The organism is Synechococcus sp. CBW1004 (assembly GCF_015840715.1).
GTDB lineage: Bacteria > Cyanobacteriota > Cyanobacteriia > PCC-6307 > Cyanobiaceae > Cyanobium.
Genome location: NZ_CP060397.1, coordinates 280901 through 506839 on the forward strand (window position 1 = coordinate 280901; position 225939 = coordinate 506839).

Sequence of the window (225939 nt, forward strand, 5' to 3'; positions counted from 1 at the left end):
CCGATGCCCAGAAGATTCACCCCGATGTAACACACGGCAATCACGACAAGGCCTGCGGTTGCAACCAGAGCCGGCTTCCTTCCCTGCCACCCGCGGATCAGCCGGGTGTGCAGATAGGCGGCGTAGACGAGCCAGCAGATGAGTGCCCACGTCTCCTTGGGGTCCCAGCTCCACCAGCTGCCCCAGGCCTCGTTGGCCCACACGGCTCCGCTGACCAGGCCCACCGACAGCAGCAGGAAGCCGACGGTGATCGTGCGGTAGCTGAGGCTGTCGAGCTGTTCGCTGATGCGGAAGGTGGTGCTGCTCAGGGACATCGCTCCCGGACCGTCGCTGGCGAGTGCAGCCTGGCGGTAACCGCCGCTGCCGATCGAACTGCTGCGCAGCTCGAGGACTTCGTTGCGGTCGGTGAACAGCACCGCAACGCTCAGCAGCGAGCCCACGAGCAGCGCGGCGTAGCTCAGCATGATCACACTCACATGCATCACCAGCCAGCTCGAGCGCAGGGCGGGCACCAGCGGGGAGGCCTGCTGCAGCTGATCGGGCAGGGCGAAGCTGGCGAAGGCCACGCAGCCCAGGGCCATCGGAGTGGCTGCCGCCGGAACCAGAGGACTCGGCCAGGCACGCTCGACGAGCAGCTGGGTGATCGTGCATCCCCACGCCAGGAAGCAGAGCGACTCGTAGAGGTTGCTGATCGGGAAGTGGCCCGAATCCCACCAGCGCAGGACCAGCTGGGCGGTGAGAACCAGATTGGCTGCCGCCACCAGAAGGCGCACCCAGGGGCTGTTGGTTCCGCCGCTGAGTGACCAGAAGGAGAGAGGGAGCACCAGCAGCAACAGGCCGAAGGCCACCAGGCCAAGGGCGACAACCGAATCGTTCACGCGCAGTTCGTCTGACGGGCCCAGTCTGCCGCCCGGCCCGCTGGGGTGCGCAGCCTGCTGATGGAGGATGTCACCGACTGGCCTGCCGGAGCAACCAGACGCCCGCACCGAGGCCAAGAATCACCGGCAGCCAGGCGGCCGGGATCGGGGCCAGGGTGCCATTGATGCCGAGCGAACTGAAGATGAACGACATCAGGTAATAGCCGAAGATCAGGAGCACGCTGATGCCGAAGCCCTGACTGCGACTGGTGCGGCTGTGGGGGCGCACACCGAGGCTGCTGCCGATCAGGCCGAACACCAGGCAGATGGCCGGAAAGGCGAATTTCTCCTGGATGCGCACCCGCAGGCGGCGAGCCTCCTTGTTGTTGTTGGCCTCCCGCAGCAGCCGCTCGGCCCGCCTGGCCTGCCCCACGGTCATCAAGGAGGCATCGGTGGGTAGTTTGGCCACCTCCTGGGGATCACGGCTGAGCGGATAGAGATAGCGGTCGAACTGTGCAGAGGTGGTGCCGCCGGTGCGCTCATCGATATTGAGGATGCGCCCGTCCCGGAATTCCCACATCCCTTTGTCATCGTTCCATTCCCCGGTTTCGGCCATCAGCATCTGACGCTGGCCGAGGCGGGAGAAATCGATCAGAGTCACATCCCGCATTTCACCCTGTCGGTATTTGCGGGCATAGAAGATGTGGGTGAGCTGCCGGGTCGATTCACCGTCCTCCAGCTTGATGCGGCCGAAGCGTGAATAGAGGATGTTGTCGCCCTTGTCGCTGGAGATCGCCCGTCCGAGGGCACGTTCGAGCGTGTTGGTGGCCGCCAGGTTGGACCGGGGCACGATCAGGTCGTTGAACACGAAGGTGAGCAGGCTCATCACCACGGCCAGCACCAGGGCCGGCACCACCATCCGCCTCGTGCTCACGCCGACGCTGCGCAACGCGGTCAGCTCCGAACTCCCCGAAAGACGGCTGTAGGCCAGCAGGGTGGCCATCAGTGTGGCCATGGGGAAGGACAGCACCAGGAAACCCGGGAGCCGCAGCAGCAACACCAGCATGGCGGTGATGAGCGGCAGCCCGGATTCGGCCACCCGCCTCACCAGCTCGAACACGACGCCCACCGACAGCGAAACGGCGGTGAAGGCTGCGATGCCGAACAGCAACGGGCCCATCAGTTCGCCCGTGAGCCAGCGATCCAGCAGGGGGATGCGGCGAACCCATGGCCGCAGCGGCTGGATCAGCTTCTGCAGCGCCTGAGAGAGCGGCCGGCTGCGGTCGCGCAGCTGCCTCTGCCAGGTGCTGCGACGCCGGGCCGGGCTGGATGCGCTCAGGCCCGATGGTGCGATGGGGAGAGGTTCGGGTTCGGGGGGATCCGCCGGAATCGGCTCGATCGGATCACCGCCCCAGAACCCCGGTGTGGCGAGCAGTGCGAAGGTTTCTCCCAAGTAGTGGCGCCGCACCAGCGGGTTCGCGGCCACCTCGGCGGAGCTGCCGGAGGCGAGCAGCGATCCTTCGGTGAGGATGTAGGCCCGGTCGATCGTCGCCAGGGTTTCGCGCACGTTGTGATCGGTGATCAGGACCCCCATGCCGCGCTGACGCAGGACGTGGATGAGGCCCTGCAGATCGGCCACCGCCAGTGGATCGACGCCTGCGAACGGTTCGTCAAGCAGCAGGTAGCGCGGACCTTCCGCTCCGACCGCGAGGGCGCGGGCCACTTCACAGCGACGCCGTTCGCCACCGGAGAGCTGATAGCCGAGCCGGTGCTGGAAGGCGCCGAGATGGAAATCCTCGATCAGTGTTTCGAGCCGTTCGCGTTGCAGCTCCTTCGGTGTGCCGCTCTCTGCGAGCACGAGTCGCAGGTTGTCGCGCACCGACAGCTGCCGGAACACGCTCGCCTCCTGGGGGAGATAGCCGATGCCGCGGCGGGCTCGCACCGGCATCGGCAGGTCGGCCACCGACTCACCGTCCAGCAGCACATCCCCCTCATCGGGGCGCAGCAGCCCGGTGACGAGGTTGAAGGTCGTGGTTTTGCCGGCGCCGTTGGGTCCCAGCAGACCGACGACCTCGCCGGGATGGAGGTCCAGGCTCACATTGGCCACCAGGAGGCGGCCCCCCAGGGTGATGGCCACCCGATCCAGGGCCAGGCTCATGGCAGCAGGGCCGGCGCAGGAGCGGCGGTTCCACCAGGCTGGGAGGGTTGCAGGCGAAGGCGGCTGTAGACCTGCCTGCCGCTCTGGGGTTCAGCCACCAGGCGCTCGCTGTCGAGGCGATACACCAGCCGTTCGGCACGGATCCTCTGGCCGTCCTCGTCGATGACGTCGACGTCACCGGTGAGCACCAGGCGTCCCTCCTTGGAGTAGTACTGCGCCTGGCGCGAGGTCGCCACCATGCGGCGATCGGGGTACGTGATCCGCACGTTGCCGGTGGCGGTCACCACCCCGGTGCGGTTGTCGGCCTGCTGGCTGTCCGATTCGATCGTGACCATCCCGGCATCCGGACCGGCCGGGGCAGCGGTCGAGGCGTCCGATCCGGAAGGGCTGGCTGCGACGGAGGGTGGCACCCCAGCGGCCGATGCCGGTGCGGGGCGTGGCATGGTCAGAGCCAGCACCGCGGGAAGTGCTCCGAGGGAGAGGAGGCCGAGGAGCGGCCAGGCGCTGCGCATGCGTGAAAAGGCCTGTGACGGGAGTGATCTGCAGGGCAGATCATGGCCGGCACTGAAGAAGTGCCTCAATTTACCGGTGGATGCTGCAGCGTCCTCACCAGATGCGGAAGAGACAGAGTGTCTGTCGGCTCATCGTGCTGCAGCGCCTTCAGCCAGAGCCGCAGGCTCTGGCGCAAGGGGATCAGTTCGATGCCGAGGCCGCGTTCCCCGCAGCGAGCCAGCCGCCCGAGGGCCTCACCGATCAGCACCGTGGCCCCACGCCGGTTGCCGCGCTCGAGATGCAGCTGAGCCACGGCGGCCTGCAGCAGACCCTGAAGGAGAGGCCTGCTGTCGCCCTGGGTCTCGTGCCAGAGCTCCTCGAAGCCGTCGTGGCAGGCGTACCACTCACCGCGGTTGAACAGGCTGATCGCCTCGGCGAGGCGAGGATCCGCCAGCAGGCGGATGTCCTCGCTGTCGCCATCCCGTTGCGTCTCGGGCGGTGCGGAGATGGAACTCAACGCTTGGCGGGCTTCCTGGCGGGAAGCTTGCGCAGGCGGATCGATTCCGGCGTGACCTCGAGCATCTCGTCCGGTCCGATGTACTCCAGAGCGCGCTCCAGCGTCATCTGCACGGGGGCCTGCAGGGTGTCGAGTTCCTCAGCGCCGGCGGAGCGCATGTTGGTGAGCTGCTTGGTCTTGCAGACGTTGATCTCGAGATCCTGAGGCCGGTTGTTTTCGCCCACAATCATCCCTTTGTACACCTTGGTGCCGGGGGTGATGAAGAACTGGCCGCGGTCTTCGGCATTCTTGAGCGCATAGAAGGTCGCCGTGCCTTCCTCGAAGGCGATCAGCACGCCGTTGCGGCGGGTGTCGAAGTCGCCCTGCATCGGGCGGTAGTCGAGGAAGGAGTGGCTCATGATCCCCTCGCCGCGTGTGGCGCGGATGAACTCGCCGCGGAAGCCGATCAGGCCCCGGGAGGGCACCACGAATTCCAGCTGGGTGCGGCCGTCGCTGGTGGTCTCCATGTTCTGCATCTCACCCTTGCGGATGCCGAGCTTTTCGATGCAGGCACCCACCGCCTCTTCGGGCACGTCCATCACCAGGGTCTCGAACGGTTCGTTGGGGGTGCCGTCGATCGTGCGGAAGATCACCTGCGGCTGGCTCACCTGGAACTCGTAGCCCTCACGGCGCATCGTCTCGATCAGGATGCCGAGGTGGAGTTCGCCGCGGCCGCTCACCGAGAAGCGATCAGGCGAGTCGGTGTCCTCCACCCGCAGGGCGACGTTGGTGAGCAGCTCGCGCTGCAGGCGGTCTCGCAGCTGGCGGCTGGTGACGAACTTGCCTTCCTTGCCCGCGAACGGGGAGTCGTTGACCACGAAGGTCATCTGCAGGGTCGGTTCATCGACCTTGATCAGCGGCAGCGCCTCGGGATGGTCCGGGCAGGCGATCGTCTCGCCGATGTTCACCTCGTCGAAACCGGCCACGGCGACCAGGTCGCCGGCGCTGGCAGTGTCGATCTCAACCCGTTGCAGGCCCTGGAAGCCCAGCAGCTTGCTGATCCTGCCGCGCTTGATCGTGCCGTCATCGCGGATCAGAGCGGCGGGCTGGCCGGCCGAAATCGTGCCGTTGTGGATGCGGCCAATCATGATCCGACCGAGGAAATCGCTGTAATCCAGCGTGGTCACCTGCAGCTGCAGCGGCTTGGTGGCGTCGCCCACCGGCGGCGGCACGTGGCGCAGGATGGCATCGAACAGCGGCCTCATGTTGTCGCTCTCGGTCTTCATGTCCGGCTTGGCGTAGCCGCCCATGCCGCTGCCGAAGAGGTAGGGGAAATCGCACTGGTCGTCATCGGCGCCAAGCTCGAGGAAGAGGTCGAGCACCTTGTCGACGGCCTGCTCGGGATCGACGCGCGCACGATCGATCTTGTTGACGAACACAATCGGGCGCAGGCCCTTCTCGAGCGCTTTCTTGAGCACGAAGCGCGTCTGGGGCATCGGGCCCTCATTGGCGTCGACGATCAGCAGACAGCCATCGACCATGCCCAGAACCCGCTCCACCTCCCCGCCGAAATCGGCGTGGCCAGGGGTGTCGACGATGTTGATGCGGATGCCGTTGTAATCGACGGCGGTGTTCTTCGAGAGAATCGTGATACCGCGCTCACGCTCCAGGTCGTTGGAGTCGAGGATGCAGGTGGGCACCGCCTCACCTTCGCGGAAGATGCCGGACTGGCTGAGCAGCGCGTCCACCAGGGTGGTCTTGCCGTGGTCGACGTGGGCGATGATCGCGATGTTGCGGATCGGGACGCCTTTGACGTCGCTCCTGGTGGGGCTGCTGCTCGTGGGGCCACTCATGGGCATCGATTCGCTTTGTGACGGATTGAAGCGATTATTGATCTTACCGCGCGACGCGCCAGGCTCATCGCGAACCCGGGCGGTGGTTTGGCTGGTCCCGCCTCCTCAGGCAGCTGGTCTTCAACGGGCCAGCCGCTGGGCCGGCTCAAACAGACGCAGGGCCTCCGTCGTTCCCTCGTAGCGCCAGTGCCAGGGCTCGTAGCTGACGCCCTGGGGGTTGCCTTCCGGAAAGGAGAGCTGGAAGTGGAAGCGGGCGGCGTTGGCGGCCAGCCAGCGGAAGGCGGCGGTCTGATCGAAGCTGGGTGAGAGGTTGGTCGCGGGCGCGCTGGCGTCGCCGAGATCGACGGCATAGCCGGTGCTGTGCTCGGAGAAGCCCGGCGGTGCGCTCACCCGGGCCCGGGTGAGGGAGGTCTGATTGCGCTCCGCCTTGACGTCGAAGAAAATGCGGTTCTGCAGGGCGATGGAGCGGAAGGCGCTCAGCACCACCAACCCGACGCCATCCAGCGCTGCCGCCCTCTGCATGGCACCCAGGGCTTCTGCGGCATCCCTGTGCAGTTGTTGCCCCGGCGCAAAGGTGACGAGGTTGGCCGCCGATGCTTCCGGGTAGGGGAAATGCCCCAGCAGCCGACCATCGCGGCTGAGGCGGGCGTTGAGGCCGGCCACCGGCGGGGGCGTGAGCACCGAACGGAGGGGCCCGCGAGCGAGGAGGACGGCGCTGCCGCTGAACAGGCCGCAGGCCAGCAGCAACCAGCTCAACCGGCGTCTGAGCGAGGCACGGCGGGGCGGGGCGGGCTGCATGCGCCGCGCCATTGGAATGTCTTCCGCAACGCGGGAGGCGGGCACGTCAGAGCCGGCGGCGCTGCTGATGTTACGGCCGCTGTCCAGGCGGTTGTTCCTCAGCAGGGCCGATCGTCGGAGCGCAATCGGAGAACTCCCCTGCGGACCCCAGCCTGGTGTCGGGGCGCCCGTGCCCCTGCCCCTGGCAGCGGGGATTGACGCGGCGATGCCGGTGCCTCGGCTCAGCCAGTCCATCCCCCATAGGGGCATGGAGCCTCTCCTTCCCCGATCGCGCATCAGCGGAGGCCATGGTTCGGCTGCGGCGGAAGACCATGGAAGCCGCAGTTTCCGGACCCGTGGCCGATCTTCGGCGGCGCTGAACGGTCAGCCATTTCGGCCTGTGCCTGCAGCCGCCGGCGCCGGTGCTGCGGTGTTAGTTTTTTTGTGGCATTCCTTTGCGTGGCAGGTTTCAAGATGTTGCGAGTCGCAGTCGTGGGTGGCGGCCCGAGCGGTTCCTGTGCTGCCGAAGTGCTTGCCAAGGCAGGAATTGAAACCTGGCTGTTTGAGCGCAAGCTGGATAACGCCAAGCCTTGTGGTGGCGCGATTCCCCTTTGCATGGTCTCGGAATTTGAGATTCCCGAGGAGATCATCGACCGCAAGGTGCGCAACATGCGCATGATCTCCCCCTCCAATCGTGAGGTGGATATTCATCTTGATAACCAGGATGAATACATTGGCATGTGCCGCCGTGAGGTGCTGGACGCCTTCCTGCGCAACCGTGCCGCAGATCTGGGTGCGCATCTGATCAATGGTCTGGTGACCAGGATCGATACTGGCGTTGGCCGTCAGGGCCCCTACACGCTCACCTATTCGGATTACTCAAGCGGCGAGGCCACCGGCGAGAGCCGCACCCTCGAAGTGGACCTGATCATTGGCGCTGACGGGGCCAACAGCCGTGTTGCCAAGGCCATGGATGCCGGTGACTACAACGTGGCCATTGCCTTTCAGGAGCGGATCAAGCTGCCGCCGGAGGAAATGAAATATTATGAAGATCTGGCTGAGATGTATGTCGGAACCGATGTCTCTCCTGATTTCTATGCCTGGGTCTTCCCCAAGTACGACCATGTGGCCGTGGGCACAGGCACCATGCAGAAAAATCAGTCTCTGATCAAGGGCCTCCAGCAGGGAATCCGGGACCGCGCCGCCCGCCGTCTGCTCCGCGGCGAGGTGATCAAGGTTGAAGCCCATCCAATTCCCGAGCATCCCCGCCCCCGTCGTGTCGTCGGTCGCATGGCCCTGGTGGGCGATGCCGCTGGCTACGTGACCAAGAGCTCTGGAGAAGGCATTTACTTTGCGGCCAAGAGTGGCCGGATGTGCGCTGAGCAGATCGTCGAGGCCAGTGCCGCCGGCAGCCGCATCCCTACGGAGAAGGATCTCAAGGTCTACCTCAAGAAGTGGGATCGTAAGTACGGCGCCACGTACAAGGTCCTCGAGATTCTGCAGAATGTTTTCTACAGCAATGACCCTGCCCGTGAGGCCTTTGTCGAAATGTGCGACGACAAGGACGTGCAGCGCCTCACATTCGACAGCTATCTCTACAAGCGAGTCGTGCCGGTCAATCCCTGGCAGACGATCAAGCTCACCCTCCTGACCCTCGGTGCCTATCTGCGTGGTCAGGCCTTCGCCCCTTCCGGCTATCGCCCCGTTCCCAGCGCCGTGCGCAGCCCCGAGGAGGTGGAGCAGATCCAGCAGCAGGCTGACAGCGGCATCCGCGGCGGCATCCGTCGTCCCGGCAGCAGCTCGGCCACCGAGCCTGCCGAGACGGCCTCAGTCGCCGACCCCGCCTCTGAACGCGAACCGGTTCTCGCCGGTAAGTGAACCCACTGACAGGCCTGGTCCCATGGCCAGGCCTGTCCTGAAGACCCAGCATCGCCCCAGGATGCATCCAGAGTCGTGCCCATTCTGGGGCGATCCTTCTGCCTGTTCAGCGTCGGATGCTCTCGCAGCGGCTCCAGTGAAGAGGAGGCCGAATGGGGGGGATCCCGGGAGCTTGTCCTCCCCCCGTGCCCCTGCCTTGTCTCAGGGGAGATCGGCCGCCGGTGGGCTGCCGCGTCGTTCCCTGGGGGGCCGGCTCGCCGGTGGGCGGGGCCGACTCAGGCGGTGATGCGGCTGAAATCGGCCAGCACACCGGCCTGATTGCGCAGCAGCGCCAACAGCGCCAGCCGGTTGCGGCGCACGGCCGGGTCATCGTCCATGACCATCACGCTCTGCTCACCATCGAAGAACGCTGCCAGGGTGGCGGCGCTCTCCTGCAGGGCCGCCGCCAGCGCGGCATAGCGATCCGCGCCTGAGCCGGCGGCGATCGGTTCGAGACGCTCCAGCACTGCGAGCATCGCCGCCTCACTGGGGGAGCTGAACAGGCTCGGGTCCACCAGACCGGCAGGTGAGAGCTGTTCAGTGGGCATGTCGCCCTTTTCGGCCAGCCTGGAGGCCCGCTGCACCACCGCCTGCACGGCTGTGAGGGTGCCCTGGCGCCGTCGCTGGAGCAGCAGCGACGCCCGCTGGCGCGCATCGAGGGGATCGGCCAGCAGGCGATCCAGGGCCACGCCATCGCCGGCCACGGCCTGCACCAGATCGGCATCGATTCCCTCCTCCTCCAGCAGGCTCTGGAGGCGCTGCCGCAGAAACTCGCCCAGATCGGCCGCCAGTGCCTCGCTCTGCAGCAGGAACTGCGGGAACAGTTCGCGCCAGTGGTGGCAGGCGCGCCCCAGCAGGGCTTTCAGGTCCAGCGACCAGCCCCGCTCCGCCAGGATCTGCAGCAGGCCGTTGCCGGCGCGGCGCAGCGCGTAGGGATCGGACGACCCGGTGGGGCGTTCCCCCTTGGCGAAGATGCTGAGCAGGAGTTCCAGTCGCTCGGCCAGAGCCACCAGGGCACCGGCGTCGGAACCCGGCAGGGCGTCGCCGGCCCCCCGGGGCAGATAGTGCTCCAGCACCGCCAGCGCCACCGGCCGCGGTTCGCCTTCGGCGAGGAGATACTTGCCTCCCATCAGCCCCTGCAGCTCCGGGAATTCGCCCACCATCTGGCTCACCAGGTCGTGCTTGCAGAGATGGGCGGCCCGGCGGGCGTGATCGGTGGTCTCGCCGCTGATCGAGAGGGCCTCCAGCAGGACATCCACCAACCATTCCAGCCGTTCGGAGCGGTCCCGCAGGCTGCCGAGGCCCTCGGCGAAGGTGACACGCCCCAGCTGGTCGCGCCGATCGATGCTGGCCACACGCCTGTCGGCCGCCACGAAGAACTCGGCATCCGCCAGGCGGGCCCGCAGCACCCGCTCATTGCCACGGCGAATGGTGTCGCTGGCCTCCGGCAGGCCGTTCCCGATGCAGAGAAACCGGGGCAGCAGGCTGGCGGACGCCTCCAGAGCCAGCGGATCACTTCCGGCGTCGGGTGTGCCAAGCGGCACATAGCGCTGATGGGCCCGCATCACCGTGCTCAGCACTTCGGGCGGCAGGGCCAGGAAGCGCTCCTCGACGGCGCCTTCGATGACCTGGGGTGACTCCACCAGGTCGATCAGCTCCTGGAACAGCGCCTCCGGCAGGTCGGGATGGCCCCCGGAGCGCGCCGCGGCCTGTTCGAGGCCGCGGCGGATCGCCGTGCCGCGGGCTTCACGGTCCACCAGCACCCCGGCCCCGGCGAGGGCGTCGGCGTACGCAGTGGCCGAGGCGATCGACACCGATGCACCGTGCAGGCGGTGACCGCGGCTCAGGCGTCCGCTGATCACCTCGGGGTCACCGTCCTTCAGGCGCACCGGCACCACCGCGGCGTCGAGCAGGGCCACCAGCCAGCGGATCGGACGGCTGAAGCGGATCTCCCCCTGACCCCAGCGCATGAAGCGCCGGCCCTGAAGCCCACGGATCCAGCCGGGAATCAGGCCCGCCAGCACCTCGGCGGTGGCGCGTCCCGGCGTGAGCGATGTGGCAAAGACGAAAGGCCCTTTGGGGGTGTCGCGCACCTCCAGTTGCTCCGGGGCGACCCCACAACGGCGCGCGAAGCCGATGGCGGCGGGCGTTGGCTCACCATCCTTGAACGCCTGCTGGGCCGGAGGCCCCTTGTGCTCCTCGCTGCGATCGCTCTGGCGCTCCGGGAGGCCCTCCACCAGGACCGCCAGGCGCCGCGGTGTGCCCATCATCCTGACCGCGTCATGCTCGAGCCGCTCATCGGCCAGGCTCTGGCTCACCACCGTCTGAAGCTGGGGAAGCGCCAGCCTGGCGAAATCGGCGGGAAGTTCCTCGGTGCCGATCTCCAGCAGGAAGGTGGCCATGGTTCGGATCAGGTCAGCACGACTGTATGTAACCGCACGCAACCGGCTGCTCAGCGCCTCAGTCCGGCTCCCGGCGGGGGAGCGTTCGCTAGCTTCGTCTCTCCCTGGCGCGTGATTGGAGATGCCCGTGTCGACGTCCGACTCGAAGCCTGTGATGGCCGATGCGGAGGCGGCGACCGCACCCGCCCCGACCAGCAAGTTCGAGGCGCTCAAGCAGGGCAGCGGCCATCTACGCGAACCTCTGGCGAGCGAGCTGGAGAACGACAGCCGTTCGTTCAGCGACTCGGCGGTGCAGATCCTGAAGTTTCACGGCAGTTATCAACAGGACAACCGTGACAATCGCCGCAAGGGAGAGGAAAAAGACTGGCAGATGATGTTGCGGCTGCGCAGCCCCGGTGGCCGCATCCATCCGTCGCTCTACCTCGCTCTCGATTCCCTGGCCGACCGCTTCGGTAACGGCACGCTGCGGGTCACCACCCGCCAGGCCTTCCAGATGCATGGCATCGCCAAGGCCGACCTGCGCGAGGTCATCGGCACCATCGTGCGCTCCCTCGGCTCCACTCTCTCCGCCTGTGGCGACATCAACCGCAACGTGATGGCCCCGGCGGCTCCCTTCAGCAGCGGCGGTTATCCCGCCGCGCGCCAGCTGGCCGATGACATCGCCGATCTGCTGGCTCCCCAGGCCGCCGAAGGCTCCTATCTCGACCTCTGGGTCGATGGCGATCTCTCCTACCGGATCAAACCCTCACGGGCGGTGCGCAAAGTGCAGCAGCGCCAGTCGGAAGGGGCCCTGTTCAGTGGCGATGGGGCCGAACCCCTCTATGGCTCCACCTATCTGCCTCGCAAGTTCAAGATCGCCGTCACCGTGCCGGGTGACAACTCGGTGGATCTGCTCACCCAGGACATCGGTCTGGTGCTGTTCAGCGACGGCAGCGGCCGCCCCCTCGGCTGCAATGTCTATGTGGGGGGCGGCATGGGTCGCACCCATAACAAGGAAGAGACCTTCGCCCGCACCGCCGATCCGCTCGGCTGGGTCGCCTTCGACCATGTGATGGATCTGGTCCAGGCGATTGCCGCCCTGCAGCGCGACCACGGCGACCGCCAGCAGCGGCGCCATGCGCGCATGAAGTATCTGATCCACGACCAGGGCATCGCCTGGTTCCGCCAGGAGCTTCAGCGCTATTTCCCCCATCCCCTCCGCGGCCTCCGCACCGAGCCGAAGGCCCGCCTGCAGGATTACCTCGGCTGGAACCGCCAGGGAGATGGCCTCTGGTTCGTCGGTCTGCCGCTGCTCTGCGGGCGTCTGGAGGGCGAGCTCAAGAGTGGTCTGCGCCAGCTGGTGGAGACCTATCAGCTGGAGGTGCGGCTCACCCCCAACCAGGATCTGCTGCTCTGCAACATCGCCTCCAACCAGCGCGCCGGCCTGGGGCAGGCCCTCGCCGCCCTCGGCTACGACACCCCCGAGGAGCCGCCGGTGCTGGAACGCCATGCCATCGCCTGCCCGGCTCTGCCCACCTGCGGCCTGGCGATCACCGAATCGGAGCGGATCCTGCCGGACGTGCTCGAGCGGCTCGAAGCCTTGCGTCAGCGCCTGGGGATCACCAAGTCGTTCCTGGTGCGCATGACCGGATGCCCCAATGGCTGCGCACGCCCGTACATGGCCGAGATCGGTCTGGTGGGGAGTGGGGTCGACGCCTATCAGCTCTGGCTGGGCGGCACGCCGGGTCTCACCAGCCTGGCCCGCCCCTTCCTGGAGAAGATGCCGCTCGCCGATCTCGAGGCCACTCTCGAGCCGGTGCTGCTGGCCTGGAAGCAGGAGGCGGGACCGCGCACCAGCCTTGGCGACTGGATCGCCAAGGTGGGCGATGAGCGTGTGGCCACGCTGCTGCGTCAGGCATGACTCCTGCCACTCCCGGCCATCGCCGGCGCCGCCGCTCCAGCTCCTGGCCACGCCGCCTGTCCCTTTGGCTGGTTGCCGCAGGGGTCACGGCTCTGCTGCATGCCCCCACGGTTTCGCTGGCGGCCCCTGGCGAAGGCAGGGCGATCCCGATGCCGACCCGGGTCGAGCGCTTCAATCCTGACCAACAGGTCTGTCAGCCACAGACGATCAAGGCCAGCTTCGCCAGCCAGCTGCTTCCGTGGGCCGACCAACCGCCTGCCGTGCTCAACCAACTGCGACGCGTGCAGTTGGAGATGACGCGTTCCACCCTGGATCGCTGCGTCAGCAAGGGCCTGCTGCAGCCCTCCGAGGCCAGCCAGCTGGAGCGCGAGCTGGGTCTGCAGGCCGGTTCCGGAGACGCCACGGCACCCGCGGCCACCACCGCGCCCGCCGCCTCCGGGGCAGCGCCCGCTCCCGCCGTTCCCTGAGTGCTGCGCGGCTCCCCTCCACCGCGCCGCGCAGGGATCCAAGGGCGCCGACCAGGCTCCTGAGCCCAGCCGTCACGGGCGTGTCTTTGCGCCTGCTCAGGGGTCGTCACGCTCCAGTCGTCAGGAGACGTCACTGCGTCCGTACATGGCCGTGGGGGAGCCGCTCCGCCAGGCCCAGAGCTGATCGCCGTGGCTGAAATGCCACCACTCATTGGGATGCTGGACGAAGCCGGCGGCTGCCATCACCCGCCGCAGCAACAGCCGGCGTCCGTGCCAGCGCGCCCGCTCTCCGTGGGGATCGTGCTGGGCTGCCGCCGCATGATGATCCGGTTCAGACACCGCTCCGATCGCATCGATCGCTCCGCCCATCGACAGCAGGGTTCCTGACGCATCGACCAGGGTGAGATCGACGGCGGCGCCGGTGCTGTGCGGTGGCGGCATCGCCGGATCCTCGCTTGGGGGAGCCCAGAAGCGCCCCACCGCCTCCTCCACATCCCGGAGCGCGGGGCCTCCGGCGCCCGGATCGAAGCCCCGGACGCGGCATTCCTCGCCGATGGCGTAGCTCACCATGAAGCGTTGGACCGGGATCGGCCGCCAGGCATCGAAGATGGCCAGCCGCCAGCCGGGCGCTTCACGGTTCAGCGCGGCGACGGCCCTTGCCAGCCGTTCGATCACGCCGCGCCGCAGCCGGAAGGGGCAGCCGCTGCTCCCGTAGGGAGCCCCCAGGGCTTGATACGGATGGGGTTCGATGCGCTGCAGCCACGCCGGCAGTGCCTCCAGCGGTTCCCCGTTGTCGACGATCGGGATCGGGCTCCACGGGCGCATCGGGCAAGGCCACTGCCGGTTCGGTGCCGCCAGTCTGGCCCAGGCGGCCCTTCTCCTTCGGCCGCGTTCACTAGTTCAGGCGGGCCCCCTCATGAGGCCGGCGCTGCTGCTCGGCGAGCGCCTGACGCAGCAGCGGCTGCTGTTCCAGATCGGGATCCTCCCGCAGAAGGTCCGTCGCCGCCTCGCGGGCCAGCTCCAGGAGGTCGCCGTCCTCGCTGAGGCTGGCCAGGGCCAGATCCGGCAGGCCCGACTGGCGGGTGCCCAGCACCTGGCCGGGGCCGCGCAGACGCAGATCCATCTCGGCGATCTCGAAGCCGTCGTTGCTGCGCACCAGCACCTCCAGCCGCTGCCGGGCCTGGGCGGAACGCCCCTGATGGATCAGCAGGCAGTGGGAGGCGGCGGCGCCCCGGCCGACCCGGCCGCGCAGCTGGTGCAGCTGGGCCAGCCCGAAGCGCTCGGCGTGCTCGATCACCATCACGCTTGCCTCGGGCACATCCACGCCCACCTCCACCACCGTGGTGCTCACCAGCACCTGCAGATCGCCAGCGGCGAAGGCGCCGATCGCCCGTTGTTTGTCCTCGCTGGACAGGCGGCCGTGCAGCACCCCCACCTTCAGTGCCGGGAACACCCGCTCCTGAAGATCCTGGTGCACCTCCACCGCCGAGCGCAGATCCAGCTTCTCCGACTCCTCCACCAGCGGCAGCACCACGTAGGCGCGCTGGCCCAGGGCCACCTGCTCGCGGATCAGCTGCCAGGCCTGCTCCCGTTCGCCGTTCTCCAGCAGGCTGGTGCGGATGGGAGTGCGCCCCGGCGGCAGCTCATCGATCTGGCTGACCTCCAGATCGCCATGCACCGCCAGGGCGAGGGTGCGCGGGATCGGAGTGGCGGTCATCGTCAGCAGATGGGGTTGCAGGCCCTTGGCCAGCAGCCGGTTGCGCTGGCGCACCCCGAAACGGTGCTGCTCATCGACCACCACCAGACCGAGTCGATCGAACTGCACCGGGTCCTCCAGCAGGGCATGGGTGCCCACCAGCAGCTGCAGCTGGCCGTTGATCAGGTCCTGCAGCAGCTCACGTCTGCGGCGGGCCGGTGTCGAGCCGGTGAGCAGGGCCGAGGTCACCCCCAGCTGGCTGAGCAGGGGGGCCAGCTTGCGGTGGTGCTGCTCCGCCAGCACCTCGGTGGGTGCCATCAGGGCTCCCTGGCAGCCGGCCTCCACCGCGGTCAGCAGGGCTGCCAGGGCCACCAGGGTCTTGCCGCTGCCCACATCCCCCTGTAGCAGCCGAGCCATCGGCTGGGGCCTGGCCATGTCGGCCCGGATCTCCGCCAGAACCCGTTCCTGAGCACCCGTCAGCTGGAACGGCAGCAGTTCCCGCAGCCGCCGGCCCAGGGGTTGTTCGCCATCGGCCAGAGCCAGCGCTGGCGCCGGCTGGCGGCGCAGCTTCAGCCGCCGTTGTCCGAGTCCGAGCTGCAACAGCAGGAACTCATCGAACACCAGGCGCTGCCGACTGGCCTGGAGGTGTTCGCGGTGCTCGGGCTGGTGGATGCCCAGGCGCGCCACCGCCAGTGGGAGCAGCCCGTAGCGATGCCGCAGGGATTCCGGGAGGGGATCGGGCCAGTGGCGCACGCACGGCAGCAGCGTCTGAATCGCCCGCCGCAGCCGCTCGGCCGTGAGCCCTTCGGTGAGGCTGTAGACGGGCACCAGCCGGCCGATCTGCTCGGAGCGGACTGTGGCTCCTGGGGAGTCGAGCACCTCGATCAACGGATCCTGGAAGCAGGGGCCGTAGGGGCTGTCGCGCACAAGACCGCTGACGGCCACAGAGCAGCCGCTGGGAAACTGGCGCTGCTGGGCCTTCAGCCAGCCGGGGTTGGCGAAGCGCCGGCCCAGGAGAAACCGGCTGACACGCATGCGCCCCGTGAGGTCCTGCAGCTGCAGCTCCAGGATCGACAGGTTGGGATTGCGAGGGCTGGTGAAGGCGTGGCAGCGCCGCACCGTCGCCACCACCGTGGCGGTACGGCCGGGCTCGAGCGCCGCGATTCGCACCAGATGGGCGTAGTCGAGATAGTCGCGCGGATAGTGCTGCAGAAGGTCGCGGCAGACCAGCAGACCCAGACCCGCCAGCAGGGTCGCGGTGCGCGGCCCGACACCCTTCAGCTCGGCGAGCGGTGTCTCGGGGCCCACCCTTCGGGCTGCGCTCCCCTGGGGTGGTGGCGTTTCGAGCAGGCGCAGCCGTGGCGGAGCCGGGGGCTCTGCAGGCCGGGCCTGCACCCGCCAGCTGTGCAGCCGTTGGCGCAGCTGGGCGACCAGCTGACGTCTCCGCCCTGGAGAGTGGTCGGGGTAGCCCGCGAATCCTTCCCGCAGACTCTGCAGCTCCGCCGCTGGCGGCAGAGCTCCCCCCCAGCCCCCCGCCTCCTTCAGGCTGCGGCAGAGAAACGCGCTGAAGCGCTCCTGGCGACCCTGAAGGTCGGGGAAGCCCCGCTCCGCCTCGAGTCGGGCTGCCTGTTGCAACAGCGCACACCAGCCGTCCAGATCCGCTGGGCCGTTCGCGACACCGCCACTGCCGCCGTGGCCGCCACCGGTGCTCAGGTGCCGGTTTTCCGGCTGGCGCGGATGTCCTGCAACCACAAGCGTTCAGCCTCGTGGGCCTGGAGACGCCGCTGCAGACGGCGATAGGTCTGGGCCATTTTGCGCACCTGCTGGCGGTGCTGGTGGATGCGGCGCCGACAGGTGCGCAGCCTTGGCTCCTCCATCTCCAGATCGACGGGCCGCAGCAGGATGGCGATCGCTTGCAGGGGAGGCGCACCGGGCTGCAGTCCGAAGGGCAGCTGCACGCGCAGCACGTTGGCCGGGGAGGCCAGGGTCTCGATCTGTCCCTGAAGCACCGCCTCGAGCAGGCTCACGGGCAGAAGGCCGCGCGTGAGCCCGAGGCGGAGCAGATCGACATTGATCGCATGGGAGAGATGGCGCAACCGCCGTGTCAGGGCTGCCTCGAGTCCGTCGAGCCAGCGCAGCAGCAGTAGTGGATCCTGGGGAAGACCGGGTTGCTCCCAGGGGGAGCCGACGTCTGAGCTGCTCTGCCCGGCCGGCGGCAATCCGCTCTCCAGAACCAGCCCTTCAGGTTGGCCTTCAGCACCGCCCAGAAGGACTGCCGCCGCTCCGTGGCCTGCCATGGCGGCTTCCGGTCGCGTCGGTTGGCGTCCGGGACCGGCGCCCAGGTTGGCCGCTCCGGCGAGAGAAGCAACGTCGTTGTCGCCCCGGCCTGCCTCGCTTGGCGGGTCGGCCGCACCGACTTCCAGCGCGCCGGCTTCCAGCAGGCCCTCGATCAGGGCCGCCATCAGCTCAGCCTCATCGACCTCGTCCTGTGGGTGGATGTCTGCGTCAGTGTCCGCTGAAGACGACCCGTCACCCGCACTGTCTGAATCGGTCTCGGGATTCGTGCCGTCGTCTTCTGAATCCTGCGATGCGTCGTCCTCGGTCTGAGCGGAGTCCGCAGAGTGGGAACGCTCGCCATTCGCGGAGGCGGCATCCGTCATGCCTCCGTTGGGGGGCTGAGCCTGACCCCAGCTCAGGCCGGGGTGATCGAAGGGGGTGGTCAGATCCAGGCGCACGGACCCTGGGGGCAGTGGATCCGGTGGGGGCGTGTCCGCCGTTTCCGAGAGGCTCTCCTGCCTGTCGCCCTGCTGCAGCAGGCGTTGCAGGAGCTCCTGCTGACGGCGTTGCTGCTGCTGTTGCTTCTCCTGCTCCAGTTGACGCGCCAGCGCCACCAACTGTTCAACCGTCAAAAGGCTGCAGCAGCGGGAGACACGCTCGCGCAGCAGCCGGTGCAACTCCCTGCGTTGTCGGGCAGGCAGCTGCAGGTAGCGCTGGGAATGAACCTGAGTGGCCAGGTGAAAGCAGGCCTGTTCCACCCGCTCAGGCAGGACGCAGCGCAGCACCTGCAGATACAGGGCGAGGTGGCGGTAGAGATCCGGATTGCCGGCCGCGACGGAGGAGCGGAGCCCGGCAAGGGCGCCCGCAGGATCCGTCGTTGCGGTTGGTCCGCTCACCGCCCCGTCGTCGGTCGGAGTGATCAGGCCTTGCCCATCATCGCCACTTCGGTGGCGAAATCGAGCTTCTCGACGTCGATGCCTTCACCAAGGGTGTAACGGGTGAAGCGGCGCACCTGGATGTTCTCACCGGTCTTGCCGGCGGCCTGCTTCACCATCTCACCCACGGTCATCGTGTTGTCGCGGATGAAGGCCTGATCCAGGAGGGCGAGTTCCTTGAGGCGTTTGCCGATGCGGCCCTCAACGATCTTGGCCTTCATCTCCTCCTTCTTGCCCGCCAGGTCGTCGCGGCCCATCTCGATCGACTTCTCGCGGTCGACCACCTCCTGGGGGATCTGGTCGGTGCTGACGTACTCGACGTTGGGGCAGGCCGCGATCTGCATGGCCACGTTGCGCACCAGCTCCTGGAAGAGCTCACCACGGGCGACGAAGTCTGTCTCGCAGTTCACTTCGACCAGGACACCGACACGGGCGCCGGTGTGGATGTAGCTGCCCACGGCGCCTTCAGCGGCGGTGCGACCGGCCTTCTTCTCGGCGCTGGCGATGCCCTTCTGCCGGAGCCACTCGATCGCCTTTTCGGTGTTGCCGTTGGTCTCGGCCAGGGCCTTCTTGCAGTCCATCATTCCTGCGCCGGTCTTGTCGCGCAGGTCCTTGACGAGCTTGGCGGAGATCTCAGCCATGGGAGGGGCTAGGGAGGGGTGACGGTGAATGTTCTGAGATTGGAGTCAGCCAGCAATCAAGCCGGGAGCCCAGCACTGGTGCTCCCGGCTCTTGACACGGCTGGGTTGCAGTGGCGGGAGAGCTCAGCCCTCGTCGTCGGCGCCGCGATCCTGGGCGCCGTGACGGCCTTCGTTGATGGCGTCGGCCAGGCGGCCCAGCACCAGCTGCACCGACCGCACGGCATCGTCGTTGCAGGGAATGGGCACGTCGCAGAGGTCGGGATCGCAGTTGGTGTCCAGCATCGACACCAGCGGGATGTCGAGCTTGCGCGCCTCGAGAACGGCGTTGGTTTCACGGCGCTGATCCACCAGGACCACCACATCGGGGAGCCGGCGCATGTTCTTCAGGCCGCCGAGGTACTTCTGCAGGCGGTCGAGCTCGCGGCGCAGCACGGCGGCTTCCTTCTTGGGGCGCATGGCGATGGCGCCGGAGGCCTCCATCCGCTCGAGATCCTTGAGGCGGTCGATGCGGGCGCGCATCGTGGTCCAGTTGGTGAGCATGCCGCCCAGCCAGCGCTGGTTCACATAGGCGGCGCCGCAACGAGCGGCCTCCTGGGCGATCACCTCAGAGGCCTGCTTCTTGGTGCCGACGAACAGGAAGCGCTTGCCGCTGCGGGCGGCACTGCGCACCCACTTGTAGGCATTGTTCATACAGACGGCGGTCTGCACGAGGTCGATGATGTGAACACCGTTGCGCGCGCAGTAGATGTAGCGCGACATCTTCGGGTTCCAACGGCGAGTCTGGTGCCCGAAGTGGGCGCCAGCCTCCATCATCTCGGCGAGGGTGACAACAGCCATGGGTTGAAGGGTTTCGGGTTTGCCTCCACCTGCCAGGGACCCGTTGGCCGCGGAGGCTCAGACCTCGCGGTGATCGTCGTCGCGTGGCTTCGCTGCTGAGGTCGTCGTCGATCCGCGTCAGCGCGGATGTGGACGCTCTCTGAGCAGAGGAGCCGGATGCACGATCCGGGTCACCCGAAACACGCAGGTGTGCGGAATTGGGGACCAATCCAACCTATCAAACGGTCAGGGGCCGACCGCCCCGGATCTGGCGGGCCTCCCGGAACAGGGCCCGGACCCCGAGGTTGTTGAGCGGCAGCCGCAGCAGCTCCATCGCCAGGCGGGCCTGACCCCGCCGGATCAGCCAGCCCAGCAGTGGCCGCAGAGTGCGTTCATTGAGCAGGCCCCCCAGGGTCAGCAGTTCCCACAGCAGCCGGTGCAGCCAGGTGTACTGGATGATGAAGCGCACCCGCCAGGTGGGGTGCTTCCTGTAGAAGACCAGCCCCATCCGCGCCCGCTCCCGTTCGACTCGCACCAGATCCGGGATCTGCTGCAGGCTCAGCGGTGGGTGCCAGTGGTAGCCCACAGCCTCCGGGCAGCGCACCAGCTGAACTCCCATCTGGCGCAGCCGCTCTCCCAGTTCCAGGTCCTCCCAGCCGTAGAGACGGAAGGCGGTGTCGAACAGGCCGGAGCGCTCCAGCACCTCGCGGTCGATCGCGACGTTGCCGGTGGCGAAATAGGCCCAGGAGAGGTCGGTCGCTTTGTGGGGCTCGCTGGTCGGGTCCTCGAAGTTGGCGGTGTTGATCACCGCGCCGTAGGTGAAGCAGAGGCGATCCCCCTGCCGTCGCCACTGCCGCGCCAGGGCGCGCGCATGGCTCACCAGGAAGCTCGGGGTCACCACCAGATCGCTGTCGATGAACACGATCACATCGCCGTGGGCGTGCTCCACCCCCCGGTTGCGCCCCTCCGCCGGGCCGCCGTGGTCCTGACGGATCAACCGCACGTGCGGGAAGGCGGGGGCGTGGGCGTCGAGCCAGTGCACCGTGTCGTCGGTGGAGCCGTCGTCCACCAGCACGATCTCGTATCGCTCCAGGGGCGCCTCCAGGCGCTGCTCCTCCAGGGCCGCCAGGCACTGGCGCAGGATCGGCAGGCGGTTGTAGGTGGGGATGACGACGCTGAGGAACATGGGGGCCGTCGATGGGGAGGGTATCGGCTGGGACGGCTCTGCAACCTAGGCAAGGCCCGCTCAGGAGCCGAGGTGGTGGCGGGTGAACGACTGTGCGATAGCTGCCGCAGCGCCCCCGTTGGGAAGCCTTGCCGGCCGACCGGTGCCGCGTCGTGGATGCTGAGTCGTGGATGCAGACCGGGTGATTCGGGGCAACCAGGCCAGGGCCAGCAGCGGAAAGCACGGAGAGCACGGCTTGACCCTGTCAGCCGCTGCCGGGGTTCGGTCAGCAAAAAGGGGACCCCGTGGGATCCCCTCCATGCCTTGTGAATGGGGCGATGGCTCAGTCGGCGGCGCCGCCGTTGTTGGCCGTGCCGGTGACGCCGTTGCCGGCACCTTCACCGCGACCGTCGTTGCGGAGCTTGCGCTTCTTGAACTTGCGGGCGTAGGCGCGGTTGCGCTCCTGCTTTTCCTTCTTCAGATTTCTGCGCTTGGCCATGCGTGCGGTGGCTCGGGTTCGAGTAAAGACACACCCTACTCAACAGCCCTGGCCTCTCCGGCATCGGGAAGGCGGGAAGCCCCCCACAGCCGCTCGCCTTCGCCGGATTCCACCAGCCGACCGTCCTCCATCCGCACCACCCGGTCAGCGATGTCGAGGATGCGCGGGTCGTGGGTGACCATCAGCACACCGCAGCCCTGGCCGCGTGCCAGCCCCTGCAGCAGATCGACGATCTCGCGGCCGGTGCGGCTGTCGAGCGCCGCGGTGGGTTCATCGGCCAGGAGCAGCCGCGGCTCGGCGGCCAGAGCGCGGGCGATCGCCACGCGCTGCTTCTGCCCGCCCGACAGGTCGTGGGGGAGCTGATTCATCTGATCGGCCAGGCCCACCCTCCGGAGCCACTCTCGGGACCGGGCCCGACGGGCGCGGTAGCTGAGGCCCGGCAGCAGGTCGGCCCCCATCTGCACGTTCTGCTCGGCGCTCAGGCAGCGCAGCAGATTGTGGCCTTGAAAGATCATCCCGATCGAGCGGCGCAGCTGCTGGCGCTCGGCGCGGCTGGAGCCGGCCAGCTCCTGGCCCAGCACCTCCACTGAGCCCTCCATCACCTGGCGCAGGGCTCCCACCAGGGTGAGCAGTGTGGTCTTGCCGCAGCCGGAGGGGCCGGTGAGCAGCACCACCTCCCCCGGCCGCAGCTCGAGATCCACCCCCTGCAGCACCTGTCGGCGGGTGCCGCCCCGCCCGTACCAATGGTTCAGGCCGCGCACCCGCAGGGCCGCAGACCCACCTGGGCGGACGGGGACGGCAAGCGAGGAGGTGGAGTGCATCACACGGGCTGGCGGGGGGCTGGGACTGGATGGATCAGAAGATCTCGGCCGGATCGGCGTCGGCCAGCTTGCGCATCGCCAGTCCTGCCGAACCCATGCACATGGTGAGGATCATCACGAACACGATGAGCGAGCGATCAGTACTCATGAACACCGGTAATTTCGTGCCGGAGCGCACCAGCGCATACAGGCCCTGTCCTGCCAGCCAGGCAGGCAGGAAGCCGAGCAGCGCCAGCAGCAGTCCCTCCCGGGCCACCACGCCCAGCAGGGTGAACAACCGGTAGCCCATGGCCATCAGCGTGGCGTATTCCGGCAGGTGATCGCTGACATCGGAATAGAGAATCTGATAGACGATCACACACCCCACCACAAAGCCCATCGCCGCCCCCAGGGCGAAGATGAAGCCGATCGCGGTGCTGCTGCGCCAGTAGTCCTTCTCGAAGTCCTCGAAGCCCTGCTTGGTGAGGATGCGCACGTCCGCCGGCAGGCTGCGCTTCAGCCGTTGGATCACGGCGGCAGGATCGGCACCCGGCTCCAGCCGGATGAGGCCGAGCTCGATGCTGCCCGGGGGGGTGCTCGGCAGCAGCCGCAGGAAGGTTTCGCGGCTGGTCAGCATGTTCCCGTCGGCGCCGAACGACGGCCCCAGTGACACCAGGCCTGCCACCCGCACCCGCTTGCCAGCCACCTCGGTCTCGACCGTGCGGCCCTGGCGGAACCAGTCGGCCACCGGGCCGAATTCCGGCCTCGACTGCTCATCGAACAGAACACGCCCCACCTGGGTCAGGGAGCTGGCCTTGGCGCTGAGGCCCGGGTCGCTGAACAGGGGATCACCGGGTTCGAAACCGAGGGTGAGGATCGAACGGGTCAGCCGAGTCTCGGGGTTGCGCCAGAGCAACAGATTCCAGTGGACCGGGGTGATCCCCGCCACATCCGGATCGGCCATCGCCTGCACCAGACGACGCCGCGGAAAGCCCGCCATCGCGATCGAGCTCATCGTGCGCGGGCTGATCAGCACCAGATCCGCGTCGAACTGCTTGTGGATCGTGACGCTGGCGTCGAACAGGCCGTCGCGGAAACCCAGCTGCATGAACATCAGGATTCCGGCGAACGCGATCCCGGCCAGCGCCACGGCCAGCCGTGCCGGCTGCCGCGCCAGCAGCAGCCAGGCCAGGGGAATCCGCCGTCCCTGCCAGAACGCCATCACGGCTGCAGACGGCCGATCAGCTTCAGCCCCGTCAGCCGCTGGACCCTGCTGGCGTCGTCGGGGTCGAGCCGGACCCGCACCTCCACCACGCGGGCATCGGCGTCGCCGGTGGGATCGGTGGAGAGCACCTCCCGCTGGCGCACCTGCGGGTTGATGCGGCTCACCACGCCCGAGAGGCTGCCGCCGAATCCTCCGTTCTCGCTGGTGAGGCGCACCGGCTGGCCCAGCCGCACCCGTTCGATGTCGCTCTCGTACACCTCCAGCAGGGCTTCCATGCGGTCGCTGGCCCCCAGTTCGAGGATGCCCTTGTCGCCCGGTCGCTCGCCGACGCGGGTGTGGATCTTCAGGACCGTGCCGGCCAGCGGTGCCCGCAGTTCGGTGAGGACGAGATCGGTGTTCACCTTCACCAGCTGGGCCCGCGCCTCCTGCAGCAGGCCGTTGAGGGTGAGCAGATCCTGCTCCCGGCGATCGAGTTCATCGGCGGCCACGGCACCGGCGGCACCGAGGCGCCGGTAGCGCTGCAGTTCGCGGTTCTCCAGCTGCAGGCGCCGCTCCAGGTTGGCGATGCGGGTGCGCAGCAGATCGCGCTCGGCCCGCTGGCCGGGGCCGTTGTCGAAGCGGGCCAGCAGCTCACCCTCCTCCACCCGGTCGCCTTCCACCACCGTGAGCTCCGTGATGCGCGGGCTGCCACCCACGCCGGTGATCGGCGCGGCGAGAATCCGGATGTCGCCCGCCGGCACCAGCTTGCCGAGGGCTGCGACCGCCTCCACGGACTGGGGTTTCGGAGCCGGCCTGACCGCCGGGGTGGCGGGTGAGGCTCCTCGCAGACGGACCACCGCGACGCTGCCGGCCGCCAGCACGACCAGCCCCAGGGCGATCAGCAGGGGGCGGGAGGGTCGTCGAACAACAGCTCCTCGATGTACCGGTCCGCCCATTCCGGGTTGAACGCCTTCGCCAGGGCTCGCCTGGTCTTGTCGTTCTGTTTCTGTTGCTTGCAATAGTGGAGCTGGCCGTGCCATCGGCTCACCGTAGCTGGGTGGTCGGGGGGCTGAGCCTCGCTCGAGGCGGCGGCCTGGCCGAGGGCGTTGAGGAAGCCGGTGACCTCCTCGATGAACCAGCCCTCCTCCTCCTGGCCCTCCGGCCGCACGAACAGCACCTGGTCCGAGAAGATCGAGCCCCAGGGCGGCAGTTCCCGCACCTGCGAGAAGGGTGGACGCTGTCGGGCCCGCAGGGGCGTCAGCACCGGCTCCGGCAGTCCGCCGTCGCGCACCGGCGACAGATCGACGATCGCCGCCGAGACGCCCGCCCTGCCGGCGACGATGTCGGCGCCGAACACCGGCAGGTCGTAGCGCGGATCCGGGAAGAAGACGCAGTGCAGGATCTGCAGACCGGCGCCGAGTCGTGCCGTTTCGAGGTGCAGCTTGCGCAGGCCGCGGCTGCGATGCACCTCATTGCGGATGAACAGCGCGTCACCGTCGAGGCTGCCGCTGATCGCCTCGAGGTCGTCCGCGATCGGGAGCGGCTGCAGCCCCACCAACTGGGAGCGGCAGAGGCGGATCCGTTCCGCGAGCGCATCGACGAGGGGGTGGACGCCGGTGCCGGCGGCGTCACTCGGAGGGGAGGCCTGGATCATCGCGGGCCAGCAGCCAGCAGAATGGGGATCCTGCCATGCATTCGTGAGCGATATCGACGTCCCTGGTGTCTCGCTGCTGCCTGGGCTGGGGGAACCGCACCATCACCGGTTGGCCAGCGGTGCCGAGCTGGTGACCCTGCCTCTGGCCGACGCCCCCCTGGTCTGCCTGGATTTCTGGTGCCGCGCCGGCAGTGCCTTCGAGACGACCGCCGAAAGCGGGATGGCTCACTTTCTCGAGCACATGGTGTTCAAGGGCAGTGGCCGCCTGGCGGCTGGGGAGTTCGACCGGCGCATCGAGGCCCTGGGCGGCAGCAGCAATGCCGCCACCGGGTTCGACGACGTCCACTACCACGTTCTGATTCCACCCCAGGCGGCGGGCGAGGCTCTGGACCTCCTGCTCGATCTGGTCCTGCATCCGCGGCTGGAGCCGGGAGCTTTCGACATGGAGCGTCGGGTGGTGCTCGAGGAGCTCGCCCAGACGGAGGATCAGCCGGAGGAGGTGGCGGTGCAGCAGCTGCTCAGCCGTGCCTGCCCCGATCACCCCTACGGCCTGCCGATCCTGGGGCGGCGTCCGGCGCTGCTGGCCCACGACCCGGCCGCCATGGCCGCGTTCCATCGGCGTCTCTACGGCGGCAGCCGCTGCGTCCTGTCCCTCAGCGGCGCTCTCGCAGACGGTGATCTGATCCGGCGCGTCAGCGACGGTCCGCTGGCGTCTCAGGAGGCTGCGTCCGAGGACAGCCGACCGGCTGCGCTGGAGCTGACGCCCGGGGAGGCGCGGCTGGAGCTGCCGCGACTCGAGGCCGCCCGGCTGCTGATGGCCTGGTGGCAGCCCCCCGCCGCCGACCTGGATGGGGTGATGGGCGCGGATCTGGCGACCAGCCTGCTGGCCGAGGGGCGCCGCAGCCGGCTGGTGGATCGACTGCGCGAACAGCTGAGGCTGGTCGAGAGCATCGATCTCGACCTGCATGCCATGGAGTGCGGCAGCCTGGCGCTGCTGGAGGCGGTCTGTGAGCCCGAGGATCTGCCGCAGGTGCGGCAGGCGATCGGCGAGGTGTGGCAGGAGGTGATCGACCGGGAGGTCGGCGAGCAGGAGTGGCTGCGGCTGCGACGTCTCGTCACCAACGCCTATCGCTTCGGCCTGGAATCGGCCGGCGCTCTCGCCGGGCTGATCGGCAACAGCACCCTCTGGGGGCGGCGCCATTCGCTGTCGCGGCCGCTGGAGCTGCTCGAGGACTGGAGCCCCGAGCGGCTGCGTGCCTCGGCCCTGCCCCTGCTGGACCCGGCCCGCGCCTTCGTGCTGGAGGCGGTCCCAGCATGAGCCTCCCCACCCTGCCTGCCCCACCCGCGAGCCTGTCGCTCAGCGGTGGTCTGCCCGTGACGCTCCTGCACCGGCCTGGCCCGGCGATCCTCTCGGCTCGGTTGGTCATTCGTGGCGGCAGCGGCATGGATCCCTCCGGTTGTCGCGGCGCCCATCAGTTGCTCGCCGGATTGATGACTCGCGGCTGCGGCGAGCTCGATGCCGAAGCGTTGGCGGATCTCGTCGAGGGGGCCGGCGCCGGCCTGCGCTGCGAGGCCGGAGAGGACAGCCTGGTGCTGGCCCTCAAGTGCGCCGCTGAGGACAGCACCACCCTGTTGCCGCTGCTGCTCGCGATGGTGCGCCGCCCTCGCCTCGAGCCCGATCAACTGGATCTGGAGCGGCAGCTGAACCTTCAGAGTCTGCAGCGCCAGCGCGAGGATCCCTTTCAGCTGGCCCATGACCAGCTGCGCCACCAGCTCTATGGCGATGGTCCCTACGGCCACGATCCGCTCGGGGTGGAGGAGGAGCTGGCCCAGATCGGGAAGGCCGAGCTCAGACCGCTGGTGGCGGATCTCGGTCGACAGGGCGCTGTGCTGGTGCTCTGCGGTCAGCTCCCGGAGGACCCGCGGGCCCTTCTGGAGCCGGCCCTCGCCCCGCAGGGGTGGTGCACCGCTCCGCCCTCCGCGTCTTCCGCCGCGGCGCTGGCCGCCACCACCTCGCCGGCGGGCACGCTGGCGGCGATCGAGCAGGACACCGAGCAGCTGGTGTTGCTGCTCGGTTGCGCCACCCTGCCGCTGGGCCACCCCGACACCACGGCGCTGCGGCTGATCCAGGCCCATCTGGGGGTGGGCATGTCCAGCCGGCTGTTCGTCACCATGCGCGAGGAGCGAGGCCTGGCCTACGACGTCGGCGTCCATCTGCCGGCGCGCTGCGGCGCCGCTCCGTTCGTGCTGCATCTCTCCACCTCCGCGGAGCGGGCCGAGGAGGCGTGCCGCTGCCTGCTGGATGAATGGCAGCGTCTGCGGCAGCAGCCGCTCAGCGAGGCCGAATGGGCGCTCGCCCTGGCCAAGCACCGCGGCCAGGATGCGATGGCCCGCCAGACCTGTTCCCAGATCGCCGAGCGTCAGGCCCTGTTGCTCAGCCACGGCCTGCCGGCCGATCACTTTGAACATGCCCTGGTTCAGGCCGCGGCCCTCACGCCAGCCGATCTGCAGGCTGCGGCCCAATGCTGGCTCGGCCGGCCGAGTCTCAGCCTGGTGGGGCCGAGCGAGGCGATCGCCGGGGCCGAGGCGGCCTGGAGAGCCCATCCTCTCGGCGGCCAGAACTGACGGTTCAAGGGTTCGCCAGCCGGGCCCGGAGCCCCGTCGCCGCGGCTGCCTCGCGGCTGCTGTGTTGTGCAGACAGCAGGGTGTTGTGAGGCCTCACGACACGCCACGGCCTCCGGCCGGCGCCAGGAGAGGTTGATCTCCCGTCAGACCTGCGGCGGCAACGGAGCCTGGCGCAGCTGACGCGCTGTGAGCAGGAAGGTGCCGCGGCGGAAACGCACGGCGCACTGCTCGAGCGCCCGCAGCTCGACCACCACGCCGGCCTCCCTCTCATCGATCAGATCGGGTGGCCGCAGCATCGGCATCGGATCAGCGCTCTTGAGGTAAGGCGGCCGCTGCACCAGCTGGACCTGCTCCCCCACCGCAAAGGCTGGTTGGCCCTGGGCTTCAGACGGGAGGGAGTTCTCCGCGGCGGCGCTGGGCTCGGGGCTGGCGGTGGAGGACACGATGCAGCGGTGTGTCGACGACGGGGGAGGGGAACGGGCGTGCGGCGTGGCAGGGCGGCACCCGGACCAGCATGGCGGAGCGTTTCGCACCGCGGCGGGGCCGCTTCCCCTTCTCAGCCGGGCTGCCCTGCAGCAGGATGGGCGCCGCGGTTGATCCTTCCTTGCGAGCCCTGGCCACCTGGAGCGGCGCCATCGCCGGTCTGCTGCTGATCCTGGTCGGCGGACTAATGCCGGCAGCCTTCCCTCTCCACGAAGCCGGCGGGTGGGTGCTGAGGCCCCTGGGTGTCACCCTCCAGGTGCCGGCCCTGTTGCTGACCGCACTGGTGGCCGGCCCCCGCAGCGGGTTGCTGGCGGCGGTGGCCTACCTGAGTGTGGGCCTGTTCCAGCTGCCCGTGTTCCATGAGGGCGGCGGTCTGGGCTATCTCCTGGATCCATCATTCGGTTATCTGGCCGGTTTCGTGCCCGCCGCCTGGCTCACCGGCAAGCTCTCCCGCCAGAGCGGCGTCGACGACCCCCTGGGTCTGGCGGTGGTGGCTGCCTTCGGGCTGCTGGTCATCCACCTCTGTGGCCTGGCCAATCTCGGCCTGGGCAGCCTGGCGGGACGCTGGGGTGCGGCCGCCATGCCCCTGGCGCTCAGCTACAGCCTCGCCCTGCTGCCGCAGCTGCTCCTCTGTTGCGCCGTCGGGCTGCTGGCCTGGTTGCTTCGGCGTGTCCTGTTGGTGACACCGTGAGCGATCCCCGCAGCCCGGTGACTCCGTCCGGTCGTTCCGGCAGCCCGCGCCGTCTCTGGCCCTGGATCGTGGCGCTGGTCGTACTGCTGCTCGACCAGCTGACCAAGGCCTGGGCCCTGCAACATCTGCCCTTCGGTCGGGTTGCCCCCTTTGTGCCCGGTCTTCTGCAGCTGCGGCACGTCACCAACAGTGGTGCCGCCTTCAGCCTGATGACCGGCAACAGCCTCGCGCTGGGTGTGGTGAGCGCCGTGGTGAGCCTCGCGGTGGCAGGCTGGATGCTGTGGCGTCCGCCACGGGGCTTCTGGCTGACCCTGGCAGCCTCTCTGGTCCTGGCCGGTGCCCTCGGAAATGGCATCGACCGCTGGCGCCTGGGGGCAGTGGTCGATTTCCTTGAGCTGGTGCCCATCCATTTCCCGATCTTCAATCTCGCCGATGTGGCGATCAACGTCGCCGTGGCCTGTTTCCTTCTCGATGCCTGGCAGCAGCGTCCCCGTCGCCGCGGCTGAGCGCCGTGATCCCCCGGCGGCCGCTGGTCCATCCGGCGCCGCCGTGCTGGAGATCCTCGAGCCGGGCGAGCCTCTTCGTCGTGTCGTGCTGCATCCCGGTTGTTATCGGATCGGCCGGGACTCAGGCGCCGAGGTGTCCCTGCAGCATGGGGCGGTGAGCCGCCGGCATGCCCTGCTCGAGCAGCGGGGCGGGCGCTGGCTTCTGCAGGACCAGCAATCCACCAATGGGCTCTGGTGGCGCGGACGCCGGATCCGTCGCCTGCTGCTCGCCGATGGGGACGCCGTGCGCTTCGGGCCGCAGGACCAGGGTGAGCTGCCAGAGATCCGCTTCCGAGGCGGTGCGTCCGACCATCGCCTGCGCTTGTTGAGGGGGCTGGCGATGGTCCTGGCAGCAGCCGCTGGGCTCGGGGCCCTGGGCCTGTCCCTGGCGGCGCTGTTGCAGCCGATCCGCGGACAGCTGACCCCCATGCGGGGTCCCCTCCTGCTTTACGACCGCGCCGGCCGCCCGATTGCCTCGGCCCAGGATCAGCGCCACCGGGAGCTGCGCCGGCTGACGGACTACCCCCCGGTGCTCATCGATGCCCTCCTCGCGAGTGAGGACAGCCGTTTCTGGTGGCATCCCGGCGTCGATCCGATCGGCACCGCCCGCGCCCTGGTCACCAACCTGATGGGCGGGCGGGTGCTGGAGGGGGGCAGCACCCTCACCCAGCAGCTAGCCCGCAGCCTTTATCCGGAGCAGGTGGGCCAGGGGGAGACCCTTGGCCGTAAGTTCCGCGAGCTGCTCGTGGCCTTGCAGCTGGAGGCACGCTTCAGCAAGCACGATCTGCTTCTCAGCTATCTCAACCAGGTGTTTCTGGGGGCCGGCTGGGGCTTCGAGGATGCCTCCAGGCGGCTGTTCGGGCGTTCCGCTGCCCAGCTGCGCCTCGAGGAGGCGGCCCTGCTGGTGGGCCTTCTCCCCTCCCCCAACGGTTATGACCCCTGCCTGGACCCTGCCGCCGCCCTGGCCTCCCGCAATGGTGTCCTGGCCAAGATGCTGGAAAGCGGCCGCCTCAGCGCCGCCGCTGCCCGCAGCGCCCGGCGTCGACCGATCCAGCTGGCTCCGGGCGCCTGCCGGCCGGGTGAACGACGGGCGCTGCCCTTCTACAGCGATCAGGTGCGGCGGGATCTCGATCGGCTGGTGGGGGCTGATGTGGCCGAAGAGGGCAACTTCCTGATCGACACCTATCTCGACCCCGGGCTGCAGGAGCAGGTGGAACGCCTGCTGCGTCAGCGCCTCGACGCCAGTCGCTCCCTCGGCGTCAGCGAGGGCGCCGTCGTGGTGCTCGACAGCCGCACGGGGGGCATTCTCGCCGTGGCCGGGGGGCGCGACTATCGCCAGAGCCAGTTCAACCGGGCCACCATGGCCCTGCGCCAGCCAGGCAGCACCTTCAAGCTCTTCTCCTATCTGCTCGCCCTTGAGCAGGGCGCCCGTCCCGGTGATCCGGTGTCCTGTGCGCCGCTCGACTGGCGCGGCCAGCGCTTCTCCAGCGGTTGCGGTGGCACTCTCAGCCTGCGTCAGGCGCTGGCGATCAGCAACAACACGGCCGCCCTGCGGCTGGCCCGTCGGGTCGGGCTGGAATCGCTGGTGCGCAAGGCCCGCGAGATGGGCATCACCACGCCACTGACTCCCGTGCCGGGGCTTGCCCTCGGCCAGAGCGAGGTGACCCTGCTGGAGCTCACCGGCGCCTACGGGGCCGTGGCCAATGGCGGGATCTGGCTGCAGCCCAGCACGATCCGGCGTCTGACCGACGCGGAACACTGCTCTGCCGGTGCCGGCGCGGCCTGTCGGGATCGTCGTGAGCGGACGGTCTCCGACAAGGCCGCGCCCGGTGCCGGGTCGCCCGCAGCCACCCCCGGGCTTCGCCGCTCCGCTGCCGCCGCGCCGTCTGTCGCGGCGGCGTCGTTGTTTCCCCCTCGCCGGGTGATGAAGGAGTCCACGGCTCGCACCCTGCGCAGCCTCCTGCAGTCCGCGGTGCGAGGTGGCACCGGCACGGCGGCCTATGTCGGTGGTGAGGAAGGTGGTAAGACCGGCACCACCAATGAGGGCCGCGACCTGCTGTTCGTCGGCTTCGAGCCCCGACGCCACTGGGTGATGGGGATCTGGCTGGGCAATGACGACAACCGCTCCACCCGGGCCAGCAGTGCCCTGGCGGCGTCCCTGTGGTCCGAGATCGTGCGCGCCTCCGGGCCCTCGCCCTGATGCTTCCCCGGCGCGTCTGGCTCTGGATCGGTCTGGCCCTGGCGGTTCTGCTGCTGGTGGGCGTCGTGATGCAGGCCCTCAACCAGCTGATCTGGCAGCTCAGCTACTGGCTGCCGGGCTGGCTGATCGGGCCGCTGTTGCTGCTGCTGATGGCGTTGCTGGTGCTGGCTGTGGGTCCTCTCCTGTGGCCGTGGCTGCAGGCATGGCGACGGCCGGGGCGCGGCGCGGCCTCTCCTGTGCACCCGCCCTCCCGCAACCGCCGTGAGGCCGCCGAGCGCCAGCTCAGCGCCATGCAGCAGACGCTTGAGCAGGTGCGCGACGCGGTCGAGCGGGAGGGACTGGAGCAGGAGCGTCGCCGCATGCAGGCCGAACTGGAGCGGGGCGACCTGGTGATCGCCGTGTTCGGCGCCGGCTCGACGGGCAAGACCTCGCTGATTCGCAGCCTGCTGGGAGAGCTGGTCGGCCAGGTGGGAGCGCCGATGGGCTCCACCACCGACACGGCCCGCTACCGGCTGCGGCTGCAGGGTCTGCCGCGGGCCGTCATTCTCGAGGACACCCCGGGCATCCTCGAGGCCGGTGCGGCGGGCCAGGAGCGCGAACGGCGTGCAAGGGCTCAGGCGGCCCGAGCCGATCTGCTGTTGCTGGTGGTGGACGGCGATCTGCGCCAGGCGGAGCAGGAGGTGTATGAAGCGTTGGCGAGCCTCGGCAAACGGCTGCTGCTGGTGCTCAACAAATGTGATCTCCGCGGCGAGCAGGAGGAACAGCGGCTGCTGACCCTGTTGCGGCGCCGTTCGGCCACGCATCTCGCGGCTGCTGATGTGATTCCCGCCAGCGCTGCCCCGCAGAGCGTGCCCAGGCCAGGCGGCCGGCCGCTGCAGCCGGCGCCGGAGGTGCAGGCGCTGCTCAGGCGCCTGGCGGAGGTGCTGCATGCCGACGGCGAGGAGCTGATCGCCGACAACCTCCTGCTGCAGTGCCGCCAGCTGGGCGAGGCCAGCCGCAACCTGCTCGAGCGCCAGCGCCGCCGCGATGCCGAGACGATCGTGGAGCGTTATGGCTGGACCTGTGCCGGCGTGGTGGCCCTGACGCCTCTGCCTGGGGTGGACCTCCTCGGAGCCGCCGCGGTCAACGCCCAGATGGTGATCGAGATCGGCCGCGTCTACGGGGTCCAGCTCGGCCGCACAGAAGCGCAGGATCTGGCGGTGTCGGTGGGCCGCACCCTCGTGGGCCTGGGGCTGGTCAAGGGAGGTGTGTCGCTGCTGCAGGCCGCACTCAGCCTCAACCTGCCGGCGCTGCTGCTCAGCCGTGCCGTGCAGGCGGTCGGGGCTGCCTGGCTCACCCGCGTGGCTGGCCGCAGCTTCATCGTCTACTTCCAGCAGGGCCAGGACTGGGGAGACGGTGGCCTGCAGAACGTGCTGCAGCACGAGTACGACCTCAGCCGCCGGGAGGATGTGCTGCGCCGCTTTCTGCAGGCTGCCCTGCAGCGGGTGGTGGAGCCGTTGCAGCGCCGGGAACGGCAGCTGCCACCGCAGCCGCCGGGGCGCCGCCCAGGGCCTCCGGCGGCGGGGGGAGCAACGGACCCCGACTGTCGAGAACCGTGATCAGGGCCAGGTAGGCCACACCGATCAGGATTGACAGGGCGCCGGTGATGATCGCCACCCAGCGCTGGCGGGTGGCGGGCTGGGGGCGTTCAGACATGGAAGGGTGCGAACAACTGGCTCCTGAAGGGCTGAGGATCGGCTCACCCAGGCCTCGCTCAGGACGCTAGGCGGCAATGTGATCCCATCGATGGCGCCGCTCCGGCCAGGGCAGCGAAGTGCCAGCTGGGCACGCCCCTGCCAGCGTTGATGGGTTGCTGCCTTCGCGAATGCCGCCGGTGCGGCTCTGGAAGGCCTGGTGCTGGCGACAGGGAAAGGGGAGCCGGCTCAGGGGCAGGGCTGGGCGGCCACCACGGCGGCCAGTCGCTCCAGGTGGGAGGGCTGGGTGTGGGGATTGCCCAGCACCGCCTTGAGGTGATGCACGCCGCCGTAAAGCGGCCGCGACAGCATCAGCTGCTCGGCCAGCAGGGCAGCGCGGGTCTTCTCTGACCAGTGCGCCAGAGCCTCGTGGCTGCCGCTGCGGGGACGGAACGAGAGAAGATGCAGCGGGCCCTCGAGCAGCTGCAGGCGCCCGTCGCCGGCCAGAAGCTGCTGCAACCGCCGTCTGCGGGCGAGGGCGCCCTCCACCAGCGCGGTGATTCCGTCCAGGCCGAGCTGCCGCAGGCCCAGCCACAGCTTGAGGATCTCCGCCGGCCGGCTGCCCTGCAGGCCCATCTCACCGCCGTGCCCACCGCCCCAGCTGGGCTCCATGTAGGGAAGACCGGTGCCGAAGGCCCGTTGCAGCTGGGCCGGATCGGGCAGCAGCAGCAGGGAGGAGGTCTTGGTGATCCCCAGCAGCTTCTGGGGGTTGACCGTCACCGAATCGGCGCGTCCCAGCCCTGCCAGGAGTGGGCGCTGCTCAGGCGCCAGGGCGAACACCCCGCCGATCGCGGCATCAATGTGCAGCCACACCCCATGGCGCCGGCAGAGCCCGGCGATCGCCTCCAGGGGGTCGATGGCGCCGCGCACCGTGGTCCCGGCGGTGGCCACGACGGCGATCACCGGGATGCCGTCCCGTTGCAGCCGCTCCAGTTCGTCGGCGAGCCGCTCCGTGCACAGTTGACCATGCCCATCGACCGGCAGGCGACGCAGGGCCTGGGCAGGAAGTCCCATCACGGCCAGTGCCTTGACCAGCGATACATGGGCATCGGTGCTGCAGAGCACCACCGCCTCACCGCACTGCCCCAGACCGCGGCTGTGGCGGGCGGTCACCAGGGCCATCAGATTGCTCAGCGAGCCGCCGCTGGCGGCTACGCCACCGGCGGCGGCACCGAGACCGAGAGCGCCGGCGAACCAGGCGCACAGGCCCCGCTCGAGATGGCTGAGGCTCGGCGCGAGTTCTTCGGCCAGCAGGTTGTTGTTGAGCCCGGCGCAGATCAGGTCCGCCGCGATCGAGGCCGTCAGGGCCGGGGGATCGAGATGGGCCAGGGCGCCAGGATGTCCTGGATGAAAGGCACCCTCCATCACCAGCTGGAGATCAGCCAGCAACCGGTCGCCGCCCAGGCCCTGTCGCTCCGGTTCGACGCTCGGCAGCACGCTCAACGCCGGCAGCGGCCCACGCATTTCGGTCTGCCCCAGCCAGGTGCAGAGCAGGCTGGAGGCCTGCTGGAGGAAGGCCTCCAGCCGGGGATCGAGCCCGCTCGGAGGCGCAAACAGGGGTAAGGCGTCCAGGCCACGATCCTGCGGGGAGTGCGGCGTCGGCCACGGGGCGGGAAGGGCGCTGGCCAACGGCTGGGTCAGGGCGGGGAACGATGCTGTGGGGGCATTCTGCCCCCGCCCGGGGCAACCCCCGGCGCGATGCCGGTTCGCAGCCGCCATGCTTCCCCCTGAGGATCTGCCGTTCCCGCTGCAATTGCTCTGGATGGAGCGCCTGCTGCGATGCGCACGGCGGGCCGGGGAGACCGGCGAGATTCCTGTTGCCGCGGTGCTGCTCGACGCCGATGGCCGCGCTCTTGGCTGGGGCAGCAACCGCCGGCACCGTGATCAGGACCCGCTCGGCCATGCCGAGCTGATTGCCCTGCGGCAGGCGGCGGTGCTGCGCCGGGACTGGCGCTTCAACGACTGCACGCTGCTCGTGACCCTGGAGCCCTGTCCGATGTGCGCCGGCGCACTGATCCAGGCTCGGGTCGGCCGGGTGATCTACGCCGCCGCCGATGCCAAGCGTGGCGCCCTGGGGGGATGCCTGGATCTGGCCCATGATCCTAGTGCCCACCATCACATGGTGGTGCAGGGTGGGCTGGAGGCCGCGGCTGCCGAGGGGCAGCTCTCCGGCTGGTTCCGGCAGCGCCGCAGGGCCCGCCGCCCATCCACAGGCCCCCAGTCGGGGCGCGGCGAAGCATCGGGGCCGGCGGTGCCACCGGTATGAGTGGGGTGCGCGGGTGCATGGGGCCGGCGTCTCTGCCGCCATCCCAGGAATCAGGCCATCCCAGGAAGGATCCATCGCCAGCTCGTCTACGAACGCGAGCTCCCGCCATGGATCCTCAGACAGCTGAGGCCCATGGGAGCCGTGCCCATGGGCCTCTGGGATGTCAACAGCTGAAAGGGGTGTGACCTGGAGCTCAGGCGACCGCGGCCATGGCGGCTGCGGCGGAGCGGAAGGCCGGGAGCTCCGTCTCGATCAGGTTGAGCAGCAGGTCGACGTTCTCGGGTCGGCTGTTGTAGCCCATCAGGCCGATGCGCCACACCTTGCCGGCAAGCGCTCCCAGACCACCGCCCACCTCGATGCCGTGGCGGTCGAGAAGGTGACGGCTGAAGGCCTTTCCATCGACGCCCTCGGGGATGCGCACCGTCGTGAGGGTCGGCAGGCGCAGGTCCTCCCGCACATGCAGTTCAAGACCGAGCCGCTCGAGACCGGCCCAGAGGCGCTCGGCGTTGCTGCGGTGGCGGGCCCAGGCGTTCTCGAGCCCCTCATCGGCCAGCAGCCGCAGGGCCTCGCGCATGCCGAAGTTCATGTTCACCGGGGCGGTGTGGTGATACACGCGATCGCTGCCCCAGTACTGATTGAGGAGCGAGACGTCGAGGTACCAGTTAGGCACCTTGCCGGAGCGCGCTGCCAGCTTGACCTCGGCGCGAGGTCCCATGGTGAAGGGGCCGAGGCCGGGCGGGCAGCTCAGGCCCTTCTGGCTGCAGCTGTAGGCCAGGTCCACCTTCCAGTCGTCCAGGAACAGCGGCACCCCTCCCAGGGAGGTGACGGTGTCCAGCAGCAGCAGACAGTCGTGCTGACGACAGAGATCGCCGATGCCCTCCATGGGCTGGCAGACGCCGGTGGAGGTTTCGGCATGGACCATCGCCAGGATGGTGGGTTTGTGGCTGGCGAGAGCTTCCTCGATCTGATTCAGGGAGAAGGCTTCCCCCCACGGGCATTCGATCGTCACCACCCTGGCGCCGTAGCGACCGGCCATGTCGGCCAGGCGCAGGCCGAAGTACCCCTTCACGGCCACCAGCACCGTGTCACCGGGTTCGACAGTGTTGGCGAGGGTGGCCTCCATGGCTGCACTGCCGGTGCCGCTCATCGGAATGGTGAGGCGGTTGTCGGTCTGCCAGGCGTAGCGGAGCAGCTCCTGCACCTCTCCCATCAGCTCGATGTAGAGGGGGTCGAGGTGGCCGATCGGGCTGCGGGAGAGGGCCTGCAGCACCGTCGGGTGGGCGTTGGAAGGGCCGGGGCCGAGCAGCAGCCGTTCGGGCGTGGCGATCGGATCGAGGGACAGCCGGTGGGTGGAATCGACGGAATGCTGCACGGGGGGGACCAAGACCGGGACGACGGCGAAGAAGTTGGGTGTCGAGATTAGGCAACGGGGCAAGTCCGCCCCTCAGATCAGCCGGGCACGCCAGGGGTGGTCGACGGTCGGTCGGTGCTTCACCCATTGGGTGCGGGTCGAAGGCAGGCCTTCGACGCTGGGCCGTTGCCAGGACTGGATTTCAGGCTGTTCCGGGCCGGGTTCAGCGGGCCCGCACGTTGCAGGCGGCGAGGCCCCGGCACAGGTGCTCGAAGGGGGGACGCACCACGGCGCCGGCGTCGCCGACTCCGGCATCCGACAGCATCTCGCAGATCACGTCGGCCAGCAGGGCGATGCCGCGGACGGTGGGACCGGTGGGGACCCCGAGGCTCTTGTAGGTGTCGTCGAGGCCATTGAGCACCCGCTCATCGAGGATCGTCAGATCGTCGGCGATCAGGGCGTAACTGGCGTAGCGCAGGAAATAATCCATGTCGCGCAGGCAGGCCGCCAGGCGCCGGGTGGTGTAGGCGTTGCCACCGGGAAGCAGCAGCTCAGGGTTCTCCAGCCAGAGCCTCTGCGACGCTTCACGCACGATGCCGGCGGCTTCGCGGTTGATCAGTTCGACGGCCTGCAGGCGCTGCGCAGCCTGGCCGTAGTAGGCATCGATGCGATCGATCGCGGCGCGGTCGAAGTAACGGCCCAGCTGGTCGTAACGGCCGATCAGACCGCTGATGGCATCCCGCATGGTGGCTGAAAAGTCGATGCACCTGGGGCGGAAGTTAGCACCGATGAATCGCCGGAATCCTTGTGCTGGGGCTGGATCTCGGCGGATTGACAGAAACGGTTACGCGCAGCTGCCGGGGTTCGCGGGCTCCATCGAGGCGAGGGCTCCTCGGAGGACTCGGGTTCCTCCGAAGGGGCACCTCGTCGGTGCGCCGGTGGCCTCTGAGCCTGCAATCGGTTACGGCTGATACAAAAGCGAGTCGGGAGCGCTCCGTACGTTCCCGCCTGTCGCGCCGCGGGCCGACGTCTCCACAGCCACCTTCCGTGCCATGGCCAGTACTGCCCAGGACGTGCTTCGTCGCATCAAGGACGAGGGCATCGAACTGATCGATCTCAAATTCGTCGATCTGCATGGCAAGTGGCAGCACCTGACCGTCTGCAACGACCTGATTGATGAGGCCGCCTTCACTGAGGGCGTCGCCTTCGATGGTTCCTCGATCCGCGGCTGGAAGGCGATCAATGAATCGGACATGGCGATGGTGCCGGATCCGAACACCGCCTGGATCGATCCCTTCTACAGCCACAAGACCCTCAGCCTGATCTGCTCGATCCAGGAGCCCCGCAGCGGCCAGCCCTACGCCCGCTGTCCCCGTTCGCTGGCCCAGAAGGCCCTCGACTACCTCGGTTCCACGGGCCTGGCCGACACCGCTTATTTCGGTCCAGAGCCCGAATTCTTCATCTTCGACGACGTCCGCTACAAGAGCAGCAACGGCAGCAGTTTCTACAGCGTCGACTCGATCGAGGCCCCCTGGAACAACGACCGCATCGAGGAGGGCGGCAACCTCGCCTACAAGATCCAGCTGAAGGAGGGCTATTTCCCCGTCGCTCCCAACGACACCCTGCAGGACATCCGCACCGAGATGCTCCTGACCATGGGCTCCCTGGGGGTGCCGATCGAGAAGCAGCACCATGAGGTGGCGACGGCGCAGCACGAGCTCGGCATCAAGTTCGCCGAGCTGATCAGCGCGGCCGACAACGTGATGATCTACAAGTATGTCGTCCGCAACATCGCCAGGAAGTACGGCAAGACGGCCACCTTCATGCCCAAGCCGGTGTTCGCCGACAACGGCAGCGGTATGCACGTGCACCAGAGCCTCTGGAAGGATGGCCAGCCCCTGTTCTTCGGGGAGGGCACCTACGCCAACCTGTCCCAGACCGCCCGCTGGTACATCGGTGGTCTGCTCAGGCATGCCCCGAGCTTCCTGGCGTTCACCAACCCGACCACCAACAGCTACAAGCGCCTCGTGCCCGGCTTCGAGGCGCCGGTGAACCTGGTGTACTCCCAGGGCAATCGCTCGGCCGCCGTGCGCATCCCGCTCACCGGTACCAATCCCAAGGCCAAGCGCCTGGAGTTCCGCTCCGGCGACGCTCTCTCGAATCCGTACCTGGGCTTCGCGGCGATGCTGATGGCGGGCATCGACGGCATCCGCAACCAGATCGATCCGGGTGACGGCACCGATGTCGACCTGTTCGAGCTCTCCGCCGAGGAGCTCTCGAAGATCCGCACCGTCCCCGCCTCGCTCAACGGCTCCCTCGAGGCTCTCGATGCCGACAAGGACTACCTGCTGGCCGGCGGTGTCTTCACCGAGGACTTCATCAGCAACTGGATCGCCATGAAGTACGAGGAGGTGCAGCAGCTGCGCCAGCGCCCTCACCCCCACGAGTTCGTCATGTACTACGACGCCTGATCGCAGGCCCGCACTACTAGACGAATACTGGCTTGTCCCCAAGAATGGTCCCCAAGATCGACCCCAAGGTCTTGGGCTCCAATGGGACGGGACAAGCCAACCAGAGTTGAGGGAACCCCTCGTGGCTTGGGCCTGTACCGCAGGCAGGGCCGTGAGGGGTTTTTCTTCGTCAAAGGAAGCTCTGATCAAGACCGGGAATTGAGCGCAAGCGTGTCTCATTCTCGTCAATGAGACACAAGTGGGGTATTTTGTCCTTGGCTACTCGCCAGGTGCTCCAATCCAGGGCCTGACTGGCTTATTTCTCGTGAGTTCCCCGATCATTTTTGGCTGCTCACCCTCAAGATGGCACACTTATTCTGTCATTTACGCTGTAGAAGGACAACGTTCGCGCACCATCCAGAGATTGGCGAGGGCAAACAGCATCGTCAGCTTGAGGTTGTTCTTGCGGATGCCTCGGTAGAAGACCTTCCGAAATCCAAACTGGCACTTGATGATCCGAAATGGATGCTCCACCTTTGCCCTGACATGTGCTTTCGCCGCCTCCATCAGATCCAGCAGTCTTCCCTCTGGGGTGTCCGGTAGAACTCGGCGCTGTCCGGGCTTCATGGCGATGCGCATCTCTGCTTCGCAGTCCTTGAACGCCTCACGCTTTTCGATGCCGATGTGGCCAGAGTCGCCGTAGATCACGCGTTCCTCGCCATGGACGCGATCGGGTGCCGTGTTCAGCTCATGGACGTTGGCAGCCGTGCTTGACGTGGACCCCGGAAATCAGTCCAGGGTGAATGAGAGTCCTCATCCGGCCAGACTGGGCCGGGGACTCGACCATGAAACGCACCAGGCACACAGCCGAGCAGATCATCCGCAAGCTCAAAACCGCCGAGCAGCTGATCGCCCAGGGCAAGACCGTCGCCGACGTCTGCCGGGTGATCGAGGTGACGCAGCCCACCTACCACCGGTGGCGGCAGCAGTACGGCGGCATGCAGGCCGAGGAGGCCAGGCGGCTGACTCAGCTGGAGAAGGAGAACGCCAGGCTCAAGAAGCTGCTGGCCGAGGCAGAGCTGGAGAAGGCGATGCTCAAGGACCTCGCCGAGGGAAACTTCTGAGCCCGGAGCGTCGCCGCAGGGCCGTTGTGGTCCTGCAGGAGCGTTACCGGGCTTCTGAACGCCAGGTCTGCCGTGTGGTGGGCCAACACCGCAGCACTCAGCGCCATCCGGCCAAGGTCGTCGATCTGGAGGAGGCCAAGCTCAGAAGCCGTCTCCGTGAGATCGCCGCTGAACACATCCGCTGGGGCCGTCGAATGGCCTATCGCCTGCTGCGGCGGGAGGGCTGGACCGTGAATCACAAGCGGGTGCAACGGCTCTGGCGAGAGGAAGGCCTGCAGCGGCCCACTCCCAGGAAGCGCAAGCGGGCACGCCCCGCCGACGGCTCAGTGCGGCGCCACCGGGCCGAGCATCCCCACCAGGTGTGGGCCATGGATTTCCAGTTCGACGCGACAGCCGATGGCCGCAGGCTCAAGTTCCTGAAAGTGATCGACGAGCACAGCCGCTTTTGCCTGGCCATCCGGGTGGGCAGGCGCTGCAAGGCCAAGGACGTGGTGGCAGTGCTGGAGGAGCTCACCAGCATCTACCCGGCGCCGGCCTACATCCGATCGGACAACGGGCCGGAATTCATCGCGCAGGCCCTACGGGACTGGTGCGAGGGCAGTGACACCACCAGCACGGCCTACATCGAGCCGGGATCCCTGTCCAGCAGCCGCAGTGATGTGAGCTGCGGGATGCATCTCAGGCTGCGGTGGTGCCGTCAGTCACGAGCCAACAGTGACGTCCCAATAGTGGCGTGCCAGCAGCGACCGAGAACGTCTGCCTCCATGCCGCTGCCATGCGGTTCGCGGACCCCCTGTGGCCGGATGGGAACAGCAACCTTCTGAAGGAGCCACCGCACGGTCCCACAAGGTTGAGCTTGAATCTGGCGGTGAGCGGTCCAGGATTCTTCTGCAGGGACCGCCCATTGGCGAATGCCGAGAGATCACCTCAATACAAATCCCACACCGCGCACGGTGTGAATGAGCGGTTCGAGATCGGGGCGCTCAACCTTTCTGCGCAAGTAGCGGACGTAGACATCAAGCAGGTTGTCGTCACCTACCCAGGTTTCCCCCCACACCGCCTTGAGGATCTCCAGTCGCGGCATCACCTGCTGTTTGTGGCGCAGCAGATAGAGCAGCAAATCAAATTCCTTCACCGTGAGTTTCAGCGGCTTTCCTGCCCGCAACACCGTGCGGCTCTTGATCCCCACCTGCAGATCGCGGTGACAGAGCAGATCTGCAGCCCGATCACCTCCAGCCAGACGCGAGCGACGGCGCCAGACCCGCAGCCGCGCCCAGAGCTCGCCGGGATTGCAGGAGCTACTGATCACATCGTCGGCGCCGCCGTCCAGCACGGCGATCCGCTCTTCGGGCGTGGCGGTGTCAAGCTGAACCAACAGTGGCATCGCTGGCGCCGCCCTGCGCAGTTGCTCCAGAGCTTCCGTCAGAATCGAGCGGTTGGGAAGCGTGGTGTGATCCACCTGCCACAGCAGCGCCACCGGCGTTGAGTGCGCCAGCCATGCGAGACAACCCTCCAGCGAGCACACAGTCTCGACAGATGGCAACCCCTGCTGCTGGGCCGAGGAAGCCAACGCCGCCCCTTCTGCCTCTGGGGCCAGGATCAGCAGCCGATCTACTGCGGATGGGTACACAGCGTGTTAGCAACCCGCCGCTGCTGACAGCTTAAACCGGAAGTCACGTGACGTCGTGGGATGACGAGATGAACCCGAGATCCGAGGCATCGACCTGCAGCTTTCACACAGACCAGATTCAGCCGGATTTATCCGAACGAGGAACCGTTGTGATCGCACTCATCCGTTGGTGATGTATCAGGCTGATGGTGATGGAGACCGGTCATGGTCTGATCATCAGACAACCAGTCGGCATGATCCATTGCCACCAAGCCTGTATCGGCATCGGCAGGGGTGGGTTCGTCCAGACTGAAATCCTGATGCTCTTGTAGCGCTGTGGCTTCAATACCATGTTCGATGGCCGCATGCTCTTCTGAAGAGAGGCCATATTCAGAGGCGAATTCAACCACCAACTGATCCAGGTCAGCGCTGCTTAGATCGGTCTGGATCTCCGATGATTCCAGAGGATCCTCATCTGCACCCTCAGCGCTGATCGTGGCAGCCACCAGATCAGCAACAGAAACATCCGATCCTTCTGTTTCTCCATGCATCTCAGTGGCCAACGTATTGGTGCTGTCCTCCTCTGATGGCACCACCGTGTCTGATGTCAGGGGTTCCGGAGTCAGATCAGGCTCCACAGCTTCAACCAGGAAGGCCACATCTTCCGCCAGGCCAGTCGTGCCATCGGCGTAGGTGATGACCATCTGACCAAAAGATAAAGCGCTTGAATCAGCGATAATTGCGGTAGAACTTCCGTCCAGATAGTCGAGGCCAATGGATACGATCCCCCAGTGGGCAAGGTCATGGTATTCACCGAATTGCTGAACACCATCAACATTCAGATCCTGCCAAACCCCAAATGATTGCCAGGCACTGTCATTGGCGTCGAAGACTCCATCGTGATTGGAGTCGAAATAAGCGGCCAGAGCCTGCATATCTGTTGAGACAGCCGGATCATCTCCCCAAGAAGTGAGCACAATTTCAGCGACGTCATTCACTCGACCATCGCCATTGTGGTCGTACACCAAAAAACCATCTTCAGGGCCAATCCAGGCTGAGCCCACCTGCACGCCATCAACCTGAATCGAGACTCCAGAGTCGACAGAACTGAGAAAACCAATCGCTCCATCGTTGTTCAGATCTAGTGCGATGGGTGGGGTGACCAGTGAGCCTCCTGAAGGAAAGTCGTCGAAGTTAGCTGGATTCGGAAAGCCTGGGTATGGGTTGCCAGCAAGATCAGAGTCGCCCGCAATTGCATCATTCCACTGAGCCGAAAGAACAGCATCATCGTAGGCATTGTACAGGGCATCACCTTTCCAGTGCCAGAATACAGTTGTTTCCCAGGCAGGATATGAAGTGGATGAGCCACCTCCAAGGCCGACAACGATCTCCTGGTCATTGGGGTTAATTTTGGTTTGGAGCACCGGATCATTGAAGCCACCCGATCCATTGGAGGTGACTTCTACAGCCCAGATGGACAATGCTCCCGCACGCCATTCACCAACTACAGGTGTGCGGTCATTGTCCTTCACGCTTCCAGTCTCAGTTCCATGAAGGCCGCCGCCAGTGATTGCATTGTCATCAAAAAGGATCTTCAAGGTTTGTAGAAGTTCTATCCCGCCATTCGCATAGGTTGCGTTGAGAGTAAAGACCTCGTTGCTGACATGAAGGCTGTTGCCATAGTCTGTGACATCATATATTCGGTTATTGACAAGGAGATTGGCTCCCGGGTTCAGATGAGCATTCACAACTACAAGCTTGAAATATTTTTCTCCGCTTGCAAGTGGAGATTCGTCGATCTCTGTGAACTTGGAGTCTTTGTAGGCAAAGGTGTCCACTTCGCTCACGTTGTATTTGTCATCATATTGGTGAACGTGCTTAGATGACTTTCCGGAGTCGTTGTAGGTGTCCACATCAATATGCCCCCCCCTCAGCCCAAGCTGGGAGCTAAGTGTCAGAGTAAGGGTTGTCGTCGAGATGTCTCCATCGGCATCTTGAATGCTGTAGACAAAAACATCCTGGTCTCCCTCCGACGAACTCCCATTGGCCGTATAAGTCCACCCTCCGTCAGCGTCCAGCTTGAGTGTTCCATACGTGCCCGCGATCTGGCTGCCTACACCAGTCGTAACAGAGGAAGAGAGATCGGAACCGGCAGCTCGAACACCAATCACACCCTGCCCCAAGACATTGGGACCGTCTGCACCAAACTGATCATTGAATAACACACCTTCATCCTCGTCAGCATGCCTCTCAGTGACCGCACCATTTACGCCAGAAGCATTTTCATTGTCAGCTATGGCCATGGGCACATCATCGATAATCTCAACCGTGAGTGTCTCTGGAGACGATACAGCTGTGCCGTCCGATGTATTCAGTGAGAATACATCGGTCTCTGCCCCGGCTGCATCAGTGGCAGGACTGGTGAGGAGGTATGTATAGTTTGCAACGCCTGTGGAGGCATCGTAACTTGTAATAGTCAATGTTCCGTTGGTTCCGCTGAAGCTGGCGCCAGCCAGGTTGGCAATCAGAACCGCGGTCCCGTTGATCGTGACGCTCTTGATATCATCAAGTCCGTCTGGATCCGACAGCGTAAAGATCCCCGATGCTGATCGAGTAGAAAGATCAGGGTTGCTGCCGTTTACAAGCCCAGACTCATAGACCTGTTCTGGCCCCGTCTGCGAGCCAAGAGTGGATGGATCCGTATCAATAACAATGGACGGAGCCTTATTGACCGGATCAACGGTGATGGTGAGTGTGGAGGAATCGGTGGCCCCGACACCATCGGAGACGATGTAGGTGATCAGCGGGACGGTGCCGTTGTAATTGGCGGCCGGCGAGAAGGTATAAGCGCCATCGCTTGCGATCGTCAGGGTGCCAACGCCAGCGATCGTGGCGCTCTGGCCAGCGCTATAGGAGGTGGCATCACCATCCACCGTGAATGATGTGACGGCGAGGGGTCCATCACCGGTGGGGTTGGGAGTGCCATTATCGAGCACATTCCCGCTGATGGGAGTGTCTTCTGAAGTGGTGACGGATTCATCGTCATCAGAGAAGACGTCATCGACCGGATCAACGGTGATGGTGAGTGTGGAGGAATCGGTGGCCCCGACACCATCGGAGACGATGTAGGTGATCAGCGGGACGGTGCCGTTGTAATTGGCGGCCGGCGAGAAGGTATAAGCGCCATCGCTCGCGATCGTCAGGGTGCCAACGCCAGCGATCGTGGCGCTCTGGCCAGCGCTATAGGAGGTGGCATCACCATCCACCGTGAATGATGTGACGGCGAGGGGTCCATCACCGGTGGGGTTGGGAGTGCCATTATCGAGCACATTCCCGCTGATGGGAGTGTCTTCTGAAGTGGTGACGGATTCATCGTCATCAGAGAAGACGTCATCGACCGGACCAACGGTGATGGTGAGTGTGGAGGAATCGGTGGCCCCGACACCATCGGAGACGATGTAGGTGATCAGCGGGACGGTGCCGTTGTAATTGGCGGCCGGCGAGAAGGTATAAGCGCCATCGCTTGCGATCGTCAGGGTGCCAACGCCAGCGATCGTGGCGCTCTGGCCAGCGCTATAGGAGGTGGCATCACCATCCACCGTGAATGATGTGACGGCGAGGGGTCCATCACCGGTGGGGTTGGGAGTGCCATTATCGAGCACATTCCCGCTGATGGGAGTGTCTTCTGAAGTGGTGACGGATTCATCGTCATCAGAGAAGACGTCATCGACCGGATCAACGGTGATGGTGAGTGTGGAGGAATCGGTGGCCCCGACACCATCGGAGACGATGTAGGTGATCAGCGGGACGGTGCCGTTGTAATTGGCGGCCGGCGAGAAGGTATAAGCGCCATCGCTTGCGATCGTCAGGGTGCCAACGCCAGCGATCGTGGCGCTCTGGCCAGCGCTATAGGAGGTGGCATCACCATCCACCGTGAATGATGTGACGGCGAGGGGTCCATCACCGGTGGGGTTGGGAGTGCCATTATCGAGCACATTCCCGCTGATGGGAGTGTCTTCTGAAGTGGTGACGGATTCATCGTCATCAGAGAAGACGTCATCGACCGGATCAACGGTGATGGTGAGTGTGGAGGAATCGGTGGCCCCGACACCATCGGAGACGATGTAGGTGATCAGCGGGACGGTGCCGTTGTAATTGGCGGCCGGCGAGAAGGTATAAGCGCCATCGCTTGCGATCGTCAGGGTGCCAACGCCAGCGATCGTGGCGCTCTGGCCAGCGCTATAGGAGGTGGCATCACCATCCACCGTGAATGATGTGACGGCGAGGGGTCCATCACCGGTGGGGTTGGGAGTGCCATTATCGAGCACATTCCCGCTGATGGGAGTGTCTTCCTGGGTGGTGACGGATTCATCGTCATCAGAGAAGACGTCATCGACCGGATCAACGGTGATGGTGAGTGTGGAGGAATCGGTGGCCCCGACACCATCGGAGACGATGTAGGTGATCAGCGGGACGGTGCCGTTGTAATTGGCGGCCGGCGAGAAGGTATAAGCGCCATCGCTTGCGATCGTCAGGGTGCCAACGCCAGCGATCGTGGCGCTCTGGCCAGCGCTATAGGAGGTGGCATCACCATCCACCGTGAATGATGTGACGGCGAGGGGTCCATCACCGGTGGGGTTGGGAGTGCCATTATCGAGCACATTCCCGCTGATGGGAGTGTCTTCCTGGGTGGTGACGGATTCATCGTCATCAGAGAAGACGTCATCGACCGGATCAACGGTGATGGTGAGTGTGGAGGAATCGGTGGCCCCGACACCATCGGAGACGATGTAGGTGATCAGCGGGACGGTGCCGTTGTAATTGGCGAGCGGCGAGAAGGTATAAGCGCCATCGCTTGCGATCGTCAGGGTGCCAACGCCAGCGATCGTGGCGCTCTGGCCAGCGCTATAGGAGGTGGCATCACCATCCACCGTGAATGATGTGACGGCGAGGGGTCCATCACCGGTGGGGTTGGGAGTGCCATTATCGAGCACATTCCCGCTGATGGGAGTGTCTTCCTGGGTGGTGACGGATTCATCGTCATCAGAGAAGACGTCATCGACCGGATCAACGGTGATGGTGAGTGTGGAGGAATCGGTGGCCCCGACACCATCGGAGACGATGTAGGTGATCAGCGGGACGGTGCCGTTGTAATTGGCGGCCGGCGAGAAGGTATAAGCGCCATCGCTTGCGATCGTCAGGGTGCCAACGCCAGCGATCGTGGCGCTCTGGCCAGCGCTATAGGAGGTGGCATCACCATCCACCGTGAATGATGTGACGGCGAGGGGTCCATCACCGGTGGGGTTGGGAGTGCCATTATCGAGCACATTCCCGCTGATGGGAGTGTCTTCCTGGGTGGTGACGGATTCATCGTCATCAGAGAAGACGTCATCGACCGGACCAACGGTGATGGTGAGTGTGGAGGAATCGGTGGCCCCGACACCATCGGAGACGATGTAGGTGATCAGCGGGACGGTGCCGTTGTAATTGGCGGCCGGCGAGAAGGTATAAGCGCCATCGCTTGCGATCGTCAGGGTGCCAACGCCAGCGATCGTGGCGCTCTGGCCAGCGCTATAGGAGGTGGCATCACCATCCACCGTGAATGATGTGACGGCGAGGGGTCCATCACCGGTGGGGTTGGGAGTGCCATTATCGAGCACATTCCCGCTGATGGGAGTGTCTTCTGAAGTGGTGACGGATTCATCGTCATCAGAGAAGACGTCATCGACCGGATCAACGGTGATGGTGAGTGTGGAGGAATCGGTGGCCCCGACACCATCGGAGACGATGTAGGTGATCAGCGGGACGGTGCCGTTGTAATTGGCGGCCGGCGAGAAGGTATAAGCGCCATCGCTTGCGATCGTCAGGGTGCCAACGCCAGCGATCGTGGCGCTCTGGCCAGCGCTATAGGAGGTGGCATCACCATCCACCGTGAATGATGTGACGGCGAGGGGTCCATCACCGGTGGGGTTGGGAGTGCCATTATCGAGCACATTCCCGCTGATGGGAGTGTCTTCCTGGGTGGTGACGGATTCATCGTCATCAGAGAAGACGTCATCGACCGGATCAACGGTGATGGTGAGTGTGGAGGAATCGGTGGCCCCGACACCATCGGAGACGATGTAGGTGATCAGCGGGACGGTGCCGTTGTAATTGGCGAGCGGCGAGAAGGTATAAGCGCCATCGCTTGCGATCGTCAGGGTGCCAACGCCAGCGATCGTGGCGCTCTGGCCAGCGCTATAGGAGGTGGCATCACCATCCACCGTGAATGATGTGACGGCGAGGGGTCCATCACCGGTGGGGTTGGGAGTGCCATTATCGAGCACATTCCCGCTGATGGGAGTGTCTTCCTGGGTGGTGACGGATTCATCGTCATCAGAGAAGACGTCATCGACCGGATCAACGGTGATGGTGAGTGTGGAGGAATCGGTGGCCCCGACACCATCGGAGACGATGTAGGTGATCAGCGGGACGGTGCCGTTGTAATTGGCGAGCGGCGAGAAGGTATAAGCGCCATCGCTTGCGATCGTCAGGGTGCCAACGCCAGCGATCGTGGCGCTCTGGCCAGCGCTATAGGAGGTGGCATCACCATCCACCGTGAATGATGTGACGGCGAGGGGTCCATCACCGGTGGGGTTGGGAGTGCCATTATCGAGCACATTCCCGCTGATGGGAGTGTCTTCCTGGGTGGTGACGGATTCATCGTCATCAGAGAAGACGTCATCGACCGGATCAACGGTGATGGTGAGTGTGGAGGAATCGGTGGCCCCGACACCATCGGAGACGATGTAGGTGATCAGCGGGACGGTGCCGTTGTAATTGGCGGCCGGCGAGAAGGTATAAGCGCCATCGCTTGCGATCGTCAGGGTGCCAACGCCAGCGATCGTGGCGCTCTGGCCAGCGCTATAGGAGGTGGCATCACCATCCACCGTGAATGATGTGACGGCGAGGGGTCCATCACCGGTGGGGTTGGGAGTGCCATTATCGAGCACATTCCCGCTGATGGGAGTGTCTTCCTGGGTGGTGACGGATTCATCGTCATCGGAGAAGACGTCATCGACCGGATCAACGGTGATGGTGAGTGTGGAGGAATCGGTGGCCCCGACACCATCGGAGACGATGTAGGTGATCAGCGGGACGGTGCCGTTGTAATTGGCGAGCGGCGAGAAGGTATAAGCGCCATCGCTTGCGATCGTCAGGGTGCCAACGCCAGCGATCGTGGCGCTCTGGCCAGCGCTATAGGAGGTGGCATCACCATCCACCGTGAATGATGTGACGGCGAGGGGTCCATCACCGGTGGGGTTGGGAGTGCCATTATCGAGCACATTCCCGCTGATGGGAGTGTCTTCCTGGGTGGTGACGGATTCATCGTCATCAGAGAAGACGTCATCGACCGGATCAACGGTGATGGTGAGTGTGGAGGAATCGGTGGCCCCGACACCATCGGAGACGATGTAGGTGATCAGCGGGACGGTGCCGTTGTAATTGGCGGCCGGCGAGAAGGTATAAGCGCCATCGCTTGCGATCGTCAGGGTGCCAACGCCAGCGATCGTGGCGCTCTGGCCAGCGCTATAGGAGGTGGCATCACCATCCACCGTGAATGATGTGACGGCGAGGGGTCCATCACCGGTGGGGTTGGGAGTGCCATTATCGAGCACATTCCCGCTGATGGGAGTGTCTTCTGAAGTGGTGACGGATTCATCGTCATCAGAGAAGACGTCATCGACCGGATCAACGGTGATGGTGAGTGTGGAGGAATCGGTGGCCCCGACACCATCGGAGACGATGTAGGTGATCAGCGGGACGGTGCCGTTGTAATTGGCGGCCGGCGAGAAGGTATAAGCGCCATCGCTTGCGATCGTCAGGGTGCCAACGCCAGCGATCGTGGCGCTCTGGCCAGCGCTATAGGAGGTGGCATCACCATCCACCGTGAATGATGTGACGGCGAGGGGTCCATCACCGGTGGGGTTGGGAGTGCCATTATCGAGCACATTCCCGCTGATGGGAGTGTCTTCTGAAGTGGTGACGGATTCATCGTCATCAGAGAAGACGTCATCGACCGGATCAACGGTGATGGTGAGTGTGGAGGAATCGGTGGCCCCGACACCATCGGAGACGATGTAGGTGATCAGCGGGACGGTGCCGTTGTAATTGGCGGCCGGCGAGAAGGTATAAGCGCCATCGCTCGCGATCGTCAGGGTGCCAACGCCAGCGATCGTGGCGCTCTGGCCAGCGCTATAGGAGGTGGCATCACCATCCACCGTGAATGATGTGACGGCGAGGGGTCCATCACCGGTGGGGTTGGGAGTGCCATTATCGAGCACATTCCCGCTGATGGGAGTGTCTTCTGAAGTGGTGACGGATTCATCGTCATCAGAGAAGACGTCATCGACCGGACCAACGGTGATGGTGAGTGTGGAGGAATCGGTGGCCCCGACACCATCGGAGACGATGTAGGTGATCAGCGGGACGGTGCCGTTGTAATTGGCGGCCGGCGAGAAGGTATAAGCGCCATCGCTTGCGATCGTCAGGGTGCCAACGCCAGCGATCGTGGCGCTCTGGCCAGCGCTATAGGAGGTGGCATCACCATCCACCGTGAATGATGTGACGGCGAGGGGTCCATCACCGGTGGGGTTGGGAGTGCCATTATCGAGCACATTCCCGCTGATGGGAGTGTCTTCTGAAGTGGTGACGGATTCATCGTCATCAGAGAAGACGTCATCGACCGGATCAACGGTGATGGTGAGTGTGGAGGAATCGGTGGCCCCGACACCATCGGAGACGATGTAGGTGATCAGCGGGACGGTGCCGTTGTAATTGGCGGCCGGCGAGAAGGTATAAGCGCCATCGCTTGCGATCGTCAGGGTGCCAACGCCAGCGATCGTGGCGCTCTGGCCAGCGCTATAGGAGGTGGCATCACCATCCACCGTGAATGATGTGACGGCGAGGGGTCCATCACCGGTGGGGTTGGGAGTGCCATTATCGAGCACATTCCCGCTGATGGGAGTGTCTTCTGAAGTGGTGACGGATTCATCGTCATCAGAGAAGACGTCATCGACCGGATCAACGGTGATGGTGAGTGTGGAGGAATCGGTGGCCCCGACACCATCGGAGACGATGTAGGTGATCAGCGGGACGGTGCCGTTGTAATTGGCGGCCGGCGAGAAGGTATAAGCGCCATCGCTTGCGATCGTCAGGGTGCCAACGCCAGCGATCGTGGCGCTCTGGCCAGCGCTATAGGAGGTGGCATCACCATCCACCGTGAATGATGTGACGGCGAGGGGTCCATCACCGGTGGGGTTGGGAGTGCCATTATCGAGCACATTCCCGCTGATGGGAGTGTCTTCTGAAGTGGTGACGGATTCATCGTCATCAGAGAAGACGTCATCGACCGGATCAACGGTGATGGTGAGTGTGGAGGAATCGGTGGCCCCGACACCATCGGAGACGATGTAGGTGATCAGCGGGACGGTGCCGTTGTAATTGGCGGCCGGCGAGAAGGTATAAGCGCCATCGCTTGCGATCGTCAGGGTGCCAACGCCAGCGATCGTGGCGCTCTGGCCAGCGCTATAGGAGGTGGCATCACCATCCACCGTGAATGATGTGACGGCGAGGGGTCCATCACCGGTGGGGTTGGGAGTGCCATTATCGAGCACATTCCCGCTGATGGGAGTGTCTTCTGAAGTGGTGACGGATTCATCGTCATCAGAGAAGACGTCATCGACCGGATCAACGGTGATGGTGAGTGTGGAGGAATCGGTGGCCCCGACACCATCGGAGACGATGTAGGTGATCAGCGGGACGGTGCCGTTGTAATTGGCGGCCGGCGAGAAGGTATAAGCGCCATCGCTTGCGATCGTCAGGGTGCCAACGCCAGCGATCGTGGCGCTCTGGCCAGCGCTATAGGAGGTGGCATCACCATCCACCGTGAATGATGTGACGGCGAGGGGTCCATCACCGGTGGGGTTGGGAGTGCCATTATCGAGCACATTCCCGCTGATGGGAGTGTCTTCCTGGGTGGTGACGGATTCATCGTCATCAGAGAAGACGTCATCGACCGGATCAACGGTGATGGTGAGTGTGGAGGAATCGGTGGCCCCGACACCATCGGAGACGATGTAGGTGATCAGCGGGACGGTGCCGTTGTAATTGGCGGCCGGCGAGAAGGTATAAGCGCCATCGCTTGCGATCGTCAGGGTGCCAACGCCAGCGATCGTGGCGCTCTGGCCAGCGCTATAGGAGGTGGCATCACCATCCACCGTGAATGATGTGACGGCGAGGGGTCCATCACCGGTGGGGTTGGGAGTGCCATTATCGAGCACATTCCCGCTGATGGGAGTGTCTTCCTGGGTGGTGACGGATTCATCGTCATCAGAGAAGACGTCATCGACCGGATCAACGGTGATGGTGAGTGTGGAGGAATCGGTGGCCCCGACACCATCGGAGACGATGTAGGTGATCAGCGGGACGGTGCCGTTGTAATTGGCGAGCGGCGAGAAGGTATAAGCGCCATCGCTTGCGATCGTCAGGGTGCCAACGCCAGCGATCGTGGCGCTCTGGCCAGCGCTATAGGAGGTGGCATCACCATCCACCGTGAATGATGTGACGGCGAGGGGTCCATCACCGGTGGGGTTGGGAGTGCCATTATCGAGCACATTCCCGCTGATGGGAGTGTCTTCCTGGGTGGTGACGGATTCATCGTCATCAGAGAAGACGTCATCGACCGGATCAACGGTGATGGTGAGTGTGGAGGAATCGGTGGCCCCGACACCATCGGAGACGATGTAGGTGATCAGCGGGACGGTGCCGTTGTAATTGGCGGCCGGCGAGAAGGTATAAGCGCCATCGCTTGCGATCGTCAGGGTGCCAACGCCAGCGATCGTGGCGCTCTGGCCAGCGCTATAGGAGGTGGCATCACCATCCACCGTGAATGATGTGACGGCGAGGGGTCCATCACCGGTGGGGTTGGGAGTGCCATTATCGAGCACATTCCCGCTGATGGGAGTGTCTTCCTGGGTGGTGACGGATTCATCGTCATCAGAGAAGACGTCATCGACCGGACCAACGGTGATGGTGAGTGTGGAGGAATCGGTGGCCCCGACACCATCGGAGACGATGTAGGTGATCAGCGGGACGGTGCCGTTGTAATTGGCGGCCGGCGAGAAGGTATAAGCGCCATCGCTTGCGATCGTCAGGGTGCCAACGCCAGCGATCGTGGCGCTCTGGCCAGCGCTATAGGAGGTGGCATCACCATCCACCGTGAATGATGTGACGGCGAGGGGTCCATCACCGGTGGGGTTGGGAGTGCCATTATCGAGCACATTCCCGCTGATGGGAGTGTCTTCTGAAGTGGTGACGGATTCATCGTCATCAGAGAAGACGTCATCGACCGGATCAACGGTGATGGTGAGTGTGGAGGAATCGGTGGCCCCGACACCATCGGAGACGATGTAGGTGATCAGCGGGACGGTGCCGTTGTAATTGGCGGCCGGCGAGAAGGTATAAGCGCCATCGCTTGCGATCGTCAGGGTGCCAACGCCAGCGATCGTGGCGCTCTGGCCAGCGCTATAGGAGGTGGCATCACCATCCACCGTGAATGATGTGACGGCGAGGGGTCCATCACCGGTGGGGTTGGGAGTGCCATTATCGAGCACATTCCCGCTGATGGGAGTGTCTTCCTGGGTGGTGACGGATTCATCGTCATCAGAGAAGACGTCATCGACCGGATCAACGGTGATGGTGAGTGTGGAGGAATCGGTGGCCCCGACACCATCGGAGACGATGTAGGTGATCAGCGGGACGGTGCCGTTGTAATTGGCGAGCGGCGAGAAGGTATAAGCGCCATCGCTTGCGATCGTCAGGGTGCCAACGCCAGCGATCGTGGCGCTCTGGCCAGCGCTATAGGAGGTGGCATCACCATCCACCGTGAATGATGTGACGGCGAGGGGTCCATCACCGGTGGGGTTGGGAGTGCCATTATCGAGCACATTCCCGCTGATGGGAGTGTCTTCCTGGGTGGTGACGGATTCATCGTCATCAGAGAAGACGTCATCGACCGGATCAACGGTGATGGTGAGTGTGGAGGAATCGGTGGCCCCGACACCATCGGAGACGATGTAGGTGATCAGCGGGACGGTGCCGTTGTAATTGGCGAGCGGCGAGAAGGTATAAGCGCCATCGCTTGCGATCGTCAGGGTGCCAACGCCAGCGATCGTGGCGCTCTGGCCAGCGCTATAGGAGGTGGCATCACCATCCACCGTGAATGATGTGACGGCGAGGGGTCCATCACCGGTGGGGTTGGGAGTGCCATTATCGAGCACATTCCCGCTGATGGGAGTGTCTTCCTGGGTGGTGACGGATTCATCGTCATCAGAGAAGACGTCATCGACCGGATCAACGGTGATGGTGAGTGTGGAGGAATCGGTGGCCCCGACACCATCGGAGACGATGTAGGTGATCAGCGGGACGGTGCCGTTGTAATTGGCGGCCGGCGAGAAGGTATAAGCGCCATCGCTTGCGATCGTCAGGGTGCCAACGCCAGCGATCGTGGCGCTCTGGCCAGCGCTATAGGAGGTGGCATCACCATCCACCGTGAATGATGTGACGGCGAGGGGTCCATCACCGGTGGGGTTGGGAGTGCCATTATCGAGCACATTCCCGCTGATGGGAGTGTCTTCCTGGGTGGTGACGGATTCATCGTCATCGGAGAAGACGTCATCGACCGGATCAACGGTGATGGTGAGTGTGGAGGAATCGGTGGCCCCGACACCATCGGAGACGATGTAGGTGATCAGCGGGACGGTGCCGTTGTAATTGGCGAGCGGCGAGAAGGTATAAGCGCCATCGCTTGCGATCGTCAGGGTGCCAACGCCAGCGATCGTGGCGCTCTGGCCAGCGCTATAGGAGGTGGCATCACCATCCACCGTGAATGATGTGACGGCGAGGGGTCCATCACCGGTGGGGTTGGGAGTGCCATTATCGAGCACATTCCCGCTGATGGGAGTGTCTTCCTGGGTGGTGACGGATTCATCGTCATCAGAGAAGACGTCATCGACCGGATCAACGGTGATGGTGAGTGTGGAGGAATCGGTGGCCCCGACACCATCGGAGACGATGTAGGTGATCAGCGGGACGGTGCCGTTGTAATTGGCGGCCGGCGAGAAGGTATAAGCGCCATCGCTTGCGATCGTCAGGGTGCCAACGCCAGCGATCGTGGCGCTCTGGCCAGCGCTATAGGAGGTGGCATCACCATCCACCGTGAATGATGTGACGGCGAGGGGTCCATCACCGGTGGGGTTGGGAGTGCCATTATCGAGCACATTCCCGCTGATGGGAGTGTCTTCTGAAGTGGTGACGGATTCATCGTCATCAGAGAAGACGTCATCGACCGGATCAACGGTGATGGTGAGTGTGGAGGAATCGGTGGCCCCGACACCATCGGAGACGATGTAGGTGATCAGCGGGACGGTGCCGTTGTAATTGGCGGCCGGCGAGAAGGTATAAGCGCCATCGCTTGCGATCGTCAGGGTGCCAACGCCAGCGATCGTGGCGCTCTGGCCAGCGCTATAGGAGGTGGCATCACCATCCACCGTGAATGATGTGACGGCGAGGGGTCCATCACCGGTGGGGTTGGGAGTGCCATTATCGAGCACATTCCCGCTGATGGGAGTGTCTTCTGAAGTGGTGACGGATTCATCGTCATCAGAGAAGACGTCATCGACCGGATCAACGGTGATGGTGAGTGTGGAGGAATCGGTGGCCCCGACACCATCGGAGACGATGTAGGTGATCAGCGGGACGGTGCCGTTGTAATTGGCGGCCGGCGAGAAGGTATAAGCGCCATCGCTTGCGATCGTCAGGGTGCCAACGCCAGCGATCGTGGCGCTCTGGCCAGCGCTATAGGAGGTGGCATCACCATCCACCGTGAATGATGTGACGGCGAGGGGTCCATCACCGGTGGGGTTGGGAGTGCCATTATCGAGCACATTCCCGCTGATGGGAGTGTCTTCTGAAGTGGTGACGGATTCATCGTCATCAGAGAAGACGTCATCGACCGGACCAACGGTGATGGTGAGTGTGGAGGAATCGGTGGCCCCGACACCATCGGAGACGATGTAGGTGATCAGCGGGACGGTGCCGTTGTAATTGGCGGCCGGCGAGAAGGTATAAGCGCCATCGCTTGCGATCGTCAGGGTGCCAACGCCAGCGATCGTGGCGCTCTGGCCAGCGCTATAGGAGGTGGCATCACCATCCACCGTGAATGATGTGACGGCGAGGGGTCCATCACCGGTGGGGTTGGGAGTGCCATTATCGAGCACATTCCCGCTGATGGGAGTGTCTTCTGAAGTGGTGACGGATTCATCGTCATCAGAGAAGACGTCATCGACCGGATCAACCGTGATTGTCAGAGTTGACGTCTCCGTCGCCCCGAGGCCATCACTGACCACATAGGTCACAACCGGTACATCCCCGTTGTAATTTGGAGATGGTGTGAAGGTATAGGCACCATCACTGCTGATCGTCAGCGACCCCACCCCATCCAGGACCGCAGTCTCGCCTGGGTTGTACGTTGTCCCAGCAACAGTGAATGCAGTGACGCTCAGCGCCCCATCGCCAGTCGGATCAGGCGTGGCGTTTGCCAGCACATTCCCTGTGATCTCCTGATCTTCTTGGGTGCGGACAACGTCATCGGCATCGGTGAAGATGCTGTCCAGCGATGTTTCCGTACTTGGTGCTGGCTCAAGGGTTGGCTCCGTGGCCGCCCTCACCACCTCTCCCAGCTGCGCGAGTTCGGGAACTGGGTCGGACGGATTGAAGAGAAGCTCCCCGTCTGCAGCTTCCACCTCAGTCGGTGCCGGGCTCCCCACGCCACCTCCCGCACTCCCCGCTTCATCGAAGCTGGCATCAGGACCCAGTGCCGTCGTCACCACAGAGGTGGCCGCCACGGCGAGTGGCTCGCCCACATCTGCTTCGAGACTGCCGTACTCGAAGGCGTCTGTGGGCACCACCGAAGCGCCTTCGGGGTTCTCAGTGCTCGCAGCCGGATCAGGCTCAGGGTTGACAGGCACGCTGCCGGCGAGGTCCTTCTGTTGTTGATCAGCCAAGGTCTCCTGGCTGCTGGCCTCCATTCCAGTCAAGGCGTCAGCAGAAGGGGCGAGAAAGGAGTTGGTCATCGGTAACGGCGGTAGCCGTGGTCTATGTCAACAGTAGATCGGTCATCTGACGTGGAGCACGTGGCTCTACCAGAAGAACCAGTCAGCTGACCAGTTCTGTGCCCAATGGTGCTGAAATCGCTTGCGGGACAAGCTGTTTGACAAAGCTGAGAAGACGGTGAGAAAACCCTCGGTCGATCCCGTCGATTCAGCAATCCGGGCTCCCCTCGGGATGGCCCTCGACCAGGCCATTGCCGCAGGCTTCAAGCACGGCAAACAGGTCATATTGCCCGTTCCCATCCAGCAGGTCAGGAACTGGATCATCGTCAGTTAGGGGCTCCAGATCCTCCGCCAGACTCATCAGGATCTCTTGCTGCACACGACCGTAGGCCTCGACATCCAGGCCCTCATCGTCCAGATAGCCGCTCACCACCTGATCCAGTCCGTAGGCCAGTTCAGCCACCACTGTGGTGCTCACGAGCTCATCCTGTCCCTCGACCCCCCCTCTCATGCAGGCATCGCCGGCACTCTGGAGCAAGGGACTTGCCAGTACCAGGAAGGCCTCCACCAGGTGGCTCACACCGGATGAAGGGTCGGTAGTCCCGCTGATCTCAGTGGGGGTGTCCACCAGGCCAGGGACGTAGGCCTCCACCTCCATGTTTTTCCTCACGATTGCTCAAACCTAATCATGCCCAGCTGCCCGCAGCAAGCACGTCCGCACTTCATGTCTGAGAAGTGTCTGAGAATCCTCGATCAGCTTCGCTCACGCAGAGCCGAGTCAAGGGTGCGGGTGAAGGGCTGGAACAGATAGCGCAGAACGCTGCGCCTTGGCCCTTGAATCTCGGCTACAAGTGGCATGCCTACTTGAATCGGATATTTTTGATTCTTGGGATCCACATACTGCCGATCAAGCTCGATGCGAGCCTTGTAATAATACTGACGGTCATCCGGATCCTGGACTGTGGAAGGCGCAATGCTGACCACCTTGCCCGGTACAGATCCATAGATGCTTGCGTCGTAGGGCTGTAGCTTCACCTCTACAGGTTGACCCACGTTCACAAAGCCAATATCGGAGGAACGCACGCGTGCTTCCACCTGGTTGAGGCTCTGGCTTGGCACCAACTTGAGGACCACTGCGCCAGGGGCTACCACGGCTCCAGGAGTGCGGAAACGCAAATCACTCACTGTGCCGGCCAATGGCGCCACGATCTTGGTTCGATCGAGCTGGTTGCGCAATTTCTTGATGTTCTGATTCAAGACTGCCTCTTCATTCACCAGTTCCGCTACCTGGGAGCTTTCCTCCATGTTCAAGCCACTTTTGAGACTGCGGAGATTCGCCTCGGCCTGCTGGAGCAGCTGAGTCGCTTCGGCGCGAGTGCCGCGCAACTCGGCAAGTTTGGTGTTGGCGGAGGCAACCTGCTGGTCGGCGTTCAACAAATTCAGCCGTGATGCTGCGCCGGTTTTCACCAGATCGGCATACATCCCGCGCTGCGTCTGGTACAGAGTCAGTTCGCGCTGGAATTTTGTGATCTGGTCGTTCAAGCCACGGATTTCTGCTTGCTTCTCGCGGATCTGGGCTTCGGCCAATGCGATCTTGTCGCTTTTATTGGCCATGCGATTCCGTAGCAACTGTCGCTGGGCTTCACTCACTTTGCCGTTGTCGAACGCGGCCGTTTTGTCTCCGCGGATTGCCGCCTGCAACTGCTTCTGCTGCTGCAGCATGTTCTTGAGTTGTTGCTCGACGGCCCGGTATTCACTCTCCACCAGAGTGGGCCGCAATTCCAGCATGATCTCCCCGGCGCTGACCGGGTCGCCATCCTGCACATTCACCTTCGCAACGATGCCACCTTCAAGGTGCTGCACCACGGTCACGTCGCCTTGCGGGATCACTTCCCCGGAAGCTCGCACCACCTGGGTGATCGGGGTGAGCGCCGCCCAGGGGAAGAAGATCAGAGCCGCTGCGCCCAGCCCATAGAGGGTGAGCCGCAAGTAGCGGTTGTCGGGCTTTTCCTCCAACTCCAGCGCCTGGCTGAGACGTTTTCTGCCCAGCAGAGCGATGGCGTCGGGATCGTCGATTCCCGGCAGGCGTGCCAACAGTCCTGAGGCAGGTTTCACCGCCAGTGGACCACCTTGATCGTCGACAGCAACTTGGGGGGGGAGGCTCTGTGGGGGAAGAGGGCTGGTGGTCATGGCGGCGAACCAGGTGAGGGAATGGAAAGTCAGCTCCGGCATCAAGGCCGGGCATCACATCAACAATCGGCGGTGGCAGAGCGCTGCATGCGTCTGCGCAGCTCATCCGGTGTGCCTTGAAAGACAGTCACGCCTTTGTCAAGGATGCAGAGCAGATCGGCCTGCTCCAGCAGCAGCTTGTTGTCTGTGGCCAGGATCACCGAGCGCTCCTGGCCGGAGAAGAGACAGCGACGCAAGCTCGGCAGCAACGCCAGAACGGATTCAAACTCATCAGGGGAGAGGCCCAGGCTGATGTCATCCAGAAGCAGGATCGGTGCGTCCTTGATCACAGCCTGAGCCAAGGCAAGGAGTTTCAGCACACCACTGGGCAACTGATAGGTGACCGCATCATTGAGCTCGGTGTCAAACCCCTGGGGCAATGATTCGATGATCGGCAGAAGCTGCAACTGATCACAGAGCTCCCGTACTTCTGCCGCACAGGCTTCCGGATTCATGGTCGTGAGATAGCTCCAAATCGTGCCGGGCAGCAGTTCCACCTTGTCCATCAGAAATGCAATGTTCCTCTGGATGGTGTCTGTGGTGAATTGACGGTAATCTTTTCCGTCGAGCAAGAGCGAACCACTCACCATTGGAAGCAGCTGGTCGATGACCCGCAGCACGGTGCTCTTGCCACACCCCGGATTGCCAGTGACGGCCAGGATCTGACCGGGGGATACCGTCAGCGAGGCACGGGTGATGGCGAGACTGTTGTCGTTGCTCACCCGACAGGCAGCCGAGTCAAGCAGCACGGCACCGCGAAGACGAATCACCTCTCTGTGCTGCACGGTGGTGGTGATGCGTGGTGAGTTGCGAAGATTCAGGAACTGATCAAGTTGGCTGTACTGTGCCCGCATGGTCGAGAAGCGCAGCAGGGCATTCATCAGTTGCTGGAACGGACCGAACACCCGCCACACAAAGAACATCGAGGCAATCAGATTTCCCATTGCCATGGAACCCTGTCCGCTGCCATAGGCCATCCAGGCACCGATTGCCAGGGTGAGCACGGCCGCCAGCTGCGAGCTCGTGGAGGTGATCACCTGCAGCTGGCCCACCTGCTGGTTGAGGGTGAGACTGCTAGTGGCACTCTGAGCGGATAATCCCCGCAGTCGCTGCAGCCACACCCACTCGACATTGGTGAGTTTAACGTCAAGGAAACGATGTACCAATTCCTGCTGGGCCTGCGCCAGCCCTATGCCCGTGTTCAGATTCATCTCGGCAGCCCCGGCATAGAACCTCGATAACGTCCACACCATCAGGCCTGACACCAGCATCAGCACCAGTGGCACCAGCACCAGCCAGCCGCTGATCAGGGCGATGGCCAGCAGGTAGATGACCACATAGGGGAAGTCGAGACAGGCCAGGGCCATGGGACCCTGCAGATAGCTGAGCAGGCTGTCGAGATTGCGCTGGCGGCTCTGCAGACCAAAGCGCCCCATGGCCTCGATCTGACGGAGGTCGAGACTGAAGGTCTTCTCCACCAACGCCACGCCCAGCAGGGCGTCGATGCGACCACCAAGCTGGGCCAGCACCGTCGAGCGCCATTGGCGCAGGATCCAGGTGAGGTCGAAGAGAACCAGGACGCCCAGGAAGATCCACGAGGTGGAGGCAATGCTGTCGCTGGGGATCGCAAGGTTGTAGATGGCGCGAATGTAGAAGGGCAGTGTCAATGCCAGCAGTGCCAGCCCAAAGCTGATGACGTAGAGCAGGCCGATCCGGTTGGTGAAGCGGTAGAACACCTCCTGGAGCATGCCGATCCGCGTTTTGCCACTCCGTTCCTGAATCAGGATCAGTACACCGCCCGGCTCCAGTTGGAGGACATCACTGCGGCCGTTCACGTTGCCGGCAACCACAGCACTGCCTTTATCGCGTGAGAGAACCCAGGGGACGTTGTCCGGGGCCAGATAGAGGGCCGGCAGCAATTGGGGGTTGAGCTGTCCCCAGTGGTTCAGGACCTGTTTTGTGCTGTGGAAGCCCAGCCGCAGCAGGAGGTTGCGAGCATCCACCAGGTCCATCCGGCGGGGATCGGCGTCGAACAGCTCAAACAGCTGCTCAGAGCGGCCGGTCCATTGCAACTGCTGCAGTAACAACCGCACGCAGAAGGCCATCGGCGCTGCTGGGCTGAGAGTGAGGTCGCGCAGCAGCTGTCCGGAGTCAGGTTTTCCGCTCAGAATGGTGCCGCTCTGGGGAGCGCCGTTACCTAGCTGGATTGACTTTCTCATTGCCCCACCTCCGCCATCAGCGGCAGCGATTGCTGACCATCACTGATCGCCTCGAGGACCCTGCCGCTGCCGTTGATCCAGACGCTGATGCGACCGCGCGTTCGCTTGAGGATGCGCTGCAGTGCGTCGATGAAATCCTTGCCGTAGGAGCAATTGCTGAGGTCGAGCAACAGCACCTGGGGGTCTGTGGCGAGGGCCCTTACCAGCTGGGCCAGCTTGATGCCATCGCTCGAGAGACCGCTGCTGGGGCCTTGACCCATCAGGGTGTCGTAGCCACTGGGCAGAGCACGCACTTTGGCGTCGAAGCCGCTGAGATAGCTCCAGAAGAGGGCCCGACGCTGGTGACGGCGCGGCTGAAAACTCGTCAGGTTCTGCAGCAGCGTCCCTTCAAATGGCTCCTGGGAGGGATCCACGTAGCTAATCATCTGCCGCAGCCCCTCCCGGTTGTAGGCATCGATCGGCTTGCCGTTGATCAGCAGACCAGGCAGGGGGTGAATCTGAAGCAGTCCCAGAAACAACTGCCGCACATCAGCGCCGTAGCGACCATCGCGGAGCAGCATCACGTTGCCCGTCGGAAGTGCGAGGCCCGCCAGGCTCACCTGAAGGGCGCTGTCGGGGGCAACCTGGAGCCGCAGCCGTCCACCGCCTGGCTCGACCGGCTGGGCCATCAATGCCTCGAATTCCTCGCGGGCGTGGCTGAGTCGGCGGTAGCTGTTCCAGAGCCCCATGGCCTGCTGCCAGGGGGAGAGCACCTTGCCGGAGAGCAGCAGGCAGGCGGCCAGGGCTCCCACATTCATCCGATCGCCGATCACCAGAAACGCTCCCCAGGTGACCATCGTGGCCATGGCCACCTGGCTGGTGAGGGCACCAAAGGCCTGGTACTGGCCGCTGAACAGGGCGTTCTGCATGCGCTGCCAGGCCAATTCCTCCTGGCGGCGCTCATGCCCCAGGAGATATCGGCTCCCGAGGCCATTGGCCTTGATCAGATCAAGAGCGCCCACCAGCTGGTTCTGGTAGGTGAGGCGCGACAGCTCCAGCTGGTCGCGCTGCTTGGCGATCTGCTCATAGTTGCGTGAGAACGCCAGGGCGCGCAGCACATACACGACGATCGCCACAACAGCGACAATGCCGATGCTGCCGCCGATCAGAAACAGGGCCACCACAAACAGCAGAGAGAAGACCAGATCAATCGCCGTCGTCAGCGCCTGCACGGTGGTTTCATCGCGCAACATGCTGATGCTGCTCAGCCGTTCGGCATGCGCTGCAGGTGACAGCTGCAGGTAGGTCGTCAGGGGCATTCGGCAGAAGTGGTCGAGCGCCTCCAGCCGGTTGCGATGTTCGAGGCGTGCGCCATCCTGGCCGGTGAGTGCGAGGCGCAGGGTGTGCAGCCAGCCACCGAGAAGCATCAGCAGCACGACGCCCACACTCAGCACCAGCAGGCTCTCCATGGAGCCACTGGGCAGTACGGAGGTGTAGACGATATTGATATAGAGCGGTGATGACAGTTCAAGCAGGTTGATCAGCAGCGAACTCACCACCAGAGGCCCGATCTGGTAGGCGCTCCAATCCACGTTGCCAAGGGAGTGGAAGAATCTGTTGGTGATGAATTCTTCGATCAGATTGAAGTTGTCGTTCAGCTCCTGCTTCAGCCAGCGCCCGGGCCTCGCCAGGGATGCGGCAACTGCACCGAGCCAGCTGGCGTTCTGGTTGCCTGCTTGGCGATTTTGTAACGGTGATGCACCCATTTTCTGTCAGCCACCGGGTTCAGGTTAGAAATGGCGTCCCAGGTTCGCTGGCAACTGTTACGTAACCATGAGAACGGAGCCGGCCCCCTCTACCGGAGATCTGGCTAGTTTGCCTCGTGTGCAGCCTCCTGGCGATGTATCGCTTCCGTCTCAGTGCTCCCCAGGTGCAGCTCGAGCTTGTGGGCAACGGCCCGGGCCCCCGGCTGCCGTTCCTGGTGGTGGGCCCCACCACCGAAGTGGCCTTCGTCGAGGAGCTGCTGGAGCAGGAGCTGGGCAGCCTCACCCTCAACCCCGCTGAGCTTTTCCGCTTCCTCGAGACCGACAGCTGGATCCGTGACTTCTTCCAGGCGCCTGAGTTGCTGGAGGGAGACCTGGAAAGCGCCGAGGCGGAGGCCCGCCGCTTCAGCAGCTTTGCCAGCCAGCCTCTCGGCAACAAGTTGTTCCAGGCGGGTGTCTTCACCATGGAGCAGCTCGACGAGCTGCTCACCGCCTACCGACCCTTTGCTGACACCGAGCGGTTTGGCGAATTTCTGCGCCTCAACATGCAGGTGCCGCCCCGGCTCCTGGAGCTGCTGCTCCACCCCTCGCTGTTCGACGAGAGGGGCTTCAACGACATGCGCCTCGGAGAGCGACTCGTCGAGATGGGCTTCATCAGCACCGAGCAGCTGGAGCGCGCGCTGGCGGAGCACCAACAGAGTGGTGAGCGGATTGGCGAAGTGCTCGCCCGCCAGGGCCTGATCTCAGCTACCACGGCCCGCTTCTTCGCCGAGGCGTGCATCAACAGCTCTGGGCAGATCGACTACGAGCCGATCTGACCGCTCGTGTGCGGCGCGCTGCAAGGTCGATCCAGAGCGCGTGAAACAGACACTGCGTGGGGCTCAACCAGTCAGCGGTGCTGCTGGCGGGGCCTCAAAAGAGAGCTCCCCGACCAGCCGAGAAGCCAGTCGGGGAGAGGGATCTGAGGGAACGGAGAGGGTGTCCGTGTGCAACGGACCGGATCGACTGCTATAGGACGACTTGGGACGATGGGTGCCCCCGTCTGTACCGTCTTTTATACCGTCATTCACGGTCTGTGATGGATGGACGGAATTCGAGGGCCGTGGGACCTGCTTGAGACCCGGATCAGAGGGTTCAGGGGAGATGGCTGAGCCGGCGCTGGTTGGGGCTGAGAGCTGATCCGCAGCCAGACTGACGAGCACCATCGCTGGATTGACCCATGCGGCGTGATCACGCGACAGGAAGGGGCTGAGGAGAACCCTTTCATGGGCGACCGATTGATCATCTCTGACAACCGTGAGGACCCGGGCAACCCGCTGGTGCTTGACGGTGAGGCCATTGACGCAGCGGCACGGGACCCACTGGCGATCGGGAAGCTGATGGTGGATCAGGTCTGGGCAGAGGGAACCGACCCCACCGGTGGAGGCCTGTACTACGAGCGCAACAGCAACCAGCACCGCCGGCTGCAGGTCTTTGAAACAGGCAGCGAGGACTTCATGACCGGCGGCTGGGTGCGGGTGCTGGCTACCGCCGAACAGGTCCGCAAGGAGCGTCCTGGCATGGAGCTTGCTGCCAAGGCGGGACTGGTCACGATCCATGGCACCCACCGAGGCGTGCTGCTGGTGGAGTTCCTGGACGTTCCCTGGGGCTGAGCAACCGCCACTGGGCTCCGGTCGGATTCGTTGAGCGCACCTCCCGGTGCGACAGCGGCCGTCCTTCAGCGTGCCACGGCTGCGCCGTGGCGTGCATCGGCCAGCCGCCGCCGCCCTCCGCTCCGGGGCCGGTGTGGGGGTGGGCAGGCATGGCTACTCTCCCGCGGCTGCGGTGCCCGGGAAGTTGCCCCGTGCACGGGGCTGGGGTGATGCCTCTGATTTCCTCGCGCGGCTGCGCGGCCAGCTGGGCATTCAGGGCTGAATCTGGTGGCCTTGCTTATCAGCTCGCCGATCCATCAGCGGCTAGCTCTGCTTTGCGTAGATCCATTGCCCCGCAGCCACTCTGCCCGCTGCTCAGTGCGTTTGTACTGGTAGAATAAGAGCTGCGCCAAAGGCCACGAGCCCATCGCCTGCGGCAACGAAATCCTCGGACAACTTGTCCCGTTCGTTTGCTCTGTAGCCATGAGCTTGTCCTCTGCTGCAGTGGCCCAGGCCGCTGCATTGCCTTCCCTTGGCCTCCTGTCGCCGCCGGCGTTGGCCCATCGCTCGGTCGTCATCGTTGCCGCTGGTGGCCGTGATCTCGTCTGGCCCCAGGAGCGCATCGCCTCTGCTCTCCTCCAGCGCTCTGGCGGCCGGCCTGTCCATCTGTTGCTGCATGGCGGTGCCCGTGGTGCTGATCGCGCCATCGGCCGTGCCGCCCAGCAGCTCGGCTGGCGGGTCCAGGCCCTCGCCGCTGATTGGCGCCGTCATGGCCGCGCTGCCGGGCCCATCCGCAATCGCCTTCTGCTGGAGCAGGCCCTGGTCGAGGCCCAGGCCCACACCTCCCCTGCCTTCAGCGCCTCGGTGCTGGTGATCGCCTTCCCCGGTGGGCCGGGCACGGCTTCGCTCGTCCAGCAGGCCCGCCGCTGCTCCTCCCGCTCGCCGGTGCCGGTGGTGGTGATGGAAGTGCCGCCGCCCTTCTCGCCGGAGCCGCTCGCCGCCTGAGCGGCAGTCGCCGCGCCGTTCTTCCCGTTCCCTCCTCACATCCCCATCCCCATGGCCGTTCTCACCGCCCCCGCCGTACCTCTCGCCCCAGCTCTCCCGCAGACCGCCGGGCCTTCCTGCTCCCTGCAGCGGTCCGGCTCGCTCTGGCAGCTGGGCATCGAGGCCCAGGAGCTCACCACCGCCATCGGTCAGCTCGCCGAGCAGCTGGAAGCCGATGACGACGACAGCCGCGCCCAGGCCCTCGCCGAGCTGGAGGCTGCCCTGCTGGCGGAAGAAGGCAACAAGCAGGCCCTCGCCGCCAAAGCCGATGCCACCTGCTGGGTGATCGAGCACCTGCGCGGCCAGGCCGCCTACCGCCAGCAGCAGGCCAAGCGGCTCACCGAGCTTTCCCGGTCTGATGCCTCTCGGGCGGATGCCCTCGAGGACTCGCTGGTTCTGGTGCTCACCAGGCTGCAGCCCACGGCCACCCGCTTCTCGTTTCCCAACCACGAGCTCAGCAGCCGCAAGTCACAGGCGGTCGAGATCGAGAACGAGGCCCTGCTCGATCCCGAGTGGCTCAGCGTCAAAACCACCTTCTCGGCCGACAAGACCGCCATCAAGGCGGCTCTCAAGGCAGGCCAGCAGATCACCGGCGCCCAGCTGATCTCCCGCCGCTCCTGGCGCATCCACTGAGGAGCCACAGGCCTCATGCAACTGGGGTTCCGGCCAGGCAGCCGGGGCTCCTTCTCCTTCCTCCTCACACCATTGCTTCCATCGCCATGACCGTCGCCGCTCCTTCCACCAACGGGGCCAGCCGGCCCGCTGCTCCACGTCCCGTCCAGAGGCCCCCCTCAGCCCTGGAGCTGATCCGCTCCGCTGATCGACGCGAGGCGCTCCCTCCATCCGTGCCGGAATCCGCGTCGGCCGCCGTCTCGGTCCAGCCCCCTGGCTTCTCCCCCGAGCAGCTCGCCGCTCTTTCCGCCCCCCTCGATCGGGCCAACGTCCGCCAGCGGGAGCAAGGCCGCAGCCGCGTGAGCTATCTGGAGGGGTGGCAGGTGATCGCGGAAGCCAACCGCATCTTTGGCTTCGATGGCTGGCAGCGCCAGACCGTGGCCGTCCGCTGCGTCGCCCAGGCCGAACGCTTGATCGGTGCCAGAGGCACGAGCCGAGACCAGAAGCCCGGTTGGGGCGTCACCTACACCGCCCGCGTCCGCGTCACCGTCACCGCCGGTGGCCTGACACCCCTGATCCGTGAGGGCAGCGGTGCCGGCCACGGCATCGACGTGGACCTGGGCCAGGCCCATGAATCCGCCCTCAAGGAAGCCGAGACCGATGCCATGAAGCGGGCCCTGATGACCTTCGGGAACCCGTTTGGCCTTGCCCTCTATGACAAGCGCCAGCGGGAGGTCAGCAGTGCAGCGGGCCAGGGTGATGGGGCCCAGCGGCCTGGTGGGCAGCGGTCTTGTCTGAGCCGGCCGGAGGCTGGTTCTCCCGCCGCCGCCGCTGCCTCCGCTGCTCAGCGCCGCACCCAAGCCACGGACCCGACGCCACCGCCATCAGCCCACGCCGACTGCGGCCAGATCCCCCTCGATGCCGAGACGATCCAGCACCTCCACAGCACGCTGCGGGCTCTCCCCCGCCCCCAGCTGGAGAGCCTCACCCGGGCCTTCCGCAAGCGGTTCCAGGTGCCCGAGGAGGCGGTGACGATCGCCGATCGGATCAACCAGAAGTGCCACCACGACTGGATTGAGACGTTCCTGGTGCAACACCAGCTTCAGTCCGGCTGAGCTGCCCAGCCCCTCTCCTGAAGGGGGCAAGTTGGCGGCTTCTGCCTACGCTTGGCCCATGGCGTTTCCCCGCATCAGCCACGATCCCGCCGTGATGGGTGGCAAGCCCTGCATCCGCGGGCTGCGCATCACGGTGGGCACGGTCGTGGGGTTGATCGCCAGCGGCAGCAGCCGCGAGCGGATCCTGCAGGCCTACCCGCAGCTGGAAGCGGCAGACATCGATGAGGCTTTGGCGTACGCCGCCTGGCGCATGGAAGAGCGAGAAGAGGCGCTGGTCCTGAGCTGATGGCCAGGCTCCTGGTCGACATGAACCTCTCGACCGAATGGATCCCCCTGTTGCGGGCCGCAGGTCATGAAGCCGTGCACTGGTCGGAGGTGGGCGATCCAAGGGCACCGGATACGGTCCTGATGCAGTGGGCGATCGCCAACAGCTACGCCGTCTTCACGCACGACCTGGACTTCGGCACGATGCTGGCCCTCAGCGGTGCCGATGGGCCGAGCGTGCTTCAGGTGCGCTGCTTGAATGTCCTGCCCGAGGCGATCGGCACGCTGGTGCTGTCACTGCTCAAGACCTATGGCGCCGAGATCGAGCAAGGGGCGCTGGTGGTCGCCGATGAACGCCGGCGGCGGGTGCGCATCCTGCCCCTGAAGCGGACGAGCTGAGCAAGCCAGACCAAGACAACCGCGCTAGTACAGGTGTACGCATCTTGAGTGGTTCATGGGCGTCTCCTTGTCCCGGCCGGCAGCCCTGGCAGCCAGGCTTGAAGCCCCGATCGAGGAGTGGCCCTACCTCGACAGCGAGGTGCTGCTCAAAACCCGCAGCCGCAAGGTCTGCATGACCTGCCACTGGTTTCGCCACCACGCGGGAGTGAACTGCATCCCGGTGCTCACTTGCCAGCTGCATCAGGGTCTGATCGCCCATGGTGAGCACCTCACCAGCCGCTGTCAGGGCTGGACCGACGACATGACCCGGAGCCAGGGCTGGGCGCCGGAGGTGGCCTGAGCGGCCCATGCACGTCGGTGACCGGAAGCGACCGCCGCTCTCGCCCCAGGAAGGCTGGCTGAGCGACGGTCGCCAGGTGCTGCACTTCAGGCCAATGCGTTACGACCGCTGGAGTCAGAGCCTGGAGGTGACCTTCGGGGAGGTGATGACCGGCGGTGAGCCGCCGCTGCTCAAAAAGCGCAGGGAGCTGACGCGAGAGCAGGCGATCAAGCTCTGGGCCCAGAAGCGCCAGCAGGGCTGGCAGCCTTGCGCGCCCCAGTGGCTGCCACCGCCTTCCCCGGCTGAACGCTGAGCCGGTTCAGAAGCGGGAGCCCGGCGTCTGCAGGAAGGCCAGCTCCTCCGCGCTCGACACCCGCCCCAGAGCAGCATTGCGGTGGGGGAAGCGGCCAAAGCGGGCGATCACATCCCGGTGCTGGCGGGCGAAGTCGGCGGTGCGGGGATCGCTGAACCGCTCGAACAGCGGCAGGTGCCGCCTCCTGCTCTGCCAGGTCTTCCGAATGCATCAGCGGCATCAGCCAGAACTGCCGCCTTGCCTGCTCGTCTTCGGCCTCCAGCCGGCCGCGCTCCACAGCCATCAGGCTCAGCGCCAGGGCCTGGAGATCGCCCGCGAAGGCCATGGCGGTGTCGCGCCAGAACTGGCGCGGGAACTGATCCAGCAGCAGCACCAGCGCCAGGCCTCGGGACGGCTCTTCATTCCAGGCATCGAGCTCACCGGCGATCGCCCGCCGTGTCAGGCCCAGGAATCGTTCCCGCAGGAGGGCATCAAAGGCCGGGTCCTTGGCGAACCACTGGCGCAGCCGGCTTTGCACGAACCAGAAGTCCAGCACCTCGCTGACCTGGTGTCGCTGACCAGCCATCAGAGCAGGCCCAAATGGGGAAAACACTGGCCAGCTCGATGCCCTTGCAGTCTTCCTGATCTTCATGTCGCTGACCCTGCTGCTGCGCTTCCCCTGGGGCGTGTTGCCCCTGATCGGTGTCTCCGCACTCGTGGGATTGGAGCGCGGTTTGCTGCAGCTTGTGGTGGGAAATGCTCCAGGCATCCAGTCGCTTGGTCACCGTGGTGCCTCTGGCATCAGCTCAACGACTCAGTGGCCTTGGATGCTCAGATCGTGTCCCAGTGTTTTTTGCTCGTCATGGGACTAAAGAGGCTGCCGTTGTCAACGGTTCAGACGCCCCGCAGCACCGCGCTCAGCATCGAGAGGTTGATCAGCACAATCACGCTGGCGCAGATCCAGCCCGCGGCCTGCAGCCAGAGCGGTGCTTTCAGATCGCCCATCAGGCCCTGGCGGCCGCAGAACCACACCAGCGGGATCACCGCGAAGGGCAACTGCAGCGAAAGCACCACCTGGCTCAGCACCAGCAGATTCGTGGTGGCTCGCTCGCCGAACAGGATCACCGTGGCCATCGCCGGGATCAGGGCGAGGCCGCGGGTGAGCAGCCGCCGCTTCCAGTCCGGCAGCCGGATCTGCAGGAACCCCTCCATCACGATCTGGCCGGCCATGGTGGCGGTGAGCGTCGAGCTCTGTCCCGCCGCCAGCAGGGCCACCCCGAACAGCACGCTGGCGAGAGAGGTGCCCAGCATCGGCGTCAGCAGCCGGTAGGCCTCGCTCAGGTCCGTCACCGGCTGCGGTAGCCGTCCGTAGAAGCTGCCGGCGGCGAGCACCAGGATCGAGACATTGATCAGAAAGGCAAGGCTGAGGGCGATCAGGGTGTCCCAGGTGCTGAAAGCCAGGGCCCTGCGCCTCGTCCCCTGGCCCTCCGCCCAGAGGCGGGTCTGCACCAGCGAGGAATGGAGGTAGAGGTTGTGGGGCATCACCGTGGCACCGAGAATGCCGGCCGCCAGAAACAGCTGCTGCCCGTCCCTAAGGCTGGCGGCCTGGGGAAGGAAGCCCTGGCCCACCTGGCCCCAGTTGGGCTGCAGCAAGAACATTTCCACCGCGAAGCAACCCCCGACCAGGGCGACCAGGGCGATCACCAGGGCCTCCAGCCGCCGGATCCCGAAGCGCTGCAGTGCCAGCAGCAACAGGGTGTCGGCGGCCGTGAGGCCCACCCCCCAGGGCAATGGAAGACCGAAGAGCAGCTGCAGGGCAATGGCGCTGCCTACCAGCTCGGCCAGGTCGCAGGCAATGATCGCCACTTCGGCCAGCAGCCAGAGGGGGATCCGCCAGAACCGCGGCAGCAGACGGCTGCAGGCCTGGGCCAAGTCCAGCCTTGTGGCGATACCCAACCGGCAGCAGAGCGACTGGAGCACCATCGCCATCAGGCTGGAGAGCCCGATCACCCAGAGCAGGCGGTACCCGAACTGGGAGCCGGCCGCCAGATCCGTGGCCCAATTGCCCGGATCCATGTAGCCCACGGCCACCAGATAGCCGGGGCCCAGCACCCGCATGAAGGTGCGCAGCATGCCCAGGCCGGCAGGCACCTCCACCGTCTGGGCATTGGTGCGCGCGGCCATGTCCAGCGGTGCATCAGGCATGAAGCGACGCCAGCGGAGTTGGAGGGTAAGGCGAGGGTGGCTGCGATCCTGCTGGGGCATCGCCGGCATGAGCCCACCCTGGGGAAGGGATCACCGCTAGCTCAGAAGTCGCGAGGACCTGTGTAGCCACTGAGATCAGCGAGAGTTTTCAGCGGCTTGACGCCCGAATCCACGACGCCCTTGATCTGCCAGCTGGGATAGCCCTGAACCCCCTGCTGCTTGCACAGCTGCGCCTGGCTGTTGGCGCCGTCTTCGGCGCATTCGATCACCTGGAGCTTGGCGGCGGCCTCCTTGCCGAAGGCCTCCTTCTGGTCATGGCAGTGGGGGCACCAGTACGCCGTGAACACCCGGGCGCCGACGCTGCTCAGATGCTCCGCCAGGGCAATCTTGGCCGGCGAACTGGCGCTGATGACAGCTGGAGCCGCCCGTCCGCTTTGGGCGACAGGCTGGTCCGCCGATGCTGCCCAGCCCAGCCCCAGCAGACCAACAAGAAGGACTGTCATCACTCCGCGAAAGATCAGTTGGCTGCGGTCGATCCAGCCACCTCCAACAAGACTCAACAGGAACAGCGCGAGGCTGAGGGCGGCTGAGACCACACAGAAGGTGCAGAAGGCCTTGATCTCGAAGACCAGGAGCCCCATCAGCACCAAACTGAAGACGGCCATGCCGCAGCTGACGAGGAACAGAGCCCAGCGATTGCCCTCCGAGGCTGGGGCGCGCAGACCTCCTCGCAGCAACGGCATCAGGGCCAGCAGGAGCACCGTGGCGTAGGCCAGGAACCCAAAGAGAGAAAGTGGCTGGCCCAGCAGCGTGCCCCAGGCGCTGCCGAGCACCTTGTCGCAGCCATCGCTACCGCCCGGACAGGACAGGCTGCCGATCCAACCCCAGCGCTTGGCGGTGATCGAGCCGGTATCGATCATGCCGATCGTGGCGAGCACGGCCATGGTGAGGCGCACCCAGGGCCGGCCTGGCTCCTGGCCGACCCGACGGCTGGAGAGAGGCTTGGTTCGCGTAGCGCTGCTCACAGGGGGAGAGAACGGCTGAGATACGGCCATTGAAAAGCCTGAAGTGGCTTCAGGGTCAAGAGCCTAGCGTTGCGCCAGGGAGGCTTGTCCGCCCGACTTACCTACCCAAGGGGATGAATCCATGCAGATTGGCGAGTTGGCACGGTCTACCGGAGTGACGATCGAAACCATCCGCTATTACGAACGCGAGCACTTGTTGCCGGTGCCGCAGCGCACGGATGGCAACTATCGCCTCTATTCTCCGCAGCATGTGGAGCAGTTGCGCTTCATCCGCTACTGCCGCAGCCTGGACATGAGCCTGGAGGAGGTCCGCATCCTGATCGGGGTGCTCGACACACCGTCCGGAAGCTGTCTGACGGTGAATGCCCTGCTGGACGAGAAGATCGCCGAGGTCGATGCCCGCGTGAATGAGTTGCACAAACTCCAGGATCAGCTACGGCAGCTCAGAGGGCTTTGTCAGCAACCGGATGAGGTGAAGACCTGCGGCATCCTCATGGAATTGAACCGTTCGGCACGAATCGACAAGGCTCAGATCTGATCATTTCCGACCAGGCTCAGCCCCTGATATTGCCAAGCGTGGGAGTGCGGAGCAGCCGCAGGCCATTGGCGATCACGATCAAGCTGGTGCCCATGTCCGCGAAGACCGCCATCCACATCGTGGCGTTCCCGGCCACGGTTAGCACCAGAAACAGGGCCTTGATTCCCAGCGCCAGGCCAATGTTCTGGCGCAGGATGGAGAAGGTGCGGCGCGAGAGGGCGATCGTTTCCGGTACACGCATCAGATCGTCGTTCATGATCACCACATCGGCCGCTTCGATGGCGATTTGGGTGCCCGCGGCCCCCATCGCAAAACCGATGTCAGCCTGGGCCAGGGCCGGCGCATCGTTGATGCCATCGCCGACCATGGCCGTGAATCCGTAGCGGGCCTGCAGAGCGGCCACCGCATCGAGCTTGTCCTGGGGCAACAGGTTGCTTTTCACCTGCTCGATGCCGGCCAGGGCCGCAATCGCGCCGGCGGTGGCTGCGTTGTCACCCGTGAGCATCACCGGTTTGACGCCCAGGGCTCTCAGGGCCGCCATGGCGGCCGCGGAGCTGGGCCGAACGGTGTCGGCAACAGCGATCAAGGCGAGTACGCCGCTGTCATCCGCGAGCAGGCTGAGCGAGCGACCTTGGCGCTCGTGGACCTGCATCGATGCTTCCAGTGAGCTGGAGCAGAGCCCCAGCTCCTCGATCCAGCGGTGGTTGGCCAGCATCAGCGGCCGCCCCGCAATCACGCCGCGCACCCCCCTTCCGGGGAGGGCCTCGAAGGCCTCCACGGCCAGCCGCTCGCCATCAAGGCCTGCGGCCATGGCCCGCGACACGGGATGGTCGGAGCGCTCCGCCAGGCTGCTAGCCCACTGTTTGAGAACGCCAGCGTCTGCCGTTTCTTGCTGAGGGGAAAAGGCCACCAGCTGGGGCTGGCCCAGGGTGATCGTGCCGGTCTTGTCGAGCGCCAGCACCTTGATCTTGCGGGCCTCCTCGATGTAGAGGCCGCCTTTGATGATGATGCCGCGACGGGCGGCGGTGGCCAGGCCGCTCACCACCGTGACCGGTGTGGCGATCACCAGCGCGCAGGGGCAGGCGATCACCAGCAGCACCAGTGCCTTGTAGATGGCCTGCAGGGGGGTGAACCCCAGCAAGGGCGGCGCCAGCAGGGCAACAGCCAGTGCCACCACGAACACCGCCGGGGTGTAGCGGGCCGCGAAGCGATCGACGAAGCGCTGGATCGGAGCACGGGAGGCCTGGGCTTCCTCCACGGCCTGGATGATGCGCGCCAGGGTGCTCAGCGAGGCAGGTGCCGTCACCTGGATCTCCAGGGCGCCGCCCTGGTTGATCGTGCCCGCAAACACTTCATCACCAGGGCCTTTGTCGACCGGCAGGCTTTCGCCGGTGATCGGGGCCTGGTTGATCGCACTCTCGCCGGAAAGCACCGTGCCATCAAGCGGCAGGCGCTCGCCCGGGCGGACACGCACCACATCTCCGATGGCCACAGCACTGGCGGAGACGCGTTGCCAGCGGCCATCGCTCTGGCGGATCTCCGCCTCGTCGGGAGCCAGGGCCATCAGGCTGGTGATCGCCTGGCGGGCCCGCTGCACCGCCCGCGCTTCGATCGCCTCGGCCACGGCATAGAGCGCCATCACCATGGCGGCTTCCGGGAAGCGGCCGATCAGGAAGGCGCCCGTGACCGCCACGCTCATCAGCGCATTGATGTTGAGCCGGCCCTGGCGCAGGGCCGCGAGGCCCTTGCGAAACACGGAGAAGCCCGCCAGGGCGATGGCGGCGATGGCGATCCCGATCTCAAGCAGCTCATGACCCGGGAAGGCGGGAACGACCAGATGCAGCAGCTCCGCTGTGATCGCCAGCGCCAGGGAGCCCGCCAGGCGGAGCCGTTCAAGGCGCCGTTCGGCGCGGGTCTGGGCGGCGGACGGCCGCTGATCGGGGCTGATCGGCTCCGGGGTGAATCCCAGCCGGCGGATTGCGGCAAGGGCGGAGTTGAGCGCTGCTGCTTCGGCATCGATCGCCAGAACGCGCTCGGCCAGCAGGAACCGCAGGCTGCGGATGCCGTCAACACCTGAGAGGGCATGCCGGATCTCGCCTTCCTCCGTGGCGCAATCCATCGCGCTGATCCGAAACAGCGCTTCTCTGCCGCTTGCCGGCTCCGGCTGCGGCGCCGTGGTGGCTCCGGCCTTCTGCCCGCTGGTTCTACTGCTGCAGCAATGTTCCGCCATGGTCCTGTCATCCAGACCCCAGCAAACAGCCTGTAGTCACTTCAGGGTCAAGGGTCTTGGCGGCACCTAGTGCCCGCAGGCTGTTGATCAACGCAGCTGGGGACACTCCTGATCCTGCATCTGCTGCATCAGCCCATCGGCTTGCCGGGCCAGCTTGGCTCCAGCCGCCGTGTAGAACCTGAACTGCTGGATGTTGACGTAGAAAACCCGCCGGCTGCGCAGCAGCTGTTCTTCCGCCTTGCGGCGGCACTCGATCAGGGCCTGGTAGTCGATGGTCGTCTCGTTGTGGTCGTTGGCATTGGCCCCATCGGCCTGCTGGCTGAGGACAGGGCAGATCCGTTCGCGGGTGGTGCGAACCAGGGCGATTTCGGCCTTCATGGCCTGCTCGGCCAGGGCATTGCGTTGCTCCAGCAGGTTCCGGCACGCCTCCACTTCAGCCGCCATCACCGGAGCTGTCAGCCAGCAGCAGGCCAGCGAGAGGGTCAGGACGTGGCGCATTCACGGATCAATTCGAGTCCTGTGTCTTTGGCGGCTATGGGCGTGATCATCATGGGCAGCGTCAGACCATCCACTACTCGATCTGCAGCACCCCCATCAGCCCCAGATCCTCGTGGTCGAGGTTGTGACAGTGATAGACGGTGCGCCCCGGGAAATCCCTGAATGTGACGCGGATCCGCACCTCTTCGCCCGCTTTCACCAGCACGGTGTCTTTCCAGCGTCGCTGAGATTCAGGACGACCCGCGCGGCTGATCACCTGGAAGGGATTGACGTGCAAGTGGAAGGGGTGATCCATCACGTCGTCGTTGACGATCAGCCAGTCTTCCGTGCTCCCGAGGGCAACCCGAGTGTCGATGCGATCGGGTTCGAAGGCCTGGCCATTGATCTGAAATCCCATGCCCATGCCGCCCATGGCCATGCCGCCTCCGCCCATGGCGCCCATGTCGTGCTTCATCCCACCCATGCCCGTTCCCATGGCATGGGCCATGACGAAACGGCGGGTGCGCTCCGGCTTCGGCAGGGCCGGCACAGGGATCAGGGCCTTCGGCAGAGGTAGTGGTGGCACCGTTCCGGCGTAGCTGAGGGTGGCCAGGGTCCGGGGAGCGTCCTCAGCGGCGGCCATCCCCATGTGGCCACTGCGCTGGTAGGGCAGGTTGAGCAGCCTGTAGCTGCCTGGGGTCTGGTTGCCTTGCACCAGCACATCGGCCCGCTCGCCGGGGGCCAGAAGCAGCTCATCGAGAGGCTCTGGGGTGGCGATCGCGCCGCCATCGGTGGCGATCAGAACCAGTGAGTGGCCCTCGAGGGCCAGGCGGTACATCCGTGCATTGGAGGCATTGAGCAGGCGCAGCCGCAGCAGGCCGCCGCTGGGAATTGCCAGGCCTGGGTTGATCGCCCCGTTGACCGTCAGCAGGGGGCCTTCCCGGCCGAGCATGCGCCCCACGCCCATGGCGGCTTCCTGACCGGAGGCGCTGGCGAAATCCTTGAGCACCAGCACGGTTTCTTTGGCGGCCGCCACTTCCGGAATCCTGTCCAGATCGCCGCGTACCACCAGGGCGCTGCTGAGGCCGCCAAACACCTGATCGGCCGAGAGTCCGTGCTGGTGGGGGTGGACGTAGAACAGGCCGGCCGGGTGGTCTTTGGCGAGCGTGAACTCATAGTCGAAGGAGCCACCGGGCGGCACGCTCAAGAAGACGTTGTCGGCCGTGCCGGTGGGGGGGATGTGGAGCCCGTGGAAGTGGAGATTGGTGGGTTGCTTGAGTTCATTGCGCAGTCGCAGCCGCACCCGATCGCCGGCGTTCACCTCCAGCAGCGGACCGGGTGAGCGGCCGTTGTAGGTGAGCAGCTCGGCGGGGCCACCCGGAAGGCTTCCCCGCGTGGCCTGGGCCACCAGCTCCAGATCGGCCACGCCGCCACGGGAGGCCAGCCGCGCCGCACCGGCCGGCTGGGCCCGGGCGGCGGAGCGCTGCAGCCGGTCCCAGAGAAGTGGGCCGACCACGGCCGTGCCGAGGCCGGCGAGCCCAAGTCCGAGTACCTGCCGTCGCCGAAGTGGAGTGGTCATGGTTGGGTTCTCATTTGGCGTGCTGGGAGAAGCTGCTGATGGCTCCGGTCCGCGTGAAGGCCATCACCGTGAACGCCTCTTTGCCGTAGGCCGATTCCATGCCTGGGGAGCCCAGGGGCATCCCCGGAAGGGCGAGGCCCGCCAGGGGCGGCCGTTTCTGCAGCAGCCGTTTCACATCAGCAGCAGGGACGTGACCCTCAAGGGCAAAACCGGCCACTTCGGCGGTGTGGCACGAGGCCAGGCGGGCGGGGACCCCCAGGCGTCGCTTGATCACGGCGACATCGGCCACCACGACATCGCGCACGGCGAAGCCATTGGCGCGCATGTGCTGCACCCAGCCCTTGCAGCACCCGCAGCTGGCGGATCGATAGGAGGTGACCGGCATCAGGGCTGGAGCACTGGCGCGTGCCGCGAGCGACCCGCCCCCTGAGACAACGGCAGCAACAGCGCCGACCCCCAGCAGCAGGTCCAGGAACCGCGAATGACCGCGGCTTGATGTCGAGTTCATGGCCTCTGATGCGGGGATGTCTCAACCGTAGAGCCTCCACTCAGGTGGAGAGTCAAGCCCGTGATGACCGGCATCAACCGGCATCGACCGGCTCAGATTTGCTGCGCCCTTGGCCCTTGACTCTCCTGTCAAGGGGAGACCATACCGTTAGGAGGTCTCACCTTGCCGCCATGTACCCATTCCGCTTCACCGCCACCCTGATCGGTCTGGCCTCTGCCCTCACCGTTGCGGCTCCTGCCCTGGCCCAGATGCCCGGTGGCATGAATCACGAAGGGCACCAGGGCATGCCAGGGATGATGAACATGCCTGGGATGTCTGCTCCGGCCGGATCCGCCCCGGCCCATGCCGCCCACGCCCACGACGTGGGCCCGGCCGGTGCCACCTACGACCTGCGCTTCATCGACGGCATGGTGCAGCACCACACCGGCGCCCTTCGGATGAGCGAATTCGTCTTCAACATCGGCCAGCCCGGCGTGGGAGCGCTCGGCAAAACGATCTGGCGCGACCAGGCCAACGAGATCCGGGCCATGGGCCTCTGGCGCAAGGCCTGGTACCCCCAGGCACCCGTTTACCCCGTGTCCCTGGCCTCCGGAGGCGATCCCAACAGCCTCAGCGGCCTCACCCGCATGAGCCAGGCCCAGATCGATGGCATGCGGATGATGGGCGAACTCCCCACCAAGGACAACCGGGTGGTGTGGTTCTTGGAGGGCATGCTCGAGCACCACGGCGGGGCGCTGATGATGGCCCACGACGCCCTGGCCAAGAGCACCAACCCCACGATCCGACGCTTCGCGCGAGGGGTGATCGTGGCCCAGCGCGCCGAGATCATCGAACTGCGCAGGATGCTGGCGGTGGAGGGCTTGCGCAAGCCGGAGTACAGCAAATACGACGCTCTTTTTCGTCTTTGAGCGAAAACCTGGGTAGATCTTTCCTAACTAGCCCCACCGATCAGGAGCAGCCATGATGAACGCGGCGACAATCACCCAGACCCCTGGCCATTCCCACGGGAAGCCCGGAAGCCACGGCCCGCCGCCCACCGGCGGCGGCAAGGGAATGGCCAAGGATCCGATCTGCGGCATGGTGGTTCCCAAGGCCACAGCCCTCAGCGCCCAGCGCGGCGGCCGCGACTACTACTTCTGCAGCCAGACCTGCCTGCAGACCTTCCAGAATCCCGACCGCGAATTGCGCGTCATGCGCCGCCGGGTGGGCTTCGTGATCGGCGGGGTGCTGGCGCTGGCGCTGTTCCGGGCCGGAGCCTTCATCGCCCTGGCGGCCGGCATCAGCCTGGTGTCCTGGGTGCCGCTGCCGGCACTGCCCTGGATGAGCTGGGGGAAGTGGCTGTTCGTGCTTGCCACTCCGGTGCAGTTCATCGGTGGCTGGTCGTTCTACACCGGCGCCTGGGCGGCCCTCAAGCGCCGCGCCCTCAACATGGATGTGCTGATCGCCCTGGGCACCTCCGTCGCCTACTTCTACAGCGTGGTGGTGGTCTTCGCGCCCACCTGGCTTCCGGTTGGCGTCAATGAACGGGACGTCTATTTCGAAGTCTCGGCGGTGGTGATCGCCTTCGTGCTGATGGGCAAATACATGGAGGAGATCATCAAGAAACGCTCCTCTGCCGCCGTGCGCAAGTTGCTCGATCTTCAGCCCGCCACGGCCACGGTGATCCGCGACGGCATGGAGATGACCGTGCCCGCCGATGCCATCGACACCGGCGAGACGGTGCTGGTGCGCCCGGGCGAGAAGATCCCCGCCGATGGGGTGGTGCTGGAGGGCAGCTCCTCGGTGGACGAATCCTTGCTCACCGGTGAATCCCTGCCAGTGGCCAAACAGGCCGGTGCCGAACTCATCGGCGGCACCGTGAATGGCAATGGCCTGCTCCGTTTTCAGGCCAGCCGGGTGGGATCCGACACCGCCCTGGCCCAGATCGTTCGCATCGTGGAGGAGGCCCAGGCCAGCACGGCCAGCGTGCAGCGCCTGGCCGATCAGGTCACGGGCTGGTTTGTTCCAGCCGCGGTGCTGATCGCCTTCGCGGCGTTTGCCCTCTGGACCCTGGCGGGCCAGTTCAGCAGTGGTCTGCTGGCCTTCATCGCCGTGCTGGTGATTTCCTGCCCCTGTGCCCTGGGCATCGCCACCCCAGCGGCCCTGATGGTGGGGGTGGGCAAGGGCGCGGAGCAGGGCATCCTGATCCGCAGCGGCGAGGTGCTGGAGCGGGCTGAGAAGCTCACCACCGTGGTCTTCGACAAGACAGGCACGCTCACCTTGGGCAAGCCGGTGCTCACCGATCTGGAGCCCCTGGCAAGCCAGTCGGAGCAGGAGGTGCTTCAGCTCGCAGGGTCCCTGGAGCACGGCTCCGAACATCCCCTGGCAGCGGCAATTGCCGAGGCCGTTGCAGCGCGCCATCTGGAGCTGCTGCCGCTGAAGCAGTTTGAGGCCCAGGTGGGCGAGGGCATCACCGCCAAAGAGGGCGGGGACGTCGTCTGGTTCGGCAACCGTTCCCTGGCAAGCCGCTTCCTGCCTCGGCTTCCCGAGCCTGTGGAAGGCCAGCTCGCTGGGCTCGAGGCCCAGGGGAAAACGGCCATGTTGCTGGGGCGCGCCGATCAGATCCTGGGGGTGATCGCCGTCGCTGACACGGTCAGGCCCGAGGCCGAGCAGGCCGTGGCCCTGCTGCGGCGCCGTGGGGTGCGGGTGATCATGCTCAGCGGCGACAACCGCACCACCGCAGAGGCGATTGCCGCCCAGGTGGGGATCACCGAGGTGATCGCCGAGGTCCGGCCTGCCGACAAGGCCGGAACGATCAAGTCCCTGCAGTTGGATGGGCAGAACGTGGCCATGGTGGGTGATGGCGTCAATGACGCCCCGGCCCTGGCCACGGCCAACATCGGCATCGCCATCGGCTCGGGATCGGATGTGGCCAAGGAAGCCGGTGACATCATCTTGATGGGCAACGACGTGCGGCTGGTCGTGACCGCCATCGGCCTGTCGCGGGCCACCATGCGCAAGATCCGCCAGAACCTCTTCTGGGCCTTCATCTACAACGGGATCGGCATCCCGATTGCTGCCCTCGGCTGGCTGAACCCGATGATCGCCGGGGCGGCCATGGCCCTGAGTTCGCTCTCGGTGATCGTCAACTCGTCGCTGTTGCGTCGCTACCGGGCCGCTTGATCACCAGTGCTTTCGTCCGAGTCCGTCCCCTTTAGCGAGATTCGATGGCTGATCCCAACTTCCTGTCCAGCTGGTCACCACGCCGCCGATCCCGGTGGGTGCTCTATGGCTTTCTCCTGGTGGCGGCCTTCTACCTGCTGCTGGAGCACACAGCGCACACCATTCCCTTCCTTCCCTTCCTGGTGTTCCTGGCCTGCCCGCTGATGCACCTCTTCATGCATGGCGGCCATGGTCATGGCCATCACAGCGCCCCGGAGGGAACGGACTCGCGATCGACCCCTACCCCCAAGTCGTGATGAACCAAAGTGACGCCCCGGCCTATGGCCTCTGGGGACTGGCGGTGGTGAATGCCGCTGTTTTCATCTTCTTTGCCTTCAGTTTCTTCAAGCCAAAGACGCCGCGTGACTGGCGCAGCTTTGGGGCATTCAGCGCCTTCCTGGTGGCCTTGTTTGCCGAGATGTATGGATTTCCACTGACGATTTACCTCCTCTCCGGCTGGCTTGGGAGTCGCTATCCATCCGTGAACTGGCTCTCCCATGATGCGGGACACCTATTGGAAACGCTGTTTGGCTGGCGGGTGAATCCGCATTTCGGCCCCTTCCATATCGCCAGTTTCGTGCTGATCGCTGGCGGCTTCATGCTCATCGCCAGGGGCTGGGACATGCTTTATGCCGCCCAGCAAAAGCATGAACTGGCGACCACCGGCATCTACGCGCGTCTGCGTCACCCCCAGTACCTGGGCCTCATTCTGGTGATGACAGGATTCCTTCTGCAATGGCCCACGTTGCTCACCCTGGCGATGTATCCAGTGCTTGTGGTGATGTACCTGCGCCTTGCAAAGCAAGAGGAGCGGGAGGCTGTGCGCGAGTTTGGAGATCGCTATCGGGACTATCTTTCGGCTGTGCCGGGCTTTCTTCCCTGGCGGCATCGGTAAAGGAACTTCACAGAGAAGGATTCATTTCGGCCTGCCCCCGGCTGCCACGGAGATCCAGATGACCAGCCGCAAAGACACAAGCATTCGGTGGCCAAGTGACACCTGCCATAGAAGAAGCATTGATGCGTGCCTCGACGATCAATGCTGCATGGAATGGCATATCGTTGTCTCGTATACATTTTAATGGTTAAATGAATAGCCTGGTGAAGCAAAGGCTTGTGGTCAAGAAAAGTGCACGAATTCTCGCTGCACCAGAAACAAATCTGTTTCTCTTTGCCTTTCTGCTCAACTTCGTTTACGAGGTTTGGCAGTCTCCATTTTACGAGTTCTACGCAAGTCCATCCCTGGGCGACAAAGTTATTGACTTGACCCACTGCGCCTTTGGCGATGGGGTCATCATTCTCTTCAGCAGTTGGACTGTGAGCGCGTTGATGCGTTCGCGGTACTGGGTGCTGACCCCAACCTGGAAGCTGACGCTCCTGTTTACCGGTATCGGCCTTCTGATCACGCTTGCGATCGAAACCTATCGAGTTAATGTTTCCAAGGCCTACGGAGTGCCGATGCTGGCAGTGCCCCTACTAGGCATGAGTGCACTTGCCGTCATTCAATGGATCGTCTTGCCTGTCATCATCCTCTACATGGCTCGCCGGCACATGTTGGGATATTCGGGGCAAAACTTTCACTAACCCGTGGCATCATTCGCGGCTCCTGCTTCTTCTTTTGATACTCAATGTGGCATTGCCTTTGATGGCATAGATGATGCGTGCTCCCCATCAGTCGTTCAGTGTCTACGAAAGCTGTTGGCATCACTTCATTTCCATCGACCCTGTGGCCTGATTACCAGAAGATCATCCGCCGCATTCCTGGCGGAGATGAGTTCAAACCGAGTCCATGCATTTCGAAGTGGTTGTGGAGGTTGAGCTTTTTGTTGTCGTTGCGTGTCAGGCTCAGAATCCTCATTAATACCCTCCTCCTGAGCGGCCTGATCAGGCCGCTGGCGGCGGTTGCTTCATCCCCCTGCGGCGGCCCAGCAGCAGTCCCATGCCGGAGCCGATCACGAACAGGGTGAGCAGCGCCAGGACCGAGGAGTACCAGGGCTGCAGATTGAGGAGGCCGAAGTTGCCCGTGTGCAGCTTCATCAGCCAGAAGGCCTCGATTCCCTGGGCCGATAGGGCGCCGTACAGGGAGCCGGAGAGCGCCGTGAGCAGCAGTGGCAGGGCTGCCAGGGGCACGAGGCTGCGGTGCACCCGGCGCATCAGGTGATGGTGCCTCACTCCTTATCCATTGCCTTGTGCAGATCCTGCATGTTGGCGCAGGGCATCCAGAGGGAGCCCATCGCAAAAGCCCCCTTGCACTTGAGTTCGGCGGCGCGTTTCTCCGCCTCCTGCTTGGTCTTGAACATGCCCTTCATGTGCGCCGCAGCGGGTGCGCTGACGAGCAGCGGAGCGAAGGTCGCCGCTACGAGGGCCGCCAGCAGAGCCCAACGGTTGGTCTGCTGGAAGGGGCCGGTGGAGTGCTGGGTCATTGAGATTGCGAGGGGATGGTCAGTGACAGAAAAGGGACTGCTGGTGTCACTTCTCCTTGGAGACGGCTTTCTCATAGACATCGAAGTTCTGGCAGGGCATCCAGTCCTTGCCCATTGCAAAGGCGCCGCTGCACTTGAGTTCCTTGGCTCGCTTTTCCGCAGCGGCCTTGCTCGGGAACATGTCGTTGGCCTGAGCGCGGGCGGCGCCGGGTGCCAGGGCAACGCCTGCCGAGAAGAGGAGAGCCAGAGCGAAGGGGTTCACGGAATACCAGGAGGAAGAGGTGGACACCAGCTTAGAGTCTCCCCATAGCAGGAGAGTCAAGCCCATGGCAGCTGTTGGCATCAAGACCGGCATGAAGATCGGGGCGCTGGCCGGCCGCAGCGGCTTGCCGGTCAAGACCCTGCGCTACTACGAAGACTTGGGTCTGCTGCCGGCGATCGGCCGCAGCGAAGGCGGGTACCGCCTCTTCGCCGAGGAGAGCCTGCAACGCCTGGAGTTCATCCGCCGGCTCAAGACCCTCGGGCTCAGCCTGGAGGAGATCCAGGACTGCCTGGCGGTGCACGATGCCGGTGAGCTGCCCTGCGGCGACATCCAGGTCCAGCTGGGGCGCCAGATCGAGCGGATCGATGGCCAGATCAAGGAGCTGCGGCAGCTCCGCAAGGAACTGCAGGGCCTGCTGGCGGGCTGGCAGAGCGATCCAGCCAAGGATGACGCGGTGATCTGCCCCAATCTTCACGTCTGAAGGCTGATCGTGACGTTCGGCCCATACGCAGCGAATGGGCACACCGATTCGATGAAGCCATGACCCGAATCCGTGTCCGACTCCCTGCTAAGTGCCCATGCTGAAGAAAGGCACAAGCAAGGGAGAGAACTGATGGGCCATCACCATGCCGCGTTGGACCAGAAACGTTCGGCGGCGCTCAGGCTCGCGGCCGCTGCAGGGCTGGGAGCGCTCGTTCTGTCGCTGGAGGCTCCAGCGCGCTCGGTGCCGCCCCAGGTGGTGGCCCAAGCCGGAAGCGGGATGGGAAGGGGACTAAGCGGTCCGGGGCGGATGGCGGCCCAGTCGATGGATCAGCACTTCATCGTGATGATGATTCCTCACCATGACGGGGCGATCGCCATGGCAGATCTTGCCCTCTCCCGCGCGCGCAGGCCCGAGATCAAGGAGCTGGCCCGCAGCATCAAGGCCAGCCAGAGCCAGGAGAACGCCCAGATGCGGACCTGGTACCGGCAGTGGTTTGGCGGCGATGTTCCCAGCTGGACGACCGGAGGAGCCATGGGTATGGGCGGCATGGGGATGGGCATGGGTGGTGGCATGAAGATGGGCGGCATGGGCATGGGGATGGGCGGCATGGGCATGGGGATGGGCGGCATGGGCATGGGGATGGGCACAAGCCTGGCCGCCCTGAAGAATGCCGCCGACTTCGATCGTGCCTTCATCGAGCAGATGATTCCGCACCACCGCATGGGCGTGATGATGGCCTCGATGGCCCAATCCAACAGCCAGCATCCGCAGCTGCGGGAGCTGCAGCAGACCATGGTTCGGGTGCAGAGCCAGGAGATCGAACAGATGGCGCAGTGGTATCGCAGCTGGTACGGAACGTCCTGATGCCAGCCATGGATCCGTTCTTCATCCTCGACACTCCGAAATCCTTCGAGGAGGCCAGTGCCGCCCTCCAGGAGGCGGTGGTGAACCAGGGCTTCGGCGTGCTGGCCGTCCATGATCTGGGCAACACTCTGCGCAGCAAGGGCCTGCCGTTCCCGGAGCAGTGCCGCATCTTCGAGGTGTGCAACCCCCAGCAGGCCGCCGCGGTGCTCAGCACCACGATGGCGCTCAACATGGCTCTGCCCTGCCGGATCTCCGTCTACACCGAAGCCGGCCAGACCCGCCTCGGGATGATCCGCCCCGAGGCGATGCTTGCTGGCCTCTCGGCCGATCCCTCCCTGAAGGAGCTGGCACGAGCGGTGGAGGCCTCCACAACGGCGATCATCGAGGCCGCTGCGGCTTAGCTAGCGGCAGTATCTGAGCGGCTGCGAGACCAAGGAGTCTCTGGACGCTGAATTTCGGGCCAGCCGGCTGCGCTACAGGGTCTGGCAGGTGCCGGGTGGGATCACCCGCCCCTGGGACTACCGCCGGGGCCGCAGAGGCGCCGTGATCCCCGATGGCACCACAGGGGTGGTCACCGCTACCGCTGTAGGGAGATCGGCTCCTATGCCCGCGCCCAGGAACTGCTGCGCCAGGGGCACACCGATCTCGATGGCAACGGCAATGAGGAAGCCTGTGAATCATTGCGCTCACTGGGTTTCTGCAGGTACGGGAACAGGCACTCCAGCAGGCCACCGCCAGCTGAAAAGGGGCGTACTTTGAACTTGAGGGGAGGCCCGGAAGCCAACCAAGGTCCCACCCTCCAACAGAGTCCGGCCAGGGAGCACCCGAGCCGGTGCGCACAGCGGAGGTGCGCCAACGATGCGACACACAACAGGTGAACTCGATGACGCAGCGCGAGCGTCATCCCGTAGCCGCAGAGAGCGATACGCCAATTCTGATTCCCGCGTGTTGACACCCCGGGCAGCAGTACCCGGGTCGAGATCACAACCGAGAAGGTCAAGCCTTGAGCATCTCTTCTCCCAGACGTGATCTCCTTCCCTTCCCTGCCAGGCCCAAGACAGGTCATGCGTGAACCACAGACACCCGACCGGCAGTCCTTGGTGTGAGGAGGTGACCGCCGCAACCGGTGCTAAGGCGCCCCCCACGGGGCGCCTTCCTGTTGGCGAGACAATCACCAGACCACACCAGCGCTCCTCTAACCTCCCCCCGATCGCACCTGCAGATCCGCCCCTTTGAGGCAACAGACTGGCCGTTGCTGTGGGCGCTGCTGGAGCCGGTGTTCCGAGCTGGTGAAACCTTCCCCCACGACCCGGCCATCAGCGAGGCCGAGGCCCAGCTGGCCTGGGTGGAGCAGAGCCAGGCGGTGATGGTGGGTGTGGATGCGGCCGGGGCCGTGGTGGGCACCTACTACCTGAGGCCCAACTCCCTCGCGCTCGGCGCCCATGTGGTCAATGCCGGCTATGTGGTTGCCGAGCAGACGCGGCGGCTGGGGATCGGCAGCCGCCTCTGCCAGCACTCCCTGCAGGCGGCCAGGCGGCTGGGGTTCCGGGCGATGCAGTTCAACCTGGTCGTGAGCACCAACACCGCCGGCATCCGCTGCTGGCAGCGCAACGGCTTTCAGGTGGTCGGCACCCTGCCGGGGGGCATTCCGCCACAGGCGGCTGGGTTACGTCGATGCCCTAGTGATGGTCCAGGGCCTGGTGGAGGGGCCGAAGCCATGAAGGTGGTGCCGCTGCGGCTGCCCCCTGGCGCCGACCTGCGTCGGGCGCTGGAGGCCTGGATGGCCGAGCAGCAGGAGCAGGCCGGCTGTGTGATCAGCGCCGTCGGCAGCCTGTCGGTGGCCCAGCTGCGCTTCGCGGGGGCGACTGAGGAAATGACAATCCACGGCGATCTGGAGATCCTCAGCCTCTCCGGCACCCTGTCGCCCGATGGCGTCCACCTGCACATCGCCATCTCAGGCAGCAGCGGCGCTGTGATCGGCGGCCACCTCTGTGTGGGCTCGCTGGTGCGCACCACCGCGGAGCTGGTGATCGGTCTTCTGCCGGAGTGGCAGTTCAGCCGGAAGCTGGATCTGGACACCGGCTACGCCGAGCTGCAGATCAAGGCTCAGCCAGAGCGGTGATCGCCCGCAGGGTCCCCAGCAAATCCGGTAGTCGCTGCTGGCTGGCTTGATCCGGCGGCAGGAACGCAGGCAGTGCCTCCAGGAAGGCAGAGGTTTTCAACAGCTCAAGGAACTGAGCCGCCAGATCATTCCTCAACTCAAGCGGGCTGAGCCTGCATTCCTCCAGCAGCGAGGCACGTCCGTCGACGACGGCCATGAGGTCCTCCAGGTCGTGACTGAAGAGAAAATTGCCCTGACCGCGACCGCGAAAGGCCTCCAGCTTGGTGGCCAGGAACACAGGTGCGGTCACGATCCGAATCGCGCAGCCACTTGGCAGCTCTTGAAGCTGGGCGGTCTCCAGGGCGAGGGGATACCAACGGTTGGAGAAGCCCAGGATCTCGCCCTGGGTAGGCATCAGATCGAGAATGAGATCGTCTGTGCACCAGCGGCACAGGGGTGCCCCTTGTCGGCTGTCTTCCTGGAAGCCCCGCTGCCGCAACTGCCTCCCCAGCTGGTGGTAGTCAGACCTGGCGATCACGCTGCAGATCACATCCACATCCTGGGTGGGCCGGATCTCTGGCATCGCCGGATCCGTGATCAACACTCCGGCCACGGCGCCGCCGACAAACACCAGTTGCTCAAGCAGCGCCTCGCCCAACTGCTCAGCCGCCCGCTCCAGCAGGGAGACGTTGGGGTCGTTGGGGTTCATGGCTGCAGCCGCTCCTCCAGCAGGGCCAGCGCCAGGGCCTGTTCCCGGGCGCTGCCGCCGCGCACCGCATCGAACAGGGCCAGCAGTTCCCCCAGGGCCGGGTTGCGCTCTGCCGCCTCAGGGACGCTGGGATACAGCGGATGGAAGGAAATGCCGCGGGCCGTTCCCTTCTTCCACGGCCATACCGGCGGTGGGTCATGGCCCGGGCGGACCTGCTCGCTAAGGGGGGAGGCGGCGTAGCCGGTGGGAACACCGCGGCTGAGCCCGCCCTGGGTGGCCGGGAAGCAGTAGCGGGCCCCGTGCTGCACGAAGGATTTCAGGGCAGCGCGAACCACGGAGGGCTTGCCAGCCTCATCCTTGATCGCCAGCCTGGCGGCCACGGCACGCTCCACCGCCGCATGGGCCTCTGAGGCCGTCAGGCCCAGCTCGGCGCCGAGGGCCGCATAGGTGGGCGCCGGGCCTGACTCCAGGGCCAGACGCAAGAGCACCACCAGATCCTGCGGGCGCAGGACGAGCTGGGGATTGGAGGGTGAGCGGGCCACGGTCGCACCAGGTCATTCGGCATTCGCGAATAGCGAATATAGAGCGTCCAGCCTGTCTGTCTCTGCGCGGCTTCAGCTTGGCGGAGCAGCCGGCGGCAGCAACCGCTCGATTGCTACCGCAGGTACACCCACCTGCTGAGCGATCAGCAGCACCAGCTGCTCCAGCCGCTCGAGACGCTGTTCAAGGGCCTGGAGCTCAGCAGTGCCTGCCTTGGACGCGGTCTTGCCAGCACCGATAGGGCTCTTGCTGCCCTTGGTGGCCTTGCTGGGCAGGGCGCTGCGCAGCGGTGGGCCATCCGGGTGGCTGAGCAGGGCATCCACCTGTTTCGCCGCCGGGCCCTTGCTGAGGCCCTTGATGCCGCGTGCCTTGCAGAGGCTCCAGAGGACAGCGACGGACAAGCGCTCCAGCTCCTCGCGGCTGGCCGGGGCGTCACCAGCCAGCAGCACGGCGGGCTGGTCGCTGGCTGGCCTGGGGTCACCAAGCTCCTCCTGCAGTCCGCGGTAGAGGCGGGCATCGGACTGGGCCAGGTCCCGCAACGTGGCCCGCAGGGTGTCAGTGAGTTGTCCCATCGGCCTTAACCTCCTGGGCCTGCTGGGCCGCTGGGCTGTCCACGATCTCCACCTTGGCGGGCACAGACAGTTCTGGCTGGTTCACGGGGCCGCCATGGCCATTGCCTCCCAGGTTGAGCGGCGGCAGATCCTTCGTCTTTTCGATGAACTCCTGACGCTTCTGATCCAGCTGCACCACACGCTCTTTGGTGTGGGTCCAGCGGTTGATGAAACGGATCACCGCCTGCACCAATCCACCAAGAAAGGAGCCACCCTGATAGGTCTTGCGGCCGAGTTTGTAGCGCCCAAACTCGTTGACAATGTCATCGCCAGCATCTTCCAGATCACCTGCAATCGCGGTGACGATTTCCAGCATCTGATAAATGTCAGTGCGCACAGAAGCCTCCCGTGCCGCAAGATCGAGCAGTCGCTGCTTGAGCTGTGCCGTTTCTTCCCGGGCCTTGGTGGCCAGGCTGCGATGCTGGCCGCGACTGCGCATGGAGCTCTTGTAGCAGTTGCGCAGCTCGAGGTAGACGCTGTTGAGATCTTCCCGACTCAGGGGCTCGGGATCAGGCGGAAAATCAGTTGTGGGGGGTAGAAAAACCATGCGGCTGGCCATTCAGAGACAATCCTGCCTCGTGCCGCACCCTGCCCCAGACCACATCGGCTCAGAGAACAATGCAGAAATTGCATACGCCTGCGGCGATGCCTTGCAGCACTGGGGGTTTTGGCGCTGACGCAAGGAGCTACGACGGCCAACGGAGGTTCACAGACCCTCACAGCAACAACGCCAGCCCATACCGAATCCGCCTTGGTGCAGCCTGGGCGAGGCCCGGTGCACCTGGCGGCCGCTGCCGATAGGTACAACCTCCACCAGCCAGTCCCTTTTGTAGAGCTGATCCCCCGGGAAGCGAACGGGGAGGCGCCCCTGAGGTCTGGCGATCACGCCACCCGGCCTGCCCCGGCTTGCGCGCCGCGCAAGGGCTGACGCGAGTCGCTGCGCTGCGCTCCGCGCCCCTTGCGCGGCGCTGGCGGCGCTGGGGCTTGACGGCGGTGTCGTTCGCCAGCACAGCCATGGCCGCCACCCCTCTCAGCCGCACCTGCCCGATCCGCATCGTCTCGGTGCATCTGCTTGATGCCGCTGGCCGGCTTCTCAGAGTTCTGTTCCTCGATCGCGAGGGGCACATCTCGGCTGAGCCGCACTACGTGCCCCGCGATGAGGCGCTGATCCTGGCCTCCAATGAACAGCGGGTGCTCGGCCCTCAGGCCAGGGTCCAGGTGCTCTGAGCGCCCGCGGCCGGAGGCCCTCCGCCTCCGGCTTTCGGCTGTCGCCGCATCGCCCGTGGGCTTGGGCTTCCTGGAGCCATGGCCTGACGGTTCGACTGGGCGGTCCCTGGGCTGGGCACCCTGCAGGACCGGCAGTGGGGGGGAGGGGTTGGCCCCAGGTCGGCGCACACCCACCGCATCCCTCGGGCAGTCCTCACGCCGCGTCAAGGATCGGGCCAGGCGCCCTCCAGTGTCGGGCGTCCTTGCCGCGGCGCTGCGGCCGGCCGGTGGGGGTGGGGTTCTCCGCCGTCCCTCAGGTGGCTTCCCCCGCTTCCTCCTCCCGTCGCCAGCAGCAGTCCACGCCTCTCAGCCGTTCTGCCCTGCGTGCCCGCAATGCCCTGGTGCTGGAGCACCTGCCCCTGGCTGATGCCCTCGCTTCCGCCGCCGCCCGCCGCCTCTTCCCGCTGGTGGAGCGGGAGGATCTGATCCAGGTGGCCCGTGAGGCCCTGGTTCGCTCCGCTCCCCGCTGCAGAGCGGGCGAGCCGCCAGCGCCCTATCTGCGCCGCTGCATCCAAGGGGCGCTGCAGCACCACCTGTGCGATCGGGTGCGGCTGGTGCGCGTGCCACGCCGGCTGCATGAGCAGGGCCAGTGCCCACTGGGGCACCTCAGCCTCGATGCCACAGCCGATAGCGAGCACTGCCTGCTCGATCAGCTGGCCTCCCCTGAGCCCGAGCCGGCATCCAGCGAGGCCATGAATGGCCTGGGGCTGGAGCAGCTGGTCGAGCAGCTGCCCGCAGCCCAGGCCACAGCCCTGCGGCTCACCGTCCTCGAGGGGCTGTCCTTGCGGGCCGCCGCGGCGCAGCTGCAGATCAGCCCGATGGCCGTTCAGCGGGCCCAGAAAAAGGCCCTCGCCGCCCTGCGCCAGCAGCTGGCAGGTGGGGGCTGAGGCCCCTTCACTCAGCTCTGTTCAAACACCAGCGTGGAGAGTGGCCACCAGCCGCTGCCGCCCTCGTCGTAGGTCAGCTCCACCATCGGATCGGCGTCACTGCTGTCTGCCGCCAGGTTGAGCACTGTGGCGCCGGTCTCTGGGCTGATCAGGTCGCGCCAGCAGCGCGAGCCAGTCGCTGGCAGGGGTGTCGTGGTGTCAGGCATGGGTCAGGGGCTCACCATCACCCGGTTGCCAGCACCGCTGTTGCTCACAGCCACGAACTGGCGCCGCTGGGGCGACCAACAAAGCGAGCGCCAGCCCAGATCTGCCGGGGAGCTCCGCACCGTCCAACTGAGGCCATCGCCGCTGGTCATGATCCTGTTGCCGGTGCCGCTGCTGGCCGCCGCCACCAGCAGCTCCCGCTCCGGAGCCCAGCAGAGGGAGGACCAGGCGTTGTCGGCCACCGAGCTGCGGCTGCTCCAGCTGATCCCATCCGGGGAAGTCATCACTCGGTTGCCCCGGCCGCTGCTGCTCAGCGCCACCAGTAAACCGAGCTCCGCCGCCCAACAGAGTCCTATCCAGTTGTTGGTTGCAGCGGCCGTCCGCAGCGTCCAGTTGCGGCCATCGCTTGAGGTCATCACCCGCTGGTTGCTGCCGGTGCTGCTCACCGCCACCAACAACCCCAGTTGAGGCGCCCAGCAGATGGAGCGCCATTCCTGATCCGCGGCAGCAGGGCCGGCCGTCCAGGTGAGGCCATTGGAGCTGATCATCACGCGGTTGCCCGTGCCGCTGCTGGCCACGGCCACCAGCAGGCCTAGCTCGGGCGCCCAGCAGATCGAGGTCCAGTTGTTGTCGGCCGGCGTCTGGCGCAGGTTCCAGCTGCGGCCATCCTGAGAGGTCATCACCCGCTGGCCCGTGCCGCTGTCGCTGACGGCGACAAACAGCCCCAGCGCAGCGGCCCAGCAGAGCGCCACCCAGTTCTGATCAGCGGCCGCCGGTTGGGGGCTCCAGCGAATGCCATCGCTGGAGGTCATCACCCGATTGCCGCTACCGCTGTTGGCCACGCAGACGTAGAGCTGCAACTCCGGCGACCAGCAGATCGCCTGCCAGCTGTTGTCCGCCGCCGAGCGCACGGTCGACCAGAGCACGCCGCTGATGCCCAGCACCGGTATCGGGCCAGCCAGCTCTGCCAGCGCCGCTGCCGGCAGCTGGTAGGTGCCGGCCTGGGGCCCAGCGGGACGGGTGATCGCCAGCAGGTCGCCTGGTTGGAGGGTCATCTGCTGCGGCGCTCAGGGCAGAGCCGGCAGGGTGCTCAGGTCCAGCGGCATGTAGTCGCCGGCCGGCTGGGCAGTGGCCATCGCCGCCTGCAGCTGGGCCGCATCCACCACCCGCCCGGGCGTGCCGTCTGCCAGCGCCAATGGGTCGGCCAGCTGCACTACCCCCGACGCCTCGGCCGTGGCCAGGACCACGCTGAGCAGCGGTTGGGCGGGATCGCTCTCATCGACGGCCAGCGGAACGGCCACCTGGATGCGGATCACCCCGGCGCCATCGGGCCCCAGGGCGGCGTTGGCGCTCCAGCTCGTGCCGTCAAACAGCAACAGATCCCCCTGGGCGATCTCCGCTCCGGCGATGCCGCTCCAGCTCGCCAGGGCAGGGCCGGCGCTGCTGGCCAGGTACACATCTCCGGCCACAGCCCCAGCCGGGGCCTCGGTGGTGGTGGGGTCGATCGCGCCCCTGTAGGTGAGCGCGCCGGGGATGGCGGCATGGAGGGTGCCGTCGGCATCCACCGAGAGGTTGGTACCGGGCCTGATCGCCCCGATCGCCGCCGCGGTGGCCGGGCTGAGCATGAACGCCTTGACCTCATCAGCAGTGGCCCGGTAGGGCGTGCTGCCGCGCTGCACCAGCAGCAGATCGGTCGGCTGGGGCAGGGAACGGCCGGCGGTGCGGCTCTCGGTGGTGGTGGCCATGGTGATCCGTGCAGAAGGGGAGAGAGGTGGAGGGGAGAAATCAGTGCGGCAAGGGGCTGAGCAGGCGCAGGTCCAGCGCGATCACCACCACCCCATCGCCGGCAGTGGCACTGATGAGCGGCGCCAGTGCCTGCATTGCCGTGATGCCGCCGGTGGGCGGCGGTTCAGGGGTGCCGCCGTCCTGCAGCTGGGCCTGGCCCAGGAAGATCACCCCCTGGGGCCGGCTGCTGCTGCGGCACTGGGCCGTCAGCTCGGCCAGCACAGCCGGATCGGGAGTGGCCATCGACGCCAGGGCAGTGCTGCTGAGCTGTTGCCAGCCCCCAGCCAGGAATGCGCTGGCCGGGGCAGCGCAGGCTGCAGGGATCAGAGCAGGGCATCCCCCAGCTCCAGGGCCGCGAGATCGGCGGCATCGTTGCTGCTCTCATTCGTGGCATCGCTGCTGCCGCTGGCAGTGCCCGATGCACTGGCCTTGGCCTCCAGCGCCATGGCCTGCTCCACCAGCTCGGCCTTGGTCTGGCTGCTATCGAGCTCCACGCCGTAGACGGTGGAGCAGAACTCGACGATCTGGGCCTTGGTCATGGCCTGGAAGTCAGTGGGCTGTGAGGCAAGCAGGGCCTCGCCACCATCGGTGGTGGTCTCTAACCGGTCGTCGGTAGGAGTGGGCTCATCGGGTGTCGGGGCGGGATCCGGCGCTTCCGGTTGCTCGGGCTCGAGGTCCAGCGCATCCGCCAGCTCCGGTTCCGGCGCGTTGTCCCCGGAGTCCACCGGGACCGGCTCATCGCCGCCACCGGCGGGGCTGAGCAGCTGCCAGCCCAGGGCCTGCCAGCCGGCCAGGTGCACCGGCCAGATCGAGCGGGTCACACCGTCCTTGCTGATCAGCACCTGGCTGGGCGGCAACAACGCCGCATCGCCCACACCTGGATCCGGGGTGATGGTGAGGCGCTGCTCCGGACCTGAGAGACGGACCGGCGTGGCGGAGGGGTTGTTGCTGTCGAGGGGCTGCAGCAGCTCCAGGGGCAGGGCCTCGGCTCCGGCCGCGAGGTTGAGGGTCTCGAGGGGGGTGCTCATGGCGCTCACCTCACAGCCCCTGGTTGGCGGTGAGCGCCACAGTCATCCCCACCGGCGTGGCGGGAGACACCGTCGCCCGCGCCAGCCGCAGGCAGGGCGGCGTGATCAGCGCGCTGTCGGCTGGATTGATCAGCAGGGCAGCGCCGCTGATGATTGCCTCCACCTTGCCGCCAGCGGCGGGGATGGCGACGGCCGCCGCGGTGATCCAGCTGCCGGCGGTGCCATCGGCCAGCAGAGGAGCGAGCTCGAGGGTCACCGTCACCGCCTCGCTGTGGCCGGGGTGGGAGGCCACGAGCACAAAGGAGCTGCTGGCCTCAAGATCGGTGCCGAGGTTCACCACATCACCGCTGCTGCGGCTGTGCTCGTAGCAGTCGGTGGCGGAGTGGTTGATCCAGCCAACGAGCACCGTCTGGGCGTCGAGCAGCCGGGTGGCTTGAGAGGTCATGGATGGAGCTCCTGGGGGAAATGAATGAGTGGTTCTGGGCAGTTCTCCTGGGTTGGGGCTGGCGTTCAGGGCAGTACCAGCGGCATCGGCGCCACGTTGAACAGGCGTGCGGCGGCCTTGCGGTTGCACACCGCAAAACCCACGTACCAATCCACACGCGTGCGGAACACCGGCGCGTCGTGCACCTCCCCGAAGTCCCGGACCGAGATCCCGTAGCGCCCCTCAAACGGGCCCTGCAGTCCGCAGACCGCCGCATCGCCGAGCACGCAGCAGTAGATCGAGGTGGTGCCTGCCGGTTCGTCGTAGCCGAGCACGGCGTTGCCCTCGGCGTCCTCCTCCACCAGCAGGATCTCGATCCCCTCGAAGAAATGCCGCCCGTCGATCACCTCGTAGAGGTCGCCGCCGGCCTGGCGGGAGGCGGTGCTGATCTGGCGGCGGGCGGCCTTGCTGGCGATCAACACCTTGTCGCCGCCGTAGCCGATCACGCTGTCGGTCAGCGCCTCCAGCGCCAGCAGGTTCAGCGTGCTGCCGCCGTTGTCGATCGTCTGGTCCTCGCCGGGCACCAGGCGCTTGCTCAGCCCGTTGAACGCCCGCGGATCAAAGGTGTCGTCGCCGTTGATGATCGCTGCCTCCAGGGTGAGGCGCATCGAGCGCACCTTCATCTCGGTCTGGGCAGCACGGGCCTCCGGGCCCTGTAGGTCCACGATCGAGCGGTCCACATCCAGGTCGCCGCCAAAGAGGTGCACGAACTCCGAATCGGAGTTGATCACCCCGTAGCTCTGGCGGTAGCCCTCGTTGACGGCCCGAAAACCCACGCGGGGGAGTTTCGTTTCCGCCGGGAAGCTCAACGAGCCACCGACAAGGTTGCGGAAGGGCAGGCGGCGCAGCAGCTCCCCCTCCGCAAAGGTCTTGAGCACCGCTAGCTGCTCAGCACGGCGGGCGTATTTCTGCGCCTCGATCAAGGTCAGGCCCAAGGGCACGCTCCAGGGGCCTGGCCCCAGTGACAACAGCAGCTGTTGCCAGGTCGCTTGTGGGCAGGGTGAACCCTGAGGTTCAGGCTGTTTAGCCTGGGGCGATGACCAATCCCCAGCTCACCGAGAACCTGCTTGCGGTGATCCGCAGCCTGCCGGCTGACGATCGCCGCTGGCTGCTCAGGCAGCTGGAGCAGGACAGCAGCGACCTGAGTCACGGGGCCCTGGCTGAGATGGCGATGGCCGGGGGTGCCTTTGACGACCTGGCGGCTGAGCCTGACCTCTACAGCTTCTCGGACGGAGAAGCGATCGGCGCCGGCTGATGCTGAGCCGCTACGACATCGTGCTGGTCGCCTTCCCATTCACGGATGGGCCTGCGGCCAAGCCTCGGCCGGCCTTGGTGATCACCACCAGTGAGCGCCATGGGGATGTGTTGCTGGCCTTCATCAGCTCCAACGTCAGCGGGCCGCCGGGCCGCGATGAGCTCGACATCCCTGCCGATCATCCAGGCTTCTCAGATACCGGCCTGAAGGTGAGCTCGATGATCCGGCTCAGCCGCATGACAACCTTGGCGATGCCACTGGTGAAACGGCGCATCGGGGTGCTGCCGCTGGCCTTGCAGACGGAATTCCAGCAGGTGCTGCAGCAGGTGATCTGCGGCCAAGGCTGAGCGTTCCCCTGTTGGCCAGTTCGCCGTCGTGATGGCAGTGGCCAGGACCGGTTGCCATGGCCGGGTCCTGCGGCGACCGGGGCCCCACCGGCACTCTGTGGATCGGATTCGCGCAGCCCTCCTCATGGTCCGGGGTCTCCGCTACGCCTGCCATGGCTTCTGCGCCGCTGCGCCGAGGGGTGTCAGCGCTGCAGCAGCCAGCGCAGCAGCGACAGGCCGATGATCAGCCCGACCCCTGCGTTCCACAGCCAGGATGGCCGCTCAGCGAATCGCTGCAGCCAGGGCGGCAGCCGATCACGCCACTGCCGGAGCGCCAGCACAGCCAGGAGCAGTAGTGCCAACGGAATGCCGACGGCCAGCACCAACTCCCGCAGCATCGACCCTTCCCCCGTGCCTGCACCGTATCCAGCGATCAGGGGCATGGCAGCCGCCCCTAGAGCCGCTAGTACAGACGTACGAATCATGGAGTGGTGGCATGGGCATGGCTGCGAGTCGAGGGTCTTCTCCGTTGGGGCAACGGCTCGATGCCCCGATCGAGGAATGGCCCTATCTGGACGGTGAGGTGCTGGTCCCGGCCCGCAGCCGCAAGGTCTGCATGACCTGCCATTGGTTTCGCCACCACGCCGGGGTGAACTGCATCCCGCTGCTCACCTGCCAGCTGCACCAGGGCCTGATCGCCCAGGGTGAGCACCTCACCAGCCGCTGCCAGGGCTGGACCGATGACATGGTGCGCCAGCAGGGCTGGGCACCCGAGGTGACCTGAGCCGGGCATGGCGACCAGCGAGCGCCCACTCCTCTCCCCCAAGGAAGGCTGGCTGAGCGATTGGCGCAGCGGCTGGAGCTGATCACGCTCAGGCGCCAGCAGTAACAGAAGGGGTTGCGAACCTGCCCGCACCAATGGTCGCCACCTGCTCCGCTGCGGTGCTGAAGGGCCAGGCCCCATCCAGGCATCCTGGAAGAAGGTGATGGATCCCCATGAGCGATCACGACGCACAACAGCTCACGGCTCGAGAGATGGTGCGGGCCCATGCCTACCCCGTGCTGGCAGCGATCAGCACGCTGAGCCTGCTGGCCATTGCCCTGCTCCAGATCCCTGGTGCCGTCAAAGCCCACCGCTACAACCAGTGCATTGATACGCAGGTGCGGTTGCGGCAAGCCAGCAACCTGGCGGGGCAGGAGGGCCCTGGGAAGTTGATCTACCTCAAAGCCGTGCAGCACTGCGAAGGCCTCTGAGGCCGGGCCGCCACGCTTAGTGCCGATGGCGGTGATGGGCGTCGCTCACATGGGGGTGAGCATGGGCTGTGTGCGTGTGCTGATGGCCGTGGGCATGCCAGAAAGGTTGATCGTCGGGCATCCCCCTGAGGTCGTCTTCTGTATGGGGATGGTCGTGATGGGGATCTCTGTTGCTGGGGTCGTGGCGATGGCGGTGGGAGTGCTCCAGAGGCTCGTGCCGATGCCAGTGGCTGTGCCGCTCGTTCAACAGCAGGGCTACCCCGCCTGCCATCAGGCCTGCCGCCACTGCGAGCTGGGCGGTGAGTGCCTCTCTCAGCACCACTAGCGCAAACAAGGCCCCCACGAACGGGGCCGTGGCAAAGATCAGGGCTTCCCGAGCGGCACCCAGACCCCGCAGCGCCAGCAGATCCAGCCAGATCGAGATGCCATAGCCAAGGGCGCCGATGACAAGCAACCCCAGGGTCGTTGGCAGCGATGGAAAGCGTTCCCCCAGCAGCAGGGCCAGGCCCAGCATGGGCAGGGAAGCTCCAGCGGCCTTGAGGGTGGCGATCTGAATCGGGTTGCGCAGGCTGAGGCGCTGGCTGAGGTTGTTGTCGATCCCCCAGGCCAGGGTTGCCGCCGCGATCAGCAGAGCCCCTGGGCCGTTGACACCATGGAGTGAGCCGCCGGAGAGCACCACGGCTCCGGCTGTGGTGAGAGCCGCTGCTGTCATGCCGCGACGCCCCAGGTGCTCACGGCCCACCAGCACCGCGATCGCGAGGGTGAACGGTGTTTCCAGATTGAGCAACAGCGAACCGGAGGCTGCCGGCAGACGAGCCAGACCCAGCACCAGCGCCACAGGGCCCACCATGCCCCCGAGCACGGTGAGCCCGGCCAGAGCCGGCCAATCACTGGCTTGCACCGGCGCTTCCGACTGGGAGCCGCCCAGCACCAGCCGCAGCAGCAGCAAGGCCATGGCCGCCCCGGCATAGAGCAGGGCCGCGATGCTGACTGCCGAGCCCTGGCCTGTGAGGGTGCTGATCAGGGGGGCGCTGCAACCGAACAGCACCGCTGCGGCGAGTCCGGCGAGCTGACCGCGGCGCTGTAGGGACATCAACGGAGCATCTGCGTGGGTCCAGCCAACAAGCTCTCTCCAGCGCGCACGCCCTGGAGGATCACCACCCGATCGGCCGACTGTTGCCCCACCACAACGGGCACAGGTTCCACTGCACCACGTTGGTAGCGGAACACCGTCGGTGAGCCGTTCACCACCTGGACGGCATCGGCGGGCACCGTGAATCGCTGCTCGGAGGCGGGCACCATCACAAAGGCCGTCACCGCCGTACCGGCAGGCGGCATCGGTGCGTCGACGGTCTGAGCGCGCACGACGCTCACCCGATTGCCGCTGCCGCTGTCTGGTGCCACCGCCAGCACCCGGGCTCGCAGATCCCTGGCACCGGCCTTCACCCGCAGCAGCTGGCCGGGTTCCAGATTGGCGGCCAGCAAAGGAGAAACCAGGAAGCGCAATTCACTACCCCGCGCATCGCTGATCTGGGCAACCTCATCTCCCGCCTGCAGCACAGCACCAGGGGATGCCTTGACGGCGGCGATCTGTCCGCTGATCGGACTTCTGATGGGCAGACGCCCCATGGCGTCGGGCTCTCCCATCACCAGGGCCTTGGCCGTTGCTGCCCGCGCGGTGCTGGCCGCGGTCACGCTGGCAATCCGCCGGCTTTCCAGCTCCTGCGCCGAGAGGGCGCCTTGCTTGGCCATCGGGGCAGCGAGCCGGTACTGGTAGGCCAGCGATTGCGCCGTGGCCTGGGCGGCGTCGGCGTCGGCACGCACCACGGCGGCTTCCGGGCTCTGCACCTTGGCGATCACCTCGCCGCTGCGCACGGCGGTGCCCGGGGCCACCAGCAGGTGCACGATGCGGCCAGCCACGGGCATGCCCACGCTGGAGCGTGCGCCCACGGCCGCTTCCACAAAGCCTGAGATCGGCCGTTCCGTGCCGGTGCTGGCTTCCGGGCGAATGATGTGGAGACCCGAGCGCCGCAGTTGCTCCGCGCTCAGGCTGATCGTGTTGCGGGCGGCGGTTGCTTCTGTGCTCGCCTTGGGCGTGGATGTGGCAGGCCCACCGCTGTGGCGGCCCACGGCGATCCCCAGCAGCAGCGACCCGGCGATCGCGATGGGCAGGAGGGTGCGGGGCTCGCGCAACCGAGCGGTGATGGCCTGGAGGCTTGAGCTCATGGCTGAGACAGCGCGAGAGAAGGCATGGAGGTGTGGATCGGCGGCAACAGCCAACGGCCAAAGCGCACATACAGCGCGGGTAGCACCAGCAATGTCAGCGCCGTGGAGGTGATCAGGCCGCCCAGCACCACAACGGCCAGGGGCTGCAGGATTTCGTTGCCGGCCCCGAACGCCAGCGCCAACGGCAAGGCACCCAGCGCGGACGAGAGCGCAGTCATCAAGATGGCGTTGAGGCGCTCCAGGCTTCCCTCACGGATCACCTCGCTCAGGGGTTGCCCATCGGCATGGCGGCGGTTGTAGTTGTCCACCAGCAACAACCCATTGCGCACGGCGATGCCAAACAGCGTGATGAAGCCGATCAGCGAGGCGATTGATAGCACTCCTCCCGTGAGCAACACGGCCACCACACCGCCAATCAGGGCCAGGGGCAGATTGAGCATGATCGCCACCGTTGCCGGCAGAGATTTCACCGAGATCACCATCAGCACACTGATCACCACTGCGGCAACAGCGCTGTAGAAGATCAGAGACGCGGTTGCCCGTTCTTCTGATTCGAACTGGCCGCCGTAGCGGATCGTGTAGCCCTGAGGCAGTGGCACCTCGCGGGCAATGGTGCGCTGGATGTCTTTGACGACAGTGCCGAGCGGCCGGCCGCTGACGTTGGCGGAGACCACGATCATCCGGGACACGTCCTCCCGGTTGACGACGTTGGAGCCCAGGCCTTCGTCGATCCAGGCGACGCTGCCCAGCGGCACCGTCATGCCATTGGAGAAAGCCACCGGCACCGAGCGGATCGCCTCCAGGCTTGCGCGCGCGTCTGGCTGGAGCTGCACCAGCACATCGCTGCGCAGACCGCTTTCCACTACGTGGCCCACCACCTTGCCGTTAAGGGCAATCTCCACGGCCTGCGACAGCTCTTCAATGCTGAGGCCCAGGGCCGAGGCCAGGGGGCGGTCGTAGTGGATCTGGACCTGGGGGATGGGCAGTTGGGGCTCCAGCTGCAGATCCACCACTCCGGTGATCGGCTTGATCGCTGTCTCCACGGCCTCGCCGATGCGGCGCAGCTCGCCCAGATCGGTGCCGTAGATCTTGATCGCGATGGCACTGCGGACCCCGGAGAGCACCTCATCCATTCGGTGGGAGATGAAGCCGCCGATGTTGGAAGCCACGCCCGGCAGCTTCTGAAACGCCTGCCGCAGTTCGGCAATGGCGGCTGGGCGGTTGGCCATCGCCCGATCACTGAGTTCCACATCCACATGGGCCAGGTTCACACCCGCACCATCGGCATCACCAGGCGCGCGGCCGGTGCGCACCTGCACCCACTCGAACAGAGGGTTGTTCTGCAGCGAACGGGTCAGGGCCAGGCCGGCCCGATTGGTCATCTCCAGTGACACCCCCGGGTAGAGCACCATCGAATTCACCAGCGACTTTTCACGGAACTCAGGCAGAAACACCCGCCCCAGTGCCGGCAGGATGAGGGTGGTGGCGATCACAAGAGCCAGGGCCATGGCCAGCACCCGCTGCGGTGAGGTCAGGGCCAGATCCAGCACAGGGCGATAGAGGCGCTGGGCCTGGTTGGCGATCCAGGTGTTCTCCTCGTGCAGCTGAACCGGCGCCAGCAGGATGGCGCAGAGGGCCGGTGACAGGGTCACCGCCACCAGGGTGGAGGCGCCGATGCAGAGCAGGTAGGCCAGGCCCATGGGCGCAAAGATCCGTCCTTCCACGCCGGTGAGCGAGAAGATCGGCGCGAACACCACCGCAATGATCACGGTGGAGAACAGCACGGGCTGGCGCACCTCCAGCGAGGTGTCAAACACCACTTGCAACGGTGATTTGGGCGTGCTGCTCGCCTGGTTGCGGCGCAGGCCCCGGTAGCAGTTCTCCATGTCGACGATCGAGTCGTCGACCACCGAACCGATCGCCACCACCAGCCCGCCCAGGGTCATGGTGTTGATGCCGAGGCCGAGGGCCTTCATCAGCATCAGGCCGATCAGCAGCGAAAGCGGAATGGCGCTGAGGCTGATCACGGCAGCGCGCCAGTTCATCAGGAACAGCACGATCACCACCGAAACGATCACCACCCCCTGCAGCAGCGACTCGCTCACATTGCGGATAGCGCTGTCGATGAAGTTGCTCTGACGAAATGTGACGTGGGTCTGCACATCCGCCGGCAGGGTTCGGTTCAGTTCGGCCAGGCGTCGCTCCACCGCGCCGGTCACGGTGGGTGTGTCCACGTCGGGCTGCTTGGTCACCATCAGCACGACGGCGGGCTTGCCGTTGAAGCTGGCGTCACCCCGTTTGAGCGCTGCGTCGCGTTTGACCTCCGCCAAGGTGGAAAGCAGCACCGGTTGCCCCTGCTCGTTGCGCACCGCCGCCTCCGCCAGGTCGCTGACTTGCTCGATCTGCCCCATCGGGCGGATCAGCCGCTCCTGGCCGCCGGCAATCAGGAAGCCTCCGGGGCTGGTGGCCATGGCCTTGGAGACCCCCTCCATCACCGCTTGGAGCGAGACGTTCTGCACCTGCAGTTCGTGGGGGTCGATCAGCACCTGAAACTGCTGCTCATCACCGCCGTAGATCGTCACCTGGGCCACACCAGGGACCGCCAGGATGGCCTGGCGATAGGAGCGCAGCACCAGCTGCTGCAGATCCATCAAGGATGTGGCGCCATCGCCTGCCGCCGTGAAGGCCACCTGCAGGATCGTGCCGAGCGGGGACACAAGCGGCGACAGCTCCGGTGCGGTGGCATTGGCGGGAAGCTGGGTGCTCACCTGCTGCAACCGCTCCGCCACCGACTGGCGAGCGCGGAAGATATCGGCGTTCTGGTGGAACACCACCTGCACCATCGACAGGCCCGCCTTGGAGGAGGAGCGCACCGTCTCCACCCCGGGGATGCCGTTCACGGCCGACTCGATCGGCAGGGTGATCCGGGTTTCCACCTCCTCGGGCGAGAGGCCATCGGCGCTGGTCTGCACATCCACCTGCGGCGGCGCAAAGGGCGGAAACACATCCAGCGGCATCTGGCTCACGGCCAGCAGGCCCCAGAGACTGATAACCACCGCAGCGGCCACGATCAGCCAGCGGCGAGCGATCGAAAACCGCAGCGTGGCGTTGAGCAGCCGCTCAAGCATCCGTCTTCTTGCGACGGCTCAGCCAGATCCCACCGCCGATGACCAGCACAGCGGCGCCGGCGCCCACGGCCAGCCCAGGAATCGGCAACCCAGAGCTGGCTGAAACCGATTCAGGGGCAGAAGCCGTTGTTTCATCCGGCTTGTCGTTCGCCGACGCAGGTTCTGCCTGCTGGGTCTTCCTCGATTCGGCATAGAGCGAAAGCGCCCCCGTGGTCACCACGTCGTCGGTGGGATCGATGCCTTCCGTCACCACCACCCGATCGCCCTGGTTGGCACCGGTCACCACGTAGACCGGGTCGTAGGTCTTCTCCGTCTGCACGAACAGCAGGGGTTTGCCATTGGCATCCACCAGCGCCGTGGTTGGCACGCTGAGGCCATCCGGCCCTGACTCTGGCTTCTTGGTGGCAATGCCCAGGAGGGCGTCACCATCGGCATTGCGCTGCACCTGGCGGGCATCGCCCGTCTGCTGGAACTCGTCTCCATGGCCCACATGCGCCACCGCGACAGGAGTGGCGACAGGAACGGTGAGCAGGGCAGCGGCCGCGAGACTGGCACCGGCGGTCAGCGGCAGGAGTCGGTTGAGCAAGGCCCACGAAAGCAACAGGTGGACGGAGCTTGGCGCAACCGCGATGAAAATCAGGTGAAATCGCTTGTGCTCACTAGCATCTGCCAGCTCAAGCCCCCTGCCGATGCCGCTGCGGATCCTGCTGGTGGAAGACGAGGCGGATCTGGCCGGCGCGATTCAGGCGGTGTTGCAGCAGCAAGGCCATGTGGTGGATCACTGCGGCGATGGCCTTGAGGGCTGGACCCTGTTGGGCGCCCAGCTGGCTCGCTACGACCTGGCCATCCTGGATTGGATGCTGCCGGCCTTGAGCGGTGTGGAGCTCTGCCGCCGGGCCCGCTCGGCCGGCTACGAGTTGCCGGTTCTGTTGCTGACCGCTCGCAGCGACACGGCCGATCGAGTGGAGGGACTCGATGCCGGCGCCGACGACTACCTCAGCAAACCCTTTGCGATGGAGGAATTGCTGGCCCGGATCCGGGCCTTGCAGCGCCGTCAGCCTGCCTACCGGGAACCGCTGTTGGAGGTGGGCTGCTTTCGCCTCGATCCGGCCAAGGCTGAGTTGCTGGTGAGCACGCCAGGCGGGGAGGTGGCCGTCGAGCTGTCGGCCAAGGAGCAGCAGTTGATGGCCTATTTCATGGAACATCCCGGCCAGATCATTCCCGGCTCGCGGCTGCGCCATCAGCTCTGGGATCTGCACCAGGACCCGGTGAGCAATGTGGTGGCGGCCCAGGTGCGGCTGCTGCGGCGCAAGCTGGCGACCCATGGCCTGCCGTCACCGATCGAAACGGTGCCCAGCAAGGGCTACCGCTTTCAGCCTCAGCTCGATCGGCCGGCATGAGCCCGATGCGTTCCCCGGCGCCTGGGCTGCTCTGGCGTGCGCGTCTGCGTCTGGCAGGCCTGTCCCTGGTGGTGATGGGAGCGCTCCTCTATGCCGCGGGTTTGACCATGGGCCGGCTGCTGCTGCAGACCCAGGAAACGGCGATCCGACGGGAGCTGCAGACCCTGGCCGGCACCATGCACGACAGCCTCAAGCCCGTGCTACCGCGGGATGCCGTGCCCTCCACCAGCCTCGCAGCGGTGCTGCCGGGGCTTTGCCTGGCTGGTGAGGTCTGCCGCCCAGCGCCGGATCTGCTCCATCGCCATGCGATCAGCGCCACGGATCCCAGTCGCTACAAGCTGCGGGTGCTGGACCACCAGGGGGCCCTGATCGCCCGATCCCCTGGCGACGTACCGGTGGAATCAACACCAGAAACCCTGGGCTGGTCACTCAGCAACCCCCACGGAAGGGAGCGGTGGGGCACCTATGCGATCCACCTTCATCACTCCAATGGTTCTGGCGAACCGATCTGGGGCTACCTCCAGATTTCACGCAGCCTGGCGGATCTCGATGCGGAGGCCGAGCGGTTGTGGTGGCTGGGCCATGGGGTGTTCCTACTGGCCATGGTGGCGATGGCACTGGCCAGCTGGTGGCTGGCGGGTTTGGCGATGGCTCCCTTGCTGGAGGCCTATCGCCGACAGGAGCAATTCAGCGCCGATGTGGCCCATGAGCTGCGCACGCCCCTGGCCAACCTGCTGGCGCTGGTGGAGGCAGAACAGGGCGCCAGTGCTGCAACGCCAAACGGCAAGGCCGCCCCCAGCCTGGATCGGGTCCTTGCCCAGGGCCGGCGCCTGCAGCAGCTGATCGCCGATCTGCTGTTGCTGGCCAGCCTGGAGCGACCCTGCCTCCAGAGCCAGAAACAGAGCTGTGATCTCGCGGAGATCACAGCCGATGTGCTGGAGGACTTCGGCGAGACGGCCGCTGCAGCCCAGGTGAGCCTGGAGCAGGCTCCCTGGATCGCCTCCGCCTGGGTGTTGGGGGTCGAGTCGGAGCTCAGCCGGCTGGTGATCAACCTGCTGAGCAACGCGATTCAGCACAGCCCTGCGGACACGTCCGTCGTGGTGGGCCTGGAGCAGCGCGGCCGCGAGATCCGGCTGACGGTCCGTGACCGCGGGCCCGGCATCCCTGCTGCCGAGCAGGAGTGCATCTTTGACCGCTTCACGCGCCTGGATCCTGCCCGCACCCGCCAGCAGGGAGGCACGGGATTGGGCCTGGCGATCGCCCAGGCCATCGCCCGCCGCCATGGGGGTGTGATCAGCCTCCAATCCACCCCTGGAGCTGGCAGTTGCTTCTGCCTGGCCGTCCCTCTGGCGGATTCAACCCATCACGGAGAGCAAAGAGCCTGATCCCTGACTGGATTGCGGCAGAGGGGCGCCCCTCTCAGCCCATCAGGATCGTCATTCCGGTGAGGATCACAGCCACCCCGGTGAGATCAAGGGCCGTGAGCGGCACCCCATCCACCAGCCGTCACCACGCCAGGGCAATCGCCACAACCATCGCGCCAAAGGAGGCGTACACCCGGCGAGCTGCGGTGGGGTGGAAGGTGGGCAGCCATACGTAGATCGCCAGGGAGATGGCGGCGGAGATCAGGAGCAGATCGGCCGCTGCTGACGCAGCACCAGGTCGGCTTGGTAACACCCCAGGCTCTCGGCGGCCGCCGTCAGCAGAAACAGGCTGGTGGTGCGGAACACGGCATGAGCCTCGGGCGAGGACAGCATCACTGAGTAGGCGGGCGCCTCTGGGAGTTGGAGCGCTGCACCAAGCGACCACAGCCGGACAGGGCTGATCCAGTCCCTGCCCCACCGGCGCTCTGTGGATCGGCTTCGCGCAGCCCTCCTCATGGTCCGGGCGGCCTCAAGGGCTGCGCAAGTCAGCCGGACTGGTGCGTTGGCTGCGCTGCGCTCCGCATTGCAGAGGGGGCTGCCCCTTGACCCCGCCCGGCCTGCTTCGGGGTCTCCGCTACGCCTGCCATGGCTACCGAATCCCGCATCCGCGCCTTCCAGCTCCTGAGCTCCCGCACCCTGGGGCTGCTCTGCGAGGAGGCCTCGGCCCACCGCCCTGCTCCTCTGGAGCGGCTGGAGCTGCTCTGCGCTGATCTCCTCTTTGATCGCCAGCTCCTCAATCCTCACCGGGTGAGCTCCTTCCCCGAGAGCGAGCTGCCCTTCTGATGGAGCAGCCCCGGCTGCGGCTGGGGCGCTCTCTTGTGACTGCCGCCGGCGGCCCCAAGCCAGCAATGGCAACAGGGCTCAGCAGCACCACGCCTATGGCCAGCCCCATGACCGCCGAGCGGTTCCAGGACCGCTTTGAAGCATTCCGCGGTGAACCCCAGCAGGTCTCCGGCGTCTGGACCCTCCATGCCGCGATCGCTGCACTGCCCGGCAGCGAGGCCGTCCTCGAGGAGCAGGCCCCCTGGGCGCTCACCTTCAGCGAGAAACCGGCCGCGCCCCCGGCACCAGCAGTCCCCAGCGGCGGCCTCGATCCCCGCGGTTCAGAGGAAGCCGGGATGGCGGGCCCGCAGCTGGCAGCTCCCGTCCAGCCCGGGGATTCCTACCTGCTGGTGAATGACCGGGACCAGGACATGGAGGCCTACGACCACACCGGGGCCTTCCTCTGGAAGATCCCCTGCCTGGCCCGCGGCCAGGGGAGCGACACCGACTGGACCCAGAACAGCACCGACACCCCGCCGGGGCTCTACAGGCTTGGCCAGCTCTACCCCGATTACGAGCAGAACCCCAACCCGCCCTGCTCCGATACCGCCATGGGCTACGGCTGGTATTCCTTCGACATGGAGGAGCTGGAGGGCCAGGAGGTGGCCGTTGGCCGGGCCGGGGTCATGCTCCACGGTGGTGGTTCGGCCTGCGGCTGGCCCGGCGCCTGGGCAGCGCAGCAGCCCCTGCACCCCACCCTCGGTTGCGTTCGCCTGCACAACGCCGATCTGCGCGACAAGGTGCTGCCCCTCTACCGGCAGGGCACCGTCTATGTGGGGGTGTTCCAGGAAAAACAGTGACGCCGGGGCTGGTGCTGCCGCCGGCTGGGGCCAGACCGCCCAAGCCGCCGTTCGACCGCGAGCGGTTTGTGTTCAAGATTCTGGCGGTGGTGATCGGGACCCAGCTGCTGATCTATTCCCTCGCCGCTGGGGTCTGCGGTCAGCGGGCGATGGAGGGCAGGCCGATCGGGCAGATCTGCCCCGGCGCGTTGGAGCAGCTGCAGGGCGGCTTTGATTCCACCCTCAAGCTGTTGCTGGCGCTGCTGGGTGGAGCAGCGCTGACGCGCATGGACCGGTAACGCCTGGGAGCGGGAGGGGGGCTTGCTCCGGGCCTCTCCAGTCTGAGGCCCGTCCTGCGGCCGCGCCTCCGCTGGGATCGGTCCCGTCGCTGCGCCGTTTGGGCGCCGATCATCATGGCCACGCTCTCTGCAGGCAATTCCGCTGCCACCTCCCCGTTCTGCAGGCCAGAAGAGGATCCGTTCCTGCTGCTCGAATCCACGCTGCGCTCGGTGGAGGAGATCCTGCTGCGTCGTCGTGGGCTGCCGCTGCGCCGCACCTGGATCGACCAGCCCTATGGAGAAGAGGAAATCACCCTGCTGGAGGAGGAGGTGATCCCCGCGATCCAGCAGTGTCTGGCGCGGGTGGATGAGCTGGATGAGCGGCTGCTGGCCCAGCAGGAGCTACTGCAGCGCTGTGAGCTCGAGCTCCAGCGCCAGCCACTGGCTTTGCAGAGGCTGCAGATGGCCTGAGCGCCATGGGTTGGGGGCTGCAGCTGCGGCCCCCTTGCCTATGCCTCGATCCAAGGGTTGGTGGAGCAGCTCCACTGCTGGGGCGCGGTGGGCGTTCAGCACGGAGTGGCATCCATGCCCGTGGGACGTGGCTGGCTGGGCGGAGCGAAACCCCTCCGCAGCATGCCCCTCCGGCTTGCGCTGGCCAGGGCTGACGCGAGGCTCGCGCTGCTCGCCCCTGGCCAGCACTGCGCCTGCGGGGCGTCTGGTCGGGGTTCTCCGCTCCACCCCAGCCATGGCCACCCCCCAAGGCCCCGTCTGCGAAGTCCGCCTGCTTGTGGTTCACCGCTATCAGCCAGGAGTCCAGAAGCTCGGCACTGCCCCCTGTGAGGTCGAGTTCCTGGGCCGCCGCGGTAAGCCCGTCAAGAAGATGCGGCTGATCCCTGCCGAGAAGGCGTTCGCCTTTGCCCGCAAGCTGCAGGGCACCCCCGGCTGCACCGTCTCGGTCTGCTGAGCCTGGGGGCTCAGGCCCGGTTGCCGGTTGGTGGCCGGGCCTTACAGCCAATGGCGGTAGGCACTCCGCTGCCGGCGGGCCCTGGCTTTGGAGCGAGCACTGCCGAACTGAGGACTGCTGCCGTCACGGCGACGGCGCACCCAGGCGCCACGACGAATCAACCGACTGTCGTCGGCATTGGCGCGCCGAGCGGCCACGATCCCCCCATAGCCCTTCTTGTGTCGGTGCTGGGCGTGGGAGCGAGCCTGGCCGGCGCTGGCGGCCGGCACCACCGTGGCGGTGGAGCGGTTGCGCCAGAACACCAGATACCAGGCCATCGCTCTACCGGCGAGATGAATCAGCGCCGCGGTGCAGCCGCCCGGGGCGTGGTGCCCTTGACGGCCTCCAGGTAGAGCTCGGCGGTGCTCAGCGTCTGCAGATTCACCGCGCCGCCGTGCTCATGGCCCGTTTCCGGCACAGCAGCGGAATAGAGGCCGCTGCGCTGCTGGAACAGGAAGCTGTACACCGGGTGGCGGCGCAGCTCCTCCATGTAGTCGCCATCGCTCAGGGCCACCCCGTCGGCGGTGAGGGGTTGGCCCTTGCCATCCACCGGCAGCAGCCGCTCGCGTCCATCCACCTCCCCCAGCTGGAAGTGGCCGCCGCACAGCGTCACGAAGGTGTCAAAGAAGGTGCCCCGCTCATCGCCGCCGACGCGGCCTTCCGCTTCTGAGAAGAGGCGCTCCATCAGCCGTTCCTTGCGCAGGTTCTGCACCTGGGAGCGGGCCTCGTCCCGTTCCTTTTCGACGCTGCGCACGCGGCGCAGGTTGGCCTCATTGAGCTGGCGTTCACGCTCGCCCACCTGGCGTTCGAACTCCTCGCGCTTGCGCTCGGCGTCCTGCAGACGGGCGTACTCGTCCGGGTTGATCTCAGAGAAACGCGACAGCTGGGCACGGGCCTTGCGCAGTTCTTTCTCGAGCTGGTTGCTGCGGCGCCGTTCGGCGCGCAAGGGATCAGCACTGCTGGGAGCAGCGGCAGGGGGGTCGCCGCTGCCGTTGACACCTGGGTCCTGGGGCAGGGAGAGGTCGAGGGCGTCGTCGCCGTCGGCAGCATCCAGACCAGCGTCAGCGGCGCCGTCGCTGTCGAGCAGGTCAGGGTCGGTGGCAGGTGGAGCTGAGCCCGTAGGGCCCTGGTTGGGTTGCTGCTGCTGTTGGCGGTAGGTCTCCCATCGGCCAGGAGGGACCATGGGACCTGGAGCAGCGCCGCTGTTGGCGCGGCTGGAATCAGAGGAGAAGAAGGAGGAGGAGGGCATCACCCATCACGGCTGTGGTGCTGCGGGCGCCCCGTCCGGGCTGCGCTCGCTCTCCCTGTTGCCAGCTCCTCAAAAGCCCTGCTCAGGCAGCTCATCCAGCACGGGAGCAGAGCGCCGGGCCGGCAGGTAGATCCACTCCCCCGTCGGCAGCGGCGTCGAGGGCATGTAGCCAGGCACCAGCAACTGCATCCCCGCCGGGATGGAAGTGGTGGAGCGGTAGACGGGCAGGAGCAGGGTGGTGCCAGCCGGCAGCGGTTCCTCGCTGGGCCAGCTGCTCAGCTCCGGGTTGAACTGGCGCAGCAGGGAGAGGCTGAGGCTCTGCTCGGCCGCCACGCTGCTCAAGGTCTCGCCATCGCCGGTGACATAGGCCTCGCTCTGCTGCAGCACCGGGTTGAGGCTGCGCAGCTTGGTTTCGGTCGTGCCATGGCGGCCAGCCAGCACCGCCAGCGAATCCCCATCAACGGAGGTGATGGTCTGGGTGCTTTCCAGCTGGGGGTTGATCCGCCTCAAGGTGGCCACGGTGGTGCCGTAGCGCTCAGCGATCAGGTTCAGCGTGTCGCCATCGCGCAGCACCAGCACGCTGTGGGGCCTGAGCACCAGCTGGATCGCTTCCCCCAGCAGCGGCTGCACCAGCAGGCCGATGCCACCTGGGCCGTAGTCCGCCCCGAAGTGCATCACCTGGCAACCCGCGAACTGGGCCCGGCCACCGGATGGCAGCCCGCCCTCCGGTTGCAGCAGTGCCAGGTCCCCGAGCCACATCACCCCCTGGCAGGGGGCCTGCACCGTGCCCAGCAGTGCCGGATCCCACGGCAGCGGCGCTTCCTCGCGAAAGCCAGGGGTGGCCCAATCCATCTCGGCCGCCAGCCAGTCAAAGGTGTTGCTGGTGCTCACCGGCAGGATTGCCGCCCGGCAGAGATAGCCGCGCAGGAGCACATCGCCTGGGTCGGTGAGGGCGGTGTCGTTGTAGCCGCTGACGATGCCGCTCTGCTCGAGGAAGCAGTCGATCACATGCCGGCGGATCGGGATGGGGCTGCGGCTCTCGGGCCGATCCACCTCAAACAGGCAGAGGCGGGCATTGGCGTAGGGCTGCAGTGCCAGCCACAGGGGCGAGGCCCCAAGGGGCGCAGCCGCGGGCTGGGCCACCCGGCTGTCGATCGCCGGGCTGGCCGCAGGCAGTGCAACCATCTGCCCCCACAGCGGAGCACCCCGCAGGGGGTTGAGGCCCTGGTTCAGCGGTGAGAGGGGCTGCTCCATCTCTCAGCCCCGCACCAGCGATCCCCGGAAGGGATCCGGGTCCTTCAGCCGCCAGTTCTGCAGCCTTGGCAGCAGCAGCGCCAGCTGGCCAATGTGCTGGCTGCGCTGCTTCCCCAGCGCCACCGCCGGTGATGGGCCCGCAGGGTTCCACTCGCTCTCGGTCTCCTCCAGCAGCAGCTCGGTGGCGTACTCCACCACCGCCAACTTGCTCAGCGGCAGCGGGTTGGGCACCACGCCACCGGCCACGCCCTTGCGCCGGCTGCGCACCGGGCTGTTCACCTCTGCCGGTGTCAGTGCGGCCAGCTGCTCATTCAGCGCCGCAATGGCATCGAGGTGGCCCTGGGCGGTGCAAACCCCTGTGGGGTAGTGGGTCTGCAGCTGGGCCATCTCCCGGTTCAGGGCCGCCAGGGCGGCACTGGTCACCGGGATGGACAGGGCGATGCGCAAGGCCTCGGCATCACCGGGACGCCAGGTGCAGGTGGGTGGTGAGGACTGGGTCATGCCCTCCCTTGCCAGATCAGCTGCCCCCGTTGTGCTCGCTCAGCCCCAGCTGCTGACGCAGCTCGGCGCCGTCGATCACTCCCCGCTCATGCAGCACCAGCCACTCCTGCACCGAGGGCTGGGGTTTGCGCGGCGGCTGGGGTGGCACCAGTGGGCAGATCTCCACACTGCAGACCGGTTGATCCGCCAGCTTTTCGCCAGTGAGGCGGGTCCACTGGCGCAGCAGGGTGCTGAGCATTGAGGCCTTCTGACCTGCCAGCGATTGCAGCACCGCAAAGCTCTGGCCGGCGGTGAGCGAGACCTCCAGCTCAGTGCGGGCTGGTCCGTGGCCGACGGCGGGGATCAGGGCATCTCGGCGCATGGCTTCTTCCAGCTGCTGCAGGTAGGCCCGGTGCTCCGCCAGAGATCGGGCTTCTATTTCCACCCACTCGAACTTGGCGCCCTCGGGCAGGTCCATAAACGAGGAGGTGGAGAGCACCAGCCGCTGGGGCCGCTGTCCTTCTATGCCACCGGCAGTTGCACCCGAGCCGAGGGCGCCATCGCTGCGGCGGAAGCCGTAGGCATCCACCAGTCCTGTGCGCACACCCACAGGCAGGGCGGTGCGGGAGAGGAGGTCTTCGTATTCGCTGCGGCAGCGGTAGTGGTTGAGGTACTGGTGCGCTAGGCCCAGGTGGGGCAAATCGCCTTCTCCAAAGGCGGTGCCATCCACCGAGTACCAGAGCGCCGGTATGTCAAAGCGCTGGGGCATCCGCTCCGGCTCGCCCACCGGCACCACGTCGTAGCCATCGACGGCACCGGGATTGGGGTTGGCCTGCCAGCTGCGCAGCACCAGACCGTCATCCGTCACCGCCAGGCTGCGGTAGAGCCAGGCCTGCGGGTCCGGCACCAGTCCGCCGTGGGCGTCGAGCACCATCGTTGGCACCGCCGCATTGCCGCTGGCAAAACGTGGCGGCAAGGCCTGACGGCGCGGCTCTCGCCAGACGATCTCCACCGGGCCCGACGCCGGAGCCGCACTGGCGGTATCGGTGGGCAGGCGCCAGTTGAGCAGGTCGCGCCGGGGCACCAGCTGCAGCCGCGGCAGGGAGAGCCGGTCGCCCTTGGCGAGGGCCTCCAGCCGATCGCCCTCTGAGGGCCAGCGGTGCTGGGGCGGCAGCTGCAGGATTAGACAGCCGCCATCCCGCAGGGTGAGCAGGTCGGCCAGGAAGAGGAACACCCCCAGGTCCGTGCCCTGGCCGTCCACATCGGTGGCCACGCGGGTCAGGGAGTCGGGCAGTTCCTGCCAGGCCAGGCGCGACAGCATCCCCGCGTAGGTGCGCAGGGCATCGCGGTAGAAGCCGGTAGGCCGGGCTGCTTCCAGGCGCTTGAGGTAGCAGGTCTCGGGCTCCTCGATGCCGCGGGGGAGATAGACCGGCCGGCGGCTGGTGCCGTCAGGGAGCTCCAGCAGGGTCCAGCAGTCGTAGACCAGCTGCAGGCGATCCCGCAGGCCGGAGAGGGTGGGATGTTCCAGCCAGGGGGGCTGGGCAGGGGGCTGAGCTTGCTGTGCGGCTGGGGAGGTGGAGCTACTGGAGGTGGCTGACCTGCGACGGGTAGTGGGCACTGGCTGTGGTGGGGTCAGAGCTATTGCCAGCGGCCGTGGTTGACCTAGGGGAGGGCAGTGAAAGCTCTGCACGGCTTTTGTTATCGCTTCAGACCAGATAGGTCATACGCTACATAGTCCTTGGACTCGAATCTGGCTCTAGTGAATAAGCAGGCTTGATGGGCACCCTCGGCCTTCGCAATGCCTGCTTCGCATCGATTCGAAACTTCCACTCGAAATGACCTCGGCGTCTTGTGCGGGCAGTACTTTTAGCGCTCGCTTACAGAAGCCCACTTACAATGTATATACTGAGCCTAGCTTCTTGTGGTCCAGAGCTTTACCGAGTAACCTGTGAATTACGGATTGCCATCCAAGGTCAACACTTCATGCTGGCCATAATATTGCCATAGACCAGATTTGCATAGAACATAAGCCTTGCGCTAGTCATAATTACAGTCACGAGATTTATTCAGAGACAGTCCACATGGCCAATACGAATCATAATTCACGAGGAGCCGAATAGCGATTGAATTTGCTTAAGGGCGATCAAGCTAGGCCAATCTGTTATCTCGAGACGAAAGCCCCCCTTGATAGCCATTCAAGATCATTAAGTCAATCCAGGCTGCTCTGTTTAAATTATACTTTAACGACGATCCTTGCACATGCCTAGCAAGCCTCTTGTGCTCGCACTTGTGCGATGTCGCCGCCGGATTTGCTATAGCAAAGAAAGTCTTGAAACAATGACTTTCTCCCGGGTTCACGATGCACTGCGGGAGTGGTTCGATAGGGGCAGATCAAGGAGCGCTCTGTCCCCAAAGAAAAGCCAAGAAACCTAGACAATGATTCACGGCATTGATACAATTGAGAGGCGACTACAGTGGAATTGGACCATGACATCATCTAAGGATTCTCCCGATTCCGCCCATGTTGCCATTAGGGGGCCATGTCCGTTCCAAGCAAACCGAAGCAAGTACTGGTCGCCACGAAGAGCTGCTTGGCCTAAGATGGTGTGCGACTAAAATGACATTTTTGGAGAAAGCCAAATGAATCCTGTGCGGGGGCACTTAAATGGCGCGCAGTGATCTACTAATAAACCTTGTGAGAGCAAGTGTCTTGGGGGACAAAAGTGCAGTCCGCGAGGTAGTAGAGACAATTATTGCTGAAGAGAAAGGCAAGCAGCACATGGTGCTGGCAGAGCGGCTCGCACGGGCTATTCAGGCAAGTGATATTACTACAAAGAGATGCTCTTCAATCTCCGATAGTCATCAGAAAGAACGTGAGTGTCTCTCTGAAGTTATGCCCAAGCGTGAGCTTGGCGATATTGTTCTTTCCGCAAAGTGTCGCAAGGCAGTTGATCAGTTTATCGAGGAGCAGCAAAGATCAGGATTGCTTCGTGCGCATAGTCTCGACCCGAGGAACCGCCTTCTTCTCGTTGGCCCGCCAGGCAATGGCAAGACATCTCTTGCGGAAGCAATCGCCGAAGCATTGGCCGTACCGTTTTACGTAGTCCGTTACGAGGCAATGATCGGAAGCTATCTCGGAGAAACTGCAACTCGTCTCAAACGCGTGTTCGACTATGTGCGCACAACGCCCTGTGTCCTGTTTTTCGACGAGTTTGATGCGGTCAGCAAAGAACGGGGTGATATCCATGAAACTGGAGAGATTAAACGCGTAGTTACATCGCTCTTAATGCACGTTGATGAATTGCCAAGCTACGCGGTCGTCATTGCGGCCACCAACCACTCCGAGCTGCTGGACCGGGCAGTCTGGCGCCGTTTCCAACTCCGACTAGGCCTGCCGGCGCCAGGAATAAAGGAGCTGACCGAGTACTTCGAACGTTTTCTTGCCTCGTTTGACAAGGTCCCTGGTGTTTCCGGAGCAAATATTGCCAAGCGTCTAGGAGCAATCAGCTATGCCGAAGCAGAGGAATTCACTCTCGGCGTGCGCCGCCGTCAAATCATGGCGATGCAGGAGAGCCCGCTGAGGAAGACGATCGAAGAACAACTAGATCTGTGGGAACAGTTGGTCCAACCGACACGTTCTTACGCTGCAAATCAAGGATTGGTCGATGGCTGATCGTCCCCTTCTGGCGATGCCACGTCCAGAGCGAAGAGCACCAGCAGCTGGCCAGCCCCCTAGGGAGAGGATTCCTTCCGTCGATGCTGTCCGTCAGGCCGAAAGGCTTGGTGCGAAATTCGACCGTCTAGAACGTGCGCTTGGCGACCCTGATGCGCTGGGCGAGCTTCGGGATGATCCGTCTGCAATAGTGCCCGAACGCGCGCTCGTTTTCGAGATCGCCAGCGAAGTCGTTGACTTTTACCGCGCGGTGCGCGGCGTACCGGGACTTGAGTTCCTCGGAGAGGATGAAGGCGATGCCGCACCCGATGAAGACTTCTACCTCCGGGACGGGGACGGGGAGCCAAGAGCTGATAGACGGGTACCACTTCGATATTATTTTACAATTCCTGATCGGACTGCTCTCAGGGAACTTCTAAGTCTGTGGCAGAGGTTTCAGCGAGGCGAGGAACTCGGACACGGTCGTACTGCATGGCGCGATGTGTTCATGCATCTCGCAGATGTCCGACCATGGGGGCCCAGAGACCGCTTGACACAAGAGGCAATCGAAGACTGGCAAGAGCGGTTGCTACTCGCACCTGATACGCCTATTAGGTTTGAGGTCGAGTTCTGGTATCGCGATGCCGCGGCTCGCAGAGAGATAGCTGAAACTACCTTCCTGAATAGGCTACGAGAACTTGGCGGGCGGATTCTTGATCGCTCGGTAATTGATCCGATCCGTTACCAAGCTGTTTTGGGAGAAGTATCGCCTGCTGTCATTCGGGACGTGCTCAACCATCCCGATGTGGGCCTAGTCACTCTCGATGATGTGATGATGCTGCGGCCACAGTCGATGGTTTCGGGTCTTGTCGAAGGTGACCTAGATGATGCTTCAGAAACAACATCCGACGAATGCAGGACAGATCTTGAACCGCCAATAGCAGCTCTGCTTGACGGCATGCCCATGACGCAGCATGACCGGCTTGCCGGACGGCTGATTGTCGACGATCCGGATAGTTTCGCCGACGAGTATGGGAGTGCGGCGGATCAACGGCATGGAACCGCTATGGCGTCGTTGATCCTGCATGGTGATCTTAATGCGCGCAATCCTAAGTCGCCGCTACGGCGTCGCCTCTATGTACGCCCAGTCATGTACCCACAGCCAGACGGGTTAGACAGTGTAAGAGAGGTGATGCCCGCCGACCGTCTCGGCATTGATCTAATGTGGCGCGCCTTCATTCGGATGTTCGACGGGGAAGGAGATTCAGAACCGACCGCGCGGACGGTGCGGATCATAAACTTGTCGCTCGGTGACGCTAAAAGGCGATTCGCTGGTGTCATGAGCCCTTGGGCGCGCCTGATAGATCATCTCGCTTGGCGCTATAAAGTCCTTATTCTGGTGAGTGCAGGAAATATCTTAGACCAATTATCTTTAGATGGTGTGATGCAGTGGGCCCACCTCGAGCGTGGGGATGCGTACAACAGACAATTGACTATGCTCCGTGCGATTATGCGTCGGCGCGCGGATCGACGCCTGCTCGCACCTGCTGAGGCAATCAATGCTCTAACCGTTGGTGCAGCGCACGCCGACCACATTTCGCCGAATGGCCAGAGTGTGATGGCTATCGATCCATATTCGAGCGCGGCGCTGCCCAATCCGAGCTCCGCTTTGGGGCTGGGATTCAAGCGTGCGATCAAACCGGAAATCCTCCTGCCCGGTGGCGCCGAGCAGGTACGGGCGAGTTCAACTCATGCTCCCATCGATGTTGGCCCTATTACGCGACCAGCGAATCTTTTTGGCATTGGCGTGGCGAGTCCCGGTCCCGCCGGTCAAATTAACCGTAGAATCAACATGAGCGGCACAAGTGTCGCAACGGCACTTGCGACGCACAACGCAATACGCATACTTGAAGCGCTTGAAGAACTGCCGAATGATCCGGTTCATCCGATGATTGACCCTGCTTACCACGCCGTTATGCTTAAGGCGCTTCTGGTCCACAGCGCACAGTGGGATGATGACGCTGCAAGTGCGATTAAGGAAATCATCGCAGAAAATGGGAGACTTCATTGGGAGCATGAGCGAGACGAAATCAGCCGCTTTCTTGGCTTTGGCTGTCCCAATATCGAACGCATAGTTGATTGCGCTGAGAACCGCGCGACCTTATTCGGATGGAACACGATCCACTCACATGAGACCGATCGATTCGCGGTGCCTCTCCCAGTAGAGCTCGACGGGATGCCAGGTTTTCGGGCACTGTCAGTAACAATTGCATGGCTCACGCCAATCACTAATTCTCATCGAATGTATAGACTCGCGAAGTTCAAGGCAGGCCCGGGCAGTGACAGATCTTTTTCTATTGGCGTAGCAAACGCAAAACATCAACCGTCATACAACGCGATCGGAAAGGGGACTGTCTATCACCAGCGCTGGGAGGGCGAAGAGGCGGCGGCCTTCGTTGATGGAGGGAATCTTGTCCTCGACATAACCTGCTCGCCTGCAGCTGGCAGGCTTGACGATCCGATTGCATATGCTGTAGCAACAACGCTCGAAGTCGGCCAGGCAGTTGAAGTGCCAGTTTATGACCGCGTGCGTGAACGCTTGAGACAGGCAGTCCGTATCAATGCATAAGTTTCATCAGCCAATGCGGATCCCCTCTCGACTACGCAGGGGCGATCGTTTGGTGCATTGCGTCACGATGGGCGTATGTTTTTCCCGGTCCTGAAGTTAGACATACTCTCCGCGTAATCAAGGTCGAGGCCTGAGATCCACTCTTGGCGCAAGACAATGTAAATACATCGCCTGTATCATGTGATTTATGTGTCCGTCGCCAACTAACACTCGAGTGCTCGGCCCACCTCCCCCTGCTGGCTGCCTCATCTCCTTGTCTGCCACGAAGAGGAAGCGTCACTCAGCAGGTAATGCAACAACCCGTACTGAGCATGCATCAACGATCTCAATCCACTGCCCGCGGCTGATCCCTATTCGCTCCAGCGTCTCACCCACGCCAACTCCTGAAGTAAGCAACCGCTTCCCCCGCGCATGAATCTCCCGCCACGTAGGCGGCACCTTGAGCAGAAAGCCATTGTCCCGCAAAAAGTGCGTGATCTCCCCATTTGCGTAGGTGCGCCCATAGGGACGGAATGGGCCCCGTGAGGGGTCGTATCGGCGCGCTGCCTTGATCAACCCGATCATCGCCAGCTGCAGCAGGTCCTCCTTGGGATGGATGGTGCGCCGAGCGAAGTTGCCGGCGATCTTCTCTGCCAGATCCATGTGTTTCAGCGCCAGGGCATCAGCCGCGGCATGGGGCCGCACCGGCCGTTGTTGCCGGGGTCTGCAGCGCACGGGCTGCTGACCCTGGGCTCTGGGTGGGTGATGGACCGGAGCCTGCAGGTTGATCTCCAGCTGCTGCGCACGGGCATGGCACGCGGGCCCGCGATTGCGCCGTTGCCGCAGCATTCGCTCCGCCCCAGCCGGATTGCCCACCAGCACCACCGTGATCGGCAGCACCAGCTGCACCACGACCGGCGCCAGCACGGCAGCCCCTGGGCTTTTCCCCAGAGATGGCGTGGGATGTTCCCGCACTGCGGACACCATCGGTACGCTCATCGGCTCACCAGCAGTGGCGTCACCACCGGCTGGATGCCCTGGGCCTTCCAGTAGCGACCCTCCAGCCAGAGGGCGCCGTGGCAGAAGGCATCCACCAGGTCCTTGCTGCCCTTGGGAAAGCGGATCGCTTCCTCCACCAATGGCTGGGCGCGGTGGTGGAAGCGGATCTGCCCGGCCTCCAGCAGGGGAGCCACGGCATGGGCGCGGGTCTCCTTGCTGCCTCGGGCGGTGATCGGCAGCATCCCCGGCACCCGGCGCCGCAGGGTCTGCAGCACCGCCGGGCCATTGGCAGCGTCCTCGATCAGCACGGCATTGGGCCGCAGGCCCTGCTGTTCCAGCGCCTGCAGGCAACCCAACAGGAAGCGGATCACCTCCGGCAGGCCAAAGCGGTGCCGGGCTGACCAGAGCACCTCGATCTCCAACTCTTTGGGCCCGGATGGGCCCTGCGGTTCACCCGTTCGGGGGATGGCAGAGCGGGCCGGTGGTGCCAGCAAGCCGGCAAGGCAGAAGCCGCAGTAGTCGCTTTCCGCCTCGCCCTTGAAGCTGAGGTCACAGGAGAGCGCCAGCAGCGCGTACTGGCGCTGGTTGCCCTCCTCACGGGGGAAGGGCGGCCGGATCCACTGCCGCAGGAAGATGGACCCAGACGCCGGGCTGGGTCGCTGCTGGTACAGCGCCGCCCACCAGTAGGCCCCGAGACGGGCCCTGATCTTGAGCAGTTCCGGCAGGGGGAACCGCTCCGGGCACAGCGCCTCACCCGCCTGGCGCCAGTCGGGGATCAGGGTGCAGGTGGACGGCAGCTGGGGCCGTTCGCCTGGCTCTTCCGCGATAGCCGGCAGGTCCAGAATGGTCCAGTTCTGGGGGGCCTCGCCCAGCTCCTGCTCCAGCAGCCAGCCGATCACGTCCTGGTGGTCCCAGCGGGTGAGCACGACCACCTGGGCTGAGAGGTTGGGCTGCTCGCTGCCGTCTGGTCCCAGCACCGACGCGGGCTCAGCTCGGGTGAGCCACACCGATCGCAGCCAGTCGATCAGCTTCTGACGCAGCGCCGGGGATGCCGCATCACCTGGGCCCTTGTAGGGGTCGTCGATGATCCCCAGGCTGTAGCCCTTGCCGGTGAACGGGCCATCCACACCAGCAGCGATGCAGCCGCCGCGCTGGCGGGTGAGCCAGTTGCCCACGGCCGCCGAATCGCGGGCCAGCAGGTGGCCGGTCACTCGATAGAAGTGACGGGCTTCTCGGGAGTGGGCATAGGCCAGCTCCGCCGAGTACGACGCAATCGCCGCGAAGAGATGCGGGTAGCGCTGCAGGAAGTAGGCCGGGAACAGCTTCGAGACCAGCAACGACTTCCCCAGCCGGGGCGGACAGGTGACGATCAGCCGGCCAAGGTGGCCATCCGCCACCTGCTGGAGCAGGTCGATCAGCACCTCAGCCCAGCGGTGGAAGCCGTAGCGGGGGTAGGCCTCAGCGATGAAGCTGCGCAGGCTCTGGGGTTCCGATGGCTCGGCAGCAGTGGCCGTTGGGAGGTGGAGGAGGCCGGCATCGCCCCAGGGGTCGAGCTCGCTCAGCAGCAGGCCGCCTTCAGCAGGGGCCTGTGGCGTGAGCACCGGTGTTGGTATCGCAGTGGCGGCGGTGCTCGCCGTCATGCCCGTGGCTCCGGCGGCTTGATCGGTGCCCGCAGCAGACCGCCGATCTCGGCGATCACCCGGAAGGCGCCCACCGCCGCGTTGAACTGCTCGGCGTCCATCGCCCGCCTGGCGCAATCGTTCAGGGCAAAGATCTGCTCAGCCTGGTGGCGGCGCCGGTCAGAGATCAGCTCCTCCACCATCCGCTGCCGAGCCAGCGCCAGATAACGGCTCACCGTTTTGATGTTGGTGATTCCCCAGTTATGGGCTGCTTTTTCCCTGATCTGTGCAAGTGGCAGCCGCTGGGCGATCCACAGCTGCGCTTCGGCGATTCGGGTCTCCACCTCCATGTGGGTGGCGCGGGGCTTGTGGCTCTGGCTGCGGCGGCCCCGCGGCGGATTGCCCTTGCCGACCGGCCGGCTGGGGTCTGCAGCCGGCCAGACGGGCTGGCCATCGGCGTCTTGCTGGGGTGGGGCAGCACGCAGTTCCTCCAGCGACTCAGTGCCCGCGTCTGAGCAAGCGCCCGCTGTCGGTGGCTGCTCGGGGCTCATGCTTCACCTCCACTACTGGGCGGCAGATCAGGGAGCGCCGTCCCCTGGGGGGACTGCCTCAGGATCAGCCGCACGTAGGCGGCCCACTGCTCGGGGGTGAGCACCACCCGCCAGGTCCCGCCGCGGAAGCGCACCAAGGTCGCCGCGAACCCCGCAGCGGCGTGCTCGGCCTGCAGGGCAGCCTCGTCAGGCTTAAGGCGGGCCGCGGCGGCGGTGTTGGCCCAGCTGGCCACCTGGATCACATGGGCCGGCACCCCATCGAGGTCGCCGGTGTCACCGCCGGCATAGGTGGTGCGGCCGGCGCCGAGTTTGCGGCGCACCGTCAGGCCCAACAGATCGCTGAGCAGCTGGGCCGCTTCTCGCTCGGCCGCATCCCCCTTGCGCTTCTGGGGATTGGCCATCGTTCAGCTCCGGCCCGGCTTGATCGTCCAGAAAGCCTTGCCGTGCTTCTCCGTAGCGGCGCCGGTGGCGACCGCCAGCCGCTGGGCCTCCTTGAGGGCCTGCTCCTGCTGTTGCAGCGGCTCGGGGTAGGCGTAGCTGGTGCGCCCGGCCGACCAGCAGAAGCTGCAGCCGTTGTGGGAGAAAGAGGCATCCAGCTCGCCGGTCTCCAGGGCACCACTGAGCTGCTCCAACAGCGGGGAGAGCTCGGCGTCGAGCGTCTTCTGCTGCAGCTTCAGGACTGTGATGCGATCGAGCAGCGCATCGAGGGCGGCGCCGGCCAGGGGAGCAGAGCTGGCGGTGGTGGCAGCCATCAACAGAGCCAGCGAAGGAGCGAAGAGGCGCGAGCAAGCGTCCTACAACAAACCATAGCGGCTCGATAGTCCGAACACATCGGTTCAGACAGTGGATCACCACGGCCGGAACCTGCTCACGTAGCCCGCCCAGGCCGCTGCCCAGGCCGCCAGGCATTCCTCGCGGGAATACAGCGGCGAGAGGCGGGTCTCCCCCGGCCGGGCCCAGATTGTTTGGCCGGCGTCGTACTCCACGCCCCAGGTCGCTTCCAGGGCCATGTAGCCCCCGAGTTGGGCGCGGGTGCAGTAGCTGCCAGAGCCGGGCCGCGAGAGGGTCTTGAGGTCGGCGAGCACCCGCAGGCCGCTGGCGTGCTGGATGTAGCCGGTGTCGTACGTGCCGGCCAGGTTGCGGATCAGGCAGCAGGTGGGCCGCTCGGAGGCGATCACCGTCACCTGCTGCCAGTGGGGGTGGGCCAGCAGCGGCTCGATCCAATCGCGGTAGTAGCCAGACCGCAGGTGCTGCAGCTGCTGGCTGGCCTGCTGGCGTTGCTGGGACAGGGGATGGAAGCGGCTGTGCAGCAGCGCCTCCAGCGCCAGGTGCACGGTGTGGCCCCGCGGCTCCCAGACGTGGCGGGTGGCCTCGATACGGGCCATCGCCCAGTCGCTCTTGGTTGAGCCGACCACGCCGGTGACCGACACCGCGAACAGATGCTCCCCCAGCCAGTAGCAGTGCTCTGGATCCGTGCGCCGCAGGCCTGGAATCGGTCTGAGCCAGGGTCCGGCAGCGATGGTGAGTGGGCTGGTTGGCATGTGCTGCACCATCAACAGAGCCTCACGTGAAGCACTAAAAACTTGTGATTCTTTAGAACCCGTTGCGGCGCAATGGATCTGAGAGGATCCAGGACGAGTGAAACTTTGTGATTCTTGTGGAACCCTTGCGGCGCAACGGTTCCACAAGTTTCCAGATCGTTTCCACCCGCCGCGAGGCGTGAGAACGTCTGCGCTGGAGTGGGTTTCAAGGTTTCCGAAGTTTCCAGCCCTCTTGTGCGCTGGAGAAATAGGGCAACAGCGCCGCTGAGGGGCAGGCAGGACCCCAAAGAATCACAGATTTCCGGGTTGTTTCCAGCTGCCATCAAGCGCCGGAACGCCTGCCCTGGAAGGGCTCCACAAGAATCCGAAGTTTCCATACCTAGAGTTCGAACTCACGTGCCAGCCATTCCACGCCGGCTGCACTGAGGCCATAGCGCAGGTAGTAGCTCTGGCTGCCGGTTGAGACGCGCGTGGTTGTCACCAGGCCGTCGAGCTTCCCGAGAAACCGACCGAGGGTTTTGTAGGCGCTCAGGGCCTCAGCCTCGAGATCTCTCATCAGCCGTGCTTCCGCCGGCGCCAGGTCAATGGCCTGCAGCAGCTCCAGCAGGCCCACCCCGGCCAGTCCGTTGGTGTGCAAGGCCTGGAGATAACGCAGGGCCTCCTTCTGCTTCTCGCTGGCCTTGCGCACCCGCTGAGCGGCGCGATCGAGATCGCTCTCCTGCTCCTGCTGCTCCTGCAGGTCGTCGTAGGTGCCGAGCCGCGCGAAGGTCCCGCTGTTGCCGTCGATCGCCACCACCAGATCCGCCGGTGGGCCGGAGCGGGCCTCGCGCACCAGGCGGCGCTGGGGTGAATCCTTGATCAGCCGGTTGCCCTTGGCCAGGTAGTGCAGGGTCAGGATCGTGTTGGCCGCCCCGGCAATGGCGTTGTGGCCCGAGAGGGCCTCGGTGCCGGTGGTGTCGTTGGCCTTGTTGCAGTGGTGGATCAGCAGCAAAGTCCCGCCGGCATCGGTGATCTGGTGCTTGAGGTCGTAGATGAGCGACCCCATCTCCGGGTCGTTCTCGCCGAAGCAGCAGCTGCGGGTGATCGAGCGCAGCGAATCGAGGATCACCACCGCCCCAGGGTGTGCGGCCAGGCAGGCCAGCAGGGCATCGAGGTTGGCCTCAGTGGCGCGGAACCGGCGTGACCAGAGCAGCAACGGGTGATCCCAGATCCCGAGTTGCTGCAGCATCTGGGCGGTGTCGCCGTCGCCCTGGTCATCGGTCACCAGGATCACCGGCCGCGGTTCCTCCGGCGCCCCGAAGCCCAGAAAGTCCTCGGCGCAGAGCAGGCAGCGGGCGAGGGCATGCACCAGCCGCGTCTTGCCCACCTTTGCCCGGCCGCCCACGATCGAGAGGTCGCGGCGCGGAACGCAGCCGGGGATTTCCCACTGCACCACGGGTTGCGGCATCGACAGGCGCTCGGCCTGATCGAGACCGCGGAAGCGGTTGCCGTTGCGCTGGTCGTGGGCCTCGAGGATCAGCTGGCCGATCTCCTGCAGCCGCAAGGCTGTTTTCAGTTGCAGGGCGGCATGGGCCTCGCGCACGCGGGCCGAGCGGCGCAGGCTGTTGCGCTCTCGCCCCACTAGGGATCGGATGCAGTGCTCCAAGGCATTGAGGCGGCGGTTGATCGGTAGGTGCACCTTTCCCCAGCGCACCCGGGTGTCGGGTCTGGGGGAGAAACGCTGCGGGCCAGGCCCGGAACCCTTGGTGCCCCTGGCATTGCTGCTGGTGCGGTCGCTGCTCTTGCCACCCGGATGGCGCCCGTCGGTCTCGCCCTGGCTTCGACGGCTGCCTGTGGCTTGCGCCCGGGGAGGCCTGGGGGTGTGAGGAGGCTCCGGCGGCAACCAGCCGTGCTGACGGGCGTGGAACCAGAAGGTCGCCGCGCTGATCTGCTCACCGCCGGAGCTGGCCACCTGGCGGATGTCCCAGCCGCAGCTGGCCGAGGGGCTGTGGGCCTCCATCAGGGCGATCGCCAGCTCCCGGTCGTGGCCGGCCTGCTCGCAGGCCTGGATCAGTCCCCAGAGCAGGTTGCGGTAGTCGGCGTAGGTGTTGCTGCCGGCCACGCGCTTGGGGATGACGGCCAGGGCGGTGCGGATCTGCTCCAGCGGCCGCGGCGGCCCGAAGTCCTCGTCTCCCAGCTCGGGCAGTGGAATCCCAGTGCCTGGAACCTCGTAGGTCTGCTCCAGGGCAATCTCCTGTTGCGGTGCGGTGCCTTCAGCGGGTTCGGCGAACTCATCGGGCAGCAGCGCCAGGGCGATGTCATCAGGCGCGTAGCGCTGGCCGCTCACGTGCACCAGCTCCACCAGGGCGGTGGGCTGCCCGCCGGCATCCACGTACCAGCAGCCGGGCAGCCGCATCACCCGCGAGGCGTCCTTGCAGTGGGGATCGCCGCCGGCGTAGGCGATCAGCTCGGCCTGCAGCGGCGCCCACTCCTTTGGCGGGATGGGCTGCTCCAGCAGCCAGTAGCAGTGGGCCGACTTACCGCCGCTGAGCACGATCAGCGAGGGCTCCGGCAGCCCCAGCTCGCGCCAGGCGTTCAGTTGCCAGGCGATCGGCCGGTCGTCCCACTCCACGAAGAACGCCCGACAGGCCGTGATCTCGCTTTTGCGGTCGCCGCCGTCGTTGATCACCAGGTAGATGCCGCGGCCTTCCCGCTGCCACTGCTCCGCCACCGCCAGATCGAAGGGCCCTTTGCGGGCACCGATCACCGCCTTTGCTGGATTGGCGCGGTGGGGAAAGGCGCGCAGCCGGGCGCTGGCCGGGTCCTTGCCCAGCAGGGAGAGGAACTGCTTGGCGGCAGCGCGGTCGATGCAGGGCTGAGTGGGACTGGTGGCCGCTTCAGCGCTGGCCATGTTGTCCCTGACGCTTACGGGGGCTGCTGGCCAGCTCGTCGCGTTCCATGGCCTCGGCCACGATCAGGCGGATCACCGAGGAACGCGAGAGCACACCGCCGCGGGTGCGCGCATCCAGCCAGTCCCGCTGCTCAAGCGTGAACTGCACGGAGAGCGGGGTCATCATCGAGGGCATAGGAACCTCGGCATATCGAATAAGTTTATTCATGCTGGCACAGGCTCGCTAAGCTGATCTGGTTGACGAATAGGGCATGGTCGACAGCGCAGCGGCAGATCGGGCAGCGGAGAAGGTCCGCAAGCTGGTGGCCATGAGCGCCTCACCCCACCTGGAGGAGGCGCGCACCAGCGCGTTCCTGGCCTGTCGCCTGATCCGCGAGCACGGCCTGCAGGTCAGCGGGCACCCTCCCTCTGCAGCGTCCGCGCCAGGAGTGCCGACGGCAGGGGTTCCCCACAGGCAGCCCACAGCCGACCCCCATGGCTTTCGCCGCATCCGCGTCCGCCATCCCGGCCATTGCCGCTGTTGCGGCAAGCCGATCGCCCTCGGGGAGTGGGCGCTCTGGTGCCGTGGCAATGGCTTGCGTCACCCGCTCTGCGCCACCTGAGCCGTTGCTGCGCCGCCGAGATCCAGCAGGCCTTGCTGGCGCTGCTGACGGGGGAGGCCTTCCTGGCGGATCGGCCCTGGAGTGAGATCTGGTGGGGGCGAATGCGGCTCGATCTGGCCAGCGGCTGGCAGCTGGAGATCGCGATCGAGCGTGACCAGCTCGGCGCCCTGCATTGGGCGCAGGCGCCCGACGGTCGTGATTGGCTCTACGGCTGCCAACGCGACGACTGGACCCTTGGCCCGGACAGTCGCATCGTCGAGCCCGTGGCGTTGCTGGAGCCGGAGCAACGCCAGCAGCTGGAGCAGCTGCTGCGCGAGGCCATCTGCTGGCCTGCGCCCGTGGTCACCGGCGGTTGGGTGGTGTCGATGGGCAATGTGAAACCGTCGCGATACGCCCGGCGAAGAGGGCCGCGCTCCGTCCACCACCCCGTCACCAGGGCTGGTCGGGGCAGGCCAAAGCGAGCGTCCAAGACAGGGTCGCCAGCGCCCACACCGCTCTGAAACAGGCACGTCAGCGGTTCATGGTCATGAATGGGATGTCTTAGCCTTTCGCTAATGGCCAGATCGCAGTCCTGATGAGCTCTGAGTACCGGTACATCGAGGCCAAGCAGCTCGAAGCCGGTCAGGAGTTCGGGCGCATGCTCAGGCGCTGGCGGGAGCTCAACAACTGGACCCAGTACACCGCCTACAAGTGGGCCAAGGAGGCCGGCTTTGAGGTGATGGCGCCCAGCACCTTGAGCGTGTTCGAAAACGGCAAGGCGCCCAAGCCAAGGCCGGAGAGCTTCTTTGCCCTCGCCGAGGTCAACCGCCGGCTGGCCGCCAAAGACTTCAGCGGCGTGCGCACCAGGGCCCTCAAGGATCTGATCAGTCAGGCCAAACCCTTGATGGATGACGCGGAGCGGGTGTGGGGGCCGGCGGAGTTCTGGAGCTGTCACCTCGGCCTGTTGCCAGTGCCGAGCGCCTACCAGGCGCCTGCCGTTCCGGTCCAGCCCGAGGTCGATGCCGCAGAAGCCGAGAAGCTGAGCGAGCAGTGGCGCGGCCAGCTGGTACAGACCGCCAAGCAGCACGGCATCGGCGTGATGGAGGCCCTGAGTTCCGCCGCCAAGGCGGCGCCAGCCAAGCAGCGGCAGGCCTTTCAGGCGATGCTGGCCGGCTTTGAGCCGTACTCCGCCGAGCAGCTGCAGGGCATGTGGGACGGAGAGGCGTGGCTGCCGCAGCGCTGGCTGGAGGAATGGTCCACCAAGTCGGGCGCCAGCTGAGGCGTGCACGAACAGGCTCGGAGTACGCCATGCCTTGCGTTGCGCAAGATACAGATTCGGATTAGCGAGCCGCTAATATCCTGGACAGGCGGGCACCGGTCCCGCAATGCCTTCGATGACCACCACCCCTTGCGGGCGGATGGAGCCGACGCCAGGTCCCACCACCGCCTTTGATCTCAACCAGGCCCTGTTGCAGAGCCGCGAGCAGGCCCGCGCCCAGTGGGCCGAGGGCCTGGCCCAGTTCCAGTCCCAGATGGCCGCCATCGCCGAAACCTCCATGCAGGAGGTCGTTCAAGCCGCGGCGCCGGCCTTTGCCCTGGGCTTCTCATTCAGCGCCCAGAAGCTGATCAACGAGGAGCACGAAGTGTTGCGGGTGACCCTGCGGCACCGCGGCGGCGCCGAGGAGTTCAGCGAAGCCCAGGCACCCCAGGAGGGCAGTGCCGCCTGGCATGCGCTCACCGCCTCCCTGCTGGCAGGCCTGCTGGGCATTCCCGTGGGCATACTTCCTCGGACTATCGAGCCGAAACAGCCTCGGCCGTTGGATTCGGGCTCCGCAGGCGTGACCTCTGCCGCCACCGGCGATGCGGCCACTGCCCCCGCCCCCGCCCCCGCTGCTGACGACCCTGACGCCGCAGACGACGAGTGGGACACCGGCGCTGCGGATAGTCCTGAGGCGGTTGACTCCGGCCTGGAGCCCTTGTCGGACGAGGAGATCGCCACCCTGCACAAGTTCCTCGGGGCGATGCCTCAGGAGGCGCGCAAGCGGTTCACGATCGAGTTCCGCCACCAGTTCCAGGTGCCCCGGGAGGTGCGGACGATCAAGGACCGCATCACCCAGAGGCGACACAAGGACTTCATCGACGTGTTCGAGCGCGAGCTGGCGGGGGGAACGCCATGAGCGTCTGCCGCCGCGCCTACGCCAGGCCCCAGCCGCGGTCCCAGCACGGCCGCCATTACCTGTGCGTCTGCGTGCACAGCGATGTCTACCGGCAGGTGAAGCAGCTGTCGGCCGAGCACCAGCTGTCTCTATCCGGTGCCGCCCATCACCTGTTGCGGCTGGGCGCCGGCCTGGAGCCCCTGCTTCCCCTGTCCTCTTCCACGTCCACTCTTTCGAGCAAATCCCATGGCGATTGAACTCAACGACGGCAGCCGCATCGCGGCGCCGGTGATCCGTCAGCAGCGCCTCGGTGAGGTGGCCTATCTGGCGATCGTGCGCCCGGAGCAGCGCGACCGTTTGCGCAAGAACCTCAGCAGCGGCGCGATGGAGCCGATCCCCAACGGCACCGACCGTCAGGGCCGGCCCAAGGTCAAGCAGGAGATGGTGGTCCATGCGATCGCCATGCCCGGCACGACGATGGAGGCCCGCATCGGTGATGAAGGCGGTGTGCCGGCCCCGGGGGATCGGGTGCGCTTGATCCTCAAGGCCAAGGGCTTTGGCGAGTGGATCGAGGCACGCCGTCAGCACCGCCGCGGCCGGCTGAACGTGGGGGATGTGCTGGTGCTGGAGACCCGCTGGGCCCAGCAGTACGACCAGGACGGCAACCCCAAGGGCCCCAAGATCGAAGACCAGGCCGCGGCCGATGCAGTCCCCCGCAACGTCACGATCGGCTTCTACGGGCCGTTGAGCATCATCGAAGGCACCGATGCGGCCTGGATCGAGGCGGCGGAGCAGGCCTACAGGGCCGATGAAGCCGCTGCCCGCCATCAGCAGGCGATCCCGCTGGCGGATGGGGAGGACTACGGCGATGAGTTCGCCGATGAGGAGGCGCCGTTCTGATGGCCTACCCCCAACACCCCGGCCGCACGCCGCGGCCGATGGCGCAGCCGCAGCTGCCGGCCTTCTGCCGCACACGCCGGCCCATCACCACCACCGTCCGGCTGGGCGACCTGCGGCAGCTGCAGTGGTTGCTGTGGCTGGTGCTGGCCCTGCAGCTGAGCACGGTGCTGCTGGTCCTGGCGGGTCCGGTGCCAGCTCCACTGGCCGCGACCCCTGGGGGATTCACCCCCGCAGTGTTCGCGTCGCGGCATGACTCACCTGTCCTCTCAACTTCCCAGCCATGAGCAACACGTCCGCTCTGGTGCCCTACCTGTTCGAGGGGCACCGCATCCGAGTGAGCACCGATCAGCAGGGCGAGGCCTGGATCGTCGTCGCCGATGCCTGCAATGCGCTGGCGGAGAGCCCGATGGCCTGGGCCATGGCGAACCGACGCGATGAGGAGCATTGCCTCCATTCAGAGGAGGGTCCCGGCGCCGGTGGTTTCACCCTGGCGCTGATCAATGAGGCCACGCTGCTGCGCAGGCTGCTCAACAGCGACAACCCCAGCGCACCGCGGATGCGGCGCTGGCTCACCCACGAACTGCTGCCCGCCCTGCAGCGCCGACAAGAGGGCAAAGGAGAGCTGCCGCGACGCAGCATCGAGGCGATCCGCAGGCAGACCGCAGCGGAGGTGCTGCGCGGGGCCGACGAGATCATCCACCTCACCGGGGTGTCCCATGCCGAGGCCCTGCTCAGCGTCTTGGAGGAGATCCAGGCCCACAGCAGTCCTGCCGGCGTTGACGTGAAGCAGCGCGCCGGAGTGGCCTGGCTGACCGCTGATCAGCTGGCGGACCGACTGGATGGCACGCTCCGCCACACCAACCAGCGGCTCGCTGCCGCCGGATTGCAGCAGCGCAACGAGGACGACGACTGGCAGCTCACAGAAGCCGGCCTGGACTGGGGCGTCGCCCTGCCGCTCTGCAGTCGGGGAGAGCGCCGCCAGCAGATCCTCTGGGATCCGGCCGTGGTGGCGTTGCTGCACCAGACCAACTGAAAGGCACCAAACCAATCCAAGACACACACCTGAGATTCAGACCATCAGCCATGACATCCGCAACCGATCGACTGCTGCGGCTCCCAGAGGTGATCCACCGGGTCGGCCTCTCACGCACCACGATCTACAGCCTGATCGCCACAGGCGAGTTCCCCAGGCAGATCGTGATTGGCCCACGGGCGGTGGCCTGGTCCCAGCAGGAGCTGGAGGACTGGATCACCTCCAAGCGTCAGGCCGCATGCAGCGCTGATGGTTGACCAGCCAGTTGTGCGCTCAGCTCTGAGACCGGCGCCAGACCGGCAGCGACGGCCACCTGATCGAGCAGATCGGCCCAGCGCTGCAGCATGTCGGAGCGCTCCTCGAGATATTCGGCCCAGTCGTAGGCGCGGCTGACGCTGTTGCCATCGGCATGGGCCAGCTGCTTTTCGGTCACCACCCTGGGGATCTTGAGCTGCTCGATGCAGTTGGTCTGCCCGAAGCCCCTGAAGCCATGGGGTGTCTGCCGCCCCTGGAAGCCCATGCGCCGCAGCAGCATCGAGAGGCAGCCATTGCTCATGACCCGCAGCTCGCCGCTGCCGCGGTGGTTGGGGGTGTGAAAGACCAGATCGGTGTGGCCGGTGATCGGCCGCTGCAGATCGAATAGGTGCCGCGCCTGCGAGGAAAGCGGCACGATGTGGCGAACGCGAGTCTTCATGCGTTCAGCGGGAATGATCCACTGACGACCCTCGGTATCCACTTCGCTCCAACGGGCTTCCCGGAGTTCACTGGGCCGCACCAGGGTGAGCATCATCAGGCGCAGAGCGATGAGGCTGCTGCGCTCGGCGAGGCGTTGCCGCTCAAAGCGATCGATCACCTCCAAGAGATCGGGAAGCTCCACCCAGCTGATGCGGTGGTAGTGGGTTACGCGGGTGGCGGCGATGACCTTGCGGGCTTTGACGGCGGGGTTGTCCTGCCGAAGTTCGAGATCAACGGCGTGCTCAATCACGCGACGGGTGACGTCATTGCAGCGGCGGGCTTGTTCATTGGCACCTCTGGCGAGGATGGGCGCGAGCAGCTGGGTTTCAATGTCGCTGCGAGTGATCGCCTCGATATCAAGTTGCCCCAGTGCCGGTATCACGAAGTGATCAAGTTTCTCCCGCATATCTCTGCAATAGCGGGGGCTCCAGCTGGCGCTGTGGTGCTCGAACCAGGCCTGGGCGATCTGGACGAAAGGTCGGCTGCTGCTTTCGACCTGCTTGCGCTGCTGAGTTGGGGCCTGGGTGCGCGGATCGATGCCAGCTTTGATCCAGGTGTTCAGCTCCAGGGCCTGCTTGCGGGCATCGGCGAGCCGCACGGCCGGGTAAGGGCCGATGGTGAAGGTGCGGCGTAATCCCTGCCAGCGGTAGTCCTTGCGCCAGGTCTTGGAGCCGGAGCGCGCCACCCAGAGGTAGAGGCCGTCCCGGTCGTGGTGCTTGCTGCCCGGGCGTTCCGGGTCGGGCCGCAGGGCCTGGATCGCCTTGTCACTGAGCATGGCGGACAGCGCCGGAACGCTGGCGCGGGAGGGGATGTCGGCAGTTCAGCAAGGCAGGTGACGGTATAGACCCGGACCCGGCTGGCTATACCGTCAAAAATACCGTCATCCGCAGCGGCAGTAGCCGGTTTTCCCCGGATCTACCCGGACGAGCCAAAAGGGCAGATCGACTGCGCTGGAACAGTTTTGGGATATCCGCGGATCCTTTCGGATTTTGTGGAAACGGAGAGGGTGGGATTCGAACCCACGGAAGGTTTCCCTTCGCCGGTTTTCAAGACCGCCTGTAGACCCAGTAGCAGCAAGCTCTCTGACGTCCTATCACGAAACGGTGAGCCGAATATGAGCCGTTTTGATGGTTCGCCTTACCTGTTGCAGCGCCCTCTACCGCCGGGTCCGGCTGCTTGCTCCCGACAGCGGTCTGCATCCCGGAGGGGAAGAACAGGGCGCTGACCGTCATACAGCGATCCAGGCAGGCATTCACCTGACGGGGGGCGTGGATCCAGTTGGGGAGCTCACATGCCCCCACGAACGCGGCCGAGAAGACGATCTGGCCGGTGAGCAGGCCGTGGGAGGCGGCCGCTCCGAGCAGCCGCAGCAGGGGGTTCATGAGGCCCAAGGATGCGAGTCCTCTGGCTCTTGCCATTGTTGGACAAGCCCCAGCAATGCTCGGATTGCCTTGTGAGCAGTTGGGGTTGTGCTGTCAGTCGCGTTGTCCTGCTGTGATGACGATGGAGCTTGTCAGTTCAGGTCTAGCCCCTTAAAGGTTGCCGTCTTCACGTCGTTAAAGAAGATCGGATCGATCTTGTCGATGACATCGGTGTCGACTTCCAGGAATGCACGTTTATTCTCGCCTGGGATCAAGGCGCAGCGGGCGCCATTATCCATAGCCACTTGCAGGGGTTCCACCAGGGAGCGGGCGGCTTTGATATTGCCCTGAATACTCATATCACCCATGACGAGCATGCCTGCTCTGGCGGGAGCACGGCGGATCGCGGAAAAAGCAGCGAGGAAAAACGCAACGCCCACTTCGGCTTCCACCTTGTTGCCCAATAGGTCGATGGCTTCCACGTTGTAGTCGTAGCTGTCGGCCTCGTGGCTGATCGAGAAGGCGCTCTTGTTGGCCTGCAGGTAAGCGAAGGCGCGCTGGATCGATTCCTTCATCGGGCCGCTGATGCCACCAGCCGGCTTGAGCTTGCCGTTGCCTGCCGCAATGGACACCTCTAGGCGGTAGAGGCCCACCGTGCCATCGCCTGTGACGGATGCGGTGTAGACCGATCCTGGTGCCATCGGCTCGGCTGCGATCAGGTCCTGACCGCCCTGCTCGGGCACGCCAACAAAGTGCTCCTCGCCCGAGTCGTTGTCGGAGTAGCTGAACGACGTCTGGCTGTACTCAAAGGAGCCCATCTTCTTGAGCTGCTCTTTGACGCGCCGGCGGCACTCGATGGCGAGCTTGAGGATCTCCTCCAGGTCTTCCTTGGATGGCTCTCCATGGGGGTGGATGATCTTGACCAAGCCGGAGACGGTGCGGCGCACGGCCTTGCGGTCGCGGGTGTTGAGGTGGCTGCCCAGGCCGAAGTGGCTGTCACACAGCTCGGTGTAGTTGAGCTTCCGAAGGTCGCGCAGCGCTTCTGCCAGGTAGTCGATCACGAAGCCGTAGTGGTCCGTGAAGAACTCGTTGCGCATGTTGGGCACTTCCCAACCCGGCAGGTAACAGTGCAGCCGGTCGATGAAGGCCCTGTCATCCCGGATGATGTCGGGCATGGGGGCAAACAGATGCCCGGTCTGGACCATCACGTCGATCGGCTGCTGGGTGTTGCCGAACATGGCGATGCTGGCGTCACCGGCGAAGCTCTCGGCACCACGCTGGAACTGCCCCGACTCGCAGTAGGTCTTCATGGTGGTGATGACCTCCTTGGGCATCTTCTGGAGGTCGGCCACCTCGTCGAAACCCACCACGTCCCAGATGGACACCATCCCCTTGACCTTGCCATTCATGTGGCCAAAGAGGTTGGCCACGGTGGTGGGCCCTGTGAGAAGGGCTGCGTAGGGGGAGAGCTCCTGCACCGCAAAGCTCTTGCCGGTGCCTCGGGGGCCGAGCTCCACCAGGTTGTAGTTGCGCTCGCAGAGGGGTATGAGCCGCAGCAGGAACAGGTACTTGAGACGCTGGCTGAACTGAGAGGGCTCGTAGCCCTTCGAGCGGATTAGCAGATCAATCCACTCCTCGGTGCTGAACTGGGTGCGCAGCTTGCGGTACTCATCGAGGTTGAAGCTGGCCAGCTGGATCGGTGTGAGCTGGCTGATCGAGAAGGGGGCCTTGCTGTCGCTCTCATCCCACTCCACCTCCACTTGGGCCCAGACCCCGCCGGTGAGCAGCCGCTCGAAAGCATGCACATCGTCATCGGAAATGCGCAGGCTGTTGCTGCCGAAGTTGACGCACTCGGCCACATAGGTGTTGCCGACCAGGCGCACCTTGACCTTGTCGATGAAGGTGTAGCGTCCCTTCTGCTTGACCTTGCTCTGGGCCTTGGTCGCCTCATCCGGGCGGATGTAGTTGTTGGCCAGGGTGTCGCGCACCACTGTGAGGCCCAGCTCGATGGCCGCCGGGTCGGAGGAGGCGCAGTACTTGCCGAGCAGGTACTCGAGCACGAACACCGGCACGTTGGCGCCCACCTTCACGGCCCGCACCAGGTCTTTGCGAACGCACTTGCCCGCAAAGACCTGATTGACCTTGTCGTCGAGGGCGTCGCGGCTGGTGCTGGCGGCTGTGGCGGTCATTGAGCGGGGGTGGCGGGCTGGCCGGTGCGGGGCACGAGGTTGATCTCGACGTCGCAGCCGAGCACATCGGCGTAACGGCGGAGGGTGGTGAGTGCGGGCAGGTGCTTGCGGGATGCTTCCAGCCGGCAGATGGCGCTGCGGGTGGTGCCCATTCGGGTGGCGACTTCCTCCTGGGTGAGGCCTGCGCGCTTGCGGGCATCGAGCAATTGGCGCAGCAGGCGGAATTCCACCGCTGCTTCCTGCCTGGCCTCCCCATAGCCAGGGATCTGCTCAACGCGGGCGCGTTCGGCCTTGCGATCGCGGACGACAGGTTCGTAGGGGATGTCAGCCATAGCGTTTGACCTCCTTGAGGCGTTGACGGGCGATTGCAAGCTCGCGCTTGGGCGTTTTCTGGGTCTTCTTGACGAAGGCGTGGAGGATCGTGATCACCCGTCCGCTGCAGAAGCAGTAAAAGGCCCTGCCAATGCCGGAGCGGCTTTTGGGCCTGAGCTCGAACAGGCCATCGCCCATGGCCTCGGAGTGGGGTGCTCGGAGCTGGGGACCGTGGTCTTCCAGCAGATCCAGCAGCTCGTCGCAGCGGGCCAGCAGGTCGACAGGCCAGCTTTCGATCTCCTCGCGGACGCGGGGACTGAAGTATTCGACCCGAAACGACGGTTCCATGTTAGCGCGTGTGCTACGTCCCCCCTAGGTTTCCGTCAGCCGATCAGATCCACTGGCAGGTCCTGGCTCTTGTGCAGCACCAGATCGGTGGCGGCGTCGCGCAGCTCCAGATAGAGCTTCTTGGCGCTCACTTCAGCGGGGAGCATCAGGCCGATGGTGGCGGCCTGGCCGGGGGTGAGGGTGAGGCGGTTGGTGTCGCGATCGAGCTCAGCGCCGATGGCTTGGATCGGGGTGGCCACCAGCTCCTCGCTCTTGCTGTCGTAGGCGCCGAGCACCACCTGACGGCTCTGACCCTGGTTGAGCAGGGTGGCGGGTAGCTCGATCGGCAACATCAGGATGCGGTTGGTGATCTTCTCCGGCAGCGCTCCAGGCCAGGCTGGCTGCTTGGACCGCTTGCCCTTGGCGGCCTTGGCTTCGTCTGCAGCAACAGCGCCAGCTGGATTGCAGCGGAAGCTGAGCAGCGGGATCAGCACCTCCTGAATGCTGGTGCCGCCGTGGTGATAACAGAGGCTGCCGCCTGCTTTGAGCACACCGGCGGAGCGGGGCACCACCACCGAGAGCCCATTGGTGCCGTAGCCCAGATCCGCTGGCGGGATCTCGATGCAGGGCTCCTGAACGGCTGAGGGATGGCCCAGCCAGCAGCGGCGCTCCAGCTTGAAGGTTTTGCCAGCAGGCGCTGGGATCCGCATCGCCGGTTCGCGGCCCAGGGGCAGATGCAGGAAGCCATGATCGGCTGTGATTACGATGCGCTCCAACGGCTGCTCCAGCGGCAGCGCAGCCAGACGGCGCACGGCTTCTTCGATGGTGTCGAGCTCGCGCTGCATGTCGGCGCGCACATTGGCGAGGCGCTCGTCGCTGTCGCGCTCGCCGGCCTCATCGATGCCGATGCTGGTGATCACCACGGGACCGGCGCCAGCGAGCTTCTCCAGCAACACCGCCTCCTTGCTGCGGATCACCTCCACCAGGTTGAGCACCACCGCCGCAGGCACGCGTTGCTGCAGGTGGGCCAATCGTTTGGCCTTGTCATTGCTCCAGCCCACCGGCACGCCATCCACCACGGAGCAGGGTTCCCCGTCGCCTTCGGTGACGGCAAAGCTGCGCTCGGCGCCGGGCAGCAGGGCCGACATGCCCACCGGCGTGATCGAGGGAAGCGCCGCCTGGGCGATCTCGAGCCGCAGATCGCTGAGCTGCTCGCGGCTCCAGCCGCTGAAGCGCTCATGCAGGGAGGCGCCCATCTCGTAGCGCAGGGCATCCACCCAGAACACCACCGCCCGACCAGCCCCTGGCTGCACGCGCTCGGCCCAGATGCGGGTCTGAGCCATGGCGCCGGGGATCAACCAGCCGGCCTGCTGGAAGGCATCGGTGAAGCGCTGCGTCTGCTTGTCGAGCAGCTGCTCGTAGCGGTTGCGCAGCTGCTCCAGGCCCTGGGCCACTTCCACGGCAGCAGCGGTGAGCTCGGCCACCTGCTGCTCCAGGCGCCGCTGCAGGCCATCCACGTGGTGGGCCAGATCGGCTTGGTAAGCCAACCAGATTTCGACGGGAGCCGTTGGCTTGGGCAGCTGGGCTTCCGCCTGATCGAGGGCCAGGCCGAGCGAAGCTGCGGTGCGCGCCAACTCCCACTGCAGCCGCCGCTGCGACTGGGTGGGATCGGTGGGCTGGCCCACCAGCCAGAAGCTGTCGTGGCGGGCAAGCACCAGCTCCTGGGCTTTGGCGGCTTCCCCTTTGGCGAGAAAGGCATCGACGCTGCGCAGCAGGAACTGCTCCTCACAGGGGAAGGTGTCGATGGCACCGAGCACGCCAGGCCGTTCGCTGCCGATCAGCTCACGCAGGCCCAGCTCCTCTTCCACGCGGGCGGCGATGGCGATGTAGGCGCCGGCATGGTTGCGGCGCAGGGCCTTCACATCGGTGAGGGCGTTCTCCTCTGCCGCCTTGCCCACGGGCAGGGATTGCTTGGCGAAGGCGGTGAGCTCATCGCCATGCCAGTCGTGGAGGAACTCATGCAGCAGCAGCGCCCGCTGGGCCCGCTGACGCCAGTCGGCCAGTGTGGCGTCTGCTGGGAAGCCGAGGCCCCAGCGGCTGTGGAGCAGATCCTGCAGTTCGCTCTCCAGGCCCTTGGTGCTGGTGCCGGCATCGAACTGATCGGATGCCAACCAAAGCCGCGCCAGTTCGGCATTTTCGGGAGGGCTGCCCATGCCACCGAGCTGCTGGCGGAACAGGGCCTTGAGCTGGCTGAAGCCACCGTCGCCAGATTGCTCCAGGGCGATGGCGATGTCGCGGTAGGTGAGATCGGGCCGTTTGAGCAACTGCTCCACCTTCTCGGGCTCCATCACCTCGCGCAGGTAGACGCGGGCCCGGTTCACCAGCTGCGCTTCGAAGACCGTGCCTGCACGGATCAGCTCCAGCAATGTGGCCCGGCCGTCGGCCTCTTGCCTCTGGGGTAGGTAGACGAGCAGCGGATCGGGCAGGTCTGCGCAAACCAGCGGCTCAAGCTGGTGGCGCAGGGCAAACAAGCTGGTGCCTGCCACAACCCACTGGGCCTGCAGCTCCCCGAGGTTCAGCCCACCAGGCGCCTCACCGCTGGGCGGGCTGGTGGCCAGGGCATCGAGCAGCGAGCGCAGTTGCTCCGCAGGGTCAAACAACAGCACCACCCGGTGCAGGCTGAGCTGCTTGGATAGCTCCTGGCAGAAGCGGGCCTCCAGTTTGTTGGGAGCAGCCTGGGTCATGACGAGAGGTGGCGCACCCGATACACGCAACTTACGCGCGTGCTCGTATTTATACACGTGTGCTCGTAAATACTCATATGGCTGTCGGGAGGTGGTAGGTGCGGCCTTTGCCCACCCCTTCCGGGATCAGGGCGCCGCGTTTGCAAAGGCGCTGCAGGGCATGGGTGGCCTGGTTTTCCTCAAGGCCAATCGTTCGGATCACATCCCGGCGGCGCAGGCCCTGCACCTCGGCGGCCAAAGCCAGGATGCGCTGATCGATGTTTTCAGTGGTGAGAGCCGTCTGGCGCCGGTAACCGGTTTCCTGATCGAAGGCTTGGTAAACCTTCTGAGAGAGGGTGTAGCTCCGACCGCGACCCTGGCCCTGAGCAGCAACCAGGTCGGCCTCCACCAGTTGCTCCAGGTGCCGCCTGATCGTGGGCTCATCACGGTGCAGGCTTTCGGCTAATTGGGCAGTGGTGAGGCGGCGCTGCTCGTGCAGGGTGTGGAGGAGCAACAAGCTGAGCAGCCCCAGCGGTTCACCGTTCTGGCGTTGCCGCTCTTGCCAGAGGGCGACCAACTTGAGGTTGGCCGGCAGGGTGCTGAGCTGCAGCACCACATCGTCGAGGCTGGATTGGCTGTAGTTGGGGGCTGAGCGGCCTGCCTCCAACAGTTCCTGGTAGATGCGATCAACACCGCGGCCTGTGCGCTCCGCCAGGCCAATCCGCTTGAGGGCATCGGCAAGGACCAGATTGCGCGAACGGGGCGGGGTGGTGAGCAATGTGGCGATGCTGACGCCACGCACGAAACCGCCAGGGTTGCTGATCACCAGCTGCTCGCCGAGTTGCCAGGTGACATGCACGGCGGCCAGGCGGGTGTAATCGCGGTGGGCGAGGGCATTGATGAATGCTTCGCGGAAGGCCCGCTTGCTGAGGTTGGGCACGGGCACGCGGAACAAGCCCACATCCAGCTCCTGTTCCGTGAGAAAAGGATCAATCCGCTGCTCGATCTGCTCTACCAGCGCAAGCAGGGGTAATCGCCAGAAGTGATTGATCCGCACCTCCGTTCCCTGGAGCACCTGGAAGCCGCATTCATGGCCGGGGATGCAGCGACGAATCGCCGCTTCCTGACCAAGCAGCAGCAGGCCCGCTGCGGTGGGTCGGTTGTTGCCCTGGGCATCGGGCTCCACCAGGCCGAGGGCCCCATCGAGCTCATCGTCGCTGAGCTCCAGAAGGGTGGGGTCGCCTTTGTAGGTGCGCACCATCGTGCGCAGCCGCTGGCGTTCAACGGGGTTGAGATCCTCAAGTGAGGCCGAGAGCAGAGGTTCGGCCGACCAATCCAGCTCCAGCTGCTGATGGGAACGCCGCATCACATCCACAGCGGTGGCCGGCCGGCAGAACGGTTTGCCTTGTTGGTCGAGGCTGCGGATCTGACAACGCCCATCGCGGCTGAACACCGTTCCCTGGGCTACGGGAACATCGATCTGCAGCACTGCGAGGTCGTTCAGCTCCAGACACTCGACCGTGACGCCCAGCGGTGGCGTGGTGAACTCAGCGATCACGGCAGCCAGGTTTTTGCTCCGGTCACGACCTGGATGCAACCCCGTGACAGTGCCGTTGTCTTCAATGCCGAGGTAAAGGGTTCCTCCCTGGGCATTGGCCAGACAGATTGCTGCCAAGGCGAGATCCCGATCTTTCAGCTGCTCTTTGCGGTCAGCCTTGAACTCAACAGTGAGAGTCTCTGCTTTGGGCAGCTCAGGAGCGTTCACGTTCATGACGGTTTTCCTCCAGCTGAGCCCAAGAGAACCAGCCGCTTATCTAGGGAACTCCCCTCGATCCGAGGCGAACTCCCCTCAATCCGGCGTCCAGCTCCCCTCAATCCAGAGTGAACTCCCCTCGATCGGGAGAGCCCCTGGCTGAAGCGTGCCTCCAGTTTGTTGGGAGCTGCCTGCACCATCACGCCTCGACCTCAGTTTCTGAGGCCATAGCAGCTCGACCCTGCTCACTGAGCACGTAGCGCGCCCCGCGACGTTCGCCCAGCTGATCGATCTGGCCGCTCTCCTTGAGCTGCTTGATCAGAGCGGTGAGGGCATTGGGCTCCACGCCAATCAGATCAGCTATCGCCGCCTTGGCCAGGCCATCGGACGGTGCGGCGGTGAGGGCCAGCAGCACCTGGCGAGTGGCTTCCGCATCCACGACGGCAGCGGTGCCACGGGGACGCCGCGTAGCAGAACTGCCACTGGCGCGTGTACTGCGGCTGGAACGGGTGCGGGTTGGCGCCACGGGCGGTGGTGCAGCCAGGAACCGCTCCAGGGCGCTCTTGACGGCTGGATTGGTGTGCTCAGCAATGAGTGATTGCAGGTCAGTCTCTGAGAGCTGCCGCGGTAGCCAGTTGCCGTTGTTGGTTTCCTGCCAGAGGCGCTCCTCCAGGCCATGGGCGATCGCGAGGCTGCGATCGGTGGTGCACTTGGGGATCACCCGCTCGGGCCAGAGGTGGAAGGCGAGATGGGCCCAGTCGTAATCGCCCTTCACCAACTTGTCCCAGCACTCCTTGCACTTCTTCTGCCACGGGGTGTAGGGCGTGATGCGCCAGAGCATGGCGTGGTTGATGATCACGCCATCGTTGAGATTGGGATTCCAAAGCGGAGCGACTAGATCAAGCTCGCCCTTGAGAATGCGCAGGTCCTGGAGAAGTGTCTGCGCCTCCTGAAGACGGGCAGCTGCATCTCCTGAGAGAGCTCCCTGGGATTCAAGCTCGAACTGTTCGCGCTCGGCCTGCTGGATGCGGGGCTCCACGAAATCACGCAGCAGTCGATAGAGCGTGTCTTGAGTGAAGCGGTGGTAGTAGAGCCAGGCTGAATAGCTACCGCTGCCTGCTGAGAGCTGCCAGTAGATAGGAGCCTGGCGGCGACTCTTTGAGTAGCGCTTCAGATGATCAGCGAAGAAGCCAGCGGGCTTGCGCAGGTAATCACGCAACGACTTTGTTTCAAGGGCTTCACAGAGTTCCAAAGGAGTCGAATCAGAATTGCGGCCATCCTTGCTCTTGCCCAAAACGATCTCAAGAACCTGGAGGACGCGACACTCAATATCCAGCTGGTGATCTGAGTCGTCAACAAGAATCGCGTCACGCAAGGGTTCTATTGGATAAACGATTGGCTTGTCCCCAATTTCATAGGGAAGGCCATTAATGGCCAGCAATTGACCGGGAGGGTAAATTGGCAATGGCTCAAAGGGTGCAGGCAGCGCAGGGATAGGGATATCGCCCACTGCAATTCGAAGATCCCACCTGCCATAAATCACACCAATCGAATATGAAATCCACTCCGAGGCCTGGCAGGCTAAGGAGTCTTCATCTGGAGATGTATACCGCTCGACAAGCGCCGATCTACGCAATGCAAGTGGCGTAACACTATTCAGGTCGCCCCCAAAGATCAGGCCTCCAACGAGATCGTCTATCTCGTCCGAAAGATATTTGAGTTGCTCAGTAATCTCGTGCCGGAAATGGCTCCGGAGTGGAGCGGGAACACAAAAGATAGGGGAAGTCTCGTTGATCCGCTCTATCTCAGATACCCTTGCGTAAAACTCTTGCCCGAGACGAGTAAGCTCACTCTTGGCTGAATCAAGCCAATTGCGTTGAACGGGAAGATTCGCTGTTGCGCGAACCTCTTTCTTTCGATAACGACCGAATGCACTAGCAAGATCTTCGCCCCAAGTTGACGCCAAAACGGTCAAGAGCGGCAGGCAGTCGACATTGTCGTTCAAGAATAGAGATATTGAGTCACCCGAAAAGATATGACCAGGCGGCATAATGCGCGGGCCAAGGCCAAGTCCCACTCGGGGATGCGTAATACCTGGCTTCCACCACCAGTCAATACTCTGACGCACCTGTGCATCAGTGCCATACTTGGAGACCTGAAATGCTCTCGCTTCTCGTCCATTATTAAGCCAATTGTATACAACGGGTGTCGGACTTGTGTATGGCTGAAACTCCCCGCCCTCCTCGTATCCAAACCAGTGAATCCCTATAGACGAATAGAGCTGCTCCCAGCGCAGGCGCTGGAATCGGAAATCATCAAATGTCTGATTGCCTTTGGTGACCGTACCAAAACTTGGATCTACTCGGTCGGGCTCTTTCCACAATGAAACCTTCGAGGCTCCCATGTAGTAACAAAATGGCTGCAAGTATAAATTCTTGAACATTTCCATGGGGACCAGCTTTGTGGTGCCGCTGCCAAGATCATGAGTGTTACGCATAAGCTCAGTGCTTTTGCTGGTATTTGCGGTGAGGTCAATGAATGATGTTCTATCAGCGGGGCCTGGCAGAGAAACCGTCAAAGCAGTGTCAACCGTGGCTGCATCGAGGACTCCTGGACCAAGTTCCACCATGCAATGAAGTCTCCTAGAATCAACCCATGCACTCCGCACAAACCGCATTGGCTTGGTGAACATAAACAAAGACGATGTAATCGCGCCAACAAAAGGCTTGTCGTCCCTGTCGTACAAGAAGCGCCACAGGAACGACCCGTAAATATCCGTCCAGGCCGACTCGTACTTCGATTTAAGGTAGCCTAGGCAGGCCTTGGCAGGATTGCCAAAGGGAGGATTCATTAGTACTGCGTCATAGCTCTTCCTGCATGCATCAATAAAGGCAAATCCTCCCGCTGCATCCTCTGCAAAGAGCCGGCGCTGGTAGCCGGTGCTTTCGGCTTGGTCGGCGTAATCGTGCAGCGCAGCGTAAATACGCCCCTCGATATTGACCCAGAAGTCCTTAGTGAGGTTCTGAAGGTCGTCGTTCAATGATGCCCCGACCTGACCCAGTGCTGCTAATTCGGCTGCAGTGAAAAGATTCTGCTGCTGGACAGCAAGCTTTTGCCATTCCCTTCGTGCATCATCAACTGCATCACGGATTTCTTGCTCGATCTTGAGGAGTGACCCGGCTTCACCAGCTAGCTGCATCTTGTCGAAGATCGCTTCAAGCAGCTGCTGAACAAGACCCCGTTCTGCTTCTGGGAATTGCTGATCCACAAAATCAGCCAATAGCTCCCGTTCCCCTGGCATCGGCTCAGCGCACACCACATTGGAGCGGGTGATTGGTGGGCGATCAGCAACAACCAGCTGGTGCTCTTGCCACGCTCTCTGTGCCCGCAGCCAGAGGGTCAGCCTGGCGATCTGTGTTGCCCGTGAATCAATGTCTACGCCGTGGATGTTGTGCTGCAGGATCAGCCTGGGCACCTCATGCAAAAAGGCTTCCTTGCTGGCGAAATCCGCTGCATAGGAGACAAAGGAAGCAAAAGCTTCTCCGTGCTTGGCCTGCTTCTCTGAACCTTGGGCGATCTCCCAGGCCTCCTGGTAGATCTCTAGATAGAGATCAAAGGCATAAAGCCCAAAGTGCATCGAGCCGCAAGCCGGATCCAGCATCCGGATCTCTCGCGGATCCTTGAGCGGGCGATAGGGAATGTGCACCGGCTGGCGCAGTAGCACCTCTTGGCTGAGCGCTTCATCGCTATCTGACTGCTTGGGAGATTCCTCCCCAGGCTGAAGCCAGATTTCATTGGGCCGCCGTACCAGATAGCGGCAGCGATCCTTCAGCGCCGTATTGCCCTGCCGCATCTCATGCCAAATACGCCCCAAGGTGTTATCAGTCAGGAACTCCACTACATAGCGCGGTGTGAAGAACTGGTTCCGCACCGCTAGTTCACGGCTGTTGCGCGGCGCTGATGACTCCTCGCGCATCTTCTTGCGCTCGGCATCACCGTTGAAGTATTGGTACACCCAGCCCAGAGTTTCGTCTTCACTCCAAAGCTCAGCCAGCTCAGGCCGGTTGAGGATCTCCAACAGCTCTAATAACGCCGTGCGCTTTGGCCAGAGCAGGCTCGCCGGATCGCGCGGATCAAACAGCGCCCGCAGCTCGCGGCTCACATCCTCAAAGATCGTTTCCAGATAGAGCCGATAGCTGCTCTCCTGATCCGCCAGCAACCCCTGGGCCACCGCGGTGAACTCCAGGAAGCCCGCACTCTCCAGCCCCCCACTCACGCAGGGGCGCACCAACTCGCGGGCCTCCATCAGCTTGAGCGCCACGAAGCGGTTTAGCGCTGTGAAAGCCATCTCCCGCAGGGCGAGCAGCAACGCTTCCTTGCGGTCGTTGATCTGGGCTTCCTTGTGCTCGATCCAGGCGATGAGCTTCTCGCGGATCAGCCGCTGCTCGGCCAGCAGGTGCGCACCGGGCTCGTCCGCCCAACGCACCTTGTCCACATCGATGTCGTAGGTCTGCAGCAGCTGGCTACGGAACTCCTCTTCCAGCAGCCTGCGGGCATCTTGGGTTGCCTTCTGCAGCCTGGTGCGTTGTTCCTTCTCCATGGCTCAGGCCCTCCTCACTGCAACAAGACCTTGCGGTCGTTACCCAACTCTTCTTCGCAGCGGTGGCGGATGCGACCCAGTACCTCTTCAAGCCCATCGGAATCAAACGGCTCGCGGCACAGCTCACGCACGCTCACCTTGCTCACCTCCTGCTCTGGGAACGCCCACTGCTGAGCCTTCTGCTCCTGCTGGCGCAGCACGCCTTCGAGCATGGCGGGCTGATCCCGCAGCCGCACCAGGTCCAACCCCTCGGCGGCACAGGCTCTTTGGCGCAAAGGCTCTTTGAGTTGCTCCTGCCTTTCGCCATCCAGCTCTGCAAACCCTGGAGCCTGCTCCAGCTCCGCCATCCGCTGCTGCACCTGCGCAGCCAGGGCCTGTTGGGCGTCGCTGCGGCGTTGGGCGTAGGCGTCTTCCAGCTTCTTGGCGTGCTGGTCGATCTCAGGGATCCGTTCGTAAAAGCTCAGCGACTGCAGCAGATCGCGCAACTGGTGCTCGGCCTCGATCAGCTCCTGCGGCAGGTCACTTTCCTGCTGCAACTGCCCCCAGAGCCGCTCACTCAGGGCATGTCGAGCCCGGCGCAGATCCTCCAGGCGGGTGTCCAGCACCTCCTTGATTGCCGTGGCCCGCTGCCATTGCTCCTTCACGGCCTCGGCACTGGAGCGGAAGGCCTTCACCACCTCTTCGTCGTCACTGTCCTGCCAGGTGGAGACCTGCTCGCAGGCCTGATCGAGCGCGTCCCGACCGGGCAGCTCCAGAGGCACCATCGCCTTGCTGGCGGCGTTGAGATCGGCATTAACGCCGACTGCCGTATTGCGGATTTCCTTCGCCAGTGGGCCCGATTGAACGCCGGGAACCGTTTTGCCAGCGAACTTTTGGAAGAGCTTGCTGGCTTCGATCACATCCTCAACGGTGATCGTGCCCGTGTGCACCCCGAAGGCGGTGGCACGGAAGGTGCTGTTGTTGGTGAAGAGGGGCCGCACCTGAGGGTTGGCGCTGCCCACAAAGCTCTGGGCGTTGTGGGTGGCCTTGAGATGGCTGCCCACCTGGAGAGCGGCCACCAGGAACTTCACGGCATCGAGCGTCCAGCCGTAGGGCGCATCGGCGAAGTGATCGGCCAGCTCCTTGCCGCTCTGCCCGCCTTTCACCTTGATGCGGTTGAGCACCGCCTGCAGGGCCGGGCGGTTGGTGTCGATCACCCACTGGCCTCCCTCCTCCTTGCAGAGGCGCAGGGTTTCGATCGAGCCGGTGAGGCCCTTGAGGTTGTCGGCGCTGAGCAACTTGCTCAGTTCGTCGCCACTGGGGCTGACCGCCGCTTCCCCAAAGCGCTCGTAGATCTGTGCCAGGCCATCGCTGAGAGCCTCGCGGATGGCCTCCACCGCCCGGCTGGCGTTCGCACCGATGGCGCAGGGGCCGCCGTTGAGCAGCACCTGGCCGTGAATCAGGGCCTGATCCACCAGCCGGCAGGACTCCTGGCGGAAGCTCTCCAGTTTGCGCCGCTCCTCGCTCACCAGCTGCACCTGGCCCTTGCCGCTGGCGTCGCGGCCTTTGAGGTCGATCACCTTCTGGGAGCGGAACCACTCCCCCAGGGCACGATCCAACTCCGGGCTGGGGCGCATGGCCCAGAAGAAGGTGTTGGTGTCTTGCTGGCTCTGCTGGCGCAGCTGCTCGACCCGATCCTCGAAGCTCTCGCTGCCATCCACCCGCTCCACCTTCACCGGCACATCACCTTTCACCACTTCGCTGCCGCGGAAGTGCAGGGCCGCCTTGAAGCTCTTCACACCATTGCCCAGGCCGGCGCTGGGCACGGGTTCCCAGTTTTGCCGCAGGGCTTCCTGCAGCAGGTTGTGGCGATCTTGGGCTGATGGCGCCTGCTGGCTGCGCACCTGCTCCCAGTCCTCCTCTTCTGGTTTGGGGATGCGGTACTGCCCATCGGCCTTGCGGATCAGATTGCGCTCCTCCAGGTGCCGGCAGGCCTCCTGCACCTCGGATTCGAGTGAGTCACCATCCACCCGTGGATGGAGCACCACGGCGATGTTGCGCTCGGTGACCGGCACCTGATCCACGAACTGCAGCAAGCAGATTGCCTTGGCCACCGGCACCGCCAGCGGGTGGCTGGCCTTGGTGGCGATGTCGCTGATCTTGCCGCGGTACTGCGAATCGATGTTGTTGCTCTGCAGGTCGTAGACCCGATCCAGCGTCACCAGTGCGCCCACCACCTCATCAGCCAGTCCGCACTGGGGATTGGTGAGCAGCTCTTGCGCGAGCTTGATGATCGCCCGGTTGGCCCCGCCGAACTGTTTGCTGGCGCCACCGGAGAGGCGCAGGCCCGACACCACCTGAATGATCAGCTCGATCTGATACGGCAGCAGGGGGTAGAGGTCGGCGAATGCTTTGCCGGTGAGCTCGGGCAGCCGGATCTTGGTGTCGAGCTTGGTATGGCTGGCGAGGCGCCCCTGGTGCTGCTGGAACAGGCCCTGGAGGGTCTGTTCGCCCCCACTGTTTTTGCCCAGCACCCGCCGACTGGTGACCTCGGCAATGTCGGAGGGCTCCAGCACCGGCTTGTAAGGGAAGCGGTCCTGCAGGCGGGCCAGCTCAGTGCGGTTGTCGTCGAGATACCCCACCACATCGGAGAGCTTCTCCTGGGAGGTGACCATCACCCACACCTTGCCGCGACCCTTCACGCCGAGCTGCTGCACGATCGCCTGCAGATCGAGCATTTTCTGAATGTCGCGGGCCACGTACTGGCCCACCTCATCCACCACAAACATCAGCTGTTTGCCGGGGTGCTTGCGCGCCATCAGCTCGATGGTGCGCTCCGCCAGGCTGGCGGGTGTGATCGGCACGCTTTCATCACGGGCGCTCTTGAGCCAGCTGTCCTTCTCGGCGTAGGTCTGCGGTTCGAGGGCGTGCATCACCGCACTGGCCCTGGGCATCGCCTGCAGCAGCCGGGTTTTGGCGATGGCCCAGTCTTCCCCGGGGTAGAGCTGGGCAAAGGCATCGAGGAAGGCCTGCATGCGGCCCTGCTCCTCCAGCTCGATCTCCAGCTCCGCCACCTCCAGGCTGCTGGAGTAGCCGAGATGATCGAGCAGTTTGCGGTAGAAGATCTTGGTGAGCGCGTCGCTGGCGTTGACGTTGCGATCAGCTGAGACGTCAAAAATGATCGCCTCGGTGGGGATCTGCTCGTTGATCGCCTTCAACAGGGCCTTGATCTGCAGGTTCTTGGCCCGCTGGCCGAGCAGATCGCCGGCGCTGTCGCCCGCCAAGTCCCGATTGCTGACTGCTAGCCCCACATACTTCGCAAAGCTCGACTTACCTGCGCCAAAGAAGCCCGCCACCCAGATGGCGATCGCCTCGCTGGGTTGATTCACCGACTGCCGGTAGCCCTCCAGCACCCGCAGCATGTTCTGCTCGATCGACTCGGTGAGGATGTATTCGTCGATCTCCTGGCGCACGATCGCCACGTCGTCCTGATCGACCTTGATCACCTCTTCGATTTTGCGGTCGATCCGACCGGAGAACAGCTCTCGGATGGCGGTGGTGGTCATGGTCAGGCGAATAACTTGGGGCGGTAGTTGTGGTCGGCTTCGGCTTCATCCATGAAGCGCAGCCCTGCCGGGCCGTCTCGCTGGCCCGGGTAGAAGAGCACCACCGGATGGCTCACCTTGTGGTGCAGGTTCTCCAGAAGTGCTGACGGTCGGTGCAGACCAAACAGCGAACCCACGCGCTCCAGGAAGACGATGTGGCTGGTAGTGGGCTTGGAGGCATCGACGGCTTCGGCGACGAGCTGATCCAGTGGTGTGGAGCCAGCGGCCTTGCCACTGAGTACATCGCGGATGGTGTCGCGCACCATCTCAACGCCCAGGTCGGCTTCCCCCTGGGCGATCTCCTCCAGCGACAGCCCGGCGGCTGCGATCGACTGCTCCAGCAGCTGGGCCATCGAAAGACGCTGCACGGTCTTGCCGGCGTTCTCCAGCCGCACCACCAGATCCCGCAACGCCTGGCGCAGCTCCCATTCGTCTTCCGGGGGATAGAGGAAGATCCCGAACGGCATGTCGGTGTAGGTGCTCAGGCCTACGCCCGAGTCGGCGGCGGTGAGTACCGGCTCAAGCTGCTGCTGCAGGCAGCGCTGCCATTCCTTCTGGCTCATGTCCATACCTCCTGCACCAGGGCTTCAGCGCTGCTCGCCGGCAGTTTGAGGTCCACCACCGAGCCGGCGCGGTAGTAGCTGATCACCTGGGCTTGATGGAGCAGCAGTAAGCGATGCTCCAGCTCCGCTTCCGGAAGCCGGAACCACAGCCAGCGCGGATCGCTCAGGGCCGCTGCCGTGGTGCGGTTGCTGGCCAGGGCCTGCAGCAGCACATAGAGCAGTGGCTCATCGGCCAGGTAGTAGGCCGTGAAGCGCCGCTTCACCCGTCCTTGAAGAAGACCGAAATCGACGCCGGCCTTCAGCAGACCTCCGGCGACGCGCTTGCGGGTGCTCTCTCCCCACTCCGCCACTTCGGGATGGCCCTGGCTGCCGGTGCTCTCCAGCCAGGCGAGTGCTTGATCGGTTTGGAGGAGATCGCCACCGGCGGAGAAGATCTCCCAAGTCCAGGCCAGGCCATCGCCGAGCAGGCCCTCGCTGTTGGCCATGTGCCACAACAGCAGAGGCCGCCAGTGCTGGCGTCCTGTGGCGGTGCGAGCAGCCAGGGCCAGCGAGCGGTCTGGGCCTGAGGGCTCAAAGCGACGGCTGAAGGTGGTGCACACCTGCTTGAGCCAGGCCTGGGTGGGGGCGCCGATGCTGTTGCTGGCGCGCACCCGATCGAGGTTGGCCCGTTTGCTGGCCTCCAGATCCCACTCCTCGAACACCTGCAGGGTTTCGCTGACCAGTGCCCCCTTGATCAGCCCAAAGCTGCAATAGGGGGTGATGCCGGGGGCTTTTGGTTGGGCCTTGGCCTTGGGTGCTCTGGGCGTGGTCTTTGGTTTCGGTGCCGTCTGCTTGGGCTGGGGTTGGGCTTTCGCTTTGGCTGTGGTTTTGGTGCTGGCCTTGCGTGCAGGCTTGGGGGTCGCTGACTTGGCCGCAGCCTTCTTCTCTGCTGCTGGAGCAGACGCTGCGGCAGGAGCAGGCTTGCGCTTGGCCTTGGTTGCCGTTGCCATCAGCTCGCCACCTGCAGGTAGGGCACCACAAGCTGCCCGGGCTGGCCGCAGAGAAAGCCGGCTGTCAGCCGCTCGATGTGCCCCTGATTGATCTCAAAAGGATCGTCCAGGCGCAGGGCCTTGGCGGTCTGCGGGGTCTGCTGGCGGGCCCACTCGATCGCATCGGGATCAAGCTCGGCTAGCTCCACAAGCGCCTGGGGCCACTGCTCCGCGCTCAGGTCCCAGGCCGCCTGGAAGCAGTCCGCCCACTCCTGGGGCTCGTCCATCCAGCGGTTGCGCTCGTTCTCGAAGGCGTCCTCCAGCTGGGGCGTCAGCCGGAACAGGTGGCAGGTGATCGGTCCGCCCGGGGTGGGCTGGATCGCCAGGGCCTCATCGCAGGCCAGCTGGGCCACCCGGAACCCAGCCCGGGTCTGGGCAAACGGTGTCGAGCGAGGGAAGCCCTGCTGGAACAGGAACTCCCCTGTGCTGGTGAGCACGCCACTGTTCCACCAGCCCAGCCGCTGGGTCTCGCCCATGGCCGCCACCACCAGGCGTAGCTTGAAGAGCTGGCGGAAGTCCAACGGGCGGTGCAGGGTGCAGCTAGTTCAGCACCAGAATGATGCCTCGCTGGCACCCTTGGGCAAATCCTGGCAAAACCCTGCAGCAGCAGGGATCTGCCGGGAGTGTGCCGCCGGCTTGAAACTATGCACTGGGTGCATCATTTCCAGTGATGAACCAGTCATCGCTAGTGCAACCGCATCGCCTCCTGGTACTCCGCCTCGATCCCTAGCCCTGAGTCCTCATCGGGCGTCAGCCGCTTCATGCCCACATGGATGAGGCAGGCCAGGGCCAGGTCGCTCCAGCTGCCGGGCAGGTTCTTGAGGCTACGTGCGGTGCCGGGCTCATTGATCTGCAGCCCGCCCTGGCCCACGGCCGCCACCTCGCTCAGCACGGCAATGAAACGCTGCTGGCCGTTCCCATCACTGAGACCAGGCGTCATTCGGTACTTCGGCACCGGCCGCGTGGAACCAACAGCCTGATCTCTTGGACTCAACCCACGCCAGCCAGGCTCCAGGCTTCCTGGATCCAGAGCTTCAGGCCAGACGCCAAACTCTGTTCCTGCACCTCTTCCGGCAGGTTCCACTGGCTGGCGTAGTCGCGGGCCAGGGTTTCGAGTTCCGGAAGATTGGGGATCGGTACTTTCGGCCAGAGGTGATGGCCCAGGTGGTAGCTCCCGTACCAGGTGAGGATGCGCATGATCGGGGAGCGCGCATGGGCCAAGTTGCGTGTTTGTAGCACCTGCTGCTGCCAGTAGCTGTAGCCCTTCCCCTCCGCTGAGGTGGGGATATGGAACGCCGCGATGTGGACCATGAACACCGTGCTGAACACGACGCTGGTGATCAGGGCGCAGCGCACACCGGTGAGGGCAACAAGCAGGCCAAGCCCCAGGCCCGGCAATAGGGCCTGCAGCCATTGCCGCTGACTCAGGGCTCGATACGTGCTGATCCCCACCATCAACAGGTGAAAGGCGGGGATGGTGATCACAAACGGAAGGGTGGTGCTCACGGCCCGCAGTGGCACAGCCACACGGGCGAAGCTGCGCAGCAGCCCATCGCGGCGCAGTAGGCCGATGTAGTCATCCAGATCCTTATCGACCAGATTGCCCACATCAATCGAACCATCACTCAGCTGCTCTGGCTTCTCCTGGGATGGCTTCGTGGACCGTTTCTGGATTAGCTGGCCTTGGTAGTCACCCGTAAACGCGTGATGGCTGTAGTGGGTCTGCCACTGCTGGGCATTCATCCCCGTGACTAGGCTGGTGAGGTTCAGCAGGGCATCTTCTGCCGCACCATCAAGGCCATCGCCGTGGATGTGGAGGACCTCGTGCTGGAAGTTCAGGATGGTCAGCGCAAATACCCCTGCGGCAAAGGCCAGCCAATCCGCGATGGGTGAGCCCCGAAAGAGACTGGCTTCCAGCCCGATGCAAGCCAGGTACAACGTCGCCCCCAAGCCGAAGTAAACCCCATATGCCAGCCATGGCTTTCGCCAGGCCGACTCCGGAGGGAGCGGGGGGTGAGAAGGGCCATCAAAGGCCCCATCGGCTTTCACCATGGTTGAACCGTTCACTGGGCGCCACGATTCTGAGGCCTACACCCCTGTTCCTGCCGTCCAGGGTTAACGATTTCAGGGGCCAGAACTGTCCAATAAAAGCAACCCACCTCAATCACCTACATCCCGCTCAGCAGGGGCTTTCTCTACCTGGTGGCGATCGTCGACCTCTTCTCCAGGAACGTCCTCAGCTGGAAGCTCTCAAACAGCCTTGACACGGAGTTCTGTCTGGATGCCCTTGAGATGGCGCTTGGAGGCGGCCGTAAGCCAGAGATCTTCCACTCCGATCAAGGCTGCCAGTTCACCTCTGGCGACTTTGTGGCGAGGCTGCAGGCTGAGGAGATCAGGATCGGCTGGTCAGGGCGAAAACGCTGTTACGACAACATCCTCGTTGAACGGCTGTGGAGGACCGTCAAGTATGAGGAGGTGTACCTACATGCCTATAGCCATGGCTGGGAAGCTGAAATCAGCCTCGCCCGCTTCCTATGGAGGTACTGCCATGTAAGGCCCGACAGCGCCCTGGGAGGCAGAACTCCCCATGAGGTCTACACTGAGCCCGAATCCTGTTTCACCCGTCCGGGGTTAACGATGTCAGGGGCCGGAACTGTCCAATAAAAGGCACCCACCTCACATCCCCTGGGCCCTGCGCATCGGCGCCAGGGTCTCCAGCACTCACCCAACCGGCCAACGAGCTTGTCGCCGACCGGCCAACTTCATTGTCGGCGGACAGAGCTGCTTGCCACCCATCACCCCAGCCCTGGTCTGCGATCACAGCACCATTGTGGCGTGGATCGATCGGGTTTCCCAGAGTCCCCCTAACTGCAAGCAAGCTACAGTATAAGAATGTGCTAGCAACTTAATGCCGTTACCGTATAATCCTCTTGTAATGATTTCTAACCGCCACTGGTCGCTTTCCAGACTGTACGAGAATAATATCTATTGATCCGTCTGGCATCAGTCTGCCCCTATAGCTCCCATCTTCATCGTATTCAGCTAAACCGATTTCACAATCAAATGGATCTACAACGCCTATGATCTCCTCGACATGAGACTTGGTCAATGTTCCATCTTCTTTGTGCCCAGCATTTGTTTTCGATTCCCAGGATCGCGTGCCACTAATTACACCATCATTGTCAACATCAATTGAAAGCTTAGACACTCCTACGTGTTTGCCAATGCTGTTTATTCCTATGTTCACGGCTGAATACTGGCCTGATATTTCTGACAAGTCTGCCGGAGGCTTGCATGAAGTGTCTCGTGGGGCTTGATCTTTCTGCACTCCACAGGCAGAAACAGAGCCAACAAGAAGTAACCAACAAAGTGTGCGCATAGAATAAATTCCACCTTGGTCCAAGGAGGGTCTGGATAACCGGGCATGTTGCCCATGACAGAGATCGAGACTCATATCCCTAGCTTGAAGCCGATTTCTCGATTGGAGGTTGTCCAGACCTTCCTTAGCACGGGAGCCGATGGGGCCGCTGCTGCTGGCGGCCATCACCGCGACGCTCACCAGCAGCAACGCGCGCCCGCCCACCACATCCCCGATCGGCCCCAGCACCAGCCCCCCGATCGGCCGCATCAGATAGCCCACGGCAAACACCGCGAAGGCACTGAGCAGCTGCAGCGACGGCTGATCCGCCGGGAAGAAGGCCTCACCGATATCCCCGGCGAAGTAGCCATAGATGGCGAAGTCAAACCACTCCACCGTGTTGCCGATCGCACCGGCGACGGCGCTGCGCGGGATCATCCGGGAGCCCGTCCATCCAGGGCCGCCAGCAGGGCGTCGATGCCCGCCCGGGCCACGATCAGATCCTGCTCGGCGGTGCCGGAGCCGACGCCGATGGCGCCAATCACCCGGCCCTCCACCAGGATCGGCAGTCCGCCGCGGAGATTGGTGAAGCGGCCCTGGGTGGCCGCAGCCAGTCCCGCCGCCAAAGGCTCCGGCAGCTCACCGCTGGGCGCGGCCGATGAAGCAGCCGTCGCGGCCTTCTGAGTGGCGGAGTACTGGCTCAGCACCTTGGCGCCATCCATGCGCAGGAAGGCCAGAAGATGGCCGCCCCGATCTACAACGGCGATGCACTGGGGCGTGCCGATCTCCCGGGCCTTGGCCGCCGCCGCCTGAAGGGCAACCATGGCCCCCTCAGCGCTGAGTTCAGGCCTGTGCTGCAGGTACGTCATGGACTCAAGCGGGGATCCAGGCCAAGGCGACGCTGGTTTGGCCCAAAGGCCGACCCTAGAGCGATTGGCGCCCACAGGCGACGCAGAAGCCACAGGTGGATCATGGTTCCGGGCGTCGATGATGGTGATCCATGCGCAAGCCGGTGAGGATGACTCTGCGTACCCACCACAGATGACGCCGGTCCTGCTGGCCCTCGGCCTGATCGCGCTGATCGGCAGCCTGCTGCGCTACATGGTTGCCGATCTCGATGTGGAGGCCGCCCGCCGGACCATCGGCGTGCTTGTGCTGAATGTGTTCCTGCCGGCCCTGGTGTTCCGGGTGATCTGCAGTGTTCCAACCGGACCGGAGATGCTGCAGATCCCGCTGGTGATGGCCATCGGAGTGGGCTGCTGCCTGGCGCTGGCGCTGCTGATCTTCCGCCCCCTTGCCCTGCGTTCCGAAGAAAAGGGGGCCCTGATCCTCGCCAGCGCCTTCGGGAATGTCACCTATCTGGGGCTGCCGGTGCTGCAGGGTCTGTTCCCTGCTCTGGCCCTGCAGGTGGCGAAGGTGGCGATCCTCAGCGAGGTCACCACCACACCCCTCAATCTCAGCGTCGGCGTGGCCCTGGGCGAAAGCTTCAGCGGCAATGTGAGCAGCGGGGTGCTGCGTCAGGCCATCCGCGCCGTGATCACGATGCCGGCGCTCTGGGCCATCGTGCTGGCCCTGGCCTGGACCGGTAGCGGCATCCCGATCCCGGGGTTCCTGATGGAGGCCACGCGGATCCTCGGCAACACGGTGACCGGCCTGATGATGCTGTCGCTGGGGATGGGGCTGCGCTACCGCCGCATCCACCAACCACTACCGCTGCTGCTGGCCAGCGCCATCAAACTCCTTGTGTCGCCGCTGGTGATCCTGGCCGCCGCGCGCTGGATCGGCCTGCAGGATCCCTACCTGCAGGCCGTGGTGCTGGAAGGAGGCATGCCCACACAGCTGCTCACCTTCGTGATCGCCGATCGGGTGGGTCTGGATGTGGAGCGGCTGGCCCTGTGCATCCTGCTCAACACCGCCGCGTCCTTCCTGACGATCCCACTGCTCCATGGCTGGCTGTTCAGCTGAAGGCTGCCAGCTCAACCCTTCGTCCGGTATCGGCTGGAAATTGGCCCGTGCGTGCTCACCCTGATGCAGATGGCAGGCGAGCTGCGGGATGCAGTTGGGGCCCGGATGGTGCCGGAAGAAGTGGCAGGTCATGTAGACATGGCGGCTGCGGCTGGAGCGCAGCACCGCCTCGTCGAGCCAAGGCCACTCCTCGATCGCCTCGTCGCGGGAGGGCTGCAGCCCTGAGAGCGGGACCGGCACCATGGCGCCTCCTCAATGCGTACACCTGTACTAGCAGGGCTGGGGTTGTGGTGCCAGGGGCAGGCGAGTACTTGTTTTTTGGGAATCTCAGCCATGGTGCTCAACGGCAGGCGCCATGGATGTGCACCGGTCTCGGGGGATGAGCAGGGCGAGGCGATTGGTCTGCAGGGGGCTGAGGTTGTCGTCGCTGACCAACAGCATGGTGGGACGGCCGTCGGGAAGTGGTGGTCCTTGGCTCAGGGCCTCCCAGTTGTCCGGCGCCAGCCCACCGGCGATCAGGTCCCATTCGGCCAGTGGCGCCGCCTCGCCGGTGCTGCCCGCGGCGGGCAAGGGATAGAGGGCCAGGCGGATCTGCCAGCGATCCGGCGGCTCAAAGCGGCGCAGCAGACCTAACAATTGGCCAGGGCCAGGCGTCAGAAGGTCAGTGAGGCCCCATCCATCGCCCCGCGGCAGCAGTAGAGCGCCATGGGGCGTGGGGGTTGGCGCCGCCTGGAGCGGATTGGTTCCCACCGGCCACGTCCAGCGCAGCAAACGCACCTGCCGAGGTGGATCCTGCAGCAGTGGGTGCTCCGAGGCCATCAGCAGTGAGGGCGCCTGGCCTCGATCGGTCCTGGGGAGCAGCAGTAGCGACTCGGGACCGCCGTTGCTGGCAAGTCCACTGCCCTCGCCAGGTCGCCAGGCCTCGGGGAGGTCAAAGGCATCGAGAAGGGTGCCGCCAGGAGCGTTGAACCGAAACAGCTGGGGCGGCCGTTCCGGGCTGCGCCGACCTTCGCTGGCAACCCACCACTGACCCGCCAGGTACACAAAGCCCTCGCCGTCGATGGTGGCCGGCAGGCGGCGACCGGGACCGCTGCGCAGCGGGATTTGCTCAAGCAGAGAGGGCGCCGTCCCAGCGGCAAGCCCGCCCCATCGGCTCACCGTCCCGGTGGGAAGGTCGCTCAGCAGCCAGAGGCTGTCGAGGTCACCGTCGTAGTAAGCGGCTGAGAACCCCCCGATCGGCTCACCGGCGGCGTTGCGCCGAGGCAGCTCCAGCTGCCGGGCCACCTCCCAACCGCTGGAAAGGGGGCAGGGCAGGGAGATCGAGGCAGGAGTGGTTCCGGCCTGCAGAGGAAGGTCCCAGAGGACCACAGCAAGGCCGGCCGAGAGCAGGTGACTCCATCGCATCTGGCAAGCATTGGCCCAGGCCGCTGCAGCGGCGGCATCAGAGGACACGTGACGTCACTCAGCGTCACTCCTCCAGTTTCTCCAGCTCTTCCCATGCCGCCTCCAGGGCACGGGTCTGACGTTCGGCCCGGTCGATGGCGTTGGCGGTCTGACCGATTGCCTCGAGCAGTGGCCCCGCCACCGGGGCGAGCTCTGAGGTGTAGGAGGCGATGGTGCTCCAGAAGCCGCTTTGCATAGCGACGGGGAGCGCGGGTCTGCTGCGGCGCTTCGGTTTGCTGGTCATGGGGTTGGCGTCGGTTGATGGGGTGAAGTGCAGAGGCGCCGCTGGCGCCGGGGCGGAATGCCCGTAGGCTCGAGCCGCTCACTCAGGGCGGGGTTCTGCCTTGGATGAGCGGATACACCCGGACCGGGCGTGAGACCCCGGTCCTTTTGTGTCGTTGGCTGTGCCGTTGGGCCTTGCGATCAGGCGCGGGTGGCGGCGAGCGCCAGCTCCTGAGCGCGGGTCAAGGTCGCCGCACCCTGGCCCCAGTACAGGGACTCGAGGCGTTGGCGGGCGGCTTCGGTGGGGTCCTTGGCGCGGCCCGCCTCATGCGACAGGAACTCCGTCAAGGCCTGGTACGCGCCCCAGTAGCTCCCACGCACTCCGGGGATGTGGGCGCCGATGCCACGGCCGTGGAACTTGTTGGCCAGGCTCTCCCACGCCGGTAGATCCTCCAGCTGCCGGGGCCGAGCGGTGCTGGCGTCACCGCGGCGATCGTTGATGGTGCGGCTCAGCTGCTCGGCGAACACCCGCTCGACGTAGGCCCGGAACTGGGCGGCGGTGCAAGGTGTGGAGGCCATGGCCCGCAGCTCGGCGAGGCCGCCGGTGAACTGCTGGCGCTGCACGTCGATCAGCGCCGGTAGCTGCTCAATCAGCGCATTGGCATTGCGTGTGTGCCGGATCCGGCAAAGCTTGCCGCTTTGGCTTGGTCGTGCCGCCTGGCCCAGCGCTGCCGAAAGGGTGTTCTGGCAGACGACCCGGATCGGTGAAAACAGGACCTGAAAGGCGAGGCTGCCGTCATGGCTTGTGCAGCCGACGAGGTATTGCTGCACCGGATCGCCACGCAGGACATCGCCCTCGGCCTGCCGGATTCGTGCCGTGAAGGTCACCTTGCGGCCTTCCGCCAGGACGCAGACGGCATCCATCGTGGCGTCTTCATGGAGGGCTTCTGCGAGGCGGATCAGCTGCTCGTTCTGGACCAGGGTGTAGGTGCTGTTCATCACCGCCAGGACCGTGCCGGTGTCGGTGCGGGTGATCGCCTGATACCCATCGATCGGCCGCATGTCGGCGTCGTAGACGGCGCGGCCGGCGACGGTGAAATCAGCCTGGGCGATGCGGAAGGCCTCCCGGGCCGGCAGGGTGCCATCGAGGACGGTGCCGAGCTGGTGCCAGGCGCTCTGGCCATGCAGGAAGACGCCGGAAGTGAACTGGTGGGACATGGGGGTGTGCCGGCTCGGTGAGCCGGGTTGAGCGGATACGAAAAAGCCCCACCAAGGGCGGGGCGGGCCGCACTCGGGGGAGAGCGGCGAAAGCTGGGGCAGGGTTCACACCTGCCCTCCCGTTTGCGACGGATCAGCTGGCGTCAGGCGCTGTAGCGGCCTCGTCCTCGGCTGGTTCTGGCGCGATCAGATCGGCCGCCTTGCGGGCAGCGCTCAGCACCTGGAACAGCACCGATGGCGACTCCTTCAGGAGCTCGGCCCAGTGGCTGAGGTAGGCGGCGTGGTTCTGGAAGTCCGACCCGATCTGGAGGCGCTGGCAGACGATCACCGCGCCCAGTTCGGCCACCAGCTCCTCACGGGCATAGGCCGCCGTGCCCATGGCGCCGCGTTGGTTGCGGTCCAGCCGCGAGGGGTGACCGGTCGAATGAATCTGCTCGTGCGCCCAGGTCGCCGCGAACGCCTCCCGGTTGGAGAAGGCTTCCGCGACAGGCATGGAGATCCGATCGGCGCCAGGGCTGTAACAGGCCACGGCACCGCCAAAGACAGTGGGCACGGGCCAGGCCTCGAGCATCGTCTCGGCGTGCTCGAGGCGGACAGCTGCAGAAGGTGGCGGAGCGGACTGCTGGAGGGCAGCGGCGATCGCCACCGCGAGAGCCTCCTGGGCCTCGGGCGTGGTGCCGACCAGATCGGCGGCGTTGAACACCGGCACCACCTTGTATGACACCCAGCTGGTCGTAAGCGGAACGCCCTCGGGGGAGAGCTGGACGTTGCCCTGCTCATCGCGCTGATCGCGCTGGTTCAGCTGCGGCCGGACGATGCGCACGGCACTGCATCCCTTGCGCGGGAACCAGCCGTTGGCCTTGGCCTGGGCGCCACCGAGCCATAGCGGCAGCGTGTGGCCCTTCAGGAGGGCGCCGAACTCCAGCAGCAGTGGGTTGGAGCCGCGGTAGGCGTGGCCCGTGAGCAGGTTGCGGTGGGAGCCCTGGTGGCCCTGCCACTCCCGCCGCCATGGGGCGGTGCCCTGCTCCATCAGGGCGATCAGATCGGCGACGAGCTTCTCCTCGGGTGAGGGTCCGCGCTCGGTGGCGGAGGCCTTCCGGGATCGGCGTCCATTGGCTGGGCGATGGGTCCGGTTCGCGGTGGTGGCGGTGCTCATGCCACCTCCGCTGCATCGCTGCAGGGTGCGCAGAGAACCTCAAGGCGATCCACGAGGATCCAGGGCTTGCCGTCTTGCATGCGGAGATCGCCGACCACGCCGATCAGGGCGCCGAGCTGGACCTCGTCGTGGGCACGCTGGGCCGGCTTCCCCCAGAGCTCAAGGAAGAACGGCTCGGAGGGCCCGCCAAAGCGGCGGCGGTTGATCGTCACCGCGAACGTGACGCGGACCGAGCCGGATTCGTAGAACACGGCCGCAAGAGGGGTCGCAGCGCGACCCACCAGGGTGATGGAAGCTGTCATGGGTGATCCGGCCAGAGACCGGGTGAGCGGATACAGAAAGGCGTGCCCGGCGGCGATCAGCCGGGCGAGGTGTCGACGCAGGGCGTCACTCGAGGACCAGGAGGGAATCGCCCTCGCAGCAGTTGCAGGCCCAGATCCAGAGCAGGCGGCGGCGGTTGGCCTGGTGATCACAGAGATCGGCTGTCGACCAGGCGCCATAACCGCGCAGGTGGTGGCGGATCATCCAGGGAGGGCCGTCGAAGTCCAGGCGACGAACCCAGTACTCGACGGCGTCATCGACCGGGCCGGAGGCGGAGCAGTCGGCTACGCAGTCAGCCGGCAACAAGCCGTGGCTGAACGATCCGTGGAACCAGCGGTTGCGGAACATCGCTCAGCCCTCCTGATGAATCAGGAAGGTGAACGTGGCCACCTCACAGGCCAGGCACCACCGATCGGCGTCGTGGTACTTGCAGAAGTGCGTGTTATCGGCCAAGTCAACGCAGGAGACGTTCTGACCAGGGAAGGTCTCCTCCCACCAGCCGTCTGCCGCCGCGATGTCGGCGTCATCAAGGCTGCTGGGGTCGGCGTTGATGAAATAGCAGGCCCAGTGGGTGGGGAGCTCGTAGGTGTCGACACGCAGAGAAGCCATCGATCAGGCCTCCGCGTAGGCGGACTCGATGCGATCACTGCAGTGATCGCAGAAGAGCTCGGGGTCTTCCCAGTTGACGGCAAGAGCGATGACGTTCCAGCCGTCGCTGCCGGTCGTGGTGGCGATGCAGAGGCGCTCGGAGGCGCAGCAATGGCGGCAGAGGCAGGCGCCATCGGAGGTGATGGCATGCAGGGGATAGCCGCTAGGCCATGCGAAAGGGGCCCGGCTGAGCGTGTCAGCCAGGCGCAGTGATCTGGATTGTGTGGTCATGAGTTGACCGATTGGGGTAGAGAATGAGCGGATACGAAAAGGCCCCACCACGAGGGGTGAGGCGAGCCAATCCAGGCGGACTTGAACCGCCAAACAGCAAAAGCCCGACCTGTAGGTGCACGGGTCGGGCGATGCTGCGCCTTGCCTGTTCATGCCAACGGCCACGCCGTCAACATGCAGGTGGATTGGGTTGGGGACGGTATTCGTCGGGTGTTCTTGCCCTTCTTTTCAGTCACGTCCAGAGACTGGAAGCCAGAGTTGCACTGGCTGCGACGAGTTGGCACACGGGGTGCACAGCGCGTCAGGGCCGCAAGGCCCCGCAGGAGGAAGACTTGGCGTCTATTGATACTGTCCTGCGCTTCTATTCAGCCGGATTCAAGTTCCGGAACGCTGGGGCAGCTCAGCCACGGGACGCCTGTAGATTCCGAGCCCACAAGGGGGCCGCACCGGCGTGATCCGTCCTCGGGGAGCCGTGCCAATCGCGGCCACCCCTCGTCTGCCCGCTCACCCCCTGATCCACTTGGCCGAGTGAGAGCGCCACGGGGACCGCATGTCCCTGACCCAGACGCAGAGCGCCTGGCCCTCTCACTTGCACCTACCGGTTGACGTCAACAGTCCTCATAACAGGACCGAATCCGTGTGGCCGCCGGGGAAGCGTTTCTATAATTTGGCGCGGCAAAGCAGCCGCTCAGCGGAAGTGCATAGGCTCGGCGCCTGTTCGGCGCAGTCAATAGAAGAGAAGAGATGCAATCGACCCGGCCGCAATGGCTGGGGGCCTGGCCGCTGAGGGTGAGCGACTGCGGCGCAGTCCTGCCTGAGCGGTTGAGAGAAAGGTAAGGGGTAAGGGTCGCGAACGTCAAGCAACTCGCCGGAAGCAAGTCATAGCCAGAGAGGCGACAGATGCGCCAGTCAACGCAACATCCAGGGCGCATATCATTTCCACCCGCAATAGGAAAATGTATGTAGATCAGGCGCTCTGATTTGGTTTGCGAGCCTGACGGGAGGGAGGGGTGGTGATCTTTATGCAAATACACTGCCCATTCATTGATTCATTTGCCGAGCAGCGCTTTTCCTGTTGCGAGTCAGCCGCGGCAATGACTTAGAAGCCTGCTGTCGATAATGCTAGTAGAGGCGCGACTAGAAGGCGTCTTCGCGTAACAGGCAAAAAGCAGTAGCAAGAACTCTCTGTTTAGTGCTATGACACGATATCTTGACACTTCATTATCGCCAGGAGCCCGCATGGCGATCTCCGTAAGTTGTAGATGACCGGACACATCAAGCAAGAAGGCCCGCTCAAGTCGGCGAGCAGGCCCGCGGGTCCGGTGGTACATCCGTCCTATCTTACATGGCCAACTCCTCTCCCGACAATGCTTCCCCCCAAATTGAGGGAAGGGCAATTGACTTATTGCGTTCTGGCGTATTTCCTGAGTGGTGGACGTTCATTCCGGTAGCAGGAAAAGCGACGTTCGTTAAAGAGTGGTCAACGAAGCCTTTGACCAAGGAGCAGTGCATCCTCGAATACAAGACGAAACAGGCCTATCGCGGGCTCGGGGTGGTCACCGGGGAGTTCTCGGGGGGCCTGATCGCGCTGGACATCGATGGGCTGAGCGCCGATGACCGGTACGAGGCTTCGGTGGGCGAGGCCTACGAGGCACCTGGGGAGGAGAGCACGATGTCGTGGACCTCAGGGCGGCCGGGGCGGCGGCAGATCCTTTATCGGGTGCCGGCCTCGGTGGTGCCGGAGCTGCGACACGTCAAGACGCTGATCCTGCGCGCCGACGGGGAGTGGCACCTGGGGAACGGGGACACGGACCGCAACGCACAGCAGGAGGCCCAGAAGGACGGCGACGCCGAGTACGAGGAGGTGGTCCTCCGCTTCAACCAGTGCCAGAGCGTGGTGCCGGGGTCGCCGCACCCGAGCACGGGCATGCGGTATCGGTTCCTCAACTACAACGAGGGCAAGGTGGCCCTGGCGCCGGAGTGGCTCCTGGACATCCTCCGGGGCTTCCGAAAGCCGGTGCAGTGGCTGAGCGATGCCGATCAGAAGGCTCTGGATGCCGAGCTCGGGGAGACGGCGATTCCGTCGCGGCAGATCCGGGGCTGGTTCTTCAAGGAGGAGGTGCAGGCCCTGCTGAGGCCCCGGCTCGAGGAGCTGGTGTTCCGGCACGAGACGTTCGACGCCTATGGGTGGCGGGAACGGGATGGAGCCAAGCCGCAGCGGATGTCCGGGTGCCCCTGGCATGGGGGCAAGAGCGGGACGTCATTCCAGTACTCGCCGGACTCGGGGTGCTGGGACTGCAAGGCGTGCGGCGTGGGCGGGGACGTCCTGGACTTCATCCACAAGGTGCGGGTCAACAACCTGCATGCGGAGAGGCCCCAAGGCCCGGACCTGGAGGTCTATGTGGCGGAGATCGCGACGGCCCTCGGGTTCAACTACCCGGAGGACGCCCGGGCGTCGACGGTCAAGAACCAGGAGGTGCCGCTGCGCCGGTTGACGGGGCATGAGTTCTTCTCCGCGGCGCTGAAGATCGAGGACTCGTTCGAGAACGCCGAGCTCGGGGACTACCACCTGATGGAGCTGGTGCGGGACGCCGGCCTGATGAACGTGTATCGGTCGGGGCCCCAGGTGAGGGCGGCGCTGGAGCGGTTCATGCTGCATGAGCAGCAGGAGCTGGACGAGGCCGACTGGCAGGAGAAGTGCCGGGGGCAGCGGGACTACCTGATCCCGGACTTCGTGTCGCGGCCCAGCTCGATCATGTTGCACGCCCGGGGCGGCCTCGGGAAGACGCGGCTGGCGGTGCTGATCTCGAAGATCGTGGGCCAGCAGCAGACCATGAGGGTGCGGGGGCTGGAGGTGCAGCCGACGCTCTCGGGGAATGTGCTGTTCATCGGCAACGACATGTCGATGACGGATTACGCCGAGTACTTCGATCAGCAGGGGATCGATACGTCGGGGCCAGATCGGTGGATGAAGTTCAAGCCGCAGTGGCAGCAGAGCCAGTACAAAGTGCTGCTGCGGTGGCTGAACGAGCACAAGCCGGTGTTGGTGGTGATTGACTCGCTGACGTCAGTCAGCACGATGATCGCGGCCAAGGAGTACGAGAAGGAGTACGCGACGACGCTGTATCGGCTGGCGCGGGAGAACGGGACGGCGTTCCCGGCGACGACGTTCCTGTGGATCCACCACGACAAGAAGGATGGGACGGGGTTCCGGGGGACGGACACGCTGCGGAATGCGGTGCATGAGACCTGGCACCTGAAGGAGCTCTCGGATGAGGAGCGGGCGGAGTTCGGGGACCACGCGCTGATCCTGGAGATCGACAAGAGCCGGGGCATGCGGGGTGGGGACCGGTTCCTGGTGCGGGAGGACATCGAGGAGGCCCTGAGCCTGGAAGACCTCACGCCGACCGTGAAGCGGGACAACCGGGGCCAGGGCGACGAGACTCCGCGGACGCTCGTCCTCGGGATCCTCAAGGAGGCGTCGGGGCCGCTGACGGTGAAGGAGCTGCGGTACGAGCTCAACAGCCGGCTGTCGGGGCGCCGGGGCCAGGGGGCGCACGTGTCCGCCAGGACGGTGCAGCGGTGGCTGAAGGCCTGGGTAGGGGCCGGCCTCGTGGTGTCTCCAGGGTCTCAGACCTCGGTGGGGAAGGGGAGGCCTGAACCCCTCTTCGAGGTGGCCTCTTCTATATACGAGGCAAATTCTGTCGTTAAGTCTGTGGAAAACCTTGAGATCCCAGTCCCCGAGGGCGATCTAATTAACGACACGGGTTTGTCGTTAAATGCCCCTGAGGAGGGGTGTGTCGTTAAGTCAGCCCAGATCTCGCCCGAGACCGGTGGGACGAGGACCGTGTCGCTGCCCACCGAGAACGGGGTGACTCAAGTGGCCTCGCCAACGCCCTCGGGGGAGGGGCCGGCAATTAACGACACAAGCGACACCACCGAGGGCGTGTCGTTAAATACGATGCCCGAAAACCGGTCCAGGACAGGGGTTTCGAGCGACCAGGCCCGAATTAGCGACATTCCGGCACAGGTAAAGGAGAAACCCGTCCTCCGCTACGAGCTCGACAACTGGGGCGAGGTCGATTGGGGGTGACCAATTGCACCGCTAGAGCTCATTCCTAAATTTATTATCAACCATTAATCAATGCAAGAGCAGCCGCTTCGTCTGATTCGGAAACGTCGATATATTGCTGTAGTTGACCGAGGGAGGCATGCCCTGTAAACCGCTGCACGGTTCGCAGGGATGCCCCCCTTTGGGCCATTGTTGTTGCCAATGAGCGCCGGAAGGAGTGCAGCGAAACTCCTGAGGCTATGTGTGATCCAAGAACCTTCAGAGTCTTCCTAAGTGCCAGATCGGCAGCTTGGCGCGTCATCGGCTGTGTCTCCGAGTTCGGGCTAAGGAACAGCAGGGCGCCGTTGCGGGCTTCGCGGCCATGTCGCTGCTCCCAGTGCTGTCGGTACCGATCGAGCTCGGCTCTCAGGCGCTCGCCCATCAAGGGCTCGCGGGTGCGCTTGGTCTTGGTGGTCGTCGCCTCGAACACGATCCGATCGCTGTGGATGGCGCCCCAATGCAGGCGAAGGGTTTCGGTGACGCGCGAACCGCTGAAGCGCATCACCGCCCATAGCGCTCGGTGCTCGAGCGATGGAGCGGCCTCCATCAGCTGATCGAGCTCATCAGGGGTCAGCACCCGTGCCTGGCCGTTGCCGTTTGTCTTGGGCATGGGCGACCTCGGAGCTTGTCGAATACTAGAGAAGGACAAGCGGCGAGGCTGGGCGATCGTTCTCAACGGGCCTGAGCACTCGGGGCGGAGTCCGGGCACTTGTTGATTCTCAATAAGGGCGTCGTTCCTTGTCCTACTGAGAGCGCCGCTTCATGTGTGCTCAATCCCGCAGGGCGAGAACCTCGATCGTCCCGTCATGAGCTTGGGCCCGCATCCGGTCGCGCTCCGCCACGGTCCATGCGCGCCGCGGGAAGGGGTCAGGCGGGGCCTGGGTGGTCGGCGCTGGTCCAGGTGGGTGCAAGGGCACCTCGCGAGGTGCCAGCTCCTCCTGGGCGAGGACGAGGAGGTCAGCAAGCGCCGGCTCGGTCTCGGGGTTCGGATTCCGAAGCCAGGCGCAGCGTCTGTCGTTGTCGGCGCTGAGCAGGGCGAGGGCGAGCTGGAGGTGCCATGGGTCGCGCCAGATCTCACGGGGGTCGCGGAAGGTCAGCTCGGTGGGGCTGACCAGGCGACGGTGCATGTCACCAGTGAGCCAGCGAGGGGCGAAATGGGGGCCTGTGGCCCGGATCCAGGCGGTGTGTTCGTGCCCCTGGGTGATCAAGCCCACAGGCTGTCCTGCTGGCCACTGCCTGGTCGGGGTCAGGGCGTCATAGAGCACGGGTTCAGGCACTGGGCCCGCGAGCCACCTGGCATGCGCAACGGTGTCGCACGGCCGCCACCAGGCGAGCGGCTGGTCGATGTCCACCTCGCGGGCGTTGGCCGCTCTGCGCCGCTGCTCCAGAGCCTTGCGCAGGGCGCGGGTGTGGGCTCCTCCGTCAATCTGCCGCAACTGGCGGCGCATCTCCGAGCTCACCAGTGTTGACAGCGACGCCGTCGAGGATCGAGAGAGGCTCATCAGAGACAAGGCAGGTGGCAACTTCAGCGAAGACTTCAGGTGAAAGCTGATCGCGGAGTTTTGTCGCGATCTCGGTGATCACCGATCGACGTAGTACGAGTTCAGTCCGGCCCAGTGGTTGGACATCAAGTGCATATAACTTTCTGATTTCAGAGGAGGCCTTTAATGCTGATGGCACCTGCGAGAGATCGCCACTGGCAATGGCTTGATCAAGTTTTGAGGCAATGTTGTCAAGTCGCTCATATTCCTCGGCCCTAAGTGCAGCGGCGCCCTCGATGCAGGCAGCATCGAGTTTTGTCAGATATAAATTGATATCCCTTCTCACTGTTTCGCGAGAGCAGCCTGTCTTCTTTGCAATCTCCCGCATCGTTAAGCGTGAATCACGGCGCAAAGCGATCACCTTCGCCTGCCTTTCGGCCTTTGCGATCAGATGCGGGCCTCCTCGTCTTGGCACGGCTCATATGTCACACCAATCCCATTCTGCCAGCAGGAACTCGGTCGTCTGGCTGCCATGTCCTAGGGCAAACCTGTTCTTGTCTTGGTTAAATGATTGCACCATGTGAGCTTGCATCGCAACTGCATCTCGCCCTATGGCCCCAGATTCAACCGCGGTTCAGTCCGAGTTCAGTCAGGGTGTGCTCGCGGTGATATCGATACGTGAACGACTTCCCGCGTTTATTTCGCTTGAAACTTCGCTGTGAGAGTCTGCCTTGGCTGATATAGTTCTGAAGCGTTCTTGGTGTTACTCCCACGATCCGGCTCATTTCTGCTGGAGTCAGCCATGCCACTGCTGCTACTGGGACGTGTCTCTCCAGGGCATGAAGCCGAGTGTTGATCTGTTTGAGTTCTCTGAGAATGGCATCCCCGAGATCGGCATCAGACATGGCCCGGCTGCGTTCGCGTCTTCACGAAACGTACGGACTTTTCGCTCGGACCGTAAGCGACGGATGTTTGCTCGAAGCTTGTCACACGCTCTCGGTGGCCATGGCGCGGCGGAGGTCGCTGGCCTGGATGTGGCGGTGGTAGGTCTGCTCGTGGACCGCGGCGCTGTGACCGAGGGCGCGGGCGCAGAGGGTGAGGGGCTTGCAGGCCTCGATGCTGCGGATGGCCCAACGGTGGCGGAGGTCGTAGAGGTCAAAGTCGGGGAGGAGCTCCGCGAAGATCGGAGCGATGTCCTTGGCGCGGCGGCTGTGGCGCCAGGCGTCGACGAAGCGCTTGGCCCGGGCGGAGTCGTAGTCCTCGGGATGAGTCCAACGAGTCTCGGCCGGGATGGAGATGTCCCCGAGGGCGTAGCGGTCGATCCAGGCTCGGGGGAGGGCGAAGCAGGTGCGTAGGGCTGGGGCTCGGTTGCGGCGCTTGATCGTGAGCACCTCGGCGGTGCCGTCGTCGTGGATGACCAGGGAGGGGATCTCCGCGGGACGGCAGCCGAAGGTGGCCAGGGCGGCGTAGCACCAGCCCCATTTCGTGGGGCGGAGGGCGTCGAGGAGGGCGGTGATGGTGTCGTCCTCGGGGATGGTGCGTTCGGCCGGCGCGTAGCTGCCTTGGAGCTCGCTGATGCGCTCGAGGTTGCCGGGCAGACCCAGGTGGCGCGCCAGGCGCTTCAGCACCTTGCAGCATTCCACCCGAGTGCGGGTGCCGGGCTCGGTGGACGTGATCGTGCGGAGGAGCGTTTCGAGCGTGCAGGGCAGAGCTGGGGGGAGGCGGCGCAGCTCGAGGTGGATGCGTTCCCAGGTGCGTTCGGAGGCGGAGTTGCGGGGGCGGCTCTGCCAGTAGGCGACTTCGAAGGAGTGGATCGCGGCGCCGCAGGACATGGGGGCGTCGCTCTCGGGGGAGTCCCCCGAGGACGGGCGTGCCGCGGGTGTCGCCCAGGGCAACGCTGCCGGGAAGGTGCCGGCCTCGATGGCGCCGTGGAGCTGCAGACAGCGGAGCTCAGCGGTGACGAGGTTCGCCGGGACGGCCTTGAGGTCGAGGGAGATGTACCTGCGCCGCCGTGAGCCATCTGCGTCGGGGAAGGTGCCGCGGATGAAGAGGGACTGACGACGCTGCTCGACCAGCATGCGGAGGCCCCGCTCTCGGAGGGCGGCGTTGGTGGGGGCCAGATCGAGCACGGCACACGTGAGCCGGTTGTGAGCCGTTTTACCACGCGCAACGACGCGACATGACGCGAAGGATCGGGAAAGTTAGCTTGCGAGCCTCAGTCCAGATCCCTGATGCTGTCTGAGATCTCAGGCTTTCACTGAACGGAGAGGGTGGGATTCGAACCCACGGACCCTTGCGGGTCGCCGGTTTTCAAGACCGGAGCCATCAACCACTCGACCACCTCTCCAGACGCTGGTTGGTGCTGGCACCGAATCAGCTCAGCCATGATCCCATGCCCGCCCCCGGCGCAGCGAGGACTCCGGTTGGTCGAGGAGCCAGTGATCAGGGGTGTGGTTCAGCGCTCGGTGGGGGCTGCACCAGCTGATTGGCGATGCCGCGGCATCCTCCCGGCAGCGTCGCCCGGCTGCGGGTTCCGCTCCAGCTGGCCAGGTAGTAGTGCTGTTGAGGATCGAGTCGACGGATGCCTCGGAAGGAGGCATCGACCACGATGGCTCCGCTTCCGCCGCCGGTGACCAGATCCCTGGGCCGCTCGGGATGGATGGGTGTGGCCGTCTGGGCTCGGCCGAAAAACAGCAGGGTCCCGTCCAGGCAGCAGCGGTCGAGGATCGCCCCCGTGAGATCGGCTCCCGCCAGATTGGCGTCGCTGAGGTCTGTCCCGCTGAAATCCACGCCACGGAGATCGGTTCCGTGCAGATCGACACCCCGCAGATCGCAGCGACTGAGATCCGTGCCTCGCAGCATGGAATGCAGTCGCACCACGGCGACACCGCTCTGCCAATCGAGTTCATAGCCGCCAAGCCCGTCGAGAATCGCGCGGCCAAGCCGGGCATCGCGTCGCAGAGGGCTCAGCAGGAGCGCATGCGAGAGAAAGCGCAGCACCCTGGCCTTGCCCTGGGCGTCGATGCTGCTGAGAACCGCGGCCAGCCGCCCCTCCGCCAGCATCCGCTCCAGGGGCCAATCCTCCAGCAGCCCTTCCTCATCGACGATCAGTTCACTGATGCCCTGGATCAGGTTGTCAATCGTCTGGGCCTGGGTGATCACGTTCTGCTGGCCGGTGAGACGTTGGTCCACCCGCACCTGCTGCCAGGCGATCAGCAGGGCCACCATCGCCACCAGGATCTGTCCGAATGCTCCGATGACCCCCTCGCCAATGGCCCCGATCGCTTCCCAGTTCCGTTCCTGCCAGAGGGACAGGTAGGGCTCCAGCCAACCCAGCTCCGCGGTGACGACGACCCCGGCAAGCAGCAGGCCGGCGGTCGCCACGATCCGCAGCACGGTTGGGTCGTCCAGGCGGCGCTGCAGGTTGTTCAGCAGCGGTGGAAGGAGCACCAGCAGGGAGAGCGCCAGCAGAGCCAGTCCCGACCCCAGCAGCAGTGGGGTCCACTGCAGCAACTGCGCGGCCAGGGCCAGTCCGATCAGGCCGAGCAACTGCACGCTGGTGGCGCGTGGTGAGCGTGCCCAGAGCGGCAGTGACCGCAACGGGCCAGGGGGCATCGCCAGCGGGACGATCGCTGCAACACCCTTGTCACCATCACCGCTTCGGCTGTTGGGGGTCATCGGCAGGTCAGACGAGAGGCCCCGACTGGAGCGCGAATCCGGCACCCAGGATGATGTATGTCGCTACCAGCAACACACCTTCCAGCCAGTTGGACCGTCCGTCGAGGGTCACCAGATTGCTGACCACCACGGCGGTGATCACCGCGAGCAACTCGGCGACGCTCAGCCTCAGGGTCAGGGGATGGCCGAGCAGCGGTGAGAGCAGCACCAACAGGGGCACCACCAGCAGGGCCACCAGCAGGGTGGAGCCGAGTGCCACCGACACCGAGAGGTCCACATTGTTGCGCCGGGCCAGAGAAATACAGGTGATGAATTCGGCGACACCACCGAGCAAGGGCAGCAGCACCACGCCGGTGAACACGGCGCTCAGGCCGAGGGACTGGGTGACGGGCTCCAGCACCCCCACGAACAGCTCCGACTCGTAGGCCAGCGCTGCGGTGGCGCTCATCAGAACCATCAGCCATGGCAACAGCCTGGGCTTGTGTTGTGCTTCGTCGCCTTCGTCCCAGTCGGCGTCCATCTCCGCTTCAGCGGCTTCGTAGAGGCTGCGGTGGGTTCCCAGAGAGAACAGCAGGGTGAGCCCATAGACCAGCAGCAGCAACCAGGCGACGAACTGGGAGAAGCCCTGCTCCGCGGCCTCGGAGACAGGCAGCTCGCCGGCCAGTCCAAGGTGATTGATGGTGGGAATCAGGATTGCCACCACTGCGAGGGTCATCAGGGAACCGTTGACGCGCGCCACGGTGGGCTGGAACTGCTGTTCCTGCCTGCCGATGCCACCCACCAGAAAGGCAAGGCCCAGTGCCAGGAGCAGATTGGCGATCAGGGTCCCCGTGATGCTGGCCTTGACGATCTCCACCAGGCCCGCTTTCAGGGCAGTCAGGCCGATGATCAGTTCGCTGGCGTTGCCGAACACCGCCGTCAGCAGGGCACCCAGGGTCGGCCCCAGGGCGATGGCCAGTTCTTCCGTGGCGGTGCTCAACCAGATCGCCAGCGGCGCGATCGCGAGAGCGGAGCTGAGAAACAAGGCGCCCTGACCCCAGTGGAGCACTTCAGCCGCCACCGAGACAGGCACCAGCGCCAGCAGCGCGAGGGAGGCTTTGTTGCGAAGATTCATGACTGAACGTCACGGGCGAATGGCTGGCCAGGCAGGCGTCTTGTGTTCAATCTGGGTTCGTCCGTGCCGATGCAGGAGACCGGGATCCTTCTTGTCATGGTGCCACGTGTTCCAGTCCGTTTCCCTCACGCCACGGCTGCAGGCCCGCGAGACGAGGATGTTGCCTTTGTGCCGCAGTGCCTGCAGATCCACCCCCAGGGAGAATGATGAACGCCCAGCGATGGAAGCTACGCAGATGGATCCAGGCGCTGCTGCGCCAGAGGGGGCAGGTGTCGATTCAGGCCACCTTCACCTTGATCACCCTGATCAATGGGGGGGTGCTGGCCTATCTCATCGTGGTGTCGGCTGCGAAGCTGCAGGAAGGGGATACAAGCGCTTCGGATTATCTGGCGCTGTTGCTCACGATTCTGCTGGCAGTGCTGGCGCTGCTCTCCTTTCGCATCATCGACACGCGTGTGATCCGGCCACTCGCTCTGATGGCGCGTCAGGCGAGACGCATCGAGTCGGGCGACAGTGAAGCCTTGCTGACGGTGCAACATGACGACGAGATGCACCAATTGGCCATGGCCTTCAACATGGTGCTGACTAACATGCGTTCTGCTTATAACGATCTCGATCGCTCCAATGAGCAGTTGCGCCATGCGAATAAGCAGATCGCCGATTCAATTCGATACGCCGGCATTCTCCAGCGCTCGATTCTCCCCGATCATTTGTTGAGGAAGACCTTTGGAGAACGCCATTTCGTGCTTTGGGAACCCAAGGATATTGTGGGTGGCGATTATTATCTGTTTCACAGTGACGGTGGTCGCTGCCTCACTGGAGTCGCCGATTGCGCAGGCCATGGTGTTCCCGGAGCCATGATGACGATGATGGCGCGGGTGGGGGTGGACCGTGCAATCCAGGAGGTAGGCATCACCTCCCCGGCCGCTGTTCTGCATACGATCGACAGCTCGCTCCGCGAGATCCTCAGTGATGACCAGGCGACCCGTTCGATCGCCACAAGCATGGATATGGGGCTGGTGCTTCTGGATTTCACGGCTCGCAGGCTGCGCTTTGCCGGTGCTCGTATCTCACTCTTCTGGAGCGACGGCATTGAGCTCAACAGCCTGGGCGGTGATCAGAGGGCCCTCTGCGACCGTCGCCGCGGCAGCTATCGTGATCATGATCTGCCGCTCCTGTCCGGCTTCACTTACTATCTGACGACCGATGGATATCTTGATCAGTCAGGCGGGGAGGATGGTTTCGCCGTCGGACATGAGCGCTTCACCGGCTGGCTGCTGGAACATGCGCGCAAGCCGCTCTCTGATCAGCGGCAGGCTTTTGCGGAGTCGTTGGCTCAATTCCGTGGTGACTATCCTCAGAGGGACGACATCACAATCCTGTCATTTCGGTTTGACTGATTCTTTTGCTTTCTTCTTTTGCTTTCATCTGACGTGAACTCAGCATCGGACAGCCTCGCCTCCCTGCGTGACTTCTTCAGCGGCCAGCGCATTCTCATCTGTTTCAATGGGCCAATTTCACGCACTCTGATCGGCGAGATCGGTATTGCCCTCAAGGATCACATTTCGTCGACACAGGTCCACCAGTCGGCGGCGATGGACGTGTTCAGCGTTTATATTGAGATGAGCCAGAACATCCGTCATTATGCCAGCAGGATGGGATACGATGATCTCTCCGCGGCCGCCACTGTCGTGATCGCTGAAACAGATGGTGGGCATTACACCGTTTCGGCCGGCAACCTTGTGGAGCGCCAGGATGGTGAAGTCTTGCTGAAGAAGATTCGCGAACTCTCCCTGCTTGACAAGATTGAGCTCAAAGCACTTTACAAGCAGCAGCTGCGACTTCCTCGCGAGGCTGGTCAGCCCAGTGGAGCTGGACTTGGGCTGATCGAAATGGCCCGCAAGTCCAGCGCACCTCTGCAAGCTACATTGGATGAGGGCCCTGAGGGCAAGGTCTTCTTCAGTCTGCGTGCGGTGATCTGAAAACCAATGGCCAGCAGCGACGCCTACGATCTGACCCTGGAGGCCACGCAGTTCAGCCCCAGTGTCAGCACGGACTGGGAACAGGGATGCTTGCGCATGAGCGGCGAATCTTATCCTGAAAACACGTACGAGTTTTTTGCGCAGGTCATTGCGTGGACGGAGCGCTTTCTCAATGCCACTGCTGATCCGCTGACCCTTGAGCTGCATTTGAGTTATCTCAACACCAGCAGCATTCGTGCCATGATTGATATTTTCGATCTCCTGCAGGATGCCAGCAGCGAAGGGAAAGAAGTCAGTGTTCGCTGGCTGTATGACAACCGTAATCCACGCGCTTCCGAGTTGGGGGAAGAATTCAAAGAAGATTATACTTTCCCCTTCGATATAGTGGCTCTCGACGTCCCGTCCTGAACTGTGACTCTTCCTCGCAATCTTGATGACGCGCTGGAAGCGCAGATTCTGGAACTTCTCGCCGACGAGAAGTATCAGGGGCATCCGTGCCGGCTTGCCTTGCAAGATCTTTGGGAAGCCATGAATTCCCAGTTGGACAGACTGGAGCGCATCACGGAGCTCTCTGATCGCTATCAGAAGGCTGCGCGTGAGAACACGCTGCATCTCGCCAAGCGCTACGACCGTCAGATCCGGCTGCTGGAGCGTGTGTTGCGCATCTCGGATCGCTATCAGTCGATGCTCAAGGATCTGAATGTGGCATTGCGAGAAGCTTCAACCCATGATCTTCTGACTGGCATCGCCAATCGTCGGCTGATGATGGACTGCTGCAGGCAGGCTGATCTGCAATTTGCCAAGCAGGGCATTCCTTACTCAATGGTCGTGATTGATGCTGATCACTTCAAATTGATTAATGATACCTATGGTCACGACTTTGGTGACCGCATGTTGGTTGAGCTCGCCAGGGTCTTCCGCGAGAATCTTCGAAGTGCCGATGTCTGTTCGCGTTGGGGTGGCGAAGAATTCCTTGGTCTGATGAACCAAGCAAGCCTTACTGAGGCAGAACGAATCGTTGAACGTCTGTTGGAATCTGTGCGTTCCTCGAGGATTCCCTATGAACAGGAGATGGTCACGTTGACCGTCAGCATGGGAGTGGCCGAGCACGAGGAAGGTGAAACCTATGCGGACACCTTCCGTCGTGCTGATGAGGCTCTCTTTGTGGCCAAGCGGCGCGGGCGCAACTGCTACGTCGTCGCCCCGCCTTCCGGTGCGGCCAGTGGCAGCAGGCACTTATCCGAATCGCAACCGGCTGGGCCTGCCTCCAGCAGTTCGCCGCCGTCATAACGAGCCAGCGCCTCGAAGAAATTCTCCTGCTGGCGGCGCTTGATCACCTCAGCCTGAAGGTGCTCATAGGTGGCATGATCGATCGGCTCAAAGGGCAGCCGTGGGAACGTGGCGTTGGCATCGAATCGTGCGAGCAGGGCGGCTGAGATATAGCCTTCATCGCATTCGATGGCGCGATGAATCGCATCCGCCAAGCCTTCAATCTCATGGTCACGGAATTCAACCGTAGCTGATGTGTTGTGGGCGGTGTAATGCTTCTGCACCTGCATGTAGAAATCGAACTGAGCCAGCGATGAAAAATGATTGATTTCCACGCGGTCGGCTCCAGGCAGATTGGCCCAGCTCACCTCCGTGGGGATCTCCACAAGCCACTCACTGCAGCGGGGATCAAACGGGTCATCCAGCAGGCGCCCTTGCTCATCCTTATCCGACTGGGAGGGCACGATCGTGTAGCCGTAATCCAGGCAGGCCAGGGCAACTGGATCATTCTTGCGGAAGGTGATCCGTCGGATGAATCGCTGTGCCTTGGGCGGATGCCAGCCTGGAGAGGCTCCGGTGAGCAGGCTCTTGGTGCCTGCGGGCTGGACGGTGGTACAGCGATTCGGGCGGTGCAGGCCATGGCGATCGCAGTAGTCCCAGACCGCTTCATGGACGATCTGTTTCCAGCGGCTCAGATAACGGGCCTCTCCCTCACGAAAGGCGCGTCCCTCTTCGCTGTCGGGACGGCCCGCCTCCCACCATTGCAGCCAGGGCGTCCCGAAGGCATGCACGAAGAAGTCGAACAAGCCGGTGAAGCTCACCCCGACGATCGGATCCCAGTCACGGCTCTGGCGGTAACGCTGCACCTCGAACCGATGGTTCAGGAGACAGGCCACTGACAGCGCCGCGGCCCGGAAGGCGTCTTCCTGGTCACGCTCATCGTGGGGATCGATGCGGTTGAGATGAACTTCGGCGAGGTTGCAGTGGAAATCGGCGCCGATGATCTCGCCGCAGGGATTGAGTCCGTAGCGGCCGAGGCGATGCTCAAGCTCAGGCGCCTTCATCCCTGGCTTCAGCCGCATCAGCCACTCGCCGGCCTGTTCACGTCCCTGACCGCAGTAGACATGGATGAAGCTCTGGCGCAGTTCTGCTGTGCTCAGCAGATCGGCGTTGGCGCGCGCCAGGGCTTCCGGGGCGAACTGGATCGCGCCTTCACCGGAATGGAACTGTTTGGTGACCGCCTCCAGCACCACCTGACGTGACGGACGCACGTGATAGACGCGGGTGTGATTCGCCATCCGCAGCGAATCACGTTCTGGATCGATGCGCCAGTTACCCTCGTCGTCCTGTTGCCACAGGTTGTCCTTGGCCACGGCGGCGGCGCTGTCGTCGGCATCGAACTGGCGCATGCCGGCGCTGCGGCGGATGTTGCCGGCCACGATGGTGACCGCTGCTTCATCGATCAGCAGGCAGCACTCCACCGAGGTGAGCTGACGGCCCTGAGCCTTCGCCAGGATCTGGGCAACGCGACCATAGAGATCGCGGAGCTTGACGGGGTTGGCCACACCTCCGAAGCCGCGGAGCTTCTCGCCGACGGGGCGCACGTCGCCGAGATCGACCAGGACCTCGACGGTCCCGTTGAAGCGGCTGTCGCTGCAGAGCTCGAGAAGCAGCCGGTAGCTCTCGACCCAGCCCTGGCGGGTGTCGCCCACCTTGATGGAGACGCGCTGTCCCTCGATCGTGTGACTCGTGATCTGCTGGCGCTCACCTGGCGGCGTGAGACCGATGTCCTGCACGATCGTCACCTGCAGCTGGTTGCGCACCACCGGCAGCCGGGAGATCAGATGCGGCTCGATGATGGCGCCGGTGCCGCAGCCCATCATCGCCAGATCCATCATCAGGGCGAAGGCTTCCCAGTCCACCAGATTGGTGGAGGTGCAGTTGTAGGCACCGGAGAAATTCTGAGGATTCTCGATCCAGTCGGTGCCTCCGATCCAGAGCCAGCGGCCGGAGGGGAGAGCCTTCTGCTGCATGTGCATGCGCCGCAGCAGTTCCACTTCCGAGGTGGTCAGATCACCGAGTTTGCGCAGCCCCGCCAGGCTGCGTTCGCAGACCTCCTGCCAGCTCTCTCGACCTTGGGCCGACCGTCTGCTGTAGGTCCTGTAGAAGACGGGGTTGGCCGCTGGTGCCGAGGCAGGGAAATCAACGGCGTTCTGCGGGGCAGCTCCAGCTGAAGGCAGAGCCTCTGTGGGCTGCTGCGTGGCCGCGAGCGACGGGTCTGCAGCGGTACGGGAGGGAGTCAGGGTCACGTTCAGCTCACAGCGCGTGACGAGAACCATAAACGCCACAGGTAGGGGCTGCAAGACGCCATGACCACCAGTGACGGGGGCAGGCAGCTGGTGGGGGCACCAGAACGGCCGCTGCCGGCGACCCCCGAGGCAGGCGGGGGACCTGGCCTCGCCTCGCTCCGCCGGGCTCCGCACGATGCTGTCAGGCGTGTCCCGCTCCGCTCCGATGCAACGCCGTCCCGAACCGGAACTGATGGACGAAGCGCAGCAGGCGCTCGCCTATGCCGAAGCGGACTTCTCGCGCACCGATCAGGCCCTGGTGGAGGCCATCCTGCAGCGGCTCCAGGTCAGTTCCCTGTCCGTGAAGAATGTGGTGGATCTGGGCTGCGGGCCCGGAAACATCAGCTTTCGTCTGGCCGAAGCCCTGCCATCGCGGCCTCTGCTGGCGATCGACGGCGCCGCCGCGATGCTGGCGCCCGCCCTGCGGCGTCAGCAGGCCGAGCCCGGTCGCTGGCCTGGGCTGCGCTTTCTGCAGGCCTGCCTGCCGCTGGAGGACGGGGTGCTGTCGGGCCTGCCCTTGCCGTTTCAGCCCCCGTTTCAGCTGCTGATCAGCAACAGCTTGTTGCACCATCTGCATCAGCCGGAGGTGCTCTGGAGGGCTGTGCGGGAGCTGGGAGCCCCCGGCAGCCTTGTGGTGGTGCGTGATCTGCGTCGACCCGACAGTCCCGCGGCGCTGGAGGCTCTCGTCGCCCGTCATGTCAGTGCCGCTCCGGCCGTGCTGCAGCGGGATTACCGCGCTTCGCTGCAGGCTGCCTTCCGGCCGGACGAGGTGGAGGAGCAACTGCGACAGGCCGGCCTGAGCTGCCTGCGCGTGCAGGCGGTAGAGGATCGCTATCTGGATGTAAGCGGTCAGCTCGACTGAGCTGTCACCATCTCTGCCAGCAGCCTGATCGGGCCGGCTGGCAGGCTGGGTCCATGAACGACACCCTCCAGAGCGCCGGCGCCTCCCAACTCCGCAGTGACGGCGTCGCTGATGCGTCTGCAGCTGCTGAGGCAGGCCTGGGAGCGCTGGTGGAGGCGGTGGCTCGCCGACGCAATTTCGCGATCATCTCCCATCCCGATGCCGGCAAGACCACCCTCACCGAGAAGCTGCTGCTCTATGGCGGGGCCATCCAGCAGGCGGGAGCGGTGAAGGCCAAGGGCGATCAGCGCCGCGTCACCTCCGACTGGATGGAGCTGGAGAAGCAGCGGGGCATTTCGATCACCTCCACCGTGCTGCAGTTCGACTACGCCGGCTGCACCCTCAACCTGCTCGACACCCCAGGCCACCAGGACTTTTCGGAGGACACCTACCGCACCCTGGCCGCTGCCGACAACGCGGTGATGCTCGAGGATGCCGCCAAGGGTCTCGAACCCCAGACCCGCAAGCTGTTCGAGGTGTGCCGCATGCGGCGCATCCCGATCTTCACCTTCATCAACAAGATGGATCGCCCCGGCCGCGATCCGCTCGAACTGCTCGATGAGATCGAACAGGAACTGGGCCTGGCCTGCTGGCCGGTGAACTGGCCGATCGGCAGCGGCGATCGCTTCCGCGGCGTGATCGATCGCCGCAGCCATCAGGTGATCCTGTTTGATCGCGCTGAGCGCGGCAGACAGGCCGCCGAGAAGGTTCTCAGCGTCGAGGAGGCACGCCGTTCCGGCGCGGTTGAGGACGACCTGCTCGATCAGGCCCTCGAGGAGCTCGAGCTGCTGGAGGGTGCCGGCGCCGAACTGGATCTGGAGCTGGTGCACAGCGGTGATCTCAGCCCCGTGTTCTTCGGTTCGGCGATGACCAACTTCGGGGTGCGTCCCTTTCTCGACGCCTTTCTGGATCTCGCCCAGCAACCCACCGCCCGTCCTGCAGCAGAGGGGCTTGTCGAACCACTGCGGCCGGAATTCAGCGGCTTCGTGTTCAAGCTGCAGGCCAACATGGATCCGCGTCATCGCGACCGGGTCGCCTTCGTCCGCGTCTGCTCCGGCCGCTTCGAGAAGGACATGAACGTGCGCCACGCCCGCAGCGGTCGCACGATCCGCCTGTCACGGCCCCAGAAGCTGTTTGGCCAGGATCGCGAGGTGGTGGAGGACGCCTATCCAGGTGATGTGATCGGCCTCAACAACCCCGGCATGTTCGCCATCGGCGACACCCTTTATGTGGGTCCGAAGGTGGAATTCGAGGGGATTCCCTGCTTCAGCCCCGAGATCTTCGCCTGGCTGCGCAATCCCAACCCCTCGGCCTTCAAGAGCTTCCGCAAGGGCGTCAACGAACTGCGTGAGGAGGGAGCCGTGCAGGTGCTCTATGACACCGATCCCAGCAAGCGCGATCCGATCCTGGCGGCGGTGGGTCAGCTGCAGCTGGAGGTGGTGCAATACCGCCTCGAGAACGAATACGGCGTCAAGACCCGACTGGAGCCGATGGAGTTCAGCGTCGCCCGCTGGGTGATCGGTGGTTGGCCGGCGCTGGAGAAGGTCGGTCGGGTGTTCAACTGCCGCACCGTGCGCGACTGCTGGGACCGGCCGGTGTTGCTCTTCCGCAACGACTGGAACCTCAATCAGCTGCAGGAAGATCACCCGGACCTGGAACTGCGCGCTGTCGCCCCGGTGGTCAGCGGAGTTGAGCCGATCGCGCTCTAGACAACCGGCGCGGGCTTGCCTTGCTGAACCATGGCGGACGCCGTCGGGGCTGACGTTCCAGAGGGCTACTGGCTGTGGCCCCATGGCCCTGCCTCGGCGACCTGCCCTGATCGGCGGAGCAACGCAGCGCAGGGAGCAGATCCGTGATCATGGGACGCCACCTGTCCTCGCACCCGGTTCGCTGCCAGCACGGCAGGAGTCGTGCGAGTCCCTGCTGCGGCTGCCTCCAGCAGCGGCCGGGGAGTCCCACCACCGCGTCACTGGTCAGCGCCTTGCCGGGGTCGCGGTCTCACGCTGGCTGGCTGACGGCGCCACAATGAGAGCAACATTTCGTCACGCCGCAGGCTTCGATGGCCGTGATGCCCCATGCCCCCAGTCCGACCCCGCTCTGGCTGGTGCGCCCCCGTAGTGATGGCGGCTGTGATTACGTCCGCTTTCTGTCCTCCGCCGGCAGTGACGACACCGCCGAGGTGGAAGTGCGGGAAGGCAGCCACCTGCCGCCCCAGATGCCGCTTCTCAAGCGACGGCTGCGCCTCCCCGCAGCTGAGGCCGAGGCCTGCCGGCGGCATCTGCAGCAGGAAGGTGGATATCGCCGCAGCGAGCCCCTTTTCTGAGGGAAGCTCGGTACGCTCGGCACATGAACCAAGGCAGTGATCCCACCCCCGATCCGGCCCGGGCCTCCGGCTCGGATCCCTATCAGCAGCTCGGCGTTGCGCTCGATGCCTCCTTCGATGACGTGCAGGCGGCACGACAACAGCGCCTCAGCGAGCTCGGGGATGACCCGATGGCTCGTGCCCGTGTCGAAGCCGCCTACGACACGATCCTGATGAACCGTCTGCGGGAACGGCAGCAGGGGCGCGTCAGCACCGCCGCCCGTAGTGCCTCCCAGCGGGAGCAGTCCAAACCCCCGACCCCTGCAGGCTCGTCCGGTCCCTCCCTGCCCCGCCTGCCCCAGCTGCCGATGGGGGGACTCCCCAGGCCGGGCCTCTCGTGGCCCTCGCTTCCGTCGTTGCAGCTGGCCAGCGGCCGCGAGCTCTGGTTCCCACTCGCCAGTACCGGTGTCCTGCTGGTGCTGTTGTTCGCGCTCAGTTCCCCGCCGGCCGAGCTGATCCTGTCGTTGGCCACCCTGGTCACCGTGCTCAACCTGCAGCGCCGCAACGGCCGATTCCTGGTTTCCCTCGGCTGGAGTTTCGGGCTGCTCTGCCTGGGTCTGCTTGCCGGGGGAGTGCTGGCCGCGAGCCTGGATCCGTCCATGCCCCTCGGCCTGCCGATCGCCCTTGTCCAGGTTCAGAGTCTTCCCGTGCTGCTGTTGCTGCTCCTCGGAGCCCTGTTCATCGCCTGACAGCGTCCGCTGCTCCCGTCCTGCCTGCGAGTCGGTCCACCTTGCCCTGGATGCTCCACCGGGCAGTTCAGCTCTCCGCTGAGACGGCACCGCAGCGGAGTGGAGGGAAGCGATCGGCTGGGCAGGGACCGGTCGCTCAGCTCCGTGACGGAGTCGCCTCGAATTCGCTGATCAGCTCCTCCAGCTCCGGCTGATCCACGGTGTAGACGGCGCTGCAGAAATGGCAGGTGAGCTCGGCCTGGCCGTCCTCGCGCAGGATCGATTCCAGTTCCTCCCGGCCCAGAAGCTTCAGGGCCGAGACGCTGCGGTGTCGGGTGCAGGGACAGAAGAAGCGCACAGGAGTGATCGCTTCGGCATCGTCCAGGGGCTGGGGATCGAGATCGGGAAAGATGTCAGCCAGCAGGTCTTCGAGGTGGTCCCCACAGGCGGCCAGACGTTCGCTGAAACCGGTGATCTCACGGCAGCGTTCCTCCAGCAGCGCCACCAGGGCCGGCTCCCGGGCGGCCTTCGGCAACACCTGCACCAGCAGGCCGCCGCTGATCAGCACACCGGAGTGATCGAGGCGTTCGCCGACGAACACCGCCGAGGGGGTCTGCTCGGAGTGGAGCAGGTAGGAGGCGACATCCTCGCCGATCCCACCGCTCACCAGTTCCACGGTGCTGCTGAACGGCTCGCCTTCGCCGATGTCCCGCACCACATGCAGATAGCCGGTGCCGGTGGCTCGCCGGAAGTCGAGATGGGGCTGCCCCTCCTCGTTCACGAGGTCCAGCTCGAGATCGGGCCGGCCGACATAGCCGCGCACCGTGCCGTCCCGACCTGCATCCACCATCAGCCCGCGCAGCGGTCCATCGGAGCGGATGCGCAGATTGACGCGCCCATGGCGCACCTTCATCGAGCTGGCCAGTAGCAGGCCCGCGCTCATGGCACGGCCGAGCAGCGCGGTGGTGAGAAAGGAGAGGCGGTGGCTCCGCCTGGCTTCCCGGACGGCCTCCGTGCTGTTGACCGCCACGAGGCGGATCCCCCCGCCGGCGGCGGTGGCCCTGAGAACCCGATCGGACCGACCGTCGGCCATCACCCAAGCACTGCTTTCGGCATCGTACGGAGATGCCCTTTCTCGAGGAGCCAGCTGTGGCGCACGAAGCCCTCGAACAGCTCGGGCTCGTGACTGACGATCAGCAGGGCCCGATCCCGGCCGAGCTCCGCCAGCAGCTGCAGCACCTCGGATCGCACCGCCCAGTCCAGCCCGGCCGTCGGTTCATCGAGCAGCAGGAGCTTCGGATCGCGCAGCAGCTGCACAGCGAGCGACAGGCGCCGCTGTTGTCCGCCGCTCAGCCGCTCCGGAGCCTCCTGGAGGGGCAGCTCCGCCAGCCCCACCTGTCCGAGCACCTGCTGCAGCCGCTCGCCGCTGAGACGGCGCTGTCCCAGCTTCAGCTCCTGTGCCACGGTGAGACCGAGGAAATGGCGTTCCGGAAACTGGAACACCAGCCCGCACAGCCAGCGGCGCTGGCGCGCATCGAGCGCTTTGCCGTTCCAGAGAATGCGACCCCGGGTGGGATCGGCCAGCCCGCTGATCAATTCCAGCAGGGTCGTCTTGCCGCTGCCACTGCGGCCGGCCACCAGGGCGGGCTCTCCCACCGGCAGCCGCAGCGACACATCCCGCAGCAGCGGCTCCGCCGTCGTGGCGGGGTGATAGGTGAGGGACTGCAGTTCAAGCATCGCCCCAGCATGGGGTGCGGTCAGCCTGACTGCCTGCCGCATGGTTGCATGAGGGTTCAACCGTGACCCTGTCCACCGCCATGGAGGTCCGCTTCCGCGAGATCGATCCGTTCAACTGCTGGATCTGGCTGCGTTTCCCGATGGCTCTGGGCCAGGGGGAGCGGGGTTATCTCGAGACGGCGCTGGACAGCTGGTTCTTCCTCGGCAAGCTCGGCGGCTTCAACGCCGAGAACCTCCAGGCCCATGAGGCCGGGGCCGAGCTCAGCTGGCTGGCCTGGGATGGCGGAAGCGCCGCCCAGGCCCTGCCGGCGCTGATGCACAACATGAGCCCGCTGGAGGTGCGCGGCGACTGGGCCCGCTTCTGGGTGGATCTGGGCACCAGCGATGCCTTTGGCCTTGACGTGCTGATCAACACCCTGCAGTGCCTCGACCGGGACATCGTTGAGATCGAGGAGGTGCTGATCGGCGGGCTGCAGGAGGAGTGGCCGATCGAGGAGGAGCCTGACAGCCCGTTCGAGCGTCAGGGCAGCTGAGCCGTCATGGCACGGGAGCTGCGGCGCCTGCTGATCGATCCCGTCCGCCTGGCGGCCACGGACGAGGGGAATGACCGCCTGCCGCTGTGCCGTGATGAGGAGCACTATCTCGCACGGGTGCTGCGTCTGCGGCCGGGCGACCCCGTCACCGTGATCGATGGCTGCGGCGGCCAATGGCGGGCGCAGCGTGGTGAAGGGGCCTGGCTCGAGGCTCTCGAGCCGGAGTGCAACCCGCAGCCACCTCCGCGACCACGCCTCTGCCTTGCTCTGGCGCTGCCCCGCCAGGACGTGGAGCTGGTGTGGCGCATGGCCACCGAGCTGGGCATCGACCGTCTCCAGCCCGTGCTGGCGGACCGTTGTCAGGGTTCAGGCCGTCGCCCGGCACGCGAGCGCTGGTCGGCGGTTGTGCGGGAAGCCACGGAACAATGTGAGCGGCTGTGGCTGCCGCAGCTTGAGTCGCCGAGCACGGCTGAAGAGTGCTTCACCGCGAGCCGCGGAGGGCTGAAGCTGCTGGCGACGACGCGCCGTGAACACCTCCCCTCCCTGGAGGCCTGGCTCGCCCAGGTGGGTCAGCCGGGAGCCGATCCGGAGGAGATCAGCCTGGCGGTCGGACCGGAGGGGGGGTGGAGTCCCCGTGAGGAGCAGCTGGCTGAGGCGACCGGTTGGTGCGCGGTGAGCCTCGGCGCCACGATTCTGCGGACGACCACGGCTGCGGTCGCCGGCGTCAGCCGTCTGGCGGCCTGGCGGCTGCTCAGCTGCTGAGCATGCCGCGGGCCATCTCGCGGAATCCCCCCAGATCGGCCCCACCGCGGCGGCGGCTGCGGGAGAGCGCACCGCCGGCGGTGACGCATTCGGGAGCGAAGGTGGCGAGCGTGGGGGCAGGACGGCTGGCCTGCTCAGCGGCCAGTTGGGCGGCGATCGCCTCGGCGGTTGTCTGGCTGGTGACCGGCTGGCTGGGCATCTCAGCCGTGGCGGCGGCCTCGGCCGGCCTGGATTCGGATTCGGCGGCAGCCGCCTTCGCCTTGGGCTGCGCCGCGGGCCTGGCGGTGGGCGGCGCGATGGTGGCGGGGGCCTGCTGCTCGCCGTCCGAGCCGAGATCCAGGAAGAACTTGTTCTTGAACACCATGTCGCCGCGGCACGGTCGGATGGGGCGATTATCCGCTGCCGGCCTGGCTGAGCGGCAGTTGTCGTAGACCTGTGCAACACAAGCGCAGGTGTCCGTGCCGCCGCTGCCGCCCCCGACGCCTGCCCTCTGGCTCATTGCCCTGCTGCTTCACGCGCCCCTGCTCCTGCTGGCCCGGCGGTTGCCTCTCCTCACTCCCGCAGGCTGGTGCCACGCCGCTTTGCTCGGCACCGTGCTCTGGGCCAGCCTGGGTTGGCGCGGCTGGCTGGCCGTGGTGCTCTACCTCCTGCTGGGCTCGCTGGTGACGCGTCTGGGACTGCGGCAGAAGCAGATTCTCGGGCTGGCGGAGGGCCGTGGTGGCCGGCGCGGGCCGGAGAACGTCTGGGGATCAGCCCTGGTGGGAGCCCTGCTGGCGCTGGCGGCGCCGCTGTTGACGGCCTCCGGGCAGGCCTGGCTCCTGCTGGGCTTCGCTGCCAGCTTCGCCGCCAAGCTGGCTGACACCTTCGGCAGTGAGATCGGCAAACGCTGGGGCCGTCATGCGGTGTTGATCACCACCGGACGGCCGGTCCCCCCCGGCACCGAAGGAGCGATCAGCGCTGAAGGCACGGCGGCCAGCCTGCTGGGCAGCCTTCTCATGACTTTGGTGATGGCGGCGCTGGGCCTGATCGAGGGGGGTGCGGCGATCCTCCTCGTCAGTGTTGTGGGTCTGGTGGCCACGCTGCTGGAGAGCCTGATCGGCGCCACGCTGCAGCGTCGGCTGGCCTGGCTCACCAACGAGATGGTCAACGGTCTGCAGACCCTGCTGGCGGCGGTCCTTGCTCTGCTCCTGGCGCCGCTCTTCCTGCCTGCTGCCCTGCCCTTGCCCTGAGCGACCCGCAGCTCTCCGAGGCGTCATGCGCCGATGGCGGACCTGGTCGCTGCCGGATGCAGCGGACGCCGCGGGGTGCTGCCGCTGCCTGATCTGGTGCCCGCAGGCCTCACGCCGGCGACGGGTCGGTGTGGGCAGACCTTCACCATCCCTCTGGCAAATGGGGGCGCGGGTCGTTCGGCTGCAGGCTGCCGATGAGCCGGACCCCGGCATCGGGTTCCGCGCCGCCCATCAGGCCAGCGACTTCGGCTCGCTGCCTCCGGCCCGCCAGCGTTGCCCTTCACTCTGGAGCCGGTTGAGCAGCGTCACGGTGCGGCGCTGGGCCTGGCGGGGGTGGAGGCCCAGCTCCCGTCCGAGTTCAGCCCAGGTGCGTCTCCCGCAGACATGCCCCAGCAGCAGCTCCCGCTCGAGGGGAGGCATGGCCAGGAGCCGTTGCTGCAGCCAGGAGAGCTCCGGTGAGGCAGGCCACCCGGTGGGTGCCATCGGTTCCGCGGTCCGTTCAGGAACGCTGGATGATGAGATGGCCTCGATGGGCTGGACCAGCGACGGGCCTGCAGGGTCAGGTTCCGATCGCCCCTGGCTCGCCCCTCCCCCGATCAAGGCGTCCAGGAAGTCGCGTGCGTGCGGCGCGGCGTCTGGAATGGCCCTCGTCAGACTGGCGGGATCGGCCAGCTGGTCCAGCAGGGTCCGCGAGCCTGCTTCCTCGCCACCCTCCCCGGAGCTGGGCGCGTCCAGGCTGCGCATCTCCACCACTGCACTCACCTGCAGGGCTTCCACCACCTGGCTGGTGGAACAGTCCAGTGCCTCGGCCAGCTGGGCCGGGGTCAGCTGGCGCTGGCCCAGCCGCCGGCGCCGGTCCTGCAGCACGGTGGCCCGACGGCGCAGCTCCCACAGGGGCCGGGGGATGCGCATCAGGCTGGCGCGATCGCGCAGTTCGTGCTGGATGGCACCGCGGATGTAAGGCACCGCGAAACTGCTCAGGGTGCGACCCTGCGACGGTTCATACGCATCGATGGCACGGAGCAGTCCGAGGGAGCCGATCTGACGCAGATCCTCCTGCGGTAATGCCAGTGTTCGGCCGAGCCGGGCAGTGATGGCATACACCAGCGGTAGATTCCTGCGGACAAGCTCACTGCGCAGCGCCTGTCTCTCAGCTGGGTCACTGGAGCGCTTCAGCGCGGCGAGAGCGTCCTGATTGGTTGCCGGCGTACTCACTCTTCCACGCCTGGAGGGCCCTGCCGGAGGCCTCAGAGCCCTTCTTCGACCAGGAAGGGAGCCCGGCTGTGAATTCTGTCCCGGAAGGCCACGGCGGCTGGAGGACACAGGGCTTCCCCCCTGTTGATGGACCTGAGACGAGACCGGAGGTTGTATCGAGTGTGGCTGAAACATCACGGTGGGTCGATGTCTCCCGGAACCGTGCATCCACGACGGCGATCCGCAATCCGTGAACCCAACAAATATTCACAGGACTCTCACTTGATTGTAGTCATATGCACATCCTGGTCTCTTCTGTCAGCGCTTTGCCACCCGTTGATTGCCGGACTGACCGCTTTCAACTATCTCCTTGCCGTTGCGATTCCTGGCAGGCTTTCTCTGGTGGCATGCAGCAGACTTCGCCCCCAGATGTGGTGTGTCAGCCAGCGACTTCCATCGCCTGGGGTCTGCTCCTGACCGGCTCGGCTCACCATTGGGGTGTGGGTCGTTCCTGCAGTTGCAGCTCCGCCCAGTGCAGCAGGGCCGGCCAGCGCTGCAGGCGGCCTGCCACGTGGGCATGGCCGACACTGTTGAGGTGCAGGCCGTCGCTGCAGAGCCAGCCCTGCCAGCCCGGTTCCTGCAGGAAGCTCTCCAACAGCGGCAGGAACGGAACGTCAGCCTCCTGGGCCGCCTCCTCCAGCAGGGATTCGTAGAGGCGGATGGTCTCCAGCTGGTACCAGAGCACCTCGGCGAAGGGCATCGCTTCCTCCAGCACCGGTGTCAGGCCGAGCACGAGGGTGGGGGCCAGTGCCGTGGCCTGGGCGAGCAGCTCCTGCAGGCCGAACAGGAAGGCGGCCGGATCGAGCTGGTGGCGACCATCGGCTCGGCCGACCCTGGCGGTGTCGTTGAGTCCCACCGCCAGCAGGATGCCCTGGGGAAGCTGACGCCTCAACTCACCGCGTCCGCTCACCTCCTGATGCAGCCGGGCACGCACCCGCTCCAGGCCGTCGCCTCGCACCCCCAGCCCATAGAGAACCGGACCACCCGGCAGGCCCATCCAATGGCGCCGGAGCCGTTCACACCAGCCCCCTTCCTCCGGATCCCCCCATCCATAGACACCGCTGTCCCCGAGCACGATCAGCTTGCGGGGAACGGCCAGGGGCATCGCAGGGCGGAAGCAAAGCGGAGCGATCCTGGCCGATGGCCCTGCAGAGCCCTGGCAGCCCTCAGAGCGTCAGGCTGCTGCGGAAGCGGGCCAGGCGCTCGATGCCGTCGCGGAGGGTGTCGGGGGAGGCGGCGCAGGAGAGGCGGATGCAGCGGTCATCGCCGAAGGCGGCGCCGGGCACCACCGCCAGTCCCACGTCATCAAGCAGGCGGGTGCACAGGGTGAGCGAATCGATGCCCCAGGCGCTCACATCAGGGAAGGCATAGAAGGCCCCTTCCGGCGGAAGCAGCTGCACACCCTCGATGGCCCGCAGGCCGTCGCTGAGCAAGGCGCGGCGTTCGTTGCAATGGGCCGCCATCTCCAGGACACAGTCGCGTGAGCCACTGATCGCGGCCAGGGCGCCGAACTGGGCGAAGCTGCAGACATTGCTGGTGCTCTGGCTCTGGAGCGCAGCCGCAGCGGCGATCACGTGGGCCGGACCCGCCAGCCAGCCGATGCGCCACCCCGTCATCGCCCACCCCTTGGCGAAGCCGTTGACGATCAGCACTCGGTCGGCCAGATCGGGAGCCACGGCCGCGAAGCTGTGGTGGGCGTGGCCCGGAGCACAGAGATATTCGTAGATCTCGTCGCAGACCACGGCCACCTGCGGATGGCGCCGAAGCACCGCTGCGATCGCTTCCAGGTCAGCGCGGGAGAACACCGCGCCCGTGGGGTTGGAGGGGCTGTTGAGCACCAGCAGCCGCGTCGCCGGTGTGATGGCGGCCTCGAGACGCTGCGGTTGCACCCGGAAGCCATCACTCGCGTCGCAGGTCAGGTAAGCGACGCGCGCGCCGGTGAGCTGCACCATCTCCGGATAACTGAGCCAGTAGGGCGAGGGCACCAGCACCTCGTCGCCTGGATCGAGCAGCACCTGGAAGAGGTTGTAGAGAGCCTGTTTGCCCCCATTGGTGACCAGCACCTGCTCAGAACTGGTCGGTACGCCGTTCTCCTGGCTGAGCTTGGCAGCGATGGCCTCACGAAGGGCCGGTTCGCCGGCCACGGGGCCGTAGCGGGTATGACCGGCTTCGAGCGCGTCGATTGCCGCCTGTCGGATGAAGGCCGGAGTGTCGAAATCGGGTTCGCCGGCGCTGAGGCTGCAGATGTCCCGGCCTTCGGAGCGGAGCTGGCGGGCCCGGGCGGTGATCGCCAGGGTGAGGGAGGGCTGCAGGTCACGGGCCCGGGCGGCCAGAGGAAGGGACATCTGTGGGTGGCTGGGTCGCCAGGTGAGGCGTGGGACCGGCAGGCGGCGGCGCAGCGGCAGCCGGCCATGGGGCTGAAAGGGCCTGCGGCGATCTTCGCGCACGCCCAACCCCCGGGCCGTTCCGGCGGGCAACAATTCAGCGCAATGTCTCAGCCGCTCCTTCCGTGCCCGACCAGCTGTCGTCTGCTTCACTCCCGCAGCCGGCCGAGACCATCGACGCTGACCCGGCGACCTGGAAGCAGGCTCTGGTGGCTCTCGCGACCGATTGCGCTGCCTGTCAGGCCTGTGGCCTGGCCCAGGGCCGCAAGCATGTGGTGGTGAGCCGCGGCAATCCAGGAGCTTCCCTGCTCCTGATCGGCGAGGCCCCAGGCGCCCAGGAGGATGCACAGGGACGGCCCTTCGTGGGACGCGCCGGCCAGCTGCTGGATCGCATGCTGGAGAGCGTCGGGCTGGACAGCGAGCGGGACGCCTACATCTGCAACGTGATCAAGTGCCGGCCGCCCGATAACCGTCGGCCCACGGCGACCGAGATCGCCGCCTGCCGACCCTTTCTGCTGCGTCAGATCGCCCTGGTCGATCCGCGCCTGATCCTGCTGGTGGGCGCCACGGCCCTCGAGGGCGTGCTCGGCATCAAGGGGGGTATCACCCGCCTGCGCGGCCAGTGGCGGGCCGGTGAAGGGGAGGGACTCGCGGGCCGCGTCCTGATGCCGATCCTTCACCCCTCCTATCTGCTGCGGAACCCCTCGCGCGAGCAGGGCAGCCCCAAGTGGCACACCTGGCAGGACCTCAAGGAGGTGAAGCGGCGTCTCGAGGAGGGTTGAGATGCTCGTCACCCACCCGCAGTCGCCACTTCATCAGCCGCTGTGACAGGCTTTGGCCACGCGCCGCCCCCCGCGATGACCGCCGCCCCGTCCCGTCCCGACGTCGCTCCCGCCATCCAGGCGCAGCCCTCGGCCGACGGCGCCGACCTGCAGGCCTGGGCAAGCAATCCGCGCTACGACACCGTCATCCGTCGCCGGAAGACGCGCAGCGTGCGGGTGGGTGACGTGTGGGTCGGCAGCGAGCACCCGGTGGTGGTGCAGTCGATGATCAACGAGGACACCCTCGACATCGAGGGCGCCACTGCCGGCATTCGACGCCTGCATGAGGCCGGTTGTGAGATCGTGCGGCTGACGGTGCCCAGCCTGGCCCATGCCAAGGCCGTGGGAGAGATCCGCAAGCGCCTTCAGGACAGCTACCGCCCGGTGCCTCTGGTGGCGGATGTGCACCACAACGGCATGAAGATCGCCCTCGAAGTGGCTCAGCATGTTGACAAGGTGCGCATCAATCCCGGCCTGTATGTGTTCGACAAGCCGGATCCGAATCGCACCGAATTCAGTCCCGAGGAGGTGGCGGCGATCGGTGAGCGCATCCAGGCCACCCTCGAGCCGCTGGTGAGCCTCCTCAAGGAGCAGGACAAGGGGTTGCGCATCGGCGTGAACCATGGCTCGCTGGCCGAACGCATGCTGTTCACCTACGGCGACACGCCACTGGGGATGGTGGAGAGCGCCATGGAATTCATCCACATCTGCGATCGCCTCGACTTCCACAACATCGTGGTGTCGATGAAGGCCTCGCGCGCGCCGGTGATGCTGGCCGCCTACCGGATGATGGCCGACCGCATGGATGCCGAGGGCTTCCACTACCCGCTGCACCTCGGCGTCACCGAAGCGGGTGATGGCGACTACGGCCGCATCAAGAGCACCGCCGGCATCGCGACCCTGCTGGCGGAGGGTCTGGGGGACACGATCCGCGTCTCTCTCACCGAGGCGCCAGAGAAGGAAATCCCCGTTTGCTACTCGATCCTGCAGGCCCTGGGCCTGCGCAAGACGATGGTCGAGTACGTGGCCTGCCCCAGCTGCGGCCGCACCCTGTTCAACCTCGAGGAGGTGCTGCACAAGGTCCGCAGCGCCACAGCCCATCTCACCGGCCTGGACATCGCGGTGATGGGCTGCATCGTCAACGGTCCCGGCGAAATGGCCGACGCGGACTACGGCTACGTCGGCAAGACCCCCGGCACCATCTCCCTGTACCGCGGCCGTGAGGAGATCCGCCGTGTTCCGGAGGCCGAAGGTGTGCAGGCCCTGATTGCCCTGATCAAGGAGGACGGCCGCTGGGTCGATCCCTGAGTGCCGCCAGGCAGCCTCTCCCGCCAGGAAGGTCAGTGAGGCGCAAGCCATCATCCCCGAGCCGTGCTTGCGGCCGGCAGGCGCTCCTGGCTGGAGCGTCCTGCGGCAGGCCGGTTCTCCGCCCGGCGTCCGGCGCTAACTTGGATCCATTCCGTTAAGAGGCCTCCGCATGGGAAGCGGTCGCACCACCTTCGTGGTGCTGGTTGGACTGAGCGCCTGTGCTGCCACTGCGGTCGTGGCCCGGGAGATGGTGATCGCCCCCAACGGTGGCGTCGCGATCAGCGACAGCCCCAAGGAGGTGATGGATCAGGCCTGGCAGATCGTCTTCCGCGACTACCTCGACACCACCGGCAAGTACAACCCGGAGAAGTGGCGTCAGCTGCGACGGAACCTGCTGACCAAGAGCTACGGCAGTCCCAAGGAGGCCTATGAGGCGATCCGGGGCATGCTCGCAACGCTCAGCGATCCCTACACGCGGTTCCTCGATCCGCGTGAGTTCAAGGAGATGCAGATCGACACCTCCGGAGAGCTCTCCGGGGTGGGCATTCAGCTGAGCGTCGACAAGGACACCAAGGAGCTGGTGGTGATTGCTCCGATCGAGGGCTCCCCGGCCTCCCGGGCGGGTGTCCAGCCCAAGGATGTGATCGTCTCGATCGACGGCAAGTCCACCAAGGGCATGAGCACCGAGGATGCCGTCAAGCTCATCCGCGGCCGGGCTGGCACCAGCGTCAAACTGGAGCTGCGCCGCAAGGGGCAGAACATCGATGTGCCGCTCACCCGGGAGCTCATCGAGCTGCATGCGGTGACCCATCAGGTGAACACCACGCCTGAGGGGACGAAGATCGGCTACGTGCGTCTGCGGCAGTTCAACGCCAACGCCGCCAAGGACATGCGGGCGGCGATCCGCGACCTGGAGAGCCAGGGAGTGCAGGGCTACGTGCTCGACCTGCGCAGCAATCCCGGGGGCCTGCTGATGGCCAGTGTCGAGATCGCGCGCCAGTGGCTCAATGAAGGGGTGATTGTCTCCACCAAGACCCGCGAGGGGATACAGGATGTGCGGCGCGCCACCGGCCGTGCCCTCACCAGCCGTCCTCTGGTGGTGCTCGTGAACGAGGGCTCGGCCAGCGCCAGCGAGATCCTCTCCGGGGCGCTGCAGGAGAACAACCGTGCGGTGCTCGTCGGTCAGAAGACCTTCGGCAAAGGGCTGGTCCAATCGGTGCGGGGTCTGTCCGACGGCTCCGGCATGACGGTGACCATCGCCAAGTACCTCACGCCACTCAACCACGACATCCACCATCGCGGCATCGTTCCCGATGTGCCCGTGAAGATGACCGACGCGGAGGCGGAGCGGTTGAAACTCGAGGATCTCGGCACCCGAAAGGACAGTCAGTACCGGGTGGCGGAATCGACGCTCCTCAAGAAGCTGCGCAGCACGGCCTCGGCTCAGCCGGCCTATCAGCCGGGGACCGCCAACCTGCCTGCAGCCCTCGGTGGCGCCCCGAGGCCCTGAGCGACGCCGATCCTGCTGGAGGCCTTCTGCGGGAGCCGCCCCGCTTCCGAGGCGGCTTGGCCATTCCTGAAGAACTGGAGGGCAGGATCAGGCTCTCCGCTGGTCGCCACTCTCATCGCTTGTGGTACTGGCAGCCTTGGATCGCGATCAGGCCACCATGGTGCAGCGCCTTGATCACAGCCATGTCCGCAGAACCCACCTCGCCCGCACAGGTGGGCTCGATCTGGCAACACAAGCCCCGGTGGTGCCAACCCTGGTCGATTCTGCTGACCGGGCTGGCCGCGATGGGCTTGAGCTGGATCTGGCTGCAGCACTGGTGGATCACCGCCCTTGTGTCGGCTGCCGTGCTGGTGTGGTGGGTCCTGTTTCTGGTGTTGGTGCCCCGGGCCTGGAAAGCGGCGGCCGAGGCGGGCGAACAGATCACCTGAGGAGGGATTCGCCTCGGTGCAGGTTGCGTGGAACGTGGAAGGAGCGGTGGCCCGGGAGCGATGCGCTCAGGACACCGGCTGCATCAGACCGCCACCGGGATTCGAGTCGTCGTCGTCGTTCTCCGGACGTCCCTGGAGCAGGGCGTAGAGGCCGAGGGCGAGGAGGCTGATGACACCTGACACCAGGCTGAAGCTGCTTTGGAAGCCGCCACCCACTTCAATCAGCTCGCCCATGAAGCCTTGTAACGAAAGATGAGTGCAGCTTAACAGCGATTCACAAGGTCCGCGGACATCGACCCTGCGGAACCGCTGAGCCCCGCCACGGCGTGGACGGCGTCGTCCTCCGGATGGTGGTCGCACTCCTGTGACCTTGACCCTGGCATCCGGGGGAGCGTGCCTTGGGTTCAGACCACCAGGACCTCCGCATCGCGTTGGAGGTCCTGTTCGTTCCGCTGCGTCTGGCTGAGGCCATCCGCACCGGGCAGCTGGGCAGCCATGGCCTGGAGCCATTCCGTCAGCTGGCTGAGCTGCTGGGCCGGGCTGAGCACCCCCAGACCGCGCGCCTGCACCCTGGCGATCGTGCCGGTGCCGGCCTGATAGACGAGCCGGCCATGGAGATGCTGCGGCAACCCCTGGCGCAGGCGGCGGAACGCCGGCTCCTCCATCGGTGTTTCGAGCACCAGGTTGGGCTTCTCCGGTTTGATGCGCGAAAAGCCGCACCGCTTCGCCAGCAGTTTGAGTTCCATCAGCTGCAGCAGGCTCACCACTGGGGGTGGCAGCGCCCCGTAGCGGTCCGCCCAATCGGCTGCGAGCTCGAGCAGCGCCTCCTGGCTGCTGCAGTCGGCGGCGGCCTTATAGGCGGCCATCTTCTCGTCGTTCTCGCTGATCCAGTCTCCCGGGATGAAGGCCGTGATCGTCAGATCGATCTGGGTGTCCTCCACCTGCGGGATGTCCTGACCCTGGATCTCGGCCAGGCATTCCTGCAGCATTTCCATGTACAGGTCGAAGCCGATCGCCTCCATCTGGCCGCTCTGCTCCACTCCCAGCAGGTTGCCGACGCCGCGGATCTCCATGTCGCGCATCGCCAGCTGATAGCCGGACCCCAGCTGTGCGAACTCCTGAATCGCCCGCAGTCTTTGGCGCGCCGCCTCGCTCAAGGACGCATCTCCGGGATAAAAGAGCCAGGCGTGGGCCTGGATGCCGCTGCGGCCGACGCGGCCGCGCAGCTGATACAGCTGGGCCAGGCCGAACCTGTGGGCGTCCTCGATCAGGATCGTGTTCACCCGCGGAATGTCCAGGCCGCTCTCCACGATCGTGGTGCACAGCATCAGATCGGCCTCGCCGGCGTTGAACGCCACCATGGCGCTCTCCAGCTCCCCCTCGGCCATCTGGCCGTGGGCCACCAGCAACCGCAGCCCCGGAATCATCTGCCGCAGCCGCTCGGCCACCTCCTCGATCCCCTCCACCCGCGGCACCACGTAGAAGATCTGGCCGCCGCGGTCGAGCTCCTGGCGGATGGCGCTGCGCACGGCCTCCTCATCGAGCGCCGCCAGGTGCGTCTTGATCGGGCGGCGCAATGGCGGCGGCGTGGTGATCAGGCTCATCTCACGTACCCCAGAAAGGCTCATGTAGAGCGTTCTGGGAATCGGCGTGGCGCTCAGCGTCAGCACATCGACGTCCTTGCGCAGGGCCTTGATCTTCTCCTTCTGATTCACACCGAATCGCTGCTCCTCATCCACCACCAGCAGGCCCAGCTGCTTGAAGCTGGTGCCCTTGCCCAGCAGCTGGTGGGTCCCCACCACCACATCGACGGTGCCCTCGACCAGACCCTCCTGGATGGCCTTGCGCTCGGCGGCGGTGCGGAAGCGGTTGAGCAGGCTCACCTTGAGCGGATAGGGGGCGAAGCGTTCGCTGAGGGTGCGCCAGTGCTGCTGGGCCAGCACCGTGGTGGGGGCGAGCATCGCCACCTGGCGACCGGCGGTCACCGCCTTGAAGATCGCCCGGATCGCCACCTCCGTCTTGCCGAAGCCCACATCGCCGCACACCAGCCGGTCCATCGGTGAGGGCTGCTCCATGTCCCGCTTCACCTCGGCGATCGCCTTGAGCTGATCGGGCGTCGGCTCATAGGGGAAGGAGTCCTCGAGCTCGTTCTGCCAGGGTCCATCGGCGGGATAGGCGAAGCCGGCGGCCTTGTGGCGCTCGGCATACAGCTTCACCAGATCGACCGCCACCTTGCGGATGGCCTTCTTCGCCCGCTCCTTGGCCCGCGTCCAGGCGGTGCCGCCCATGCGGTTCAGCTCGGGGGGCGTCTCGCCGGTCGCGCGATAGCGGCCGAGGCTGCCCAGCTGGTCGGCGGCCACCCGCAGGAGCCCGTCGGCGTACTGCACCACCAGGTAGTCGCGGGCCTCGCCGCTGATCGCCAGTTTCTCGAGCTTGAGAAAGCGGCCGATGCCGTGGTTGCGGTGCACGACGAAGTCGCCGGGCCGCATCTTGTTGGGATCGACCGTGCGGCTGGAGGCACGGCGGCGGCGGCGTACATACCCCGTGGCCGCCAGGGCGTGCTGCCCGAAGAATTCCCGGTCACTGATCAGCACCAGCTTCCAGGCCGGCAGCTGCAGGCCCTCCAGCTCGGCGGTGCCCCTGGTCTTGAGCGCCACCGGGGTGTTCTGCTCCAGCAGGCGATCGATCGCCGGCCGGTCCTGCGGGTTGGGGACGAAACGGGCGATGCAGTCGTGCTCCTCGAGCAGGGCCACCGCCCGGCTCGGCTGGGCCGAGAGGAGCCACACCCTGGTGCCGTCCTTCTGGAAGCCCTTCACCAGGCCGGCGAGCTTGCCGAAGGCGTTGGGATAGGCGGGCACCGGCCGGCAGGCCAGGTCGAAGGCGTTGGGATGGCGGTCGCTTTCGTGCAGTTCCGCCAGGTCGAAGCCCGTGAACGCCGCGGCATCAGCCAGCGCTTCGGCGGGCGGCCGGTGCAGCGTCGTCGGCAGGAGCGCCGCGATCCCGGCGGCGTCGCCCTCCTCGCCGGCCAGCTCGGCGCAGACCTCGGTGTGATGCTCGCCGGCGTGGTCGAACCACTGCTGGCCGTGAGCCAGGCAGTGGCGCCGCTCATCCACCGCCACCACCGTGGCCTCCGGCAGGTAGTCGAGCAGCGACGCGGGGCGCTCCCAGGCCAGACCCATCAGCCGCCGCATCCCCTCCGGAGTGCCACCTTCGAGCAGTTGCTCCAGGGCTTCTGCCGTCAGCAGGGCGTCGAGGCCGTCCGGCATCGCCTCGCGCAGCGCTTCGGCCACCAGTGGCCCATAGCTGCTGGGGGTGAGCCGCACCAGTTCGATCGCATCGAGCGAGCGCTGGGTGGCGGGATCGAACTCGCGCAGCTTCTCGAGCGTGTCGCCGAAGAACTCCAGTCGAACCGGCAGTTCAGCACTGACCGGGAAGACATCGACGATGTCGCCTCGGCGGCTCCAGCTGCCCTCCTGCTCGATCGTGGGGACCCGCTCGTAGCCCAGGCGCGTCAGCGTCTCGCCGAGCTGCTCAAGATCCTGGGTGTCGCCCTTCGCCAGGCTCAGGCAGCGTCCCGCCAGCACCTCTGGCGGCGGCAGGTGCGGTTGCAGCGCGCGCTCCGTGGCCACGATCGCCGGTCGCCAGGGCGACGATCCCGCCGGCCGTTCCGCCACCAGCTCGGCGAGCACCTGCAGCTGGCCCCAGGTGATCTCGCTGGTGGGATCGAACGGTTCGTAGGGCGATCCCTCGCTGGTGGGATACAGATGGGCGGTGCTCCAGCCCATCAGCTCGAGCAGCGCCGCCCAGCGGCCGGCCTCCTCCAGCGTGGGCACGATCACCAGCAGCGGCGACGCCTGGCCGGAACCGCTCGCCTCCTGGGCGGCCAGGGCGCTGGCGACCAGGGCCCTGCCGGCCCGTCCCGCTCCCCCGAGCCGCAGCCGCTCGCTGCGCCGCAGGCGGGCGGCCACCTCAGCGGTGAGGGGCACCTGCTGCAGCTGGCGCACCAGGGCGGTCAGGGGCATCGGGACAAGGCGGCGACAGCCCAGATTGTGGCAACCGCACCCCAGGCCACGGGATGGTCTCGCCCCGTGCTGCCCTGGTCCGGCGATGCGTCCGGACCTCCAGCGGTTGTTTCGACCCGACATGCTGGGGCGAGCCGATGGGTGCTGGTGCGACGTTCGGGCCCGATGCTGACGCTGATCGCTCTGGCGCTGCTGGTGGCGGCCCTGCCCGAGCTGCTGCGCCGCCTCGAGAGCCTCGAGCTTCCATCGCGAACGCTGGCAGTCGTCGCACCAGCCGACGACCCTCCGCCGCTCGATCCGGCTCTGCGGCCGCTGGCGCTGCTGGAGGGGGGCCTGATGCAACGCCTTGATCACGGCGACCGTGACTGGATTCCCCGGGCCGAACCGCTACCGGAGGGGGGCACCCGCTACATCTATCGGCGTCGCCCCGGTGATCCGGAACTCTCCCTGGCCCAGATCCGCGCCCTGATCGCCCAGCCTCCCAGCCATGCGCCGGAGCGACGCGCCATCGTCGATCTGCTCACCACCCTCGAGCAGGTGGGTGCCGGTGTCGGCCTGATCGAACCGATCAAGACCGGCGCCGCGGCGGAATGGGATCCCCGGGCGCGCACGATCCGTGTGCGACCCGATGTACCCGACCAGGGCAGTCTCGAATTCGCCCGGGTGCTGAATCACGAGGCGATCCATGTGGCCCAGAGCTGCGCTGCCGGGGGAGTGGCGTCTCCGCCCCGTCCACTCGGTCTGGTGGCCGCTTCGGAGCAACCTCATGACACCAGGGTTCACGGGGGGGAGACCGGGAACCCCGAACCCTCGGATCCCAGCGCGTTCCGTCAGCTTCAGGATCCGCTCTACGCCGATCTCAGCCCGAGCGAGCAGCGGATGGAGAAAGAGGCGTATGCCCTGCAGAACCGCCTCGATCTCGGTGTGAAGCTGTTGCGCATCCAGTGCCTTGATGGCCGTGCCGGCTGAAGGGGCGGATCGCCATGGTCCGCCCCCGGGATCTCCAGATCAGACCGTGGCCATGTGGCGGATGAGGTCAAGGCACTTGCAGGAGTAGCCCCACTCGTTGTCGTACCAGGAGACGAGCTTGACGAAGGTGTCGGTGAGGGCGATGCCGGCGCTGGCATCGAACACCGACGTGCAGCTCTCGCCGAGGAAATCGGTGCTCACCACCTCATCTTCGGTGTAGCCGAGGATGCCGGCCATCGGACCCTCGCTGGCGGCCTTCATCGCCGCCTTGATCTGGTCGTAGCTGGCGGCCCTGGCCAGGTTCACGGTCAGGTCCACCACCGACACGTCGGGGGTGGGCACGCGGAAGGCCATGCCGGTGAGCTTGCCGTTGAGCTCGGGGATCACGCGACCGACGGCCTTGGCGGCGCCAGTGGAGCTGGGAATGATGTTCTGGGCCGCGCCACGGCCGCCGCGCCAGTCCTTCACCGAGGGGCCATCCACCGTTTTCTGGGTCGCGGTGGTGGCGTGCACCGTGGTCATCAGACCGCTGACGATGCCGAAATTGTCGTGGGCCACCTTGGCCATCGGGGCGAGGCAGTTGGTGGTGCAGCTGGCGTTGGAGACGATGTCCTGGCCGGCGTAGGTGGTGTGGTTGACGCCCATCACGAACATCGGCGTGGCGTCCTTGGATGGAGCACTCATCACGACGCGACGGGCGCCGGCGTTGAGATGAGCGCGGGCGGCCTCGTCGGTGAGGAAGAAGCCTGTGCTCTCCAGCACGTACTCAGCGCCGATCTCGCCCCACTTCAGGGTGTTCGGGTCGCGCTCGGCGGTGATGCGGATCGCCTTGCCGTTCACCACCAGCTGGCCGTTCTCGACGCGCACATCGCCCTGGAAGCGGCCGTGGGTGGAGTCGTAGCGGAGCATGTAGGCCAGGTACTCCACATCGATCAGGTCGTTGATCGCCACCACCTCCACGTCCGCGAGTGTGACGGCACGGCGGAAGGCGAGACGGCCGATGCGGCCGAACCCGTTGATGCCGATGCGGATGGTCATGGTGAGAGAACGGGGTGAAGAGGAGGCGGCGGCAGGGCCTCCTGGACTTCCGGAAACTAGCGCTGTGCCCTGTCCGGGGCTGCCGGCGACAGCGGCGCACCGCCTGTGAGCAGCTCACCCTCCAGCAGCATGTTGAACTGCAGCAGCTCCACATCGCTGAGCTGTTGGCGGCTGATCCGGTTCAGTTCCCGTTCCAGGAAGGCCCGGCCCCGCTCGGCGTTCCAGCCGAGCTGCACCAGCAGGGCATCCCCATGAGCCAGCAGCTCCGAGCGGCGCAGCGGCACAGCGGCGACCGCCGGATCACTGCCGCGCTCCAGGGCTTCCAGCGCCGTCAGGTAGGCGCGCAGATCGCTGTAGCGGGTCAGACGACTGCGGCTGGGATGGCCGAAGGCCCGCTGTAGGTAGGTGCCCTCCTGCTCGCGGTTCCAGCCGAGGCGGCGCAGTTGCAGGTCGATGGCGGTCAGCTCCTGGCTCCAGTCCTCCGGATCGGCAGGAGGCTCCTCCTGTGGATCATCCGGCGGACCTGCCGCGGCCTGATCCACCACCTCATCCATCGGCTCGGGGGCACCCGGGCGAGCGCCGGGCGGAGCAGGAATCTCGAGGGCGGACTGACCCAGATCTCCTGCGGCGATGGACTCGGTTGCCCCCGCCTCGTTGGTGGCGGCCTCGGTCATGCCCTGGGGGGCGACCCGGGCCCGTGGTGCCGGGGCTGTTCCCAGGCCATCCCCTTCGCTGGACGCTCTGACCGGCGCCGGGGCGGGCCTGCGGACCGGCGGCGGAGACCGCAGCGGAATGCTCTCATCGCTCCGCTCGGCATCGCGGAGGCGTTGCAGCAGACGGGCGACGGCCAGATCCTCGGCCTCCTGGGCCGTCCCGGCCTCGGCAAGGGTGCTGCCCAGGCTGTACTCCCCTCGGCTGGCCCGGACCTCCACCACCCGCAGGCCGGGCTCGGTGTGAATCAGACGGGCATGGAGCTCCATGAAGCGGGGAGCGGAAGGAGGTTTCTAGAGTGAAGGTTGGCCCCAGTCCGCGCCGGTTGACTCCCCGGCTTTTTGGCATCGCCCGCGGCGCTCAGCGCCGCCCGGCCCAGGACCTCGAAAGAAGGTGACGTTCCATCGTCATGCGGATCTTCGGCCCCATCGACCAGGAGTCTCCGTCCCTGGACCCTTCCCTTCCGTGGGAGACGCCCGGCAGGCCCGCGCACCCCTCTTCCGGCCAGCCGTCGCAACCGCCTCCGTTCCCTTCGCTTTCCCTGCCCTGAACGATTCCGAGTCCCCGGTCCCTGTTGCGAGGCCCCTGCCCCCCGGTGATGGCCGATCACAGCTCCTGCCGCCTGCCGGAGGGAGGGGCTGATGGAAGCCGAGATGGTGCCGTCGCTCACGCCGCTGCTGCAGGGGGCGGATGAGTGGGGGGAGGTTCTGCTGCTGTTGCCTCTGCTGGTGGCTCTGGAGGCGGTGCTCTCCGCTGACAACGCCATCGCCCTGGCGGCGATCTCCCGCCGCCTGCACGATCCCGCCCGGCAGCGGCAGGCCCTGAACCTGGGGCTGTTGCTGGCCCTGGTGCTGCGCATGGGGCTGATCCTCGCCGCCCGCTGGGTGCTGGATGCCTGGCCGCTTCAGCTGGCTGCCGCCGCCTATCTCCTATGGCTGTGCGGCCGCCACCTGCTCGGATTCGACGAGGATCAGTACGACGGCTCCGATGACGAGAACGGTCCGGCGGAGGTGCTGTCGTCGTCTCCCGCCATCGTTTCCCCAGCCCCTCCGGCTCGTGCCTCTGTTTCGCCGGGCTCGCCTGGTCTCCAGGCCGCGCAGCATTCCCCGGAGCGCTCGGAGCCTGGGACGCACACGTCCCATGGAGCCCGCCACAACCACGGATCACCCCATGGTCACGGCGGCCCCTGGCTCTCGTCCATTGCTCTGACCCTGGCGCTCACCGATCTGGCCTTTTCCCTCGACAGCGTCGCCGCCGCGGTGGCGGTGACCGACAGGCTGGCCCTCGTGATGACCGGTGGTCTGCTGGGGGTGTTGGCGCTGCGGCTCACCGCCGGCCTGTTCGTGCGCTGGCTGGAGGTGTTCAGCCGCCTGGAGACCGCCGGCTACCTGGCGGTGGGGCTGGTGGGCATCCGTCTGTTGCTGCGGCTCCTGGTGCCCGCTCTCGAGGTGCCCGAATGGGTGCTGCTGGTGCTGGTGGTCGCGCTGTTCCTCTGGGGTTTCTCGCGGCGCAACGTCATTGTTGAGCAGGTTGAACCGGAGGCAGCGGAGGCTGCTGCAGAGCTTCCTGGTGCCGTCTCCACAGCCGGGCTCGACCAGGGAGCGCGTGCCGTCGTCACTCCTGCCGGTGCCCCTGCGGAGGCGACCATCGTCACCGTGCCGGCGCCCTCCGTGCAGGTCCCCGAGGCAGCCGATCCTTCGAAGCCATGACCACCGAGCTTCCCTCCGGACTGCAGCTGGAGCTGCGTCGCATCGAGGACGACGGGCTGATCACCCGGCTGGAGGCTGATCAGGTCGAGGAGATTCCCCAGCCGGGACGGTGGCTGAACCTGGCCGAAGGCAGTTATCTGTTGCTGCAGCGCCGCCATCGCTACCGCCTGCGCAACGGTCGCTATGAACTCAGCAGCGTGGCCCTTCAGGTGCGTGCCCAGCAGCAGCCGGCCGATGCCCGCTGGTGGAACGGGCGCTGGGTCATCGGGGATCCCAGCTGCCGGTTCAATGCCCGCAGCCCCCTGCTGCGCTGCGCCGTGCTTCCGGAGGGTCCCTGCGACCGATGCAGCCACTTCCGCAGCGAAGCGCCGTTCCCCGCCTAGGGTTGAGGGTCGCCGGTCCGTCAGCCATCCGCCGCTCCGATCCCCGCTCCTCCGCAGTTCAGGCCGCCGCTGAGAGCGGGCGCCGTCGTCCCGGCGGGGATCGCCCGGCAGGGCGGCGCCCTGCCGATGCCGTCGCGGCAGATCACCCGACAGACCAACAGCCCCTCGGATCGTCGCCAACCCGAAGCGCCGCTCCGGTCTCCGCCCTGGCAGCGGATTTCGCTGAGCTGGGCCTCTCCGAGCCGCTGCTCAAGGCGGTGGCTGCCAAGGGCTATCGCACCCCTTCACCGATCCAGCGTCAGTGCATCCCCGCGGTGCTCGAGGGTCATGACGTGATGGCCGCCGCCCAGACCGGCACCGGTAAGACGGCCGGCTTCACCCTGCCGCTGCTGGAACGTCTGCGCCACGGTCCCCATGCCCGCGGTGGTGTGGTGCGGGCCCTGGTGCTCACGCCCACCCGTGAACTGGCAGCTCAGGTCGCCGAGAACGTGGTGGCCTACGGGCGCTACCTCGATCTGCGCAGCGATGTGGTGTTCGGCGGGGTCAGCATCAACCCGCAGATCGATCGACTGCGGCGCGGCACCGACGTGCTGGTGGCCACCCCCGGCCGGCTGATGGATCTGCAGCAGCAGCGCGCTCTGCGCCTGGATCAGGTGGAGATCCTGGTGCTCGATGAGGCCGACCGCATGCTGGACATGGGCTTCATCCGCGACATCCGTCGCATCCTCGCCCTGCTGCCGGAGCGGCGCCAGAACCTGCTCTTCTCGGCCACCTTCTCCGGCGAGATCCGCCGCCTGGCTCACGGGCTGCTGCATCAGCCGGTGCAGCTGCAGGCCAGCCCCGAGAACGGCACGGCGCCGCTGGTGGAGCAGGTGCTGCATCCCTGTGACATGGCCCGCAAGGGCGATCTGCTGTGCCACCTGATCCGCAGCAACGACTGGCGTCAGGTGCTGGTGTTCTCGCGCACCAAGCATGGCGCCAATCGCATGGCCGAGCGGCTGGAGAAGGAGGGCCTTTCAGCGGCGGCGATCCATGGCAACAAGAGCCAGGGAGCCCGCACCCGTGCCCTGGCCGGCTTCAAGAGCGGCGAGGTGCGCGTGCTGGTGGCCACGGACATCGCGGCTCGCGGCATCGACATTCATCAGCTGCCGCAGGTGGTCAATCTCGACCTGCCGAACATCGCCGAGGACTACGTGCACCGCATCGGCCGCACCGGCCGCGCCGGTCAGAACGGCCATGCCATCTCACTGGTGGCGGCGGAGGAACAGGAACTGCTGCGGGCCATCGAGAAGCTCACCGGCACCACGCTGCCCCGTACGGTCGTCCCGGGCTTCGAGCCCACGGTGCTCACCGCCCCGCCCCTCGACCTCAGCGGCGGCCGGGGGCGGCGTGGCGGCCCCACACGGGGTGGTGAGCGCTCCGGCGAGGAGCGTCGCCGGCGGAGCCCTGACGCTGGGGCACGCACTGGTGAACGCCGGCCGGCCCGCGAGGGTGACCGGCGTGAGCGCAGCCGCCCCCGCAGCCGCTGAACGTTGCTGTCTGACTGACGAACCCCCGGCATCATCGCCGTGCCACGGTCCACCACCGACCCAACTGAGTCGGCCAGGAAGTGGTGTTCGCCATGACCGCTGTAACGGAGGCGACGGTCGTCAACGGCGATCCGAGCTGCAGTACGAAGGTTCCGTTGCTCCTGCAATGCCCTACGAACCCGGCTCCAGCCAGTGCCGCGTCCTGATCGACTGCAAGGTTCAGGTGGAAACCATGTTGATGGCCCTCTCGCGCATCGAGGCGAGCGAGCCGATCCGTGAGCAGTTGCTTCAGGTCCACCAGCAACTTGAGCAGCTCCACGACCGTCATCGCAGTGATCCACCCCGCTCCCAGCCGAGCGCCGAACTCCACTGCGCCTGAATCGTGGCGGCAGCCGCTGCAACGTCCGTTCCGTCCCTCCGTCGATGGCAGCGGTGATTCTGAACCGGTGTCAGCCGCCTCTCGGGATCACCACGGGCTCGGACCTGCAGCGGCAGCCGTCATCGCTGCTGCTGGCTGCCTCCATTCGTGACACATGGCGTCGACACAGCGGCAAATCTTGGGTGGCACAGCACAGCCCTGCTCGTTGAAGCGCCGCGGTGGGCAATGACGGCAGACCTGCCATTGCCACTGTCTCTGCACCTGTCCATGCTGAAGGGGTTCCCTCTGCGGACGCAGCGAAACCGACCATGCGCCATCGCTCCCTCTGTCTCAGCCGGGGCGGCCTGATCTCGGCCCTGACCATGGCTCTGCTGGTCTCGCCCCTTCCCTCGCGCAGCGAGGTTCTGTACACGCTCAGGACCCAGTGCAGCCTCGCCGGTGCCGCCCCGGTTCCCTGCAGCGTCGAAGCTGTCAATGACAGCGGTGCCACGCTCTACCGCCATCGGATCGGCGACCAGATCCAGACGATTCGCATCACCGACAAGCCGGTCCGCATGGCGTTGTGGGATCACTCTGCCAAGCAGTGGCGCCCCCTCAACCGAGCCTCCGCACGTTTCTCCACCAACACGGTCTGTTTCAACGACAGAGAGTTGTGCGTCGTCAATCCCAATTACCTCAACAGTGTGCGTGAGGGCAATGTCGCCGCCATGGCGGGTCGCGATCTCATCAAGGTGAATTTCGGCTCCGACGGGCGCATCAACGCCAGCTGCTACGACGACGGTTGCGAGGTGAGCCTGCAATGACCATCCACACGTCTCTGGGTGGCTTCAGCCTCGCTGCGGTTCTGATGTTGCCGCCTGCAGGCCATGCCGCGTTACTGGCAGCATCTCCGGCCTCATCACAGCTGGCATCCATGCCTCTGATCGCCCGGGGTGGCGGCGGGCGCGGCGGTGGTGGGCGTGCCGGTGGCGGAGCCAGCCGCGGAGGCGGCGGGGCCGCCCGCTCCGTGGGCAGCCGCGGCGGTGGCGACCGGATGCGCGCACAGACAGGCTTTCAGGGAGCCGCTTCCGGCCTCAACCGCGGTGAACGCCGGCCCAGCGGTGGCTGGAGCGGCGGTGTGCCGGCCTCCAGTGCGCGGCCCAGCCTCGATCGCCCGGCAGGCCGCGATCTGGGCCGTGTACCGAGTCGTGACGGCAGCGCCGGGGTGAGCCGACCCGCCAGCGGACGTGATCTCAACCGCGCGGAGCTCAACCGGCCGGCGGGCGATCGTGAGTTCAATCGCGCTGATTTCAACCGGGCTGACCTGAACCGGACAGATGTCAATCGCAATATCAACCGAGATCTGAATCGCACGGTCAACCGCAACTGGACGCGCAACGTCAACATCGGCGCCATCGATCTCCATCCCGGTTGGGCCAGACCCGGCTGGGGCCTGGCGCGTCCCTGGAACACCGGTTGGTATGGCGGCTGGAGCAACCCGCCCTGGGGCTGGTGGGGAGCCAGAGCGGCGGTCTGGGGGGTCGGGACGCTGGCCACGGCCTCACTGATCAACAGCGCCGTCGATGCGGCGATCAATGATCAGGTGACCTACATCGTCGTGCCGAACACCTCCTATCAGCTGCTCTATGGCTCGGTGGCTCCCAGTGGCAGTTCGTCGGTCTCCTTCGCTGTCAGCGCCGATGGCAGCACTTATCAGCTCACGGCCGACTGCCAGGCCGGAACCATCAACGGACAGGATCCTGCCAGTGCCGCCGAAGCCGAACTGCTGAATGCCGCCTGTCAGGTGGCGTACGGAACAGCCTGAGGCTCCATCGGGTCCATCGCCACACCACCTCTCGGTGGGCCCCAGGAATCGGGTCGTCTCTCGTCGGGTTGCAGCAACAGCAACCCAGGATGGTTCCGGAAGGAATCGGGGCTGCTTTCGCTGTAACTCCCCCACCCGTGCTCGGCCGTGTCCATGCTGGTGGCCACGGTAGGGGCCTGTCGGGGCACATCGTTCACCTCGGAGGTCGTGCTCTGTCCATCACCCCATTTCGCGTCGTCCTGTACTGGACAGCCATCGTCAGCCTGACGACAGCACCTGCGTTGGCACAGGAGGCTTCCAGGGATGCCTTGCCGGCGCCGGCTGCCGCCCCGGAGGCGGTGTGGGATGGCACGGTCGAGCTCTATGGCTATCTGCCCTGGCTTCAGTCCACCACCACCGTGCGCGGCTTTGAGGCCGAAACGGATCTGGATCCCGCCCAGATCCTTCAGAGACTCCAGTCCACCTTCAGCGCCAGGGCCAGCCTCGAACGCCGGCGTCTCGGCCTGCTGATGGATGTCTCCACCAACCAGATTGGTGCGGCGAATTCCCGCAGCACCCGCCGCGGAGTGTTCACCGGCAACAGTGAAGTCACCTCGATCAACGGCGTCTATGACGTGGCGCTTCGCTGGCGCCTCGGAGAGCGCGAAAGCGCTGTGGGCCTCCCCGGTAGTGGCTGGCTGATCCCCTACGCGGGCATGCGCGTGGTTCAGGCGCGTCTCGATGTGGCAGCGGAGCTGCGCGGCAACGGTCCTCGCGGCGTCAGCCTGCAGCGCCAGAGCACGCTGGAGCGGACCTGGACCCAGCCGCTGCTTGGCCTGCAGGGATCGGTCTTCCTCACGCCACGCCTGCGGGCCTTCGCCCGAGGTGATCTCGGCGGATTCGGCCTGGCAGGCGCTGAAGATTTCAGCGCCAACGGTCAGGCCGGTGTCGGCTATGCGATCGGCAACAACACGAATCTGAACGTCTCCTGGCGTTATCAGGGCCTGCGCTGGAATAATGGGGCCGCACGCAGCAATGGTTTCACCAGTGATCTGAACGGTATCGAAGTGGGTGTGAAGTTCTACTTCTGAACCCAGGCTCGGTGAGCCGGCTCTGGGTGTCGCACCTGTTCAGTTCACGCTGACACGGTCGCCCGACACGCAGGGTCTGGTGATCATTCCGGGACACCCAGTCCGCGCAGGCCTTCGCGAAGAAGATCGGAGGGCCTGACGTTGAAGGCTCTCTGGAAATCGCGACTGAACTGGGAAAGATGGGGGGAGCCGTAACGGGCGGCGATGGCTGATACCGTATCGCCGGATTCCGGGCTGAGCAGCCGCATGCGGGCGGCATCAAGACGTCGGCTGCGAATCCAGTGGACCGGACCACAGCCGAAGCGCTCCTGGAAGAAGTTGCGCAGACTGCGCTGTGAATAGCCACTCTGCTCCACGAGATCGGTGAGTTGGATCGGGCGATGCAGATGGGCATCAATCCAGGCGAGCAGCTGATCGAAAATGTGATTCTTGCTCCCCCGCTGCGGCTCCTGGCGATGGTCCGCCGTCTGGATCAGATCACCACAGAGCAGCAGGGCGATCAGCCGTTGGATGGCCCGGTCGAGGCCTACCTTCTCAAGGTGCCGTTCCTGGTGAAGAGGTTCGCAGCCACTCAGATGCAGCAGCTGGAGCAGGGCTTCCCCAAGTTCACGCTGGGGACTCTGTCGCGGTTGCAGCGGCAGGGGGGTCTGCAGGCGCCGGCGGAACCGTGCCGGACTGAGGCGATGATCGGCGAGTTCGGCCGCCAGCTGGGCGAGGCGCTCGGGCTCCAGTTCGATCCGCCAGCCATGCAGCAAAGAGGTCTGCAGTCCTTGCGCCTGACTGGGGAGATAAAGCAGATCGAGCGAGGGGCGCAGGATGCGCTGCAGGTTGGTGTGATGCAGCGTCAGTGGCTGGTTCGTGGGAATCAGCAAGTCCGCGCCATGTCGTGGTGCTGCGCAGCGTCCCACCGCACCATGACAGAGCCTGAGTGTGCCCAGAGTCCAGGTCGCCGGGGCATTGGCAGGCGTGGGCTGCGTGATCAGGGAAAGAGTCGTCATGGCTGCAGCCTCACAACACAACGAAAGCCGAGATGGCTGGTTGAGGTATCCAGGCCCTGAGCCCTGCGTGCCGCAGGGCGATAGCGCCGGCAGTATTCAGGTGCGCAGAGGAAGGAGCCTCCCTTCACCACGCGGCGAGGCGTTGATCCGTGCTCGGAGTGAGGGTCGATGCTGTTCAGCCGTGCCTGCTCGGCCGCCGCGCAGCAGTGCCCTGGTTCTGGTGTGCCCTGGTCCGGATCATGGCCATGGCGATACCAGTCGCGCGTCCACTCCCAGACATTGCCGATCATGTCGACCAGCCCGAAGCCATTCGCCGGGAAGCTCCCGACGGGCGATGTGCGCTCGTAGCCATCGAAACGGCTGTTGTGGTGTGGAAAGGCTCCCTGCCAGGTGTTGGCCATCGCTCTCCCCCCTGGATGCAGCTCATCACCCCAGGCGTATTCGCAGTCCTGGAGGCCGCCGCGGGCGGCCCACTCCCATTCCCGTTCACTGGGCAGCTGCTTGCCGGCCCAGTCGGCATAGGCTTCGGCATCGGCAGCGGTGATGTGCACCACCGGATGTCGGTCGCGACTTCTGATCGAGCTGCCGGGTCCCTCGGGGTGGCGCCAGTCGGCTCCGAAGACGTAGTGCCACCACTGATGCGTGTCCGTGAGAGGCACTGGTCCGCTGGGAGACACGAACACGATCGAGGCGGGCCTCAGGCGTTCCGGCGGAGCACCCGGATAGGCGGCAGGATCAGCGGGCTGCTCGGCCACGGTGATGTAGTCCGTGGCCTTGACGAACTTCAGAAACTGAGCATTCGTCACCGGCGCCGGATCCATCCAGAATCCCTCCACCTCGACCCAGTGGGCCGGGGCTTCCTCGGGATAGTGATCATCTGAGCCCATCCGGAAGCGGCCTGGTGGAATCCACACCATTCCTGGAGCGGGCGGACGGCCCGCCGGTCTTGCAGCGGGCTTCTGCGTTGCAGCAGTGGATCGGGATGGCAGGGAACGTCTCATTCCTGCAGGCTTCAGGCGCCGCCGCTCGCGGCCTTCTCAAGTTTCTCGATCACCCGCTCCAGCGAGAAGCTCGCGGCCTTCTGTCGCGGCGGATAGGCCACGAAGGTCTCGAGAAACTCGCCAACGAATGTCTGGGCGGGCACAAGCATGAAGACATGATCGAACATCCAGTCCCAGTAGGTATTGGAGGTGATGTCAGCCCGCTCGTAGGGATCAGTGAGGAGGTTGAAGATCTTCGGAATCCGCAGCTCCACAAACGGTTCAGCCCAGATCTGACAGGTTCCGGGGCAGCGCTGCTCCATGAAGACGAACTTCCAGTTGTCGTAGCGCAGTCCGACCAGGTCGCCGTCATCGGAGAAGTAGAAGAACTCCTTGCGCGGACTCCTGTCGGCCTTGCCTGTCCAGTAGTCGAGCATATTGTAGCCATCCAGATGGATGTGGAAGGTCTTGTCACCGACCTGATGGCCTGCTTTGAGCTTCTGCTTGATCTCCGGCTCCCCCGCCGCTGCCAGCAGGGTGGGTAGCCAGTCGAGATGGCTGCAGATGCCGGTGATGTTGGTGCCGGGAGCGATCCTGCCCGGCCAGCGCACCATGGCCGGCACGCGGAATGCACCTTCCCAGTTGGTGTTCTTCTCGCTGCGGAACGGGGTCATGCCGGCATCGGGCCAGCTGTTCATGTGCGGCCCGTTGTCAGTGCTGTACATCACGATCGTGTCATCGGTGATGCCCAGCTCGTCGAGCAGGTTGAGCATCTCACCGATGCATTCGTCGTGATAGATCATCACGTCGTGGTATTCCGATTGCCAGCGCCCACTGCGGCCGACGTCCTGGGGCCGTGCATAGGTGCGGAAGTGCATGTGTGTCGTGTTGAACCACACGAAGAACGGTTCCCCTGAGGCCACTGCGTCGCGGATGAACCGCTTCGCCTCAGCCATGAACTCATCGTCCGCCGTCTCCATCCGCTTGCGCGTCAGAGGGCCGGTGCTCTCGATCCGCTGGGTTCCATCTCCGTTGGCCCAGCAATGCAGGACCCCCCGCGGTGCGAAGCGCTTGCGGAAGTTGGGAAACTCGGGGTCATCCTCCCTGGGATAATCGCGCAGTTCCGGTTCCTCTTCGGCATTGAGGTGATAGAGGTTGCCGAAGAATTCGTCGAACCCATGCATCGTCGGCAGGTGTTCGTCGCGGTCACCGAAGTGGTTCTTGCCGAACTGACCGGTGCGGTAGCCCTGCGGCTTGAGCAGTTCGGCAATGGTGGGGTCCTCGGCTCGGAAACCGAGCTCCGCACCCGGGAGGCCGACCTTGCTCAGGCCGGTGCGATAGACGCTCTGCCCGGTGATGAATGCGGCGCGCCCTGCGGTGCAGCTCTGCTCGGCGTAGTAGTGGATGAATTTGGCTCCTTCCCTGGCCACCCGATCGATGTTCGGGGTCTCGTATCCCATCAGCCCATGGCTGTAGCAGCTGAGGTTGCTCTGGCCGATGTCGTCGCCCCAGAGGATCAGGATGTTGGGTTTTCCGTTGGGCATGGGAGTGTTTGCCTGGCAAGGAAACGGGTGGGCCCAGCCCCTCGGCCCAGACCCCCTCTGTCCCGAGCTTGATGGGCATGGGAGAATCGGGCCACTCAAAAAGTGCAAGCCTCCCCGCCCGCGTGATCGCCTTCGGCTGTGTCGAGCATCTGCGTCTGCTGCTCAGCCGAGCCGTTATGCCCCTGCAGCTCACCCAGCTGAGTGCCGGCACGATGCGTGGAGATCTGTTGCCCATCCGACTCGGTCCGGTGCAGCTGTTGCGCATCCGCCTGGATCGTCCCCTGCTGGCGCGGGGCGAGAAGGATCCGCGCCGCCAGATCGTCTGCCTGGATCTGATCCCCCCGGCCGAGGCCCATCCCAGTCGCTCCCATGGGCTGGTGCTGCCGGCCACGGCCCTCTGCGGGCTGGCCAGCCATGGAGAAATCCACCTCTGTGTGCCGGCCGGTGCCGAATTGGCTCTGGTGGCCATCGACCGCCAGGCGTTCCAGCAATGGTGTTTCAAGCTGGGCTGTGAGGGCCTCGATGCCCGTTCGCTGCAACGCAACTGGTTGCGGCTGGATGCATGCCGCTTTGACGACCTGCGTGTCTTCCTGCGCCGGCTGTTCACCCTTGCCGAATCGGGGAACGGTCCGGGTAGCCAGGGGGTTGGAGGTGCTGCCGATCTTCCGACCTCCCTGGTGGTCAACGATCTGATGCCGCTGCTGATCGAGGCTCTGGTGCATGGCGCCGATCGCAGTTCAACCCTGCTGCGGCCTCCGGCGCGCATCGAGCTGGTCAAGCAGTTCCAGCGTTGGATGGACCTCCATCCTGGACAGCCGATCTCTCTGGCCGATCTCTGCCAGGTCGCCTTCGTCAGCCGCCGCAGCCTGATCCAGGGTTTTCGCGACCACCTCGGCATGGGGCCGATGCAGTACGTGAAATTGCAGCGGCTCCACAGTGCTCGTCGCTCCCTCCTGCGCTCCGATCCCTGCGAGGTCACTGTCACCGAGGTGGCCGCCGACCACGGTTTTCTCAATGCCGGCCATTTCGCCCGCGACTATCAGAAGCTCTTCGGTGAACGCCCCAGTGCCACCCTGCGCCAGGGTCAGGTGAAGGTCCACGCCTGAAACGCCTGCAGGCCAGGGTGGAGTGTGGTCCCAGCGTCAGCGCCGCAGGCTGTGGCGACCTGCCTCATCCACTCGTCGGTATCCCGGCGGCGGCAGGTTCCACCGGGGCGGTGTCGCCCAGATCGGCACCCAGCAGAAGCGCCCCCTCCAGCCGGGCTCCCTCCAGGCGGGCGTGTCGCAGATCCGCTCCGCGCAGGTCAGCCTGGCGGAGATCCGCATTCCGTAGGTCGGTGCCGCAGATCGGCATGGGCGAGCCGTGCCTGACGCAGATCGGCCCCACTCAGATCGGCCCCCTGCAGATCGATGTCATGCAGGCAGGCCCCCTTCAGGCAGGTCTGATGCAGGTTGACGGAACGCCAGCGGCTGTGGGGTGCGCGCAGCTGCTCCAGGTGGGCCTGACTCAGATCGAGTCCATCCAGCCAGATTCCGCGGGCGCTGAGCTTTTCGACGGCTTCATTGCGCGCATAGCTGAGCCGGGCGCCCGCCTGCTGGCAATCCAGGATCACGCCCATCGCCTCCAGGTTCTCGCGCCGCCGCCGCGCTCCTCCTTCCAGCAGATAGAGCAGGGCGGCCGTGACGATGGTCAGCGATTCGACATTGTCAACGGTGATGATGCCGCCGGCATCGCGTTGCAGACAGACTCGGGCGAACGCATGGTAGCGGCAGTTCTCCCAGCGATTGACCGCGCCCAGGAGGGCTCCGGCCGTCACCAGGGCCAGCAACAGGCGGATGGGGAAGGAGTGGTCGATGAGCCTGGGCAGACCGCGCTGCGGTCCCGTGCCGCGAGCCCAGGGCCAGCTCCGCCGTGGTCTGGGTCCGGCTGGAACTCCCGTGCGTGGTGATGCGGTCATGCGGGGACGCGGCGCCCGGCACGACGCACCAGCGGGATGCCGAGCAGCACCGTGATCAGCACATAGGCAAGGACCCAGACCTTCAGGCCAGGCAGATCCTGGCCGTGGCTTTCGGCGAACACCAGTGCCAGCCCCGGATTGCGCATGGCCGTCACCAGCGCGGTGGTCAGTCCCTCGCGGGGATTGTTTCCTCCAAGCAGCCTCCCGAGCCCCAGCGAGATTCCGATCAACAGGGCCATGGACAGCAGTGCACCGGGATCGCGAGGCACGGCGCTCAGCAGGATGGGCCCCGCCTTCACCAGGATCACCACCAGTAGGAGGAGCAGCAGCACATTGGCGAGCTTCTCGAGCGGTCGTTCGAGGCGCTCCGCCAGGTGCGGCAGCTTCTGGCGCAACATCACACCGAGGAGCAGCGGCAGCACCTGCACCTGGCCCACCTGGAGCGCGACGTCCCTGGGGCGGATCAGCCAACCCTCCTGATGGAACGCCTGGCGGTATGCCAGGGCCAGCAACGGAATGGTGAGAATTGCGGCAACAGCGGCACTCACCTGAAGCAGCGCCGCCAGCTGCCGGTCGCCGCCGGAGACACCGGCCTTGCGCAGCGCCAGCGGCGCACTCGGGCAGACGGCCATCAGGGCGATGGCGTGGCGGGCTGACCGGGAGAGCTCGCCGCTCCAGGGCGACTGCAGCAGCAGCAGACCGGCCAGCGGGACCAGAACACAGGAGCCCAGCAGCACTCGCAAGGGCAGAGCAGGCCGGCTGCGCCAGTGATGCATGGATTCGGGCCGCAGGCTCACGCCCAGGGCCAGCATCACGCTGAACAGGGCGGGGGTGACCACAAGGGTCGGGGAGAGGGTCATGGCGAGGAGGCCCCGAGCAGCAGCACCACCGCAGCAGCCAGGCCGATCAAGGTGAGCATCAGGGCTGTGGCATTGGCGATCGAAGGCTCCTCGCGGTAGGTGAATTCCTCACGCAGCAGCCGCTTCAGGGAGCGGCGGTGCTGCAGGGTCGCCGCCAGCATCGCCACCACGCCCGTGAGCACGAAGGCCAGGGAGATCAGCCGCACTCCCCAGCCGTTCAGGTTGCCCGCAACACCAATGCCGCTGCGGATGGCGGTGACGATCTTGTCGAGGCCGAAGCCGAAGCTGATCAAGGACAGACAGGTGCGGATCCAGGCCATCAGGGTCCGCTCCGCCGCGTCACGGTTCCGCTGCCGGGCCAGGTGATCGGCGAGGCTCATGGCCGGGTGCCTCGCGATGTTTCAGGTTCGGGTTCGGTCCTCAGCGTTCGGCCACGGTGGGGCAGGGAGCTCGCTGTCCGTCGCTGTTCACGGATCAGGTGGCTGAGCCAGCCTGGAGCGGCCAGGCAGATCACCAGGATCGTCAGCGAGGTGCTGAGCCGGCTGGAGAAGGTGCGTGCCACATCCAGACCGGAATGGATGAAGGTGAGGGTCACCAGGGCGGCGAACACACCGGTGGTCAGGCCACTGGCGGAACGCAGCAGATCCCGGGGCTGACGATCGCTCACGGCTGGGGAGACCCGGGCCAGGCTTTGCCCCGCCACGGCCCCAGCGCAGCCAAGCAGCAACACAACCGCGAGCCGCGCGCCGGCGTGGGCCGTCGGCTGGGTCTCCTGCAGGGCGGCTGCCAGCACCCAGCCGTTCCCGATCAGGCTGCCGGTGGCAAAGCCGATCAGGCCCCACCAGCGGCTCGGCAGGTGACAGCGGGGGCTGATCCGCGCTCCCCCCGCCAGCACCAGGGCATTGAGAAGCGTGGAGGGGACCACCGGCAGAAAGCGGGTCAGCGACAGCCCGATGCCGATCCCCATCAGGGAGGCCAGCGCCGAACGCAGGGGCTGCGGCGGACGAGGCACGGACGGAGCCATCGGCTGTCACAGCTGATGCACCGTACGAACCCTGGTGCGTCGGCGCCTGCCTGATCCGGCGCCGCTGTGCCAGAACGGCAACGCAGACCTGATGGCACCTGCTGCAAGTCCAGCCAGCGAAACCTCAAGCGGCAGCCTCTGCGAAGCGACCCCCGTCGAGGGGCCGTTTCATGACAGGAAGGGCCCACCTCCCCGGGGTGGGCCCGCTGGACGCCGTCCAGGACCTGTTGCGGTTCAGGGGAGGGGATTGGTCAGCGCCGCACGTTGCTCCCAGGTCCGGCAAGCCGCATAGGCGCCGGCCAGGGTGGCAGCCATCAGGCGAGCCTGTGGCTGCTGGGGATGGCTGACCACGTAGCGCCCTGTGGTTTCCCGATGAATCTGACAACCGCTGCCGGTGGCCTTGACGAACGAGAGCTCGCCGCAGAAGGAATCAGGTCCCATCGATCCTCCCCGAAAAAGAAACTTCCCTCGTTCTAAACCCAGCCCCGGGAGCAGGAAGTGTGGGCAGACGCTAACAACACACAACGTAAAATCCGCCGTCCGTCGCCGGTACTTCCGCTAGGCAATTCTGCTTGCGGCGTGTTCGTATTTTCTTCGCTATTCGCCTGTTCCTGCCTGTGGAGCATCGGCGCTCAGTCCTCTGCGAGGCGGAGCAACCAGCCCCGTGCCACCCCGGGAGAGTGGCCTGGGGGTCGGCGTCGATCAGGCCTGGCGGCTCTCCACCGCGGCAGTGTTCTCCCCATCTCCAAGTCGGTTGCCGACCCGGCCGCCCCACTGCTGGATGAAGGCGGTGCCTGCCACCGTCCCCTTCCCCTCCAGGCGGGCCTCGCGCACCAGCAGGGGGCAGCCGCCGGTGGCGACCACCAGACCGACGCCTGGTTCGATGGCCAGTACCGCGCCCGGCGCGGAACCCATGGCTGCTCCGGCAGCCGGTGCCACGGCCCCGCCATGACTGGACCCTGGCCTGCCCTGGGCGCCTGCCGGGTCGCAGCCGCCACCCACCGCGGCCGGCAGACCCCACCGCTCCGCCAGCCGCGCGCCCTCAGGACTCAGCTGATCGGCCAGGCGGCGCACCAGCGGTTCACTCGTCAGGATCTGCAACTTCCGCCTTCGCCAGCTCGTGTGGGCGCCCGGGTAGAGCCCCATCACGCGGCGGTGCAGCGGCAGCGCCCCTTGGGACCAGTCCAGCTGGAAGTCCTCCCGGCTCAGCTGGCGGGCGTAGGTCATGCCCTCCTCGCTCTGGACGCGCACGCCGAGGCGGCGCCATCGTTCCGGCTCCGGTCCGGCGCCGGCAGCCTCGATCAGCGGCAGTGCCTCGACCAGCAGGGTCGCGGTGAGCCGGGAGAGCCGTTCGCCGAGCTGGGACGCATTCTCGAGAAGGCCGATTTCCAGACAGTGCTCCAGCAGCACCGGTCCGGTGTCGAGCCCCGCCTCCATCGCCATGATGCCGACCCCCGTCATGCCGTCACCTTCGATCAGGGACCACTGAATCGGGGCGGCGCCGCGCCAGCGGGGCAACAGCGAACCATGGCCGTTCCAGCAGCCGAGGGGGGGAACGGCGAGCACCTCCGGCGGCAGGATCTGGCCGAAGGCCACCACAACCGAGAGGTCGGGTTTCAGGTCCGCCAGTTCCGCCTGCAGGGCCGGCTCCCGTCGGATGCGCTCCGGGGTGAACACCGGCAGACCCAGCTCCAGGGCCCGGGACTTCACTGCTGAGGGCATCAGGCCCCGGCCGCGGCCGCGCCGGCGGTCAGGCTGGCTGACCACGCCCACCACGGCATGGCCGGCCTGAACCAGGGCGTCAAGGCTGGGCACCGCGTAGGCCGGGGTGCCCCAGAACAGGATGCGCATCGCCGCGGCTCAGGCCTCGCCGGTGATCGACAGCCCCTCGACCCACACCCAGGGGCAGAGACCCCCCGGGGTGACCTCGGGCTCACCCTCGAAGCCGACGATCGACTGCAGCACCTGGCGGATATCGCCGGCGACGGTGGCCGCCTCGATCGAGCGCCGTTCGCCGTCGCGCACCAGCCAGCCGTCGAAGGGCAGGGAGAAGGATCCCTGGGCGGCCTTGACGCCGGCATGCAGAGCCGAGAGCGAATCGATCACCACCAGCCCGCGGCCGCCAGCGGCGGCATGGCCCTGTCCGACGTGGCGATCGAGACCCAGGGCACCACCATCGGTGCCGGGCGTCGCGCCCACCTCGAACCAGTCCGGCCCCACCGACACCTTCGCCCCCAGGCCCGCATGGCCGGTGGGTGGCACGCCGAAGGCGCGGGCCGTGGCCTCGGAATGCAGGAAGTGAGTCAGCACGCCGCCCTCCACCAGCGGCAGCCTGCCCGTCGGGGTGCCTTCCCCATCGAACAGCGAGGCACCGATATTGCCGGGATGGAGCCCGTTGTCGTGCAGCGAGAAGAAGGGCACCGCCAGGGGCTGGCCCATGGACTCGCGGCTGCTGAGGCTCACACCATCGAGCACGGCACGGGCATTGAACAGCGAGCTGAAGGCCCCGAGCAGATCCAGGAAGGCCTCCGGGCGGAACACACAGACATAGCGGCCCGTGTCAATCGGCCCGTAATCGAGATGGGCGATCGTGCGTTCTGCGGCCTCGGCGATGCAGCCGGGCACATCCAGGTCACCGGCTCCATAGGCCAGGCGGACGGCGCCGCTGCTGCGTGGCTTGCGGCCGGCCTCCTCGGCGCGGGCATAGAGGTAAAGGCTGGCGGTGGTGAGTGTCTGGTGACGACAGGCCCCCTCGCTGTTGAGGTAGATGCGCTCGCTGCGACGCTCCGCCAGACCGTTGTACGGAACGGTGCCGATGGCGGGATGGCGTCCGAGCAGGTCGCGCTCGGCCTCCTTGAGTGTCTCGAGCAGGGTGAGGATTCCCTGGGGTTCCCGCAGGGGCTGCTCGAGCTTCGGCAGCGGCGCCGTGGCCAGGGGTGAGAAGGCGGGGATGTCGTCGGGATTGCCGAAGCTGCTGGCCTCGTGGGCGCCGGCCAGGGCACGGGCCAGGCCCGAAGGCGAGAGGTCGGAGGTGCTGGTGATCCCCACCAGGCCGTCGCTGTTCCAGACCCGCACCGTGATGGCGCTGCGCTGCGCCCCCTTCATCTGCTTCGCCTCACCGCGGTCCACCTGCACGGAGGTGTCGGTGCTGCAGGCGGCACCCAGATCCCAGCGCTGGATGCCCTCCGCGGCGGCGAGGCTCTCCAGCTGGCTGGCGAGGCCGGCGGGATCGAGGCCTCGGACTGCCGCTGAACCGTTCGGGCTCTGGGCGCTGGTGGGAGGAGTTGCGGACACGGCGAGCATGGCGGCGTTGGCAGATCTGGATGGGGGAAAGGACTCCATGCTCAGCGCCCCCCCACGGTGATGCTGTCGACCTTGATGTGGGGCTGTCCGACGGTGACGAAGATGCTGCCGCTCACCGAACCGCAGAAACCGGCGGCCAGTTCGAGATCGTTGGCACACATCGAGATCCGGGGCATCACCTCCTTGGCCTCACCGATCAGGGTGGCTCCCTTCACCGGGCGGCTCAGCTCGCCGTTCTCGATCCAGTAGCCCTCCTCGACCGCGAAGTTGAACTGACCGGTGGGCCCGACACTGCCGCCGCCCATCGACTTGCAGTAGAGACCCCGGTCGATCGAGGCGATCAGCTGAGCCGGGGAGTGCGGGCCGGCATCGATGTAGGTGTTGCGCATGCGGCTGGCGGCCGCGAAGGCATGGCTCTGGCGGCGGCCGCTGCCGGTGCGCGGATGGCCGGTGCGCAGTTCGCCGGCCCGGTCGCTGAGGAAGCCGCGCAGCACGCCGTTTTCAATCAGCACGGTGCGCTGCGGTTCCAGGCCTTCGTCATCCATCGCCAGCGAGCCGAAGGAGCCATCGCTGAGGCCTTCATCGATGGCTGTCACCGCGGGGTGGGCGATGGTGTCGCCGATGCGTTCGGCGAAGGGGGTGGTGCCGCGCTCGACCTGGGTGGTTTCCAGCAGGTGCCCGCAGGCCTCATGGAAGATCACACCGCCGAAGCGGTTGGCCAGCACCACCGGGAACTGGCCGGCCTCGACATAGTCGGCGTAGAGCATCTGCCCGGCGCTATGGCAGAGATCAGCGGCAGCGGCATCGGCATCCCACTGGCGCAGGTCGTCGGGACGGTCGCTGGTGCCATACCGGCGGCCGAGGCTGGTGCGGTGGTCGCCATCGGCGGCCAACAGGCTGAGCCCAAGGGACTGATGCAGACGGATGTCGCGGGCGTGGGTGCCATCGCTGGCGGCCACCAGCACCTCCTGCCAGTCACGGGCGTAGCTGCCCCGTCGCGACTGCAGATGCTGGCCGTGGTGGAGCAGGCGATCGGTGCCACGCAGCAGGGCTTGGGTGGCTTCCGCCAGGGAGGGGCAACGGTCGAGCCAGGCTCCCTTGCCGCTGCCGTGATCCCGCAGATCGGGCAATCCCTCGAAGCCGGAACGACTGGTCGCCGCACCGCTGGGGCAGTGCAGGCCGAGCATGCCCAGGGCCTGGGACAGGGCCTCCAGCAGCCCTGCCTCGCTGAGATCGTTCGTGGAGACGAAGCCGTCGCGGTGTCCCAGGAAGACGCGGATGCCGGCCCCCCTGCCGAAGGAGGGGGTGACGCTCGTGATCGCCTCCTGCTCGGCCAGCACGCCCAGATGATCGGTGCGCTCTAGGAACACCTCCACCAGGTCGGCTCCGGCCGCGCGTCCACGGTGCAGCAGCAGTTCGAGCAGATCCCGGCGCACCTCGGCGGCGAGTCCGGGGGTGAGGAGTTGGGTGGAAGACAAACCGTTCGGAGGCGATCGGGGCACCAGCGCGGATGGCTCCCGCTGGGGCACTCAGCCTAGAAAGTCAGGCTGCCCTGACGGCTTTGCCACCATCGCCGGCTCCAGCCCAGCCTCCAGGCGGCCTCGTTCGCCAGGAGCGTGGGTTGGCTCTGACAGCAGAAAACCGGGTCCCATGGGGACCCGGTTGCGGGTGACCGACGTGATGGAGTCGATGGACCCCGGAGATGGGGATGACGTTCGGGTTGGCCGCGCTCAGCGCACGGCGGGCTGGAACTGCTCGCTGCGGATCGGAGCCATCAGGAACAGCTTGGCCATCTCCAGGGCATTGGCCGTCCAGTAGGGGAGCTTGCGCAGCACCTTCAGAGGGGCGGGTGCGGTGCCCGCATCGGCCTCGCTGAGGGCGGCGTTGTTGCCCACCAGCCGCTCGAGACGGTCCCAGAACCGGGGGTTCTCGACATCGAGCACCACCGGGAACACGCGGGCAGACGTTTCGTTAGTTTTGCGGATCACGGCCTTGTCGTACTCGCGGGCATCCAGCCCCAGGGCCTCATAGAACTCCTTGCGGGCCACGTCGCGCACGTACATGGTGGCGAAGACCGCCAGCAGGAAGAAGCGGCACCAGAGACGCGCCTTCCAGCCGCGAACGGTGTCGGGCTGGGCCTTCATCAGGGCGTCGAAGAAATCGCCATGACGGTTTTCATCCTGGCACCAGTTCTCGAAGAAATTGAAGATCGGGAAGATCTTGCTCTCGGGATGCTTCTCGAGATGGCGGTAGATCATGATGTAACGCCAGTAGCCGATCTTCTCGGAGAGATAGGTGGCGTAGAAGATGTGTTCGGGGCTGAACTTGGTGTAGTTCTTGTTCGCGGTCAGGAAGCCCAGATCCAGCTGCAGACCGAAATCGGTCATCGCCTTGTTCAGGAAGCCGGCGTGACGGGCTTCATCGCGGGCCATGTGGGCGAAGCACTCGGCCAGCAGGGGGTTCTTCTCCTTGATGCGGCGGCTGAGTTCCTTGTAGAGGAGGAAGCCGGAGAACTCGGAGGTGCAGCTCTGCTCCAGAAACTCGACGAAGACCTTGCGGGTCTCGGGGTCGAGCTTGTCGGCCGCGCCCTCGAACTCGTCGTTGCGGACGAAGTGGTGGCGGTTGTAGTCCTTGCGGAATTCCTCGCAGATCGCCTCCAGTTCCGCTTCGTTCGGCCGCAGATCCATCGCGGCCATCGCGTCGAAGTCGGTGGTGTAGAAGCGGGGGGTGAGGATGGTGTCCTTCACAGGCTCCTTGATGGCTGGGCCCTCACCGCTGCCCTGCAGAGCGGGGTCCACAGCGGAGGGGCTCGCGGACAGGGTGGCGGGGGGAACCATCGCAGACAGACAGTTGGCGTGGCGCCATCGTAGGCCGATCCCCGCCGCAGGCGGGCGGGTTGAGCACAGTCGTTGCAGGCTTCCTTGGCGGCAGGGCTGAGCAGGGGGGCAAGGGACAGACGACATCCCTCTCGTTACCGTGCCGGATGGCTGTGGCGGGGTGCCGCATCAACGAACGGGCCCGGGCACCGGTCTCAGCCGACAACGAGTCCCCGCTGCAAGCCCCCGACGTTCTGCCACTCAGCCGCCGCCGCAGGGGGCTTCAGGGCGGCCCTCAGTTGGGGCCCAGCCACTTCTGGCCGTTGAGGCGCTGCACCAGCCGTGACACGAGCAGCGCCAGGGTGGTCTTGCGCTCATCGATCAGGAACGACTCCAGCAGGCTGGGATCCCCACCACCCTCGCTGAGGGCGATGGTCTTGGCGGACTGAATGTCAGCCGTGGTGAAGCACAGCCAGAAACGCTTGTCGCCGGGAAGGCTGCCGCAGACCATCCAGCAGTCGCTGCCGACCACCGGCATGGGGCCCTGGCTGAAGCTGAGTTCAGGAGCGGGGCCGCCATAGGCCTGAACCTCCTTGCTGAGGGCCGGCAGCAACAGTTCCGGCACGAATTCGGCGAAAGGCCGATCCTCCGGGGCCGGTGGCTTGGCCTTGGCGGGCTTCTCGGCGGCGGCGGTTGGTGCGGAGTCGGTCACCGGCGGGGGCCTCGGGACAGGAAGGCTGGAACTCTAGGCATGCCCTTCCGAGCAGGGGCCTCACCCGAACCCGATGGCGGCGCGGAGCAGCGGCGCCCTGGACCGGGGCGGCTCACCAGTCCTCTTCGTCCACGGCGTTCCAGTCGTCTTGGCTCTGCATTCCATTCCCGGCGGAGGTCTCCGGCCGGACCGGAGCGGGGGAAGACGCTGCGGAGGCGGCCGAGGGGCCGCCGGACCCTGTCGGGGAGGAGAGCTGCGGCCGTCGCAGCACCCGGAACGGAACCGAAACGGTCGGCGCCGGTTCTCCCGGACTGCGCTCCGGACCTGCCTGGGGCCAGCCGTCCCACCCCGCCGCCGGGCGGAGGATCTCGTCGGTTTCCTCGGCACTGCCGGCGCTGCCGCGGCCGGTCGGCCCGTCCGGGGCGAACCAGGCTGGACTGGCGTCCTGCGGCTCCCGGACGCTGCGACTGCGGGGGCGACGTCGTCCCTGGCGCAGGGCCAGGGCGGTGGCCGTGGCGCTCAACAGGGCTCCGCCGGCTCCCCCAGCGGCGAGCCAGATCCCCAGGGGCAGGGCCGGCGAACGGCTGGTCAGCACCCGCACCGACACCAGCGGTCGCAGGTTGAGCACAGCGACCACCAGCACCGCCAGCAGGGGAGCCAGCAGAGGCAACAGCAGCAGGCGGCGCAGGAGGGTCAGGGCAGGAACGGCGCGTGGATGGAGAGGAATCGGGCGGTCAGCCGTGGGGGGCTGCAGCGTCGCTGCCGCGGACGGGGCCGTCCCAGCGACGCAGCGAGCCCAGCTCCAGCCCCAGGCTGTCGAACACCCGGATCACCAGAAAGTCCACCATCTCCTCGAGCGTTGTGGGCCTGTGATACCAGGCCGGTACCGGTGGGGCGATGCGGGCGCCGGCCTCGGCCAGGGCGGTGAGATTGCGCAGATGCACCAGATTCCAGGGGAGTTCCCGGGGAGCGATCACCAGCGGACGCCCCTCCTTCAGATGCACATCCGCCGCCCGTTCGATCAGATCGAGGGCCACACCGCTGGCGATCCGGCCCACCGTGCCCATGCTCGCCGGCAGGATCACCATGCCCCGGGTCTGGAAGCTGCCGCTGGCGATCGCCGCCGCCTGGTCGTTCCAGCGATGGCAGCGCAGGCTCCCGGCGGAGGTGGCGCAGCGTTCCCGCCAGAAGCGCTCCTGGGCGTCGGGCTCACTGGGCACCCGCAACCCCAGCTCGGCCTGCCACACCCCGATGGCGCCACGGCTGGTGATCAGCTCGACGGGCTGATCATCCTCGAGCAGCAGTTGCAGGGCGCGCTGGGCCAGGGGCTGGGCCGAAGCCCCTGAGACCGCCAGCACCACGGGGGATTGTGGAATCATCGTGGACTTCAGTCCTCCTCGCGGTCATCCGCAGGCTCATCTCCGGCATCTGAGCCTTCGCCGTCACCTGGCTCCTCCGTGATCTCCGGCAGCACCACCGCCAGATCGATCTGGTGGCGCAGGGCATCGACCTTCTGGATCTCCACCTCGACCGGATCCCCGACCAGGAACGTGCGCCGGAACTTGCGGCCCACCAGGCGGTTCTGGCGGGACCGGTACTCGTACCAGTCGTCCTTGAGGGAGCTGACATGCACCAGGCCCTCCACGTTGGACGGAGGCACCTCGACGAAGAAGCCGTAGCTCTGCACGCCGCTGATCACACCGGGGAGGATCTGGCCCACCAACGGTTCGGCCGCGCGGGCCTGGGCCATCGCCAGGAGGTCATCCTGAAACTCCTGCAGCACCCGCTGGCGCCCGTTCAGTCGCTGTACCAGGCCGTGCTGCAGACCCTGCTGGTACGGCGTCAGCTGGGAGGGAACCAACAGAGCCCAGTCGATGCTGCCATGGCAGCTGTCGGAGGCGATGTCGGCCGAGGTCTTGTGGCGCACGGTGGGACGATCCTTGCCCTCGCTCAACAGGGTGACCAGCAACTGCTGATTCCAGAGATCCGCGTAATGGAGCGATGGGCAGGCCCAGGGTGCGAAGGCCTGATCCTCTCCGGCGAGCGCATTGGGTCCGGGCTCCTCCGTGAGCAGCGCGGGCCGCAGGCTGTCCCGCAACAGCTGCTGCAGGGCCCGTTTGCGGTCGGTGCCGGCGAAGGCCGCCGCCAGTTCCGCCGCGCTGGCGTTGCCCTCGGCGGAGAGCTCCATCGGGATTTCAAGCGCCAGGGCCGCCTTGGCCACTTCATTGATCTCGGCCGGATCGGCGGGCGGCTGCATCACGAACAGGCCCGGCAGCCCAAGGGCGGCGAAATGGCGCCCCAGTGCCCGGTGCGCCAGCAGCACGGCCTCGCGCAACAGGGCCATCGGATCGTTGGCAGGCAGCTCCACGAGCCAGCCCTGCCGGGAGGCCTCAGGGGTTCCGCAGCGCAGATCGCCCAGGGCGTCGAGCGGCGGCAGCGCCAGATCCAGGTCGATCGAGCCGGCCGCAAGCCGTGTCTGGCGCAGCCGGTCGGACAGGGCCAGGAGCTGCTCGATCAGGCCGAGATGCTCCTTGAGGCCCTTGAGGGCGGCCGGCAGGGTGCGGGAGCGGGGATTGCGCTCCTGGAGCGCCTGCAGCTCCGCCTGCTCCAGAGTGGCTGCGGGGCGGATCCGACTGAGGCAGAACCGGTAGTGCTCCAGCTGCCCCTCGGCGGTGAGATCCAGGGCCACGGAGACCGCCTCCTGCTCCTTGCCGACCTGGAAGGCGGCCGCCTTCGTCAGAGCGGGCGGCAGCAGCGGCAGCCAGCGGCGACCGGCACAGATGGCGTCGGCCTGATCGCGCAGCCAGCCATCGAGGGCGCTGCCCAGGCTGAGCCTCTCCGCCACCGCGGGACTGTGCAGCCAGAGGCGGTGGCCACCCTCAGGCCGCTCCTCCAGTGACACCGCCGGCAGGAAGGGGGCTTCCTGACCGCTCCAGGCCAGTGGCAGCAGAGCAGGCAGGGCGGTGAGATCGGTGCGGTTCCGCTCCGAGGGCGTGCGGAGCGTGGCCTTCGGGGGCGCGGGGCGCTCATGCAGGTGGTGCTTGGTGAGCAGCAGGTCGAGATCCGCCTCTTCGCCGCCATGCACCGGCAGGCTCCGCACCACGTGCCCCTCGGGAGCGAACTGGGCGACGGGGAAGCGATCGATCACCACCTCCACCACAGACTCCTGGGCTGGCTCGAGATGGCCCGCGTCCGCTTCAGGAAGCTCCACGGTGGTGAGCAGACGGTCGTCGAGTGGGATCGCCACAAGCCGCTCCTCCTGCCGTTCCACCTGGGCCAGCAGGCTGGCGGTGCAGCGTTCGAGGATGCACTGCACACCACCCTCGGGAGACCGTCTCCGTCCCCCCTCCCGGGTGATGCGCACGAGCACGCGGTCGCCGTTCCAGGCGTGATTGAGCTGATGATCCCGGATGTAGATGTCCTCGCCGCCGTCATCGCGCAGGGCGAAGCAGAAGCCCTTGCTCGAGCAGCGCAGCCGGGCCGGGATCAGTTCGTCGTTCGCCTGACGGATCAGGCCTGCCTCGTTCTCCTGAATCAGGTCGAGGCGGAGCATGGCGTCGAGCCCGATGCGCAGCTCCTGTTTCTCCTCGGCGCTGCTCAGGCCCAGCGCCTTCTCGAGCCTGCTGAGCTGAACCACCTCGTCGCTGGAGAGCTGATCGAGAAGATCGGCGACCGTGAACTTCATCGGAGTCGGGTGGGGAATCGGGACAGAGGGGAAGCGTTGGTGACGGCAGGCAGCCCCGGCTGCCGGGATGTCGCTGGGCGATGGGACGGATTGAACCGGACCGGCGGCCGGGATCCTGGTTGCGGACCCAACCGCTGAATCCGCCGACCAGGCCGTCAGATCCGCTGAGCCAAGTCCGTGGGTTGACGAAGCCGGAACGGGCCCGGCTCTGTGGGCTGAGAGCCCGGCGTGGCCTGTCTCGAGTGGACATGCCCTGCGAAGCCGGCGATCCGGGATGGCCGGGATCCGTGACTCCCCTGAAGGAGCGCCGGGGCGTCCGACGGTCGAACAGCCCATCGGGATGCTCCCTGGACCTCCCCGCTTGTCGACAGAACCCACCGATCAGGATCGGCAGGGCTCGCCGCATCGCGACCTGGCATCCGTGCAGAACTGCCAAGGGCGCCGCCGGCGCGGTCAACGGGATGGACCGTCGTCAGGTGCAACGTTGCGGGGTGTGTGGCCGACTTTAGGGATCGGTCGCCTCGCCGTCCTCTGCCTCCGCCTCGGCCTGAAGCGACCGCTGGATCAGGCGGGCGCCGAGAACGAGGAAGCCCACCGAAGCAGCCAGCTGCAGCGCGTCGGTCGGGATCACGCTGGACAGGGAGCCACCGGCTGCAGCCCCCACGAGGCTGGCCAGGACCAGGGCACAGGCACTGCCGGCGAACACGGCACCGGGACGGTTGGAGGTGCCGCTGATGCTCACGATCGCCAGTTGCGTCTTGTCGCCCAGCTCGGCCAGAAAGACGGTGAAGAACGTCGAGACCAGCAGGGCAACCATGGCTTGGGCGTTCGCGAGGGGGCGGTGGGCAGGGGGAGAGCGGGGGCTGTCCGCCTCAGCCGCTGGGAACGGAGAGGGCGGCGGGAGCCAGCTGAAGCATCGCCTGACGGCCCAGCCACAGCCCGAGAACGACCATCAGCACCCCGGCTCCGCGCTCGAGCTGCTGGGGTGCCATCAGCCTGGACAGCCAGCGGCCCAGCACCACGCCCACCAGGCTGGAACTGATCAGCGCGAGGGAGGCCCCGACGAACACGACCGCGGGCCGTCCCGATTCCGCCGACAGCAGCAGTGCCGCCAGCTGGGTCTTGTCCCCCAGCTCGGCCAGGAACACGGTCGTCGCGGTGGACAGGAAGACGGTCAGCCAGGCCTGCGAGGCCCCCGGCTGCTGCTCCGGAGCAGCCGGCTCCACGGTGGCGACGCCCTCCGGTTGCGTGTCGGCGGTCTCCTCCACCAGGGGCGAACCTGTCGCGGCCTCAGGCTCCTGGCCGCTGACATCGGGGCGTGAAGCGCTCATGGCGTGCGGCGGATGGCCTGCTCGAAACGCCTCATCACCCTGCCACGGCCGCCGTATTCGGCGCGGATCTGGGTGCGGCAGGAGGCAATGGCCAGCGCCTGGGCGTCGGCCTCCAACGGGATCTCGCCGTTCGCTCCACCACTGGCCGGCGCGCTCCGGCGGGCTGTGGCGGCCGCTGCAGCGGATCCGGCCCCTGGAGGGGCGCCCGAGCCGGAGAACAGGGCCATCAGATTCTCGACCCGGCAGAAATCCGGGCGGGTGTCATAGATGCGGCAGCGCCGCCGACCGGTGTCGAAATGGATGCACCAGCCGTCCTCGCCCACCATCGCCAGGTAGGTGCGGCGCTGTTCGTCATCGAGGCAGTCGAGATCGTCCCCCCGTTCGGCGGGATCAAGACGGCAGCAGGCACCGCAGTCTGAGATGCATCGCCAGTGGGCCATCAGCGCTTCTCCGTCAGACAGGTGCCAGCTTCCCAGCCCCACCACCGGCTGGATCGGACGGAGCCACCAGGTTCAGCTGGATGAACCTCCGCCCCTCAACCGGCCACTCTGCCGACTGCTCCAGGATGACCCTCGCCAGGTGGGCAGCTGCCCGTGGTGAGCCGCGGTTCTTCTGGGCCATCCATCTGTCCCCTGCTTCCGGCTTCCACCGCGCCCGCTCTGCTGTGACAAGCCGTCACAAGCGCTGCGCTGGAACAGCGGACGACGGCGCGCGCAGCCTTAAGGTGCCCCACGAGCTCCTCGCGCAGCACAAGGAACGACATGGGCATCGACTTCCACCTGATCGCCAATTTCGGGGCGCTGGCGCTGATCACCCTGGCCGGTCCGGCCGTGATCTTCATCCTCTTCTACCGGCGCGGTGCTCTCTGAGGACGGGAGCTTTTGACGTGTGGCGGTTGTCGGCTGACGAAACCGCTGCACGGCATCGCGGCCGGCCCTTCCTGTTCCGCCCACGCCGCTCGCTGCATCGTTGATCGAACGCGTTCGCGAGGGCTGACGGCACGGTCTCGTGCCGTGGACCTGATCAACGGCTGATCAACGGAACGGCTCCTCACGCCAGTCCGGCTTGATCCGTGTTGTCATCCAAGGCGCTCGGGTGTGAGGAACGCGTCGTCTCCCGGGCCGCGGATGTTCATGCCTCCTGGTGATCAGCCGGCCAGACCGAGCGCCATCGCAGCATCGTGAAACAGCCGGAGCAGGGCCGGGCTGTGGTCCATTCCGGTGTCGCAGGCTTCCGCTCCAGCCCCCCGCGCGACCGGTGTGAAGCTCTGCAGCCGCCGCTCCTGTCCGGCGGCATTGCGGATGACCAGCCCTTCGCCCTCCCGCCGACACCAGTAGGTGCGATCGCGGCGCTGCAGCACCACCTCCTCACCCTGCCGCGCTCGCAGGGCCACCAGCTCCAGCTGCAGCCGCTCCTGACCCTGCCAGCGATCCAGCCGCAGGTGGTAGGCCACGTCGATCAGGCCGCGCGGCAGTTCCTCCCCCTGCCAGCGCCAGGCCATCGCCCGGAGTGAGCGGACGCCCTGGGCCAGCTGCAGCTGCAGGTGTCCGCCCCGCAACAGCCGGGCGCTCTCCACCTCAC

At 65.6% G+C, this 225939-nt stretch carries 216 protein-coding genes, 2 tRNA genes and 3 pseudogenes (2 of these 221 only partly in view); 85 read left to right on the top strand and 136 right to left on the bottom strand.

All coding sequences use genetic code 11. The features are described from left to right. From ccsB to H8F25_RS01315, 7 genes and pseudogenes are all read right to left on the bottom strand, one after another. Positions 1-878 carry the 5' portion of a c-type cytochrome biogenesis protein CcsB gene (gene ccsB, locus H8F25_RS01285; protein ID WP_197211717.1) on the bottom strand. The gene continues 34 nt to the left of window position 1, outside the view, so only the first 878 of its 912 coding nucleotides appear in the window; it begins with the start codon at positions 876-878; the stop codon falls past the left edge of the window. Between the two features lie 70 nt (positions 879-948). Beyond that, positions 949-2103 carry an LptF/LptG family permease gene (locus H8F25_RS01290; RefSeq protein WP_197213311.1) on the bottom strand — a complete coding sequence of 385 codons (1155 nt, stop codon included), beginning with the start codon at positions 2101-2103 and terminating at the stop codon, positions 949-951. Between the two features lie 186 nt (positions 2104-2289). Then, positions 2290-3015: pseudogene (lptB, locus tag H8F25_RS01295) on the bottom strand (LPS export ABC transporter ATP-binding protein); the annotation flags it as partial. Beyond that, the gene (locus tag H8F25_RS01300) at positions 3012-3350 is read right to left on the bottom strand and encodes an LptA/OstA family protein (protein WP_370525784.1); all 339 of its coding nucleotides are present in this window, start codon (positions 3348-3350) and stop codon (positions 3012-3014) included. The gene H8F25_RS01300 and the pseudogene lptB, both read right to left, overlap by 4 nt. Positions 3351-3592: 242 nt before the next feature. Next, complete coding sequence (locus tag H8F25_RS01305) at positions 3593-4024, bottom strand: DUF309 domain-containing protein (protein WP_370525785.1); 432 nt, start codon at positions 4022-4024, stop codon at positions 3593-3595. Then, positions 4021-5856: a translational GTPase TypA gene (gene typA, locus H8F25_RS01310; protein ID WP_197211719.1), complete on the bottom strand. Its 1836-nt coding sequence runs from the start codon at positions 5854-5856 to the stop codon at positions 4021-4023. Before typA ends, H8F25_RS01305 begins: the two co-directional genes overlap by 4 nt. 120 nt (positions 5857-5976) lie before the next feature. Further along, entirely contained in the window at positions 5977-6666 is a 690-nt protein-coding gene (locus tag H8F25_RS01315; RefSeq protein WP_231597289.1) for a D-alanyl-D-alanine carboxypeptidase family protein, read from the bottom strand. A 441-nt stretch (positions 6667-7107) separates the two neighbouring features. On the opposite strand from H8F25_RS01315, the gene chlP reads away from it, so the two are divergent. Beyond that, positions 7108-8511, top strand: coding sequence for a geranylgeranyl reductase (chlP, locus tag H8F25_RS01320; protein ID WP_197213313.1), 1404 nt, complete (start codon positions 7108-7110; stop codon positions 8509-8511). A gap of 275 nt (positions 8512-8786) precedes the next feature. Here chlP and glyS read toward each other — a convergent pair whose 3' ends face one another. Beyond that, a complete protein-coding gene (gene glyS / locus H8F25_RS01325; protein WP_197211721.1) occupies positions 8787-10952 on the bottom strand; it encodes a glycine--tRNA ligase subunit beta in 2166 nt (721 codons plus the stop codon). A 154-nt stretch (positions 10953-11106) separates the two neighbouring features. Here glyS and sir point away from each other — a divergent pair, with 154 nt between their 5' ends. Then, on the top strand, positions 11107-12852 hold the full coding sequence (gene sir / locus H8F25_RS01330) for a sulfite reductase, ferredoxin dependent (RefSeq protein WP_231597290.1): 1746 nt from the start codon (positions 11107-11109) through the stop codon (positions 12850-12852). Then, positions 12849-13319 carry a hypothetical protein gene (locus H8F25_RS01335; RefSeq protein WP_197211723.1) on the top strand — a complete coding sequence of 157 codons (471 nt, stop codon included), beginning with the start codon at positions 12849-12851 and terminating at the stop codon, positions 13317-13319. The genes sir and H8F25_RS01335 overlap by 4 nt, the downstream gene beginning before the upstream one ends. A gap of 120 nt (positions 13320-13439) precedes the next feature. Here the strand turns inward: H8F25_RS01335 and H8F25_RS01340 are convergent, their stop codons facing one another. From H8F25_RS01340 to H8F25_RS01390, 11 genes are all read right to left on the bottom strand, one after another. Then, entirely contained in the window at positions 13440-14144 is a 705-nt protein-coding gene (locus H8F25_RS01340; RefSeq protein ID WP_197211724.1) for a M15 family metallopeptidase, read from the bottom strand. A gap of 70 nt (positions 14145-14214) precedes the next feature. Further along, on the bottom strand, positions 14215-16653 hold the full coding sequence (recG, locus tag H8F25_RS01345) for an ATP-dependent DNA helicase RecG (RefSeq protein WP_370525863.1): 2439 nt from the start codon (positions 16651-16653) through the stop codon (positions 14215-14217). A 71-nt stretch (positions 16654-16724) separates the two neighbouring features. Next, complete coding sequence (locus tag H8F25_RS01350; RefSeq protein WP_197211725.1) at positions 16725-18188, bottom strand: hypothetical protein; 1464 nt, start codon at positions 18186-18188, stop codon at positions 16725-16727. 23 nt (positions 18189-18211) lie between these two features. Further along, on the bottom strand, positions 18212-18868 hold the full coding sequence (gene tsf, locus H8F25_RS01355; RefSeq protein WP_197211726.1) for a translation elongation factor Ts: 657 nt from the start codon (positions 18866-18868) through the stop codon (positions 18212-18214). A gap of 123 nt (positions 18869-18991) precedes the next feature. Further along, entirely contained in the window at positions 18992-19705 is a 714-nt protein-coding gene (rpsB, locus tag H8F25_RS01360; RefSeq protein WP_197211727.1) for a 30S ribosomal protein S2, read from the bottom strand. A gap of 217 nt (positions 19706-19922) precedes the next feature. Then, the gene (locus H8F25_RS01365) at positions 19923-20870 is read right to left on the bottom strand and encodes a glycosyltransferase family 2 protein (RefSeq protein WP_197211728.1); all 948 of its coding nucleotides are present in this window, start codon (positions 20868-20870) and stop codon (positions 19923-19925) included. Positions 20871-21192: 322 nt separating this feature from the next. Beyond that, positions 21193-21348, bottom strand: coding sequence for a hypothetical protein (locus tag H8F25_RS01370; protein WP_006171625.1), 156 nt, complete (start codon positions 21346-21348; stop codon positions 21193-21195). A 35-nt stretch (positions 21349-21383) separates the two neighbouring features. Then, positions 21384-22169, bottom strand: a complete 786-nt coding sequence (locus tag H8F25_RS01375; protein ID WP_197211729.1) for an ATP-binding cassette domain-containing protein — start codon at positions 22167-22169, stop codon at positions 21384-21386. A 34-nt stretch (positions 22170-22203) separates the two neighbouring features. Next, entirely contained in the window at positions 22204-23370 is a 1167-nt protein-coding gene (gene devC, locus H8F25_RS01380) for an ABC transporter permease DevC (RefSeq protein WP_197211730.1), read from the bottom strand. Continuing rightward, positions 23370-24308, bottom strand: coding sequence for an HlyD family efflux transporter periplasmic adaptor subunit (locus tag H8F25_RS01385; RefSeq protein ID WP_197211731.1), 939 nt, complete (start codon positions 24306-24308; stop codon positions 23370-23372). Before H8F25_RS01385 ends, devC begins: the two co-directional genes overlap by 1 nt. After that, the gene (locus H8F25_RS01390) at positions 24251-25006 is read right to left on the bottom strand and encodes a phycocyanobilin:ferredoxin oxidoreductase (protein WP_197211732.1); all 756 of its coding nucleotides are present in this window, start codon (positions 25004-25006) and stop codon (positions 24251-24253) included. The genes H8F25_RS01385 and H8F25_RS01390 overlap by 58 nt, the downstream gene beginning before the upstream one ends. Positions 25007-25049: 43 nt before the next feature. On the opposite strand from H8F25_RS01390, the gene H8F25_RS01395 reads away from it, so the two are divergent. Continuing rightward, a complete protein-coding gene (locus H8F25_RS01395; protein ID WP_231596978.1) occupies positions 25050-26324 on the top strand; it encodes a pitrilysin family protein in 1275 nt (424 codons plus the stop codon). Then, positions 26321-27631 carry a pitrilysin family protein gene (locus H8F25_RS01400; RefSeq protein WP_197211733.1) on the top strand — a complete coding sequence of 437 codons (1311 nt, stop codon included), beginning with the start codon at positions 26321-26323 and terminating at the stop codon, positions 27629-27631. Before H8F25_RS01395 ends, H8F25_RS01400 begins: the two co-directional genes overlap by 4 nt. Positions 27632-27774: 143 nt before the next feature. Here H8F25_RS01400 and H8F25_RS01405 read toward each other — a convergent pair whose 3' ends face one another. Continuing rightward, positions 27775-28074, bottom strand: a complete 300-nt coding sequence (locus tag H8F25_RS01405) for an NAD(P)H dehydrogenase assembly family protein (RefSeq protein ID WP_197211734.1) — start codon at positions 28072-28074, stop codon at positions 27775-27777. A 161-nt stretch (positions 28075-28235) separates the two neighbouring features. Here H8F25_RS01405 and H8F25_RS01410 point away from each other — a divergent pair, with 161 nt between their 5' ends. From H8F25_RS01410 to H8F25_RS01425, 4 genes are read left to right on the top strand one after another with little or no spacing between them, the layout of a single operon-like run. Then, complete coding sequence (locus H8F25_RS01410) at positions 28236-28805, top strand: biotin transporter BioY (RefSeq protein WP_231596979.1); 570 nt, start codon at positions 28236-28238, stop codon at positions 28803-28805. Continuing rightward, positions 28802-29311 carry a signal peptidase II gene (gene lspA / locus H8F25_RS01415; protein ID WP_231596980.1) on the top strand — a complete coding sequence of 170 codons (510 nt, stop codon included), beginning with the start codon at positions 28802-28804 and terminating at the stop codon, positions 29309-29311. Before H8F25_RS01410 ends, lspA begins: the two co-directional genes overlap by 4 nt. Next, complete coding sequence (locus H8F25_RS01420; RefSeq protein WP_197211736.1) at positions 29277-31550, top strand: transglycosylase domain-containing protein; 2274 nt, start codon at positions 29277-29279, stop codon at positions 31548-31550. The genes lspA and H8F25_RS01420 overlap by 35 nt, the downstream gene beginning before the upstream one ends. After that, a complete protein-coding gene (locus H8F25_RS01425) occupies positions 31550-33148 on the top strand; it encodes a YcjF family protein (RefSeq protein ID WP_197211737.1) in 1599 nt (532 codons plus the stop codon). The genes H8F25_RS01420 and H8F25_RS01425 overlap by 1 nt, the downstream gene beginning before the upstream one ends. A gap of 324 nt (positions 33149-33472) precedes the next feature. On the opposite strand, the gene H8F25_RS01430 is transcribed toward H8F25_RS01425, so the two are convergent. Beyond that, the gene (locus H8F25_RS01430; RefSeq protein WP_370525788.1) at positions 33473-34912 is read right to left on the bottom strand and encodes an aspartate aminotransferase family protein; all 1440 of its coding nucleotides are present in this window, start codon (positions 34910-34912) and stop codon (positions 33473-33475) included. A gap of 88 nt (positions 34913-35000) precedes the next feature. Here H8F25_RS01430 and H8F25_RS01435 point away from each other — a divergent pair, with 88 nt between their 5' ends. Further along, a complete protein-coding gene (locus H8F25_RS01435; protein WP_197211739.1) occupies positions 35001-35549 on the top strand; it encodes a nucleoside deaminase in 549 nt (182 codons plus the stop codon). A 193-nt stretch (positions 35550-35742) separates the two neighbouring features. On the opposite strand, the gene H8F25_RS01440 is transcribed toward H8F25_RS01435, so the two are convergent. Together H8F25_RS01440 and H8F25_RS01445 are read right to left on the bottom strand one after the other, a co-directional pair. Further along, complete coding sequence (locus H8F25_RS01440) at positions 35743-36933, bottom strand: alanine--glyoxylate aminotransferase family protein (protein WP_231596981.1); 1191 nt, start codon at positions 36931-36933, stop codon at positions 35743-35745. Positions 36934-37123: 190 nt separating this feature from the next. Next, positions 37124-37645 (bottom strand): allophycocyanin subunit beta, encoded by a 522-nt coding sequence (locus H8F25_RS01445; RefSeq protein WP_197211740.1) that lies wholly within the window; start codon positions 37643-37645, stop codon positions 37124-37126. 307 nt (positions 37646-37952) lie between these two features. On the opposite strand from H8F25_RS01445, the gene glnA reads away from it, so the two are divergent. Next, the gene (glnA, locus tag H8F25_RS01450) at positions 37953-39371 is read left to right on the top strand and encodes a type I glutamate--ammonia ligase (RefSeq protein WP_197211741.1); all 1419 of its coding nucleotides are present in this window, start codon (positions 37953-37955) and stop codon (positions 39369-39371) included. Positions 39372-39734: 363 nt separating this feature from the next. Here the strand turns inward: glnA and H8F25_RS01455 are convergent, their stop codons facing one another. Continuing rightward, positions 39735-40058, bottom strand: coding sequence for a transposase (locus tag H8F25_RS01455; protein WP_231596982.1), 324 nt, complete (start codon positions 40056-40058; stop codon positions 39735-39737). A 137-nt stretch (positions 40059-40195) separates the two neighbouring features. Here H8F25_RS01455 and H8F25_RS01460 point away from each other — a divergent pair, with 137 nt between their 5' ends. Beyond that, positions 40196-40474, top strand: a complete 279-nt coding sequence (locus H8F25_RS01460; RefSeq protein WP_197211742.1) for a transposase — start codon at positions 40196-40198, stop codon at positions 40472-40474. A gap of 26 nt (positions 40475-40500) precedes the next feature. Then, positions 40501-41298: a DDE-type integrase/transposase/recombinase gene (locus tag H8F25_RS01465; RefSeq protein WP_197211743.1), complete on the top strand. Its 798-nt coding sequence runs from the start codon at positions 40501-40503 to the stop codon at positions 41296-41298. Positions 41299-41396: 98 nt separating this feature from the next. On the opposite strand, the gene H8F25_RS01470 is transcribed toward H8F25_RS01465, so the two are convergent. The 6 genes from H8F25_RS01470 to H8F25_RS01495 form a co-directional block, all read right to left on the bottom strand. After that, positions 41397-42044 carry a response regulator transcription factor gene (locus tag H8F25_RS01470; RefSeq protein ID WP_197211744.1) on the bottom strand — a complete coding sequence of 216 codons (648 nt, stop codon included), beginning with the start codon at positions 42042-42044 and terminating at the stop codon, positions 41397-41399. A 188-nt stretch (positions 42045-42232) separates the two neighbouring features. Then, complete coding sequence (locus H8F25_RS01475) at positions 42233-57256, bottom strand: tandem-95 repeat protein (protein WP_197211745.1); 15024 nt, start codon at positions 57254-57256, stop codon at positions 42233-42235. A 187-nt stretch (positions 57257-57443) separates the two neighbouring features. Then, on the bottom strand, positions 57444-57905 hold the full coding sequence (locus H8F25_RS01480; protein WP_197211746.1) for a hypothetical protein: 462 nt from the start codon (positions 57903-57905) through the stop codon (positions 57444-57446). Between the two features lie 83 nt (positions 57906-57988). After that, complete coding sequence (locus tag H8F25_RS01485) at positions 57989-59425, bottom strand: HlyD family type I secretion periplasmic adaptor subunit (protein WP_197211747.1); 1437 nt, start codon at positions 59423-59425, stop codon at positions 57989-57991. A gap of 59 nt (positions 59426-59484) precedes the next feature. Then, the gene (locus tag H8F25_RS01490; RefSeq protein ID WP_231596983.1) at positions 59485-61683 is read right to left on the bottom strand and encodes an ATP-binding cassette domain-containing protein; all 2199 of its coding nucleotides are present in this window, start codon (positions 61681-61683) and stop codon (positions 59485-59487) included. Further along, the gene (locus tag H8F25_RS01495; RefSeq protein WP_197211748.1) at positions 61680-63428 is read right to left on the bottom strand and encodes an ABC transporter transmembrane domain-containing protein; all 1749 of its coding nucleotides are present in this window, start codon (positions 63426-63428) and stop codon (positions 61680-61682) included. Before H8F25_RS01495 ends, H8F25_RS01490 begins: the two co-directional genes overlap by 4 nt. Before the next feature lie 134 nt (positions 63429-63562). Between H8F25_RS01495 and H8F25_RS01500 the strand changes: the two genes are divergently transcribed. From H8F25_RS01500 to H8F25_RS01545, 10 genes are all read left to right on the top strand, one after another. Continuing rightward, positions 63563-64243, top strand: coding sequence for a hypothetical protein (locus H8F25_RS01500; RefSeq protein WP_197211749.1), 681 nt, complete (start codon positions 63563-63565; stop codon positions 64241-64243). Between the two features lie 447 nt (positions 64244-64690). Beyond that, positions 64691-65077, top strand: a complete 387-nt coding sequence (locus H8F25_RS01505; protein ID WP_197169832.1) for a hypothetical protein — start codon at positions 64691-64693, stop codon at positions 65075-65077. 46 nt (positions 65078-65123) lie between these two features. Further along, positions 65124-65339, top strand: coding sequence for a hypothetical protein (locus tag H8F25_RS01510; RefSeq protein ID WP_197169831.1), 216 nt, complete (start codon positions 65124-65126; stop codon positions 65337-65339). A gap of 200 nt (positions 65340-65539) precedes the next feature. Further along, on the top strand, positions 65540-66061 hold the full coding sequence (locus H8F25_RS01515; RefSeq protein ID WP_197169830.1) for an SLOG family protein: 522 nt from the start codon (positions 65540-65542) through the stop codon (positions 66059-66061). 51 nt (positions 66062-66112) lie between these two features. Continuing rightward, positions 66113-66733 (top strand): siphovirus Gp157 family protein, encoded by a 621-nt coding sequence (locus H8F25_RS01520; RefSeq protein ID WP_197169829.1) that lies wholly within the window; start codon positions 66113-66115, stop codon positions 66731-66733. Positions 66734-66819: 86 nt separating this feature from the next. Continuing rightward, positions 66820-67827, top strand: a complete 1008-nt coding sequence (locus tag H8F25_RS01525; RefSeq protein WP_197169828.1) for an RAD52 family DNA repair protein — start codon at positions 66820-66822, stop codon at positions 67825-67827. 58 nt (positions 67828-67885) lie between these two features. Next, positions 67886-68113, top strand: coding sequence for a DUF433 domain-containing protein (locus H8F25_RS01530; RefSeq protein ID WP_197169827.1), 228 nt, complete (start codon positions 67886-67888; stop codon positions 68111-68113). Then, positions 68113-68490: a DUF5615 family PIN-like protein gene (locus H8F25_RS01535; RefSeq protein WP_197169826.1), complete on the top strand. Its 378-nt coding sequence runs from the start codon at positions 68113-68115 to the stop codon at positions 68488-68490. The genes H8F25_RS01530 and H8F25_RS01535 overlap by 1 nt, the downstream gene beginning before the upstream one ends. A 55-nt stretch (positions 68491-68545) precedes the next feature. Further along, positions 68546-68830, top strand: a complete 285-nt coding sequence (locus H8F25_RS01540) for a galactose oxidase (protein ID WP_197169825.1) — start codon at positions 68546-68548, stop codon at positions 68828-68830. Positions 68831-68837: 7 nt separating this feature from the next. Further along, positions 68838-69122, top strand: a complete 285-nt coding sequence (locus H8F25_RS01545) for a DUF1651 domain-containing protein (protein ID WP_197169824.1) — start codon at positions 68838-68840, stop codon at positions 69120-69122. 6 nt (positions 69123-69128) lie between these two features. Here H8F25_RS01545 and H8F25_RS18060 read toward each other — a convergent pair whose 3' ends face one another. The 4 genes and pseudogenes from H8F25_RS18060 to H8F25_RS01560 form a co-directional block, all read right to left on the bottom strand. Further along, the gene (locus H8F25_RS18060; RefSeq protein WP_370525789.1) at positions 69129-69233 is read right to left on the bottom strand and encodes a DUF924 family protein; all 105 of its coding nucleotides are present in this window, start codon (positions 69231-69233) and stop codon (positions 69129-69131) included. A gap of 97 nt (positions 69234-69330) precedes the next feature. Next, a pseudogene (locus tag H8F25_RS18065) lies at positions 69331-69870 on the bottom strand (DUF924 family protein); the annotation flags it as partial. A 125-nt stretch (positions 69871-69995) separates the two neighbouring features. After that, positions 69996-71285 (bottom strand): Nramp family divalent metal transporter, encoded by a 1290-nt coding sequence (locus H8F25_RS01555; RefSeq protein WP_231596984.1) that lies wholly within the window; start codon positions 71283-71285, stop codon positions 69996-69998. Between the two features lie 122 nt (positions 71286-71407). Next, positions 71408-72250: a vitamin K epoxide reductase family protein gene (locus H8F25_RS01560; RefSeq protein WP_370525790.1), complete on the bottom strand. Its 843-nt coding sequence runs from the start codon at positions 72248-72250 to the stop codon at positions 71408-71410. Positions 72251-72452: 202 nt separating this feature from the next. Between H8F25_RS01560 and cadR the strand changes: the two genes are divergently transcribed. Further along, positions 72453-72869, top strand: a complete 417-nt coding sequence (cadR, locus tag H8F25_RS01565) for a Cd(II)/Pb(II)-responsive transcriptional regulator (protein ID WP_197169821.1) — start codon at positions 72453-72455, stop codon at positions 72867-72869. Positions 72870-72885: 16 nt separating this feature from the next. Here cadR and H8F25_RS01570 read toward each other — a convergent pair whose 3' ends face one another. The 4 genes from H8F25_RS01570 to H8F25_RS01585 form a co-directional block, all read right to left on the bottom strand. Then, positions 72886-75099, bottom strand: a complete 2214-nt coding sequence (locus H8F25_RS01570) for a cation-translocating P-type ATPase (RefSeq protein WP_231596986.1) — start codon at positions 75097-75099, stop codon at positions 72886-72888. A gap of 87 nt (positions 75100-75186) precedes the next feature. Then, positions 75187-75597: a hypothetical protein gene (locus H8F25_RS01575; protein ID WP_197169820.1), complete on the bottom strand. Its 411-nt coding sequence runs from the start codon at positions 75595-75597 to the stop codon at positions 75187-75189. A 73-nt stretch (positions 75598-75670) separates the two neighbouring features. Beyond that, positions 75671-77155 (bottom strand): multicopper oxidase family protein, encoded by a 1485-nt coding sequence (locus tag H8F25_RS01580; RefSeq protein WP_197169819.1) that lies wholly within the window; start codon positions 77153-77155, stop codon positions 75671-75673. A gap of 10 nt (positions 77156-77165) precedes the next feature. Then, the gene (locus tag H8F25_RS01585) at positions 77166-77663 is read right to left on the bottom strand and encodes a DUF411 domain-containing protein (RefSeq protein ID WP_231596987.1); all 498 of its coding nucleotides are present in this window, start codon (positions 77661-77663) and stop codon (positions 77166-77168) included. A gap of 170 nt (positions 77664-77833) precedes the next feature. Here H8F25_RS01585 and H8F25_RS01590 point away from each other — a divergent pair, with 170 nt between their 5' ends. From H8F25_RS01590 to H8F25_RS01610, 5 genes are all read left to right on the top strand, one after another. Next, positions 77834-78571, top strand: coding sequence for a DUF305 domain-containing protein (locus H8F25_RS01590; protein ID WP_197169818.1), 738 nt, complete (start codon positions 77834-77836; stop codon positions 78569-78571). A gap of 52 nt (positions 78572-78623) precedes the next feature. After that, the gene (locus tag H8F25_RS01595) at positions 78624-80825 is read left to right on the top strand and encodes a heavy metal translocating P-type ATPase (protein WP_231596988.1); all 2202 of its coding nucleotides are present in this window, start codon (positions 78624-78626) and stop codon (positions 80823-80825) included. 44 nt (positions 80826-80869) lie between these two features. Next, positions 80870-81121 (top strand): DUF2933 domain-containing protein, encoded by a 252-nt coding sequence (locus tag H8F25_RS01600; RefSeq protein ID WP_197169816.1) that lies wholly within the window; start codon positions 80870-80872, stop codon positions 81119-81121. Continuing rightward, positions 81121-81759: an isoprenylcysteine carboxylmethyltransferase family protein gene (locus H8F25_RS01605; RefSeq protein ID WP_197169815.1), complete on the top strand. Its 639-nt coding sequence runs from the start codon at positions 81121-81123 to the stop codon at positions 81757-81759. The genes H8F25_RS01600 and H8F25_RS01605 overlap by 1 nt, the downstream gene beginning before the upstream one ends. Before the next feature lie 191 nt (positions 81760-81950). Next, on the top strand, positions 81951-82445 hold the full coding sequence (locus H8F25_RS01610; RefSeq protein WP_231596989.1) for a hypothetical protein: 495 nt from the start codon (positions 81951-81953) through the stop codon (positions 82443-82445). A 300-nt stretch (positions 82446-82745) separates the two neighbouring features. Here H8F25_RS01610 and H8F25_RS01615 read toward each other — a convergent pair whose 3' ends face one another. From H8F25_RS01615 to H8F25_RS01625, 3 genes are read right to left on the bottom strand one after another with little or no spacing between them, the layout of a single operon-like run. Beyond that, the gene (locus tag H8F25_RS01615) at positions 82746-83015 is read right to left on the bottom strand and encodes a hypothetical protein (protein WP_197172286.1); all 270 of its coding nucleotides are present in this window, start codon (positions 83013-83015) and stop codon (positions 82746-82748) included. Positions 83016-83029: 14 nt separating this feature from the next. Beyond that, positions 83030-83284, bottom strand: coding sequence for a DUF3721 domain-containing protein (locus H8F25_RS01620; RefSeq protein WP_197169814.1), 255 nt, complete (start codon positions 83282-83284; stop codon positions 83030-83032). Between the two features lie 46 nt (positions 83285-83330). Next, positions 83331-83573, bottom strand: coding sequence for a DUF3721 domain-containing protein (locus H8F25_RS01625; protein ID WP_231596990.1), 243 nt, complete (start codon positions 83571-83573; stop codon positions 83331-83333). A gap of 37 nt (positions 83574-83610) precedes the next feature. Here H8F25_RS01625 and H8F25_RS01630 point away from each other — a divergent pair, with 37 nt between their 5' ends. The 4 genes from H8F25_RS01630 (at position 83611) to H8F25_RS17480 (ending at position 87016) form a co-directional block, all read left to right on the top strand. Then, on the top strand, positions 83611-84027 hold the full coding sequence (locus tag H8F25_RS01630) for a heavy metal-responsive transcriptional regulator (RefSeq protein WP_197169812.1): 417 nt from the start codon (positions 83611-83613) through the stop codon (positions 84025-84027). 309 nt (positions 84028-84336) lie between these two features. Beyond that, a complete protein-coding gene (locus H8F25_RS01635; RefSeq protein ID WP_231596991.1) occupies positions 84337-84894 on the top strand; it encodes a DUF305 domain-containing protein in 558 nt (185 codons plus the stop codon). Between the two features lie 8 nt (positions 84895-84902). Further along, positions 84903-85295, top strand: coding sequence for a DUF302 domain-containing protein (locus H8F25_RS01640; RefSeq protein ID WP_197169810.1), 393 nt, complete (start codon positions 84903-84905; stop codon positions 85293-85295). Between the two features lie 851 nt (positions 85296-86146). Beyond that, positions 86147-87016 carry a GNAT family N-acetyltransferase gene (locus H8F25_RS17480; RefSeq protein WP_231596992.1) on the top strand — a complete coding sequence of 290 codons (870 nt, stop codon included), beginning with the start codon at positions 86147-86149 and terminating at the stop codon, positions 87014-87016. On the opposite strand, the gene H8F25_RS01655 is transcribed toward H8F25_RS17480, so the two are convergent. The 4 genes from H8F25_RS01655 to H8F25_RS01670 form a co-directional block, all read right to left on the bottom strand. After that, positions 86994-87704 (bottom strand): hypothetical protein, encoded by a 711-nt coding sequence (locus H8F25_RS01655; RefSeq protein WP_197169808.1) that lies wholly within the window; start codon positions 87702-87704, stop codon positions 86994-86996. The two genes, H8F25_RS17480 and H8F25_RS01655, sit on opposite strands and share 23 nt — an antisense overlap. Beyond that, entirely contained in the window at positions 87701-88246 is a 546-nt protein-coding gene (locus tag H8F25_RS01660; RefSeq protein WP_197169807.1) for a hypothetical protein, read from the bottom strand. The genes H8F25_RS01655 and H8F25_RS01660 overlap by 4 nt, the downstream gene beginning before the upstream one ends. A 72-nt stretch (positions 88247-88318) precedes the next feature. Beyond that, positions 88319-88816: a hypothetical protein gene (locus H8F25_RS01665; protein ID WP_197169806.1), complete on the bottom strand. Its 498-nt coding sequence runs from the start codon at positions 88814-88816 to the stop codon at positions 88319-88321. Next, entirely contained in the window at positions 88800-89414 is a 615-nt protein-coding gene (locus H8F25_RS01670; RefSeq protein WP_231596993.1) for a hypothetical protein, read from the bottom strand. The genes H8F25_RS01665 and H8F25_RS01670 overlap by 17 nt, the downstream gene beginning before the upstream one ends. A gap of 455 nt (positions 89415-89869) precedes the next feature. On the opposite strand from H8F25_RS01670, the gene H8F25_RS01675 reads away from it, so the two are divergent. Further along, on the top strand, positions 89870-90082 hold the full coding sequence (locus tag H8F25_RS01675) for a hypothetical protein (protein WP_197211750.1): 213 nt from the start codon (positions 89870-89872) through the stop codon (positions 90080-90082). Between the two features lie 296 nt (positions 90083-90378). Further along, positions 90379-91008 carry a sigma-70 family RNA polymerase sigma factor gene (locus tag H8F25_RS01680; RefSeq protein WP_197172283.1) on the top strand — a complete coding sequence of 210 codons (630 nt, stop codon included), beginning with the start codon at positions 90379-90381 and terminating at the stop codon, positions 91006-91008. An 11-nt stretch (positions 91009-91019) separates the two neighbouring features. On the opposite strand, the gene H8F25_RS01685 is transcribed toward H8F25_RS01680, so the two are convergent. From H8F25_RS01685 to H8F25_RS01715, 7 genes are all read right to left on the bottom strand, one after another. Beyond that, positions 91020-91214, bottom strand: a complete 195-nt coding sequence (locus H8F25_RS01685; protein ID WP_197169804.1) for a hypothetical protein — start codon at positions 91212-91214, stop codon at positions 91020-91022. A 3-nt stretch (positions 91215-91217) separates the two neighbouring features. Continuing rightward, complete coding sequence (locus tag H8F25_RS01690; protein WP_197169803.1) at positions 91218-92267, bottom strand: hypothetical protein; 1050 nt, start codon at positions 92265-92267, stop codon at positions 91218-91220. 12 nt (positions 92268-92279) lie between these two features. After that, the gene (locus H8F25_RS01695) at positions 92280-92957 is read right to left on the bottom strand and encodes a hypothetical protein (RefSeq protein WP_197169802.1); all 678 of its coding nucleotides are present in this window, start codon (positions 92955-92957) and stop codon (positions 92280-92282) included. A gap of 40 nt (positions 92958-92997) precedes the next feature. Further along, complete coding sequence (locus H8F25_RS01700; protein WP_197169801.1) at positions 92998-93240, bottom strand: hypothetical protein; 243 nt, start codon at positions 93238-93240, stop codon at positions 92998-93000. 80 nt (positions 93241-93320) lie between these two features. Next, positions 93321-94025, bottom strand: a complete 705-nt coding sequence (locus H8F25_RS01705; RefSeq protein ID WP_197169800.1) for a hypothetical protein — start codon at positions 94023-94025, stop codon at positions 93321-93323. Between the two features lie 10 nt (positions 94026-94035). Continuing rightward, entirely contained in the window at positions 94036-94470 is a 435-nt protein-coding gene (locus tag H8F25_RS01710) for a hypothetical protein (protein ID WP_197211751.1), read from the bottom strand. Between the two features lie 65 nt (positions 94471-94535). Continuing rightward, entirely contained in the window at positions 94536-95444 is a 909-nt protein-coding gene (locus H8F25_RS01715; protein ID WP_261352736.1) for a major capsid protein, read from the bottom strand. A 101-nt stretch (positions 95445-95545) separates the two neighbouring features. Here H8F25_RS01715 and H8F25_RS01720 point away from each other — a divergent pair, with 101 nt between their 5' ends. After that, positions 95546-95764: a hypothetical protein gene (locus H8F25_RS01720; protein ID WP_197169792.1), complete on the top strand. Its 219-nt coding sequence runs from the start codon at positions 95546-95548 to the stop codon at positions 95762-95764. After that, entirely contained in the window at positions 95764-96111 is a 348-nt protein-coding gene (locus H8F25_RS01725) for a type II toxin-antitoxin system PemK/MazF family toxin (RefSeq protein ID WP_197169791.1), read from the top strand. Before H8F25_RS01720 ends, H8F25_RS01725 begins: the two co-directional genes overlap by 1 nt. Before the next feature lie 182 nt (positions 96112-96293). On the opposite strand, the gene H8F25_RS01730 is transcribed toward H8F25_RS01725, so the two are convergent. Then, positions 96294-96533, bottom strand: coding sequence for a hypothetical protein (locus tag H8F25_RS01730; RefSeq protein ID WP_231596995.1), 240 nt, complete (start codon positions 96531-96533; stop codon positions 96294-96296). 86 nt (positions 96534-96619) lie between these two features. Here H8F25_RS01730 and H8F25_RS01735 point away from each other — a divergent pair, with 86 nt between their 5' ends. Next, positions 96620-96874: a galactose oxidase gene (locus tag H8F25_RS01735; RefSeq protein WP_231596996.1), complete on the top strand. Its 255-nt coding sequence runs from the start codon at positions 96620-96622 to the stop codon at positions 96872-96874. Between the two features lie 212 nt (positions 96875-97086). After that, complete coding sequence (locus H8F25_RS01740; RefSeq protein WP_197169789.1) at positions 97087-97344, top strand: hypothetical protein; 258 nt, start codon at positions 97087-97089, stop codon at positions 97342-97344. A gap of 16 nt (positions 97345-97360) precedes the next feature. Here H8F25_RS01740 and H8F25_RS01745 read toward each other — a convergent pair whose 3' ends face one another. Genes H8F25_RS01745 through H8F25_RS01760 form a run of 4 tightly spaced genes read right to left on the bottom strand, consistent with a single transcriptional unit; the run spans position 97361 to position 103284 of the window. After that, positions 97361-98437 (bottom strand): DMT family transporter, encoded by a 1077-nt coding sequence (locus H8F25_RS01745; RefSeq protein ID WP_197169788.1) that lies wholly within the window; start codon positions 98435-98437, stop codon positions 97361-97363. After that, a complete protein-coding gene (locus tag H8F25_RS01750) occupies positions 98437-99570 on the bottom strand; it encodes an efflux RND transporter periplasmic adaptor subunit (protein WP_197169787.1) in 1134 nt (377 codons plus the stop codon). Before H8F25_RS01750 ends, H8F25_RS01745 begins: the two co-directional genes overlap by 1 nt. Next, the gene (locus tag H8F25_RS01755; protein WP_197169786.1) at positions 99567-102698 is read right to left on the bottom strand and encodes an efflux RND transporter permease subunit; all 3132 of its coding nucleotides are present in this window, start codon (positions 102696-102698) and stop codon (positions 99567-99569) included. Before H8F25_RS01755 ends, H8F25_RS01750 begins: the two co-directional genes overlap by 4 nt. Further along, a complete protein-coding gene (locus tag H8F25_RS01760; RefSeq protein ID WP_231596997.1) occupies positions 102691-103284 on the bottom strand; it encodes a hypothetical protein in 594 nt (197 codons plus the stop codon). The genes H8F25_RS01755 and H8F25_RS01760 overlap by 8 nt, the downstream gene beginning before the upstream one ends. 109 nt (positions 103285-103393) lie before the next feature. Between H8F25_RS01760 and rppA the strand changes: the two genes are divergently transcribed. Both rppA and rppB read left to right on the top strand, forming a co-directional pair. Then, the gene (gene rppA / locus H8F25_RS01765) at positions 103394-104098 is read left to right on the top strand and encodes a two-component system response regulator RppA (RefSeq protein WP_231597293.1); all 705 of its coding nucleotides are present in this window, start codon (positions 103394-103396) and stop codon (positions 104096-104098) included. A gap of 5 nt (positions 104099-104103) precedes the next feature. Continuing rightward, on the top strand, positions 104104-105483 hold the full coding sequence (gene rppB, locus H8F25_RS01770) for a two-component system sensor histidine kinase RppB (RefSeq protein ID WP_197169784.1): 1380 nt from the start codon (positions 104104-104106) through the stop codon (positions 105481-105483). Between the two features lie 121 nt (positions 105484-105604). On the opposite strand, the gene H8F25_RS18070 is transcribed toward rppB, so the two are convergent. Together H8F25_RS18070 and H8F25_RS17915 are read right to left on the bottom strand one after the other, a co-directional pair. Beyond that, complete coding sequence (locus tag H8F25_RS18070) at positions 105605-105775, bottom strand: hypothetical protein (RefSeq protein WP_370525791.1); 171 nt, start codon at positions 105773-105775, stop codon at positions 105605-105607. Continuing rightward, positions 105724-105855, bottom strand: coding sequence for a hypothetical protein (locus H8F25_RS17915; protein WP_255376846.1), 132 nt, complete (start codon positions 105853-105855; stop codon positions 105724-105726). The genes H8F25_RS18070 and H8F25_RS17915 overlap by 52 nt, the downstream gene beginning before the upstream one ends. Positions 105856-106107: 252 nt before the next feature. On the opposite strand from H8F25_RS17915, the gene H8F25_RS01780 reads away from it, so the two are divergent. The 5 genes from H8F25_RS01780 to H8F25_RS01800 all read left to right on the top strand — a co-directional run bounded on the left by H8F25_RS01780 (position 106108) and on the right by H8F25_RS01800 (position 108365). Next, positions 106108-106305, top strand: coding sequence for a hypothetical protein (locus H8F25_RS01780; protein WP_197211753.1), 198 nt, complete (start codon positions 106108-106110; stop codon positions 106303-106305). Positions 106306-106400: 95 nt separating this feature from the next. After that, a complete protein-coding gene (locus H8F25_RS01785; protein ID WP_197211754.1) occupies positions 106401-107144 on the top strand; it encodes a L,D-transpeptidase in 744 nt (247 codons plus the stop codon). Next, positions 107141-107422, top strand: coding sequence for a hypothetical protein (locus H8F25_RS01790; RefSeq protein ID WP_197211755.1), 282 nt, complete (start codon positions 107141-107143; stop codon positions 107420-107422). The genes H8F25_RS01785 and H8F25_RS01790 overlap by 4 nt, the downstream gene beginning before the upstream one ends. A gap of 114 nt (positions 107423-107536) precedes the next feature. Continuing rightward, positions 107537-107872 (top strand): hypothetical protein, encoded by a 336-nt coding sequence (locus tag H8F25_RS01795; RefSeq protein ID WP_197211756.1) that lies wholly within the window; start codon positions 107537-107539, stop codon positions 107870-107872. Between the two features lie 274 nt (positions 107873-108146). Beyond that, positions 108147-108365, top strand: coding sequence for a hypothetical protein (locus H8F25_RS01800; RefSeq protein ID WP_197211757.1), 219 nt, complete (start codon positions 108147-108149; stop codon positions 108363-108365). 41 nt (positions 108366-108406) lie between these two features. Here the strand turns inward: H8F25_RS01800 and H8F25_RS01805 are convergent, their stop codons facing one another. The 5 genes from H8F25_RS01805 to H8F25_RS01825 all read right to left on the bottom strand — a co-directional run bounded on the left by H8F25_RS01805 (position 108407) and on the right by H8F25_RS01825 (position 113005). Continuing rightward, positions 108407-108682: a hypothetical protein gene (locus H8F25_RS01805; protein WP_197211758.1), complete on the bottom strand. Its 276-nt coding sequence runs from the start codon at positions 108680-108682 to the stop codon at positions 108407-108409. Positions 108683-108702: 20 nt separating this feature from the next. Next, positions 108703-109653, bottom strand: a complete 951-nt coding sequence (locus H8F25_RS01810; RefSeq protein ID WP_197211759.1) for a hypothetical protein — start codon at positions 109651-109653, stop codon at positions 108703-108705. A gap of 69 nt (positions 109654-109722) precedes the next feature. Continuing rightward, complete coding sequence (locus H8F25_RS01815) at positions 109723-110907, bottom strand: LysM peptidoglycan-binding domain-containing protein (protein ID WP_197211760.1); 1185 nt, start codon at positions 110905-110907, stop codon at positions 109723-109725. A 3-nt stretch (positions 110908-110910) separates the two neighbouring features. After that, a complete protein-coding gene (locus tag H8F25_RS01820) occupies positions 110911-111408 on the bottom strand; it encodes a hypothetical protein (RefSeq protein ID WP_197211761.1) in 498 nt (165 codons plus the stop codon). 16 nt (positions 111409-111424) lie between these two features. Continuing rightward, entirely contained in the window at positions 111425-113005 is a 1581-nt protein-coding gene (locus H8F25_RS01825) for a DUF4055 domain-containing protein (RefSeq protein WP_197211762.1), read from the bottom strand. Between the two features lie 1092 nt (positions 113006-114097). Between H8F25_RS01825 and H8F25_RS01830 the strand changes: the two genes are divergently transcribed. Together H8F25_RS01830 and H8F25_RS01835 are read left to right on the top strand one after the other, a co-directional pair. After that, positions 114098-115060 carry an AAA family ATPase gene (locus tag H8F25_RS01830; protein ID WP_231596998.1) on the top strand — a complete coding sequence of 321 codons (963 nt, stop codon included), beginning with the start codon at positions 114098-114100 and terminating at the stop codon, positions 115058-115060. A gap of 190 nt (positions 115061-115250) precedes the next feature. After that, the gene (locus H8F25_RS01835) at positions 115251-117668 is read left to right on the top strand and encodes a S8 family peptidase (protein WP_197211764.1); all 2418 of its coding nucleotides are present in this window, start codon (positions 115251-115253) and stop codon (positions 117666-117668) included. Between the two features lie 276 nt (positions 117669-117944). Here H8F25_RS01835 and H8F25_RS01840 read toward each other — a convergent pair whose 3' ends face one another. The 8 genes from H8F25_RS01840 to H8F25_RS01875 all read right to left on the bottom strand — a co-directional run bounded on the left by H8F25_RS01840 (position 117945) and on the right by H8F25_RS01875 (position 125410). After that, the gene (locus H8F25_RS01840) at positions 117945-118646 is read right to left on the bottom strand and encodes a sigma-70 family RNA polymerase sigma factor (RefSeq protein ID WP_197211765.1); all 702 of its coding nucleotides are present in this window, start codon (positions 118644-118646) and stop codon (positions 117945-117947) included. Then, positions 118643-120286: a terminase gene (locus H8F25_RS01845; protein ID WP_197211766.1), complete on the bottom strand. Its 1644-nt coding sequence runs from the start codon at positions 120284-120286 to the stop codon at positions 118643-118645. Before H8F25_RS01845 ends, H8F25_RS01840 begins: the two co-directional genes overlap by 4 nt. Further along, positions 120283-120816 carry a hypothetical protein gene (locus tag H8F25_RS01850; RefSeq protein ID WP_197211767.1) on the bottom strand — a complete coding sequence of 178 codons (534 nt, stop codon included), beginning with the start codon at positions 120814-120816 and terminating at the stop codon, positions 120283-120285. The genes H8F25_RS01845 and H8F25_RS01850 overlap by 4 nt, the downstream gene beginning before the upstream one ends. After that, positions 120813-121217, bottom strand: coding sequence for a hypothetical protein (locus tag H8F25_RS01855; protein ID WP_197211768.1), 405 nt, complete (start codon positions 121215-121217; stop codon positions 120813-120815). Before H8F25_RS01855 ends, H8F25_RS01850 begins: the two co-directional genes overlap by 4 nt. Positions 121218-121220: 3 nt before the next feature. Further along, positions 121221-121568 carry a hypothetical protein gene (locus tag H8F25_RS01860; RefSeq protein ID WP_197211769.1) on the bottom strand — a complete coding sequence of 116 codons (348 nt, stop codon included), beginning with the start codon at positions 121566-121568 and terminating at the stop codon, positions 121221-121223. 96 nt (positions 121569-121664) lie between these two features. Further along, positions 121665-122357 carry a hypothetical protein gene (locus tag H8F25_RS01865; RefSeq protein WP_231596999.1) on the bottom strand — a complete coding sequence of 231 codons (693 nt, stop codon included), beginning with the start codon at positions 122355-122357 and terminating at the stop codon, positions 121665-121667. 379 nt (positions 122358-122736) lie between these two features. Beyond that, positions 122737-125247, bottom strand: a complete 2511-nt coding sequence (locus H8F25_RS01870) for an AAA family ATPase (RefSeq protein WP_197211771.1) — start codon at positions 125245-125247, stop codon at positions 122737-122739. Then, complete coding sequence (locus H8F25_RS01875) at positions 125234-125410, bottom strand: hypothetical protein (RefSeq protein ID WP_231597000.1); 177 nt, start codon at positions 125408-125410, stop codon at positions 125234-125236. Before H8F25_RS01875 ends, H8F25_RS01870 begins: the two co-directional genes overlap by 14 nt. A gap of 88 nt (positions 125411-125498) precedes the next feature. Here H8F25_RS01875 and H8F25_RS01880 point away from each other — a divergent pair, with 88 nt between their 5' ends. From H8F25_RS01880 to H8F25_RS01920, 9 genes are all read left to right on the top strand, one after another. Continuing rightward, on the top strand, positions 125499-125849 hold the full coding sequence (locus H8F25_RS01880) for a DUF2786 domain-containing protein (RefSeq protein ID WP_197211773.1): 351 nt from the start codon (positions 125499-125501) through the stop codon (positions 125847-125849). After that, positions 125795-126349 (top strand): hypothetical protein, encoded by a 555-nt coding sequence (locus H8F25_RS01885; RefSeq protein ID WP_231597001.1) that lies wholly within the window; start codon positions 125795-125797, stop codon positions 126347-126349. The genes H8F25_RS01880 and H8F25_RS01885 overlap by 55 nt, the downstream gene beginning before the upstream one ends. 74 nt (positions 126350-126423) lie before the next feature. Then, positions 126424-127107, top strand: a complete 684-nt coding sequence (locus H8F25_RS01890; protein WP_197211774.1) for a helix-turn-helix transcriptional regulator — start codon at positions 126424-126426, stop codon at positions 127105-127107. A 115-nt stretch (positions 127108-127222) separates the two neighbouring features. Continuing rightward, positions 127223-128005: a hypothetical protein gene (locus H8F25_RS01895; protein ID WP_231597002.1), complete on the top strand. Its 783-nt coding sequence runs from the start codon at positions 127223-127225 to the stop codon at positions 128003-128005. After that, positions 128002-128241, top strand: a complete 240-nt coding sequence (locus tag H8F25_RS01900) for a hypothetical protein (protein ID WP_197211775.1) — start codon at positions 128002-128004, stop codon at positions 128239-128241. The genes H8F25_RS01895 and H8F25_RS01900 overlap by 4 nt, the downstream gene beginning before the upstream one ends. Continuing rightward, complete coding sequence (locus H8F25_RS01905) at positions 128231-128884, top strand: hypothetical protein (RefSeq protein ID WP_197211776.1); 654 nt, start codon at positions 128231-128233, stop codon at positions 128882-128884. Before H8F25_RS01900 ends, H8F25_RS01905 begins: the two co-directional genes overlap by 11 nt. Continuing rightward, complete coding sequence (locus tag H8F25_RS01910) at positions 128884-129168, top strand: hypothetical protein (protein ID WP_197169762.1); 285 nt, start codon at positions 128884-128886, stop codon at positions 129166-129168. Before H8F25_RS01905 ends, H8F25_RS01910 begins: the two co-directional genes overlap by 1 nt. Continuing rightward, on the top strand, positions 129165-129917 hold the full coding sequence (locus H8F25_RS01915; protein WP_197169761.1) for a BRO family protein: 753 nt from the start codon (positions 129165-129167) through the stop codon (positions 129915-129917). The genes H8F25_RS01910 and H8F25_RS01915 overlap by 4 nt, the downstream gene beginning before the upstream one ends. Before the next feature lie 50 nt (positions 129918-129967). Continuing rightward, the gene (locus H8F25_RS01920; RefSeq protein ID WP_197165875.1) at positions 129968-130174 is read left to right on the top strand and encodes an AlpA family transcriptional regulator; all 207 of its coding nucleotides are present in this window, start codon (positions 129968-129970) and stop codon (positions 130172-130174) included. On the opposite strand, the gene H8F25_RS01925 is transcribed toward H8F25_RS01920, so the two are convergent. From H8F25_RS01925 to H8F25_RS01990, 14 genes are all read right to left on the bottom strand, one after another. Beyond that, the gene (locus tag H8F25_RS01925; RefSeq protein WP_197169760.1) at positions 130147-131427 is read right to left on the bottom strand and encodes an integrase arm-type DNA-binding domain-containing protein; all 1281 of its coding nucleotides are present in this window, start codon (positions 131425-131427) and stop codon (positions 130147-130149) included. The two genes, H8F25_RS01920 and H8F25_RS01925, sit on opposite strands and share 28 nt — an antisense overlap. 222 nt (positions 131428-131649) lie before the next feature. Beyond that, positions 131650-131737 (bottom strand) — tRNA-Ser (locus H8F25_RS01930). A 428-nt stretch (positions 131738-132165) separates the two neighbouring features. Continuing rightward, positions 132166-134202 carry a protease Lon-related BREX system protein BrxL gene (brxL, locus tag H8F25_RS01935; RefSeq protein ID WP_197211777.1) on the bottom strand — a complete coding sequence of 679 codons (2037 nt, stop codon included), beginning with the start codon at positions 134200-134202 and terminating at the stop codon, positions 132166-132168. Then, complete coding sequence (locus H8F25_RS01940) at positions 134199-134534, bottom strand: helix-turn-helix transcriptional regulator (RefSeq protein ID WP_197211778.1); 336 nt, start codon at positions 134532-134534, stop codon at positions 134199-134201. The genes brxL and H8F25_RS01940 overlap by 4 nt, the downstream gene beginning before the upstream one ends. Next, positions 134527-134862, bottom strand: a complete 336-nt coding sequence (locus H8F25_RS01945; protein WP_197211779.1) for a type II toxin-antitoxin system RelE/ParE family toxin — start codon at positions 134860-134862, stop codon at positions 134527-134529. Before H8F25_RS01945 ends, H8F25_RS01940 begins: the two co-directional genes overlap by 8 nt. A gap of 35 nt (positions 134863-134897) precedes the next feature. Further along, a complete protein-coding gene (locus tag H8F25_RS01950) occupies positions 134898-137585 on the bottom strand; it encodes a PglZ domain-containing protein (protein ID WP_197211780.1) in 2688 nt (895 codons plus the stop codon). Positions 137586-137658: 73 nt separating this feature from the next. Continuing rightward, positions 137659-139335, bottom strand: coding sequence for an RNA-binding domain-containing protein (locus H8F25_RS01955; protein ID WP_197211781.1), 1677 nt, complete (start codon positions 139333-139335; stop codon positions 137659-137661). Positions 139336-139516: 181 nt separating this feature from the next. Further along, the gene (gene pglX / locus H8F25_RS01960; protein WP_197211782.1) at positions 139517-143917 is read right to left on the bottom strand and encodes a BREX-1 system adenine-specific DNA-methyltransferase PglX; all 4401 of its coding nucleotides are present in this window, start codon (positions 143915-143917) and stop codon (positions 139517-139519) included. 14 nt (positions 143918-143931) lie between these two features. Beyond that, complete coding sequence (gene brxC, locus H8F25_RS01965) at positions 143932-147462, bottom strand: BREX system P-loop protein BrxC (protein WP_197211783.1); 3531 nt, start codon at positions 147460-147462, stop codon at positions 143932-143934. Between the two features lie 2 nt (positions 147463-147464). Continuing rightward, positions 147465-148064, bottom strand: coding sequence for a BREX protein BrxB domain-containing protein (locus tag H8F25_RS01970; protein WP_197211784.1), 600 nt, complete (start codon positions 148062-148064; stop codon positions 147465-147467). Continuing rightward, positions 148061-149053: a BrxA family protein gene (locus H8F25_RS01975; protein ID WP_197211785.1), complete on the bottom strand. Its 993-nt coding sequence runs from the start codon at positions 149051-149053 to the stop codon at positions 148061-148063. Before H8F25_RS01975 ends, H8F25_RS01970 begins: the two co-directional genes overlap by 4 nt. Next, positions 149053-149613, bottom strand: coding sequence for a BrxE family protein (locus H8F25_RS01980; protein ID WP_197211786.1), 561 nt, complete (start codon positions 149611-149613; stop codon positions 149053-149055). The genes H8F25_RS01975 and H8F25_RS01980 overlap by 1 nt, the downstream gene beginning before the upstream one ends. 164 nt (positions 149614-149777) lie before the next feature. Beyond that, positions 149778-150032 carry a hypothetical protein gene (locus tag H8F25_RS01985; RefSeq protein ID WP_197211787.1) on the bottom strand — a complete coding sequence of 85 codons (255 nt, stop codon included), beginning with the start codon at positions 150030-150032 and terminating at the stop codon, positions 149778-149780. 50 nt (positions 150033-150082) lie between these two features. Beyond that, positions 150083-151030, bottom strand: coding sequence for a fatty acid desaturase (locus tag H8F25_RS01990; protein WP_197211788.1), 948 nt, complete (start codon positions 151028-151030; stop codon positions 150083-150085). A 264-nt stretch (positions 151031-151294) separates the two neighbouring features. Here H8F25_RS01990 and H8F25_RS01995 point away from each other — a divergent pair, with 264 nt between their 5' ends. After that, positions 151295-151756 (top strand): transposase, encoded by a 462-nt coding sequence (locus H8F25_RS01995; protein WP_370525793.1) that lies wholly within the window; start codon positions 151295-151297, stop codon positions 151754-151756. Positions 151757-152006: 250 nt separating this feature from the next. Here the strand turns inward: H8F25_RS01995 and H8F25_RS02000 are convergent, their stop codons facing one another. Both H8F25_RS02000 and H8F25_RS02005 read right to left on the bottom strand, forming a co-directional pair. Next, the gene (locus H8F25_RS02000) at positions 152007-152888 is read right to left on the bottom strand and encodes a hypothetical protein (RefSeq protein WP_197211789.1); all 882 of its coding nucleotides are present in this window, start codon (positions 152886-152888) and stop codon (positions 152007-152009) included. Further along, the gene (locus H8F25_RS02005) at positions 152885-153319 is read right to left on the bottom strand and encodes a heme-binding protein (RefSeq protein ID WP_197211790.1); all 435 of its coding nucleotides are present in this window, start codon (positions 153317-153319) and stop codon (positions 152885-152887) included. The genes H8F25_RS02000 and H8F25_RS02005 overlap by 4 nt, the downstream gene beginning before the upstream one ends. A 172-nt stretch (positions 153320-153491) precedes the next feature. Here H8F25_RS02005 and H8F25_RS02010 point away from each other — a divergent pair, with 172 nt between their 5' ends. Next, the gene (locus H8F25_RS02010; protein ID WP_197211791.1) at positions 153492-154415 is read left to right on the top strand and encodes an AEC family transporter; all 924 of its coding nucleotides are present in this window, start codon (positions 153492-153494) and stop codon (positions 154413-154415) included. Positions 154416-154742: 327 nt separating this feature from the next. On the opposite strand, the gene H8F25_RS02015 is transcribed toward H8F25_RS02010, so the two are convergent. The 8 genes from H8F25_RS02015 to H8F25_RS02050 form a co-directional block, all read right to left on the bottom strand. Next, positions 154743-155819: an esterase-like activity of phytase family protein gene (locus tag H8F25_RS02015; RefSeq protein WP_197211792.1), complete on the bottom strand. Its 1077-nt coding sequence runs from the start codon at positions 155817-155819 to the stop codon at positions 154743-154745. A 64-nt stretch (positions 155820-155883) separates the two neighbouring features. Beyond that, positions 155884-156102, bottom strand: a complete 219-nt coding sequence (locus tag H8F25_RS02020; protein ID WP_197211793.1) for a hypothetical protein — start codon at positions 156100-156102, stop codon at positions 155884-155886. A 179-nt stretch (positions 156103-156281) separates the two neighbouring features. Continuing rightward, positions 156282-157298, bottom strand: coding sequence for a DUF932 domain-containing protein (locus H8F25_RS02025; RefSeq protein WP_197211794.1), 1017 nt, complete (start codon positions 157296-157298; stop codon positions 156282-156284). A gap of 133 nt (positions 157299-157431) precedes the next feature. Next, a complete protein-coding gene (locus H8F25_RS02030) occupies positions 157432-158454 on the bottom strand; it encodes an ArdC family protein (RefSeq protein WP_197211795.1) in 1023 nt (340 codons plus the stop codon). Beyond that, positions 158451-158756 (bottom strand): single-stranded DNA-binding protein, encoded by a 306-nt coding sequence (locus H8F25_RS02035; RefSeq protein WP_197211796.1) that lies wholly within the window; start codon positions 158754-158756, stop codon positions 158451-158453. Before H8F25_RS02035 ends, H8F25_RS02030 begins: the two co-directional genes overlap by 4 nt. Before the next feature lie 85 nt (positions 158757-158841). Then, the gene (locus H8F25_RS02040; RefSeq protein WP_197211797.1) at positions 158842-159123 is read right to left on the bottom strand and encodes a hypothetical protein; all 282 of its coding nucleotides are present in this window, start codon (positions 159121-159123) and stop codon (positions 158842-158844) included. Positions 159124-159126: 3 nt separating this feature from the next. Then, complete coding sequence (locus H8F25_RS02045; RefSeq protein WP_197211798.1) at positions 159127-159384, bottom strand: hypothetical protein; 258 nt, start codon at positions 159382-159384, stop codon at positions 159127-159129. Between the two features lie 3 nt (positions 159385-159387). Beyond that, positions 159388-159654: a hypothetical protein gene (locus H8F25_RS02050; protein WP_197211799.1), complete on the bottom strand. Its 267-nt coding sequence runs from the start codon at positions 159652-159654 to the stop codon at positions 159388-159390. 1345 nt (positions 159655-160999) lie between these two features. Here H8F25_RS02050 and H8F25_RS02055 point away from each other — a divergent pair. Further along, the gene (locus H8F25_RS02055) at positions 161000-163747 is read left to right on the top strand and encodes a bifunctional DNA primase/polymerase (RefSeq protein ID WP_197211800.1); all 2748 of its coding nucleotides are present in this window, start codon (positions 161000-161002) and stop codon (positions 163745-163747) included. A 37-nt stretch (positions 163748-163784) separates the two neighbouring features. Here the strand turns inward: H8F25_RS02055 and H8F25_RS02060 are convergent, their stop codons facing one another. From H8F25_RS02060 to cax, 8 genes are all read right to left on the bottom strand, one after another. After that, positions 163785-164375 (bottom strand): tyrosine-type recombinase/integrase, encoded by a 591-nt coding sequence (locus tag H8F25_RS02060; protein ID WP_197211801.1) that lies wholly within the window; start codon positions 164373-164375, stop codon positions 163785-163787. Positions 164376-164535: 160 nt separating this feature from the next. After that, positions 164536-165213 (bottom strand): hypothetical protein, encoded by a 678-nt coding sequence (locus tag H8F25_RS02065; RefSeq protein WP_197211802.1) that lies wholly within the window; start codon positions 165211-165213, stop codon positions 164536-164538. Then, positions 165188-165667, bottom strand: a complete 480-nt coding sequence (locus tag H8F25_RS02070; RefSeq protein WP_231597003.1) for an HTH domain-containing protein — start codon at positions 165665-165667, stop codon at positions 165188-165190. Before H8F25_RS02070 ends, H8F25_RS02065 begins: the two co-directional genes overlap by 26 nt. A 202-nt stretch (positions 165668-165869) precedes the next feature. Beyond that, the gene (locus H8F25_RS18075; RefSeq protein WP_197211804.1) at positions 165870-166151 is read right to left on the bottom strand and encodes a helix-turn-helix domain-containing protein; all 282 of its coding nucleotides are present in this window, start codon (positions 166149-166151) and stop codon (positions 165870-165872) included. An 81-nt stretch (positions 166152-166232) separates the two neighbouring features. Beyond that, a complete protein-coding gene (locus H8F25_RS02080) occupies positions 166233-167375 on the bottom strand; it encodes a hypothetical protein (protein ID WP_197211805.1) in 1143 nt (380 codons plus the stop codon). A 133-nt stretch (positions 167376-167508) separates the two neighbouring features. Beyond that, positions 167509-167593: transfer RNA gene (locus H8F25_RS02085), tRNA-Ser, on the bottom strand. 95 nt (positions 167594-167688) lie between these two features. Continuing rightward, a complete protein-coding gene (locus tag H8F25_RS02090; RefSeq protein ID WP_231597004.1) occupies positions 167689-168924 on the bottom strand; it encodes a pentapeptide repeat-containing protein in 1236 nt (411 codons plus the stop codon). A 7-nt stretch (positions 168925-168931) separates the two neighbouring features. Continuing rightward, positions 168932-170038: a calcium/proton exchanger gene (cax, locus tag H8F25_RS02095; protein ID WP_197211806.1), complete on the bottom strand. Its 1107-nt coding sequence runs from the start codon at positions 170036-170038 to the stop codon at positions 168932-168934. A gap of 206 nt (positions 170039-170244) precedes the next feature. Here cax and H8F25_RS02100 point away from each other — a divergent pair, with 206 nt between their 5' ends. The 4 genes from H8F25_RS02100 to siaD are packed head-to-tail and all read left to right on the top strand — an operon-like array spanning position 170245 to position 173310. Further along, on the top strand, positions 170245-171438 hold the full coding sequence (locus H8F25_RS02100) for a SpoIIE family protein phosphatase (RefSeq protein WP_231597005.1): 1194 nt from the start codon (positions 170245-170247) through the stop codon (positions 171436-171438). Between the two features lie 33 nt (positions 171439-171471). After that, a complete protein-coding gene (gene siaB, locus H8F25_RS02105; RefSeq protein WP_197211808.1) occupies positions 171472-172020 on the top strand; it encodes a biofilm regulation protein kinase SiaB in 549 nt (182 codons plus the stop codon). Positions 172021-172026: 6 nt separating this feature from the next. After that, positions 172027-172428 (top strand): biofilm regulation phosphoprotein SiaC, encoded by a 402-nt coding sequence (siaC, locus tag H8F25_RS02110; RefSeq protein WP_197211809.1) that lies wholly within the window; start codon positions 172027-172029, stop codon positions 172426-172428. A gap of 3 nt (positions 172429-172431) precedes the next feature. Further along, complete coding sequence (gene siaD / locus H8F25_RS02115) at positions 172432-173310, top strand: biofilm regulation diguanylate cyclase SiaD (RefSeq protein ID WP_197211810.1); 879 nt, start codon at positions 172432-172434, stop codon at positions 173308-173310. Here siaD and nrdJ read toward each other — a convergent pair. Then, positions 173211-175628 (bottom strand): ribonucleoside-triphosphate reductase, adenosylcobalamin-dependent, encoded by a 2418-nt coding sequence (gene nrdJ, locus H8F25_RS02120; RefSeq protein WP_197211811.1) that lies wholly within the window; start codon positions 175626-175628, stop codon positions 173211-173213. The genes siaD and nrdJ overlap by 100 nt on opposite strands. A 175-nt stretch (positions 175629-175803) precedes the next feature. Here nrdJ and H8F25_RS02125 point away from each other — a divergent pair, with 175 nt between their 5' ends. The 4 genes from H8F25_RS02125 to H8F25_RS02140 all read left to right on the top strand — a co-directional run bounded on the left by H8F25_RS02125 (position 175804) and on the right by H8F25_RS02140 (position 179589). Then, positions 175804-176499 (top strand): trans-aconitate 2-methyltransferase, encoded by a 696-nt coding sequence (locus H8F25_RS02125; RefSeq protein ID WP_197211812.1) that lies wholly within the window; start codon positions 175804-175806, stop codon positions 176497-176499. 53 nt (positions 176500-176552) lie between these two features. Then, positions 176553-178247: a peptide chain release factor 3 gene (locus tag H8F25_RS02130; protein WP_197211813.1), complete on the top strand. Its 1695-nt coding sequence runs from the start codon at positions 176553-176555 to the stop codon at positions 178245-178247. 359 nt (positions 178248-178606) lie between these two features. Next, positions 178607-178861: a DUF1651 domain-containing protein gene (locus H8F25_RS02135; RefSeq protein ID WP_197213337.1), complete on the top strand. Its 255-nt coding sequence runs from the start codon at positions 178607-178609 to the stop codon at positions 178859-178861. Positions 178862-178884: 23 nt separating this feature from the next. Continuing rightward, a complete protein-coding gene (locus H8F25_RS02140; protein WP_197211814.1) occupies positions 178885-179589 on the top strand; it encodes a CPP1-like family protein in 705 nt (234 codons plus the stop codon). 136 nt (positions 179590-179725) lie between these two features. Here H8F25_RS02140 and hslO read toward each other — a convergent pair whose 3' ends face one another. Beyond that, complete coding sequence (hslO, locus tag H8F25_RS02145) at positions 179726-180661, bottom strand: Hsp33 family molecular chaperone HslO (RefSeq protein ID WP_197211815.1); 936 nt, start codon at positions 180659-180661, stop codon at positions 179726-179728. After that, the gene (locus tag H8F25_RS02150; RefSeq protein ID WP_197211816.1) at positions 180661-181305 is read right to left on the bottom strand and encodes an ABC transporter ATP-binding protein; all 645 of its coding nucleotides are present in this window, start codon (positions 181303-181305) and stop codon (positions 180661-180663) included. The genes hslO and H8F25_RS02150 overlap by 1 nt, the downstream gene beginning before the upstream one ends. An 80-nt stretch (positions 181306-181385) precedes the next feature. On the opposite strand from H8F25_RS02150, the gene H8F25_RS02155 reads away from it, so the two are divergent. Both H8F25_RS02155 and H8F25_RS02160 read left to right on the top strand, forming a co-directional pair. Continuing rightward, a complete protein-coding gene (locus H8F25_RS02155) occupies positions 181386-181838 on the top strand; it encodes a DUF3531 family protein (protein WP_197213338.1) in 453 nt (150 codons plus the stop codon). 6 nt (positions 181839-181844) lie between these two features. Beyond that, positions 181845-182600 carry a 16S rRNA (uracil(1498)-N(3))-methyltransferase gene (locus H8F25_RS02160; RefSeq protein ID WP_197211817.1) on the top strand — a complete coding sequence of 252 codons (756 nt, stop codon included), beginning with the start codon at positions 181845-181847 and terminating at the stop codon, positions 182598-182600. On the opposite strand, the gene H8F25_RS02165 is transcribed toward H8F25_RS02160, so the two are convergent. After that, on the bottom strand, positions 182590-182964 hold the full coding sequence (locus H8F25_RS02165) for a hypothetical protein (RefSeq protein WP_197211818.1): 375 nt from the start codon (positions 182962-182964) through the stop codon (positions 182590-182592). The genes H8F25_RS02160 and H8F25_RS02165 overlap by 11 nt on opposite strands. 94 nt (positions 182965-183058) lie before the next feature. On the opposite strand from H8F25_RS02165, the gene H8F25_RS02170 reads away from it, so the two are divergent. After that, on the top strand, positions 183059-183829 hold the full coding sequence (locus H8F25_RS02170; protein WP_197213339.1) for a TIGR00297 family protein: 771 nt from the start codon (positions 183059-183061) through the stop codon (positions 183827-183829). 231 nt (positions 183830-184060) lie between these two features. On the opposite strand, the gene H8F25_RS02175 is transcribed toward H8F25_RS02170, so the two are convergent. The 3 genes from H8F25_RS02175 to H8F25_RS02185 all read right to left on the bottom strand — a co-directional run bounded on the left by H8F25_RS02175 (position 184061) and on the right by H8F25_RS02185 (position 187428). Continuing rightward, entirely contained in the window at positions 184061-184933 is an 873-nt protein-coding gene (locus H8F25_RS02175) for a sigma factor (protein WP_197211819.1), read from the bottom strand. A gap of 577 nt (positions 184934-185510) precedes the next feature. Then, positions 185511-186188: a GDSL-type esterase/lipase family protein gene (locus tag H8F25_RS02180; RefSeq protein ID WP_197211820.1), complete on the bottom strand. Its 678-nt coding sequence runs from the start codon at positions 186186-186188 to the stop codon at positions 185511-185513. 61 nt (positions 186189-186249) lie between these two features. Beyond that, complete coding sequence (locus H8F25_RS02185; protein ID WP_197211821.1) at positions 186250-187428, bottom strand: pyridoxal phosphate-dependent aminotransferase; 1179 nt, start codon at positions 187426-187428, stop codon at positions 186250-186252. Between the two features lie 164 nt (positions 187429-187592). Between H8F25_RS02185 and H8F25_RS02190 the strand changes: the two genes are divergently transcribed. From H8F25_RS02190 to H8F25_RS02205, 4 genes are all read left to right on the top strand, one after another. Beyond that, positions 187593-188249, top strand: coding sequence for a uracil-DNA glycosylase (locus tag H8F25_RS02190; protein ID WP_370525794.1), 657 nt, complete (start codon positions 187593-187595; stop codon positions 188247-188249). A 75-nt stretch (positions 188250-188324) separates the two neighbouring features. Then, positions 188325-189596, top strand: coding sequence for a (E)-4-hydroxy-3-methylbut-2-enyl-diphosphate synthase (ispG, locus tag H8F25_RS02195; protein ID WP_231597006.1), 1272 nt, complete (start codon positions 188325-188327; stop codon positions 189594-189596). A 169-nt stretch (positions 189597-189765) separates the two neighbouring features. Continuing rightward, on the top strand, positions 189766-191106 hold the full coding sequence (locus tag H8F25_RS02200) for a S41 family peptidase (RefSeq protein ID WP_197211822.1): 1341 nt from the start codon (positions 189766-189768) through the stop codon (positions 191104-191106). A gap of 182 nt (positions 191107-191288) precedes the next feature. Continuing rightward, complete coding sequence (locus H8F25_RS02205) at positions 191289-191534, top strand: DUF6737 family protein (protein WP_197211823.1); 246 nt, start codon at positions 191289-191291, stop codon at positions 191532-191534. A 66-nt stretch (positions 191535-191600) separates the two neighbouring features. Here the strand turns inward: H8F25_RS02205 and H8F25_RS02210 are convergent, their stop codons facing one another. Further along, positions 191601-191768: a hypothetical protein gene (locus H8F25_RS02210; RefSeq protein WP_197211824.1), complete on the bottom strand. Its 168-nt coding sequence runs from the start codon at positions 191766-191768 to the stop codon at positions 191601-191603. A 170-nt stretch (positions 191769-191938) separates the two neighbouring features. After that, complete coding sequence (gene mfd / locus H8F25_RS02215) at positions 191939-195556, bottom strand: transcription-repair coupling factor (RefSeq protein WP_197211825.1); 3618 nt, start codon at positions 195554-195556, stop codon at positions 191939-191941. Between the two features lie 165 nt (positions 195557-195721). Here mfd and H8F25_RS02220 point away from each other — a divergent pair, with 165 nt between their 5' ends. After that, entirely contained in the window at positions 195722-196525 is an 804-nt protein-coding gene (locus H8F25_RS02220) for a hypothetical protein (protein WP_231597007.1), read from the top strand. A gap of 39 nt (positions 196526-196564) precedes the next feature. Here H8F25_RS02220 and gap read toward each other — a convergent pair whose 3' ends face one another. Continuing rightward, positions 196565-197563, bottom strand: coding sequence for a type I glyceraldehyde-3-phosphate dehydrogenase (gene gap, locus H8F25_RS02225; protein ID WP_197211827.1), 999 nt, complete (start codon positions 197561-197563; stop codon positions 196565-196567). A 56-nt stretch (positions 197564-197619) separates the two neighbouring features. Continuing rightward, the gene (locus H8F25_RS02230) at positions 197620-198543 is read right to left on the bottom strand and encodes a hypothetical protein (protein WP_197211828.1); all 924 of its coding nucleotides are present in this window, start codon (positions 198541-198543) and stop codon (positions 197620-197622) included. 372 nt (positions 198544-198915) lie between these two features. Here H8F25_RS02230 and H8F25_RS02235 point away from each other — a divergent pair. From H8F25_RS02235 to H8F25_RS02265, 7 genes and pseudogenes are all read left to right on the top strand, one after another. Further along, a pseudogene (locus tag H8F25_RS02235) lies at positions 198916-199803 on the top strand (hypothetical protein); the annotation flags it as partial. Between the two features lie 200 nt (positions 199804-200003). Continuing rightward, a complete protein-coding gene (locus H8F25_RS02240) occupies positions 200004-200366 on the top strand; it encodes a DUF6464 family protein (protein ID WP_197213348.1) in 363 nt (120 codons plus the stop codon). Positions 200367-200572: 206 nt separating this feature from the next. After that, positions 200573-201895, top strand: a complete 1323-nt coding sequence (locus H8F25_RS02245) for a DEAD/DEAH box helicase (protein ID WP_197213351.1) — start codon at positions 200573-200575, stop codon at positions 201893-201895. 166 nt (positions 201896-202061) lie between these two features. Beyond that, on the top strand, positions 202062-202274 hold the full coding sequence (locus H8F25_RS02250) for a hypothetical protein (protein WP_197211829.1): 213 nt from the start codon (positions 202062-202064) through the stop codon (positions 202272-202274). Positions 202275-202636: 362 nt separating this feature from the next. Next, positions 202637-203077, top strand: coding sequence for a hypothetical protein (locus H8F25_RS02255; protein WP_231597008.1), 441 nt, complete (start codon positions 202637-202639; stop codon positions 203075-203077). Between the two features lie 110 nt (positions 203078-203187). After that, on the top strand, positions 203188-204078 hold the full coding sequence (locus H8F25_RS02260; RefSeq protein ID WP_197211831.1) for a hypothetical protein: 891 nt from the start codon (positions 203188-203190) through the stop codon (positions 204076-204078). 308 nt (positions 204079-204386) lie between these two features. After that, positions 204387-205148 (top strand): hypothetical protein, encoded by a 762-nt coding sequence (locus H8F25_RS02265; RefSeq protein ID WP_197211832.1) that lies wholly within the window; start codon positions 204387-204389, stop codon positions 205146-205148. Positions 205149-205231: 83 nt separating this feature from the next. Here the strand turns inward: H8F25_RS02265 and H8F25_RS02270 are convergent, their stop codons facing one another. The 3 genes from H8F25_RS02270 to H8F25_RS02280 form a co-directional block, all read right to left on the bottom strand. After that, positions 205232-206020: an AraC family transcriptional regulator gene (locus H8F25_RS02270; RefSeq protein WP_197211833.1), complete on the bottom strand. Its 789-nt coding sequence runs from the start codon at positions 206018-206020 to the stop codon at positions 205232-205234. Positions 206021-206142: 122 nt separating this feature from the next. Next, positions 206143-207033 carry a formylglycine-generating enzyme family protein gene (locus tag H8F25_RS02275; RefSeq protein WP_231597009.1) on the bottom strand — a complete coding sequence of 297 codons (891 nt, stop codon included), beginning with the start codon at positions 207031-207033 and terminating at the stop codon, positions 206143-206145. 125 nt (positions 207034-207158) lie between these two features. Then, complete coding sequence (locus H8F25_RS02280) at positions 207159-208670, bottom strand: arylsulfatase (RefSeq protein ID WP_197211835.1); 1512 nt, start codon at positions 208668-208670, stop codon at positions 207159-207161. 122 nt (positions 208671-208792) lie between these two features. Here H8F25_RS02280 and H8F25_RS02285 point away from each other — a divergent pair, with 122 nt between their 5' ends. Further along, positions 208793-209776 (top strand): helix-turn-helix transcriptional regulator, encoded by a 984-nt coding sequence (locus H8F25_RS02285; RefSeq protein WP_231597010.1) that lies wholly within the window; start codon positions 208793-208795, stop codon positions 209774-209776. A 64-nt stretch (positions 209777-209840) separates the two neighbouring features. On the opposite strand, the gene H8F25_RS02290 is transcribed toward H8F25_RS02285, so the two are convergent. The 17 genes from H8F25_RS02290 to H8F25_RS02370 form a co-directional block, all read right to left on the bottom strand. Beyond that, on the bottom strand, positions 209841-210023 hold the full coding sequence (locus H8F25_RS02290; protein WP_197211837.1) for a pentapeptide repeat-containing protein: 183 nt from the start codon (positions 210021-210023) through the stop codon (positions 209841-209843). Further along, positions 209974-210498 (bottom strand): pentapeptide repeat-containing protein, encoded by a 525-nt coding sequence (locus tag H8F25_RS02295; protein ID WP_197211838.1) that lies wholly within the window; start codon positions 210496-210498, stop codon positions 209974-209976. Before H8F25_RS02295 ends, H8F25_RS02290 begins: the two co-directional genes overlap by 50 nt. Positions 210499-210623: 125 nt before the next feature. Continuing rightward, entirely contained in the window at positions 210624-211487 is an 864-nt protein-coding gene (locus H8F25_RS02300) for a bile acid:sodium symporter (protein ID WP_197211839.1), read from the bottom strand. Then, positions 211484-211867: a YidH family protein gene (locus tag H8F25_RS02305; protein WP_197211840.1), complete on the bottom strand. Its 384-nt coding sequence runs from the start codon at positions 211865-211867 to the stop codon at positions 211484-211486. The genes H8F25_RS02300 and H8F25_RS02305 overlap by 4 nt, the downstream gene beginning before the upstream one ends. Next, on the bottom strand, positions 211864-212511 hold the full coding sequence (locus H8F25_RS02310) for a hypothetical protein (RefSeq protein ID WP_197211841.1): 648 nt from the start codon (positions 212509-212511) through the stop codon (positions 211864-211866). The genes H8F25_RS02305 and H8F25_RS02310 overlap by 4 nt, the downstream gene beginning before the upstream one ends. Positions 212512-212745: 234 nt before the next feature. Next, positions 212746-212952 carry a hypothetical protein gene (locus H8F25_RS02315; protein ID WP_197211842.1) on the bottom strand — a complete coding sequence of 69 codons (207 nt, stop codon included), beginning with the start codon at positions 212950-212952 and terminating at the stop codon, positions 212746-212748. A 261-nt stretch (positions 212953-213213) separates the two neighbouring features. Next, positions 213214-214362 (bottom strand): methionyl-tRNA formyltransferase, encoded by a 1149-nt coding sequence (gene fmt / locus H8F25_RS02320; protein WP_197211843.1) that lies wholly within the window; start codon positions 214360-214362, stop codon positions 213214-213216. A gap of 9 nt (positions 214363-214371) precedes the next feature. After that, positions 214372-215805, bottom strand: coding sequence for a TldD/PmbA family protein (locus tag H8F25_RS02325; RefSeq protein WP_370525864.1), 1434 nt, complete (start codon positions 215803-215805; stop codon positions 214372-214374). Positions 215806-215855: 50 nt separating this feature from the next. Next, positions 215856-217292: a TldD/PmbA family protein gene (locus tag H8F25_RS02330; RefSeq protein WP_197211844.1), complete on the bottom strand. Its 1437-nt coding sequence runs from the start codon at positions 217290-217292 to the stop codon at positions 215856-215858. Positions 217293-217544: 252 nt separating this feature from the next. Continuing rightward, positions 217545-218651: a magnesium-protoporphyrin IX monomethyl ester (oxidative) cyclase gene (acsF, locus tag H8F25_RS02335; protein WP_197211845.1), complete on the bottom strand. Its 1107-nt coding sequence runs from the start codon at positions 218649-218651 to the stop codon at positions 217545-217547. Between the two features lie 274 nt (positions 218652-218925). Next, on the bottom strand, positions 218926-219342 hold the full coding sequence (locus H8F25_RS02340; RefSeq protein WP_197211846.1) for a DUF2996 domain-containing protein: 417 nt from the start codon (positions 219340-219342) through the stop codon (positions 218926-218928). Between the two features lie 112 nt (positions 219343-219454). Then, positions 219455-220012 carry a hypothetical protein gene (locus H8F25_RS02345; RefSeq protein WP_197211847.1) on the bottom strand — a complete coding sequence of 186 codons (558 nt, stop codon included), beginning with the start codon at positions 220010-220012 and terminating at the stop codon, positions 219455-219457. 64 nt (positions 220013-220076) lie between these two features. After that, positions 220077-220721, bottom strand: coding sequence for a flavin prenyltransferase UbiX (locus H8F25_RS02350; protein WP_197211848.1), 645 nt, complete (start codon positions 220719-220721; stop codon positions 220077-220079). A gap of 8 nt (positions 220722-220729) precedes the next feature. Further along, positions 220730-223027 carry an RNB domain-containing ribonuclease gene (locus H8F25_RS02355; protein WP_197211849.1) on the bottom strand — a complete coding sequence of 766 codons (2298 nt, stop codon included), beginning with the start codon at positions 223025-223027 and terminating at the stop codon, positions 220730-220732. A gap of 505 nt (positions 223028-223532) precedes the next feature. Next, positions 223533-223844, bottom strand: coding sequence for a TMEM165/GDT1 family protein (locus H8F25_RS02360; protein WP_197211850.1), 312 nt, complete (start codon positions 223842-223844; stop codon positions 223533-223535). Positions 223845-223899: 55 nt separating this feature from the next. Further along, on the bottom strand, positions 223900-224205 hold the full coding sequence (locus H8F25_RS02365; RefSeq protein WP_370525865.1) for a TMEM165/GDT1 family protein: 306 nt from the start codon (positions 224203-224205) through the stop codon (positions 223900-223902). 149 nt (positions 224206-224354) lie between these two features. Then, positions 224355-224798, bottom strand: a complete 444-nt coding sequence (locus H8F25_RS02370; protein ID WP_197211852.1) for a YkgJ family cysteine cluster protein — start codon at positions 224796-224798, stop codon at positions 224355-224357. Positions 224799-225119: 321 nt separating this feature from the next. Here H8F25_RS02370 and psb30 point away from each other — a divergent pair, with 321 nt between their 5' ends. Beyond that, on the top strand, positions 225120-225227 hold the full coding sequence (gene psb30, locus H8F25_RS02375; protein WP_006041509.1) for a photosystem II reaction center protein Ycf12/Psb30: 108 nt from the start codon (positions 225120-225122) through the stop codon (positions 225225-225227). A gap of 278 nt (positions 225228-225505) precedes the next feature. On the opposite strand, the gene recJ is transcribed toward psb30, so the two are convergent. Then, positions 225506-225939, bottom strand: partial view of a single-stranded-DNA-specific exonuclease RecJ gene (gene recJ / locus H8F25_RS02380; protein WP_197211853.1) — the end only. It continues 1519 nt past the right edge of the window; 434 of the gene's 1953 nt are visible here — the last part of the coding sequence; the start codon falls outside the window, past its right edge; it ends in the stop codon at positions 225506-225508.

Excerpts from the sequence above, each read along its gene's own strand:
- H8F25_RS01300 (WP_370525784.1), bottom strand. The coding sequence starts at position 3,350 with ATGGTCACGATCGAATCGGACAGCCAGCAGGCCGACAACCGCACCGGG.
- typA (WP_197211719.1), bottom strand. The coding sequence starts at position 5,856 with ATGAGTGGCCCCACGAGCAGCAGCCCCACCAGGAGCGACGTCAAAGGC.
- H8F25_RS01315 (WP_231597289.1), bottom strand. The coding sequence starts at position 6,666 with ATGGCGCGGCGCATGCAGCCCGCCCCGCCCCGCCGTGCCTCGCTCAGA.
- chlP (WP_197213313.1), top strand. The coding sequence starts at position 7,108 with ATGTTGCGAGTCGCAGTCGTGGGTGGCGGCCCGAGCGGTTCCTGTGCT.
- glyS (WP_197211721.1), bottom strand. The coding sequence starts at position 10,952 with ATGGCCACCTTCCTGCTGGAGATCGGCACCGAGGAACTTCCCGCCGAT.
- sir (WP_231597290.1), top strand. The coding sequence starts at position 11,107 with ATGGCCGATGCGGAGGCGGCGACCGCACCCGCCCCGACCAGCAAGTTC.
- H8F25_RS01335 (WP_197211723.1), top strand. The coding sequence starts at position 12,849 with ATGACTCCTGCCACTCCCGGCCATCGCCGGCGCCGCCGCTCCAGCTCC.
- H8F25_RS01340 (WP_197211724.1), bottom strand. The coding sequence starts at position 14,144 with ATGCGCCCGTGGAGCCCGATCCCGATCGTCGACAACGGGGAACCGCTG.
- tsf (WP_197211726.1), bottom strand. The coding sequence starts at position 18,868 with ATGGCTGAGATCTCCGCCAAGCTCGTCAAGGACCTGCGCGACAAGACC.
- rpsB (WP_197211727.1), bottom strand. The coding sequence starts at position 19,705 with ATGGCTGTTGTCACCCTCGCCGAGATGATGGAGGCTGGCGCCCACTTC.
- H8F25_RS01365 (WP_197211728.1), bottom strand. The coding sequence starts at position 20,870 with ATGTTCCTCAGCGTCGTCATCCCCACCTACAACCGCCTGCCGATCCTG.
- H8F25_RS01370 (WP_006171625.1), bottom strand. The coding sequence starts at position 21,348 with ATGGCCAAGCGCAGAAATCTGAAGAAGGAAAAGCAGGAGCGCAACCGC.
- H8F25_RS01375 (WP_197211729.1), bottom strand. The coding sequence starts at position 22,169 with ATGCACTCCACCTCCTCGCTTGCCGTCCCCGTCCGCCCAGGTGGGTCT.
- devC (WP_197211730.1), bottom strand. The coding sequence starts at position 23,370 with ATGGCGTTCTGGCAGGGACGGCGGATTCCCCTGGCCTGGCTGCTGCTG.
- H8F25_RS01385 (WP_197211731.1), bottom strand. The coding sequence starts at position 24,308 with ATGGGCGGACCGGTACATCGAGGAGCTGTTGTTCGACGACCCTCCCGC.
- H8F25_RS01390 (WP_197211732.1), bottom strand. The coding sequence starts at position 25,006 with ATGATCCAGGCCTCCCCTCCGAGTGACGCCGCCGGCACCGGCGTCCAC.
- H8F25_RS01400 (WP_197211733.1), top strand. The coding sequence starts at position 26,321 with ATGAGCCTCCCCACCCTGCCTGCCCCACCCGCGAGCCTGTCGCTCAGC.
- H8F25_RS01420 (WP_197211736.1), top strand. The coding sequence starts at position 29,277 with ATGCCTGGCAGCAGCGTCCCCGTCGCCGCGGCTGAGCGCCGTGATCCC.
- H8F25_RS01425 (WP_197211737.1), top strand. The coding sequence starts at position 31,550 with ATGCTTCCCCGGCGCGTCTGGCTCTGGATCGGTCTGGCCCTGGCGGTT.
- H8F25_RS01435 (WP_197211739.1), top strand. The coding sequence starts at position 35,001 with ATGCTTCCCCCTGAGGATCTGCCGTTCCCGCTGCAATTGCTCTGGATG.
- H8F25_RS01445 (WP_197211740.1), bottom strand. The coding sequence starts at position 37,645 with ATGCGGGATGCCATCAGCGGTCTGATCGGCCGTTACGACCAGCTGGGC.
- glnA (WP_197211741.1), top strand. The coding sequence starts at position 37,953 with ATGGCCAGTACTGCCCAGGACGTGCTTCGTCGCATCAAGGACGAGGGC.
- H8F25_RS01460 (WP_197211742.1), top strand. The coding sequence starts at position 40,196 with ATGAAACGCACCAGGCACACAGCCGAGCAGATCATCCGCAAGCTCAAA.
- H8F25_RS01475 (WP_197211745.1), bottom strand. The coding sequence starts at position 57,256 with ATGACCAACTCCTTTCTCGCCCCTTCTGCTGACGCCTTGACTGGAATG.
- H8F25_RS01485 (WP_197211747.1), bottom strand. The coding sequence starts at position 59,425 with ATGACCACCAGCCCTCTTCCCCCACAGAGCCTCCCCCCCCAAGTTGCT.
- H8F25_RS01490 (WP_231596983.1), bottom strand. The coding sequence starts at position 61,683 with ATGAGAAAGTCAATCCAGCTAGGTAACGGCGCTCCCCAGAGCGGCACC.
- H8F25_RS01495 (WP_197211748.1), bottom strand. The coding sequence starts at position 63,428 with ATGGGTGCATCACCGTTACAAAATCGCCAAGCAGGCAACCAGAACGCC.
- H8F25_RS01500 (WP_197211749.1), top strand. The coding sequence starts at position 63,563 with ATGTATCGCTTCCGTCTCAGTGCTCCCCAGGTGCAGCTCGAGCTTGTG.
- H8F25_RS01505 (WP_197169832.1), top strand. The coding sequence starts at position 64,691 with ATGGGCGACCGATTGATCATCTCTGACAACCGTGAGGACCCGGGCAAC.
- H8F25_RS01515 (WP_197169830.1), top strand. The coding sequence starts at position 65,540 with ATGAGCTTGTCCTCTGCTGCAGTGGCCCAGGCCGCTGCATTGCCTTCC.
- H8F25_RS01520 (WP_197169829.1), top strand. The coding sequence starts at position 66,113 with ATGGCCGTTCTCACCGCCCCCGCCGTACCTCTCGCCCCAGCTCTCCCG.
- H8F25_RS01525 (WP_197169828.1), top strand. The coding sequence starts at position 66,820 with ATGACCGTCGCCGCTCCTTCCACCAACGGGGCCAGCCGGCCCGCTGCT.
- H8F25_RS01530 (WP_197169827.1), top strand. The coding sequence starts at position 67,886 with ATGGCGTTTCCCCGCATCAGCCACGATCCCGCCGTGATGGGTGGCAAG.
- H8F25_RS01535 (WP_197169826.1), top strand. The coding sequence starts at position 68,113 with ATGGCCAGGCTCCTGGTCGACATGAACCTCTCGACCGAATGGATCCCC.
- H8F25_RS01540 (WP_197169825.1), top strand. The coding sequence starts at position 68,546 with ATGGGCGTCTCCTTGTCCCGGCCGGCAGCCCTGGCAGCCAGGCTTGAA.
- H8F25_RS01545 (WP_197169824.1), top strand. The coding sequence starts at position 68,838 with ATGCACGTCGGTGACCGGAAGCGACCGCCGCTCTCGCCCCAGGAAGGC.
- H8F25_RS01555 (WP_231596984.1), bottom strand. The coding sequence starts at position 71,285 with ATGGCCGCGCGCACCAATGCCCAGACGGTGGAGGTGCCTGCCGGCCTG.
- H8F25_RS01560 (WP_370525790.1), bottom strand. The coding sequence starts at position 72,250 with ATGGCCGTGCTCGCCACGATCGGCATGATCGATACCGGCTCGATCACC.
- cadR (WP_197169821.1), top strand. The coding sequence starts at position 72,453 with ATGCAGATTGGCGAGTTGGCACGGTCTACCGGAGTGACGATCGAAACC.
- H8F25_RS01570 (WP_231596986.1), bottom strand. The coding sequence starts at position 75,099 with ATGGCGGAACATTGCTGCAGCAGTAGAACCAGCGGGCAGAAGGCCGGA.
- H8F25_RS01575 (WP_197169820.1), bottom strand. The coding sequence starts at position 75,597 with ATGCGCCACGTCCTGACCCTCTCGCTGGCCTGCTGCTGGCTGACAGCT.
- H8F25_RS01580 (WP_197169819.1), bottom strand. The coding sequence starts at position 77,155 with ATGACCACTCCACTTCGGCGACGGCAGGTACTCGGACTTGGGCTCGCC.
- H8F25_RS01585 (WP_231596987.1), bottom strand. The coding sequence starts at position 77,663 with ATGAACTCGACATCAAGCCGCGGTCATTCGCGGTTCCTGGACCTGCTG.
- H8F25_RS01590 (WP_197169818.1), top strand. The coding sequence starts at position 77,834 with ATGTACCCATTCCGCTTCACCGCCACCCTGATCGGTCTGGCCTCTGCC.
- H8F25_RS01595 (WP_231596988.1), top strand. The coding sequence starts at position 78,624 with ATGATGAACGCGGCGACAATCACCCAGACCCCTGGCCATTCCCACGGG.
- H8F25_RS01600 (WP_197169816.1), top strand. The coding sequence starts at position 80,870 with ATGGCTGATCCCAACTTCCTGTCCAGCTGGTCACCACGCCGCCGATCC.
- H8F25_RS01605 (WP_197169815.1), top strand. The coding sequence starts at position 81,121 with ATGAACCAAAGTGACGCCCCGGCCTATGGCCTCTGGGGACTGGCGGTG.
- H8F25_RS01610 (WP_231596989.1), top strand. The coding sequence starts at position 81,951 with ATGAATAGCCTGGTGAAGCAAAGGCTTGTGGTCAAGAAAAGTGCACGA.
- H8F25_RS01615 (WP_197172286.1), bottom strand. The coding sequence starts at position 83,015 with ATGCGCCGGGTGCACCGCAGCCTCGTGCCCCTGGCAGCCCTGCCACTG.
- H8F25_RS01620 (WP_197169814.1), bottom strand. The coding sequence starts at position 83,284 with ATGACCCAGCACTCCACCGGCCCCTTCCAGCAGACCAACCGTTGGGCT.
- H8F25_RS01630 (WP_197169812.1), top strand. The coding sequence starts at position 83,611 with ATGGCAGCTGTTGGCATCAAGACCGGCATGAAGATCGGGGCGCTGGCC.
- H8F25_RS01635 (WP_231596991.1), top strand. The coding sequence starts at position 84,337 with ATGGCGGCCCAGTCGATGGATCAGCACTTCATCGTGATGATGATTCCT.
- H8F25_RS01640 (WP_197169810.1), top strand. The coding sequence starts at position 84,903 with ATGGATCCGTTCTTCATCCTCGACACTCCGAAATCCTTCGAGGAGGCC.
- H8F25_RS01655 (WP_197169808.1), bottom strand. The coding sequence starts at position 87,704 with ATGAACCCCAACGACCCCAACGTCTCCCTGCTGGAGCGGGCGGCTGAG.
- H8F25_RS01665 (WP_197169806.1), bottom strand. The coding sequence starts at position 88,816 with ATGGGACAACTCACTGACACCCTGCGGGCCACGTTGCGGGACCTGGCC.
- H8F25_RS01670 (WP_231596993.1), bottom strand. The coding sequence starts at position 89,414 with ATGGCCAGCCGCATGGTTTTTCTACCCCCCACAACTGATTTTCCGCCT.
- H8F25_RS01675 (WP_197211750.1), top strand. The coding sequence starts at position 89,870 with ATGGCCGCCACCCCTCTCAGCCGCACCTGCCCGATCCGCATCGTCTCG.
- H8F25_RS01685 (WP_197169804.1), bottom strand. The coding sequence starts at position 91,214 with ATGCCTGACACCACGACACCCCTGCCAGCGACTGGCTCGCGCTGCTGG.
- H8F25_RS01690 (WP_197169803.1), bottom strand. The coding sequence starts at position 92,267 with ATGACCCTCCAACCAGGCGACCTGCTGGCGATCACCCGTCCCGCTGGG.
- H8F25_RS01695 (WP_197169802.1), bottom strand. The coding sequence starts at position 92,957 with ATGGCCACCACCACCGAGAGCCGCACCGCCGGCCGTTCCCTGCCCCAG.
- H8F25_RS01700 (WP_197169801.1), bottom strand. The coding sequence starts at position 93,240 with ATGGCCACTCCCGATCCGGCTGTGCTGGCCGAGCTGACGGCCCAGTGC.
- H8F25_RS01705 (WP_197169800.1), bottom strand. The coding sequence starts at position 94,025 with ATGAGCACCCCCCTCGAGACCCTCAACCTCGCGGCCGGAGCCGAGGCC.
- H8F25_RS01710 (WP_197211751.1), bottom strand. The coding sequence starts at position 94,470 with ATGACCTCTCAAGCCACCCGGCTGCTCGACGCCCAGACGGTGCTCGTT.
- H8F25_RS01720 (WP_197169792.1), top strand. The coding sequence starts at position 95,546 with ATGACCAATCCCCAGCTCACCGAGAACCTGCTTGCGGTGATCCGCAGC.
- H8F25_RS01725 (WP_197169791.1), top strand. The coding sequence starts at position 95,764 with ATGCTGAGCCGCTACGACATCGTGCTGGTCGCCTTCCCATTCACGGAT.
- H8F25_RS01730 (WP_231596995.1), bottom strand. The coding sequence starts at position 96,533 with ATGCCCCTGATCGCTGGATACGGTGCAGGCACGGGGGAAGGGTCGATG.
- H8F25_RS01740 (WP_197169789.1), top strand. The coding sequence starts at position 97,087 with ATGAGCGATCACGACGCACAACAGCTCACGGCTCGAGAGATGGTGCGG.
- H8F25_RS01745 (WP_197169788.1), bottom strand. The coding sequence starts at position 98,437 with ATGTCCCTACAGCGCCGCGGTCAGCTCGCCGGACTCGCCGCAGCGGTG.
- H8F25_RS01750 (WP_197169787.1), bottom strand. The coding sequence starts at position 99,570 with ATGAGCTCAAGCCTCCAGGCCATCACCGCTCGGTTGCGCGAGCCCCGC.
- H8F25_RS01755 (WP_197169786.1), bottom strand. The coding sequence starts at position 102,698 with ATGCTTGAGCGGCTGCTCAACGCCACGCTGCGGTTTTCGATCGCTCGC.
- rppB (WP_197169784.1), top strand. The coding sequence starts at position 104,104 with ATGCGTTCCCCGGCGCCTGGGCTGCTCTGGCGTGCGCGTCTGCGTCTG.
- H8F25_RS17915 (WP_255376846.1), bottom strand. The coding sequence starts at position 105,855 with ATGCTGTCCTCGCCCGAGGCTCATGCCGTGTTCCGCACCACCAGCCTG.
- H8F25_RS01780 (WP_197211753.1), top strand. The coding sequence starts at position 106,108 with ATGGCTACCGAATCCCGCATCCGCGCCTTCCAGCTCCTGAGCTCCCGC.
- H8F25_RS01785 (WP_197211754.1), top strand. The coding sequence starts at position 106,401 with ATGGCCAGCCCCATGACCGCCGAGCGGTTCCAGGACCGCTTTGAAGCA.
- H8F25_RS01795 (WP_197211756.1), top strand. The coding sequence starts at position 107,537 with ATGGCCACGCTCTCTGCAGGCAATTCCGCTGCCACCTCCCCGTTCTGC.
- H8F25_RS01800 (WP_197211757.1), top strand. The coding sequence starts at position 108,147 with ATGGCCACCCCCCAAGGCCCCGTCTGCGAAGTCCGCCTGCTTGTGGTT.
- H8F25_RS01805 (WP_197211758.1), bottom strand. The coding sequence starts at position 108,682 with ATGGCCTGGTATCTGGTGTTCTGGCGCAACCGCTCCACCGCCACGGTG.
- H8F25_RS01810 (WP_197211759.1), bottom strand. The coding sequence starts at position 109,653 with ATGCCCTCCTCCTCCTTCTTCTCCTCTGATTCCAGCCGCGCCAACAGC.
- H8F25_RS01815 (WP_197211760.1), bottom strand. The coding sequence starts at position 110,907 with ATGGAGCAGCCCCTCTCACCGCTGAACCAGGGCCTCAACCCCCTGCGG.
- H8F25_RS01820 (WP_197211761.1), bottom strand. The coding sequence starts at position 111,408 with ATGACCCAGTCCTCACCACCCACCTGCACCTGGCGTCCCGGTGATGCC.
- H8F25_RS01840 (WP_197211765.1), bottom strand. The coding sequence starts at position 118,646 with ATGAGCGTACCGATGGTGTCCGCAGTGCGGGAACATCCCACGCCATCT.
- H8F25_RS01845 (WP_197211766.1), bottom strand. The coding sequence starts at position 120,286 with ATGACGGCGAGCACCGCCGCCACTGCGATACCAACACCGGTGCTCACG.
- H8F25_RS01850 (WP_197211767.1), bottom strand. The coding sequence starts at position 120,816 with ATGAGCCCCGAGCAGCCACCGACAGCGGGCGCTTGCTCAGACGCGGGC.
- H8F25_RS01855 (WP_197211768.1), bottom strand. The coding sequence starts at position 121,217 with ATGGCCAATCCCCAGAAGCGCAAGGGGGATGCGGCCGAGCGAGAAGCG.
- H8F25_RS01860 (WP_197211769.1), bottom strand. The coding sequence starts at position 121,568 with ATGGCTGCCACCACCGCCAGCTCTGCTCCCCTGGCCGGCGCCGCCCTC.
- H8F25_RS01865 (WP_231596999.1), bottom strand. The coding sequence starts at position 122,357 with ATGCCAACCAGCCCACTCACCATCGCTGCCGGACCCTGGCTCAGACCG.
- H8F25_RS01870 (WP_197211771.1), bottom strand. The coding sequence starts at position 125,247 with ATGGCCAGCGCTGAAGCGGCCACCAGTCCCACTCAGCCCTGCATCGAC.
- H8F25_RS01875 (WP_231597000.1), bottom strand. The coding sequence starts at position 125,410 with ATGACCCCGCTCTCCGTGCAGTTCACGCTTGAGCAGCGGGACTGGCTG.
- H8F25_RS01880 (WP_197211773.1), top strand. The coding sequence starts at position 125,499 with ATGGTCGACAGCGCAGCGGCAGATCGGGCAGCGGAGAAGGTCCGCAAG.
- H8F25_RS01890 (WP_197211774.1), top strand. The coding sequence starts at position 126,424 with ATGAGCTCTGAGTACCGGTACATCGAGGCCAAGCAGCTCGAAGCCGGT.
- H8F25_RS01895 (WP_231597002.1), top strand. The coding sequence starts at position 127,223 with ATGACCACCACCCCTTGCGGGCGGATGGAGCCGACGCCAGGTCCCACC.
- H8F25_RS01900 (WP_197211775.1), top strand. The coding sequence starts at position 128,002 with ATGAGCGTCTGCCGCCGCGCCTACGCCAGGCCCCAGCCGCGGTCCCAG.
- H8F25_RS01905 (WP_197211776.1), top strand. The coding sequence starts at position 128,231 with ATGGCGATTGAACTCAACGACGGCAGCCGCATCGCGGCGCCGGTGATC.
- H8F25_RS01910 (WP_197169762.1), top strand. The coding sequence starts at position 128,884 with ATGGCCTACCCCCAACACCCCGGCCGCACGCCGCGGCCGATGGCGCAG.
- H8F25_RS01915 (WP_197169761.1), top strand. The coding sequence starts at position 129,165 with ATGAGCAACACGTCCGCTCTGGTGCCCTACCTGTTCGAGGGGCACCGC.
- H8F25_RS01920 (WP_197165875.1), top strand. The coding sequence starts at position 129,968 with ATGACATCCGCAACCGATCGACTGCTGCGGCTCCCAGAGGTGATCCAC.
- H8F25_RS01925 (WP_197169760.1), bottom strand. The coding sequence starts at position 131,427 with ATGCTCAGTGACAAGGCGATCCAGGCCCTGCGGCCCGACCCGGAACGC.
- brxL (WP_197211777.1), bottom strand. The coding sequence starts at position 134,202 with ATGACCGCCACAGCCGCCAGCACCAGCCGCGACGCCCTCGACGACAAG.
- H8F25_RS01940 (WP_197211778.1), bottom strand. The coding sequence starts at position 134,534 with ATGGCTGACATCCCCTACGAACCTGTCGTCCGCGATCGCAAGGCCGAA.
- H8F25_RS01945 (WP_197211779.1), bottom strand. The coding sequence starts at position 134,862 with ATGGAACCGTCGTTTCGGGTCGAATACTTCAGTCCCCGCGTCCGCGAG.
- H8F25_RS01950 (WP_197211780.1), bottom strand. The coding sequence starts at position 137,585 with ATGACCCAGGCTGCTCCCAACAAACTGGAGGCCCGCTTCTGCCAGGAG.
- H8F25_RS01955 (WP_197211781.1), bottom strand. The coding sequence starts at position 139,335 with ATGAACGTGAACGCTCCTGAGCTGCCCAAAGCAGAGACTCTCACTGTT.
- pglX (WP_197211782.1), bottom strand. The coding sequence starts at position 143,917 with ATGGAGAAGGAACAACGCACCAGGCTGCAGAAGGCAACCCAAGATGCC.
- brxC (WP_197211783.1), bottom strand. The coding sequence starts at position 147,462 with ATGACCACCACCGCCATCCGAGAGCTGTTCTCCGGTCGGATCGACCGC.
- H8F25_RS01970 (WP_197211784.1), bottom strand. The coding sequence starts at position 148,064 with ATGAGCCAGAAGGAATGGCAGCGCTGCCTGCAGCAGCAGCTTGAGCCG.
- H8F25_RS01975 (WP_197211785.1), bottom strand. The coding sequence starts at position 149,053 with ATGGCAACGGCAACCAAGGCCAAGCGCAAGCCTGCTCCTGCCGCAGCG.
- H8F25_RS01985 (WP_197211787.1), bottom strand. The coding sequence starts at position 150,032 with ATGACGCCTGGTCTCAGTGATGGGAACGGCCAGCAGCGTTTCATTGCC.
- H8F25_RS02000 (WP_197211789.1), bottom strand. The coding sequence starts at position 152,888 with ATGATCCCGCGCAGCGCCGTCGCCGGTGCGATCGGCAACACGGTGGAG.
- H8F25_RS02005 (WP_197211790.1), bottom strand. The coding sequence starts at position 153,319 with ATGACGTACCTGCAGCACAGGCCTGAACTCAGCGCTGAGGGGGCCATG.
- H8F25_RS02010 (WP_197211791.1), top strand. The coding sequence starts at position 153,492 with ATGACGCCGGTCCTGCTGGCCCTCGGCCTGATCGCGCTGATCGGCAGC.
- H8F25_RS02015 (WP_197211792.1), bottom strand. The coding sequence starts at position 155,819 with ATGCGATGGAGTCACCTGCTCTCGGCCGGCCTTGCTGTGGTCCTCTGG.
- H8F25_RS02020 (WP_197211793.1), bottom strand. The coding sequence starts at position 156,102 with ATGACCAGCAAACCGAAGCGCCGCAGCAGACCCGCGCTCCCCGTCGCT.
- H8F25_RS02025 (WP_197211794.1), bottom strand. The coding sequence starts at position 157,298 with ATGTCCCACCAGTTCACTTCCGGCGTCTTCCTGCATGGCCAGAGCGCC.
- H8F25_RS02030 (WP_197211795.1), bottom strand. The coding sequence starts at position 158,454 with ATGAGCACCGCCACCACCGCGAACCGGACCCATCGCCCAGCCAATGGA.
- H8F25_RS02035 (WP_197211796.1), bottom strand. The coding sequence starts at position 158,756 with ATGACAGCTTCCATCACCCTGGTGGGTCGCGCTGCGACCCCTCTTGCG.
- H8F25_RS02040 (WP_197211797.1), bottom strand. The coding sequence starts at position 159,123 with ATGTTCCGCAACCGCTGGTTCCACGGATCGTTCAGCCACGGCTTGTTG.
- H8F25_RS02045 (WP_197211798.1), bottom strand. The coding sequence starts at position 159,384 with ATGGCTTCTCTGCGTGTCGACACCTACGAGCTCCCCACCCACTGGGCC.
- H8F25_RS02050 (WP_197211799.1), bottom strand. The coding sequence starts at position 159,654 with ATGACCACACAATCCAGATCACTGCGCCTGGCTGACACGCTCAGCCGG.
- H8F25_RS02055 (WP_197211800.1), top strand. The coding sequence starts at position 161,000 with ATGGCCAACTCCTCTCCCGACAATGCTTCCCCCCAAATTGAGGGAAGG.
- H8F25_RS02060 (WP_197211801.1), bottom strand. The coding sequence starts at position 164,375 with ATGCCCAAGACAAACGGCAACGGCCAGGCACGGGTGCTGACCCCTGAT.
- H8F25_RS02065 (WP_197211802.1), bottom strand. The coding sequence starts at position 165,213 with ATGCGCCGCCAGTTGCGGCAGATTGACGGAGGAGCCCACACCCGCGCC.
- H8F25_RS18075 (WP_197211804.1), bottom strand. The coding sequence starts at position 166,151 with ATGTCTGATGCCGATCTCGGGGATGCCATTCTCAGAGAACTCAAACAG.
- H8F25_RS02090 (WP_231597004.1), bottom strand. The coding sequence starts at position 168,924 with ATGACCCCCAACAGCCGAAGCGGTGATGGTGACAAGGGTGTTGCAGCG.
- cax (WP_197211806.1), bottom strand. The coding sequence starts at position 170,038 with ATGAATCTTCGCAACAAAGCCTCCCTCGCGCTGCTGGCGCTGGTGCCT.
- H8F25_RS02100 (WP_231597005.1), top strand. The coding sequence starts at position 170,245 with ATGAACGCCCAGCGATGGAAGCTACGCAGATGGATCCAGGCGCTGCTG.
- siaC (WP_197211809.1), top strand. The coding sequence starts at position 172,027 with ATGGCCAGCAGCGACGCCTACGATCTGACCCTGGAGGCCACGCAGTTC.
- nrdJ (WP_197211811.1), bottom strand. The coding sequence starts at position 175,628 with ATGGTTCTCGTCACGCGCTGTGAGCTGAACGTGACCCTGACTCCCTCC.
- H8F25_RS02125 (WP_197211812.1), top strand. The coding sequence starts at position 175,804 with ATGCAACGCCGTCCCGAACCGGAACTGATGGACGAAGCGCAGCAGGCG.
- H8F25_RS02130 (WP_197211813.1), top strand. The coding sequence starts at position 176,553 with ATGAACGACACCCTCCAGAGCGCCGGCGCCTCCCAACTCCGCAGTGAC.
- H8F25_RS02135 (WP_197213337.1), top strand. The coding sequence starts at position 178,607 with ATGCCCCATGCCCCCAGTCCGACCCCGCTCTGGCTGGTGCGCCCCCGT.
- H8F25_RS02140 (WP_197211814.1), top strand. The coding sequence starts at position 178,885 with ATGAACCAAGGCAGTGATCCCACCCCCGATCCGGCCCGGGCCTCCGGC.
- hslO (WP_197211815.1), bottom strand. The coding sequence starts at position 180,661 with ATGGCCGACGGTCGGTCCGATCGGGTTCTCAGGGCCACCGCCGCCGGC.
- H8F25_RS02150 (WP_197211816.1), bottom strand. The coding sequence starts at position 181,305 with ATGCTTGAACTGCAGTCCCTCACCTATCACCCCGCCACGACGGCGGAG.
- H8F25_RS02155 (WP_197213338.1), top strand. The coding sequence starts at position 181,386 with ATGGAGGTCCGCTTCCGCGAGATCGATCCGTTCAACTGCTGGATCTGG.
- H8F25_RS02160 (WP_197211817.1), top strand. The coding sequence starts at position 181,845 with ATGGCACGGGAGCTGCGGCGCCTGCTGATCGATCCCGTCCGCCTGGCG.
- H8F25_RS02165 (WP_197211818.1), bottom strand. The coding sequence starts at position 182,964 with ATGGTGTTCAAGAACAAGTTCTTCCTGGATCTCGGCTCGGACGGCGAG.
- H8F25_RS02180 (WP_197211820.1), bottom strand. The coding sequence starts at position 186,188 with ATGCCCCTGGCCGTTCCCCGCAAGCTGATCGTGCTCGGGGACAGCGGT.
- H8F25_RS02185 (WP_197211821.1), bottom strand. The coding sequence starts at position 187,428 with ATGTCCCTTCCTCTGGCCGCCCGGGCCCGTGACCTGCAGCCCTCCCTC.
- ispG (WP_231597006.1), top strand. The coding sequence starts at position 188,325 with ATGACCGCCGCCCCGTCCCGTCCCGACGTCGCTCCCGCCATCCAGGCG.
- H8F25_RS02200 (WP_197211822.1), top strand. The coding sequence starts at position 189,766 with ATGGGAAGCGGTCGCACCACCTTCGTGGTGCTGGTTGGACTGAGCGCC.
- H8F25_RS02205 (WP_197211823.1), top strand. The coding sequence starts at position 191,289 with ATGTCCGCAGAACCCACCTCGCCCGCACAGGTGGGCTCGATCTGGCAA.
- H8F25_RS02210 (WP_197211824.1), bottom strand. The coding sequence starts at position 191,768 with ATGGGCGAGCTGATTGAAGTGGGTGGCGGCTTCCAAAGCAGCTTCAGC.
- mfd (WP_197211825.1), bottom strand. The coding sequence starts at position 195,556 with ATGCCCCTGACCGCCCTGGTGCGCCAGCTGCAGCAGGTGCCCCTCACC.
- H8F25_RS02220 (WP_231597007.1), top strand. The coding sequence starts at position 195,722 with ATGCTGACGCTGATCGCTCTGGCGCTGCTGGTGGCGGCCCTGCCCGAG.
- gap (WP_197211827.1), bottom strand. The coding sequence starts at position 197,563 with ATGACCATCCGCATCGGCATCAACGGGTTCGGCCGCATCGGCCGTCTC.
- H8F25_RS02230 (WP_197211828.1), bottom strand. The coding sequence starts at position 198,543 with ATGGAGCTCCATGCCCGTCTGATTCACACCGAGCCCGGCCTGCGGGTG.
- H8F25_RS02250 (WP_197211829.1), top strand. The coding sequence starts at position 202,062 with ATGCCCTACGAACCCGGCTCCAGCCAGTGCCGCGTCCTGATCGACTGC.
- H8F25_RS02255 (WP_231597008.1), top strand. The coding sequence starts at position 202,637 with ATGGCTCTGCTGGTCTCGCCCCTTCCCTCGCGCAGCGAGGTTCTGTAC.
- H8F25_RS02260 (WP_197211831.1), top strand. The coding sequence starts at position 203,188 with ATGCCTCTGATCGCCCGGGGTGGCGGCGGGCGCGGCGGTGGTGGGCGT.
- H8F25_RS02275 (WP_231597009.1), bottom strand. The coding sequence starts at position 207,033 with ATGGGCTCAGATGATCACTATCCCGAGGAAGCCCCGGCCCACTGGGTC.
- H8F25_RS02280 (WP_197211835.1), bottom strand. The coding sequence starts at position 208,670 with ATGCCCAACGGAAAACCCAACATCCTGATCCTCTGGGGCGACGACATC.
- H8F25_RS02290 (WP_197211837.1), bottom strand. The coding sequence starts at position 210,023 with ATGCCGATCTGCGGCACCGACCTACGGAATGCGGATCTCCGCCAGGCT.
- H8F25_RS02300 (WP_197211839.1), bottom strand. The coding sequence starts at position 211,487 with ATGACCCTCTCCCCGACCCTTGTGGTCACCCCCGCCCTGTTCAGCGTG.
- H8F25_RS02305 (WP_197211840.1), bottom strand. The coding sequence starts at position 211,867 with ATGAGCCTCGCCGATCACCTGGCCCGGCAGCGGAACCGTGACGCGGCG.
- H8F25_RS02310 (WP_197211841.1), bottom strand. The coding sequence starts at position 212,511 with ATGGCTCCGTCCGTGCCTCGTCCGCCGCAGCCCCTGCGTTCGGCGCTG.
- H8F25_RS02315 (WP_197211842.1), bottom strand. The coding sequence starts at position 212,952 with ATGGGACCTGATTCCTTCTGCGGCGAGCTCTCGTTCGTCAAGGCCACC.
- fmt (WP_197211843.1), bottom strand. The coding sequence starts at position 214,362 with ATGCGCATCCTGTTCTGGGGCACCCCGGCCTACGCGGTGCCCAGCCTT.
- acsF (WP_197211845.1), bottom strand. The coding sequence starts at position 218,651 with ATGGTTCCCCCCGCCACCCTGTCCGCGAGCCCCTCCGCTGTGGACCCC.
- H8F25_RS02350 (WP_197211848.1), bottom strand. The coding sequence starts at position 220,721 with ATGATTCCACAATCCCCCGTGGTGCTGGCGGTCTCAGGGGCTTCGGCC.
- H8F25_RS02355 (WP_197211849.1), bottom strand. The coding sequence starts at position 223,027 with ATGAAGTTCACGGTCGCCGATCTTCTCGATCAGCTCTCCAGCGACGAG.
- H8F25_RS02360 (WP_197211850.1), bottom strand. The coding sequence starts at position 223,844 with ATGGTTGCCCTGCTGGTCTCGACGTTCTTCACCGTCTTTCTGGCCGAG.
- H8F25_RS02370 (WP_197211852.1), bottom strand. The coding sequence starts at position 224,798 with ATGGCCCACTGGCGATGCATCTCAGACTGCGGTGCCTGCTGCCGTCTT.
- psb30 (WP_006041509.1), top strand. The coding sequence starts at position 225,120 with ATGGGCATCGACTTCCACCTGATCGCCAATTTCGGGGCGCTGGCGCTG.